This window comes from Methanosarcina sp. DH1, assembly GCF_020804205.1.
In the GTDB taxonomy this organism is placed as follows: domain Archaea; phylum Halobacteriota; class Methanosarcinia; order Methanosarcinales; family Methanosarcinaceae; genus Methanosarcina; species Methanosarcina vacuolata.
Genome location: NZ_WJBJ01000020.1, coordinates 1 through 230,686, shown reverse-complemented (window position 1 = coordinate 230,686; position 230,686 = coordinate 1). Strand labels below are relative to the sequence as shown.

Annotated in this window: 186 protein-coding genes, 1 tRNA gene, 4 pseudogenes and 2 CRISPR repeat arrays (1 of these 193 cut by a window edge); of the genes and pseudogenes, 89 read left to right on the top strand and 102 right to left on the bottom strand. The window is 40.0% G+C overall.

The features are described from left to right. Positions 1-1,234, top strand: the 3' portion of a protein-coding gene (locus tag FXW07_RS11325; protein WP_229395527.1) for a PGF-pre-PGF domain-containing protein. It extends 596 nt beyond the left edge of the window; only the last 1,234 of its 1,830 coding nucleotides appear in the window; its start codon lies off the left edge, out of view; it ends in the stop codon at positions 1,232-1,234. A 407-nt stretch (positions 1,235-1,641) separates the two neighbouring features. Here the strand turns inward: FXW07_RS11325 and FXW07_RS11320 are convergent. From FXW07_RS11320 to FXW07_RS11290, 7 genes and pseudogenes are all read right to left on the bottom strand, one after another. Beyond that, positions 1,642-2,739, bottom strand: a pseudogene (locus FXW07_RS11320) (IS630 family transposase). Positions 2,740-2,780: 41 nt separating this feature from the next. Continuing rightward, complete coding sequence (locus tag FXW07_RS11315; protein ID WP_229395526.1) at positions 2,781-3,266, bottom strand: CbiX/SirB N-terminal domain-containing protein; 486 nt, start codon at positions 3,264-3,266, stop codon at positions 2,781-2,783. 337 nt (positions 3,267-3,603) lie between these two features. Further along, positions 3,604-3,918, bottom strand: a complete 315-nt coding sequence (locus FXW07_RS11310) for a FeoC-like transcriptional regulator (protein ID WP_229395525.1) — start codon at positions 3,916-3,918, stop codon at positions 3,604-3,606. Between the two features lie 68 nt (positions 3,919-3,986). Further along, complete coding sequence (locus FXW07_RS11305; protein ID WP_229395524.1) at positions 3,987-4,427, bottom strand: hypothetical protein; 441 nt, start codon at positions 4,425-4,427, stop codon at positions 3,987-3,989. A gap of 12 nt (positions 4,428-4,439) precedes the next feature. Next, positions 4,440-6,437: a ferrous iron transport protein B gene (gene feoB, locus FXW07_RS11300; RefSeq protein WP_229395523.1), complete on the bottom strand. Its 1,998-nt coding sequence runs from the start codon at positions 6,435-6,437 to the stop codon at positions 4,440-4,442. Positions 6,438-6,453: 16 nt separating this feature from the next. After that, positions 6,454-6,684, bottom strand: a complete 231-nt coding sequence (locus FXW07_RS11295; protein WP_229395522.1) for a ferrous iron transport protein A — start codon at positions 6,682-6,684, stop codon at positions 6,454-6,456. Position 6,685: 1 nt separating this feature from the next. Then, on the bottom strand, positions 6,686-6,934 hold the full coding sequence (locus FXW07_RS11290) for a ferrous iron transport protein A (RefSeq protein WP_229395521.1): 249 nt from the start codon (positions 6,932-6,934) through the stop codon (positions 6,686-6,688). A gap of 1,457 nt (positions 6,935-8,391) precedes the next feature. Here FXW07_RS11290 and FXW07_RS11285 point away from each other — a divergent pair. Next, the gene (locus FXW07_RS11285) at positions 8,392-9,360 is read left to right on the top strand and encodes a right-handed parallel beta-helix repeat-containing protein (protein ID WP_229395520.1); all 969 of its coding nucleotides are present in this window, start codon (positions 8,392-8,394) and stop codon (positions 9,358-9,360) included. A 645-nt stretch (positions 9,361-10,005) separates the two neighbouring features. Continuing rightward, complete coding sequence (locus FXW07_RS11280; protein WP_229395519.1) at positions 10,006-11,463, top strand: PKD domain-containing protein; 1,458 nt, start codon at positions 10,006-10,008, stop codon at positions 11,461-11,463. Between the two features lie 311 nt (positions 11,464-11,774). Here FXW07_RS11280 and FXW07_RS11275 read toward each other — a convergent pair whose 3' ends face one another. The 11 genes from FXW07_RS11275 to FXW07_RS11225 all read right to left on the bottom strand — a co-directional run bounded on the left by FXW07_RS11275 (position 11,775) and on the right by FXW07_RS11225 (position 24,956). After that, positions 11,775-13,124: an MFS transporter gene (locus tag FXW07_RS11275; protein ID WP_229395518.1), complete on the bottom strand. Its 1,350-nt coding sequence runs from the start codon at positions 13,122-13,124 to the stop codon at positions 11,775-11,777. A gap of 95 nt (positions 13,125-13,219) precedes the next feature. After that, positions 13,220-13,570, bottom strand: coding sequence for a hypothetical protein (locus tag FXW07_RS11270; RefSeq protein ID WP_229395517.1), 351 nt, complete (start codon positions 13,568-13,570; stop codon positions 13,220-13,222). A 413-nt stretch (positions 13,571-13,983) separates the two neighbouring features. Next, complete coding sequence (locus tag FXW07_RS11265) at positions 13,984-14,415, bottom strand: hypothetical protein (protein WP_229395516.1); 432 nt, start codon at positions 14,413-14,415, stop codon at positions 13,984-13,986. A gap of 236 nt (positions 14,416-14,651) precedes the next feature. After that, positions 14,652-16,130 (bottom strand): phenylalanine--tRNA ligase subunit alpha, encoded by a 1,479-nt coding sequence (locus FXW07_RS11260; protein WP_229395515.1) that lies wholly within the window; start codon positions 16,128-16,130, stop codon positions 14,652-14,654. A 166-nt stretch (positions 16,131-16,296) separates the two neighbouring features. Then, positions 16,297-17,772: a tryptophan--tRNA ligase gene (locus FXW07_RS11255; protein WP_229395514.1), complete on the bottom strand. Its 1,476-nt coding sequence runs from the start codon at positions 17,770-17,772 to the stop codon at positions 16,297-16,299. Continuing rightward, positions 17,765-17,977: a hypothetical protein gene (locus FXW07_RS11250; protein ID WP_048117899.1), complete on the bottom strand. Its 213-nt coding sequence runs from the start codon at positions 17,975-17,977 to the stop codon at positions 17,765-17,767. The genes FXW07_RS11255 and FXW07_RS11250 overlap by 8 nt, the downstream gene beginning before the upstream one ends. A 93-nt stretch (positions 17,978-18,070) precedes the next feature. Then, the gene (locus FXW07_RS11245; RefSeq protein ID WP_229395513.1) at positions 18,071-19,297 is read right to left on the bottom strand and encodes a radical SAM protein; all 1,227 of its coding nucleotides are present in this window, start codon (positions 19,295-19,297) and stop codon (positions 18,071-18,073) included. A 322-nt stretch (positions 19,298-19,619) separates the two neighbouring features. Continuing rightward, positions 19,620-20,231, bottom strand: a complete 612-nt coding sequence (locus FXW07_RS11240; RefSeq protein ID WP_048117905.1) for a translation initiation factor IF-2 subunit beta — start codon at positions 20,229-20,231, stop codon at positions 19,620-19,622. Between the two features lie 35 nt (positions 20,232-20,266). After that, positions 20,267-20,788: a 50S ribosomal protein L16 gene (locus tag FXW07_RS11235; protein WP_229395512.1), complete on the bottom strand. Its 522-nt coding sequence runs from the start codon at positions 20,786-20,788 to the stop codon at positions 20,267-20,269. Positions 20,789-21,278: 490 nt separating this feature from the next. Beyond that, positions 21,279-22,415, bottom strand: coding sequence for a DUF1786 domain-containing protein (locus FXW07_RS11230; protein WP_229395511.1), 1,137 nt, complete (start codon positions 22,413-22,415; stop codon positions 21,279-21,281). A 561-nt stretch (positions 22,416-22,976) separates the two neighbouring features. Next, a complete protein-coding gene (locus FXW07_RS11225; protein WP_229395510.1) occupies positions 22,977-24,956 on the bottom strand; it encodes an amylo-alpha-1,6-glucosidase in 1,980 nt (659 codons plus the stop codon). 577 nt (positions 24,957-25,533) lie between these two features. Here FXW07_RS11225 and FXW07_RS11220 point away from each other — a divergent pair. Then, positions 25,534-26,715, top strand: coding sequence for a glycosyltransferase family 4 protein (locus tag FXW07_RS11220; protein ID WP_229395509.1), 1,182 nt, complete (start codon positions 25,534-25,536; stop codon positions 26,713-26,715). Positions 26,716-27,003: 288 nt separating this feature from the next. Next, complete coding sequence (locus FXW07_RS11215; protein ID WP_229395508.1) at positions 27,004-27,543, top strand: molybdenum cofactor biosynthesis protein B; 540 nt, start codon at positions 27,004-27,006, stop codon at positions 27,541-27,543. 14 nt (positions 27,544-27,557) lie between these two features. On the opposite strand, the gene FXW07_RS11210 is transcribed toward FXW07_RS11215, so the two are convergent. After that, the gene (locus FXW07_RS11210) at positions 27,558-30,812 is read right to left on the bottom strand and encodes a tetratricopeptide repeat protein (protein WP_229395507.1); all 3,255 of its coding nucleotides are present in this window, start codon (positions 30,810-30,812) and stop codon (positions 27,558-27,560) included. Positions 30,813-31,188: 376 nt separating this feature from the next. Further along, complete coding sequence (locus FXW07_RS11205) at positions 31,189-31,890, bottom strand: putative Ig domain-containing protein (RefSeq protein ID WP_229395506.1); 702 nt, start codon at positions 31,888-31,890, stop codon at positions 31,189-31,191. 492 nt (positions 31,891-32,382) lie between these two features. Here FXW07_RS11205 and FXW07_RS11200 point away from each other — a divergent pair. The 4 genes and pseudogenes from FXW07_RS11200 to FXW07_RS11185 all read left to right on the top strand — a co-directional run. Next, positions 32,383-32,457, top strand: a pseudogene (locus tag FXW07_RS11200) (IS6 family transposase); the annotation flags it as partial. Positions 32,458-32,722: 265 nt separating this feature from the next. Further along, positions 32,723-33,244 (top strand): cob(I)yrinic acid a,c-diamide adenosyltransferase, encoded by a 522-nt coding sequence (locus tag FXW07_RS11195; RefSeq protein WP_048120552.1) that lies wholly within the window; start codon positions 32,723-32,725, stop codon positions 33,242-33,244. 323 nt (positions 33,245-33,567) lie between these two features. Next, on the top strand, positions 33,568-36,924 hold the full coding sequence (locus FXW07_RS11190; protein WP_229395505.1) for an SNF2-related protein: 3,357 nt from the start codon (positions 33,568-33,570) through the stop codon (positions 36,922-36,924). A 1-nt stretch (position 36,925) separates the two neighbouring features. Beyond that, the gene (locus tag FXW07_RS11185; RefSeq protein WP_229395504.1) at positions 36,926-37,876 is read left to right on the top strand and encodes an SWIM zinc finger family protein; all 951 of its coding nucleotides are present in this window, start codon (positions 36,926-36,928) and stop codon (positions 37,874-37,876) included. 125 nt (positions 37,877-38,001) lie between these two features. Here FXW07_RS11185 and FXW07_RS11180 read toward each other — a convergent pair whose 3' ends face one another. Genes FXW07_RS11180 through feoB (FXW07_RS11170) form a run of 3 tightly spaced genes read right to left on the bottom strand, consistent with a single transcriptional unit; the run spans position 38,002 to position 40,597 of the window. Then, positions 38,002-38,253, bottom strand: a complete 252-nt coding sequence (locus FXW07_RS11180; protein ID WP_229395503.1) for a FeoA family protein — start codon at positions 38,251-38,253, stop codon at positions 38,002-38,004. Continuing rightward, positions 38,247-38,414 (bottom strand): hypothetical protein, encoded by a 168-nt coding sequence (locus FXW07_RS11175; protein ID WP_176722181.1) that lies wholly within the window; start codon positions 38,412-38,414, stop codon positions 38,247-38,249. The genes FXW07_RS11180 and FXW07_RS11175 overlap by 7 nt, the downstream gene beginning before the upstream one ends. After that, positions 38,411-40,597, bottom strand: a complete 2,187-nt coding sequence (gene feoB / locus FXW07_RS11170; RefSeq protein WP_229395502.1) for a ferrous iron transport protein B — start codon at positions 40,595-40,597, stop codon at positions 38,411-38,413. The genes FXW07_RS11175 and feoB (FXW07_RS11170) overlap by 4 nt, the downstream gene beginning before the upstream one ends. Positions 40,598-41,263: 666 nt before the next feature. On the opposite strand from feoB (FXW07_RS11170), the gene FXW07_RS11165 reads away from it, so the two are divergent. The 7 genes from FXW07_RS11165 to FXW07_RS11135 all read left to right on the top strand — a co-directional run bounded on the left by FXW07_RS11165 (position 41,264) and on the right by FXW07_RS11135 (position 51,463). Next, entirely contained in the window at positions 41,264-41,809 is a 546-nt protein-coding gene (locus FXW07_RS11165; RefSeq protein WP_229395501.1) for a cupin domain-containing protein, read from the top strand. An 838-nt stretch (positions 41,810-42,647) separates the two neighbouring features. Then, positions 42,648-43,376 (top strand): GAF domain-containing protein, encoded by a 729-nt coding sequence (locus FXW07_RS11160; RefSeq protein WP_229395500.1) that lies wholly within the window; start codon positions 42,648-42,650, stop codon positions 43,374-43,376. Positions 43,377-43,902: 526 nt separating this feature from the next. Further along, complete coding sequence (locus FXW07_RS11155) at positions 43,903-46,632, top strand: histidine kinase dimerization/phosphoacceptor domain -containing protein (RefSeq protein ID WP_229395499.1); 2,730 nt, start codon at positions 43,903-43,905, stop codon at positions 46,630-46,632. Between the two features lie 169 nt (positions 46,633-46,801). After that, positions 46,802-46,978 (top strand): cation transporter, encoded by a 177-nt coding sequence (locus FXW07_RS11150; protein WP_229395498.1) that lies wholly within the window; start codon positions 46,802-46,804, stop codon positions 46,976-46,978. A 38-nt stretch (positions 46,979-47,016) separates the two neighbouring features. Next, a complete protein-coding gene (locus FXW07_RS11145; protein ID WP_229395497.1) occupies positions 47,017-47,331 on the top strand; it encodes a cation transporter dimerization domain-containing protein in 315 nt (104 codons plus the stop codon). A 5-nt stretch (positions 47,332-47,336) separates the two neighbouring features. Then, positions 47,337-48,434, top strand: a complete 1,098-nt coding sequence (aroC, locus tag FXW07_RS11140; protein ID WP_229395496.1) for a chorismate synthase — start codon at positions 47,337-47,339, stop codon at positions 48,432-48,434. Between the two features lie 713 nt (positions 48,435-49,147). Continuing rightward, positions 49,148-51,463, top strand: coding sequence for a DUF3160 domain-containing protein (locus FXW07_RS11135; protein ID WP_229395536.1), 2,316 nt, complete (start codon positions 49,148-49,150; stop codon positions 51,461-51,463). Positions 51,464-51,741: 278 nt separating this feature from the next. Here the strand turns inward: FXW07_RS11135 and FXW07_RS11130 are convergent, their stop codons facing one another. After that, positions 51,742-52,083, bottom strand: coding sequence for a hypothetical protein (locus FXW07_RS11130; protein WP_229395495.1), 342 nt, complete (start codon positions 52,081-52,083; stop codon positions 51,742-51,744). Between the two features lie 674 nt (positions 52,084-52,757). Here FXW07_RS11130 and FXW07_RS11125 point away from each other — a divergent pair. Beyond that, positions 52,758-53,156 (top strand): cupin domain-containing protein, encoded by a 399-nt coding sequence (locus FXW07_RS11125; protein ID WP_048117956.1) that lies wholly within the window; start codon positions 52,758-52,760, stop codon positions 53,154-53,156. Positions 53,157-53,399: 243 nt separating this feature from the next. Here the strand turns inward: FXW07_RS11125 and FXW07_RS11120 are convergent, their stop codons facing one another. The 17 genes from FXW07_RS11120 to FXW07_RS11040 form a co-directional block, all read right to left on the bottom strand. Further along, positions 53,400-54,356 (bottom strand): hypothetical protein, encoded by a 957-nt coding sequence (locus FXW07_RS11120; RefSeq protein WP_229395494.1) that lies wholly within the window; start codon positions 54,354-54,356, stop codon positions 53,400-53,402. Positions 54,357-54,582: 226 nt separating this feature from the next. Continuing rightward, positions 54,583-55,434 carry a UbiA family prenyltransferase gene (locus tag FXW07_RS11115; RefSeq protein ID WP_229395493.1) on the bottom strand — a complete coding sequence of 284 codons (852 nt, stop codon included), beginning with the start codon at positions 55,432-55,434 and terminating at the stop codon, positions 54,583-54,585. A 243-nt stretch (positions 55,435-55,677) separates the two neighbouring features. Next, entirely contained in the window at positions 55,678-56,313 is a 636-nt protein-coding gene (locus FXW07_RS11110; protein ID WP_229395492.1) for a class I SAM-dependent methyltransferase, read from the bottom strand. A 235-nt stretch (positions 56,314-56,548) separates the two neighbouring features. Then, a complete protein-coding gene (locus tag FXW07_RS11105) occupies positions 56,549-57,364 on the bottom strand; it encodes a class I SAM-dependent methyltransferase (RefSeq protein WP_229395491.1) in 816 nt (271 codons plus the stop codon). Between the two features lie 1,138 nt (positions 57,365-58,502). Continuing rightward, the gene (locus tag FXW07_RS11100; RefSeq protein WP_229395490.1) at positions 58,503-59,069 is read right to left on the bottom strand and encodes a GNAT family protein; all 567 of its coding nucleotides are present in this window, start codon (positions 59,067-59,069) and stop codon (positions 58,503-58,505) included. A gap of 49 nt (positions 59,070-59,118) precedes the next feature. Next, positions 59,119-59,412, bottom strand: a complete 294-nt coding sequence (locus tag FXW07_RS11095; protein ID WP_229395489.1) for a DUF1330 domain-containing protein — start codon at positions 59,410-59,412, stop codon at positions 59,119-59,121. Positions 59,413-59,471: 59 nt separating this feature from the next. Next, positions 59,472-59,849 carry a hypothetical protein gene (locus FXW07_RS11090; RefSeq protein WP_229395488.1) on the bottom strand — a complete coding sequence of 126 codons (378 nt, stop codon included), beginning with the start codon at positions 59,847-59,849 and terminating at the stop codon, positions 59,472-59,474. Between the two features lie 213 nt (positions 59,850-60,062). After that, complete coding sequence (locus tag FXW07_RS11085; RefSeq protein WP_255679034.1) at positions 60,063-60,473, bottom strand: type II toxin-antitoxin system death-on-curing family toxin; 411 nt, start codon at positions 60,471-60,473, stop codon at positions 60,063-60,065. Between the two features lies 1 nt (position 60,474). After that, positions 60,475-60,726 (bottom strand): hypothetical protein, encoded by a 252-nt coding sequence (locus FXW07_RS11080; protein WP_048109045.1) that lies wholly within the window; start codon positions 60,724-60,726, stop codon positions 60,475-60,477. A gap of 114 nt (positions 60,727-60,840) precedes the next feature. Continuing rightward, positions 60,841-68,838: a CRISPR direct-repeat array (repeat unit 37 nt; unit sequence GTTTCAATCCTTGTTTTAGTGGATCTTGCTCTCGAAT). Between the two features lie 113 nt (positions 68,839-68,951). Beyond that, positions 68,952-69,707, bottom strand: coding sequence for a CRISPR-associated protein Cas4 (gene cas4 / locus FXW07_RS11075; RefSeq protein WP_229395486.1), 756 nt, complete (start codon positions 69,705-69,707; stop codon positions 68,952-68,954). A 16-nt stretch (positions 69,708-69,723) separates the two neighbouring features. Next, a complete protein-coding gene (cas2, locus tag FXW07_RS11070) occupies positions 69,724-70,014 on the bottom strand; it encodes a CRISPR-associated endonuclease Cas2 (protein WP_229395485.1) in 291 nt (96 codons plus the stop codon). Between the two features lie 104 nt (positions 70,015-70,118). Further along, positions 70,119-71,090 (bottom strand): CRISPR-associated endonuclease Cas1, encoded by a 972-nt coding sequence (cas1, locus tag FXW07_RS11065; RefSeq protein WP_229395484.1) that lies wholly within the window; start codon positions 71,088-71,090, stop codon positions 70,119-70,121. Continuing rightward, entirely contained in the window at positions 71,078-71,737 is a 660-nt protein-coding gene (locus FXW07_RS11060; RefSeq protein ID WP_048117981.1) for a CRISPR-associated endonuclease Cas6, read from the bottom strand. The genes cas1 and FXW07_RS11060 overlap by 13 nt, the downstream gene beginning before the upstream one ends. A gap of 1 nt (position 71,738) precedes the next feature. Further along, a complete protein-coding gene (gene cas3 / locus FXW07_RS11055; protein ID WP_229395483.1) occupies positions 71,739-74,174 on the bottom strand; it encodes a CRISPR-associated helicase Cas3' in 2,436 nt (811 codons plus the stop codon). Next, entirely contained in the window at positions 74,149-74,850 is a 702-nt protein-coding gene (gene cas5b, locus FXW07_RS11050; protein WP_048117987.1) for a type I-B CRISPR-associated protein Cas5b, read from the bottom strand. Before cas5b ends, cas3 (FXW07_RS11055) begins: the two co-directional genes overlap by 26 nt. Before the next feature lie 9 nt (positions 74,851-74,859). Beyond that, positions 74,860-75,843 carry a type I-B CRISPR-associated protein Cas7/Csh2 gene (gene cas7b, locus FXW07_RS11045; RefSeq protein ID WP_229395482.1) on the bottom strand — a complete coding sequence of 328 codons (984 nt, stop codon included), beginning with the start codon at positions 75,841-75,843 and terminating at the stop codon, positions 74,860-74,862. Beyond that, positions 75,836-77,704, bottom strand: a complete 1,869-nt coding sequence (locus FXW07_RS11040; protein ID WP_229395481.1) for a TIGR02556 family CRISPR-associated protein — start codon at positions 77,702-77,704, stop codon at positions 75,836-75,838. The genes cas7b and FXW07_RS11040 overlap by 8 nt, the downstream gene beginning before the upstream one ends. A 975-nt stretch (positions 77,705-78,679) precedes the next feature. Between FXW07_RS11040 and FXW07_RS19335 the strand changes: the two genes are divergently transcribed. Continuing rightward, entirely contained in the window at positions 78,680-78,805 is a 126-nt protein-coding gene (locus FXW07_RS19335) for a hypothetical protein (RefSeq protein ID WP_255679033.1), read from the top strand. Between the two features lie 551 nt (positions 78,806-79,356). On the opposite strand, the gene FXW07_RS11035 is transcribed toward FXW07_RS19335, so the two are convergent. Next, complete coding sequence (locus FXW07_RS11035) at positions 79,357-80,079, bottom strand: DNA alkylation repair protein (RefSeq protein ID WP_229395480.1); 723 nt, start codon at positions 80,077-80,079, stop codon at positions 79,357-79,359. Positions 80,080-80,254: 175 nt separating this feature from the next. Here FXW07_RS11035 and FXW07_RS11030 point away from each other — a divergent pair, with 175 nt between their 5' ends. Continuing rightward, positions 80,255-80,749 carry a GNAT family protein gene (locus tag FXW07_RS11030; protein WP_229395479.1) on the top strand — a complete coding sequence of 165 codons (495 nt, stop codon included), beginning with the start codon at positions 80,255-80,257 and terminating at the stop codon, positions 80,747-80,749. A gap of 300 nt (positions 80,750-81,049) precedes the next feature. Here the strand turns inward: FXW07_RS11030 and FXW07_RS11025 are convergent, their stop codons facing one another. Further along, the gene (locus FXW07_RS11025) at positions 81,050-81,406 is read right to left on the bottom strand and encodes a hypothetical protein (RefSeq protein WP_048153649.1); all 357 of its coding nucleotides are present in this window, start codon (positions 81,404-81,406) and stop codon (positions 81,050-81,052) included. 530 nt (positions 81,407-81,936) lie between these two features. On the opposite strand from FXW07_RS11025, the gene FXW07_RS11020 reads away from it, so the two are divergent. From FXW07_RS11020 to FXW07_RS11005, 4 genes are all read left to right on the top strand, one after another. Next, positions 81,937-82,755 carry an ABC transporter ATP-binding protein gene (locus FXW07_RS11020; RefSeq protein ID WP_229395478.1) on the top strand — a complete coding sequence of 273 codons (819 nt, stop codon included), beginning with the start codon at positions 81,937-81,939 and terminating at the stop codon, positions 82,753-82,755. A 417-nt stretch (positions 82,756-83,172) separates the two neighbouring features. Further along, positions 83,173-84,984 carry a glycosyltransferase gene (locus tag FXW07_RS11015; protein ID WP_229395477.1) on the top strand — a complete coding sequence of 604 codons (1,812 nt, stop codon included), beginning with the start codon at positions 83,173-83,175 and terminating at the stop codon, positions 84,982-84,984. A gap of 87 nt (positions 84,985-85,071) precedes the next feature. Beyond that, on the top strand, positions 85,072-86,076 hold the full coding sequence (locus FXW07_RS11010) for a DUF4921 family protein (RefSeq protein WP_229395476.1): 1,005 nt from the start codon (positions 85,072-85,074) through the stop codon (positions 86,074-86,076). A gap of 562 nt (positions 86,077-86,638) precedes the next feature. Further along, the gene (locus FXW07_RS11005) at positions 86,639-87,826 is read left to right on the top strand and encodes a glycosyltransferase family 4 protein (protein WP_229395475.1); all 1,188 of its coding nucleotides are present in this window, start codon (positions 86,639-86,641) and stop codon (positions 87,824-87,826) included. A 293-nt stretch (positions 87,827-88,119) separates the two neighbouring features. Here FXW07_RS11005 and FXW07_RS11000 read toward each other — a convergent pair whose 3' ends face one another. From FXW07_RS11000 to FXW07_RS10990, 3 genes are all read right to left on the bottom strand, one after another. Further along, positions 88,120-88,755, bottom strand: coding sequence for a DUF2150 family protein (locus tag FXW07_RS11000; protein ID WP_048118073.1), 636 nt, complete (start codon positions 88,753-88,755; stop codon positions 88,120-88,122). A gap of 74 nt (positions 88,756-88,829) precedes the next feature. Next, complete coding sequence (locus FXW07_RS10995) at positions 88,830-89,279, bottom strand: UPF0179 family protein (RefSeq protein ID WP_048118076.1); 450 nt, start codon at positions 89,277-89,279, stop codon at positions 88,830-88,832. A gap of 492 nt (positions 89,280-89,771) precedes the next feature. Continuing rightward, the gene (locus tag FXW07_RS10990) at positions 89,772-90,845 is read right to left on the bottom strand and encodes an NAD(P)-dependent glycerol-1-phosphate dehydrogenase (RefSeq protein ID WP_229395474.1); all 1,074 of its coding nucleotides are present in this window, start codon (positions 90,843-90,845) and stop codon (positions 89,772-89,774) included. 730 nt (positions 90,846-91,575) lie between these two features. Here FXW07_RS10990 and FXW07_RS10985 point away from each other — a divergent pair. The 13 genes from FXW07_RS10985 (at position 91,576) to FXW07_RS10925 (ending at position 104,794) form a co-directional block, all read left to right on the top strand. Continuing rightward, positions 91,576-92,433: a DUF63 family protein gene (locus FXW07_RS10985; protein ID WP_229395473.1), complete on the top strand. Its 858-nt coding sequence runs from the start codon at positions 91,576-91,578 to the stop codon at positions 92,431-92,433. Between the two features lie 78 nt (positions 92,434-92,511). After that, the gene (locus FXW07_RS10980) at positions 92,512-93,255 is read left to right on the top strand and encodes a stage II sporulation protein M (RefSeq protein WP_229395472.1); all 744 of its coding nucleotides are present in this window, start codon (positions 92,512-92,514) and stop codon (positions 93,253-93,255) included. A 377-nt stretch (positions 93,256-93,632) separates the two neighbouring features. Further along, entirely contained in the window at positions 93,633-94,796 is a 1,164-nt protein-coding gene (locus tag FXW07_RS10975; RefSeq protein ID WP_229395471.1) for a formate--phosphoribosylaminoimidazolecarboxamide ligase family protein, read from the top strand. A gap of 343 nt (positions 94,797-95,139) precedes the next feature. Then, a complete protein-coding gene (locus FXW07_RS10970) occupies positions 95,140-96,366 on the top strand; it encodes a translation initiation factor IF-2 subunit gamma (protein WP_229395470.1) in 1,227 nt (408 codons plus the stop codon). Beyond that, the gene (locus tag FXW07_RS10965; RefSeq protein WP_048118095.1) at positions 96,363-96,731 is read left to right on the top strand and encodes a DNA-binding protein; all 369 of its coding nucleotides are present in this window, start codon (positions 96,363-96,365) and stop codon (positions 96,729-96,731) included. Before FXW07_RS10970 ends, FXW07_RS10965 begins: the two co-directional genes overlap by 4 nt. A 56-nt stretch (positions 96,732-96,787) precedes the next feature. Next, positions 96,788-97,372, top strand: coding sequence for a DNA-directed RNA polymerase (locus FXW07_RS10960; RefSeq protein WP_229395469.1), 585 nt, complete (start codon positions 96,788-96,790; stop codon positions 97,370-97,372). Between the two features lie 17 nt (positions 97,373-97,389). Next, positions 97,390-97,575 (top strand): transcription elongation factor subunit Spt4, encoded by a 186-nt coding sequence (spt4, locus tag FXW07_RS10955; protein ID WP_011305323.1) that lies wholly within the window; start codon positions 97,390-97,392, stop codon positions 97,573-97,575. A 1-nt stretch (position 97,576) separates the two neighbouring features. Next, positions 97,577-98,164, top strand: a complete 588-nt coding sequence (locus FXW07_RS10950; protein WP_229395468.1) for a GTP-dependent dephospho-CoA kinase family protein — start codon at positions 97,577-97,579, stop codon at positions 98,162-98,164. Next, on the top strand, positions 98,145-98,450 hold the full coding sequence (locus FXW07_RS10945) for a 30S ribosomal protein S24e (protein WP_048118103.1): 306 nt from the start codon (positions 98,145-98,147) through the stop codon (positions 98,448-98,450). The genes FXW07_RS10950 and FXW07_RS10945 overlap by 20 nt, the downstream gene beginning before the upstream one ends. 15 nt (positions 98,451-98,465) lie before the next feature. Then, positions 98,466-98,615 carry a 30S ribosomal protein S27ae gene (locus FXW07_RS10940; RefSeq protein WP_048109017.1) on the top strand — a complete coding sequence of 50 codons (150 nt, stop codon included), beginning with the start codon at positions 98,466-98,468 and terminating at the stop codon, positions 98,613-98,615. Positions 98,616-99,062: 447 nt separating this feature from the next. Further along, positions 99,063-102,104, top strand: a complete 3,042-nt coding sequence (locus tag FXW07_RS10935) for a tetratricopeptide repeat protein (RefSeq protein ID WP_229395467.1) — start codon at positions 99,063-99,065, stop codon at positions 102,102-102,104. A 496-nt stretch (positions 102,105-102,600) separates the two neighbouring features. Further along, entirely contained in the window at positions 102,601-104,238 is a 1,638-nt protein-coding gene (locus tag FXW07_RS10930; protein ID WP_229395466.1) for a bifunctional N(6)-L-threonylcarbamoyladenine synthase/serine/threonine protein kinase, read from the top strand. After that, entirely contained in the window at positions 104,231-104,794 is a 564-nt protein-coding gene (locus FXW07_RS10925) for an XTP/dITP diphosphatase (protein ID WP_229395465.1), read from the top strand. The genes FXW07_RS10930 and FXW07_RS10925 overlap by 8 nt, the downstream gene beginning before the upstream one ends. A 193-nt stretch (positions 104,795-104,987) precedes the next feature. Here the strand turns inward: FXW07_RS10925 and FXW07_RS10920 are convergent, their stop codons facing one another. Further along, complete coding sequence (locus FXW07_RS10920; protein WP_229395464.1) at positions 104,988-105,413, bottom strand: hypothetical protein; 426 nt, start codon at positions 105,411-105,413, stop codon at positions 104,988-104,990. Between the two features lie 349 nt (positions 105,414-105,762). On the opposite strand from FXW07_RS10920, the gene FXW07_RS10915 reads away from it, so the two are divergent. Then, positions 105,763-106,362, top strand: coding sequence for a hypothetical protein (locus FXW07_RS10915; protein WP_229395463.1), 600 nt, complete (start codon positions 105,763-105,765; stop codon positions 106,360-106,362). Between the two features lie 183 nt (positions 106,363-106,545). Here FXW07_RS10915 and FXW07_RS10910 read toward each other — a convergent pair whose 3' ends face one another. Next, complete coding sequence (locus FXW07_RS10910) at positions 106,546-107,289, bottom strand: cyclase family protein (protein ID WP_229395462.1); 744 nt, start codon at positions 107,287-107,289, stop codon at positions 106,546-106,548. 49 nt (positions 107,290-107,338) lie between these two features. Then, a complete protein-coding gene (locus FXW07_RS10905; protein WP_082091017.1) occupies positions 107,339-107,524 on the bottom strand; it encodes a 4Fe-4S binding protein in 186 nt (61 codons plus the stop codon). Positions 107,525-107,658: 134 nt separating this feature from the next. On the opposite strand from FXW07_RS10905, the gene FXW07_RS10900 reads away from it, so the two are divergent. Together FXW07_RS10900 and FXW07_RS10895 are read left to right on the top strand one after the other, a co-directional pair. Beyond that, the gene (locus FXW07_RS10900; protein WP_229395461.1) at positions 107,659-108,720 is read left to right on the top strand and encodes a radical SAM protein; all 1,062 of its coding nucleotides are present in this window, start codon (positions 107,659-107,661) and stop codon (positions 108,718-108,720) included. Positions 108,721-108,928: 208 nt separating this feature from the next. After that, positions 108,929-109,513, top strand: a complete 585-nt coding sequence (locus FXW07_RS10895) for a metal-dependent hydrolase (RefSeq protein ID WP_229395460.1) — start codon at positions 108,929-108,931, stop codon at positions 109,511-109,513. Positions 109,514-109,532: 19 nt separating this feature from the next. On the opposite strand, the gene FXW07_RS19520 is transcribed toward FXW07_RS10895, so the two are convergent. From FXW07_RS19520 to FXW07_RS10860, 7 genes are all read right to left on the bottom strand, one after another. Then, entirely contained in the window at positions 109,533-110,054 is a 522-nt protein-coding gene (locus FXW07_RS19520; RefSeq protein WP_229395459.1) for an acyltransferase, read from the bottom strand. 512 nt (positions 110,055-110,566) lie between these two features. Further along, on the bottom strand, positions 110,567-111,700 hold the full coding sequence (locus FXW07_RS10885) for a DUF362 domain-containing protein (RefSeq protein ID WP_229395458.1): 1,134 nt from the start codon (positions 111,698-111,700) through the stop codon (positions 110,567-110,569). Positions 111,701-111,945: 245 nt separating this feature from the next. Further along, entirely contained in the window at positions 111,946-112,938 is a 993-nt protein-coding gene (nadE, locus tag FXW07_RS10880; protein WP_229395457.1) for an NAD(+) synthase, read from the bottom strand. Between the two features lie 313 nt (positions 112,939-113,251). Next, positions 113,252-114,289: a hypothetical protein gene (locus FXW07_RS10875; protein WP_229395456.1), complete on the bottom strand. Its 1,038-nt coding sequence runs from the start codon at positions 114,287-114,289 to the stop codon at positions 113,252-113,254. After that, a complete protein-coding gene (locus FXW07_RS10870; protein ID WP_229395455.1) occupies positions 114,270-115,748 on the bottom strand; it encodes a class I adenylate-forming enzyme family protein in 1,479 nt (492 codons plus the stop codon). The genes FXW07_RS10875 and FXW07_RS10870 overlap by 20 nt, the downstream gene beginning before the upstream one ends. 6 nt (positions 115,749-115,754) lie before the next feature. Beyond that, positions 115,755-116,000: an acyl carrier protein gene (locus tag FXW07_RS10865; protein ID WP_048118143.1), complete on the bottom strand. Its 246-nt coding sequence runs from the start codon at positions 115,998-116,000 to the stop codon at positions 115,755-115,757. Positions 116,001-116,347: 347 nt separating this feature from the next. Continuing rightward, on the bottom strand, positions 116,348-117,034 hold the full coding sequence (locus tag FXW07_RS10860) for a hypothetical protein (RefSeq protein WP_229395535.1): 687 nt from the start codon (positions 117,032-117,034) through the stop codon (positions 116,348-116,350). A gap of 580 nt (positions 117,035-117,614) precedes the next feature. Between FXW07_RS10860 and FXW07_RS10855 the strand changes: the two genes are divergently transcribed. From FXW07_RS10855 to FXW07_RS10830, 6 genes are all read left to right on the top strand, one after another. Next, a complete protein-coding gene (locus tag FXW07_RS10855; protein ID WP_048109002.1) occupies positions 117,615-117,884 on the top strand; it encodes a DUF2551 domain-containing protein in 270 nt (89 codons plus the stop codon). A 547-nt stretch (positions 117,885-118,431) separates the two neighbouring features. Next, positions 118,432-119,310 carry a polyprenyl diphosphate synthase gene (gene uppS, locus FXW07_RS10850; RefSeq protein ID WP_229395454.1) on the top strand — a complete coding sequence of 293 codons (879 nt, stop codon included), beginning with the start codon at positions 118,432-118,434 and terminating at the stop codon, positions 119,308-119,310. Positions 119,311-119,793: 483 nt separating this feature from the next. Further along, entirely contained in the window at positions 119,794-120,072 is a 279-nt protein-coding gene (locus FXW07_RS10845) for a hypothetical protein (RefSeq protein ID WP_229395453.1), read from the top strand. 99 nt (positions 120,073-120,171) lie between these two features. Beyond that, a complete protein-coding gene (locus FXW07_RS10840; RefSeq protein ID WP_346655649.1) occupies positions 120,172-122,187 on the top strand; it encodes a thioredoxin domain-containing protein in 2,016 nt (671 codons plus the stop codon). 165 nt (positions 122,188-122,352) lie between these two features. Beyond that, on the top strand, positions 122,353-122,583 hold the full coding sequence (locus tag FXW07_RS10835) for a cytochrome b5 domain-containing protein (RefSeq protein WP_229395452.1): 231 nt from the start codon (positions 122,353-122,355) through the stop codon (positions 122,581-122,583). 221 nt (positions 122,584-122,804) lie between these two features. After that, positions 122,805-123,353 carry an adenylate kinase family protein gene (locus tag FXW07_RS10830; protein ID WP_229395451.1) on the top strand — a complete coding sequence of 183 codons (549 nt, stop codon included), beginning with the start codon at positions 122,805-122,807 and terminating at the stop codon, positions 123,351-123,353. Positions 123,354-124,663: 1,310 nt separating this feature from the next. On the opposite strand, the gene FXW07_RS10825 is transcribed toward FXW07_RS10830, so the two are convergent. The 3 genes from FXW07_RS10825 to mer all read right to left on the bottom strand — a co-directional run bounded on the left by FXW07_RS10825 (position 124,664) and on the right by mer (position 127,368). After that, positions 124,664-125,185, bottom strand: coding sequence for a nicotinamide-nucleotide adenylyltransferase (locus FXW07_RS10825; RefSeq protein WP_229395450.1), 522 nt, complete (start codon positions 125,183-125,185; stop codon positions 124,664-124,666). Between the two features lie 56 nt (positions 125,186-125,241). Then, a complete protein-coding gene (fpoF, locus tag FXW07_RS10820; RefSeq protein ID WP_229395449.1) occupies positions 125,242-126,282 on the bottom strand; it encodes a F420H2 dehydrogenase subunit FpoF in 1,041 nt (346 codons plus the stop codon). A 99-nt stretch (positions 126,283-126,381) separates the two neighbouring features. Next, positions 126,382-127,368, bottom strand: a complete 987-nt coding sequence (gene mer, locus FXW07_RS10815; RefSeq protein WP_229395448.1) for a 5,10-methylenetetrahydromethanopterin reductase — start codon at positions 127,366-127,368, stop codon at positions 126,382-126,384. A gap of 1,948 nt (positions 127,369-129,316) precedes the next feature. Between mer and FXW07_RS10810 the strand changes: the two genes are divergently transcribed. From FXW07_RS10810 to FXW07_RS10790, 5 genes are all read left to right on the top strand, one after another. Then, a complete protein-coding gene (locus tag FXW07_RS10810; protein ID WP_229395447.1) occupies positions 129,317-130,213 on the top strand; it encodes a right-handed parallel beta-helix repeat-containing protein in 897 nt (298 codons plus the stop codon). Positions 130,214-130,804: 591 nt separating this feature from the next. Further along, on the top strand, positions 130,805-131,488 hold the full coding sequence (locus tag FXW07_RS10805; RefSeq protein ID WP_229395446.1) for a flavodoxin family protein: 684 nt from the start codon (positions 130,805-130,807) through the stop codon (positions 131,486-131,488). A gap of 93 nt (positions 131,489-131,581) precedes the next feature. Further along, positions 131,582-132,217: an archaeoflavoprotein AfpA gene (gene afpA, locus FXW07_RS10800; protein WP_048118180.1), complete on the top strand. Its 636-nt coding sequence runs from the start codon at positions 131,582-131,584 to the stop codon at positions 132,215-132,217. A 55-nt stretch (positions 132,218-132,272) separates the two neighbouring features. Then, positions 132,273-132,779 (top strand): ferritin family protein, encoded by a 507-nt coding sequence (locus tag FXW07_RS10795; RefSeq protein WP_229395445.1) that lies wholly within the window; start codon positions 132,273-132,275, stop codon positions 132,777-132,779. A 21-nt stretch (positions 132,780-132,800) separates the two neighbouring features. Beyond that, positions 132,801-134,009: an FprA family A-type flavoprotein gene (locus FXW07_RS10790; protein ID WP_229395444.1), complete on the top strand. Its 1,209-nt coding sequence runs from the start codon at positions 132,801-132,803 to the stop codon at positions 134,007-134,009. A 1-nt stretch (position 134,010) separates the two neighbouring features. Here FXW07_RS10790 and FXW07_RS10785 read toward each other — a convergent pair whose 3' ends face one another. The 10 genes from FXW07_RS10785 to FXW07_RS10740 form a co-directional block, all read right to left on the bottom strand. Beyond that, the gene (locus FXW07_RS10785; RefSeq protein ID WP_229395443.1) at positions 134,011-134,160 is read right to left on the bottom strand and encodes a hypothetical protein; all 150 of its coding nucleotides are present in this window, start codon (positions 134,158-134,160) and stop codon (positions 134,011-134,013) included. A 782-nt stretch (positions 134,161-134,942) separates the two neighbouring features. Beyond that, positions 134,943-135,578, bottom strand: a complete 636-nt coding sequence (locus FXW07_RS10780; RefSeq protein WP_229395442.1) for a cyclase family protein — start codon at positions 135,576-135,578, stop codon at positions 134,943-134,945. Positions 135,579-135,752: 174 nt separating this feature from the next. Continuing rightward, a complete protein-coding gene (locus FXW07_RS10775) occupies positions 135,753-136,769 on the bottom strand; it encodes an isocitrate/isopropylmalate dehydrogenase family protein (protein WP_229395441.1) in 1,017 nt (338 codons plus the stop codon). A 64-nt stretch (positions 136,770-136,833) separates the two neighbouring features. After that, complete coding sequence (locus FXW07_RS10770; protein WP_229395440.1) at positions 136,834-137,394, bottom strand: manganese efflux pump MntP family protein; 561 nt, start codon at positions 137,392-137,394, stop codon at positions 136,834-136,836. 534 nt (positions 137,395-137,928) lie between these two features. Beyond that, entirely contained in the window at positions 137,929-138,429 is a 501-nt protein-coding gene (locus FXW07_RS10765) for a hypothetical protein (protein ID WP_229395439.1), read from the bottom strand. Positions 138,430-138,998: 569 nt separating this feature from the next. Then, positions 138,999-139,877, bottom strand: coding sequence for a hypothetical protein (locus tag FXW07_RS10760; protein WP_229395438.1), 879 nt, complete (start codon positions 139,875-139,877; stop codon positions 138,999-139,001). 322 nt (positions 139,878-140,199) lie between these two features. After that, a complete protein-coding gene (gene hacB, locus FXW07_RS10755) occupies positions 140,200-140,697 on the bottom strand; it encodes a homoaconitase small subunit (protein ID WP_229395437.1) in 498 nt (165 codons plus the stop codon). Positions 140,698-140,876: 179 nt separating this feature from the next. Continuing rightward, a complete protein-coding gene (locus FXW07_RS10750) occupies positions 140,877-143,399 on the bottom strand; it encodes an oligosaccharyl transferase, archaeosortase A system-associated (RefSeq protein ID WP_229395436.1) in 2,523 nt (840 codons plus the stop codon). 740 nt (positions 143,400-144,139) lie between these two features. Continuing rightward, complete coding sequence (locus FXW07_RS10745) at positions 144,140-146,665, bottom strand: oligosaccharyl transferase, archaeosortase A system-associated (RefSeq protein WP_229395435.1); 2,526 nt, start codon at positions 146,663-146,665, stop codon at positions 144,140-144,142. 57 nt (positions 146,666-146,722) lie between these two features. Then, positions 146,723-147,877 carry a glycosyltransferase gene (locus FXW07_RS10740; RefSeq protein WP_229395434.1) on the bottom strand — a complete coding sequence of 385 codons (1,155 nt, stop codon included), beginning with the start codon at positions 147,875-147,877 and terminating at the stop codon, positions 146,723-146,725. Positions 147,878-147,956: 79 nt separating this feature from the next. Here FXW07_RS10740 and FXW07_RS10735 point away from each other — a divergent pair, with 79 nt between their 5' ends. Together FXW07_RS10735 and FXW07_RS10730 are read left to right on the top strand one after the other, a co-directional pair. Further along, entirely contained in the window at positions 147,957-149,084 is a 1,128-nt protein-coding gene (locus FXW07_RS10735) for a glycosyltransferase family 4 protein (RefSeq protein WP_229395433.1), read from the top strand. 20 nt (positions 149,085-149,104) lie between these two features. Further along, a complete protein-coding gene (locus FXW07_RS10730) occupies positions 149,105-149,977 on the top strand; it encodes a glycosyltransferase family A protein (protein WP_229395432.1) in 873 nt (290 codons plus the stop codon). 297 nt (positions 149,978-150,274) lie between these two features. On the opposite strand, the gene FXW07_RS10725 is transcribed toward FXW07_RS10730, so the two are convergent. From FXW07_RS10725 to FXW07_RS10715, 3 genes are all read right to left on the bottom strand, one after another. Next, the gene (locus tag FXW07_RS10725; protein ID WP_229395431.1) at positions 150,275-151,120 is read right to left on the bottom strand and encodes a glycosyltransferase; all 846 of its coding nucleotides are present in this window, start codon (positions 151,118-151,120) and stop codon (positions 150,275-150,277) included. A 399-nt stretch (positions 151,121-151,519) separates the two neighbouring features. Next, positions 151,520-152,635, bottom strand: coding sequence for a glycosyltransferase family 1 protein (locus FXW07_RS10720; protein ID WP_255679031.1), 1,116 nt, complete (start codon positions 152,633-152,635; stop codon positions 151,520-151,522). Positions 152,636-153,200: 565 nt separating this feature from the next. Further along, positions 153,201-154,079 carry a tetratricopeptide repeat protein gene (locus FXW07_RS10715; RefSeq protein WP_229395429.1) on the bottom strand — a complete coding sequence of 293 codons (879 nt, stop codon included), beginning with the start codon at positions 154,077-154,079 and terminating at the stop codon, positions 153,201-153,203. Positions 154,080-154,772: 693 nt separating this feature from the next. Between FXW07_RS10715 and FXW07_RS10710 the strand changes: the two genes are divergently transcribed. The 6 genes from FXW07_RS10710 to FXW07_RS10685 all read left to right on the top strand — a co-directional run bounded on the left by FXW07_RS10710 (position 154,773) and on the right by FXW07_RS10685 (position 159,269). Next, positions 154,773-154,925, top strand: coding sequence for a DUF2080 family transposase-associated protein (locus tag FXW07_RS10710; protein WP_229394611.1), 153 nt, complete (start codon positions 154,773-154,775; stop codon positions 154,923-154,925). Next, positions 154,922-155,971, top strand: a complete 1,050-nt coding sequence (locus FXW07_RS10705; protein WP_229394612.1) for a transposase — start codon at positions 154,922-154,924, stop codon at positions 155,969-155,971. Before FXW07_RS10710 ends, FXW07_RS10705 begins: the two co-directional genes overlap by 4 nt. 46 nt (positions 155,972-156,017) lie before the next feature. Next, positions 156,018-156,173, top strand: coding sequence for a hypothetical protein (locus FXW07_RS10700; protein ID WP_229395428.1), 156 nt, complete (start codon positions 156,018-156,020; stop codon positions 156,171-156,173). 1,053 nt (positions 156,174-157,226) lie between these two features. Then, positions 157,227-157,391, top strand: a complete 165-nt coding sequence (locus FXW07_RS10695; protein WP_155398138.1) for a hypothetical protein — start codon at positions 157,227-157,229, stop codon at positions 157,389-157,391. Positions 157,392-157,528: 137 nt separating this feature from the next. Next, entirely contained in the window at positions 157,529-158,194 is a 666-nt protein-coding gene (locus FXW07_RS10690; protein WP_229395427.1) for a hypothetical protein, read from the top strand. A 736-nt stretch (positions 158,195-158,930) separates the two neighbouring features. Beyond that, the gene (locus FXW07_RS10685; RefSeq protein WP_229395426.1) at positions 158,931-159,269 is read left to right on the top strand and encodes a carboxypeptidase regulatory-like domain-containing protein; all 339 of its coding nucleotides are present in this window, start codon (positions 158,931-158,933) and stop codon (positions 159,267-159,269) included. A gap of 232 nt (positions 159,270-159,501) precedes the next feature. On the opposite strand, the gene FXW07_RS10680 is transcribed toward FXW07_RS10685, so the two are convergent. The 3 genes from FXW07_RS10680 to FXW07_RS10670 all read right to left on the bottom strand — a co-directional run bounded on the left by FXW07_RS10680 (position 159,502) and on the right by FXW07_RS10670 (position 163,138). Then, positions 159,502-161,280, bottom strand: a complete 1,779-nt coding sequence (locus tag FXW07_RS10680) for an MFS transporter (RefSeq protein ID WP_229395425.1) — start codon at positions 161,278-161,280, stop codon at positions 159,502-159,504. 4 nt (positions 161,281-161,284) lie between these two features. Further along, on the bottom strand, positions 161,285-161,749 hold the full coding sequence (locus FXW07_RS10675; protein ID WP_229395424.1) for a PadR family transcriptional regulator: 465 nt from the start codon (positions 161,747-161,749) through the stop codon (positions 161,285-161,287). Between the two features lie 531 nt (positions 161,750-162,280). After that, on the bottom strand, positions 162,281-163,138 hold the full coding sequence (locus FXW07_RS10670) for a hypothetical protein (protein ID WP_229395423.1): 858 nt from the start codon (positions 163,136-163,138) through the stop codon (positions 162,281-162,283). 117 nt (positions 163,139-163,255) lie between these two features. On the opposite strand from FXW07_RS10670, the gene FXW07_RS19325 reads away from it, so the two are divergent. Then, positions 163,256-163,378, top strand: coding sequence for a hypothetical protein (locus FXW07_RS19325; protein WP_255679043.1), 123 nt, complete (start codon positions 163,256-163,258; stop codon positions 163,376-163,378). 318 nt (positions 163,379-163,696) lie between these two features. On the opposite strand, the gene FXW07_RS10665 is transcribed toward FXW07_RS19325, so the two are convergent. Both FXW07_RS10665 and FXW07_RS10660 read right to left on the bottom strand, forming a co-directional pair. Continuing rightward, positions 163,697-164,554, bottom strand: a complete 858-nt coding sequence (locus FXW07_RS10665) for a methanogen output domain 1-containing protein (RefSeq protein ID WP_229395422.1) — start codon at positions 164,552-164,554, stop codon at positions 163,697-163,699. A 4-nt stretch (positions 164,555-164,558) separates the two neighbouring features. After that, on the bottom strand, positions 164,559-165,266 hold the full coding sequence (locus FXW07_RS10660; protein ID WP_229395421.1) for an ATPase domain-containing protein: 708 nt from the start codon (positions 165,264-165,266) through the stop codon (positions 164,559-164,561). A gap of 472 nt (positions 165,267-165,738) precedes the next feature. Between FXW07_RS10660 and FXW07_RS10655 the strand changes: the two genes are divergently transcribed. After that, positions 165,739-165,832 (top strand) — tRNA-Arg (locus tag FXW07_RS10655). A gap of 84 nt (positions 165,833-165,916) precedes the next feature. Here the strand turns inward: FXW07_RS10655 and FXW07_RS10650 are convergent. After that, on the bottom strand, positions 165,917-166,057 hold the full coding sequence (locus FXW07_RS10650; RefSeq protein WP_229395420.1) for a hypothetical protein: 141 nt from the start codon (positions 166,055-166,057) through the stop codon (positions 165,917-165,919). Positions 166,058-166,641: 584 nt separating this feature from the next. Here FXW07_RS10650 and FXW07_RS10645 point away from each other — a divergent pair. Both FXW07_RS10645 and FXW07_RS10640 read left to right on the top strand, forming a co-directional pair. Beyond that, positions 166,642-168,834, top strand: coding sequence for a hypothetical protein (locus tag FXW07_RS10645; RefSeq protein WP_229395419.1), 2,193 nt, complete (start codon positions 166,642-166,644; stop codon positions 168,832-168,834). 319 nt (positions 168,835-169,153) lie between these two features. Further along, positions 169,154-169,858, top strand: coding sequence for a pentapeptide repeat-containing protein (locus FXW07_RS10640; protein WP_229395418.1), 705 nt, complete (start codon positions 169,154-169,156; stop codon positions 169,856-169,858). Between the two features lie 204 nt (positions 169,859-170,062). On the opposite strand, the pseudogene FXW07_RS10635 reads toward FXW07_RS10640, so the two are convergent. Next, positions 170,063-170,272: pseudogene (locus tag FXW07_RS10635) on the bottom strand (IS4 family transposase); the annotation flags it as partial. A gap of 453 nt (positions 170,273-170,725) precedes the next feature. Here FXW07_RS10635 and FXW07_RS10630 point away from each other — a divergent pair. From FXW07_RS10630 to FXW07_RS10620, 3 genes are all read left to right on the top strand, one after another. Continuing rightward, complete coding sequence (locus FXW07_RS10630) at positions 170,726-171,892, top strand: tetratricopeptide repeat protein (protein ID WP_229395417.1); 1,167 nt, start codon at positions 170,726-170,728, stop codon at positions 171,890-171,892. Between the two features lie 636 nt (positions 171,893-172,528). Next, positions 172,529-173,377, top strand: coding sequence for a methyltransferase domain-containing protein (locus FXW07_RS10625; RefSeq protein WP_229395416.1), 849 nt, complete (start codon positions 172,529-172,531; stop codon positions 173,375-173,377). Between the two features lie 185 nt (positions 173,378-173,562). Next, a complete protein-coding gene (locus FXW07_RS10620; RefSeq protein WP_229395415.1) occupies positions 173,563-174,531 on the top strand; it encodes an MBL fold metallo-hydrolase in 969 nt (322 codons plus the stop codon). A gap of 73 nt (positions 174,532-174,604) precedes the next feature. On the opposite strand, the gene FXW07_RS10615 is transcribed toward FXW07_RS10620, so the two are convergent. Then, entirely contained in the window at positions 174,605-174,943 is a 339-nt protein-coding gene (locus FXW07_RS10615) for a hypothetical protein (protein ID WP_229395414.1), read from the bottom strand. A 1,545-nt stretch (positions 174,944-176,488) separates the two neighbouring features. On the opposite strand from FXW07_RS10615, the gene FXW07_RS10610 reads away from it, so the two are divergent. The 4 genes from FXW07_RS10610 to FXW07_RS10595 all read left to right on the top strand — a co-directional run bounded on the left by FXW07_RS10610 (position 176,489) and on the right by FXW07_RS10595 (position 183,752). Beyond that, positions 176,489-178,042 carry a M20/M25/M40 family metallo-hydrolase gene (locus FXW07_RS10610; protein WP_229395413.1) on the top strand — a complete coding sequence of 518 codons (1,554 nt, stop codon included), beginning with the start codon at positions 176,489-176,491 and terminating at the stop codon, positions 178,040-178,042. A gap of 115 nt (positions 178,043-178,157) precedes the next feature. Beyond that, the gene (locus FXW07_RS10605; RefSeq protein WP_229395412.1) at positions 178,158-179,564 is read left to right on the top strand and encodes a glutamate decarboxylase; all 1,407 of its coding nucleotides are present in this window, start codon (positions 178,158-178,160) and stop codon (positions 179,562-179,564) included. Positions 179,565-179,659: 95 nt separating this feature from the next. Next, positions 179,660-182,119 (top strand): Orn/Lys/Arg decarboxylase N-terminal domain-containing protein, encoded by a 2,460-nt coding sequence (locus FXW07_RS10600; protein ID WP_229395411.1) that lies wholly within the window; start codon positions 179,660-179,662, stop codon positions 182,117-182,119. Between the two features lie 88 nt (positions 182,120-182,207). Beyond that, a complete protein-coding gene (locus FXW07_RS10595) occupies positions 182,208-183,752 on the top strand; it encodes an aminotransferase class V-fold PLP-dependent enzyme (RefSeq protein ID WP_229395410.1) in 1,545 nt (514 codons plus the stop codon). Between the two features lie 78 nt (positions 183,753-183,830). On the opposite strand, the gene FXW07_RS10590 is transcribed toward FXW07_RS10595, so the two are convergent. Next, positions 183,831-184,868 carry a formylglycine-generating enzyme family protein gene (locus tag FXW07_RS10590; RefSeq protein WP_229395409.1) on the bottom strand — a complete coding sequence of 346 codons (1,038 nt, stop codon included), beginning with the start codon at positions 184,866-184,868 and terminating at the stop codon, positions 183,831-183,833. 221 nt (positions 184,869-185,089) lie between these two features. On the opposite strand from FXW07_RS10590, the gene FXW07_RS10585 reads away from it, so the two are divergent. From FXW07_RS10585 to FXW07_RS10575, 3 genes are all read left to right on the top strand, one after another. Continuing rightward, positions 185,090-185,887, top strand: a complete 798-nt coding sequence (locus tag FXW07_RS10585) for a winged helix-turn-helix domain-containing protein (RefSeq protein ID WP_229395408.1) — start codon at positions 185,090-185,092, stop codon at positions 185,885-185,887. Between the two features lie 153 nt (positions 185,888-186,040). Continuing rightward, positions 186,041-186,190, top strand: a complete 150-nt coding sequence (locus FXW07_RS10580; protein WP_229395407.1) for a hypothetical protein — start codon at positions 186,041-186,043, stop codon at positions 186,188-186,190. Between the two features lie 278 nt (positions 186,191-186,468). Further along, positions 186,469-187,089, top strand: a complete 621-nt coding sequence (locus tag FXW07_RS10575) for a hypothetical protein (protein ID WP_229395406.1) — start codon at positions 186,469-186,471, stop codon at positions 187,087-187,089. Between the two features lie 125 nt (positions 187,090-187,214). Here the strand turns inward: FXW07_RS10575 and pheT are convergent, their stop codons facing one another. Beyond that, positions 187,215-188,843: a phenylalanine--tRNA ligase subunit beta gene (gene pheT, locus FXW07_RS10570; protein ID WP_229395405.1), complete on the bottom strand. Its 1,629-nt coding sequence runs from the start codon at positions 188,841-188,843 to the stop codon at positions 187,215-187,217. A gap of 528 nt (positions 188,844-189,371) precedes the next feature. On the opposite strand from pheT, the gene FXW07_RS10565 reads away from it, so the two are divergent. Further along, positions 189,372-191,396 (top strand): cation:proton antiporter, encoded by a 2,025-nt coding sequence (locus FXW07_RS10565; protein WP_229395404.1) that lies wholly within the window; start codon positions 189,372-189,374, stop codon positions 191,394-191,396. A gap of 238 nt (positions 191,397-191,634) precedes the next feature. Next, positions 191,635-193,248: direct repeats of the CRISPR family, unit length 32 nt; unit sequence ATTTCAATCCACACACCCGCGAAGGGTGCGAC. A gap of 164 nt (positions 193,249-193,412) precedes the next feature. On the opposite strand, the gene cas2 (FXW07_RS10560) is transcribed toward FXW07_RS10565, so the two are convergent. The 7 genes from cas2 (FXW07_RS10560) to cas3 (FXW07_RS10530) all read right to left on the bottom strand — a co-directional run bounded on the left by cas2 (FXW07_RS10560) (position 193,413) and on the right by cas3 (FXW07_RS10530) (position 201,227). Then, positions 193,413-193,700, bottom strand: a complete 288-nt coding sequence (gene cas2, locus FXW07_RS10560) for a CRISPR-associated endonuclease Cas2 (RefSeq protein ID WP_197078767.1) — start codon at positions 193,698-193,700, stop codon at positions 193,413-193,415. Between the two features lie 13 nt (positions 193,701-193,713). Continuing rightward, complete coding sequence (gene cas1c, locus FXW07_RS10555; RefSeq protein ID WP_229395403.1) at positions 193,714-194,745, bottom strand: type I-C CRISPR-associated endonuclease Cas1c; 1,032 nt, start codon at positions 194,743-194,745, stop codon at positions 193,714-193,716. Positions 194,746-194,824: 79 nt separating this feature from the next. After that, complete coding sequence (gene cas4, locus FXW07_RS10550; RefSeq protein ID WP_048156530.1) at positions 194,825-195,511, bottom strand: CRISPR-associated protein Cas4; 687 nt, start codon at positions 195,509-195,511, stop codon at positions 194,825-194,827. Beyond that, positions 195,508-196,356, bottom strand: a complete 849-nt coding sequence (gene cas7c / locus FXW07_RS10545) for a type I-C CRISPR-associated protein Cas7/Csd2 (protein ID WP_229395402.1) — start codon at positions 196,354-196,356, stop codon at positions 195,508-195,510. Before cas7c ends, cas4 (FXW07_RS10550) begins: the two co-directional genes overlap by 4 nt. Continuing rightward, a complete protein-coding gene (gene cas8c, locus FXW07_RS10540) occupies positions 196,353-198,245 on the bottom strand; it encodes a type I-C CRISPR-associated protein Cas8c/Csd1 (RefSeq protein WP_229395401.1) in 1,893 nt (630 codons plus the stop codon). The genes cas7c and cas8c overlap by 4 nt, the downstream gene beginning before the upstream one ends. Then, on the bottom strand, positions 198,242-198,913 hold the full coding sequence (gene cas5c, locus FXW07_RS10535) for a type I-C CRISPR-associated protein Cas5c (protein WP_048156519.1): 672 nt from the start codon (positions 198,911-198,913) through the stop codon (positions 198,242-198,244). Before cas5c ends, cas8c begins: the two co-directional genes overlap by 4 nt. A gap of 13 nt (positions 198,914-198,926) precedes the next feature. Further along, on the bottom strand, positions 198,927-201,227 hold the full coding sequence (cas3, locus tag FXW07_RS10530) for a CRISPR-associated helicase Cas3' (RefSeq protein WP_229395400.1): 2,301 nt from the start codon (positions 201,225-201,227) through the stop codon (positions 198,927-198,929). 579 nt (positions 201,228-201,806) lie between these two features. Between cas3 (FXW07_RS10530) and rnhB the strand changes: the two genes are divergently transcribed. Beyond that, positions 201,807-202,478: a ribonuclease HII gene (rnhB, locus tag FXW07_RS10525; RefSeq protein WP_048121229.1), complete on the top strand. Its 672-nt coding sequence runs from the start codon at positions 201,807-201,809 to the stop codon at positions 202,476-202,478. 222 nt (positions 202,479-202,700) lie between these two features. On the opposite strand, the gene FXW07_RS10520 is transcribed toward rnhB, so the two are convergent. The 4 genes from FXW07_RS10520 to FXW07_RS10505 form a co-directional block, all read right to left on the bottom strand. Next, positions 202,701-203,726, bottom strand: coding sequence for a NosD domain-containing protein (locus FXW07_RS10520; protein WP_229395399.1), 1,026 nt, complete (start codon positions 203,724-203,726; stop codon positions 202,701-202,703). A gap of 436 nt (positions 203,727-204,162) precedes the next feature. Next, entirely contained in the window at positions 204,163-204,861 is a 699-nt protein-coding gene (gene purQ / locus FXW07_RS10515) for a phosphoribosylformylglycinamidine synthase subunit PurQ (RefSeq protein WP_048121224.1), read from the bottom strand. A gap of 63 nt (positions 204,862-204,924) precedes the next feature. Further along, positions 204,925-205,176: a phosphoribosylformylglycinamidine synthase subunit PurS gene (gene purS / locus FXW07_RS10510; RefSeq protein ID WP_048118445.1), complete on the bottom strand. Its 252-nt coding sequence runs from the start codon at positions 205,174-205,176 to the stop codon at positions 204,925-204,927. A 679-nt stretch (positions 205,177-205,855) separates the two neighbouring features. Next, positions 205,856-206,137, bottom strand: a complete 282-nt coding sequence (locus FXW07_RS10505) for a MarR family transcriptional regulator (protein WP_229395398.1) — start codon at positions 206,135-206,137, stop codon at positions 205,856-205,858. A 373-nt stretch (positions 206,138-206,510) separates the two neighbouring features. Here FXW07_RS10505 and ilvD point away from each other — a divergent pair, with 373 nt between their 5' ends. Together ilvD and FXW07_RS10495 are read left to right on the top strand one after the other, a co-directional pair. Then, positions 206,511-208,172: a dihydroxy-acid dehydratase gene (gene ilvD / locus FXW07_RS10500; protein ID WP_229395397.1), complete on the top strand. Its 1,662-nt coding sequence runs from the start codon at positions 206,511-206,513 to the stop codon at positions 208,170-208,172. 508 nt (positions 208,173-208,680) lie between these two features. Beyond that, positions 208,681-209,196 (top strand): thioredoxin family protein, encoded by a 516-nt coding sequence (locus tag FXW07_RS10495; protein ID WP_229395396.1) that lies wholly within the window; start codon positions 208,681-208,683, stop codon positions 209,194-209,196. A gap of 377 nt (positions 209,197-209,573) precedes the next feature. Here FXW07_RS10495 and FXW07_RS10490 read toward each other — a convergent pair whose 3' ends face one another. Both FXW07_RS10490 and FXW07_RS10485 read right to left on the bottom strand, forming a co-directional pair. After that, a complete protein-coding gene (locus tag FXW07_RS10490) occupies positions 209,574-211,475 on the bottom strand; it encodes a radical SAM protein (RefSeq protein WP_229395395.1) in 1,902 nt (633 codons plus the stop codon). Further along, a complete protein-coding gene (locus FXW07_RS10485) occupies positions 211,476-211,688 on the bottom strand; it encodes a hypothetical protein (RefSeq protein WP_229395394.1) in 213 nt (70 codons plus the stop codon). Positions 211,689-212,422: 734 nt separating this feature from the next. Between FXW07_RS10485 and nifH the strand changes: the two genes are divergently transcribed. The 12 genes from nifH (at position 212,423) to FXW07_RS10425 (ending at position 223,339) form a co-directional block, all read left to right on the top strand. Continuing rightward, a complete protein-coding gene (gene nifH, locus FXW07_RS10480) occupies positions 212,423-213,250 on the top strand; it encodes a nitrogenase iron protein (protein ID WP_229395393.1) in 828 nt (275 codons plus the stop codon). Between the two features lie 17 nt (positions 213,251-213,267). Then, positions 213,268-213,585 (top strand): P-II family nitrogen regulator, encoded by a 318-nt coding sequence (locus tag FXW07_RS10475; RefSeq protein ID WP_229395392.1) that lies wholly within the window; start codon positions 213,268-213,270, stop codon positions 213,583-213,585. Positions 213,586-213,632: 47 nt separating this feature from the next. Beyond that, positions 213,633-214,004 carry a P-II family nitrogen regulator gene (locus FXW07_RS10470; RefSeq protein WP_229395391.1) on the top strand — a complete coding sequence of 124 codons (372 nt, stop codon included), beginning with the start codon at positions 213,633-213,635 and terminating at the stop codon, positions 214,002-214,004. Positions 214,005-214,024: 20 nt separating this feature from the next. After that, positions 214,025-215,467, top strand: a complete 1,443-nt coding sequence (gene vnfD, locus FXW07_RS10465; protein ID WP_229395390.1) for a nitrogenase vanadium-iron protein, alpha chain — start codon at positions 214,025-214,027, stop codon at positions 215,465-215,467. Beyond that, the gene (gene vnfG, locus FXW07_RS10460) at positions 215,464-215,802 is read left to right on the top strand and encodes a V-containing nitrogenase subunit delta (RefSeq protein ID WP_048121203.1); all 339 of its coding nucleotides are present in this window, start codon (positions 215,464-215,466) and stop codon (positions 215,800-215,802) included. The genes vnfD and vnfG overlap by 4 nt, the downstream gene beginning before the upstream one ends. A 19-nt stretch (positions 215,803-215,821) precedes the next feature. Beyond that, a complete protein-coding gene (vnfK, locus tag FXW07_RS10455) occupies positions 215,822-217,207 on the top strand; it encodes a V-containing nitrogenase subunit beta (protein ID WP_229395389.1) in 1,386 nt (461 codons plus the stop codon). Between the two features lie 17 nt (positions 217,208-217,224). Next, on the top strand, positions 217,225-217,911 hold the full coding sequence (locus FXW07_RS10450; protein WP_229395388.1) for a hypothetical protein: 687 nt from the start codon (positions 217,225-217,227) through the stop codon (positions 217,909-217,911). Between the two features lie 79 nt (positions 217,912-217,990). Next, complete coding sequence (locus FXW07_RS10445) at positions 217,991-219,520, top strand: nitrogenase component 1 (RefSeq protein ID WP_229395387.1); 1,530 nt, start codon at positions 217,991-217,993, stop codon at positions 219,518-219,520. Continuing rightward, positions 219,505-220,845 (top strand): nitrogenase component 1, encoded by a 1,341-nt coding sequence (locus tag FXW07_RS10440; protein WP_229395386.1) that lies wholly within the window; start codon positions 219,505-219,507, stop codon positions 220,843-220,845. The genes FXW07_RS10445 and FXW07_RS10440 overlap by 16 nt, the downstream gene beginning before the upstream one ends. Before the next feature lie 25 nt (positions 220,846-220,870). Next, on the top strand, positions 220,871-221,302 hold the full coding sequence (locus FXW07_RS10435) for a NifB/NifX family molybdenum-iron cluster-binding protein (RefSeq protein WP_229395385.1): 432 nt from the start codon (positions 220,871-220,873) through the stop codon (positions 221,300-221,302). Between the two features lie 153 nt (positions 221,303-221,455). Then, positions 221,456-222,637, top strand: a complete 1,182-nt coding sequence (locus tag FXW07_RS10430) for an ABC transporter substrate-binding protein (RefSeq protein ID WP_229395384.1) — start codon at positions 221,456-221,458, stop codon at positions 222,635-222,637. 198 nt (positions 222,638-222,835) lie between these two features. Next, positions 222,836-223,339 (top strand): 3-isopropylmalate dehydratase, encoded by a 504-nt coding sequence (locus tag FXW07_RS10425; protein WP_229395533.1) that lies wholly within the window; start codon positions 222,836-222,838, stop codon positions 223,337-223,339. A 116-nt stretch (positions 223,340-223,455) separates the two neighbouring features. Here the strand turns inward: FXW07_RS10425 and FXW07_RS10420 are convergent, their stop codons facing one another. From FXW07_RS10420 to FXW07_RS10390, 7 genes are all read right to left on the bottom strand, one after another. Continuing rightward, complete coding sequence (locus FXW07_RS10420; RefSeq protein WP_229395383.1) at positions 223,456-224,319, bottom strand: homocitrate synthase; 864 nt, start codon at positions 224,317-224,319, stop codon at positions 223,456-223,458. Continuing rightward, positions 224,312-225,346: a homocitrate synthase gene (locus FXW07_RS10415; protein ID WP_229395382.1), complete on the bottom strand. Its 1,035-nt coding sequence runs from the start codon at positions 225,344-225,346 to the stop codon at positions 224,312-224,314. Before FXW07_RS10415 ends, FXW07_RS10420 begins: the two co-directional genes overlap by 8 nt. Positions 225,347-225,605: 259 nt before the next feature. Beyond that, positions 225,606-226,616: an ABC transporter ATP-binding protein gene (locus tag FXW07_RS10410; RefSeq protein WP_229395381.1), complete on the bottom strand. Its 1,011-nt coding sequence runs from the start codon at positions 226,614-226,616 to the stop codon at positions 225,606-225,608. 2 nt (positions 226,617-226,618) lie between these two features. Then, positions 226,619-227,311: a GTP-binding protein gene (locus FXW07_RS10405; protein WP_229395380.1), complete on the bottom strand. Its 693-nt coding sequence runs from the start codon at positions 227,309-227,311 to the stop codon at positions 226,619-226,621. A 47-nt stretch (positions 227,312-227,358) separates the two neighbouring features. Beyond that, on the bottom strand, positions 227,359-228,444 hold the full coding sequence (locus FXW07_RS10400; RefSeq protein WP_229395379.1) for an ABC transporter substrate-binding protein: 1,086 nt from the start codon (positions 228,442-228,444) through the stop codon (positions 227,359-227,361). Between the two features lie 98 nt (positions 228,445-228,542). Next, positions 228,543-229,628 (bottom strand): ABC transporter substrate-binding protein, encoded by a 1,086-nt coding sequence (locus FXW07_RS10395; protein WP_229395378.1) that lies wholly within the window; start codon positions 229,626-229,628, stop codon positions 228,543-228,545. 37 nt (positions 229,629-229,665) lie between these two features. Next, a complete protein-coding gene (locus FXW07_RS10390; RefSeq protein WP_229395377.1) occupies positions 229,666-230,301 on the bottom strand; it encodes an ABC transporter ATP-binding protein in 636 nt (211 codons plus the stop codon). Between the two features lie 53 nt (positions 230,302-230,354). Between FXW07_RS10390 and FXW07_RS10385 the strand changes: the two are divergent. Continuing rightward, positions 230,355-230,686: pseudogene (locus FXW07_RS10385) on the top strand (ISNCY family transposase); the annotation flags it as partial.

Sequence of the window (230,686 nt, the reverse complement as noted above, 5' to 3'; positions counted from 1 at the left end):
TGAAGAGAACATGAGTGTAACAGCGGTCGCAGATTCTGGGAATACCATTAGTGAAAGTAATGAAGACAACAATGAAATGTCAAAAACCATAARCGTAAAAMGTGAGCTTCCAGACCTGAAAATAGAATCGATTTCTCTGAGTCCTGAAGAACCACATCCTGGGGAGAATATAACCTTTACGGTAACAGTGAAGAATAATGGTTCTGCAGCCGCTGAAAGCAGTGAAATTAAGTATGACATCAAGGGAAACAATGAAAGTTATACTGGAGTTACAACGATACTAGCTCTTGCAGCAGGTGAGGCCGGAACAGGCACTTTTTTCTGGACTCCCGGGAACGAAGGGCAAATCGAAGTGAAAGCAACCGCAGATTCAGGAAGCGTTGTATCTGAAAGCAATGAAACCAATAATGAGTTCACAAAAACAGCAACCGTATATAAAGAAACAGTTTCAAGCGATGACGGAGGAAGTGAAAGTTCAGGCTCTTCCAGCAGCGGCTCAGGAAGTAAGAGTTCAGGCTCTTCCAGCGGCGGTTCAGGAGGCGTCAGTCTTTCTAAAGAACCAGTAAGTAATGTAGAGGCAAAGGAGCTTGCCACCGGGAACGTTCAAAGTGGYTATCATATCAAGTTCGATTTTCTGGAAGGTGCCACATGYATTACATATATCGAATTTGACCCACTAAAGACATTAAAGAAGACAATTRCAACTGTAGAAATGCTCAAAGATAAMTCTACTTTTGTCTCAGGAGCCCCTTCTGGYAAGATATATAAATATGTGAATATCTGGGTAGGAAATTATGGAGCAGGAGTCGCCAATTATTTTGAAAATGGGTTTATAGAGTTCAAAGTTRAAAAGTCATGGCTTGAAGAGAATAAYATTAGTCAGTCCCAGATAATTCTTCAATGGTATAACGAAGGCTGGGAGCCTCTAGATACCGAAAAAGTAAAAGAAGATACGGATTACGTTTATTTTAAATCGAAAACGTCTGGTTTCTCCTGCTTTGCAATAACCAGTTATTCCACAGATGGGGGAAATATATCGGAAGTCAATGGACTAGCAGAAGAGGAAGTGTTGAGAAGCTGGAACGGTGAAACAAACACGAGTGCTTTCAACGGAAGTGCAGAAAAGGATGGCAAAACCGGAAATCCTATAGGGAAAGCCAAAATAGTTCTGGCAATTTCTCTGCCCCTGTTCTTGATTCTTGTGGAATACTTTGTGATAAAGAAAAAAATCTAAAAATTTTTTACCGGATTTTATTTTTTTTAGTGAATCTGAATTGTTGAAACCTATAAGCAGAAGACTAATTTTGTAATTGAGTCAAATCTTGAACCCTCCTGAGAGATCAGAATCGGTAATACCAGAAAATGGCCCTTCGCTATTCCGTATGGATAAGATGATTTTCAACTCAAGACCTAATTGGTTTTTATGAGAATATTATGAGGATATCACACAAAACAACGAAGAGCCAGAAAAATAACCGAAAAAGAGGAATTAAGTACAATATACCCGTAAATATCCGAAATAGAACCAAAAAAGAGAGGGCGTTCAGTAACATATATTGGAAAATGTTCAAGAAAAAAGTAAATAATCGGTTTTATACGACGTTTTGCGGTTAACTTGACACTAGTATCGTGACGATTTAATTATGACACATAATGTTTTGCCATTTTCTCATCAGCATTCTTCTTCGTAAACTTCCAGTTTATTTTCTTTTTATTTATATTCCTTCTGTGCATCCATGCATCTACTTCTTTACTAAGCGTTTTTATGTCAGGTATTCGCCTGTTTGTACATTGTGTATTCATCACATTAATCTCTATTTCTGCAGCATTTAGCCAACTCGCATGCTTTGGTGTGTAATGGAACTCTATTTTTTCCAGTATCTTTTTTGCTTCTTCTTCGCTAAATGTCTCATAGAATGATTTTTCTTTGTGGATATTTAGGTTATCTGTAACCAGTCTGATGACTTCAGCTTTTGAATATTCCTTGATAACAAGATCTTTCATGAATTGCGCAAAGTCAGCCATTTTTCTGCTTTCGGTGACTCGAGTAACCCTTTTTCCTGCTTTAAATTCTACCGCCACAAATATGTTTGCTGTTCCATTCCTGATGTACTCATAATCATACTTCTCCAGACTTCCAGGCTTCATTGGAATGGGATTTCGCTTATCTTTGAGAAGTTGTTTCGGTTTCTCATCAAGACATATGAGAGGTCTTTTTGGGTCAAAATCCTCTTCGTACAGGTCAAGAACATCGTACATTCTCGTTCTGTATTCGGAATCAATTGTCTGAATGCACCACATCTTTTTCTGTCAGGGCTTAATTTTGCTTTTTTTCAAAATAAGTCTGATACTTTCTTTGTTTATCGTTTCAAAGCCTTCTTTTTTCCTCAATTCTTCACAAAGCAGTGAAAGTGACCATCTATTTCTTCCTTCTGGAGGTTTTGTACATGCTTGAGCTATTATTTCTGCAACGTGCCTTTCACTATATTTTTCAGGTTGACCTGACCTTGGTTTATCTACCAAAGCACTTTGTAGACCTTCTTCAAGACATCTTTTCCTTATCCTTAAAGCAGTGCTTCTACCAATACTTAATGTTTTAGCGATCTCAGTGTCTCCTTTTCCCTGATTTGCCAGTAGTAGAATACGTGCTCTGGTAAGAGATCTTGCATTTTTCTGTCCTTTTTTAAGAAAGTTTTTAAGAAATAGAACTTCACTATCATTAAGATTAATATTTAACATAAGATATAATATAGAATTCAAAGTATATAAGTGACTCATAACTATATTGTCACGATACTAGAGATCCCCAGTATGTATTTGATTTCTTCAATATGATCTGAGGCCGAAGCCACAAATATCGGTACGGTGATAATATGTTCAACACCCTGTTCTTCTAGATTGGAAACTGCCGTCCCTATATCTTCCCCCTCAACATATTCCAAAAAACCCAATTCTATCGGGTACGGGCAATCAATACTTTCTACGGCATCCCGTACCGGTTGGTTCCACTCATCTTCCGGTGAGCCATGCGCTACTACTAATATTCCGGTTGTTGGTGACAACACTCCTGTTTTTTCTATATCCGCATCGGATGCGTTTTCTGAAGCACAGTTAATGATAGTAGTACTGGAGCAGTTTTCCACGGCAGAATCGTAAGCATATGCAGTGGCTGGAAGTAACGAAATAACCACTGCCACCGTCAACAGCATGGTGAGAATTCTTCTCAATTGCCACTGAGTACTCAAGGTAATTTGTGTTTTTACCATAATTAATTCCTCTTCGTGTCATTTTCTTGAATATCATTTGCCAAATTGTTATATAGTTAATATTATGTTCGATAGCATACGCTAACTTGTTCAAATCCACGTTTTTTAGAGGATACCCGATCAATAGAATGGCATCCTAATCATACTCTGTACTTTACTCTTGTAGATTTTCTAAAAATTCGTCTTTTTATTTTCGGTTTTTATTTTGCTTGCTTTTTGATTCCGTTCGCTTTTTGATCCTGTTCTTTTTCGGTTCTGCTTGTGCAACTTTAAGGGCAGGAAGAATGCATCCGGTCTTTGAAATCTCTGGTTTTTGGTCATCAAGATTTTTTTAGAATTATTCTGTCTGGTTGTGACATACTCTTTTTCCTTTTTCGGTCAGCCTGTAAATCGTACCCGTTGAAACAGTAGAGTTTTCTAAAAACCCGCAACATCCACAGTTTTTGCAGGAACCGGAACAGGAAGAGGATAGGATGAAACTGTTGTCCATAACTTTTTCAACATGCCCCATTTTTTCCATTATTTCGAGTAAGCCTTTAAGCTGCTGCATACTCATTTTCAAATGTCTCGATATTTCATTGAAAGACACCATATTGTTTTTCTTTTCTACTTCTGCAATCTGTTTTAACACATACATGTATCCAAGTACCATAGTCATTCCCTCCACATACTATAATTTTTTATTCTGTAATTTTTTATTCTGTAATTTATTCTTTATTCTTAATCCTGCAACATGAACTCTTTTTTCCATCCTGCATAAACTACAACGGAAAGCAGGCCAAGGTACAGGGCAGGCTTGAAATCATCAAGAGGCGTCCACTGCTCAAATCCTTCTGCAAACAGTACCCAGGCATTAATAAGGTCGGCAGTAAATGTAAGGAAATATACAGCTCCAAAGAGTATGGAAAGTACGATTCCTACATATGCATAAGCTCTTCCTTCATGGGAACTTTTTGAAAACTCAAGAGTTCCGTATAGGTATACTGCACCCACGACTACAAGTACAAGCCCGCCTGCAAGCTCAGGAGGAAACAAATTCGCAGATATGAAGTCATCAGGCAAAAGTTTAGCTCCCTTCAAGGTCTGTAAGATTCCCGATATCACGTACATTATCCCCAAAAGGAGGGTAAAATAGGCAAGATTTTTGTTTTTGTTTTCCATCCAATTCCCCCGTTATGCAAGTACGATAGTCCCTATTTTTACTGTTACAAAAGCCATAATCCATGCTACTATTGTAGAATAAGCCACTGAAAAAAGCATCCACTTCCAGGAGCCCGATTCTTTTTTTATTACTGCAACTGTTCCTATGCATGGTACGTAAAGTAAGGTAAACACCATAAGCCCCAGTGCAACAGCAGGTGTAAATATCGGATCTGCTACCAGAGCAGAAGATAACATCCCGTCATCTGCTCCTGTTCCATAAAGTGTTCCAAGAGACCCTAGGACGACTTCTTTAGCAAGGAATCCGAATATAAGTGAAACTGCTATTTTCCAGTCAAAGCCGAGTGGAGCTACTAGAGGTTCAAGGAGTCTACCAAGACTTCCAATATAACTTTCTGCACTTCCGTATTCAACTCCCTGAGGGAAATATGCGAATAACCAGATAATCACTACTCCCCCAACGATTACAGTACCTACTCTTTTGAGGTATAGGGAGCCCTGGTTCCACATATACTTGAAGGAATTGCCAATAGATGGTTTGTGATAGGGAGGAAGTTCCATAATAAATGGAGAAGGCTTTCCCTTGAATATCACAGTTCTAAAAAGTTTGGCAGATACTATTGCTATAATGATACCAAGAACATATATCCCAAAGATAACTGATCCGGCCTGTCTCCCAAAAAATGCCCCTGCCAACAACACATACACAGGCATTCTGGCTCCACAGGATATGAAAGGTGTAACCAGCATAGTAATAAGACGATCTTTTTCATCTTCAAGAGTACGGGTTGCCATCACGGCTGGAACAGAGCACCCGAATGCCATAAGCATCGGGATAAAGGATTTTCCCTGGATTCCCATCGAATACATCAATCTGTCCATAATAAAAGCAGCTCTTGCAAGATATCCACTGTCTTCCAGAAGGGATAAGAGGAAAAACAGAATGAAAATATTGGGCACAAAAAGCAGAACTGCTCCTACTCCTGATATTATTCCATCCCCAAGAAGTGATGAGAGCCAGGAAGAACCAATGCTTTCAGAAACTATTCCGGCAAGCGTGCCGAAAAACATGTCAATAAGCTCCATGAAAGGAGTGGCAAAATTGAAGGTTAATTCGAACATTCCCCACATCAGAGAGAGAAATATAGGAATTCCAAGATATTTGTTAGTGAGTACCCTATCAATCATGTCTGAAGAGGACATCTCTTCTACATGGAAGCTGGATACCTGAGAAATCAATTTGCTTATGAATTCATAACGCTTATCGGCCATTTCGGCTTCATATTCTTCAGTATCAAGTTCGGAAAGAAACTTTTCAACTTCAAGACTGGTACTTGACGAGGAAAGCTTTGAGAGGACATTTTCATCTCCCTCTAGAAGTTTTATACTTAGCCATCTGGGAGGATACTTATCCTTCAAATCATTATCTTTATTCAAAATATTTTCAATATTGTTAATCTGGTCTTCAATTTTTTTCCCATAATCTATCGCATGAGGGAGAGGATTTTCAGAACTGAACTTTGAAATGACTGCATCAAGAAGAGAGTTAATGCCTAATGCATGGTTTGCAGTTGTCCTGACTACAGGAATACCTAGTAATTTTTCAAATTTTGAGATATCTATCTTGTCCCCTCTATTTTCTGCAAGATCAGTCATATTAAGGGCAAGGATAATATTTTTACCCATTTCCAGCAACTGAGTACTTAGATAGAGGTTGCGCTCAAGATTTGTTGAGTCAAGGATCTGTATTACAACATCAGGTTTTTCTTCGAGTATGTAATCCCTGGCAACAACTTCATCTGCAGAATAGGCTGTGAGACTGTATGTTCCTGGAAGATCCACTATTTCAAGAATATAATCCCCGTACTCCTTTGTGCCTATTTTTTTCTCAACTGTTACCCCTGGCCAGTTTCCAACTTTTTGCCTGGCTCCGGTAATAGCATTGAAAACTGTTGTCTTACCTACATTGGGGTTTCCGGTAAGTGCAACTCTTATCTTTTTTTCAATCAAGTTCTACACCCTTAGATTAATCTGGCTCTACCATAATCTTCATCGCCATACCCTTCCCCAGGGCATAACGTGCTCCGTTTACATTAACAAGCAGATTCCCTCTCTCGCATCCTATAAGACGAATAGAAGACGAAGGTGTAAAACCCATTTCGGTCAGCCTTCTTTTGAGATCTTTGCCTGCTAGCACTTCTCTAATTTTACAGTCTTTTCCTTCAGAAAGCATTGGAAGAGGTATTTGTGGGATCAAATTAACCCTCCAGTGGTTCAACAACTATCATTTCAGCTTCCTGCTTCCTAAGAGAGAGGTTGTATCCTTTTAGCTTAAAATCGACAGGGTCTCCCAATGGAGCTTTTTTAGTTACGCTCAGGACTGTCCCGGGAACCATGCCCATCTCAAGAAGTCGCTTGCGAGAGTTTCCCTTACCTTTTATCTGGATAACGCGCGCTCTCTGGCCTGTTTCCAGCATGTTGAGGGTTTTATCGATTATTTCAGTCACTTTTGTATCACCATAATATTTTTGGATATACTAATTTTTTGCTTAACTTTGAAATGTAATAGTAATTATTTATAGTTTTCGTATACCCGAAAATATTATGTATATCTGAAAAATACTCTTATTTGAAAAAAAATTTAAGAAAATCTGATATTATTTACTTTATCAGCGAAACTTTCCTATCCAGTTGAATAGAATTTACACGCAGGGAGTTCAAAATCAATCACAGTAAAAAAAGATGAGTTTAATTCGTATTTTTAATACGGATCCATTATGAGAATTGAGTATTTCAACCGATACTTCATGGGTTCCTATATCGTGGTTTTTTAACTCAAAAAATTATCCACTGCTGGACCACCGAGAAGAAGTATTAGCAAATAATAACCCACTATTGCAGCTAAGGGTATGATTAATAGAAATAGAAGCAATTTTCTATAATTCCGCATTTACATTCTTCTTCTTGTGAAATTATATGAAAAGATCTAAGCTCTTATTATTTGAATTATGGCTCTTCGCTGTTTTGTATGGGTTGAAACTAATTGTTTAGTTAGAAAGCATTAAGATCAAATCTGAAAAAATCAAGCTTGAATGTGATTGATTCTGTAAATTTACTTGTATTATTAACATTAACATGTTATTAACTATTTTCTAAAATTTTTTGAAAAAAATACAAAAATATTTTATAATATAACCTGTATAAACCTAGATGTCAACTCAGCAATTAAAGGACAGAAAGGGAAAACCTTTCAGAAGAGTTGACCTGGCTAGACATATTAGTAAAACAGGAATTATTGACCAGAAAGAATAACATCCTGTGGTCAGCAACAGGTTTTGAGTGATAGAAGCAAAAACTTCTAACATTCGGCCCCACCTCCGATGACTGATCCCTATTATGTGATTGGAGAGTGAGACTCTGTGTGCAACGTGTCCGCCCCACATAAATCGCAGAGAACTGAATGGATAGATTCAAAAATATTACGCAGACGTAATTAGAATCTTTGAATTACCGTATAGATCCGGCATAATTAGATACTTGATATGGACTCGGTCTAATTAGATAGTTCGGAAAAACATTACGAGTACGTAATATGGAATTTTGAGAAATATCTGGGAAAGAGTATGCGATTATCCTGGATTTTTGAGTTTACTCAAATTTAAGGTCCAACTCAGGCGATACAATGCTAAAAAGACAGATAGGAAATGTATTCCTTAGTAACATTCCTTATTTTAACAATCGTATCAACTGTTGGAGAACTATAACTATCTTATAGTTTTTTGAGTTTACGCAAATTCCAAATCCAACCCGAAGGTGATACGATGCTAAAAAAGAAGCAGGAAACCCTATTCTTGAAAGCATGTCTTAGTTTAACGGCCGTATGTGCTTTGGGGAAAAATAGACTCTAACCCTATGGAACTTTTTGATTCCATTTAAATTCTAAACCCAACCCAAAGGTGATACGATGCTAAAAAGACAGATAGGAAACATATTCCTAGCAGCATGCCTTATTTTAACAACCGTACCCGCTGTGTTAGGCGCACAGAATACTATAACTGTAAATCCAACGTCTGGATCAGATGCCCAGACTGCAATTAATACCGCAATAAACTCCGTAGCATCAGGAGCGACATCAAGTAACCCTGGATATGTTTACCTTGGTGCTGGCACTTATAAGATAAGTGCACCTATAATTTTGAAATCTAATGTGGTACTGAAAGGTGCAGGCGACGATACAATAATCTTTGCTACCGGTTCAGTTTGTAATTCCGATGGATCACCTGCATATGTGTTTGGTTCAGGTGTTTCTAACGTTGAAGTATGTGACCTTCAGTTCAAAAGTACAGCAACCGGACCTGGTGATGGAGGTCACGGAGACTATCGAAACTGCATAAAATTAATGTCTTCGAGCGATAGCAAAGTACATGATATTTTATTCACCCGCTATCTGTATGGCGATGGTGTCAGAATCAGTAAAAGTTCTGGAATAGAAGTATACAATTGCAGAATGCATTCCGTAGGACACGATGGTGTATCATTCCTCTCCGGAACTAAGAATTCCAGAATGTATAACTGTGATGTTGAGGTTCAAACCAATACAGGTGTCAGGATAGACAATTGCGCAAATATTGAAGTGGACCACAATACCTTTTCAGGTAGTGCCGGCTCTGGCTGGTGCTGCGTTGAGCTGGAAAATTCACTGACAAATGCGAATGTACATCATAATATCATGCATGACTTCAAAGGATCAAGCAGCAGTGCAGGTATTGGAAACATTCATGCAAGCGGGTCTATTAGCGTTCATGATAATGTCATGTGGAATGTGTCACCTTACGTTGCGGTCGGATCAGGCTCAAACACATTAGGACCATCAGATCACAGCGTTGAAAATTGGGTAGCAAAAGGATATGGATACGGCTCCCTTGACAACTGATTTAACAAACACGATGAGACATATGAGACATGTTTCAAATTAAGAGCCCTGCATATACATAAGGCATTATTGTATAGTCCAAGCTCTCGTATAGCTCGAAAGCTTCGGTTTTTGCAGGAACGATGCCGTAAGTGAAGAAGAAGTCGTGGCGTACTTTGCTTACAAATGATTGTCGGAAAGAAGGTTAACAGGAAACTGTTCCCTCTTTCTTTTATTGATTTTTAATGTTTTATTGATTTTTAATGTTTTATTGATTTTTAATGTTTTATTGATTTTTAATGTTTTATTGATTTTTAATGTTTTATTGATTTTTTATGTTTTTTATTCCTTCATTTTTATTATGTTTTATCCTTTTCATTTTTTACAATGCCTATCCAGTTATTTCTAAAGGCTCTAAGTATATAAACTAAAGATTTTTTATTTATAAACCAATGAAACTTATTTTTATAAATTTCTAAGTAAAAATAAAAAAATTTAACTATAGTTATTAGACTTTAAGTAATTGAATTAAATTTTTATAACTGTATATTATAGTCGAGTTTGATGGAGAAAACAAAGACGATTTATAAAAAAATATTATTTTCAATATCCTTTATTTTGCTTTTATTTTCTTCTGCAGCATCAGCATCTTCAGCGGAAAGCAGTTTGCCAACGATCAATGAAACTCAAATTACTACCAGTGGGACAGCATGCGAACCTGATATCGATGGTGATAGGATTGTGTGGCAGGATTGGCGCAATGAAAATTATAATATCTACATGTACGATCTCTCTACTGAAAAAGAAACTCAGATAACCACAAATAAATCATATAAATGGGACCCTTCAATTTATGGTGACAGGATCGTATGGACAGACAGCCGCAACGAAAAATGGGGTATCTACATGTACGATCTCTCGACTAAAAAAGAAACTCAAATCCCCACCAATAATGGTGCTGATTATGAGTGGCCGAGTGACCCGACAATCTATGATGACAAGATTGTGTGGGAATATATGTTCGAGGAATATTCGCAGATCTATATGTACGATCTTTCCACTTCCGAAGAAACTCAAATTTCCACCGGTGGAAGAGCATACTATCCGGCTATCTACGATAACAGGATAGTATGGGAAGATGACCGAGATGGGAATTATAAATATGATATTTACATGTATGATATTTCCACTAAAAAGGAAACTTCGATAACCACCAGCGGATCGGCAAAAAACCCTGCTATTTACGGTAACAGGATAGTATACGCCGACGATCGCAGTGGAAACGACGATATCTATATGTATGATCTTTCTACCAGGCAGGAAACTCAGATAACCAGCAGTCCAGATAACCAGAGGTCTCCCTATATTTATGGCAACAGGATATTGTGGAAGGATGAAGGTGGAGAGGATGATGGCTGGAAATATCATGGTATCTACATGTGCGATCTTTCCACTAATCAGAAATTTAAAATTACCAGCCGCGGAAGTGTATATGAGCCTGCTATCTATGATAATAAAGTGGTATATGGCGATGAGAGTAATGATAACTCTGACATTTACATGAGCACTATTTCAAGCGAGGGACCAGGACCAATATCACCCGTTGCTTCATTCTCTGCATCTCCAACCTCAGGAAAAGCACCATTGAATGTTGCGTTTACTGACAAAAGCACAGGAACACCGACTAAATGGAAATGGACTTTTGGAGACGGAGCTACTTCAACCAAGCAGAATCCAATCCATAAATATTCCAAAGCAGGAAAATACAAGGTAACACTTACAGTAACAAATGCTGCAGGCAGCGACACCGCAACAAAAACAGATTATATAAAAGTAATAGCAAAACCCGTTGCTGCGTTTTCTGCGAAACCTACCTCAGGAAAAGCTCCATTAAACGTTAAATTTACTGACACAAGCACAGGAATACCAGATAAATGGAAATGGAGTTTTGGAGACGGGACAACTTCAACCAAGCAGAATCCAGAACATCAGTACTCACAGGAAGGAAAATATAAGGTTACACTTACAGTAAGTAATGCTGCAGGTGGCAGTACTGTAACGAAGACAAATTACATAACAGTGACAACAAATACCAGACCTGGTATATACGCTGAAAATGAATAAACTCTGAATAAACTCTAAATTAACTCTAAATTAACTCTAAATTAACTCTAAATTAACTCTAAATTAACTCTAAATTAACTCTAAATTAACTCTAAATTAACTCTAAATTAACTCTATATTAACTCTAAATTGAAACGATAAAAAGATCAAGGCTAAAGGGTAGTGGGGGAATTATTTATCTGTTTTTCAAAATTAGCTGTTCTTCAAAATTAGCTGTTCTTCAAAATTAGCTGTTCTTCAAAATTAGCTGTTCTTCAAAATTAGCTGTTCTTCAAAATTAGCTGTTCTTCAAAATTAGCTGTTCTTCAAAATTAGCTGTTCTTCAAAATTAGCTGTTCTTCAAAGCTCCTGAGCCTGAAATTGAGCAAAAATACTGTGTAGATTACCAGACCTGCAATCAGAAAAGAGGCTCCGGCAAGTGTTTCATATAAAAGGCCGCCAAGGATAAGTCCGGTGATACTGGCAAGGCCTCCGAAACTGCTGGCAACCCCCTGTATCGTGCCCTGGTACTTTTTTCCTGCAACCTTTGATAAGAGGGAGAGAAAGGAAGGCCACATAAGTCCGTCTCCAAGTGCAAAAAAACCTGCTGCAAGGTAGGTAAGGAAAATATTTCCAGGAATGAGGAGTAGAAAATTTGTACCGAGCATCAGGCTTCCGAAGATTATAAGGGCTGCATCCGAATATTTTCTTGACACCCTGGGAAGTACCGTACTCTGTACGATTATCAAAAGCCCGCTCAATACTGTAAAGTAAATGCCCATTTTCGCAATACTCCAGTTGAGAGTTGAAATTGCGTGCAGGGGAAAAGCTGTGTAGAATACATTGTAACCGAGGTCGATTAAAAAGTACAGTCCCAGCATATAAGGGATATTTTGAAGTCTAAGAATCTCCCTGAATTCAGGTTTTTTCGTCCCAAACGTGGTTTTGCATTCCCTTATCTCATAACCGAAGATTTTCCATACTTTCTTGGCTTCTTCAGACTCCCCGAGAGCGCACTCTTTACTTTCGGGAAGATAAAATATAATCAGCAATGTCCCGATAAGTGAGATTACTATTGCTCCAAGCACAGGGGCTACATCCCCATACATTGTTAAGCTCAATATTCCGGCAAGAGCAGGACCAACTATAAATCCCAGGTTTTCGGAAATAGACATCTTCCCGAAATTTCGGCTCCTATCTCTTTCAGCAGTAATATCAGCCAGATAGGCATTGGCTACCGATACATTTCCTCCGGTCAGTCCGTCAAGAGCTCTGGCGAAAAAGAGTACTGCAAGGGGCAGAGTAACGGTAAAAGCTCCCAGAACTCTGGAATCGATTTTAAACAGGCTTATTACCGGAAGAAAAAGAGCTACAAGGAAGATAATCCATGAGAGCAGAGTTCCTAGCTGGCTTATAAACAGTATCTTTTTACGGCCGTAAGTATCAGACCACCTGCCCAGAATCGGGGCTCCTATTAGCTGAAAAGCCGGATACATCGAACTTATCAGCCCATAAATGAAAGCATTTCCTCCCAGTCGGTTAACCAGAAACACCAGAAACGGGAGTACAATACTAAACCCGAGTGTGCCTATGAAGTTTACAGCAAGAATTGGAAGGAGGGAAACGTTTTCTCCTGTACAAGAGTCTGGATTGTTTTTCTTGCCTTTGTTTTCCTTTTCCATCTTTCCTCAGGGTTCGTTTTCGGAAACCTATTCCCAGGGTTTCAGGTTCCCTTTTCCTTTTCACATAACCGGTATATTCAGCTTTCAGATAACAACTATTTCTTATGGAAAGTTTTCTCTTTAATTCTCAGAATATCGGCCCATGCCCTTTTCCCACACCTGGGGCACCTGAGGTACTTTTTATTCACACCATTAGGGCTAATGAAATCTTCAAGCGTTGAAACCTCGAACACTTCTCCGCATCCGGGACAGAGATAGGCAAAGTTTTTTGTGTGCCATACTACAAGCAGGAAAAGAACCCCGGCTATTATCATGATCCAGAGATACCAGTAGCTCGCAAGCAGGAAAACCGATGATATCATGATTACTGCTATGAACGCAAAAAGCACTTGAACGGTTCCGTACCAATCGCTTCGCGTAATTTCCCAATATCTATTTTTGTCCATAGTTCACCCCACAATCCCACTTCTTAGAATCCTTTATCAGATAATTTATACCGGAAAATAGGATTTGTAGTTATTTAATCCAACTCTCATACAAAAAGTTTAGACCGCCAGTCTTTTCAAAAAAACTGCTTATCCACATGCCTTTTTAAAAAGATTTGAGCGAAAACTCGAGCAACGACGTAGTTGGAGTGATCAACCGGCAAAGTCATTAAAAAATTTGTTATAACATGATAAAAATTAGAAAAGAAAGATTTCATTTGAGTTCATTTGGTGGTTAAGGAATCTGTTTAACCTCAAAATGGCTACTGCAATCATTTACTTATCAAGATTTACATTTCGAGGTTTACAAAAATAGCAACAAAATAACACATTTTTGATGGATCATATATTAACCGAACCCAAATTCATTTGAGTTATGTTGTCTTTACTACAAGTCCTTTAATTACATCTTCAGAGTACCAGACCAGAACCTCCAGGCGTTCCGAACATCTGCAAAAGGCATCCTGCACAGAAACCTGGGTGCCAGGATCGGGGTCGTCCAGATGCCTCCAGTCATCATTAACAAAGAGCCATAAACTTCTTTCACTGCCTGCAGGATAGGGCATCAGTTCAAGCCAATACCGGGTTGCTATGCCGGTTTTCACAGCTACTCTACTCGGTTCGACTGCCTTCTGACCTTCCGGGGCACCTTGTATTTCTTTAGGGGCAGTCACAGATTCTGCTGGATTCTCTTTTTCTACTGGATTCTCTTTTTCTACTGGATTCTCTTTTTCTACTGGATTCTCTTTTTCTACTGGATTCTCTTTTTCTACTGGATTCTCTTTTTCTGCTGGGATATCTGTCATTACTGACCCCTTTGTTTAACTGCTAACGCAATATACTCATCCCTGATTTCACCAATTAATATATAATGTAATTTATATATTTATTAGAGAAAATCTGTTTAGAAACTAGCGTTCCGTAAGGTATATGGCCCTCCCCCCAATTCTCGTGGCCTTGAAGGCCGCATATTTTTATCGAAAATTATATATAAAAAAGTTTTAACCTGAGAGTTTCAGGTTATGAACCCTTAATTCAGATCTCAGGTCCTGCAAACTTCACTCTTTCTGAGCCAGTCAATATCGGACTGGTACAGAAGCCTTAGGTCTTTAAGCCCGAGTTTCAGCATGGCAAGTCTACTGACTCCGAGCCCCCAGGCAAGGACAGGGTCTTTAATCCCTAAAGGTTCACTAACTTCTCTTCTGAAAACGCCTGCACCTCCAAGTTCAACCCAGCCCAGGCCGTCAACATAGACTTCAGGTTCCACACTTGGTTCGGTGTATGGGAAATATCCGGGACGGAAGCGGACTTCTTCGAATCCCATCCTGTGGTAGAATTCTGCCAGCAAGCCTAGCAGGTCTGCAAAAGACATGTCCTTGTCCATTACAACTCCTTCAAGCTGCTCGAATTCCGGGGTATGTGTAGGATCAATAGTTTCCCTGCGGTAAGCCCTGTCAATGCAGAAAGCTTTTACAGGTGATATTGGGTGGTCAGCCAGATACTTGACAGTCACGGATGTTGTATGGGTTCTCAATACATTGCGTCTTGAAAGTTCCTTATCCCAGATTCCGCCCCAACCGCAGGAATCGATTTCTCCTCCGTGCTCATGCATTGCAGCAACCTTTTCAAAGTAATCAGTGGGGAGCTCGCAGGTGCTGTCCAGGTGGAAAGTATCCTGCATATCCCTTGCAGGGTGGTCCTGGGGTTGGAAAAGGGCATCGAAATTCCAGAAAGAACTCTGGATGATTCCGCCTTTAATCTCAGCAAAACCCATTTCCAGAAAGATCTGGCGCATCTGCTCTATAAGGCGCCTGTAAGGATGGATTTTGGCTCCATAAAGGGGTTTGGGAGTAATATCAAGACGGTAAGGCCTGAACTTTTTCTCTTTCCAGGCCCCGCTCTTCAGTAAATCAGGTGTGAGCTGGGCAATTTCTTCTTCAAGGACAAGCCCCTGGGCAGCAAGCGCATTTCCTGCATCAGTTATGGAAACAGTTCTGAATTTTTCTTCGTGTTTTATGATAAGTTTACGCTTGAGCAGGTCCTTTATTGTTCCCTGGTCGGACCCAAGCTCTTCAAGGGTTTTTGCTTTGCCTGTGAAAGCCGCAAGGGTTTCTTCATCTTTTCCTGCATATACATTTCCCGACGGCACCATTACCCCGTTTTCAATTTTCGCCCATCCTTTTTTTACGAGCCAGCCGGTTGCAATCCCTACCATCTGCGGAGAAAAATGGCTCCTCAGCTCTTCAAGCGAGGTAGGCTTTTTAAGGAAGTCAATAATCTGGCGCTCCGGAAGTCCGTTTTTTGTATACTCTTCTCCTTCCTTTGTAAGGGAATAACGTTCAAGTACCTTTTCGGAAACCGAAACCAGTTCTTTTTCCTCAAGCATGAAGGCTGCCTGCATTGCCGCATCTACCTGCAACCCTGATTTTTCCTCCAGCTTTTCGGGGGCAGCAGATCCTATTTCCTCAAGGGCAAGCAAGACCTTTTTCTCGTTGATTGTGAGATTGTCCTGAATACTCATACATGATCACATCCTGAAATTCCTGAAAATATTAAGAGTTTGATAAACTTATAACTAATTATTTTTATAAAAATTATTTTGTAAGGTTATTTATGGACTTGAGTTTTGTAAATTACTTTTTGTAATTACTCTTTGCAAATTACTTTTTGTAATTACTTTTTGTAAATTACTTTTTGTAAATTATTTTGTACTCATCAAGTTGTTCCCTTGCAAGTTCCCGTTTCTCCTGATGGTCCTTGAGGAACTCGTACATCTTCTCTGCCGCAAGCTGCTTGCATGAGCCGCACATTCTGGTTCCTGAGACGCATTCCTGCCTGATTTCCAGTAATTCCTCATCGTCCCCAAGAAGGTGAAAGAGCATCAGTTCGAAGACTGAACATTCATCAGGTTTTCCGCCAAGTTTTTTCTGTTCATCCAGGGTTACACAGCCGCCGGTCTTTGCTCTCTTTACCTTTTTTGCGCCTTCTTTCGGATCATCAGTCAGAGCAATATAACTGTCAGGGACGCTGCTTGACATCTTTCCTCCCTGCAGCCCACTCATAAAGCGGTGATAGGTAGATGCGGGAGGAATGAAAGCATAGCCTTCGAATTCAGCGGATACTTCTGCCACGACTTCTTCCAGGATTTTCCTTATGATTTTCCAGATTCTTCTGAAAACGAAGTACTTTTCATAATCCAAAAATTCAGGTGGTTTAGCCTCATTCGCAAATTTAGCGATTTCCTGGATCTGGGTCATGAAATATTCCCTTTTCTCAGGCTGGCTTATCTGTAAACTAAATCTTTCAAGGAATGCATAGTCAGGAATCTGAAGTACATCAATGTGTTCTTCATAGAGTTTCACTTTTCCTGGAATGCGTTTTTTAAGCTCCTGTAAAGCTTGCTTCGGTGCTCCTTTTCCGCGCACGCTCAGGTATTTCTCGCCATTTGCGTTTTCTCTCTCCTCTACCCTGAACATACTCATCTTGCCTGCAAGCCCTCGCGTCAGCCGAAGGTGAGGGTCCTGGTCAGGCCCCACAGGCACCACAACCGGCTTTGGTCCCCCAAATTCTTCAAGCTGGGGCTGGAGAATATCGGCAGCCTGGGTTGCTACACTGATCATGTGAGATAGGTTTGTCTCTCCTGAAAAACCATAGATTGCGCTCAGTTCCGAGAAATTGACCTTGACTCCGAGTTCAAATGCCAGGTCTTTGACGCTATCACAGCCTGACTGGAAATAAATAAGGCCATCGGGCTTAAAACCGAGAGCTATAAGGCTTAATATGTATTCTTCTACCCCAATTTCCCTGCACTTCTGCCAGGAAAAACCGCGTACTGAGAAAGCCTCCCTGTCCGCAATCCCGACAAAAGATGAAGCTCCCATTTGCTGGTGCCAGATTATCTGGTCCATAACCATCTTGTGCCCGAGGTGAACCTTCCCTGAAGGCATAAAACCATCCATAACCGAAAAAGGGGCACCTGTCCTCATGGCCTCTGCAATCTGTTCGTAATCACGGTGCCCGAAGATAACTCGTCTCCGCATATACATATGTGGGGAGGGGATTTCAGGAAGCACATTATCAAATGGAGAAATCCCGAATTCTTCGAATAACTTGGAATAGTCATTAATCTCGCTTGAACTCCATGGGTCAAGTTTCTCAGTCATAAAGTCCCTCGTTGGCTGCCGATTTTCTGGGAAAAGCCTCAGGCAGGCAGCTTTCTCTTGCTGAATAATTTAAGATATGAACGCAGTTCCAGCTAAACTGCTCTTTAAAAATACGTGCTAATATGTAAATGTTTATCTTCGGGCAGGCAGTTCCAGACTCATACTGGCTTTCCAGAGGTACGAGGCTTTTAATTCTGGTCTGCATATCCCGACTAAAAGCAGTTTAAAAAAATATAAATGTATCAGAGAGACTCTAGAGAAAAATACTGTAAAGGGACATCCTGCAACTTATTCCTATTTACTTTTCGCAAACCTTTTCAAAAGGATAAGGCAGCTTTGCTCCTACCGGAATCCTGTCCACAAATTCCATAAACTCCGGGTCGTGCATCGGGGCCAGGTTTTTCTGCTTCTGGAAATAAGAGTAACTCCTGATTTTCTGCCAGGCCTCTTTTAAAGATTCCTCTTTTATATTCCCAAAACTGAAAGGCGGATAAGGGCCGGCTTTTGCATCTCCGTCTACCGTTATATGCATCCAGCGCCTGCCTTCCATTGCACCCATCATCTGACCTTCAAAATAAGTATTTGCAAACATCCGCGGGCCGTCCGGGCTGGAATTTATCCCGTGGTACATCTCAAGGATGCTTTTCCTATCTTCGTCAGTGATTACAGGTTCATCCCTGGTTTTGGGCATTGCTTCCCATACTGAAAATTCATGGACTCCGAGTTCTGATGCAAGGTTATAGAGCGCAGGCAGTTCCTGTATATTTGAGGGAGACGCATGTGTTGTCATTACAACCATGAGCCCGGCTTCAAGTGCCAGTTTTATGGCAGAAACCGCCCTTTCGTATGCTCCACTGAAATTTCGGGCAGTGTCGTGTTTTTCAGGATCAGGTGAGTAAATCCCTACCATAAGGGAATGGAGCCCGGCGTCTTTCAGGCGGGAAGCCGTTTCTGCTGAAAAGTCCGTACCCCAGGTGGAACAGTTTACTATAGCCTTTTTTTTGTCCACATACCTGATAAGCTCAAAGACTTCTTCCCTCAGGAGAGGATCATTTTCAGTAAATGTGATAATGAAACTGCCGGATTCAAGGGCTTCATCAATTATTCTTTTTAATGTGCCGGTATCCAGCTCATCTGCAACCGTTCCTGGTAGATATCTCGAACTGTTCTGGCGGGTAAGTTCAATGGATACGGTTTCAGGGATGTATTTCCCGAGAGCTATCTGTATTTCCGCAAAAATAAGACGTTTAAAGGCCGGGCTTGGGATCGGAGGGAGCCAGGCTGAAGCAATAACCCTGTCCTCCTCTACAAGGGCTAGCTTTTCCTCTTTCAGACGGGAATTCATCTTTTTCAGGATAGGGTTGAAAGCTACTTTCAGGGTTCCGTTTGCCGTAAGCTCCAGAACGTCCCCGGCATTCCTGAGGTTTACTGACAGCCCGGGCATTGAGAAAATTTCTATATTTTTTTCTTCTGCCTGAACTTTTCTCAATGAAACTTCCGGTGTATCCTTTTTTTCAGAAGTCATTCTTTCTTCACAGGTTCCTGATTTGCTTGCTGGATATTTAAAATCAACCCTTTTTAAAACAATCCTTTTTAAAACAACCTTTTCTGAAATAACCCTTTTTTAATACAATCATTTTTTAAAACAATCCTTTTTAAAACAACCTTTTTTAAAATAACCCTTTTGAAAAAAGGCTTGACCGAAAAACAAGTCGTCCCTGGATTTTCCAGAGGCTTAACTCTGGAGTGCAAGCTCAAAGTTAAAAGAAAAATTTAGGCTACTCAGGCACGAGAACTAAAGTAATCGACCTGAGCTGCTTTTTAAGATATTTAAAAAAGCTTAAACCTCAGGCTGCTCTCTCTGAGAAAGCGAGGTTTCCGCTGATTTTCTTTATTTTTACTTTGACCACGTCGCCTTTTGAGGCTCCGGGCACGAAAACCGTATACTTATCTATCTTTGCAATTCCATCGCCTTTGGACCCGACTGCATCGATCCGGAGTTCGTAAGTTCCTCCTTCTTCGATGGCATCCCTGACAACCACATTGCTTACCTTTCTCTTTTTGACGGGTCTGTGAGCTCCGCACGCAGAACATCTCAGGATAAGTACTCTGTCCACCCTGACAAGCTGGGTGTCCGGGCGTCCGCATTCAGAACACATAACGTATTCGTCCACATAAGCCTGAATGTTATCAGAGATCTGGGCTCTCGTAAACCTTCCCTGGAAGACTGCGCGTGTGCCTTCTATTTTCCCTGCAGTCCCAAGTTCCCTTGTGAGATATTTCATCAAGTGGTCAGGGTCCCGGTTAAGGATATCTGCAATATTTCCGAAGTTCTCAAGAATTGTAGTCTTTCCTTCGGAAAAGATTCTGGGCTCAGGGATTACGAATCGAGCATCCGTAGTCTCGGTGTCAGGCATTTTTGCCATTGCACGGTTCAAAAGCTCTTCGTAATCGTACATGTTATTGCTCCTTTTGTGTTATACAGTTTAACTGGTTACTGTACCAGTTCTGCCCCTTGATCGATAACGACTCTACAGGGGGTTGGCAATTTCTGTCCTGCATGCCAGAGAGCTTTCTTTGCGGCTACAAAGTTTTGCTTTTCAACAGCCACTGTGAAGATCTTCTGGAATGAGTCTACCCTTGCTGCAGTGCCCACATTTTTCCCAAAAGCCCTGCGCATTCCACTGGATACACGGTCAGCACCCGCGCCGGTTGCCTGTTTGTTTTCCCTGAGGACTTCGTGGGGATAGACACGGAGCTTCATGTAATAGCCCATCTTTCCGGTATCTTCAATCAGGTGCCTGTTTGCTGTAATACGGGCTGCTTCAAGAGCAGTGTGTCTTATCTGGCATTTTTCTTCTGCAAGCAGGGAGAGCTTGATCGGGAAGGAGGTATTTGCCTTGTCTCCCATGTCATAGTGAATAACCTGGCTGCCTGGAACACCGCCCATGTATTTTCTTCTGGTAAATGAGCGCTGCCTCACGTTTCTGTACATACTTCCTGGCTTTCGTACCATAAGCTTGATTCTCCTGAAAGATAATGAGTTTAATTTAGCTTGATTAGCTTGATTTCGTTTGATTTAGCTTAATTTAGCTTGATTTAATTTGATTTAGCCTAATTTAGCTTGATTTAGTTTGATTTAGCTTGATTTAACTTACTTTAACTTAATTTAGCTGAGTTCAGCTTGCTTAATTTAACTTGATTTAGCCTGATTAGCTTAATTTAGTTTCGCTAAAGCTTGTTGTTACGGATTCCTTTTCGGTTCCTTTCCGCATATAAATGTTTGCAGTAAGTTCGTGAAAAACCATCTAGCAAACGATTCAGTATGAGATATGTGCATATAGAGATACCTGCCTGTATTTACATTTATCTGTAAACCTGCCCTGGTGGACTTCAGCAGGCAGCTACTGTATTTTCCTGGCTCCCTGATAGGGATTCGGAATTAAATTTTCATAACCCCTGAAAATTTGTATATCCTGGGCTTAAGCGACTTACTCCCTAACTACTTAGTGGTTTATAAGGTTTATTGATGGTTCAGGGTACTTCTCCAGAAATCCTGCAAGTAGCCCAAAACAGCCTGAAAGCATCATACTCCCGAAAGGTGCGGCAAAATGCAGTTTGTTTGATATCTCCTTCCTGATTTCGGATTCAGAAAGCTTTTCAAGAATTTCTCTTTTTGGACCCGTAACTAATATAGATCTAACCTGCTCAAACCCAATTTCTTCAAAGCCTGAAGTTCCTCTTCTATATGCTCCATGCCCTCCGTCCTCGAAAACTTCGTCAAAATCAAGTTTTCCATCGGCAAGCTTTATGATGTATTCCTGGAGTTTCTCGGGGTCCATGAGGAAAGTGTGATGCTCAAAAACGGCCATGATCCTGTTTTCATTCACAAGCGCCCCCAGAGTATGACCGTTTCCAATGTTAACCACAACAGACGGCTGTACAGCCGCAGGATCAGTAAGTGCTCCAAAGATGGCTGCTGGCCCGGTATCCATGAAAACGGCTTTGGTTTTCCGGTTCCCTGCAGCTTTGAGAAGAGTATCTGCCTGGGCTTTCATACGGGTAAAAGCCTCAGGAATTTCCTCGGGCCTGTAGACGAAGTTCTCAAGTTCTCCTCCCTTATCAATGAGTTCTCGAAGCAGTTCAAAACGGTAGATCCTGTTGCTCTTCTCAGGGGCATTTCCATGATCCTGTACTGCCACGGCAAAATTTGTCGGCATCTGGACCTCAAACGCCGAAAGCGCAGTCGAAGTCGATACCGGATCGAAGTCCTGCATGACAATTTCCTGTGCATTCTCTTCAGATGCAAGTTTTTTTGCTTCCGCTTCGGAAATGATTTGAATCCCGAAAGCCTTCACTTTTTCAATATTATCATTGATAGTCAGAGCAGCCTGTTCAGTAGCATACACCGGAAAACCTGCCTTTAGATGAGCCCTGATAGCAAACGTAGAAGGGCCTCCTCCCATTATGTTTCCGGTAAATACTATTGTCTTTCCTTTTTTGGTCGCTTTCCGTACCTTTTTCGCAATAATCTGAGTGGGAGCGGGCATGACCATAAGCAGGCTATTTTCCACTTCTTTTTCTGAATTGAAGAGCAGAATATCCTGCGTACCTGTTCCTACATCCGCTGCAAGTATAAGCATACCTGTGCATTGGCTAATAAATTATTAAAATATAAGCAAACAGGTGGGAAATATAAGCAAATAAGTGAGAGTAAGCAGGTCACTGGAGAGCAGAACCCTATACAAAATTGGCCAGAATACTGAGTTAATCAGGATACTGAGTTAATCAGGATACTGAGTTAGCTCAGATGCCTAGTGCATCGATTCTCAAATAAGTACATAATAAGGAAATAATTACTGCTGACGACTCAAATATTATTTTCAAGTCACATGGAATTCTGTAACACGGAAAACACAGCCTGTCGCATAGTGATTCGATCTGGATATTACAACCGCGGAAAACACGGAAAGCACGGAAGAAACACGCCTTTACTATTTATTTCCGTGTCTTCCGTGCTTTCCGTGGTTTTCAAAAAATTCATTTTGGACATACTTTGGAATCAATGCACTAGTTGGCCATTTAACAGTCAAGTGACGAACCGAAATCATAATTTCCTGAATTATATAATTAGGAGTGCTTTTATGCAAGTCTTCACTGTTTTTTGACTATCAAAAGTAAAGTCTATACACACAACTCCGTTTTCAAGGTTTAATCCCAAGTACATCCTCTACATATGCCCTCAAAATTTCCGCGACGCTCCAGGCCTGGGCGATACAGCCTCCGGGAGAGTGAGGATAGTCGCCGTCAAATACTTCAGAAATGGAACCGATACCCGCTGTTTCAAGCTGAATATCAAAGCCCTTGAGAAGAGTCCGCATATTCTCCATGCTATCTTCCGAATAATTATTGACTTTCCTGTAGGCTTTCACATAAGCTCCAAGGAGCCAGGGCCACGCGGTCCCATTGTGGTATGCTGTATCTCTGGTTAAGGCATCTCCATGATATTGTCCTTTATATAAGGGGTGGTCTTTCGAGAGAGTCCTCAGGCCAAAGGGGGTCAAAAGGTCTTTTTCAACTCTGTCCACAACCGCTTTTTCTTTCTCAGGGGGGAGCATGGTATAAGGTAGAGATACGGCAAAGATCTGATTAGGTCGGATAGCGGGGTCTTTAACCTCGTTTCCGGTTTCATCCTTATATACGAGGTCAAAGAGACAGTTGTTTTCAGGGTTCCAGAAAGTGTTCTCAAAACTCGAGACAACACCGGTTGCAAGAGTTTCGTATGGAGATACCTCTTCACCGAGAAGCGTGCCAAGGTAAGAAGCGGTTTTCAGGGCGTTATACCAGAGAGCATTTATCTCGCAGGCTTTACCTGCTCTTGGGGTCACTGCCCATTCTCCGATTTTTGCATCCATCCAGGTTAGCTGGGGCCCATGCTGGATGAGATAATCTGAATCCATGCCAATTCCAAAATCTGTGCCTGTAAAATAATGATCTATAATGTTAACTACTGTGTCCCATATATCCGAGAGGAAAAGGAAATCGTTTGTATATGCAAAATAGCGGCTAAGGGAATGAATAAACCAGAGAGGGGCATCTACTGTATTGTAAATTGGTTCCCCTCCGAAAGCCGGGAAAGTATTAGGGATTAAGCCTCTCCGACAGTACCTGGCAAAATAATTGAGAATGGTTCTTGCTTCCTCGAAACGATAAGGAACTAAAAGCAAGCCAGGCAGAGATATCATGGTATCCCTTCCCCAGTCAGAATACCAGTGATACCCTGCAATTACCGTATCCTCGTCTGAAATATGGCTTCTCACTACGAAAGTATCAGTCGCCCTGGTAAGTTTAAGAGCAAAAGAATCAATAAGTTTCGAATCAAGGACAAGAAGGTTCTGCCGATTTGCTTCCCTGGTACGGAGTTTATCAGCTTGCTTGAGAGTCAGAGAAGAAATATCTCTTGTTGAAGCAGCAACAAAAAAACGGAAATTTCCCAATCCAATTTCGCTTTCAAAATAACCAGGACTGAAGTTATCTTCCTCCGAGTTAAGCCCCCTTTCCTTCTCGGCGTCATACTCTAAGTTATAGTACCATGTGGGATCGGGATGATACTGGAGGTCGGATGAAAGCGAGAAAGTAAAACCATTAGAGCTTGCCAGTTCCACTCCAGCAGGAGTAGCTTCCTGGGTAAAGGAAAGGTATCCGGCGCGGGCAGTGATATTAAAGTCTCTTGAACTTACTAAAGGAATAATTCTTAGTAAAGCTTCCTCTCTTCTGGATTCTATATCATAGAGAACACAGGTTGTGTTACTGTTGCGCACCATGAAGACGGTTTTCTTTATGGTTAAATCGCCGGGATGGTAAACCCAGGTAGGAAATGGGTTTTGAACGAATTCTGAAAGATAATTAAAACCCGTAGGGGAAATAATGCCTGGATATTTATGGGTTGCAAGTTTATAGGTTTCTTCGCTGGTAGAAATTTCCTCATCAAGGGAAGAAAGTAGCAAATATCTACCTGGGTAATTCTGTGGAGCTGCTACAAGCAGTCCGTGATAAGTCCTTGTTCTTGCGTTAATTACTGTAGAGGAAGCAAATCCTCCAAGACCATTTCCTATAATCCATTCTTTTTTTATTCCTTCATCATATGTAGAAAGAAAATCTGCCCCAAGCCTGATCCCACTCATGTATACTTAATTTGAGTCGAGTCATTAAATATCTGTGTGTTTGAAAAAAAGCAATGCGTTGCTGTAAACAATTAACATTTTTATGTACGAGCTCATCCCAAAACCAATTTTTATTCCCACATCAATAAGAGTTTCAGAATTATTTTTTCAGGGTCAGAAGCTCTTATTGATAATCCAGAATACGATATTCAAAGAAGCAATTTTGCGTTTTGGGATGAGCTCTACCTGTGAATTCTATGCTTTTCGCGCGGTCTGCTGTTGTATCGTGTATTGAACTTCCAAATGGTTTTGGATCTGCGAAATTATTCTACGAAATTATTCTGTGACATTATTTCAGGATACAACGACTTGAAATCTTTTTCTTATTAAGATATTCTTAAAATTCTGATTCTGGCTACCGTATGACAAATTACCTTGACCTATAACCTTGACCCATAACCTTGACCTTAAGCTCCTTTATATTTTTATGGAAAATATTATAAATTTTGAACTATATATTTAACATACAACAGGCAATGGAAAGCCTGAACTCTTTGGTACTTATTTCCTTAATTTTTCAAAAATGAGTAGTGGGTCTATGAAAATGATTAGAATAGGGATGTTTTCCTGGGAAAGTTTGTACTCAATACGTATAGGAGGGATTTCTCCCCATGTATCCGAACTCTCCGAGGCTCTTGCAGCAGAGGGACATGAGGTCCATCTTTTTACGCGAGGCCGTGGAGACGATAATGAAATAATCAACGGCGTCCATTATCACAGAGTTGCCTGTGACCAAAATGGGGGAATTGTTGAACAGATGGACCGGATGTGTGATGCTATGTACTACCGGTTCCTGGACGTAAGAGAAAAAGCAGGTGAGTTTGACATCCTTCACGGGCATGACTGGCATCCGGTAAATGTTCTCTGCAGGATAAAAGCTCAATTTGGGCTGCCCTTTGTGTTGACCTTCCACAGTACTGAGTGGGGACGTAATGGAAATTGTTACGGAGACTGGTGGGAGACAAAGGAAATATCTCACAGAGAGTGGCTCGGAGGGTACGAATCCTCTGACGTGATTGTGACCTCGCCAATATTGAAGGAAGAAATCAAGCAAATTTACAAAATTCCCGATTATAAAATCTGGAAAATTCCTAACGGCATAAACGTGGGAAAGATAAAAAGAAATATTGACCCAGGAGATGTGAAAAAGCACTATGGCATTAACCCATTCCTTCCGGTTGTGCTTTTCACGGGAAGGATGGCATATCAGAAAGGCCCTGACCTGCTAGTCGAAGCTGCGGCAAGAGTCCTGAAAAAAAGGGATGCCCGATTTGTACTGATCGGAGATGGGGGAATGCGCTCTCATTGTGAATACCAGGCTCAGAAACTTGGCATTGGAAACTCGTGCAATTTCCTTGGATATGCCCCGGATAACACCGTAATAGACTGGTTTAACGCCTGTGACCTTGTATGCGTGCCCAGCCGGAACGAGCCCTTCGGAATCGTTGTTCTTGAAGCCTGGGATGCAAAAAAACCGGTAGTTGCAAGCGATGCAGTAGCCCTTGTGGAGAATTTCAAGACAGGTGTTGTTGCTTATAAAGAGCCCTCCTCTATTGCCTGGGGACTCAACTACGTCCTTGAAGGGCTTGGCCACAACCGAATGGGGAAAAAAGGGCATGATGTTCTCAAAAAGAAATATAACTGGAAAAAAATAGCTGAAAAAACCCTTGAAGTCTATGAAAAAGTGATCGAAAACGGGCCTTATCATAAAAGTATGTGAGAAGTATGTGAGAAAAGCAGAAGAAGCTCGACCGAATAAAATTTCACCTAAAAGAATAAACAACTTATAGCTACTAAATAAACAGTTCCATAGAAATGCTATTCTGGTTCTGTAAAATCTTCGGGAAATTATAATTTACTCCAGCCAAATTGAACCTGTATAGCTGTTCAGCCTCCGAAGATTTTACAAGTCCCTGTTATAGTCATGCCTTTAATTGCTGCAACAAAAAATACTTTATATCTCCTTGATTAGTTGCATTGTTTAGACTCATGGCTATAGGTGGTTTTCATGAAAGAATCTACACCGGAAATTCATAAAAAAGAAGCAAAAAAATTCTTTTCGTTTGCCTTAATCACAATTTCGACCTCAAGATATGAAAAATACGGAAATCCCGCCTCACCTGAAGATGCCGATGATATTTCAGGCAAAAATATGAAAGATCTTCTCGAAGCGGCCGGCCATAAAATTTCTTTTTACAGGCTGGTTTCCGACAAAAAAACCTCAATTACCGATGCAGTTCTTGCTGCACTTGACAGCCCCGCAGATATTATAATTACAAGCGGAGGCACAGGGCTTGCACCAAAAGACATTACAATTGAGTCTGTAACCCCACTTTTTGAAAAAGAAATTTCAGGCTTCGGGGAACTTTTCAGGTATAAAAGCATTGAAGACATAGGAACATCGGTAATCCTTACCAGAGCTGTTGCAGGCGTGATTAAAGGAAAAGCGGTATTCTGCCTTCCGGGGTCGCCAAATGCTGTGAAACTGGCAATTTCTGAGATTATAATTCCTGAGGCCGGTCATATCGTCAGGCATGTGAGGGAATAAACATTTATTCTTTTTTACCTTTGTGACCTTAAGTAACCATAAAACATCATTTCTTCCAGCATACTATTATATAATTCTATCAAATTGGCTATAGCGATGTTGAAATAAGGATGAGCAGTGCCTAATTTATATTCAATTATGTCAAGAGAACGCTCATAGAGTTGTAGTGACTCATTAAGTCTTCCGATTTTGTGATAGGTCTCTACGAGATTGTTTAGTGTTTTTGCAACATCTGGATGTTGCGGACCGAGCACTTTTTCATAGATTTCCAGTGCCCTTTGATAAAATGGGAGTGCTTTTTCGTAATCTCCCTTACTGTAATAGAGTTCTGCGAGATTGTTTAGAGTTCGTGCAACATCTGGATGTTGCGGATCGAGAACCTTTTCATAGATTTCCAGTGCTCTTTGATAAAATGGGAGCGCTTTTTCGTAATCGCCCTTACTGTAATAGAGTCCTGCGAGATTGCTTAGAGTTTGTGCAACAGATGGATGCTGCGGACCGAGTACCTTTTCATAGATTTCCAGTGCTCTTTGATAAAATGGGAGTGCTTTTTCGTAATCTCCCTTACTGTAATAGAGTAATGCGAGATTGTTTAGTGTTGTTGCAACAGATGGATGCTGCGGACCGAGTACCTTTTCATAGATTTCCAGTGCTCTTTGACAAAATGGGAGTGCTTTTTCGTAATCGCCCATCTGACGATAGAGTTCTGCGAGATTGTTTAGTGTTGTTGCAACAGATGGATGCTGCGGACCGAGCACTTTTTCATAGATTTCCAATGCTCTTTGATAAAATGGGAGTGCTTTTTCGTAATCGCCCATCTGACGATAGAGTTCTGCGAGATTGTTTAGTGTTGTTGCAACATCTGGATGCTGCGGACCGAGTACCTTTTCATAGATTTCCAGTGCTCTTTGATAAAATGGGAGTGCTTTTTCGTAATCTCCCTTACTGTAATAGAGTAATGCGAGATTGTTTAGAGTTTGTGCAACAGATGGATGCTGCGGACCGAGTACCTTTTCATAGATTTCCAGTGCTTTTTGATAAAATGGGAGTGCTTTTTCGTAATCTCCCTTACTGTAATAGAGTAATGCGAGATTGTTTAGAGTTCGTGCAACATCTGGATGCTGCGGACCGAGYACCTTTTCATAGATTTCCAGTGCTCTTTGATAAAATGGGAGTGCTTTTTCGTATTCTCCCATACTTTCATAGAGTCCTGCGAGATTGTTTAGTGTTGTTGCAACAGATGGATGCTGCGGACCGAGTACCTTTTCATAGATTTCCAGTGCTTTTTGATAAAATGGGAGTGCTTTTTCGTAATCTCCCTTACTGTAATAGAGTAATGCGAGATTGTTTAGAGTTCGTGCAACATCTGGATGCTGCGGACCGAGCACCTTTTCATAGATTTCCAGTGCTCTTTGATAAARTGGGAGTGCTTTTTCGTATTCTCCCATACTTTCATAGAGTCCTGCGAGATTGTTTAGTGTTTTTGCAACATCTGGATGTTGCGGACCGAGCACCTTTTCATAGATTTCCAGTGCTCTTTGATAAAATGGGAGTGCTTTTTCGTAATCGCCCATCTGACGATAGAGTTCTGCGAGATTGTTTAGTGTTTTTGCAACATCTGGATGCTGCGGGCCGAGTACTTTTTCATAGATTTCCAGTGCTCTTTGATAAAATGGGAGTGCTTTTTCGTATTCTCCCATATTTGTATAAAGTATACCGAGATAATTCAAAGTAACTCCAATGAGCAAATGTTCAGGGCTGACATTTACTTCGAGTATCTGAAGAATTTCCTCATAAAAGGGAGAAATCAATTGCCAGAATGCTGCTCTGTAGAACGGAGTAGATACAGAAATAAACCATTCGCATAATTCTTCTGCATCAAGTGACTCTTTTGCATGGTAGAAAGCTTCGGTAAGGGCGTTTTCGTGTTCTGGAGTGATTGCCTTGATATCAATTTTTTCTAGCTTTTTGCTGTAAAAATCAAGTAGGTACTTATGAATATTCTTTCGATCTGTGGGATCATGGAATTCCTTAAGGCTTTTTCTCATCAACTGATGAACAGAACATTTTCCATCGGTATCTTTTTTGACAAAAGAAAACTTAATTAGTTCTGAAAATGCGCCAGCAGGATATCCTGAATCAAACTTTTTCATCAATATTTCGAAAAGGGCTCTGTCCCAGGAATTGGGTACTGAAAGCACTTTGAGAGCTCGAATTTCGTTATCATTCAGGTATTTTACGAATGTGTTGAATATCTCTTTCTGCGTCTTTCCGAAGTCCTCAGAGACTGGCTGTCTTTTCTTGCTAATCTTTTCATAGGTATCAACAGACAGGTTAAGATAGTATGGAACCCCTTCACTGGCTTTAATAATTATATTCCGAATGTCCTTATTTTCAATACCACAATCTTCTAAAAATTCTTGACAATATTTCTCTGGAAGTTCATCTACCGGATGTTGTTCCAGATACATTTTCCAGTCTTCATCACATTCGGGAACCCATAACAATTCATCCCTTCCACAGATTACCCATGAAACTCCTTTCATGTTTGGGATAAGGTTTTCCCGGATCCATGCATCTTTTTCATGGAAACTGCCTTTATCCCTCAGACCATCCCAGAGAGCTTCATAAGTGTCAATAAATATGTAAGCTTTTGAATTCGTACCTAAATAACTTGTAAAATCTGCAGCAAAAAAACCAGGCAATAATTTTTCTATTTCAGGGGCTTCCATAGAAACAAGTTTATTGATGTCTATGGCTTGTTCTTTATAATATCTCTTTATGTTGTCTGGAGCATTATTTATAATATCCCAGATTAACCTTGTAGGCCCAAATTCATTAAGGACATCTATTATTTTACTGAAAAATTTTCCTTCTTTAATCACAGGATAGTTCTCTTCTAGCAGGGGAATTTCAGGGTGTAGTTTTTTCCAGTATATGGCATGAGCAATGTTGAAAAGGTAAAACTTAGCTTTGTATTTCTCCTGAATCTTGTTTCTCAGGGCGATTAAAAAAGTTCCGACTTCTCTATAAGTTTTTGTGTTCAGATCAATAGCTGCCCAGAATATTTCGGGATACTCTTCATCCAGTATCTTTTGCAATTCTTTCTGCAGCTTGCTTTTCCCTATTCCGGCAATTCCGTGATAAAATAGTACGTTGTATTCTATATTTCCCGAATTCTGGATATTTTCTCTGAAAGTCTGAATGCAGGCTTCCCTATCAACAAATACTCTCTCTTTCCCAAAGTACGTTGTAGGACCGATGGGCATGTATATCTCCACAGGCCAGTTTTCCAATTAACTAAGCTTCCGACCTGTTGAACTATTATTCAACTTGTCCTATATTACAGTACTGAAATCTTTCAATTAATTTCAAAAATCAGACAAATGAAGCCCGTCAACATTCAAAAAAAAGATAGCAGAAATAATTATGGGAATTGAAAGGACATCTGCGGAAATCCAGGTGAAAACTTGAATTTATTCTTTAATATCCCTGAACTCGTAAAAAAGAAGATTTAGTCTGTAATTTTTAATATTGGCTCTTCGCCATTCTTTATGGATAAAATGATTCTCAATTCAAGACCGCATTGGTTTTTATGAGGACATTATGAGGATATCCACACAAAACAACGAAGAGCCTTAATATTTATCTAGAGACTTCGTGATGAGCAACCGCTTTTTTGTAAAGCTCAGACGGTAGACTCGAAGATCCATGAAGTTCAGGTGGTTTATAGTTCTTTGGGACAAGGAATGCAGCGACTTTTGTTGCGTATACATCTCGTCCGCCCGTATCTATATCGCACTTCCATTTACCATTGCAGTTAATTGTTGTTAATGGTTGAGCCCAGGTGGGTTTATTCCACCATCCTAAATTTGGGACATATATAAAGACAGCAACCCTATAGGCTGAAGTACTTACACCTTTAACTGTGCCTGAAGCGTATCCTGAGGTTCCATAACGTGACACGGAAGTAATTTTTATTTTTGGATTCTCAGCTAATACTGTTATTTTTACTTTCTCAGAGTCTTTTAGACCTTTGGCTTTCGCGCTGAATGTTACAATATAGTTTCCCTTCTGACCAATTGCAGGTGTCCAGGTAAACTTGCCAGTGCTCGCAGCCAACCTGGCTCCACTTGGTAGGCCTGTAGCAGAGTATGTTACTTTATCGCCATCAGGGTCTTTTGCTGTGAGAGTAAAGCTTAACGTTTTCCCTTCATAAACTGTTTTACTGCCTATAGGATTAAGTACTGGAGGATGGTCAACAGAAGCTGCGGTAATTCCTGTTGTCATCAACATGAAACACATTAGTATTGCAAAGAAAAACGGTCTATTCAACTTAGTCTTCATTTAATCACTCCTATACATCACGTATAACACAAATTATAACACAAATTATAACACAAATTATAACACAAATTTTCGGTCTATGATGTCCGCGCTCATAATTGAGGTTTCTATCATTGCGATATTTCCTCAACGCTCGAACCTAAATCTTCATTCTGGGGTTTCGATTCCAAAATTAGTTCCTTATTCTGGAAAAATCATTGATCTTCGGATCTACTAAAAAGTTAAGTTTTGTGAACACATATTTCAGAATCGCTTCCGAATGCAGTACTAAAAGAATTTTTAGAAAATTAAGATTCGTATCTGAAAATATTGTGGCTCTTTTTATTCAGTTGATAATATATTATCCGCCTACTATTTTGTTGATCTTTTACCAATAATGCTCTTAATAAAAAAACAAAACAACAGTAACAAAAATCATCTACATCGCTCAAATACTTATATTTATTCATTATATACAACGAAAAATGACGAAATATTACATAAAAAGTAGGCCTTCGGCAAATCAAGTACTTGAATTATATTATTGAACAGGATCACAGACCAGTAAAGCGGATAATTTATCTAATGTAAGGCTTTCAGTCTTTTTATATGTCCATTGTTCCGGACCTCAATGAAACTGGAACTGATTTGTGTTCCTTGCACAAAAACGCAATCATTTGTCATACTGAATTTTTAATCATGGCAATATCAACAATGTAAAAATGGACAACCAAAAGCCCTTTTATGGAGAAAAACTAATTTTTTATGGGTTATGGAGGCCCTGATACAAAAATTACATTTTCCTGCAACTACACTCTTTTTGGGGAGAAAGTACACTTTCTGAGGGGTTAAATTGGTTAAAGGCCTGGTTTATCTTTACACGGGGGAAGGAGAAGGAAAGACCACAAACGCCTTTGGACTGGCTCTCAGGGCTGTAGGCCACGGGTACAGTGTAATAATTATCCAGTTCATGAAAGGCAGGAAGTACATAGGGGAGTACAAAATAAAGGACAGGCTAGCTCCGGAATACGAGATCCACCAGTTTGGAAGGGAAGATTTCATAGATTTCAAGAATCCCATGCCTCTGGATTATGAACTGGCGGAAAAGGGCCTCGAATTTGCAAAAAAAGCCCTGAAAAGGAAGCCCAGGCTCCTGATACTGGACGAGATAAATCTTGCAGCCCACTTTGGCATTGTGAAAACCGAAGATCTCCTCAAACTGCTGGATGATATACCGGAAGAAACTACAGTCGTCCTGACAGGGAGGAGGGCTCCTGGAAAACTGATAGAAAGGGCAGACCTGGTAACGGAGATGAGGCTTATAAAGCATCCTTTCGAGAAAAACGTCCTGGCAAGGGAAGGGCTTGAATATTAATCAAAAACATGTCCAGCTCACAAAATATACGCTTCCTGCATGTGTATATTCAAGGATGTTGTAGGAGAATCACACGTTGTTATCAAACTTGCGAGTTAGGCAATTAAAGGTTTAATGTTATTGCTTTTCAATTCAAGCGTGTAAGTTCTGAAGCGTATAATTTCTGAAGCGTACAAGTCCTGCAATCGTGGAAAATAATTATGGAAATATTAACTATGTAACAGTGGAAGACTTTTTTGAGAACCTATGCCGAAGAACAAACGGAGTTTTCAAGCAGCTCATTCCGATTCCTTTTAATATTTCTTTGCTAATATACAATATCTATGATAATTCTTCATGCAGGCAGAGTTGGAAAACAGTTCTTCTTATGGGGTGAAAGCCCGGCTGAAAACGAAATTCAGGGCGCTCGACGGGGGCGAAAACCTAAAAGTCCGACGGCAAAGCCTTATCCTTATGATTCTAGTTTTGAAAACCTGTTTTCTGCTCTTGAGCTGCTGCTGGGCAGTCCTGACCGAAAAGAGGGCAAGAAAATTAACGTCTGGATGCCGACTATAGGCGGGAACCCGGTTACTTCCAGCTCTCTGGTTGCTGAAATTCCGGAGTCGAAAGCCGAACTTTCCCTGGCTCCCTGGACGGTTAATGCATACCCTCTGGAAGCTGAAGAAACTCTTGTTCTTCTCTGTGCCTGCATGGGAAAACGAGTTTTAGCCCCTGGCATCATTTCAGGAAGTGATCTCCTCTGGTGGGCCGATGCTCTGAAATTTGCAGGTTCACTGGTCGCAGGACAGAAATACCTGCCTGGAGTCAGGGAAGAAGAAGGAGAGTACAGGGCTTTCTGGGAACCCGTATTTTCCGGAGAAAATGCAGAAGAGCTGGCAAAACTTGCAAAGCAAATGCCTCCTGCTTCCAGGGCTCTTGCTCCTGAATCCTCTGCCGTGCCGCCTGAAATGCCTGCAACTTTAGTGGCAAGGCAGTTTATTGAAACCTCTCTTGACTGGATAGTCCGATCCGAAATAGGAGAAGGGTTTGCAAAAGAGACGCGCAAAAGAAAGTCCTTTGACAGTATCCATGATGCCTGGGTTTCTGCCCTGAAAAGCCCGGACGGGCTGATCTATGGAGATGATACCGAACTTATTCAGCTTGAGGCTCGGGCCCGTGAATGGCAGCGTCCCCTCACAATACTTACTACTTCACCTTTCAGGTTCTGTTTTCGGCTGGAAGAACCAGTTGAGGACGAAGAAACTGAAGAACTCAAAGAAACCACAGAAAACAACAGAAGCAGGGAAGAGATAGATGATATCGAAATTCCCAAAGGGCTGTGGTACGTCCGCTACCTGCTTCAGTCTTACGAGGACCCAAGCCTTCTGATTCCTGTAAAAGAAGCCTGGAAGCCAAAAAAGGGCAGCCCGTTGAAAAAATATGATGTGAAAAACATTCGTCAATTTCTGTTATCTTCCCTCGGGCAGGCTGCCGGTATTAATGCAGGAATCGCTTCCAGCCTTGAGGCTCCCAACCCAGCCGGATATTCCCTTGATACGAAAGAGGCTTACCGTTTCCTGACTGAAAATGCAGTGAACTTAAGCCAGGCCGGGTTTGGAATACTTCTTCCTGGCTGGTGGACTCGCAAGGGTACAAAAACTCACTTAAAAGCCCAGGCAAAGGTTAAGGGCAAGAAGTTACAGGCCGGAAACGGGCTTACTCTAGACAAAATCGTCAGCTTTGACTGGGAAATCGCCCTTGGGGACAGGGTGTTAACAGCCAAAGAGTTGCGGGCTCTTGCAAAACTCAAAGCTCCACTTGTGAAGGTTCGCGGGCAGTGGGTTGAGGTAAACGATGCTGAAATCAAGGCTGCTCTTGAGTTCTGGAAGAAGAACCCCCATGGAGAAGCAAACCTGCGCGAGGTTCTAAAGCTTGCTGTAGGAGCATCCGAAAATGCTGGAGGTCTGGATTTTGAAGGGATCAATGCAGAAGGCTGGATTGGAGAATTAATCAGTCGCTTAAAGGACAAAACCGGATTTGAAGAACTTCCGGCTCCCAATGGTTTTTCAGGAACTCTTCGGCCTTATCAATTCCGAGGTTACTCATGGCTTTCTTTTTTGAGGCAATTAGGCATAGGAGCCTGCCTTGCAGACGACATGGGGCTTGGAAAAACCATCCAGACGCTTGCTCTCATCCAGTATGACCTGGAACAGGTTGAAGAAGGGGCAGCCGGACGTGAAGATTCAAAACTTATTAGCGTCCCTAACGTTTCTACTGCTCCCAACGTTTCTACTGCTCCTAACGTTTCTACTGCTCCTACTGCTCCTAACGCTTCTACTGCTCCTACTGCTCCTAACGCTTCTACTGCTCCTAACATTTCTAATGCTCCTAACGCCGCAAAACCTGTAGCCACAAAACCGGTTCTTCTGGTCTGTCCGACTTCGGTTATCAATAACTGGAAAAAAGAGGCTGCTCGCTTTACGCCTGAACTTTCGGTAATGGTGCACCACGGCACCAGCCGGAAAAAAGAAGAGGAATTCAAAAAAGAAGCTATGAAACATAGTATTGTTATCTCAAGCTATGGTCTTTTGCAGAGGGATGTTACGTTCTTAAAAGGTGTTCCCTGGGCTGGAGTGGTACTTGACGAAGCCCAGAATATCAAAAACCCTGAAACTAAACAGGCAAAAGCTGCCAGGGCGCTGGAAGCCGATTACCGCATAGCTCTTACAGGGACTCCGGTTGAAAATAATGTAGGCGACCTCTGGTCCATCATGGAGTTTTTAAATCCCGGCTTCCTCGGCAGTCAGGCCGGCTTCAAGAGGAACTTCTTTATCCCCATTCAGGCCGAAAGAGACCCGGAAGCTGCAAGAAGGTTAAAAGAAATTACAGGTCCCTTCATCCTGCGTCGCCTGAAGACTGACAGTTCGATTATCTCTGACCTGCCGGAAAAAATGGAGATGAAGACCTATTGTACGCTGACAAAAGAACAGGCTTCACTCTATGCGGCAGTCCTCAAAGATATCGAAGAGGCAATTGAAGAAGCTGATGAAGAGGGAATCCAGAGAAAAGGAATAATTCTATCTGCCCTTTCCAGGCTCAAGCAGGTCTGCAACCATCCAGCACAGTTTTTGAAGGACAACTCCGGAATTCCAGGACGGTCAGGAAAACTCGAAAGGCTTACCGAAATGCTGGATGTGGTTCTGGAAAACGGAGAAAAAGCCCTTGTTTTCACCCAGTTTGCGGAAATGGGAAAAATACTAAAAGAGCACCTGCAGGCGAGCTTCGGCTGTGAAGTCCTTTTCCTGCACGGCGGGGTTCCCAGAAAGCAGCGGGACCGGATGCTTGAGCGTTTCCAGGAAGGAAAAGAGTATCTCCCGATTTTTGTCCTCTCCCTTAAAGCCGGAGGCACGGGGCTTAACCTTACTGGAGCCAACCATGTATTCCATTTCGACCGCTGGTGGAATCCGGCTGTTGAAAACCAGGCAACTGACAGGGCATTCCGTATAGGCCAGACAAAAAACGTCGAGGTTCACAAGTTCATCTGTGCAGGCACGCTTGAAGAAAAAATCGATGAGATTATTGAGCATAAAGTGCAGGTCGCAGAGAATGTTGTCGGGACAGGGGAATCCTGGCTGACAGAACTTTCCAATGAGGAATTGAAGGAAATTTTTACTCTTAGAGAAGAAGCGGTAGGTGAATAATATGGCAGCTTACTGGGATGGATATGGTCATTATGAGCCCACAAAGCCAATTGAAGTCAAAGGAGGAATCAAAGCAAAATCCAAACGTGGGAGCTTTGTCAAGAGCTGGTGGGCAAAACGCTGGATCAAAACCCTTGAAAGCTTTAACCTTGGAGCGAGGTTAACCCGCGGAAAAACTTATGCTCGTAAAGGCCAGGTAACTTCCATAAAAATAGAAACAGGGCTTGTAAGAGCCAAAGTCCAGGGTTCAAGCCCCAAACCCTACTCAGTAACAATTAAAGTCCGTACACTGAACGGTTCCGAATGGGAACGTCTTGCAGAAAGGCTTGCCTTAAAGCCTATATTTGCAGCCAAGCTCCTCGCAGGAGAAATGCCGGAAGATATCGACTCTGCATTCCAGGAAATAGGTCTCTCCCTTTTCCCTGAAAAGCTCGAAGACCTTGAAACCGACTGTTCCTGTCCTGACTGGTCAAACCCCTGCAAGCATATTGCAGCCGTCTACTATCTGCTCGGGGAAGAATTTGACAGGGACCCTTTCCTTATCTTTAAGCTGAGGGGGGTAGATATGGACGATTTTATGTCCATTCTCGGAAAGGGTTCGGGCCCGGAAAACCAGAACCTTGTTGCAGAAGCCAGAAGATTCCTGGAAGAGCCGGATGTTGAGATCGGAACCGAAACCGGAGCCAAAAACAAAGAAGGAATAGCTCCTTTTTCTCCGGAGCCCCTGCCACTTGATCCGGAAACTTTCTGGGGTAAGCTTCCTGAAAATCCAGAAGAAGGAAAAAGCCTATCCCTTGAGGTTCATATCCCTCCGGCTGCAGCAGTTCTTCCAAAAAGGCTTGGAAAATTCCCCTTCTGGCGGGGCGAAGAGGATTTGCTTGAAGTACTGGAGGGTATTTACAAAGAAGCTTCACCTTCAGGGATGATGATCTTCCTTGGAGAACGTAAATAAATGTTGGAGGTCATAAATGAGTGCTCTTATGAGGACCTCTTCCCTCACTCTATTATATTTTTGATTGTGTGTTCGGACGGGTATCTTTCCGAGGCCATTTCCTGTACCTCTTCATTGGAGTAAAATCAATAGCTAACATAAATATTATTCGCAATTTCCTTATCAACAGCATACCTGGTCTGGTCAACCTCAAAAAGATATGACGGCGAGCGCCGGATCAGTGTAATAGGCATACCAGGCAGGATACCCATAGCTATTAACTTCTGTAGAATTCCCGGGTTCTTCGTTTCAAGGTGGGCAATTTTTCCGGTTTTTCTGGGTTCCATTGCGCAGAGAGTTATAGTTTTCAGATCAAAATGTGGGTTTTTAGTTACCATTTGAAAAACTTCCTTATGGATTGAATAATCTTTGCTTCTTGTACAAGTTCATATCCGCAGTTTGGGCAGCACTGCTTGTTACAACTATGAAGTTTCCCGCAGCCGGTGCATTTCGTTTCATCAGCTTTCTCAAATTCGTTTCCGCAGAGTGGGCATTTCACAGGGTAACCCCCAGCAGTTTTAGCAGGTTATTTACGATGAAGCCTGTAAGGAAGGCAAACGGGAAAATGAAACCCGAAATTGTAAGGGCTGTTTTTAAACCTCTTTCTTTTATCGTCATCATGAACTGAGCTATGCATGGCATGAAAAGGGTAAGAGTAATGGCTGCAACTACGAGCTGCACACCTGTCAGTAATCCTGAGTCATGCATTCCATAAAGTCCAGCTGCCCCAAAATCTCTCCTGAAGAAACCGAAAAGGAAGACATCAGCTGCATCAGGAGGCAGGCCTATCCAGACTGTTGGGTATTCTATGATTTTCAGGGCAAGGGCAAAAAGGCCTGTTAGCCTGCCTATCCATATCAGAACACTTGCCAGTACAAATAGGGGCAGAACTTCCAGAAAATACCAGTGCATTCTGGAGTAAGTTTTAACCAGTATGTTCGAAAGCTTCGGTTTCCTTAGAGGAGGCATTTCAAGTATGAAGGTGGGAGCTTCTCCTGGCAGGACTCTGGAAGCCAGGAAACCTATCAGGATAAATTCCAGTATTATTACTACAGCCCAGATAAGCAGGCTTTCAGGGTTTCCCGAAAGGACTGAAATAATAATGCCTAGCTGTGCCGAGCAGGGAATTGCAAGAGCCAGCAGGATATTTGCAATGAGCCTTTCCCTTTTTGTTTCAAGGGTGCGGGTGACCATTGTAGCCATTGTAGAACAGCCAAACCCGAGTACCATTGGGATTACTGCCCTTCCGCTGAGCCCTATTTTCTTGAACATGCCATCCAGGAGCAGGCCCAGCCTTGGAAGATAACCCGTGTCTTCTATGATGGAAAACACAAGGAAAAAGGCTCCCACTATCGGAAGAATAAGGGCAATTGCATATGTTACGGCCTGGGTAAAAATTCCGTATTCTCCCACAAAAAGGTCCTGAAGAGCTGGATAGGGTACAAGCGACGTGAACTTTGCAGTTACAAGGGGGTTTATGTATCCTCCAAAGACCGTATTTTCCAGAAAATCAACAACTGTTCCGGCTGCAAATACGCCTACAAACAGATAGAGCCCGAAGTACAGGATTAAAAACAATACAGGTATCCCAAGCACAGGATGGATGAGAATACTGTCAATTTTCTCGGAAAAACCGAGATTTCTATTCTGTGTTTTACTTCTCTTTATTCCAGTATCTTCTTCTGCTCTTCTTTTTCCGGCTTTGCCATTACTTTTTCTCTCGCTTTTCTCAGGTGTTTTCATTACCTGTTCTACGATTTCGTTTACATGTTCCTGGCGCTTCAGGGTGAACAGGTAGGAAAGAGGGACTTCAGATATCTTTGAGGCAGCTTCTGCAAGTTTCTGGATTTCTTCTGAGCTTTTTCCGCGACTTTTTCCCTCACAATTTGGGGTTTTTTCAGCCCTTTGCAGGTATTCAAGGGCTGTCCGATCTTCCTGCAGCAGCAGGAGTGAGATCGCTCTTTTTGAGATTCCGGCTGAGATTTCGGTTGAGATTCCGGCTGAGATTCCTGCTGAAATTTCGGCTTTTTTTGCGGGGTCAAGCAAACCTTCAACTTTTTCGATATATGGCTCAATTTCTGTACCATAGTCAAGTTTTTGCCTAAATTTTTGAATGTTGTTTCCAGGAGTAAACTCCGAAATTGCAGCTTTAAGTTCCTCTACCCCTTTTCCTTCACTTGAAACCGTTCCAACAACCGGGATTCCCAGGTAATGGCTGAGTTCAGATATATCGATTTCAATTCCTCTTTCTTCAGCTTCGTCCATCATGTTCAGGACAAGGATAAGAGGAAGCTCGGCTTCAAGTAGCTGCAGGGTGAAAGAAAGCATCCGCCTGAGGTTTCGGGCATCTATTACATGGAGGTAAACTGAAGCTTCTTCCTCAAAAAGTAGAAGTTGAGAGACCCTTTCTTCCTCACTTACAGGGAGCAGGGAGTACATCCCGGGCGTGTCGATTATTTCATATTCCCTTTCTCCTATCCTTGCTTTTCCGTGGGTGATTTCAACTGAGGTTCCCGGATAATTGGAGACCAGTGTATAACTTCCGGAGAGGGCATTGAAAAGGCTGCTTTTTCCCACGTTAGGGTTTCCTATAAGTATGATTTTCGGAAGCCCTTTTCCTGGTGTGCATCTCGTTTTTCCGCAACAGCATTCTCTTTCAGGGCAGGTAACTGGTAGTTTCATATTTTTGCTCTTATATTTAGGCAGACCTAATTTTTTAATTTGTCCATATTTAGGCAAACCTAATATTTAAGGCTAATGCACAAGGCAAAATTACCTCAAGTCTATTGTCTAAAAGCAGGGTTTCTAAGAGTTTTGAATCAAAAAAGCCTTTTACCTGAATCTTTAATTCAAGTTTCAATTTGCAAGCTTATCCCAAAACCAATTTTCAGTTTCACTCATTAAGATTTTCTGGAAAATATTTCAGGATCAGAAACTCGATTTTTCTCGGTTATCTAAATATGCATGAGTCCGCGTTCCAAACCTGGCAAACCAATGACAAAGCTGTCCTTTGAAGATGAAATACTGAAAAATATAAACATTGTGAATATTCCTGGGGGAGTTCTATGTAAAAAATCAATTTGTAGTCGTCATTTTTATTCATCCAATATTTATATTTCTGCTTATATTATATTCATCGAATATAATTATACTATTGCGTGTGTTTGAAATCGCCTTTGCTGGCAAGTTCCATGATATAAAATGAGGATAGAATTTACTACTGTTAGTATCCTCATCAAAATACATTGGACAATTTATTAATGATGAGCATATCTGCCAGCATGGGTGAATTGAATATCTAAAATCTGCAAAATTGATTAAGTTGAAACAGGTTGGGGGAGTCAACAAATGAGTCTTAAAAAGACACTGGGCATTTTGCTGGCAGTTTGTTTTCTACTATCAATTACCGTAGCGGCAGTAAGCGCTAAAGAACTTCCCAGTATGGCTGGAAAGGAGACATGCAAGACAGTAGAAAAGGCAAAAAATCAAATGAAAGGGTTTTCTACCAATATCGAAAATGTCACATTGGAAAATAACTATTTCCGGAAGGTACTCTATACTGCAAAGCATAACCAACTATCGATTATGAGCCTCAAACCAGGGGAAGATATCGGAATGGAAGTGCATGAGAATACCGACCAGTTTCTCCGCTTTGAGGAAGGGCAGGGAAAGTGCATAATTAACGGTAACGAATATGAAGTCGGTAGCGGATCTGCAGTGGTTGTGCCGGCAGGTGCCCAGCACAATGTCATCAACACTTTGAAAACAGGTTCTTTAAAATTCTATACGATCTATTCACCGCCTGTTCACAAGGACGGCATTGTACGCGCCACGAAGGCCGAAGCCGAAGCTAATCCAGAGGAATTTGATGGCGTGACTACGGAATGTAACTAAGGGATAAGGTCATTAAGAAGTAGGAATAAACGCTTTATATTCATAAAGCACTTTTCTTTTTTATATTTTTAAATAAATGCCTGAATCTCCTCGAAAACATTCGTTAGCAGCAATGATGGCTGTGATTGGTTTTGTATCCCAATTTTTTGATCTGTTTTTAGGGAGCTTGTACGAGAGATTCAAAAGTCAAATTTTTGTAATCATCTATCCGAATTTTGATCTTTTCTTTTGGTTCTTCGTCATTCTCTATGTAATACTATTTTCAATTAAATAACGCGCTGGATTTTATGAGAATATTATGAGGATATCTACACAAGACAACGAAGAGCCTTTCTTTTTCCAACCCCTATCGTTAAAAATAGTTCGTAAGTATATTAATGTGTTAATATGTTTGTCGCCTAAAGTAGGTATTAAATAATACAACTTATCTATATATCTAATAATTAAAGAATGATTATTAATAGTTACCAATATAAATATGAAAATTATTCATATATCTATATATATTTTTTAATTTAAGTTAATATTTTTATTTTAATTCATTTTATAATATCTAAAATTCGCTTCTTATTTTTATATCTGGTAACTGTAATTAAAAATAAAGATCATCGGATAGCCTCAAAAACTAAATTTGATTGTACAATTGGGATGCAAAATTCGACTTAAAGGTAAATATACGCCGGAGTTTCGGAAAAATTTCCGATTCTAATTTAAACTAAAAAATATCAATTATCCAGTTGTATAAATGAATTGAGTTTTTAGATAGCCTGTAATACAAATTATATAGAAAACTCAAAATTTCGAGTATTAAACATATTATTTATGGAGAGTGGAAAGCATGAATTCTAGGTATACTACAAGTCAAGAATCCACAATGTATCAGGCACTATTGGATGAGAATAAATTACTGGCAGATGAAAACAATGCATTAAAGGAAGAGGTACAGAGTCTAAGAGCATGTCTGGCACAGGCTGAAGGACTTGAACAGACTACAGGTAAAATTGATCCGGATTACAAACAGGTAGAGACAACCTATAGTGAGCGCGAAAAACAGTTGATGTTTGGCCTCGATGCAATGACCAGGCTGCATAAGATCGGTACACTGTTCGTTCGCGAAGGTAATCTTGAACCGGTTCTTGTCGAAATAGTCGATGCTGCAATTGCAATTTCTGGCGCTGACTTTGGCAATATCCAATTATTGGACCCTGAATCATCTGAACTTAAGATTGTAGCTTCTCGTGGATTTCCTAAATGGTGGCTGGACTTCTGGAATAGTGTATCTGTGGGAAAAGGAACTTGTGGTACGGCGCTTGGACGCAAAGAGAGGGTGATTGTCGAGGATGTTGAACAAAGCCCAATTTTTGTAGGTACTCCTGCTCTGGAAATCCAGCTTAAAGCTGGAATACGAGCGGTACAATCTACACCAATAGTGAGCCGGTCAGGAAAACCACTTGGCATGTTCTCAACACAATATAAAAAACCACATAAGCCAGACAAAGATACACTTCAAATGTTGGATCTTCTAGCTCTCAGTGCAGCCGATATCATCGAAAGAGCAAGTATCTAAAAAAGCATCAAGTACTGACAGTGCGAATAAAACCTCTGAAGAAATACAATTCTTGTTCGATTATCTCTATTTTCAAATGTTATATTCTCTTTATGTTATATTCTCTTTATATGTCCCGATGCAAGAGTATATAACGTTTGAAAAAAAACTTTCCTTATAAATCTACAACGCTATAAGCGTCTCAAGCATGGGAGCAGGCTATCAAAATAACTAATATTAGGACTTACGCACTTGAGGAACAAAATCAATTACAACAAAGACTGTGGATTTAAGTAATGTTTTAGACAGTTTGCTGTCTAATGCTGTTGATTCTTCAGTTCAACTGCGTAAGTCCTATAATATAATATCTGTCAAACTAATATAATATCTGTCAAGCGAAATATCTCAAAAAGCAGTGCCAAAAAAGCAGAAACTATCATCCGATCTACAAAATATTGGGGATGTTAATCAAATATTAAAGTAAAAAATGATTTCAGAGAACCTAATCAGCAAGATCGAATTAATCTTAAAAGGTCAGTATAAAAATATGACTACCAAACATACTGATGGCTGGGAGCCTATAACATGTCAAGCATTATTAGATGAGAATAAGCTACTGGTGGATGAAAACCGTGCATTAAAAGACGAAATACAGAGCCTAAAAGCATATTTGAAGCAGAATGAAGAACCTGAGCATGATATTGATAAACTGGATCTGGAGATAAGGCAAGCACATCTTCTGGTAAAAGCCGACCTGGAAGCACTGACTCAAATACATGAGCTGAGTACAAAACTTTTGGGAGCTGAAGGGATTCAACCATTATTAAAAGAAATAATGGACGCAGCAATCTCTATTGTGGAAGCAAAAATGGGTACCTTGCAACTCCTTGAGGATGATTCGTTACATATTGTTGCCCATTATGGTCACGAACAGCCTTTCCTGGATTATTTTGCATCTGCTGAGAACATGGCTTCAGTTTGTGGAAAGGTGATGCAACATGGAGAGCGCATTGTTGTTGAGGATGTTGAAACAAGTTCTATATTTGCCGGGACACCTTCTCTGACTGTGATGCGTGAGGCCGGAGTACGAGCGATTCAGTCCACACCGATGTTAAGCCGGACGGGTAAGCTTCTTGGTATCCTTACGACTCAATGGGATTTTCCTTATTCTCCAAACGAGCATGATCTCTGGAGGCTTGACTTGCTAGCGCGGCAGGCAGCTGACCTGATAGAGCAGGCCAGATCAGAGAAAGCATTGAATGATCACAAAAAATATCTACTGTCCGACCTTAATGCTATGACCAGGCTGCATAAGATCGGTACACTGTTTGTTCGCGAAGGTAATCTTGAACCTGTTCTTGTCGAAATAGTCGATGCTGCAATTGCAATTTCTGATGCTGACTTTGGCAATATCCAATTACTGGACCCTGAATCCTCTGAACTTAAGATTGTAGCCTCTCGTGGATTTCCTAAATGGTGGCTGGACTTCTGGAACAGTGTATCTGTGGGAAGTGGAACTTGTGGTACGGCACTTGGATCTAAAGGGAGGGTAATTGTCGAGGATGTTGAACAAAGCCCAATTTTTGTAGGTACTCCTGCTCTGGAAATCCAGCTTAAAGCTGGAATACGAGCGGTACAATCTACACCAATTGTGAGCCGATCAGGAAGATTACTCGGCATGTTCTCAACGCATTATAAAAAACCACATAAACCACAGGACCATGACCTTCAGCTAATTGACCTGCTAGCTCAGCAGGCGGCAGAGATTATAGAGAGAGCACAAATAGAAGAAATGTTACGTAAGTCCGAAGAGTGTTTCCGTATTGCTTTGCAGGGATCTTCTGTTGTTATTTCCAGTCAAGACCGTGATCTGAGATATACTTGGGCTTATAATCCTTCGCCTGGTTTTAAACTCGAAGATCTTCTGGGTAAGAATGATTATGATGTATATCAATTAGATGATGCCGAGATATTTGTTTCCATCAAAAAGCAGGTTTTGGCTAGTGGTGTTAGCAGATGTGATGAAGTGGTTATTCATAGGCCTGTTTCCGCTGGCGGAGATTTATTCCATGAGATGACCACTGAGTCATTGCGCGATGCTACAGGAGCCATCGTTGGAGTCATCTGTATTGCAGTTGACATTACCGAGCGCAAAAGAGCTGAAGAAGCATTAAAAAAAGTAAATGATACTTTAGAAGAAAAAATAAAAGAGCGTACAGTTGAACTTGAAGAAGCTTATAACTCATTACTTGAAAATAAAATTAGATTAAGTGAAGCTCAAAAAATAGCCCATCTCGGAAATTGGGACTGGAATCTGGTGACTGATGAATTATACTGGTCAGATGAAATACACAATATTTTCGGACTTTGCTCTCTAGAATTCGATGGGACTTATGATGCGTTTTTGAATCTTGTTCTTCCAGAAGATAGAGAATATGTGAATAATGCTTTTAAAGAAGCTTTTTACGGGAAATCTTTTGAAATTGATTTTAGAGTTATCTCAGCTAATGGAGAAGAATGCATACTCTATGCACAGGGACAAGTAATTTTTGATGAGAAAAACACTCCTATTAGAGTCAGAGGAATAGTTCAGGATATCACTGAACGTAAAAAAACAGAAGAAGCTCTGGTAAAACTCGAAAAAGTCCGTATAAAAGAGATTCACCACAGAATCAAAAATAACTTGCAGGTAATCTCTTCTCTTTTGGATCTCCAGGCCGAAAAGTTTGAGGATAAGAAAGTCAAGCAAGCTTTCAGTGAAAGTCAGAACCGCGTACTTTCAATGTCTCTAATTCACGAAGAACTCTACAAAGGAGGGCAGGCGGAAAAACTGAACTTTTCAGAATATCTTAAAAAATTGGCTGATAGCCTGTTGATGACTTATGGACTTAGCAGCATAAATATCCGCTTGAATATGGATCTGGAAGAGAATACATTTCTTGATATGGATACTGCTGTTCCTTTAGGCATTATTGTTAATGAACTAATTTCTAATTCTCTCAAACATGCATTTACTGGAAAGAAAGAAGGAGAAATTGGAATTCAACTTAGAAGGCATGGAGAGACAATTAATGGAATTAACAGGTCCGAGTTCTGTCTGGTAGTTTCAGATAATGGAAACGGAATTCCTGAAGGTCTGAAGTTAGAAAGTATCGAGTCACTTGGCATGCAGTTAATAAATATTTTAGTAAATCAGTTAGACGGAGAGCTTAAATTAAAAAGGAACAAAGGTACTGAGTTTACTGTAAGGTTCAAGGTAATAGAAAAAAACACTTAAGTAGCGACAAACCAGAGTTTGCTCTTCGCCATTCCCTGTGGATAACTATGGATAAGATGATTTCCAATTCAAGACCGCATATCAATAATATCTCCTATTTATTCGATCACCTTATTTATTTGGGCAGTGGAATTGCCTAAAAGGCCAATTTAGTGTCCGTGATGGGAAATTGACCAGTACATTGAGTATGACTGCGGACGGTTATCACTCCCTTTTTGATGGTTTATCCAATATTGTAGGACTGGCTGGAAGTTTTATTGGAGACCGCCCGCCTGATATCGAGCATCCTTACGGACATCGAAAGTATGAAACTGTAGCCTCTATTTTTATCTCTTTACTTTTATAGCCATAGTAATTGCTTTTATCATTTTCAGGGCCGGGTACATGATTATTAAAGAAGGTTCCAGAGTCCTTCTGGATATGTCCCGAATTGAAGAGGAAGAAATTTGCAACCTGGTTATGACAGTTGAAGGCGTAAAGGGATGCCATAAAATCCGGACTCGTGGGAGCATGGGAGATTTCAAGATTGATATGCATCTGCTTGTCCAGTCGGATATGCCACTTGACGATGCACACCTTATTGCTCATAAAGTCAGCAAAAAGCTGAAGGGTGAATACAAAGATGTCTCTGATGTGGTTGTACATCTTGAACCCTCCTCCCAGCGACCCCAAGGATCAAATAGCAAAAAAACCAGTTAAGATGCATGGCTGGAAACGTTTTCGGGCAGATGTTTCGAATTACTACATGGGGCGAATCCCACGGCAGGGCTGTAGGTGTTGTGGTAGACGGACTGCCTGCAGGGCTTCCTTTCTCCGAGGCTGATATTCAGAAAGAACTGGACAGGAGGCGTCCGGGACAGAGTGAGGTTTCAACTCCGAGGCACGAGGCTGACAGGGTTGAAATCCTGTCGGGAATTTTTGAAGGGATGAGCACAGGCACACCTGTTTCTATGCTTGTCTGGAACTCAGATGCCAGGTCTTCGGCTTATGATGCCATTAAAGACACTCCCAGGCCCGGGCATGCCGATTTTACTTACATGGCCCGCTACGGAATGAGGGATCACCGTGGTGGAGGCAGGTCTTCAGCCCGGGAAACAATAGGCAGAGTCGCAGGCGGAGCCCTTGCAAAACTCCTGCTTTCCAGGTTCGGAATACAAATCGCTGGACATGTGCTTGAACTTGGAGCCATCCGCGCAAAGCCTCTATCTTTTGAAGAAATTCTTGAAAACGTAGAAAAGACCCCTGTGCGCTGTGCTGATCTTGAAGCTGCCGGAAAAATGCTTGAGAAAGTCGCGGCTCTTCGCCAGGAAGGAGACAGTATCGGAGGCATTGTCGAGCTTATTATCAGAGGTGTGCCTGCCGGCCTTGGAGAACCGGTCTTTGACAGACTGGATGCGGACCTTGCAAAAGCTCTAATGAGTATTCCTGCCGTCAAAGGCTTTGAAATCGGAGCCGGATTTGAAGCTGCCCGCCTGCGCGGAAGTGAAATGAATGATCCTTTCCGAATAGAGGATGGAAAAATAACCACTTTGAGCAATAACGCAGGCGGGATTCTAGGAGGAATTTCAACCGGACTGGACATTGTCTGCAGGGCAGCAGTAAAGCCAACCCCGTCCATAGGAAAAATTCAGCAGACAGTTGACCTCAAAACCCTGGAAAATACTGAAATTGCAATAAAAGGCCGGCATGATCCCACAATTCCTCCGCGAATGGTTCCGGTTGCCGAAGCCATGATTGCCCTTGTGCTTGCAGACCATATGCTCAGGAGCGGCTTTATTAATCCGAGAACTCTGCTGGAATAAAGAGAATGCAATGAAACTGTATCCAGATCCACTAAAATGTCCATTTTAGCTGATGCCATCCAAATGATGCCAAATTGTCAGAGATTATCAGAATAGTTTCCAACATAATAAGGTATCTTTACATTTCCCCATGTTTTTTGTGACTCTTCACTTTAAAGTTCACTCTGACAATGAGCATTCTCCTTCGAAAATCTTCTTTCAACTTTTTCCATCTCAAATTCTTTTCAATTTTCCATCTCAAATTCTTTTCAATTTTCCATCTCAAATTCTTTTCAATTTTTCATCGCAAGTTCTTTTCAACTTTTTCCATCTCAAATTCTTTTCAACTTTCTATACCCCAAATTCTTTTGTTGAATTTCCTGCCTTTTCCAAACATGAGTCCTAAAAATATCTGAACTAAATTCCAACTTTTTCATATTGGTAGAACTGCCGTGTAAAAGACCATAAAATTGTGAGGCCGCAATTTCTATCACATAAAATAGCTACGGTCTGTATCGTCATATAAGCGTTCTGTGTAAAGTCTCTAGTAATCAAAGATCAAGGAATGGTTATAATCTGAAGACGGTATGAGATAAATAAGTTTGAAGATTTGGTTAGAAAAACTTATAAAGTACGCGCTTAACTTAAATTATAGAGTTCAATTTATTCATTTTAAATTGTTAATTATTGAATTTGTGTTTATTTTTGCAGTTTCGAGGGGATCTTAGTTGAAAATGAGGACATTGATAATTATTTGCTTGCTTATAGTATCACTGATATCTGGATCAGGTTGCATTGGCAGCAGCAGTGAGCCAGTTAATGAAACAAGTTCAGTTAATGAAACAAGTCCAGTTAATGAAACAAACTTTGAGGACGAAACAGACAATCAGACCAGTTCATTTAATTCCACCGAAGAAGACGTTTCTATAGAGAACTCTTCTGAAAAGACCAGTAATACCCTTAAACTTGAAGGGCAAAGCTCCTTTTCCAAATATTACAATAAAGAAAATCTGCAGTTCGAGGCTACAGTTCCCACTTATTCTTTACCTCTGCAGGATTCCGAGATTGCAAATTATTATCAGGTCACCCAACAGATTCCCCTGACGGACGAAAACAGGGATTTACTATGCAAAAACGGTTTTATTGTAATTGAAAATGGAACTTCTGAATACCCACTTACAGCAGGGCAGACTCTTGTAAATGAAACATACAAAGATCTGAAAGTGGCCGATATTCCTATTTTCATTACATCCGATTCTCTTCTTCACCTTTACCACATCCAGTTTGATGAGACGCTAAAAAGGGTAGAATCTGAGGAATTTTACGACGACCTGTGGAAACTTGACAAGGCTCTCCTTAAAGAATCCATAGAAGATTATGACAGCGCGTCAGGAGCAAAAAAAGAAGCTGCAAGAAGAAATGTTGCATACTTTGCCGTTGCTTTAAGCCTTCTTGAACCAAAATCTGAACAGACAACTGAAAATGCAAACGTTGCAGTGGAAACTACACCCTTCAATTCTAGGGACGTAAATGACTACAGTGTAGAAGTCCCTTCATTTGTAAAAGATGACGTTGAAGCCGAACTGAACCTGATAGAAGCTCACGAAGGACTTGCATCTTCTCCGATCTTCAAGTATAGTGAAGATTACTCTCAGTACATGCCACGGGGACACTACACAAACTCAGAGAAACTGAAGAACTACTTTAAAGCCATGATGTGGCACGGTAGAATAAGTATGTTCCTTCAGTCAGACGCGATTGCTGCGGAAAGTTCGGAAAATGACGCGAAAATTCAGACCATACAGGCTCTTTTAATTTCGGACCATTTTGGCAGGGACAAAGACCTTCAAGCTAGATGGAACAGAATCTACAGCGTGACAGCTTTCTATGCCGGTTTTTCCGACGACCTCGGACCCTATGAGTATGCAAAAGTTCTGGATACTGTTTTTGGGAATGATAGAAAAGGATTAAGTTTCGACAACGAAAGTCTTACAGCACTGAAAACTGAACTTGAAAAATATGAAAGCCCAAAAATCTACGGTGGAACAGGGGGAATAATTCAGACAGGCTCTGAAACTGAAAACGAAACTCTTGAGACTACAAAAGGATTCAGGTTCATGGGCCAGCGCTACACTCCAGATTCCTATGTCCTCCAGAAACTCCATCCCCCTGCCCTGAACATTATGGATCTCCTCGGTTCCGAAAGGGCCGGAGAACACCTGAAAAGCCTGAATATTTCCGAAAATGAAGGATACGAGAAAGCTCACACTTCTCTTGAAAATGAATTTGGAGCTTTTGATGAAGAGGACTGGAATAAAAATCTTTACTGGGCTCAACTGTACGCTTTAAAGCCTCTTCTTGTAAGCTATCCTGAGGGTTATCCCACCTTCATGCAGACTGAAGCCTGGGAAGATAAACAGCTTAACACGGCCCTTTCTTCCTGGACCGAGCTCAGGCACGATACTATCCTCTATGCAAAGCAGGAGTACTTTCTAGGTCCTCCCCAGGTGCCACCAGAAGAAAAACCTGTTCAGGGCTATGTGGAGCCAGTTCCCGAATTTTATGCAAGGATGCTTGCCCTTACAAAAATGGCACATACCGGGCTGGCTGAAATGGAAGTTCTTGATGAGCAGTCGGATAAAGATTTTACAACTCTAGAAAACACTCTTGAAAAACTGCTGGAAATCTCGATTAAAGAGCTCGAAAATAAAGAGCTGACAGAAGAAGAGTATGAGTTCATCAGAAATTTCGATCAAAACATATCTCCAATGCTTGAGAATGTAGATATAAAGTCCCAGAACTCCATTCTGGTTGCAGATGTCTATACTTCTCCTGCTGGAGTTCTGGAAGAAGGAACCGGTAAACTGAATCTGATAGTAGTAGCCTATAAACAGCCCGATGGCAGGATTGTGCTGGGAGCAGGCCCTGTAATGAGCTATTATGAGTTCTGGCAGCCCGCAGGACAGAGGTTGACAGATGAAGAATGGAGAGATATGGTAGCACATAATCCCCCAGAAAGGCCAGAATGGGTTAAGTCTTTTAAGGTGTGAAGTATGCTACGTGTGAAAGATGCCATTCTGCATGTAAAAGATGCTATATGTGAAGTATGCTACGTGTGAAAGATGCCATTCTGCATGGTTTATCTTTTCCGTTTTTCTTTTTAATGGCACACCTGCGTAGTTCTGAAAAAATAGGTAATGTGCCAGATTTCTAGAACTCGAAAAATAAGGTACAGAATGTTAAAGGCAAAGGTCAAAGAGGAATAATCCTGGATGGAAGTAAATGGTTTTCGCTGATAATTATCGGTTTATTCCCGGCAATTTTTCTTTTATGTGTTTTCCAGGGGAAATGATTCGGTTATGAATTCTTTAAATATTTTTTTAGATTTTTCAAATCCGGTATACACTCCATCCAGGCGCTGCTCCGAGATATTCGGCTTTTTTGACAGAGTGATGCCGTCTAAGAGCTTGTTAAAGTTATTCTCCAGGCCTCTTATCTTTTCAACCGGATCGTTGTCCATGTCGGAAAGAGAGAGTTTTTCCAGATTATCCTCGAAAGTGTATTTAGCTATATCCATGCCTTTATTAACTCCTTCTTTAAAGTCTGAATAAGCCTGATAGTCTTTATTCCTTTCAATGCAGACATTAAATTTCCTGATGAGATCCTTCATTTTTTGAGTATCCAAAATCTTCGCTTCCTTTTTTTAAGTGATTTTGATTTGTGAAATCTTTTTTAGATTGCAGATGCAAGGGTTTCAAATTTGTAGAAACGCTAAATTATGAGTTTAAACTATGATTTATGAATACTAATTATATTCATCGTTTATAATATTAATTATCTTATTATAATTGCATAAAGCGCTTTCACGCTTCGCATGACAATTATCCACAGTGTTATTATAATATATAAGATATAATATACAAAAATAGCATTTACAAGTATATTAATCTTTTGATATAATTTATTAAACTGTAAATTGTTAAATTGGGCTAAATAATGGAAACATTTCATTGAGTTTTTAGATATTCCTTTTATTGTTCACAGAATTTCAAGCATCAGAAACCAGCTTATAACAAACCTGACCAATCCGTAGATATAATTTTTAGAGTTTTTTAATAGTGTCGTTTGTTTTCTTGGTACACCAGCAAAAGGAGATGTGCTTTTGTTAAACTCTGAACTCTATTACTTTTTTAATATCGATTTTAAGGAATTTTATTCAGGAATATAAATAAGAAATTTAGGTTAAAGTTATGCAAATGATATTTTTAATCTCTTATAAGGTATATATTTAGTAAACCTTGCTCTCAAATACTCTTATATACAAATAACTATAAATGAAAATATATGAAAGGATTTTCTATAAATATCGAAGAAGCCACTCTGGAAAACAGTAATTTCCGCAAGGTACTCTATACCTCAAAACACAGCCAGCTGGTACTTATGAGCCTCAAGCCCGGGGAAGAAATCGGGATGGAAGTGCATGAGGAAAACGACCAGTTTTTCCGTTTTGAGCAGGGGAAGGGGAAGTGCATAATTGACGGTAACGAATACGAACTAAGTGACGGCGTTGCAGTAGTTGTGCCGGCCGGCGCTCAGCACAATGTCATCAATACTTCGGAAACAGAGGAGCTGAAACTCTATACAATCTATTCACCGGCGCACCATAAGGACGGAATCGTGCGTGCGACAAAAGAAGAAGCCGAAGCCAATGAAGCGGAATTCGATGGAGTAACTACGGAATAACAGTTTATTCTGCAGTGGCCATTGATAATCGAATCTAAAATACTTTGTTTTTTATAAAAAATGTATTTTTTCTCTCTTTTTTGTTTCTCTCTTTTTTGTTTCTCTCTTTTTTGAACATTCACTTACTTTATGTGAGGTTTAATGCTGGTTAACGTGTGGCTCAACTCTAACGACACATCTTAGAAAATGAAATGTCGATCTGCCGAAAGTCGGCTTGAACATTACCTGTTAACCGGGCGATGTTCAGATTATAACCTCGGACACAGGTCGTCTCAGAGATCTGGGAAGAGACTCTGCATATCCCAGGCGTAGTAAAAGCTGGGGGTGCATGTTGCCTGCGGACAATAGCTTTTGTAACTTCTTTTTGAGTTCCGGCACTTCACACGGCTGATTTATGTGGGCGTTTTTGATACCAAGAGCTGTGGCACATAATGCTAGCCTTTCAAAACTTCTCCCTGTATTGATCCAGGAGTTGATATCATCGTTTTCCGACAGTAAGACCATCAACACAGACGAGCTTCTTATGTATTTTTCATCCATTTTCGATTGGCCCTTAGCATTCAAAAAGAATTTCATGAATAGTTTCCCTATAAAGCGAGGCGATGACGGGTTTCCCATGGCCTTTGAGCTAAGACCATCACGATATCGGTTTGCTTCGGCCTCGTTGAATCTTATCCATGACATCAGTTCCTGCATAAAATCCCGGTCATTCATCTGTATGCTGTTGCCTTCCTTAACAAGCTCTATTATCCCTTCCATTTTTTCCGGTTCAGTCACAAAAAGCACCGACACTCCCTGCTCTAATGGCAGTGATGCAAGCCTTTCCATATCAGCTCCAGGAATAGGTCTTCCATCATATTGTCTTCGAGTACTCTGCTTTATAGGGATAGCATTGAAAAGCCAGTCATTATTGGCTTTACCTTCTGCAAGCTCTAGATTTACAGAAATAGCCCTGTCCTCAAAAGAGTATCCCACCAGTGCTCTGTACCCTTCATGCTCGGCAGCTATTACCAGATTCTCCAGTGCACATCCGAGGCTTATATATAGCTCCCTTTCCAGGGGGTCAACAACCGGGAGTCTCCTTGAGATATCTGGATAAATAAAAATTGTATTCTCTTTTATCCTGAACTTCCAGGGCTGTGTATTGTGCCCCGAAGGAGCCATAACTGCGTAATGTAGAAGTGCTGTCATATCTGGCATCGGTTCACCTGCAATGGTGTATAAGATATTTATAAAGAGGGTTTTAACTATTTTTATATTTCTTCCAGCAATGATGAAAAGGGAAAGATAAACGGAAAAGAAAAATGGGAAAAACCACCAGATGCCGAATTCACAGCTGGGGCAGAATCCCCTTTGTAGGCGAATTTTCGTAATTATCCGGTGAGTGCGGTGTTAAGAGGCTTGGAATCAAACTGCCACAATACTTTCACCTTACCATTCGAATGATTATGAAAATTATGAATGCTACTAATCCAGTCAGGTATATCCAGCGAATGTAAATTCGCCGGTTTGCTGTTCTTGAGTCTAACAATTTACCTGTTGAGTACAGAATTACTATGTCTATTAGTAAAATGGGAAACAGATAAATCCACTCTAGCCAGCCCAAAAAAAACGGCAAACTGCTTGCAACAACCACCAGTAAGAAAACAGCTCCGCTGATTTTCAATGCTTTTTCGCGGCCAAGTTCCAGGGCTAAGGAATGATATCCTGCCCGACTATCGCCTTCAATATCCATAGCGTCTGCCGCGATCTCTTCTCCTAAATCTACAAGCATTACTATAACCGCAAAAAACCAGACTATTATTTCAAATGGTTTGTTTACTGCTATACCACCAAAAATAAAAGTCATGCCTACTGAAAAGCTGACCATCAGATTTCCAATAAGACCAGCTTTTTTGAACCGCCAGTTGTAAAGCAAGCCAACTGCCCAGACCAGAATGACTACTAATAAGGCCTCTAAGCTAATCAGGTAGCTCGTGATAAGTCCAAGTATTGCCACAACAATGGAGAGTAAAATGACTTCTTGCTCAGTAACAAGGCCTGCTGGAAGTGGTCTTTCTGGCGCATTTATTCTGTCAATTTCAAGATCAAAATAGTCATTAAGGATGAGAGCCGTAGCCGAAATGAAAAAAATGCTTAGAAACCCCAATACAATTTCAGTTGTGGTAGGAAGTGCACCTAATGCCAGTAACTCCCCCAGTATCACGCACACTCCAGCAGTAAATGGTAGTTCAAAACGGAATAAGCGGAATAGCCCCAGAATTTTTGGCCTGAGCATAAAGGTATTATAAGTAGTGTAATGTTTTAATTTTTTTGAGTGAATTTTTAATTTTTTTTGTTTATATGTACAAGATAATGTGAAGGCATTTGAAGAAAGGCTATTCACAAAAATCAAAAAATTTTTAATAATTAAGTATTAAAGAATATGGGCCTTCTAATTATAGGCTCTTCTAATTATAGGCTCTTCTAATTATAGGCTCTTCTAATTATAGGCTCTATCCATCCGGTGCACTACAAGGCATTAGCTACTTTTTTCTCCTATACAGCACATCCAGTTTTTATTTTCTACCAGATGTGTTTGTATATTTACGTATCCGGCCTTTTTTAATAACTCCTCCAGTTCTTGAGGTGTATGTAGTTTAAGATTGCCAGCCTTTACATACGGGTCATTCCTGTCCTTAAAGCTCTGGCTGGCATACATTTCGTTAATTATCATAATCCTGCCAGAAGGTTTTAAAACCCTTTTAATTTCAGAAAAGTTTTGAAGAAGGTTAGGCCAGAAATAAACAGTTTCAACCGCCAGTGCCCAATCAAATTTATTATCCTCAAAAGGAATTTTTTCTACACTTGCGTTATGTATCTCAACCTTACCGCTGTCTATTAATCCTTTGTTAAATTCGATAGACCAGTTTACACAGTCATTAGAATAATCAATTCCAAAAACTTTTCCTTCAGGTGCAAGTAAGGCCAACCTGTTTACTGTTCTACCCCCGCCGCACCCAATATCTAAAATTATACTATCCTGCTTAATATCTATTTTCCCCAAACCCCAGCTTGTCAGCTCATAATGGTTGATATTCATTTCATCCGCAACCAGTTTACCTGCCTCTCCAACAGGCTTTCTGCATTGATTCATCTTTCTAGAAAGTTCGCTCATAACTAACTCCTTATAAGTCCAAATAGATAAATTTTATACTAATCTCTATTAATTCAAAAAATCGTCATATTGTTCCAATTTTTGTTTTAGTGGATCCTGCTCGCGAATTTTTGGCTGTTGAATGTGAACGGTCTTGAGTGTCAATGGTTTCAATCCTTGTTTTAGTGTATCTTGCTTTCGAATAGCCCTTTCACTGCCTTTTTAAGCTCAGATCCAGCTTTTGATATAATATCTTTCAGGACTTAATTCTCCTTCCAATATAGAGCATATGCTCACAACTGCCCCATGTCATCGGGTTTGTGGATAGTTTCATGGAAAGCTCGATAAATGCATTAAAGCAATCTTCCGGCAGGCTATTTATTGTTCTCTCGTTCGACGACAACATTCCTTCGATTGCAGTAATAACTAATTTCTTAAGTGGATACTTTTTCATAATATCTTCTATATTTGCTGGATTTTCAAACCACGCATCTGTGAATCCGGGATTTTCCTCAGAAACAATATTGGTCCCATCCTTCAGGTAATCTAATAATCTGTCTTTTGTATCCAGAATCATATGTGGGTTTCCTCTTATCATGTCAATTATAGGTGCAAATGCGGAAATGAATGATACAAAAAGGATACCTCCAGGTTTCAGAACATTTACGCACTTCTCGATTACGATATGTCTTTGAACCTCATCAGTAAGGTGATAAAAAGGCCCCATACAAAGAACGGCATCAAACTGACCTTTTATGTGGTGATCAAGTTCAAGCGCATTACAGTGGATAAAACTCTCTAACTGTATGCCTTGCTCTTCAGCTTTTGTCTTTGCAAGTAAAACGTTCTTTGAAGAAAGGTCCAGAAGTGTAACATTATGCCCCTGTGAAGCCAGATATATAGAATATCTTCCGGGTCCTCCCCCTACATCGAGTATTCTTGATTCTTCGGGTATGTAAATATCCAGATATCTGCGTGTTATTTCATATTCGATCCGGTGTCTCTCTAGCCTCTGCCATTCATATTCCACATTATCATCATAAAATGCTTCCACTGTCCTATATATCTCCATCCTTAAAACCTTCCTTTTAAATTTCAAAGGGACTGATCCTTCATCTCAGAGTGTGTCTCCTATCCTGAAACAAAAAACCCTGAGGAATCAGATATGTGACTCCACAAGGTAACATAACAGACCTCAGTTCTCCTTGTAGCAATTATCAATGTTGTTATCATATCCGGCCTTCACTCAATCATCTTCTATGCCGGCTTTCAACATCCCTTGATCACATACCCAACTTTTGTATACAAGTACTATGACCAATTTTTATATTGAATCAAATAAATGAGAAAAAACGTTTTACTTAGTCTTATTTCAACTACAAAATGATAATCTTTTTTGTTAAAGATATGGCTTATTTTCAACAAGAAAACAAAATCTGTATAGCAGTTTCCATCCTTATTTTAGGGGATCTTGCTCTCGAATGGTTATTAGGAGGAAGAAATGAACAGATATTATCTTGATTTCAATCCTTATTTTAGTGGAAACTATCTATGGTTCAGGAAAAATTTCTTCGAAAAGGAGGAAATGCAAAGTTTCAATCCTTATTTTAGTGGAAGCTACCTCTTGACAGGGTCGTTTTTCTTATTTTCAGCAAATTCTCAGGTAACTTCAACTCTGAAAAACAGTATTATGCGGCTATATTAAGCGGCTATTTTTTGCAAAGGAAACGTGTCAGGTGTCAAGATCAAGTCCTGCTATTTTAATGTGGGGAAGATATTGCTTTAACTTATGAAGAACACACTTCCGGCACATCCGACCTCAAGAATATTCTGGCCATCCTGTGCTCCGATTGCGTTCATTCAAAGATACTTATTTCTTTCAGTAAAATGCATTTCACGGCTGCGATAAGGCTCCAGGGTTGTCTGCACACACCGCGACCATGTATTGTTCACAACTGTTCACCTTGCATTTATTTTCTTCTCGTAACCAAAAAGACAAAACCCTGTATCTTCCGGTTTAGATTCCCGCAATTTTTTTTAAAGCTTAACTTTTCATAAAAATTATATTTCTATGCTATCACAATTTTCAGGGCTATGTCCGTATAGCTTTATTTCATCCACCCATGCATCTGCTTTTTCTTCGTTGCTTCCGGGATAAGTCATTGTATTACGAATCATGTGAAAACAGTCGAAGGTTTCATGTTTTGTTTCTAATGTCCGGCGGAGAGAAATTCATCTTTCAGCAGGCTATACACCTCAATATCGGTGAAGCGGTTTCCGGTTAGCAGTTCTCCGTCTCGTTCGATGCCTTCAAAACGGAAGCCGAGGCGTTGAGGTATGCTTTTGCTGGGGAAGTTCCCCACCGCACATCTAATTTGAACCCGGTTGATATTCATTTCTTCAAAGGCAAAACGCATCACGGCTGTAACCGAACTGGTGATAATACCTTTTTTTTGACACGGTTCCGAAAGCCAGTACCCGATTTCCGCTTTACGGTTCAGTTTGTCGGTATTCTTGAAGCCTATTAACCCGGCAAAATCTCCCTTATACCGGATTACAAATACAAAATCCCCTTTTTCGGCAGGGACAGCAAGCACCGAACGGATATAATCTTCAGAGTCCGACACATCTATGGTAAACGCAACAAACGGCAGCCATTTACCCAGGTAATCCCGCTGCCTGTCGATGGTAGTGAACATCTCGTTGGCATCCGAAAGTTCCAGTTGTTTAAGCCGGATATCTTCCGTTACGATGATGGTTTTTACAAGTTCTGTCATGATTCTTTTTTAGTATGTTGATCCGTAAGAAAAATGTTTTCCTGACAGGTTAATCGTTGTCTATGAAAAAGGCACTGGATACCGTGCTGTCTTCTCGCAGATGCTTGACAGCCCTGTATTCGGGAGAATTAAAACAACTTTCAGCCTGTGCAAGAGAGTCAAAGCCGATGACGATAGAACGTTCCGGCTTAATGGTGCCACAAAAAGCGGTGATTTTGTTACTGCGTGCGATATATTCGCCTCCGTGCTGCTCCACAATGTCCTTAACCGCTGCAATATATTCTGCATAGCGGACAGGGTTGTGCACAGATTCGATCAGAATAACCATTACTGTTTTTTTCATCGTCTCCTCCTTTTGTTAAAGCAGTAAAGGTTTCACTCCTTTTTTAGTGGACCTTACTCTCAAATCCACATGAGCTTCCTATATTCAAGATAGAAAGTATATAGTAATGGTGCTGCCGCAAACAAACCAAGTAATCTAATCAGGTCCCATGCAACCAAAATGTCCTCGATTTCCGGTACCAAATCCATTGCACCCATCAAAAGAAGCGTGATTCCAGTCATCAACCAGAAGGTAGAGAGGATTCCGGCGTAGGCAATTCCCGGGACATAGTCACAATTTGAATTCAAGACTGACAGTGTCACAAACACCATCGCGATTGAAGCGAGTAACAGGATAGCTGGCAGCGCGTTTCCCAGAAAATGAAACGGAAGGACGACTGATAGTATTGCGCAGATGAGGTATTTTAGAGAGAAAGAGGTAGGTCTCAGCTTGTCCATTTCAGTCACTTGATTTAGTGGATCTTGCTTTCAAGTAAGAAAATTACACAGTACAGGATATATACCTTTCGCGTTTCAATCCTTTTTTTAGCGGATCTGGCTTTTGAATTCCATTTGGATTCTCTGAATTAATACACTCTTTCAACAGTTTCAATCCTTGTTTTAGTGGCTCTTGATCACGAATATTCTTTTTCAGGCATGAAATGATGCTGGTCAATTAAATAGATAATCTTTTGGATTATTTTTGATGGTATGATTAATAATCCATTCTTCAATTTCAGCTGTCTTCATCTCATTTTCAGTCGCTGCAATCTTGACTATAAATTCTATCGTTTCTTGTGGAGTAGATGTAAGTGTATACCCACTATCCTCAAGAACAAAATTCATTGCTTCGTATCCCGTTCTTTTATTTCCGTTAAAAAACGGATGTCTTGAGACAATGGCATAAACTACAATTGCAGCATTTTGAAAAACGGTATTAGATTCCTTTATCATATATTCAAACATTAACTCTAATGTAGCAAGAGATCTAATTGCAGGTGTATAATCGTCAGGATTCTCTTCTTTGTCATAGTCAATCACTCGTTGATGAATTTTTAAGACATCAATTAAGCTAATCAACATATCACTTTCTTCCGAGTGCGTCTAAGATCTCTTTGTCTTCTATGAGTTTCCTATCCAACCATGCATCGAAATCTTTGACATGTGATTCTCTTCGTTCAGTGTTCTCTTCTTTTGGGAACATTGGTTTATACTCTGCAGTTTCTTTAACTTTAACAATGAGCCGTTTGATAATGGAATTATAAGACTCGTTTTCGGTGATCTTAAATTCTTTAAGTGATTCCTTTACATCTGGGTCAATGGCTATGGTAGACATATATTATAACATGTTATAACAGCATATTAACATATCTAACTTAACATAGGATCGACTCTAATAGAATTTACTAAAAATGGTTTGTTAGTATTCTTTGTAAGTATGCGTTCATTTGTTTCAATCCTTGTTTTAGTGGATCTTGCTCTCGAATGAATATGACCTTACTAAAATTCAGAATCTTATTGAGTTTCAATCCTTGTTTTAGTGGATCTTGCTCTCGAATAGCCAAATCAATCGCGTCTGTGATATCCCCCAACTCAAGTTTCAATCCTTGTTTTAGTGGATCTTGCTCTCGAATAGTTCACAGCAGACACAGACTAACGAAGATGCATGGGTTTCAATCCTTGTTTTAGTGGATCTTGCTCTCGAATGAGGAAGCAATAAAAGCGCAAGCGGAAGCAGTAAGAGTTTCAATCCTTGTTTTAGTGGATCTTGCTCTCGAATTAGACATGATTCCGGAGATTTGACAAACGGCAGGATGTTTCAATCCTTGTTTTAGTGGATCTTGCTCTCGAATAGGGCGAATATCCTTTTGGAAGAGGGGGGGAGTTCAGTTTCAATCCTTGTTTTAGTGGATCTTGCTCTCGAATAACGGAGCATATTGGTCATAATGAGAACAGTAAGGGTTTCAATCCTTGTTTTAGTGGATCTTGCTCTCGAATACAGCCTTTTCGAAATACATCTTTTCATCTTCTTTACGTTTCAATCCTTGTTTTAGTGGATCTTGCTCTCGAATCTTGCTGATCTTTCCGCTGAACCATATTTAGTTTTTGTTTCAATCCTTGTTTTAGTGGATCTTGCTCTCGAATGCAAGTTAAATGAAAAAGGCTGGGGAACAACAGTAGGTTTCAATCCTTGTTTTAGTGGATCTTGCTCTCGAATGATAAGCTTTAATCTTCTGTTCTAAAGCCCAATTAGTTCCAATCCTTGTTTTAGTGGATCTTGCTCTCGAATAGAAATACTTTTCTGTTTCATCAAGATCTTCATCTGTGTTTCAATCCTTGTTTTAGTGGATCTTGCTCTCGAATGCTACGGGAGAAACTACACAGGTTGACCCAAAGCGTTTCAATCCTTGTTTTAGTGGATCTTGCTCTCGAATATATTCGATAACCTCAGTCTGGCGTGAGCTGTGGCGTTTCAATCCTTGTTTTAGTGGATCTTGCTCTCGAATGGCGCGAAATATTACCGGTGCGAGTCCATAGAAGGAAGTTTCAATCCTTGTTTTAGTGGATCTTGCTCTCGAATGGAATGTATGGAATATGGAGAGGCAATTGAAGAAGGTTTCAATCCTTGTTTTAGTGGATCTTGCTCTCGAATATTCGAATGCTGTAATATTCGATTTTCAAGACTGGTTTCAATCCTTGTTTTAGTGGATCTTGCTCTCGAATTACGATTCCAGTCTCATAACTGGTGTCAAAATACAGGTTTCAATCCTTGTTTTAGTGGATCTTGCTCTCGAATCTCATGCCTCAAAAAAATTTGTTAGTTCTTCGGTGGTGGGGTTTCAATCCTTGTTTTAGTGGATCTTGCTCTCGAATAGATTTTTTTTCATGTTCAGGCATCGTTTATTCCCTCAGTTTCAATCCTTGTTTTAGTGGATCTTGCTCTCGAATATTCACGTATCTCTAGCATGATTTTGACCCATTTTTGTTTCAATCCTTGTTTTAGTGGATCTTGCTCTCGAATGCAGATATTTATATTTTCAAAAGTGGGAAATATCAGTTTCAATCCTTGTTTTAGTGGATCTTGCTCTCGAATCATTTCGGCATGGTCCAAAGCTGAGATCCAGCAGTAGTTTCAATCCTTGTTTTAGTGGATCTTGCTCTCGAATTCCAGGTTACAATATGCCTATATGTTCACTTATGGAGTTTCAATCCTTGTTTTAGTGGATCTTGCTCTCGAATAAACTCGCAGACATTAACAGATATCTCATACTGTCGTTTCAATCCTTGTTTTAGTGGATCTTGCTCTCGAATTATCAGCACCAGTTAGTTTGATAGCCGCTGAATTCGGTTTCAATCCTTGTTTTAGTGGATCTTGCTCTCGAATATTTCCGCAATAGCACCAGTACCATCACGATTTATGTTTCAATCCTTGTTTTAGTGGATCTTGCTCTCGAATACAAATATGCCTGCATATCAGAGTGAAGTTGTTTAGTTTCAATCCTTGTTTTAGTGGATCTTGCTCTCGAATCATTCACATACATGATACCTTTCGCTCGGGTGGTTGCAGTTTCAATCCTTGTTTTAGTGGATCTTGCTCTCGAATAAAAGGTTTCTACGGCTTCTAAAGTCACTGATAAACGTTTCAATCCTTGTTTTAGTGGATCTTGCTCTCGAATTACCATTCAGAAAATGTTAATGATTATTGTGAAATGTTTCAATCCTTGTTTTAGTGGATCTTGCTCTCGAATCCTTCATATTTCATTTGAGATTTTCAACCCCGAGAGGTTTCAATCCTTGTTTTAGTGGATCTTGCTCTCGAATACCCGTGCCCGATCAATTCCGTGTTTCGCAAATGAGTTTCAATCCTTGTTTTAGTGGATCTTGCTCTCGAATTTAAACCCGATTGGAGGGTTATAGGAGTATCGCTGTTTCAATCCTTGTTTTAGTGGATCTTGCTCTCGAATTAAAAATGGTGAACTATCAAACCGGAGTTCAAAAAGTTTCAATCCTTGTTTTAGTGGATCTTGCTCTCGAATTAAATTTAAATATATTCATAGCGTTTTATCCATGAGGTGTTTCAATCCTTGTTTTAGTGGATCTTGCTCTCGAATTTCACTTGAATTAAGACTTATTGCGAGCCATGCTAAAAGTTTCAATCCTTGTTTTAGTGGATCTTGCTCTCGAATTATGCACTTACGTAATATGGCCGACAACCGTAAGGGGTTTCAATCCTTGTTTTAGTGGATCTTGCTCTCGAATGATTTAATGGTGGGAGAGCGTTATAATCCATTTGGGTTTCAATCCTTGTTTTAGTGGATCTTGCTCTCGAATATTATAAGACGCGCATTTGATGTAGGATGAGTAAGGTTTCAATCCTTGTTTTAGTGGATCTTGCTCTCGAATTCAAATTATAGTTGTATCGCTACGCTCACAACAAAAGTTTCAATCCTTGTTTTAGTGGATCTTGCTCTCGAATAAGGAGGGTCATTTCATCAAAGCAAAGCATTACGGAATGTTTCAATCCTTGTTTTAGTGGATCTTGCTCTCGAATGGAACAGCTTGAGTATTTCCGATTCTCCGCCCCTTGTTTCAATCCTTGTTTTAGTGGATCTTGCTCTCGAATTCAGTATGTCTACCATCACGCATCCCCCCGGTTGCGGTTTCAATCCTTGTTTTAGTGGATCTTGCTCTCGAATGATTCTGAGCGATCAGTCTTGAATTAATATCTTTGTTGGTTTCAATCCTTGTTTTAGTGGATCTTGCTCTCGAATAGGAAGTTAACAGATTATCTGATTCTCAGCAAGCCATTGTTTCAATCCTTGTTTTAGTGGATCTTGCTCTCGAATGATGTTGTTTTACCTGTTGATCTGGCTAATACAGTGTTTCAATCCTTGTTTTAGTGGATCTTGCTCTCGAATAAAACAGTTTCTTCAATTGGAGAAGCCGTAAAAGGTTTCAATCCTTGTTTTAGTGGATCTTGCTCTCGAATATATGCGAATATTGAATCAGTTGAGAACCAAGCGGAGTTTCAATCCTTGTTTTAGTGGATCTTGCTCTCGAATAGTGTATCTTTGTGGTCTGCCATATGATCACCTGTTGTTTCAATCCTTGTTTTAGTGGATCTTGCTCTCGAATATCAAACCCTATTTGGTCTAGGCCGTGAAAACTCGTTTCAATCCTTGTTTTAGTGGATCTTGCTCTCGAATAACAGATCTGCAAGGCATGTGGGTACAAATATACTGAGTTTCAATCCTTGTTTTAGTGGATCTTGCTCTCGAATTAGGAGACGATAATAATATAGGTAGTACAGATACATTGTTTCAATCCTTGTTTTAGTGGATCTTGCTCTCGAATCTTTAGCGCCGGGATGAAGCAGAACCTCGCACAATAAGTTTCAATCCTTGTTTTAGTGGATCTTGCTCTCGAATCTTGGAGCCTGCGGACCGTTTGAATTCGTGAGATGTTTCAATCCTTGTTTTAGTGGATCTTGCTCTCGAATCTTTCCCTCGATGGCTACCACGACCTATTTAGTATGTTTCAATCCTTGTTTTAGTGGATCTTGCTCTCGAATTTTGATTTCCTACATTAAGTTTATCAGTGCATTTAGTTTCAATCCTTGTTTTAGTGGATCTTGCTCTCGAATCTGCAATTGAATAGCTATTTAGACGAAAAAAAGGAAGTTTCAATCCTTGTTTTAGTGGATCTTGCTCTCGAATTATCGGTCATTAACCATGTACTCACCAACCTTTTTTTGTTTCAATCCTTGTTTTAGTGGATCTTGCTCTCGAATTCGTCTGTAGATCCTGCACCAGTGGCAAAATATAGTTTCAATCCTTGTTTTAGTGGATCTTGCTCTCGAATCAGAAAAGAAAAAAGAGTTTAAAACCGAATATTCAGAGTTTCAATCCTTGTTTTAGTGGATCTTGCTCTCGAATAAAATATTAATAATTTTAACAGTTGTAGAGTCTGGTGTTTCAATCCTTGTTTTAGTGGATCTTGCTCTCGAATTATCGTAGAAATGCGAGCGTGTAGAGAGTCCGGGAAGTTTCAATCCTTGTTTTAGTGGATCTTGCTCTCGAATGGAGATTACCACTATCATCAAATATTCCATACTCCCGTTTCAATCCTTGTTTTAGTGGATCTTGCTCTCGAATGTGATACCCAGTTTTGTGCATCAGAAACGATTTCATGTTTCAATCCTTGTTTTAGTGGATCTTGCTCTCGAATTCGTCGTTTGTTCCCTTCTCAACAAACCTGCCAGGGGTTTCAATCCTTGTTTTAGTGGATCTTGCTCTCGAATTCGTCGTTTGTTCCCTTCTCAACAAACCTGCCAGGGGTTTCAATCCTTGTTTTAGTGGATCTTGCTCTCGAATAAAGTTAAATAGTTATATCTCAAATAGGCACACCTTGTTTCAATCCTTGTTTTAGTGGATCTTGCTCTCGAATTCCGCGGCAGTAAAAGCTCTTGAAAATACCTTTGTGTTTCAATCCTTGTTTTAGTGGATCTTGCTCTCGAATTTCGACTCCAGAAAGGTGTGCGTTTGCTCATGAGTAGTTTCAATCCTTGTTTTAGTGGATCTTGCTCTCGAATCGGTCCATGTTACACATTGATCATCTGAATACATTGGTTTCAATCCTTGTTTTAGTGGATCTTGCTCTCGAATTCGTCGTTTGTTCCCTTCTCAACAAACCTGCCAGGGGTTTCAATCCTTGTTTTAGTGGATCTTGCTCTCGAATAAAGTTAAATAGTTATATCTCAAATAGGCACACCTTGTTTCAATCCTTGTTTTAGTGGATCTTGCTCTCGAATTCCGCGGCAGTAAAAGCTCTTGAAAATACCTTTGTGTTTCAATCCTTGTTTTAGTGGATCTTGCTCTCGAATTTCGACTCCAGAAAGGTGTGCGTTTGCTCATGAGTAGTTTCAATCCTTGTTTTAGTGGATCTTGCTCTCGAATCGGTCCATGTTACACATTGATCATCTGAATACATTGGTTTCAATCCTTGTTTTAGTGGATCTTGCTCTCGAATTATGCAGAGGGATCTATTGCCGGATACATTACAAAGTTTCAATCCTTGTTTTAGTGGATCTTGCTCTCGAATTCAAATGTTGTCGAAGTTTCAGATGCTATAGAGGCTATGTTTCAATCCTTGTTTTAGTGGATCTTGCTCTCGAATTCGGCTGCCTTCTTGGCATACCCTGTTGAATTATCGTTTCAATCCTTGTTTTAGTGGATCTTGCTCTCGAATATCTACAGAAGAGCCGGCCATATCATCAAAAAATGGTTTCAATCCTTGTTTTAGTGGATCTTGCTCTCGAATTTATTCCACAAATGATCTATTGATTTTAACCGTCGATGTTTCAATCCTTGTTTTAGTGGATCTTGCTCTCGAATAAATAATGATATTTGATGATGCTAAAGACACTTGGTGTTTCAATCCTTGTTTTAGTGGATCTTGCTCTCGAATTTCGGCCTTCCATTACTATTAATGTGTAGTCTTTAGTGTTTCAATCCTTGTTTTAGTGGATCTTGCTCTCGAATAATATAATACTTATGCAATATATTTAAGGTTTTGCAGTTTCAATCCTTGTTTTAGTGGATCTTGCTCTCGAATACCGTTAAATTTTTAGTATCCCAGGGGGTAAGAAAATGTTTCAATCCTTGTTTTAGTGGATCTTGCTCTCGAATACCAAACTTTTCTCGGACTTCATTGATTTCAGCAATAGGTTTCAATCCTTGTTTTAGTGGATCTTGCTCTCGAATATAGTTATAACTCCATGAAAAAGAAGAGGGTTAATGTTTCAATCCTTGTTTTAGTGGATCTTGCTCTCGAATGATATGTACACGAGTCTTAAAAATAAATACATTTTCAGTTTCAATCCTTGTTTTAGTGGATCTTGCTCTCGAATATATTTCGAGCTGATTGAACCTCAGACAGTATACAAGTTTCAATCCTTGTTTTAGTGGATCTTGCTCTCGAATTATACTTTTGAAAGTCGAAGAAACTGACAAGGCTACAAGGTTTGGTTTCAATCCTTGTTTTAGTGGATCTTGCTCTCGAATGGTCTGAGCATCTGCTAAAGCTTCTACAGTATCATCGTTTCAATCCTTGTTTTAGTGGATCTTGCTCTCGAATATTTTTTTATGATTGAGTCGTCTTCCATTTTAAGTTTCAATCCTTGTTTTAGTGGATCTTGCTCTCGAATTATTCATGGACTGCTGGAGGTAAACCGATGTGAATTAGTTTCAATCCTTGTTTTAGTGGATCTTGCTCTCGAATAATCGATTTCACCGGTTTTTGGATCTAGACCGACGTTTTTGTTTCAATCCTTGTTTTAGTGGATCTTGCTCTCGAATTTAATGTAGTGGCTGAGAATCGCGGTGAGGAATAAAGTTTCAATCCTTGTTTTAGTGGATCTTGCTCTCGAATAGCTTGGGATAAAAAAGCAAGAGAAATGTATCAAGGTTTCAATCCTTGTTTTAGTGGATCTTGCTCTCGAATCCCCGAAGACAAGACTACAAAACAGAACGTCGAAGGTTTCAATCCTTGTTTTAGTGGATCTTGCTCTCGAATACTTGAAGTACATTACATTCAAGAAAAATCGGAAAAGGTTTCAATCCTTGTTTTAGTGGATCTTGCTCTCGAATAATACTAATCTATTTTTTATAATATGTAATTTTATAAGTTTCAATCCTTGTTTTAGTGGATCTTGCTCTCGAATAACCCGATCAGGTATCACTTTTTAATCAGCAATATTGTTTCAATCCTTGTTTTAGTGGATCTTGCTCTCGAATATATGGAAAGATGTTAGAAAATCACAGGGCGAAGAGTTTCAATCCTTGTTTTAGTGGATCTTGCTCTCGAATGATTAGTTGGAATTCCATGCTTTTTCCGATAATAAGTTTCAATCCTTGTTTTAGTGGATCTTGCTCTCGAATTTTCATTTAGCCCCAAATTCATTGTTTAATTCAAGAGGTTTCAATCCTTGTTTTAGTGGATCTTGCTCTCGAATTCTAAAGTTATGACTGATCCGTTGGGGGCTCTTCTGTTTCAATCCTTGTTTTAGTGGATCTTGCTCTCGAATATCCACGTCTGGACAGTATAAAAGTGAGTTTGTAGGTTTCAATCCTTGTTTTAGTGGATCTTGCTCTCGAATGAAATTTTTTCAGGATTATTTTATGACATCGGAATTGAGTTTCAATCCTTGTTTTAGTGGATCTTGCTCTCGAATTTAAGATAAACTTTGGATCTATCCCCGTCATTACAGTTTCAATCCTTGTTTTAGTGGATCTTGCTCTCGAATCATCATTTTTTCAATGAAGAAGAATCGATTAATAGTTTCAATCCTTGTTTTAGTGGATCTTGCTCTCGAATCAAGAGTTAGTTTTTCCATAATTTATCACCAATTTTGTTTCAATCCTTGTTTTAGTGGATCTTGCTCTCGAATAGGGCAAAAATTTCCGTTATTTGGCTAGAAAAGCCCTGAAATGAGCCCTTTTTTGGGGCTAAAATTCTTGCTGGAAAATTATCAAACCCTTTATAAATACAAGAAAAATCTCTTCATACGCAGATATTCCGGTAACAGCAATCTACGCATTTTCTAGAAGATTTAGTGGTTTTGGGATATAAGCCTTTTTGAACGATATCGAGTATTTCTTCAATAATTTTCTCAGCCTTTTTGAAATCAGTAGTAGTAATTTCCATTTCTTTAACCAGGCTGTTGCTTCGAGTAAAACAGATATAAGCACGGTTTACTTCAATATTGTAATTTTCCCGGATCAAAAGAGCCTGCAAAACCAATTGAAATTTATATGTTTTAAAAATCTTGTCTTTATACTTGGCAAATTTGTACTCAAGAGGAGCAGCAGTCCCGTCTTCAAGAAAAAGTACCTCATCCACTATTCCCTTTATATGGTGCTGTTTTGAAGCAATGAATACGTCGCTATCTTTCCTCATGCAGTTAAGTTTCTTTCTCACGTAATCCCTGTTGGTTAGCTTCCTTGTTTCATGGACCTCACGGCCTTTAATAACCTTGAACCTTTTCTCTTCATGCTGAGGAATGTCGAGACAGTACATATAGTAGATAAAACGGGAGCAAAAAAGGTATTCAAGAACGTCTGAAATTCGGATTATTGATCCTAAATCGTTTTCAGAATCAGGCTCAATGTATGTTCCTTCTTCATTTTCAGGATCATTTTCAGGATCATTTTCAGGATCATTTTCAGGAGTTATATCTTTTTCACAACCAGTTTCAGCCCGCTGCTCAATTACCGCACACTCAGAAGAGCTACCTTCTTTGAGAGCAAAATTCGTCATACTTACCCCTCAAAACTCAGAAGAATTTTGTAATCACTTCATCACTGACAAGCTCCTTATCAAAAGCCTGGCCGAGAAGCTGGACTTTCTTAAATGACTGGTCATCCATCGGAAAAATATACACAGAATCACGTTCGGTGTCAATCAGTTCTTCGCATTCAAGGCCCAGAGAGTCTCTGTCATTCGTATTTAAGTCTCCCAGAAAAACACTTTTCTGAACCCTATAAAGCCCATAGCTCTTACAGCGGTCACTTACTTTCTGGCGAATCCTGTTATCCGTAATGTCATATATTACCCAGACAAGCAAACCCAGTCCCCTCGTTCTTATTTTTTATAAAATCTTTATTTTTCAAATCATTATTTTTATCTAATCTTTACTTACTGTTTCACAAACTTATCGTGTTAAAAGCTTTATTTCCCGATCAGGCTGTTTGCAATCCTGTGACAGTCAAACTGGATTGTATTTCCAATTTTTATGTTCCTTCCCTTGTAGCTTATTTCTTTATCAAAAGTTTCATTGACAGCCTGGATGAGGACAGCTTTACCCTCTTTGTTGAGAGTCATTCCATTCGGGATTTCATCAAAAAAGCTGTCTGAAACCTGCTTTTTCGAAAAAAGATTGAAAACTGTCCTGTCAATATTGATGCGGTACATTTCTATCAGGTCAAACACAAACGACTTTTTGTTATAGTCATCTGTGTGGTTGAAACCGACATAAGGATCAAGCCCTGCTATAATGCACGCCTTTTCCACCCTTGAATATAAAACCCCATATCCATAATTCAAAAGGCAGTTGAACTCGTCCTTTGCAGGGTTTCGGCTCCTGCCATTGAATTTCCACCTGTCAGGCAAAAGAAAACTCAGAGCTTGAAAATAGTACCTGGAAGCCATCCCCTCAAGGCCCATTATTTTTCCCCGCATCTCGTCAAGTTTCCCCTCAAGGGCTTCAAGCTGAGCTTTCATGTCTTCCATTCCGGAAATATAATCGTCAAGTTCGTCTTTCTGGTCAGGTCTGTTCTTTTTGAGGTCTTTCAAAAAAAGGATCTGGCTGTCAATCTTCTGCTCAATCCAGCCTTTTGCAAGCCTGAACCCTTCGGGCTCGTCCGAAATTTCAAGCTGCCTTCTTCTTATGTAGGTTGTGCTTCCAAGTTTTGAGTGCCACACTCGTCCGTAAGGGTCTCCTAAATTATCCAAAAAAACGATATCAATATTGTTTTCTACTGCAAATTTGATGGCATCGGTGGTTATGGTTGCAGAAGTTGTAATCAAAATGCTGTCAACTTTCTTTTCAGATACCTCAAAGGTTTTGTCGTCAACTTTTACAAAAAAGCAGTTGTTCTGCTTTTTTAGAAATGAACCGCGGGTGTTGATTACAAGCTGCATCTTTTCACCGTTCCAAAACCGCGAGATACGGATTTTCCAATACCGAAATAGTCGGGGATAAGGAAGTTTGTGATAAAAGACCCTTTGAACGTAGCAATTTCCACTCCTTTCATTTTACTGCTACCGGGATGCAAATTTATCTCACATTTTATTTGCTCTGGAACAGTATACCCAAGGGACTTGGACATTGAAAGTATATTTCCGACTAGGGTCTTTTGAAGGAGTTCTTTTTGTTCGGCGGTTCCTATTTTCTTGTATCGATCTGTAAAATTTTCCTGATTGAGGGCAAACCAGGGAGTCTCAAATCTATAGGTGTGAAATTTGTCTGAAATGCCGAAATCCTGTTCTTTAAGAGATATCTTCTTTTCCAGGATTTCATATGTTGATTCGCCTAGCTCTATTTTTTCATATTTATTGAAAATTTCCTGAAGGACTTCTAAACCCTCGTTTATCCCGAAAACTAGAGGAATTCCTTTCAAAATTTTATATTGAACCAGGGGATACATATAGATAACTTTATCACAGTTATGTTGATGCAAAAGTGTATACTCATTAAACCGTGTAGCGAAAAAACCTCGAAGTTTTGAGGCGTTTGTTCCTACTTTTCGGTCAGGAACAAGGGTTAGAGTCAGCGTTTTGACTTTCATATCAATCACACATCATGGTGGACTTTAATTCAAAAACAAAACCGGTTTCAGGATCATAATAATGTTTTATTTGTTCAAAAGGAATATATCCTATATTGAGATCCTCTAGTTCTTCACAGAAAAAATCTTTTTTAGGCACTGAGATGATGTATTCATTGAATTTTTTCCTGATGGACAGGAATTTTTCTTTTCTATCCAATGGATTTTTAAGAGATTTCATTACGAGGTATTCTTTCCAGATTTCAGCAGCTTCTTTATCATTTTCTACAAACACATCTATTTTTTCGTATCCGGCTTTGTCATCTATTAGCCTGAAATCAGATGTAAGAGTTTTGAATTTAAGTTCATTTATGTATGAGAGTAGCTCTTTGGACTCATCTTCACTTGAAGTATCTTTAACTTTCCTGAAATAGTTGTTATTTAAAAAAAGCAGGTCTTTTTCATAAATTTCAGAGGGAAGGTCTTTCAACACTTCTTTTGTTTTGTCAATGAGAAAACTCGAATATATATATCGATGAAACTCTTTTCTTTCATCTTTCAGAATCACAATGTTTACTTGTCCTCGAGAACTTTTGGAAGAATTTCTGTTACATCTCCCTGAAACCTGATTTATTGAGTCAATTGTGGCAAAATCCCTGTAAACAACATCTACATCGATATCTACTCCGGCTTCTATAAGCTGAGTGCTAACAATAATTTTTCGTTTTCCCGACTTTTCTTTTATCTCCTTTATTTTCTTAAGCCTCTCTTTTGGGATAATGTTAGTAGAAAGATAATAATAATCACTATATTCAAGTTCTAAATTATTTAAATGGTTAAATATCTCAAGAGAAGATTTAACAGTGTTCAATACAAACAAAAAGTCCTTCTCGGGATTATTTTTGACTTCTGACTCAATTCTTTTCTTGAAATGATCCATATCCATTGGATTAAGATTTATATTTAACTTAACTCGATCAAATTCCCTGAAATACATATCTTTATTTTTTACCAGCTCAACAATTTCCCCTTTATCAGGATCAAAAATGAGAGGTTGAGTTGCTGTTACAAAAATGAAGTACGTATTAAAATATTCTGCAAAACCCGAAATGATCTGTTTTAACAGTAGCCAGTACTTATGAGGAATTGACTGGATCTCATCAAGTATTACAATAGAATTTGCAATAGTATGAAATTTCCGGAGTGAGCGATTTTTATTAGACACAATTGTGTGGAAAAACTGGACAAATGTGGTTACGATTATCTCAGCGTTCCACCCCTCGATTAAAAATAAACCTTTAAGCCCTTCAAATTCTTCATCGTCTTGCGTTCTATAAAAAATATCTGCAAGGTGATGATGTTTAAGTAGCAACTCCTCAGAAGGATTTGCGGTCTCAACTGTCTTAAAAACATCTTCAAAAACATCGTAATTCTGGTCTATGATACTCAAGAAAGGTAGAGAATAAATTATTTTTGCCTTGATTCTCTTTTCCTCTATTAATCTTGCTTTCAATTTTAATGCAAAAGAAAGTGATGTGAGAGTTTTTCCCGAACCTGTAGGGACACTTATTGAATATATTTTTTTATTGAGATCAAGTTTCTCAATACTTTCTGTAACTTCCTCATAAATCTCGTTACGCACTTTATTCATTATACCTTCATTATTTTGGAAACCCTTTTCTACCTTGTACTTATCCACAAGTTCAGGTGATATTTCTATTTCACTGGAAACATCAATAGAAGATGCATCTATCTTATCAGAGTTTATAAGAATTGAGTAAAGAGTTAACGTTATTAGATAATAACCTGTAAATTGCTCCTTCTTGAGCAATTTTATGAATTTCCTTCTATTTTTTAAAATTTCGTCAGTGATGGAACGGTGCTCATTGCAGAAAGTATCCATATCAAAAGAAATATCATACCCATCGAGTAACTTATCATATATTGTTTTCAATTCACCTGTATCTAATGACTTTATTTGAAGATCAATAATTTCAAGAGTATCTTCATCTATTAGTTCTCGTATTTCATCCTCGGTATCTTTTAAGTTTCCATGATGCCTTTTTACAATGAGATACCCTATGATAGGAATATATTCCAGAATATTTTTATCATTGAATGAATCCACATACTTTTTTAATATGTAATAGGTAAAAATAGCTGAGAAAAGGCCATGCTGATATTCTTTTTTGTTTTTTAAGCCCTTCTGGATGGAAGGATTAGTCTCCAAAAGATACCTTTGAAAATACCCTGTGCCTTTCCCAAAATCGTGACAAACTCCTATAAGATATGTCATTTTTGAAAAAGTATTTTCATCAATTCCAAACTTTTCCAGTGATAAACTTTTCTCCTTACTGGTTGAGATTGATTTGTTTCCTACGTTGGATAAGTGTCTAAATAATAGTTTATCGGGATGGGAACGAAGATGGAAATCACATGAAGACAATTCCTTCTCCATTCTCAAGCCTCCAGAGATTACTTACATTAGCAAGAATGCATTTTGCATTTTTTTCAAACAAAATTTTGCCATATTCTGTAACTTCCCTATTTGGAAGCATTTCTATTGGAATAGTTTCTGAAAAATACTCTTTTCCTTCTTCAAAACTGATTTTTATTAGCTCTTTTTCAGGAATTACAGAATGGATTTCCCTTTCGGAATCTGAAAGTTCACTGACAGCTTCCATTTCTCCTATGAATTCATAATTAGCAATGTGTTCACTCAGACCGAGACACAGAGTATACACCGATTTGTGTTCTTTCAACATAGAATAAAGTTTGTTATATACTTCCTCGGAAGAATGAGAAAAATAGATCCTGTATTTTACATCTTTCAATACTTCGAATCTGATCTGGGTTCTGGTCTTTATTCTGCTCATCATAGGAGCAATTTTAGTGTCGATTAAATTTTCTGAAATTCTGGTCTTTTTGATAGGATGACTTATTTTTACCGCAATATTTGCCTTTTCTTTAGAGAAATACTGCAGATACTCGTCTTTTCCAAACCCTTCTATAGCACCAATCATTCCTGCAATAGCCGTTCTAGGAGGAATAGAATATGTAAGGGGAGAAGTTGTAGTATAGTGTTTTCGGAAATGACCAAATTCTCCCCATACATCGAACACTAATACTTTCATGTTCTTAGCTCACATTGTTAGTATTTTAGTATTAATCCCGGCTTCCACAAGGCTTTTTTCAAAGTCAATCTCTTCTTCGTCATATGTAAACGTAATCGACTCATCCGAGCAAATCTGGGCATTTTCAATTTTATCTTTGCTTTTACCCAATACATCAATCAGCCTCTGGACCTCAATCTTTACCTGTGAAATATCCCGAATCTCTTCATCTATCAAATCAGACTTAAGACTGAAAAGGTTATTCAGATCTCCAATGTGATAATTTCCTTCTTTGTAATTTACTTTGAACAGGAGGCGGGGAACCTGGCCGACTTTTGACCTGGAAATAAGATTCTTAGTTCCATTCCACATTCCATCAAGAAGCAGGTCTATATCTTCCTCTGAAAGTTTCGTATCCTTAGCCGCGTTTTCATTAATAATTCCGTAAAAACTTATCAAAGAATAAGGTAAGAAATCCTCTTCACGGAACGTTTTTTGACTGGCTCCTTCCTTCGAAGCAAAAGCTCCCGTTCCACGGAAATGTTTCATGAAGACCTTATGCATTGATCTGCCTATCTTAAACTGTACAGGACCAGTATGAGTTATTGAACCGGTTTCATTTTTATTTCCCTTTTTGACTTTAAGTTCAAGTGGAACAGTTCCTCCAAATAAACGAACGTCAATACAATCAGCAAGAAGTTTCTCATTAATGGCGTTTTTACCAGTTTCGAATGAATCAAGAGGCTCATCAATTATCAAAAAATCTTTTGCCCTCATTTTTGCATCCTGAATAGAACCGTTTTCAGCTGAGATTTCCCTAACAAAAATTTCCTTACCTCTAAACTTGTAGAGATGATCACGTATTGTTCTCTTAAGCCTGACATCTGTTACAAGGTTTATTCCTGTTTCTTCATCAATACGTGGTTTATTTTCATCAAGTGGATCTCCGTTTGGATTTCCATCTTTTATATCATACAAAAATACAATTTCAGATCTTCTGTTTACTTCAGTCATTTTTAATCTCCTTTTCAGGTTTAGGTGACTTTAAAAGGTTTGATAGATTCATACCAAGAACAAAATAGAAACTGATTTCATCGTTTGACATTTTCCAATTATTGCCAGATTGAATCATGTATTTTGAGATCAGGTATTCAAGTTCTTTATAATAATTAGCATCATACTCTTCTAGTTTATTTATGATTTCAGGGAAGAGCCTTTTTATATAACGCTCATCAAGATTCAGGCCTCGAAGTTTAGTTCTGAAAGGAGCGCTTCCACGCTGAAATTTTTGAATATTTAGTAAATACTGAACAAGTGTGCCTTCTAAAAAAATAGCCTTCTTTGCATCAGTATTGAAAAAATGTTCAAATTCCGAAAAGATAACATTCGTTCTCTCTTCATAACCATTGTTTTCCTTTGGTGCCATGTCCCCTAATAAAGTCGATAAATTCGTAGAATTCACACAATTACCTCCTGTATAATTTCCAAGCAAACATAAATTACTTAAAAAGTCTAACATTTGGAATCCTAAAAATAGAGAATACCTTATTGGATTTTCATTTCTGAAATCTTTTCGAATACGCCGCATAATATACTTTAACAGAAAATCATAATCAATTGATGTTCCTGTAAATATCCCGTTTGTGATTTCTAAAAAGTATTTGTTTAAATCAGGGTCATCTAGAGTATTAGGGAAGAACCACCTTACATTACCTAATGTAAATTGGATGGATTTTACTTCGGTATCATTAGAATAATAATTACTGAATATTTTTCTTTTGTCAACGATTTCTTTGGATTTGAAAAGATCTCTTAGCCTTGAAGGAAGAATGTCCTCTATATACAAAAGAATTCGATATGCAGAATTGGACTTTTCATAAAATTGGAAATTAAAATTAAGATAATCATCCTCTTCACTTAGAATTTCAAGGATATCGTTTTCATTAGCTGTCAAAAATCTTTTATACTCTTTATTAAATGTAAATTTTTTCTCATTGAATTTCTCAAAAGTATCGAAAAGGTCCTCGTTAGTGCTATTATTAAGTAGCTTGGGGATAATGAGGAAATTAAACCCATAAAAACCAAAAGACATGTATTTTTCGATATATTCTCTTCCCGCTGTAATTTTCAAGGCACATTCGAGGCAAACGGGGTTATTTCTCCATGCTTTACTTTGGTCAAATCCTCCACTAACAAATCCCCGCTTATCTACGGTATAGAATTCATAAGGTGTAACAAAACCATAAACTTCTCTATGTGTTTTGCAAATAGAACATATTTTATTATCGGCTTTGGAAATAATACCATATTTACTGTAAAACTTGGAAGCCCCATTGTTCTTAAGGATCTTACGAAATACTTCAAAATCTCCGACATATCTGATGAAGTCATTTTCTTCAATAATTAAGGTTAATATCGAATTCTCCTTTGCATCGATAGAATTAACTTTAGGTTCAAGATCTAAAAGTATTTTATCTTCATTCTCTTTTATACACTTTCCAAGAAGCTCCAAAAATTGGACTTCTTCATCATCTAATATAGGCTTTGCTTCTTTCAAAGGCTTTGAAAACCAGCCTACAATCTTATTAGAGAACGTTTTATTGATTTCTGTGACTCGTGCAGTAGGAGTAATATCTGGACCATTAGAAGATCCTCTCTTATAGAGATATTTTACAATTTTTTCTTTTGAGTACTCTTGATGCTCGATTTCGTTAAACTCAAAACTTTTTTGGCAAGAAACCAACTTAATGCAAAATACATGTTTATAAGTTTCATTGCTTGCAGGATTTTCTACTAGAATTGACACAAAATCGTTTAAATCCTTATTTTCTTTTTCGAGCGCATACTCACCAATTTCTTTCATCGCTTCGATCATATTATTCACATCATTTCACATATTTCTTACATTAAATAGTGAACGACTATGTAAATAGCTATATAAATAACTGTATAACGAAATATATATATTTGTTTATTAACAACTAAATCTATAAATGTTACAGTATTTTTTATTTCTGTAACTTTTGCCTTAGAAGTAATGTCTTGGTCACTAGATAGCCTTTTTTTATAAAAATATGTTATAATATCCCTTGAATATTCTTGATATTTAGTTTCCTCTAATTCAAAATTTTCATTGATAGACGTTACCTTAAGACGGAGTCTACTCTTATGAATCTCATTGTTTGCAAGGTTTTCAACTAGAACTGATGATGGATCTTTTATAGTTTTTATTATATATTTCACCTTCTATTACACATATTTCCTACATTAAATATAAAACGATCTTCTAAAACTAAATTAGGAATAATCATATAAATAACTATGTAATGAAATATATTAATTAAGACATATTATAATTTAGAAGTATACAAGTCAAATATCGTTTAGATATTGTATGAAAAACTATCCTTGTTTTAATGGATTTGAGCATTAGTGCTTGAATGATGCTCATTCACATATTTCTTACATATTTCAACCCTTATTATAATGGATCTAAGTTTACTCTATTATAATTATTCAATCTATTTATATTCATAGGTTTATTTGTTAAACTATATAACGTCAATATAATATCGTATAAAGTCAGTTATTGAAAGACTTATGAAATTAAATGGATTCTAAATATCGGAACTCAGACTCAAACGAACTATATATATGCAAGAAATCTTACGGCTAAAAAATACAAATAAGCATGTTAAGAACACAGAATTAATAAAATCGGCAAATTGAATCGTTATATTATTCATATAGCATCACTGTGACTATTATTACATATTCATGTTTCTAGAAAACAAAGAAACTGATACTTGAAGAAATCCAGAAAGGAGTTTCTTCGGTTGCCCAGATTTCGGTGACTGCCGGAATTTCTAAAGGAATGACTTACAACCATCTTTGGGAACTCAAAGCAATGGGATATATAACCGATGGAGAAAATGGATACATTATAACGGACGCGGGAAGAATCGCATCGATTTGATTTTAAGAACTAATTGTAAAAATCATTTCGATTAGACCAATCAGAGAATACCTTTTTTGATCAGATAAAACTTTCAACAGCCTGTTTTCTTACTATTCTCCCTGATCATTCACATTTTTTCTCAAAAAATGAAACTCAAGTTTCTTAAAATCCTTACACAGTCAAAGAAATTTTTAAACGAAATCGATTTGGGGAGAACTTTATTATTAAAACGGTTAAAAGTGTTAAATTCGTATCATAGCTGGATAAATAGAACAAAATACTTGTGAAGAGATCCTTTTAACTGTAACGTAGACCAAAATTGTGTGAATGAGCTCCTGCAGAATTTAGTTGCAGGCAAAGATACAGGAATATAGGGGAACACCCGGGGAGTAAGGGACAAGATGCAGTATGGGGGTATTGTATCGGTAAAGCTCCTTACTCCTTTCCACCTCTAACTTTTCGTCTATACTCTTTTTGTCCACAATTTCTAATATTTTCTCATTTTTCTGGTTTCTATAAAATTTCTCGGACTTTTCCCTACTTATCCCTGCTTTTTTCCGGAATTAACTCTATTTTTTCCAGTTTTTTTCCATAGCTCTGGCTCTCAAATCTGGTGGCATTTTCTCGATTGCATATCTGAGGGCGGTTCTGGGCATCTCTTTTTTGTTATTCATTACGTATTCAAATACTTCCTGCCTGTGGGGTTTGCTGGCTTCTTTTAGCATCCAGCCGTAGCCTTTCTGGACCAGGTCGTCTCTGTCTTTGAGCAGCAGGTCGGATATTTCAAAAACATCGTCAAGGAAATTGCCTTTTCGGGCAGGCAGGATCAGGGTTACTGCAGCCGCTCGCCTTACCCACCTGTTGTCCGACAGGGCCCAGGTCTTGAGTTTTTCTACATACGCTGGAAATTTCTCTATAAAAGAGCCCACTGCATGGTTGCATAGGGTGTCACACTTCGCCCAGTTGTTAACGTAGTTTTCAACCCAACGCTCAAAGGTAAAGAAATCGTCCTCAGAGTAATTATTTCTTACCATGTAGGCCCACTCGGCTGCAATAAAGGCTTCCTCGCAGTAATCGGACCTAAAGAGTTCCTCGCACAGGCTAAAGATCTCTTTTTTGTCTTTGGACTTTATTTCGTTAAAGTAATTTTTCACAATTCTTCCCACAAACGCAGATTTTACTCCGTAGCAGTGAACTTCTTCTTTGAAAAAGCGAGATGAGCTGGCTTTTGTTTTCTCATCCACATTAAGGGCTAGTTCCTCTCTTATCCTGGGTATAATATTGGGTTCCACAGTTTTCTATTTAATAAGAGGTGTACTTATATTTTGTTTATATATATTTACATTTTATTCATCTTTATTTACATTCCACTTCCACATTACTTTTAAAAATTTTCAGAATAATTGCAAAGTATATATAAAAACAGAGCCTGAAAACATTTTTCATAAAGAAATTCAATTTCTATTTATGCCCAAAGTAAAAATTCGCCCTCAAGAACTCTTTGATGCCAAATGTTTCTTTGATATAATTACACGTACAAATCTTGAGTTCATTGAGTTTCCTATAAAAACACTTGATGAAGAAAGGTATTTTCTGGGGCTAAATGAAACTAAAAGAAAGGCTAATTTTGAATACAACTTTTCCATTCTCTATTACGGAAGACTTGTGGGAGCCTGCGGGATAAAGATCGACCAGCATAGGCCCTGGATAGGAGAAATCGGATACTTCATTGACAGGGACTATCAGGGAATGGGAATTGCAACCGAAGCTGTTAGACAGCTTGAAAAGGTCGGTTTTGAGCAACTGGATTTACAGAGAATTGTCATCCTTATGGACACTCGGAACCTTGCAAGCAAACGCGTGGCCCAGAAATGCGGGTACAAAAAAGAAGGCACAATGAAAAAAGTTCATCGCATAGGTGAAGATTATTACGATTGTTTCCTTTATGCGAAAATCAGGTAATGGAAAAATTATGCAGGGCGAAAGAAATTAAGATATGTCTGGACGGGTGTTCGAAAGGTAAAATCAAACAGTCTGGAATCGTCTGAAATCATTTGGAATTTATTGGAATTTATTGGAATCAATGGAATTAATGGAATCATTTGGAATTCTTAGGATATGTTGGAATCATTTGGAATTAATTTAAATAAATTGGAATTATTTGAAATGATAATTCAGTTCAACCTGTAAACCTGTAATAAGGGACGGAAAAAACAGACCGTGAACTAAGAAAAACAGGCAGGTTGCACAGGTCTGACTGAATCAGACAAGCCCGATAGCCTGTATAAGGCTGTTTCCATACCAGACGACCATCAGATTATTTGCGGTTACAAAGACCCCAACGGATTCTATAATATGTTTTGTGAGATTCCATTTTTTCCCCGACGATTTTATCATAGGGGCTGTATAAAAAAGCAGGAAAATAAAACCTACTTTTACAAGCAAAAGGTGGTATATCCCGTAATTTTCCAGAATCATTGCAGGAACCGGATTATATTCTGTACCCTGAGATAAAGCACAAACAGTGGAGACCCAATCTCCAATTACATAGAAAAGAATAATGAAACGTATCTCGTAGAGGTAAGAACTGAACGAACCCCGAACGTTGTAGACTTCCAACAAAGAACCTCCCAGAAATCCCCATTTTCCGGTAAAGGCAAAACTATATTATAAGATTATATATACGTAAGAAACAAAAACAAGAAACTAAAATAGAGCCTAATAATTTTTAGAAACGTCATGATAAAAATTTTTAGACAATTTGGGGCAAGAAAACGCGTTAAATGAATGAATATATTAGCGAGCTTGTTACAGTTATTAGATGTTTGCACTTTGATATTTGCACTTTGATATTTGCACTTAGATGTTTGAACTTAGATGGTTGTACTCATAGATTTATTCAGTTTTATTATTTCGGTTGCAATATTTTAAAAAAGCTAACTGTAAACTTTAAACAATTATATCTAAAAGTATATGTTAGTCTATTCATAGAAAACAAACATTATATTCATTGAATCACATTCACAATCAATGAAATTGCTTGCAGATGGCAGCATTTTCATGCTAATTAAATAAAATCTTAAACTTTTGGCATTCCCATTCATAGTGTTCATGAATCTTTTATCCACATTTTCAGATAGATGGTAAAAATGACTCAAAATATGGAATTTCCAGGGAAGACTAATTCTCCTTCTTTGCTTGAACTGAAAAATGTAACCGTTGTCAGGGGTGGTAGAAAAATCCTTGATTCGGTGTCCCTGTCAATTGGGCAGGGAGAACATGTTGCGATTATCGGGCCAAACGGTTCTGGGAAATCTTCTCTAATCAAGACATTTACAAAGGAATATCACCCTCTTGCAGCAGCCGATGGGCTTGTTCTCAATATTATGGGCAAAGGGACCTGGAACGTCTTTGAGCTCAGGAAACTGCTCGGGATAGTTTCAGGGGACCTTCAGCAGACATACTTCCGCCAGATTAGTGTGCTGGATGTCGTACTCTCAGGTTTTTTCAGCAGCATAGGAATTTACTATAATCATAAAGTTACCCCTGAAATGGAAACCAGGGCAAGGGAAGTGCTTGAGTTTCTTGAGATTTCCCACCTTGAAGACAGGCTGATGTCCGAACTTTCCTCTGGAGAAGCCAGGAGAGTACTTATAGGGAGAGCCCTTGTGCATGACCCCGAGGCTCTGATTTTAGATGAGCCTGCAAACAGCCTTGACCTCAAAGCTCTTCACAGCTTCCGCGAAATTATTCGGAAAATTGCCGGCTCGGGAAAGAGTATTATTCTCGTTACTCACACCCTTGAAGATATTATTCCTGAAATTAACCGTGTGATCCTCATAAAAAACGGAAAAATCTTCAGGGACGGGCAAAAGCAAGAAATCCTGACCGACGCAAACCTATCTGAACTGTTTTCCATGCCGGTTGAAGTCGTGAAGAAGAATGGTTACTACCAGGCCCTTATCTGAAGACCATGCATGGATTAAAGCAAAAGAGCTGACAACGTGAAAATATTAATGCAAGCATATTAAAAATCCAGGCTTCTCAATAGTTCAGACCTTTCAATATTTCAGGCATATCAACAATTTCAGCTTATCAGCAGTTCAGGCTTCTCAACAACTCCGTAGTATCAGAATAAACTGATACTAAGGTCTGCTTTTTATCAATATCCTCAACAGGTCCCGCTTTTTTCCTTTTTTTTCCTTTTTTTCTTTAATCTCAATATGTCTTAATTTATTCTAACAGATCGCAGTTAACTTCAATATTTTCGTCATACATACTGCATCCCTTACAATTTTATCTTCCAATTGATACACTTTAATACTTATACGTGAATTTAAACATAAATTATAACTGAATGGCAAAAGGCCCTGGGGGATTAAAATTTGGGAAAACATTTTGTCATAATTGCCGGAGAGGAAGCAGGCCCTAAATCAAATAAAATGGGCGGGATCTGGAATGTTATTCATGAAGAAGCACAAACCCTTGCTGCGCTTTTCGGTTCAGGGCAACTGAATACAAAAGAAGACAAAGAGATCCTTGTTGTGGGCCCTTATTATGCTCACAGAGGCGCGGACTGGAATCGAGGATTAAACCGGATTACGGATATGGATGAATTTGAATCCCTGAACCCTGGCGAAGAACTCCGGAAAAGCCTTGAATCCCTTGAAAACTCAGGTATCAAGGTATTTACAGGATGCAAGTTCGTGAGGGGGACGAAGATAGGCTATTTGCAGTTTCAAACCTCTGATTTTGGAAAAATACGTTGCATGTATCAGGGAAAGGAGATGAACCTTGAAAGCAAGATCAAATCCGAAGCCTATGAGCACCTTGGGCTTGATTCCCTGAGATATGAAAATATGTCAAACGGGCCTGAGTATACCCATTACCTCTGCCTGTCCTATGCGGTTTCCGAACTTGTCAGGCTCCTTCTAAGCACAGCTTCGGAAAATTCCGAAACCACTGGTGCAGCTTCAACTCATAGTTCTATTCCCTGCCCAGGCGTCTCTCTGCACTGCCATGAATTTGGAGTATTTTATGCGCCAGCCAGGCTTAAGAAACTTGGAATTCCAGTAAATACTGTTGCAACTCTGCATGCAACTCTGCCTGGAAGAACTGCAGGATATAACACTATCCAGAAAAGAAGGAATAATGACAGCACATGGCCTTCAGGCGTGCCTGAAAACCTTGCTGCCCTTGAAACGCTGGCTGCATATGCCGATACGGTTACTGCAGTAGGAGAATCGACCCGACAGGAAGCCAGGCTCTTTTACGGGATTAACGGAATTGTGATCCGAAACGGAATAACCATAGAATCCGACAAGATAAACTGGGACCTGAAAGAAAGCTCCCTTGAACGGATCCGAAAATTCCTTTCCGAAAATCTGTATAAGTACCACGGAGGGGAAAGGATAGAACCCGAAAAGATAATCCCGATTTTCACAATATCTCGCCTGGAAGTGGAAAATAAAGGATATTCGGACCTTCTCGATTCCCTTGTTGCACTTGAGCACATAATAAAAAACAGCATTCTCGAAGGGCATATGCAGGAGGGAATCAGGGTAATCTGTTTCCTTGTTACAGCCGAAGGGTCCAAAACAAACCTTCCGTCAGGATTTCCTGTGAACCTGCCAAAAGAGGTGCTTGTAGGAAATGAACTGAGAATCCAGCAGATGATTGAGAAAAGGGGGCTGGATTTTCCGAAAATGGTACGGGGGAAACGCTCGGTTGCAGCACTTTTATACCCACAGATTCTTTCAAGCTCGGATGGAGGGCTGGGTATGGAAGTTGGAGAATTTATGGCAGGCTGCTGTGCAGGCATTTTTCCCTCGCGTTATGACCCCTTCCTGCTCACAGGGCTTGAAGCCGGACAAGAAGGGACTCCAAGTGTGGTCAGTCGGGTATGCGGCTTCAGTGATGCCATAAAGACAATTGAGTCCCTTAAAGAAGCGCTTGGTGGAGTGATAGTAGTAGACAATATAGGTCTTTCCTATTACGAAACAGTCCTTGACTATGCCCTGGCGGTCAGTTATTTTACACGGAATTTCATAGAAGATAGGGTAAAGTATAAACTTCTCTGCAGGGAAGCCTTCCTCCTTGCAAAAGATATGGACTGGAAAGCTCCTACTGAACAGTACTATGAACTGATAAGTGGGGCTCGGTTCTGCAAACAGGAAAATGCTGCTGGCAGGAGATAAAAAGAAGTTAAAATATCAGGAAAAACGAATATCAGGAAAAACGAATATCAGGAAAAACGAAAAGAAATATGGTGAGGTTTTCCTGAAATGTCAGAAATCAGAAAGCATTACTTTCTTTCAGAGTACTGTATAATTGCCGAAGAAAGAGCTAAAAGGCCTTCGGATTTTGCAGTTGCGGACAAAGGCCGCGGGAAAAATGGATCTGAAAACTGCCTTTTTTGCGGAGGAGCCGAGGAAAATACTCCTCTTGCCACTGCTGTCTATAAAAATGGGAAAATCTATTCAGATACCCCTGAAAAAAGGGTACGCAACTGGGATTTCCGCTGCTTTCCGAACCTTTATCCTGCCCTTTCACTTGTGTCCGGGTCCCCAGAGCCGGAGAAAAGTGGGCTGCAGGCTGAACCTGGATATGGGTTTCATGAAGTTATCGTAGAGTCACCTTTGCATGGGAGAAGGCTTGAGGACTTTTCTAAATCTGAAATTTCAGAACTCATGCAGGTCTATAGAGACCGTACATGCAATTATGCAACCCGTGAAAATATACGCTACGTTTCCCTGTTTAAAAATTCAGGGGAGAATGCAGGGGCTTCGATTAACCACCTTCACAGCCAGCTTCTTGCCCTGCCGTTTTGTCCTTCTCCTCTGGCAAGGGAATTGAAGGTTATCAGGAAAATAAAGAAATGCCCTTACTGTGAAATCTTTGACCTGGAAAAAGCGTCTCCCCGTTTAATATCTGAAAATAGTGAATGGATAGCCTTTACTCCTTATTCCTCAATGGGACCATTTGAGGTGTGGTTCCTCCCCAGAAAGCATGTCAGTTCTCTTGGCGGTTGCAGTGACCAACTTCTTTTTGCTCTGGGGGATATTCTGAAAGCCATTCTCAAAAGTTATGGACGAATTCTTGGAAAACCGTCCTTTAATTACATGTTTTACCAGCTTTCCGAATCTCCTGAATATCACCTGAACATTCGTTTGCTCCCCAGGATTTCTATTCATGCGGGTTTTGAGCTCAATACAGGAACTTATATTAATACGGTTTCTCCGGAAAGGGCAGCTTCTTATTTACGGGAAGACCTTATGCATGGAGAATGAGGCTTGTAAAACAAACTGATTAAGAGGATTCAAAAGAGTTATTTTTATTTATAACTTAAATTATAACAAAAATTTACAGATATATTTATCTACCATTAAAAAGGAATAAAGTTAGTAAAATATAAAAAATCCGATTCTTTATACAAAAATTATCTTCATGTCACGTAAATCAAAGTCATACTCCTTTTGATTTATACGACTCGTTGAAGGCTTAAGGGGTATAGAATTATAGACAGATTCTGGCGAGCTGGATTCAGTAAACTTAAGATAAGTATAACTGAACTAACTAATATACTTTTAATAAAGGATTAATCCAAATAATTAATATATACTTTTAATAAAGGATTAATCCAGCTAATTAATATATACTGTTACCATAAATTCTTAATGTACCCTATTGATAAATTAGTATAAACTATTACTATAAATTACTAATATCACAAACCAGTAATATGACCGAATTCAGCAAACTAAAGAATGTAATTATTAAAAAGGCAAGGGGGAGCCTGCATTCTTCGTTACTCCTTAACTCCCATTTTGATAAAAAGGGATAAGTGAGCTTATGAAAAAGATTCGAATAGGAATATTTACCTGGGAAAGTTTGTATTCGATACGTGTAGGGGGGATCTCACCCCATGTGTCCGAGCTCTCTGATGCTCTTGCGGCAGAGGGGCATGAGGTCCACCTGTTTACACGAGGCCATGAAAACAAAGATGAGGTGATAAATGGGGTTTATTATCACAAAATTGCCTGTGATCAAAATGGAGGAATCGTCGAGCAGATGAACCATATGTGTGATGGTATGTACTGCCGGTTCCTTGAAGTGAGAGAAAGTGCAGGGGAATTTGATGTTCTCCACGGTCACGACTGGCACCCTGTAAATGTGCTTTGCAGGATAAAAACCCAGTTCGGACTGCCCTTTGTGATGACATTCCACAGTACTGAATGGGGGCGTAATGGAAACCTCCATGGAGACTGGTGGGAGGCAAAGGAAATCTCACACAGAGAGTGGCTTGGAGGCTATGAATCTTCGGAGATTATCATAACCTCGACCATATTGAGAGAAGAAATCAAGCATATCTACAAAATCCCCGATTACAAGCTCTGGGAAGTTCCCAATGGCATAAACGTGGGAAAAATAAAAAGACAAATCGACCCCGGAGATGTGAAAAGGCACTATGGTATCCATCCATGTCTTCCAGTGGTGCTTTTCACGGGAAGGATGTCCTATCAGAAAGGGCCTGACCTTCTGGTGGAAGCTGCTGCTAAAGTACTGAAGAAAAGGAATGCCCAATTTGTGCTTATCGGTGAAGGAGAAATGCGCTCTCAGTGTGAAAATCAGGCTAATAGGCTTGGCATTGGAAATTCATGCAATTTCCTTGGGTACGCTCCGGATAATACTGTAATAGATTGGTTCAATGCCTGTGACCTTGTGTGCGTTCCCAGCCGGAATGAGCCCTTTGGAATTGTGGTGCTTGAAGCCTGGGACGCAATGAAACCGGTAGTTGCAAGTGATGCAGTTGCCCTCGTAGAAAATTTCAGGACAGGCGTTATTGCACATAAAGAGCCCTCTTCTATTGCCTGGGGACTTAATTATGTACTTGAAGGGCTTGGCCACAATAGAATGGGAGAAAAAGGTTATGATCTTCTTAAAAAGCGGTATAACTGGAAAACCATAGCTGAAAAAACTCTCGAAGTATACATGAAAGTAATCGAAAAACATGAGACTGAGGCAGAAAAAGTCATTTGAAGCTCAGGAATTCGAGATAAAAGTACCTTTAAATATTTAATTTTTTTAACATTTTTCATAATATCTAATTTTTTAACACATTTTTGAGCTAATATTTAATTTTTGTAATTGATTTTTGATCTAATATTTGGTTTTCGGCAAAGTATTGAGTGCTTTAAGTCTATTTATCTTCAAATTTACTCCTTTTACTTCAAAATTTACTCCTTTTATTTCAAGATTTGCTTCTCATAAATTTTCAAAGGACTTCCGTATTCCTAAAAACTGGAAACGGAATCCTTTGTTTGTAGGAGAGTTTAGGCTATATCCTCTTCATCCTCTTCATCAAATTCCTTGTAGCTATCGCTTCCTACCATTGCAGCCGAGATGGAGTCAATTCCATCAAGCCATTCTGCGACAATGCCGTAGGGAAGATCGGCCATAACCTCTTCAGGCAGGCTTTTTCCTTTCAGTACGAGTGCACCGCATTGTGCAGTATAGTCAAGAGCAATCTCAAGATTGTCAGAGGATTCTGCCTCAATGGCTGATTTTACAAGCTCTGCAATATTGGCTCCCTCATCATAGTCGCCCATAACGTAGCATTCGAAGGCGATAAGAGCCCCCATCAGAGAGGTCTGGACAGAGTCGATCATAAGGTTGATATCTTCTGAAATTGGCTCGACATCGGAAAGTACAATGTCCCGGATCTCAGCCAGGATTTCCAGAGCTGTTTCTCTGGAGAGCATACCCTTGTCAAAGCGTGCAACTACTTTCAGGCAGGCCAGAATCACATCATCAACCATATTTACGAATATTGCACTTTCTTTTCCAGATTCATCTTCAGACTCTTTAATCTGGAAACCGCTCTCTCTTGCCCGTCCGAGCCAGTTTTCCCAGCGCTTTTGGGTATAAAATTCATAGGGGGGGACCTGGTTCATTCCTTGTTCAGGCACTTATAACACCGCTTCTTACCTTTTTTATTTATTGATAATCAATCTTACTATTACTAAAATGTGTTTGTTTACATTCACCAGGACAATTTCACTTTTTTCAGGGAATAGTTTGCTTCACACTTGGAATCAAGGTTTTCGAGGACCTCTACAATTTTGCATTTATCGCCTTTTACGAGTCCCTCGGGGTGGCAGGTCTCATAAATCTCGCATTCTCTCTTGCCACATTTTGGAGGCTCATACATGATTCTTGCCCCGTCGACTGCTTTTCTTGATTCCAACGTAGTAAGGATAGGTGCCTTGCTCACATCGACGGCAAGCACGCCGCTATCATGCAGGAAACATTCATGGATATCTTTGTTCCTGATTCTTTCGACTCTGTACCTGCGCCCGGGTTCGAGGTTAAGACAGGTATTTTTCAGCCGGCATTTCTTACATTCAGGCATCTCACCTTTAAATATGAATTCCAGCCCTTCCCTTGCAAGCCGTGATCCGATAAGTGTTATTTTGGTATCGCTTTCTGTCATAATAACTCTTCCTTTTAATTGTTTTTGGGCCTGTGCCCCATTTATCGGGGTCACCTGGAGCTTATTCCAAGATAATTTGAAGTTCAATATCTGGTTTGATTTGAGATATTTCTTTAATTGGAAAGTTAAGTGATTATTTGATTGGAAAGTTAAGTGATTACTTGATTGGAAAGTTAAGTGATTATTTGATTGGAAAGTTAAGTGATCGCCTGATTGGAAAGTTAAGTGATTACTTGATTGAAAGTTAAGTGATTACTTGATTGAAAGTTAAGTGATTACTTGATTGAAAGTTAAGTGATTACTTGATTGGAAAGTTAAGTGATTACTTGATTAGAAGTTAAATGATTCCCTTATTGAAATTTAATAGACTCCAGATTAACCTAATTTTTTTAACCGGTACAGGTTGTTGGATTTCTGAACTGAAACCTACCTTAAACTCGGTATCTTGAGCAGGCATTCATTCCTAGCTTTAGACTGAATAAGAATAACTTTTCAATTTATGACCTTTGTGATTTTTGCAACTTTCTCAGCCGCGGAGGGATTAAGGCCACTACCGAGAATTGTATAACGCTCAGGGCGAATGCTGTGTGCATGTAACAGGGCTTCAATTATATACTTATCTTCGATACCCAGTTCTTCGGCAGTTACAGGAGCCCCTATCTTTTTTAAGGCTTCCCTTATTTCCTGCCAGTTTCCTCCGTGGAGGTACATCATCATAATTGTCCCTACTCCACATTGTTCTCCGTGGAGCGCGGGTTTTGGAGCTATCTTGTCAAGTGCATGGCTGAACATATGTTCCGAGCCCGAAGCAGGTCTTGAAGAGCCTGCGATACTCATCGCAACCCCATTCGATACAAGAGCTTTTACCACAAGCCTTGCCGAGGTCTCGTGCTCAGGCTTAATCGAATCCGCACAATCAATAATAACTCGGGCAGCCATACGGGAAAGTGCTGCAGCATATGCCCCAAAATATTCATTCCTGAGTCTGCTTGCAAATTCCCAGTCCAGCACTGCTGTATAATTGGAAATTATGTCTCCACACCCAGCCGCAAGAAAGCGGAAAGGGGCTGCTGAAATAATCTCAGTATCTGCAATAACGGCAATAGGAGCCTGGGCCTGTGCAGACGTACTTATCCCATTATCCACAATTGAGGCACGGGAAGATGCGATGCCATCGTGGGAAGCTGCCGTCGGCACGCTAATAAAAGGAAGTTCAAGTCGGGTCGAAGCAAGTTTTGCAAGGTCAATAGACCTGCCGCTCCCAACCCCAAGGAGAAAAGTAGCCTCTACTTCAAGGGCCTTTTCCATAACTTTTTCGACCTCTTCCTTAGTAGCTTTGCACGTCAGAACCGTTTCCGCACTACAACAACCCGCACTCTCAAGGAGGTTACCGACTCTCTTGCCTGCAATATTCTTTGTAGTACTTCCGGTTACGATCAGCGCATTTCCTTTCAGTTTCAGGTCCCTGCAGACATCTCCAATTTCCTCAAGCACGCCATGCCCGACAAGCACATCTCTTGGAAGCTGCATCCATTTTGCGCTGTTTTTGTTAATGGTCAATTTCATACCTGCATCAGTATTCAATTACGATAGATTGTAAATTGGCTCTTATAAACCCGAATATACGTACGAAGTAATAAGTTTAGAGTATCAATAAGTTTAGATTATCATAAGTTTAGAGTATCAGCAGACTGCGGCATATCAGGTACATTCAATTTCGTTAACTCATTAACTTGATTCTTTATAATCCCAGTCTGGAATACGTCTCAAGTCAGAGATCTTATTAATATTTAAAAATGTTTTCAGGTCTGATATGTTGTTTAAAATGTTTTTTGGGTCTGAGATCTTATTTAAAGTGTTTTTTGGGTCTGAGATCTTATTTAAAGTGTTCTTTGGGTCTGAGGTCTTATTTTAAGTGCATTTGAAGCATGAGATATCAAAACTCATAATTTATAATTCTTTACTCATAACTTATTTAAGACTATTTCCATGTTTATATTAGAATAATCTTTATGTTTATATCATTATAAATTCTCTATTCTTACCATTATATTATGTATGACAATTTTACTACTAACATATCATAACTAATTATAAAAATACAGTAATACATCAAAGCTTATATAATATTGCTAACGCTTATTGGGTAGAACCCTTCGGAAAGAAATATCTTATATTAGAACGAAGATCGAGCACCGGAGAAGAACACTATCCTCTTGATTAAGGAAGTAAGTTCGGCATATACATTGTAAGTATTGATTGTATTAGGATATTGCCATTTTGAATGAGTGATAAGATGAGTTTTTCAATAGATAATATCTCACAGTTTATTAATACCTATTATCTTGACCCCATAAGAGGTGATGAAGGGTATAATACTGTAAATACCATTACCTGGGCAATAATACTGGGTATTTGTATATTTGGGGTTTTCAGGCTGCTCGAAAAGCTTGAGGTAAAAATAACCCCTCGCTTTATTGCATCTGTCCTGCCTTTCGTACTTGCAGGGTCTTCCCTGCGTGTAATTGAAGATTCTCCTGCAGGTATCTTCCACCCGCCATTTAGCTATCTTCTCATAACTCCCAATATTTATTTCCTGGTTTTTGCGATAACCATAAGCTGCCTCTGGCTTTCAATCCGCATGCAGAAAGCAGGGCTTGTAAAAGATTTTCATCTCACTTTTGCAGGCTTCGGACTCGCATGGTTTTTCATAAATCTCGCTGTCCTCCTCCATTTCGATAATATAGTATACCCTTACGTTCCCGTATTCGTAATCGTGGCAGGAATAGGTCTAACCTTTATCTTTTATCTTATTGCCCGTCATTTCAAGTCCTCAATATTCACCAATCCCCTGAACCTTTCTATCCTGATGGCTCACTTGATGGATGCTTCTTCGACATACATAGGAGTAGATCATCTTGGATACTTTGAAAAACATGTAGTGCCCACCTATCTTATTAACTTGACTGGCACCGCATTGGTTATGTATCCATTAAAGCTTATTATCTTTGTAGGGGTCCTTTATGTGCTTGACACTCAGTTTGAGGATGACGAGCGTTCCTTGAACTTGAAAATGCTGATAAAAATGGTCATTTTGATCCTTGGTCTCTCTCCTGCAACCCGGAACACTATCCGGATGATGATGGGAATTTGAGATAAAAAGATATTTAGCAGGCATCATATGTATTTGGAACAGAATTAAATGAGCTGAAAATTACTGGTGGGGATAGGTATGGAAAGAGAGGACGATTATAATTCGGATGAGAGAAAAACAGGAGTACAGACTGCAGGAACTCCTGAAGGGGAGATGGAAAACCGGGGATATGCTGCAGAAGAGAAAGATTTCTTTCCCGGAAGCAGCGCGGCAGAAGCCTGGCACGATAGCAGAAAAGACCCAAAAAAAGGGTTTAAAGGATATCTGCGATTTATCTGGCCTTATGCACTTCTTATGGCCTTTATATTTTTTGTATTTTTAGTTGTAGGCTATTATTCAGCTGCAAGTTTCCCTTCTATGGCTGAGACTCTCAGAGAAAGTTTTAGCTCCCGCTTTGCGTCAATCATGACAATGAACCCTCTTTTCATAATGTTTACAATTTTTCTTAATAATGCATTTTTAAGCCTGCTTTTTCTGGTGCTCGGGCTGGCTCTGGGAATTCTTCCGGTAATTTTTATAGCCTTTAATGGATATGTTGTGGGGGTTATCGTTTATCTTATAGCTCAGGAAAGAGGAATGTTCTTTATTTTGCTTGGTCTTCTTCCCCATGGGATACTGGAACTGCCTATGGTCTTCCTTTCTGCAGGAATAGGACTTCGGCTCGGATACCAGGTATTTTCTGCCCTTATAGGTAGACCTACCCAGATAAAAAGTGAATTTAAAGAGGGGCTTACGTTTTATTTCCACTGGATCTTGCCTCTTCTTCTGGTTGCAGCCATAATTGAGACTTTTATTACACCTGTTATCCTCAGGTCGATTTAAGAAAGTGTCAAAAACTATGAAACTCCTAATCCGGAAACCAACCTAAAAGTATCAAAAACTGAAGGAAACTCTGAATTCGGAAACCAATGGGAAAGGTTCAGATATCTGTTCTGGTCTAACTTTTTCTTGCTTTAGAGCTTTCTTGCTTTCTTTCATTATATAAATGATTACTTATATTAGAAAGGGATTTTATAGGTAAAAGCCGTTAATGGGGAAAACCTCTCAGGATTTTTACTTCATAATCTCTGGTGAATAGTCGTGAGACCTGCATTTCGAGGAATCTCTCTCGAGTGGCAGGTTTCAAAATCATATCTTAAAGTCATACCTATTACCATTTCATTGAAAGGATTTATTTCCAAAGCCAAGGAACATTAAATATGATTGACAGGAACGAAATTAAGGAAATCGTTGAAGGCTACTATACCCACGCTGATAAGATAAAAGTCGGAACTATAGGCTCTCACTCAGGACTCGACATCTGTGATGGGGCAGTTGAAGAGGAGTTCAGGACTCTTGCTGTATGTCAGGCTGGCAGGGAGAAAACATACAGTGAATACTTCAGGGCTCAGAGAGACCTTTCTGGAAAAGTAATGAGGGGGATTGTTGACGAGGCCGTTGTTTTCAAAAAATACAACGAAATTCTCCTGCCTGAAAACCAGCAGAAACTGGTTGACGAAAATGTGCTTTTTGTCCCGAACAGATCCTTTACTTCATACTGCAGTATAGATGAGATTGAAGAGAACTTCAGAGTGCCTCTTGTGGGAAGCAGGAACCTTCTCCGAAGCGAGGAACGCAGTGAGCAGCAGAGCTATTACTGGATTCTGGAAAAAGCAGGGCTTCCTTTTCCGGAAAAAATCGAGTCTCCAAAGGATATTAATGAGCTTGTAATGGTCAAGCTCCCGCATGCAGTAAAAAAACTCGAAAGGGGATTCTTTACCGCTTCAAGTTACAGAGAATATACGGAGAAATCCGAGGCTCTAATTAAGCAGGGAGTTATCACACGTGAGGCCCTTGAGAATGCAAGGATAGAGCGTTATATCATAGGTCCTGTGTTCAACCTTGATATGTTTTATTCCCCAATCGAGCCGAAAATGAGCAAGCTGGAGCTCCTTGGGATTGACTGGCGCTTTGAGACCAGCCTTGATGGGCATGTAAGGCTTCCTGCCCCGCAGCAAATGTCCCTGGCAGAAAGCCAGTTAACTCCTGAATACACAGTGTGCGGGCATAACTCTGCAACTCTGCGCGAGTCTCTCCTTGAGAAAGTCTTTCAAATGGGAGAAAAATATGTAAAAGCGACACAGGAACATTATTCTCCTGGGATTATAGGGCCTTTCTGCCTGCAGACCTGCGTTGATAAGGATCTTAACTTCTATATTTATGATGTGGCCCCAAGAGTAGGCGGTGGGACTAATGTTCATATGTCAGTAGGTCATTCTTATGGCAACTCGCTCTGGAGAAGACCAATGAGTACGGGAAGAAGACTGGCCTTTGAGATCAGGCGTGCCCTCGAACTGGAGAAGCTTGACGCTATCGTCACATAAATTTATTAAGGCTTTCCGGCATTAGTAGATATTAACTATGAAGGTACCGTAAACTTTAAAAGTATCACCTGAATCTGCAAGCTTTAAACCGTGATACGAAAACATAATTATAAAATTTACCCGAACTTATAATTCAGGAAATCCAGACTATGGGCCGGGGAATATTTCCGTTCCCCCAAACCCGCTTTAATTCAAAATTGCATTTTAAATTACAGACCAGATGAGTTAAGGGTTGGAATCTGCGGACCTACTGGAAAAATAATTCAAAATTTTATGGTTCAGGTTTAGGATGATAGACCTGCCTTATATCAGATCACTTCACTTTACTGGAGGAAATTACAACTTGAGTCAGCCTTGCGTTAATATCGGCATGGTAGGACATGTCGACCATGGAAAAACCACACTTGTTAAAGCCTTATCAGGCGTTTGGACAGATACACATAGTGAGGAAGTAAAAAGAGGGATTTCTATCAGACTGGGGTATGCAGACTCCCTGTTCATGAAATGTCCCAAATGCTCTTCTCCTCAATGTTATACTGTAGAAAAGACCTGCCCTAACTGTGGAGAAAAGACGGAAGAACACAGGACAGTGTCTTTTGTAGACGCTCCTGGACACGAAACCCTGATGGCTACTATGCTATCAGGCGCCGCTATTATGGACGGGGCAGTACTGGTAATTGCAGCAAACGAAGACTGCCCGCAGCCCCAGACAAAAGAACACCTTATGGCCTTGGATATTATAGGAATTAAGAATATTGTTATAGTGCAAAATAAGATTGACCTTGTATCCAGAGAACGCCTTCTTGAAAACTATCGTCAGATAAAAGAATTTGTTAAAGGCACGGTTGCAGAGAATGCACCTGTAATCCCGATCTCGGCTCAGCAGAATATTAATATCGATGTCCTAATCGATACTCTGGAAACCGTGATTCCTACTCCTGTCCACAAAGTAGACAAGCCTGCCAGCATGTTGATTGCCCGTTCTTTTGATATTAACAAGCCAGGGGCTTCAATTGAAGAAATGCGTGGGGGAGTTATCGGAGGAACTCTGACTGAAGGAGTCCTTCACCCCGGAGACGAGCTGGAAATAAGGCCAGGAATCAAGGTTACAACCGAAGGCGCTACAAGATGGATTCCGATTTTGACAACGATTTCGTCTATCTTTGCAGGCGCAACAAAGGTAGAAGAAGCAACTCCAGGAGGCCTCCTGGCTGTCGGAACTTATCTTGACCCTACACTGACAAAAGGCGACTCTTTAACAGGACAGATTGCAGGCGCACCTGGGACCCTTCCTGAGACCAGACATCAGTTCGTCATGGAATTACACCTGCTAGAGAGAGTAGTGGGAGTTACAAGAGAAGAAAAAATCAATGAAATCAAAACCAGCGAACCCCTTATGCTCAATATAGGAACAGCAACCACAGTTGGTGTGGTTACAAGTGCCAGGAAAAATGAAGCGCAGGTGGCCCTTAAACGTCCGATTAGCGCAGCCATCGGGTCAAGGGTTGCTATCAGCAGGAGAATCGACTCTCGCTGGCGGCTTATTGGAGTAGGGGTAATTAAGAGTTGAAAGTTATAATTGATACTAATGGGTTCATGATCCCGGTCCAGTTCGGAGTGGATATTTTCGAAGAACTGAAAAGGCTGGGATTTGACGAATTTTTTGTTCCTGAGGCTGTAGTATTCGAGATAGAAAAACTCATAAAGCGGGAAAGAGGTTCGGACAGAACAGCTGCAAAGGTTGCCAGGTCCATGATGGACAGGTGCGAGCGTATAACTCCTGCTGTAGGTCCTGCAGATGATGTAATTCTAAGGCTGGCAAAGGAAATGGAGGCAGCGGTTCTGACAAATGATATCGGGTTAAAGCGCAGGCTTGCCGAAAAAGGAATCCAGACCATATCCCTTAGACAGAAAAATAAACTGGACTTTGTCTGAACTATGGTATTTTACCGGGCAGCATTAAATTGATTGTTTTTACGGGTGATTAGCAGATGTATAAAATGATGAAGCTCGTTGATACAGTCCGTATCCCTCCGACCCTTTTAGGGGAAGAGGTGACGCAAACTGTTAAAAACGCGTTAAGAGAAAAACTCGAGGGGCAGGTTGACAAAAAACTTGGTTCTCTCGTTGCTATTTGCAAGATAGTCGAGATAGGGGAAGGGCATATCCTCGTAGGAGATGGGGCAGTATATTACGATGTTACATTCGAGGCAATAATGTTCGTGCCTGAGCTCCAGGAGATTATTGAGGGCGAAGTTGTTGAAGCCGTTGGTTTTGGAGTTTTCGTAGGGATGGGACCAATGGACGGCTTACTTCACGTCAGCCAGATTACGGACGATTTTATTTCATACGACGCCAAAAATGCAAGGCTTGTGACAAAGAATGGAGGCAAATCCATTGCTGAAGGTGACCATGTAAGGGCCAGGGTTGTCGCTGTAAGCATCAACGAGAGAGAGCCTAAAGAGAGTAAAATAGGCCTTACTATGCGTCAGACTGCTCTTGGAAAGTTGCAGTGGCTTGAGGAAGCCCGTAATAAGAAACAGTCTCATGAAGCTGTTCCTGAAGGAACTGTCTGAAAAGGAAAAGGATTTGTATGGCAGAAAAAGTGTGTCGACACTGCATGAGAGTTCTGGAAGGACAAAACTGCCCTATATGTGGGACTTCGGACCTTGCAGAGGAATGGAGTGGGCTGGTAATTATTCTGGACCCTGAACGCTCAGAAATAGCAAAAAAGCTTGGGGTTGACATTCCGGATAAATTTGCTTTGAAGGTGCGCTGATTTGAGTGTTCACATTGAGCTTCCAAGAGAGCTTCGTCCACTGATGAAGAAGCCCCTGGGTATACTTTACAGGGGCAAGGGCAGGGATACTATAGAGAAATTTGAAGGAGAGCTTGGAAGCCCCACAAAACTTATATCCGTAGGGGATGTTACTACCTTCCACCTGCTTGAGGTCGGGATTATTCCGGATATCTGTATTGTGGACAACCGTACCAAAAGAAAGCCGGTTTCCAGTGATGTCTCAGCCCGGAATATGGACAAGGTATATAGTGAAGTATCTGTGGACAACCCTGCAGGAATTATTACTGATGAGTTAATTAAAACTCTTTGTGAGGCGTTTGCTTTCGAAAAGCCTCTCAGGATCTTTGTAAGGGGAGAAGAGGATCTGGCAACCCTTCCTGTAATCCTTCTGGCTCCTTTGGACTCTGTAGTCCTGTACGGACAGCCCGATGAAGGCGTGGTCTTTGTAAGGGTCACTGAGGAGAAAAAAGGGGAGATAAGAACTCTCTTTGAGAAACTCATCAGCAAAAATCAGAATTATGAATTGGATAAGCTACGGAGAATTTTAGATGGACATAAGAATTCTTAAAGACAAGAATAATGCACTTTTAAACCGAAGGGAACTGGATTTCATTGTGAAATATGAAGGTTCGACTCCTTCCAGAAATGACGTCAGGAATAAACTCGCTGCAATGCTGAACGCCCCTCTTGAACTGTTGGTAGTCCAGAGAATCAAAACCGAATATGGAATGCAGGAAGGCAAAGGATATGCCAAACTCTACGAAAATGCTGACCGCATGAAGGAAGTAGAACTGGAATACGTCCTGAAGAGAAACACTGCCCCAGGAACGGAAACTGAGGGAGAAGAGGCTTAAGCGAGGTGCATATACATGGCAGTAAAAGATTACTATAAAGTCCAGGGCGACTCCGTAACCAGAATCAAACAGTTCTGTCCCAGATGCGGACCGGGTACATTCCTTGCCGATCACAAGAACCGCCTCGCCTGCGGGAAGTGCGGCTATACCGAATTCAAGAAGTAATCTACTTCAATAATTTATCTTACTTTTTTTTTCAACCCGAACTGCAGGAATTTCCTGCGGTTCTTTTAATTTCCTAGTTCTTTTACCCGAGTCCCGTCTCGGGAGGACGGGGCCGTTTCGCTCACTTCGTTCGCTCAAGCGGGTTAATTTATGAACACAAAAGTTTCGCTTCACGAGTTCCACCTCGGGAGGACTGTGTCCTTTTCGCTCACTTCGTTCGTTCAAGAGGGCTGAATCATAATGAAGATGTTTAGCTGAGCCAAGAGGGTGCTAATTTTCTATTGAATCTCTTTTCTTTATAATGTCCAGGCTTAAGTTTAAAGGAGAGGCTAAGTTATTGAGTATCAAATCAGTAACTATCTTCTGCACCCGTATTTATAATAGGTATCGTATATAATTTAATGAATTTTAAATTAGCTAAATTTTACTAAAAGATTCCGAGGGCTTATGAATTCTCTTTATGCCAGAGCCTGGTATAGTAAAGCTCTTGCTTTTTTGAACTTGAAAAATCAGATTGGCGCAGAGAAAAATTTTGAGAAGGCGCTTGAGGCTTTTGATGCCGTACTTGAGGTTAATCCTGAGGATAGCATTGCCTGGCAGTACAGGGGAAATATACTTCGCTATCTGGACCGTCCGGAAGAAGCACTGAAGGCTTTTGAAGTGGCGCTTGATTTTGATCCTGACAATATTCCTGCCCGATACCTCAAAGGGCTTACTTTCGGATACCTGAACTTGCCAGAACAGGCGCTTGAGGCTTTTAACGGTGTGCTTGGGAGAGATGAAAAGCACATCGGTGCCCTGTACTACAGCGGGCTTGCTTTAAAACAGCTCTCACGAGACGAAGAAGCACTTGAGGCTTTTACCAGAGCTGCCGAGTTAAATCCTGAAAACCTGAAAGCCTGGTACTATAGAGGGATAACCCTGTCAGTGCTTGGGAAAAATGAAGAAGCACTTGAGGCTTATGGAAAAACTCTGAAAATGGAACCTTCGCATTCGGGAGCATTGGAAGGTGAGGCAAAAGCATACCTTGCCCTGGGCAGAAGGAGAGAAGCTTTGAGAACCTGTGAAAAGGCTCTGGAACTTGAGCCCGCGTCTGCCGTGGCCTGGGAAACCCAGGGAAGAATTCTCGAAGGCATGGGGAGAAAAGAGGAAGCCCTTTCAGCTTTCGAAAAAAGCCTTATCCTTGAGCCAGGAAACGCAAAAAACAGGCTAGAAAAGGGCAGGCTTCTCGGACAGCTTGGCAAGCCCCAGAAAGCTCTTGATGTGTTTGAAGGTGTGCTTGAACTGGACAACTCTAATATAGAGGCAAAAGCCGGTAAAGGAAAAGCCCTGCTGGCACTTGGAAGATACCAGGAATCTCTCGATGCTTTCAGGAAAGTTCTTGAGACCGAGCCTTTAAGTCCGGAAGGATGGAGAGGAACCGGCAACTGCTTTCTAGCTATGCGTATGCCTTATGAAGCTTTGCAGGCTTATGAAAAAGCCCTCTCTTCCGGAACTGAAAATTGTGGCATTTTGAGCGGTCTTGGAGAGGCATATTATACGCTTGGGGATTATTCAAGAGCTCTTGAAAGCTTTGAAGAGGCTCTCATACTTGATTCCGAAAACCTTTTTTCCTGGAACGGAAGGGGAAATGCACTCTATAAGCTTGGAAGATACGGTGAAGCTCTTGAAGCCTATGAGGCCCTTCTCGAACTTGACTATGAAAGTTTACCTGCGCGATATAACCGGGGTGTCACTCTCTCCCGACTCAAACATTATAATTCTAATTTTGATTATGTTCTCGTAAGTCAGCACCAGACAGCTTTTAAAAAATATCTGGAATTGTCTGGTGAGCTTCCTGAAGGAGAAATTGGAGGTGAGAGCTGGAAGTACAGGGGTTTTGCTTTTGCCGAGTTGGGAGAGTATAGTGAAGCTCTTAAAGCCTTTGATAATGCTGCAAAAAAGGAATCTGAAAATTCTTTTTCCCGGATTTGTAAAGGAATTACTCTTTTCTGCCTAAAAAATTATGACGAAGCTCTGAAAACGTTTGAGGGTGCCGAAAAGGATCTTTACGCAGCCGTAGATGCAAAGAAATCCATAAAAAGTGGGGAGCGCAAAGGATCCGGGATTTTGAGCTCTAATGAACTATATTTCAGGCTGGAAATTCTCTGGAATGCTAAAGGGCTTGCTCTGGACGCCCTTGGCAGGTATCAGGATGCTTTAAAAGCTTTTGAAAGCGCCAGGGAACTTTCTGAAGCTGAAAATATTGCATGTTCCGGAAAAGGCCTGGTTTTTGCGCACTGTGGAGAGTGGGAAAAAGCCCTGAAAGTGTTTGATAGAATTCTTACCCTCGCCCCTCAAAACACCCAGGCTTCAGTCATGAAAGCTTTTACCCTCATAAAGCTGCAGGAGTTTGAGAAAGCCATTTCAGTACTTGAGGAACTGACAACTAACGAGAGTAACTTGGACTTGCCTTTCTGCCTTCTGGGCTTTGCCTGTTTCAAGCTGGAAGATTTCGAAGGAGCACTCAAGGCGTACAGAAAAGCAATCGATATAAATCCAAAAAATTTCCACGCAAGAAACGGACTTGCAGAGCTTTACTTCAGGCTTGGAAACAGCAGGGGCGCATTTAAAGAGCTTGAAGATTCAATTGCAGAAGCCCCTGAAAATGCATTCTCAAGAAACCTGAAAGGCCGGGTAGAACTTGAAGAGCAGGCCTGTGAGGAGGCACTTGAGTCTTTCAGGCGAGCTCTTGCCCTGGATACGGAAGACCTGAAATTGCTGCTCTGGGACGTGTATGCGAGGTATATGTATGCAGAAGCGTCTTTTGAGGAGAATAGTGCACATTTCAGGTCTATGCTCCTTGCAGCTGCAGGAAAACTTGAAAAAGCAGCTATCCGGCAAAGGTCCGAAGATAATGAACTGAAAACTTATGCCCTTTATTTTCTGGGGCTTTTTTACTGCCGAGCGCATTACTTCCGAAAAGCTGCCTATCGACTTGATGAATGCCTGAGATTGGATCCCCCAGACGAAGTAAAAAAGCCTGCAGACTTGCTCCTGAAAAATCTTCATACAGGCCCTCTAAAACCTGCCTGGTGGAACTGGTGGCTTGATGCAAAGACAAACCATCTGCTTAAAAAGCTTAGTTTCGGGTTAATTTTCCTTTTTATATCCGGTCTTCTACTGTCCCATCCGGCAGCGCTATCCCTTCCAATTATCTCCTGGCCCGCGGCTTATATAAATCACCTTTTCTCTCTCACAGGGAATATTTCATGGCCGGTTTACGGCAGAGAATACATGGTCTTTATCCTGTTTTTAGTTCTCATCCTGTTCCTCCCCGGTTTCAGGCAAGGCAGACCGAGTGAAGAAGAACTTGAGCCTCTTACGCCTCCATACCCTGATCTCGATATTCCTGAATCCATACTTGAGGAGTTTGGTGAAAAGCTTGAGAGAAGCCTGTTCTTTCCCGAACCTATGGAAGAAAGCGTGAGAAAACTCGGAGATTTTTAAAGCTCTGGAAAAAGTAAAAGTCCGCTTGAGCGAGCTAAATGAAATCCTGTAAGTTCTATGAATTATCCCTCTTGAGCCCCGTGAAAAGGGCTTCACTCTCCCGAGGCGGAACTCTTGCATCGAAACTTTTGTGTTCATAAATTACCCCGCTTGAGCGAACGAAGTGAGCGAAACGGCCCCGTCCTCCCGAGACGGGACTCGGGTGACGGAACTCTTGCATCGAAACTTCTGTGTTCATAAATTACCCCGCTTGAGCGAACGAAGTGAGCGAAACGGCCCCGTCCTCCCGAGACGGGACTCGGGTGACGGAACTCTTGCATCGAAACTTYTGTGTTCATAAATTACCCCGCTTGAGCGAACGAAGTGAGCGAAACGGCCCCGTCCTCCCGAGACGGGACTCGGGTGACGGAACTCGGGAGATGCAAACGTATATAAGTTCTCTCCTGTATTATCGAAGGCAGTGACAGCAAAAAGGACTGGAAGGAGACCGTAAGCCTTGAAAAACACGTTCATCCTTGGAATCGAGGGCACTGCCTGGAACCTGAGTGCCGCAATCGTTACCGAAACCGAGATTATTGCCGAGGTCACAGAGACCTATAAACCCACAGTCGGAGGGATTCACCCCAGGGAAGCAGCCCAGCATCATGCAAAGTATGCAGCCAGCGTTATAAAGAGGCTTCTTGCAGAAGCAAAAGAAAAGGGAGTCAATCCTTCAGAGATTGACGGAATAGCTTTCTCCCAGGGGCCTGGGCTCGGACCATGCCTGAGAACGGTTGCAACGGCAGCCAGAATGCTTTCCATATCTCTTGGCGTTCCATTGATAGGGGTCAACCACTGTATCGCTCATATCGAAATTGGGATCTGGAGAACTCCTGCAACGGACCCTGTAGTGGTTTATGTAAGCGGTGCCAATTCTCAGGTTATTTCCTATATGGGAGGGCGGTATAGAGTCTTTGGGGAAACACTGGATATAGGGCTTGGAAATGCCCTTGATAAGTTTGCGCGAGGGGCTAGCCTGCCGCATCCTGGAGGACCAAAGATCGAGGCATACGCAAAAGACGCAAAGAAATTTATCCATCTCCCCTATGTGGTAAAAGGCATGGACCTTTCCTTTTCCGGGCTTTCCACGGCCGCCAGCGAAGCTCTGAAAAAAGCGCCTATTGAGGATGTTTGTTATTCTTACCAGGAAACGGCTTTTGCAATGGTTGTTGAGGTTGCAGAGCGAGCCCTTGCTCACACCGGAAAAAAAGAAGTCTTGCTGGCAGGAGGAGTAGGGGCAAATACAAGGCTTCGGGAAATGTTAAACGATATGTGCGAAGCCAGAGGCGCGAAGTTCTATGTGCCCGAAAAACGCTTCATGGGAGATAACGGGACAATGATCGCATATACGGGGCTTCTAATGTATAAGTCCGGAAACACTCTTTCCCTTGAAGATTCTCGCGTAAACCCCAGTTACCGGACTGATGACGTGAAAGTGACCTGGATACAGGAAGAAAAGATGAAAAGGGTTCCTGAAATTTCCCCCGAAACTTCTCTCAAACATGGGGAAATGCTGGATAATGGAGCCGAGGCTATTGTTTACCTGGAAGAAGGGCCTGAAGGGAAGAAGGTACTTGTTAAGGAAAGAGTCCCGAAGGTTTACAGGCATAAAGAGATTGATGAAAGGATCAGGACTGAAAGAAACCGGACAGAAGCCCGCCTGATGTCTGAAGCCCGAAGGCATGGGGTTTCTACGCCGATTATCTATGATGTGGAAGATTTCAAGCTCAAGATGCAGTATATTGATGGTGTTCCCATAAAATACCTGGTTACCCCGGACCTTTCTGAAAAAGTAGGAGAACTTGTAGGAAAACTCCACAGTGGGGGTATAGTACACGGGGACCTTACGACCTCAAATCTCCTGCTTGCAGGCGAGAGGCTTTATCTCCTTGACTTCGGGCTTGCGTATTACGATAAAGGACTTGAGGCCAGAGGGGTAGATGTCCATGTACTTTTCCAGACTTTTGAGAGTACACACCGTAACCACGAGGCACTAATTGAAGCTTTCAAAAAAGGGTACCAGAGAACTTTTATAGATTCAGAGGATGTACTCAAGCGTGTTGATGAGATAAAAAAGAGGGCTCGTTATGCATAAAATCGTATTTGTTACGGGAAATAAAGGCAAATTTGCCGAGGTAAGGGACATCCTCAAGACTTTCGAAATTGAGGTAATTCAGGACAAAAACGGCTACCCTGAACTTCAGGAGGACGACCTTGAGCCCATTGCATCTTATGGGGCGCAGTATGTTGCAAACAAACTGAACATGCCTGTAATGGTAGACGATTCCGGGATTTTCATAAAAGCCTTAAACGGCTTTCCAGGGCCTTATTCTCGTTTTATAGAGGACAGACTCGGGAACCCGAAAGTGCTTAAGCTCATGGAAGGGGAATCCGACAGGACAGCGTATTTTAAGACCGTTATCGGATACTGTGAGCCCGGAAAAGAGCCTCTGGTTTTCCCGGGTATAGTTGAAGGGAAAATCGCGCATGAAGAGAGAGGCACAGGCGGTTTTGGGTACGACCCTATTTTCGAGTACCAGGGCATAACCTTCGGAGAACTCGGAGACGCCGAGAAAAATAAAGTTTCCCATCGTCGCAGGGCTATCGACAGTTTTCTGGAATGGTATAAGGGTAGACTTGAAAAAACCTGATAGTAAGGCATTAAGATTTGACAAAACTTAACCTCAAGAATTAGTAAACTGCAACCACAGAAAATCTTACTGGAAAGACCTGACGGTAAGATTTGACTATAATTCTGACAGTAAGAATAATTAATCTGCAACTGCAGAAAAACTGACTGGAAAGGATTGTTTGTATTAATCCTTCCCTTTTTCCCACGCTTACTCATTCTTTCAGTTTATCTTTAAGCAGGCTAAGGGCTACACTGAGCTGGTTTAGACCCAGTTTCAGAGCGATAGTGATAATTCTGTTATTTGAAACATTGCCGAACTCTCGTTTGATTGCAAATAAATCCATAATACACTGCTGATCCAGAACGAGTGGCCCATTGAGCAGATCTTTTGAGGTTGGACCCGTCTTTTGGCCTTTAAACTCAACTTTTCTTGGTTCTATTTTTAGTCCGATGTCCGTTTTTGCAGCGCCTTCTATGGCTTCAGGTGCTTCTGTTTTTTCCCCATAAAGACATTCCATTTGCTGGATACAGTGAGCCAGGCAAACACTTTTTATAAATTCTTCAACTTCCATGCCACTAATGCCTGCATATTTCTTTATTTCGGCAAGCTGTTCTTCTGAAAAACATATACAGAGCAAGTTTTCGTTAGATTCTTCTTCTATCCCAAACCCTCCATGTATTTTTCATTATCTCTTGATTTTCTGTATTTTTATCCTTTGATGATTTATTCTTTTCTTCTTTATTGTTTATGTTTTAATCTATTCTTTGTCCTTCAAGTTTTCTCTTTTTTTTATTGTTCTCAAAGTTGTCTGTTAATCAAAGACGATGTATTAATCAAAGTTGTCTGTTAATCAAAGTTGTCTGTTAATCAAAGACGACGTATTAATCAAATTTTGTCCATTAGTCAAAAGTGATTTGTTAAGCAGGGATTATCTGTTTAAAACTCTAAGTAAAATTTTTTATTGTGTACAGCATGTTAATTCTTATATGAAAAATCTTGCTTCAGACACTATGGCTGCAGATACTATCCCACTAAAACTTATTGTATATCTTGGGCTGCTTGCAGTAGTGATGATTCTTGCCATTCAGGCCTGGCATACCACGAGCCCTGTTCTGGAAGAGGCGCAAACTAAATCCCAGGTTGAGGCCGCTTCTCTGTCTATCCGTTCAATTCAGGAAGGATATGCCCGAGATTCTGCTGAGAGTCACAGTCCTGAAGGGACGATGTGTACCCTCAAATTTTCCTTTCCTGTTGCAGTCAGATATATTAGCTTTGGAGTGGACCCTGATCCCGAATGCAATGGGCAACTGAACGATTCGGAATGGGTTCTTGAAAACAATACCATTATCTACCAGTATAAAAACGGAATTAAAAAGAGATTATTTCTTGAAGGAAAGCCGGTACACTTTATAAAAGGCGAGCAGGATTCAGAAGGAATATGGATGCCTTCAGGAAGCCAGGAAAATTCTCTGACGCCGTCATCTCTTGAAAAAACGGGAGTTGTAATCGAGTATCCTGTTTCAGGAGAATTTGTGTTTGAGCTGGTCATGCAGAACGGGACAAGATATACCATGTCTCATTTTTGAAGGATGCTATGTAGTTCAGAAACAAAAGATCAAAAGTGAAACTTCAAAAGTGAAATCTCAAAGGTGGAGAATTAAAGGTGAAAACTCAAAGGTGAAGAATCAAAGATGGAGAATCAAAAGTAATATCTCAAAAGTAATATCTCAAATGTAATATCTCAAAAGTAATATCTCAAAAGTGAAAAATCAAGAGTAAGTAACCAACAAAGCTCTTGCCGGTGCGCCGTCACACCCTTCAATTTTAAGGGGTAGGCAGATGAAGAAATAGGTTCCGGCTTCTGTGGAGCTGAGTTCAAGACATTCTACTATGTTCACATCACCTGAAAGAAGGATATGATGCGCAGGCAGAGTTTCGGAATAAAAATTATCCACAGAAAAACTATCAATCCCAACCGTCTTGAAGCCTTTTTCGACAATCCAGGCTGCTCCGCTTTCGTCGAGATATGCAGTGCCAGATTTTTCCTTCCCGAATTCCATGTTTTGAGGGTCTGACTCTTCGCCAGGGGGACCAACCTTACCTGCACTGTTCGGTTTTCGGGAAAAAGCTTCTGTTTTCAGAAGTAGGATAGGGATATTTTCAGGAGCTTCCATGTTCCGGAAGGCCTTTTCAAGAATGTCAGCAGTCAGTTCGCCTGATTGTGATGAAAAATCGAGAATCAGGGCTGTGCCCATTAGGTTTTTGAGTTCCAGCTTGTCAATAGTCGGGCCATTTTTCAGGATATGAGAAGGAGCATCAACATGGGTGCCGGTATGACTTCCAAAACTTAACTTTGAGACAGCACAGCCTTCTTCTTCAAGAGTGCAGACCTTCTCAATTGCAGGTATTGGGTCTCCCGGAAAAACCTTTGTAAAAGGGGAAATCGGGGTCGTAATATCTATAATTTTTCCGTTAATTGAAATCCTATTCACCTCAATTGGAATCTCGTCCACTAACAGAAATCTCTCTAATATCAATAGTAATCTTTTCTATGTTAACGCCTTATTCCATATAGATGATGGCTTTGTTTGTACATACGTCTATGCATTTCATACAACGTGTGCACTTATCTTGATCGATCTTTGAAATCTCGTTTTCCTCATAAATTGCGTCCACAGGGCAGACATCTTTGCATTTTCCACATCTTTTACAGCCAAAAACCACAACGTATCCATTTTGTTCTGACATCAGTGTACCTTTAGAACCTTATGATTATATCAGTTTCTGAGAAAAGCTCCTTCTTTATAAAGGTGTCTCCATACTTTCAATCTGAAACCAAAAACAAGCCTTATATATAAAAAAAAGAATATGCAAGTTCAGGTATGGAACAGTTCACTGAAGATGAAACCGGCTCTTTTTACAGTTATCTCTCTGAAGGGTGCAGACTCTGCCAGGAAGGCGCCAAAATGGTCCTTTTCGTAACAGGTCTTTGCCCAAGGAGTTGCTTTTACTGTCCGCTTTCCGATGAAAGGCGAGGAAAAGACCTTGTTTTTGCGAATGAGAGGCCAATAAATAGCGATGAAGATTTACTGAGAGAAGCTGAGCTTATGAATGCTCTTGGGACAGGAATTACAGGTGGAGAGCCCTTGCTGAAGCTCGAAAGAGTCCTGCATTACATCCGAATGCTCAAAGCTTCTTTCGGAATAGAACACCACATCCATCTCTATACATCCCTGGCTCCTGGCAGGCAGATCCTTGAAAAGCTTGCAGATGCAGGACTTGATGAAATCCGTTTCCATCCACCGCAGGAATGTTGGGAAAATCTTAAAAACAGTCAATATGTAGGTGTTCTGCAAAACGCAAAGGAGTTTGGAATCAAAGCCGGAATCGAGATTCCTTCTCTAGAAGGAGCAGAAAAAGTTGCAGCTTTTGCCGAAGAAATGGGAGTTTTCCTTAATCTGAATGAACTCGAATTTTCGGATAATAACTCTGAAGCCCTCCTGAAAAATGGCTTTTGCCTTGAATCCGACACTTCCAGTGCGGCTGCCGGTTCCTGTAAATTTGCCAAAATTGCCTTTGCGAAATGTAAAAAGACCCATTTTTGTTCCTCAATTTATAAGGATGCAGTCCAGCTCCGCAAAAGATTTCAACGGATCGCAAAGAACACTGCAAGGGAGTTTGACGAAATCACCGACGACGGTACTCTTGTATACGGTGTAATTGAAGGGGGAGACCAGGAACTTGCAGAAAAAACTCTGCAGAACATGGAAATTCCATCCGAATTGTATGAAATAAAAGATGGAAAAATCGAGATCGCATGGTGGGTACTTGAAGAGTTAAAAGAAGACATTAAAGAAGAACTGGAACCTTCCGGGTCAAGGCTTATTATTATTGAAAGATACCCATTCGAAGACGGGATGCTTGTTGAGCTGATTCCTCTTTAAGATATTAGTCTCCGGGTAAATAAGCGGACAAGGAAAAATTCTTTCCTGAATTAATGAGGCGTCTTTAAAGTTAATTAGCTCCTGTAAAAATCTGTTTCAAGGAAAAGTATCACCGGCGCACCAACTTTAAAAAATTTTAAATAGTTGGGGGACCAACTCTATGTAAATTTAAAATTTGTTATGTTCAGAAAATCCTAAGTGTTTTCTTATGCCTTATCCGGTTGTACATGTACTATTCTTCGTATTCTGTATAAGTGCAGTAGCAGTCTTTGCTGCTGGCAGATCGTTTTTTCGAGGGGAACTTTCTCTTAAGGGTTCAACGAATTTAATATTTCTGCTGTTCGTAGGCAGTATCTGTTCCTTATTCCCGGATATCGTGGTCATTCACAGCCTGCTTGTAAACGGTAATATGGAGCATTGCTGGGCCGGCCCGATTCCAACACATTCACTTTTATTCAGTCTTCTCGCAGTCCTGTTCGGGATCGTTTCAGGATACGCTAAATACAGGGAGACTGGCAGGGCGATGTATCTCGGACTTCTTGCAGAGGCTGCATTTGTTTCTCACCTGTTGCTCGATGACATAAGTGAAGGCGGCTGTGAGTACCTTTATCCATTGTACGAGAAAAAGATCAGTGTATTTTCAATGATGGACATAGGTTTTCGGGGGACCGGAATTTTTGATTACCTTATGGCATCCTTTGTATCGGTCTTTTTTGTTTGTTCTATAATAATGATGGCACTCTTTGCCCTGAGTAAGTACGGTTTTGAGCTAAGCTACAAAGACGAAAAATAAAACAGTGAATGTATTAAAATCAGGTTTTAAGTTCACCTACGCCTTCAAGTTTTTTAACAACTCTTGCAGGATAGCCCAGGGCAAGACTATTTGGAGATATATCGCGGCTAACTACAGATCCGATACCTATTATTGAGTTATCCCCGATTTCAACACCCTGCGTGATTATACATCCCGGATTCACAGAGACTCCGCTTCCGATTTTTATGGGAGCCATAGTTCTCGGGTATGCCTGTCTTGTAGTCAAACTTCCTCTAGTATGTGCAGATAATATGCACCTATCGCCGATTTCAGAGTAATCTCCTACCGTGATTAATTCAGGGTGTATCCTATCAAAAATCACGTCATAGCCGACATATACATTCTCCCCGAGATTTACACCCCGCATCCTGTGTAATTTAGCTCTCCATGAAGGAATGGGAGCGCTTGAAGCAAGCCGTTCCAGAATCCAGTTTTTAAAATATTTAATGCCAAAAAGAAGTTTATTACTGTGATAATGGTCCGCGATTTCGCAAAAGGTTACTTGATCTCGATTAGACACTAAAGTAGTCGTGCGAATACCCCCATTTCCCTCTAAAATTATTTTATGCTATTTTCCTATCTATATTATTTCTTTATCAAATTGTTTTATACCGTTTCTTTCTCAAATTATTTGTAATATATTTATCCGATTTTTTTATGCGATTTTTTCATTGGTATTTTAGAGTCTATCCTAAAAGTGATTTTCTGCTGTAACTTTAACAATAGGCAATTATGTAAAACCGGAACGGATACTTTGATATTATAGATCCATCATGATTTTTCAACATGCATTACTGACTTTTCGGATAGGCTCTTAACAATATTGATAAATAAATCGACAAATAAATCGATAAATAGTTACATAAACACATATATAACTAAATAAATAAATAAATAAATAAATAAATAAAGAAATAAATTCATATAGTCAATAATTAATTTTGACGTTGGCAATCTGCTAAATACACTAATTTCCAGCCTGGTTAATTAACAGACTCCCAGACGACTCTTCTATTTACTGAAAATTTTTCATTAACTTTTGCTTCTGCTCACAAGCTTCATAAGCAGTGATTTTTTTAATTCTACCGCATCGTTAGGGCAAAGTTCGCGGCAGCAATAACAGTGAATACATTTTTCCTCGTTAATTTTGAGTGTCCTGTTTATTTCCTCAATTGCATGCACTGAACAGTTTGAAACGCAGGCTTTGCAAAGTGCACAGTTTGAAGTGTTAATAATTGGCCTTACAGCTAATTGCTTTCGAAGGATTTTCTTAAGGAAAGCTGGTATATAAGCCGTAATTCCACCTTCAGGGCTTTTGAACCTGACCTTTACTTTTTCCAGAGGCACCCCTACAATTTCAGGATGCTCGGTCCCGAATCCTCTTTCGAGTGCAGCTTTATTTGTAGGGACTTTCAAGGGATCGATTCCTATGAGCTCAGAGGCTACAATATCCAGGGCTACGCAGTCATAACTTGCCACAATCACGCCTGAAAAGACAGGTGTACCATTGGATGGGCCATTTCCTTCCATTCCGACCACTCCGTCCATAACTGCAAGCTGGGGCTTGACAACAGAATATATATCAACAACTGCTTCCCCAAAGCGGTGGCGGTCTTCCAGGAAATGAGCCTGTTTTCTGGTTTTTTGAGGTACGGCACCGAAGAAATTTTTGACTGCTCCTGTATACAATGTGAGTTCATGGGTCTTGAGCTTTGGAAGCGAGATTACTACATCTGCTTCGAGTACAGCTTTTGAGATGTACAGATGAGAAAACTGCCTTGCACCTGGAACATCAACCTCAACAAAACCTGAGGTCTCAAAATTGATAAGCTCAACTCCATGGTCAGAAGCAACACCCTCAATGCCGGACGCTTTAAGAGCCTGCGAAGTCGTAGTAAATCCGGGTTTTACAATGCCGGACCCATCTCCTATAACTGGAATGCCTCCTGCTTCTGAGACAAGTTCGCACATAGCGGACACTATCGCCGGATGGGTGGTAACGGCATCCTCCGGCGGCCGGATAGAAAGCACATTGGGTTTGAGGAGGACGCGGCTTCCAGGAACTATAACCTTCTCAAGCCCACCTATCAGGTTTAATGCTTCCTTTACCGCTTCTTTCGCATTCGAGTATTCCTGGCATTCAACAATTGAGACCCTTGTATTCATATTCACACTTTTAGATTAGTGATAAAGTATAATTTCTCACGAAAGTCGAAGCAGGAAGTCCACTGCTTTAGCTGTTGGTAGTTGACAATGTTATGTGAAAGCAACCTGCCAGAAAGGCTTCCAGTAGTTTACAGGCAGATACTTGCTGCATACAAAGCCCTGTCTCGATTTTAGGCAAATCCCTGAAGTCCTGATTTTAGTCATATTTTAGCCGGTATAACTTTTTCTACAGGCTTTTTTGCAATTTACCTGTTAATGTAGCAAACAGGCGGCGCGGCTCGTATATATTCGGTGTTATCTTTTATTCTACTGATATGCCTCTGGGCTTTTTCTATTGTCTCTCTGGACAACCCGGTGTTCTTTTCAATTGCCTGCAGGGGTAAATGGTGCTCCTGGGCATACAGTAGTTGATCCATGATCTGAATCGGCATGCGCCAGTAGAATTCCTCGTCAGTTGTGTAATGGCTCCAGGTATCAGCACTTGGAGGGCGCTTTATGATCTCTTCATTAACATTGAGCAGCTTCCCCAGAGCATAAACCTGGACTTTATAGCAGTCCGCCAGAGGCTCAAGATCTACGCCTCCATCCCCATATTTCACAAACTGGCCAAGGACCATTTCGGTCTTATTGGTCGTACCGCAAACTGCGTAATTCATCGTTTCGGCATACATATATTGAACGAGCATTCTGGATCTCTGTTTAACACCTTGCAATCCTATTAATTCAAGATAATCAGTCGCTTTTAGCCGGTACTTTCCAACAGTTTCCCCATTTTTTACAAGGCGGATATAAGGAACATTTAGCAGTCCAGTGTTGAGAAAATCAGGTAGCATCAGTGACGTTTTATGTATTCTGGCATCATACTCCGGGCAGGCTTTCTTTATAATCTGTTCTTTCTTATCATAGATATTAAGCGATCTTAGAATAGGAGAGATCGGCACTTCTTCATACGACACACCCAGACTTTCACAAATATCTGCTCCCAGAGTCTTGCTGGACGGGGCAGATTCTTCTTCAGGAAGGAGAAGTCCATACACGTTTTCTTTTCCGAGTTCCTGTACACAAAGGGTAAGTATCACTGCGGAGTCAATTCCTCCCGAAACCCCTATAACGACTCCTTTTTTCTTAAAACCCGTTACCTGATCTCTAATAAAACCTCTGAGCTTTAAAGCTATATTTTCAATGTTCCCATTGAGTTCTTCTATTATATTCATGCTCATTTCTTCTGTAATCTGCATAACATTACCCCCTCAAATAATCAGATTTTTAAAATTAGACTGTTCAAGTTAGATTGTTTAGGTTAGACTGTTTAGGTTAGACTGTTCAAGTTAGACTGTTCAGGTTAGATGTTTAGGTTAGATGTTTAGGTTAGATGTTTAGGTTAGACTGTTCAAGTTAGACTGTTCAAGTTAGATGTTTAGGTTAGATGTTTAGGTTAGACTGTTCAAGTTAGACTGTTCAAGTTAGACTGTTCAAGTTAGACTGTTCAAGTTAGACTGTTCAAGTTAGACTGTTGAATCTAATTTATACAGTTAACTCTTTATTTTATACTCAGATTTTAACAAGCATTTTTTGTGATTTTTTTACTTTCAGTTTAAGCTTTCTTGCAGCCTCTTCTATCAATGGCTGTGACAGTTCCTGGTTAATTTTTTCAAACCCTTCTTCCCTTGACATTTCCCCGCTTCGAACAAGCCCTGCTACGTCAAAGGCATACGGATGAAACCCATATTTCTCCATGTGGTTGTAGCAGGCAAAGGAGTTCAACGTACAGTTAGTTGAATTGCTGTCACTGATTCCCGGAAGTTCCCACCCGACTTCCAGAAGGGTTTCAAGCACTTTGTCTTCACTGTAATCCCATAGGCACAGAGGATGCAGAATACTCGGAACGTTTTCACCTGTGTTCTCAAGAACTTCTTTTTTCAGGAGGAAAATTTCATCCTTATCATCAATGCCTATTTTCTGAAGCTGTTTCTCAAATAAGCTTCTAGACCACTGGATAAAATTGACTGATAGGTTGATTATGGGATTAGGAGACTGTCCAGCTGTAAAGGCAAATACAACGAAGGGTGCTTTTTGAAGAATAGCCTGCTCTATCAATTTCTGTTTAATAATAGTGATGCAAACATTGCATATATCACTGGCTCGATATTTGGCAAACTTTGGAAATGCATCGTATGACTTTGCAGCTTTTCGGAATGTATCATAAAGAATTTCCTTTTCCATTGTCAACTGGAAATAATCGCATCCTGTGATCTTGCACATTTTTTTTGCATTTATTATTGCGTTTTCCGAAGTGAATCCGTTATCGAATTGCACAGCCAGTACCTTAAGGAAGGGATAGTCTTTTTTGAGCTTGTAGAGTGTGTAAGACGAATCTTTCCCACCTGAAAGTGCATAAATTATATCGTAGTTCCCCTTTCCACCGTACTGCTTAAAAAGTTCTTCTATTCTGGCCAGGTATTCTTTTTTTTCCTGTGAACTAAGAGGAGTATATGTCTCACAGAAGTGGCAGAGGCCTGTTTCCTCATTAATTTGTATACCTGGAATCTCGGAATCCAGAACACACTTTTTACATACTAGCTTTGACATGTTTGTATTCCTCTATAATGGATCGATTGGATATCTTCCCATTCTCGCTCAAGGGAAGGTGATCAATGAATAGTATTTCTCTTGGGCACAGGTAGCCTGGCAGGCTATTTCGGCAGAACGCAAACAGCTTTTCAATTTCTGTCCCTGCTCCGGGTATGACCATGAGGCTAATTGCGGTCCCCATAAGCTCATGGTGCACAGGTACGACAAAAACTCTGGATCCTTCGTTATTTTCCTCTATATTTCTCTCAATTTCTCTTGGGTTAATGCGATGATCACCGATTTTTATAAGATCATCCTTGCGTCCCAGTAGTTTGATATATCCGTTGGGTAATTTCTGTGCGAGGTCGCCGGTATGCAGCCATCCGTTTATAATTCTCATTTCAGTGGCGATTTCATCATCCAGATAACCCAGCATAATGTTGTCTCCTGTAGCAACCAGTTCACCCGTAATATTAGGTTTTGCTGGTCTGTACTCGGAATCAAAGACATCCAGTGTAACCCCTGGAATTGCTTTTCCTATAGTGCCAACGAACTCATCTACATCTTCTGCTGGCAGGTAGGCAAGCCTTGCCGTAGCTTCAGTTTGCCCATACATAGGCAGAATCTCCAGATCTGGAGTTAATCCCCTTATATCTTTTACAATATCCTCATCCATCCCTCCACCTGCCGATGCAGCGGTTCTAACGCCTGCAAAGACCCTTTTGAATCTATCTGGATATCGAAGGAGTATACGGTAGGTACTGGGTACCCCATAGAATATTGATACACCTGACCCTATAAGGTTGAAAACAGAGTCTATAAAATTCATATTTCCAATCCTGATTGAACTGCCAGATACCAGATGGGAGTTAATTATGGAATTCCCAAAAGCGTGATGTGGGGATATCACCAGTGCTCCTTTATCTCTGGAAGTTATCCTGAGTACCTTTATTATTGATTCTGCATTTGATGCCAGATTTCGGTCGCTTAACATTACCCCTTTTGGGGTACCTGTCGTGCCTGAAGTGTAAAGAACCAGTTGTAGTTCCGGATTATTTTTTTCGACTTCAATCCTCTTGCGCAAAATCTCTCCAGAAGTATTGCCGGAAACCACTATTACAGTTCCAAAACGCTCAAAAAAATCCTCTCCAAATCTTGAGTACTGTGTATCGGTTGTGATGATATTGTTGACATGGGCAGCATCAAGGATTTTCTCAAGACTGAATTTGGGAAATTCTGTTGGTAGAGGAATTGCGATATTAACAGATCGATATACTGCCATGAGTATTTTCACATACAGTATGCCTGATTCGGCCAGTATTGCAAATCGGCAGTGGTTAAAATCCATTAAAGGCGAAGCAATAGAGTTTATATCATTGTCAAGGCAGTCATAGGAAATTGAACTTTTTCCCTCTTCCAGGGCAATGCTTTGAGGAGTTTTTCTAGCGTACTCAGTGATATACGCATCAATTCGCATGACTTTTCACTTCGCCAGTTTAGTTATCATATTAGTGATTCCCTGCAGTGAATCAAAGTTTTCCGGTGTCAGCATATCTTCAGGAATCTCTATAGAATATTTTTCACAGATATAGTCCATAAGCTCAAGCAAGCCAATGGAATCTATAATACCGGTTTGAGTGAGAGAATCATTATCTTTCAAACTGCTGTTACTGTCCATAAAAGAATTAGCCTTTAAGTAACCGACTATATCATTCTTTATTTGTTCCATTTATTAATACCCCCAGCGTTTTGTTTAGCGGACCAGTGATCATAAATAACGCATTTCTGCCCATAATGACGTGAGTCCCAAGAGATAATTACGTAATACAACTATATAAATAATTTGAGTCACTTCCTGGCTGATAAAAACGCTGGTGGAGATCAAATTCAAGTAAAGTCAATTGCTTGCATTCGGATTCATTGGATGATATCCCTTATTCACACAATAAAAATATATATTTAGTATATTCTCCATACAATCGGCTATTCATATGCGCACAGATAAACCCGAAAAATATAGAAAAATGTGCAGAATTTTAAACTACTTTTTTAAACTTTAAATTTCATCGAAAATCTTCAGTCCCAGGTACATTCGATTTTTTGAAGACGATTTATATCGATGATGTGCGATTCAGAACAGGTTACAATAGAGAATAAATATTTGTTGTCTATAATCCAGGTTAAATGATTAACACTGTTGAGGTCCAGTTCTCTATTAAAAATGAGATGCATCTTTTTGTTTGAAAACTTGGAATAGGCTTCTTTTAAAGTCCATATTTTTAAAAAATCGGTTTCATCTACAGTTTCGTCCATGAGTGAAGTTTTCTTATACAGGTTTTTAATAATACTTTTAAGAGACAGCTTTCTCACAAGTTCAATATCAATACCAACATCAACCTTTGAGATTGCAAGGGCTGCAAGGCTCTCGGTATAAGATATACAAATGCATAGTTCATTGTGGTTAAGGACACAGACCTTCCCATTTTCGTTTTTGTATGTGGATATTTCGGAGGCGGATCGCTCATTAGCAACCTTGCATATGATATGTTTTAAAACCGTTCTGGAGACAATATATCTTTTCTTAAAGTGATCTGTCTTCAACCTCTCGAGATATTCCAGTTCTATCCTGCTGAGGTAACTTGTATTGAATGTATCATAATTATCCAGGTCAACAAGAAAAACAAGAACATCACTCTGTTGCCACAGGTAAGGGATATGTTCAAGAGAAACAGGGAAAGGCAACTTTAAATAATCGTTGTACATGTAGTCCACTTACATATGCTAGGTTTAGTATATAGTTTCCACGCTCTTTATTTATTGATATTTACTGAAGAAGGATTCAAAGGCCGGATCGAGAAAAACTCCTGCCTTACCTCAATCTTATCCGGAAAGTGCTTCTAGAGTTGCAGGTGCCGGGCCCAGCTGTGTTATTTCCACTTCTATGTGATGTATCTTTGTCGTTTATGCTTAGATTTATAGCTAAGTTTCGTATAAATTATTCCTAATTCTTTAACATACTTTACAGTTCTCAAACTTCCTTAAGCATCGAGATCGGAGAATTTTAATCTGAAAAAAACGTGGATTATTTACTGTCGTTGACAGTGTGCTAAAACTTATGTGTTAATATTAAATTTGTACTTTATATAAATAATTCAAAAAAGCAATCCTAAAATATATAAACGATAAGGATATAGGGTATTCGTTTCTTAGCGCCTCTACTCAGAGGTCGTATACTTTTTATAACTAAAAGAATAGTGAACAATATAATGCTAAATCAATATAATTCAATCATTAACTGAGGTGTCCGAAACTGCAAACTGCGGAAGAAAGGGTAAGAGCGAGATTGATCAAGTATCTCGGCAGGGATGAAAACGGGATACGCAAGGTTGTGCTCAATCTCTTCCTGACCGGAGACAAGTTCACCACCGGTGAAGTTTACGATTACCTGGATAAAGGAAATTTTGAGGTAAGCTACCGTGGAGTCTCGGCTATGGTCGGGCTTATGAATACAAGGCTCGGGATCTTGAGCATAAATGTCACCGGAGATCACAACGTCTATTCCCTGAAAGAAAGTTATAAAAACATTGTTGGCTCTGTGCTTGAAAACTACTGAGCCACTCTTCTCGCTATCTGTTTTTAGGTAACAATTTTGAAACTGCTTACTGATTCTGCTAAAGTAGCGAAAATAATGGAGTGACTGCAGGCTTTGAATCTTGCTTCGAGATACTATGATTTACTTCACGCAAAAACTGGGAAGATGGAAGAGCTGGAGGCTTCTAAAATTTAATTCAACAAAACGAGCTGTAGTGCATTCAATTTTTACGTCTGACATAGATTCTCAGTGTAAACAGCGATTCCAACACTCAAAATCACTTTTCTGAATGCCATGTCCCGAGTAATCAATCGATTTTCTGATCACAAAAATAGTTTTTAAGTTTTACTAATTTGAGGACAAAATTGGTTTGGGGATTGACTCAACAAATAGAATTATTAAGCAAAAGAGATATTAATATCTTGGACAAGAGAATGCGTTAAGCTTTATTAAGCGAGAAATCTACGCGGATAGTCTTCAGATCTGGATATTTTCAGGAGGAAAACGCATAAAAAAATTAAATGTTATACCTGAGAGAAGGGGAATCTTTCGTGCAGGGCTCCGTCTTTTGAAAAACCGCATCTTCCGTATATTTTACAATGAGTATGAGCGAAGACTCCAGAGAAAGATTCTGAATTCAGAAATTCCGCATCATATAGCTGTGATTATGGATGGAAACCGCAGGTATGCAGGGCAAATGGGAAAGGATTCAAGTTTCGGGCATGTAATGGGGGGAGAAGCTACAGAAAGAGTAATTGAGTGGTGTTATGAGATCGGCGTAAAGCAGCTTACTCTCTACGCTTTTTCTACAGAAAATTTTAAGCGCTCCGAAGAAGAAGTCGACAAGATCTTCAATGTTATTAACGAAAATTTACTGAAACTTTACTCTGACCCAAGGACACACGAAAAAGAAACACAGGTTCGCGTCATAGGAGACAGGTCAAAATTACCTGCTTTTCTGAATGAATCAATTGAAAATATAGAAGAAGCCACCAAAAACTACGGAAAATTTTACCTGAACGTTGCCATTGCCTATGGAGGCAGGCAGGATATCATTCAGGCAGTCCGCGATATTGCAGTCTGTATTTCCAATGGGAAACTCTCTCTTGAGGAAGTGAATGAAAGCCTAATTTCAAAACATCTGTATCCGGCCCCAGGGATCTCGGTTCCTAATGTGGATCTTGTCATCCGCACCGGAGGCGATGAAAGGGTTTCAAATTTCCTTCCCTGGCAGGCTAACGGAAGTGAATGTGCAGCTTACTTCTGTGCTCCTTTCTGGCCAGAATTCAGAAAAATCGACCTTCTTCGCTCGGTTAGGGTATATCAAGCTAGAGAAGCCGAAAAAAAGCAGGAGCAATCATATAGAGTCTCAAAGGTTGTAAATTTCCTGAAAATGGGAACTCGTGAGGAAAAAAGTGAAGAGTTTGGGCAACCTCAGTCCATTTAAAAGCAAGCAATCTCATGAAATGTTCCGTAGTTGCAGCTATCTAAAAAAATAGCATAAAATAGTGCCATGTCAGTTAATTAACTTTTTTTCTAAACTATATAAAGTGCAGGAACTTTAATATGAAACGAATCTCCATGTTTCGGAAGTTTCCTGCCTATATTGCTTCTAAAATAGCTGGTCTGACTTATTAATTTACTAGTAAATAACTTCTCTTCGAATACCGATATATTGATATTCAGGAGACGAGTATTTAAAGTGGGGAAATTGGCTGTACCTAATTTTTCAGTTTAAAGACTTACAAGAAACTTGAATAAAATTATCATTGTATTAGGGACAGATTAATCCACTCCAGAGTTTGCCATTCATTAGCATGAAAATGCTGCCATCTGCAAGCACTTTCATTGGTTGTGCATGTTATTCAAAGAATATCATGTTTGTTCAGCATGAAATTTATGGAGATAGGTTTAGACCAGGGGAGTTAGAATGGATATTATTAACGAGTTTAATCTGCGTTCCGGCAGGACTTATTTTGAAAAAGTAGGGACATCGAAACATGCCATATCTGTAAATTCGGGGCAAGTTCGTCGTCAGTATCGTTTAAAACTACTGGAAACTGAGACAATAACTGATAAAGAAACTGCTAAGGCATCTCTTCCAGGTTTGCAGGCAATAATGGCTCTCAGAATCTTTGTCAGGGAAAACGTAGGGATATCCAAAGTCCTTAAAGAAAGAATGCTTGCCTGGCAAGAAATAAAAGCCTGAAGAAAAGTTGGAGGGATTTTACTGGGAAAAGAAAACAAAAAACCTAACCGTCTGATAAATGAAAAGAGCCCATATCTCCTCCAGCATGCATATAATCCTGTGGACTGGTATCCCTGGGGAGAAGAAGCTTTTGAGAAAGCCAAAAAAGAAAATAAACCTATTTTTCTATCAATTGGATATTCTACCTGCCACTGGTGTCACGTAATGGCACATGAGTCATTTGAGGATGAAGAGGTAGCAAGACTCATGAACAGGGCTTTTGTTTGCATAAAAGTAGACCGCGAAGAACGGCCGGATATTGACAATGTTTATATGACAGTCTGCCAGATTATTCTTGGAAGAGGTGGTTGGCCTCTTAATATCATCATGACCCCAAACATGAAGCCTTTTTTTGCAGGAACCTATATCCCTAAAAATTCTCGTTTTAGCCAGACAGGAATGCTCGAGCTTGTGCCTCGAATAGAGGAAATCTGGGACAGGCAGCACGAAGAGGTCCTTGAGTCGGCTGATAAAATCACGTTTACGATCCAGAATATGATCTCAGAGTCAGCAGGAGAGGGCATAGGGAAATCAATAATGGAGGAAGCTTACGAAGAGCTACTGACTTCCTTTGATAACGAATATGGCGGTTTCGAAAGAGCTCCCAAATTTCCTACCCCACACAAAATATTATTTTTGCTCCGATACTGGAGACGTAGCGGGAACCCTGAAGCTCTTCATATGGTTGAATATACCCTGGAAAATATGTACAGGGGAGGAATCCATGACCACCTGGGTTCGGGTTTTCACCGTTACTCTACAGATAATACATGGATTGTCCCTCACTTTGAAAAGATGCTATACGACCAGGCTCTTATTGCAACTGCATACACTGAAATTTATCAGGTTACCGGAAAGAGACTGTATAAGGAAGCAGCAGAAGGAATTCTTGACTATGTGTTAAGAGATCTGATATCTCAGGAAGGCGGATTTTATTGTGGGGAAGATGCTGATGTAGAAGGGGAGGAAGGAAAGTACTATCTCTGGACTTTAGAAGAAGTCCGAAAGGTTCTTAGTCCCGAGGAGTCAGAACTGATTACAAAGGTGTTTAATCTCAGTGAAAGAGGTAACTTTGAAGAAGAAATAAGAGGTAAAAAAACCGGGACTAATATTTTTTATATGCCTCGCTCTCTCGAATCGCTTGCGGTCGAACTAAAAATTTCTGCTGATGAAGTTGAGAGCCGGGTAAAAATGGCTAAAGAAAAACTCCTGTTATCCCGAAATAAACGTAAAAGACCTGCAAAAGATGACAAGATTCTAACTGATTGGAATGGACTTATGATTGCAGCTCTTGCAAAAGGTTTCCAGGCCTTTGGCGAGGAGAGATACCTGAAAGCTGCCGAAAAAGCTGCGGATTTCATTCTCATGAAACTTTACAGTCCCGATGGGCGATTGCTTCATCGATATCGAGACGGAAAATCCGGGATTTCCGGAACGGCAGATGACTATGCATTTCTGGTCCATGGACTCCTGGAGCTTTACGAGGCAGGATTTAAACTGGATTATCTTAAAGCGGCTCTTTGCCTTAACAGAGAATTTCTCAATCACTTCTGGGATCCCGTTCAGGGAGGATTTTTCTTTACTGCTGACGACAGCGAGTCACTTATTTTCAGGAAAAAAGAGTTTGCGGATGCAGCCATACCTTCAGGAAATTCTATTGAGATGCTGAATCTTCTTAGGCTTTCCAGGATAACTGCAGATTCCGAGCTGGAAGATAGAGCTCAAGGGCTTGAACGCGCTTTTTCAAAACTCATCAAAAAAATCCCCTCCGGGTATACGCAGTTCTTATCAGCTCTTGATTTTGGTCTGGGCCCATCTTATCAAGTGGTAATTGCCGGAAAGCATGAATCTCCGGACGCTGGACAGATGCTCGAAGAACTCTGGACGTACTTTATTCCTAATAAAGTGCTGATATTCAGACCTGAAGGAAAGGATCCTGAAATTACAAAGCTGGCAAAATATACGGAAGAGCAGGTTCCTATAGATGGAAAAGCTACTGCGTACGTCTGCCAGAACTTTCAATGTCAACTTCCTACTACTGAGGTCAATGAGATGTTAAGAATGTTAAATGTGTGACTGCAATTGAAACTGAAAGCTTTAGTCAAATGAGTTATTAAAATTAAAATTAAAATTAAAATTAAAATTAAAATTAAAATTAAAATTAAAATTAAAATTAAAATTAAAATTAAAATTAAAATTAAAATTAAAATTGAAATTGAAATTGAAATGGAGAGATGGAAATTGAAAGAATACACACTTGAAGAACTTGCAGAGTATAATGGTAAAAATGGAAAGATTTATGTTGCCTATCAGGGCCAGGTCTATGATGTCTCAGACAGCTATTTATGGGAGGATGGTATACACCAGGGACTTCACGATGCAGGAAAAGACCTTACTGAAGAAATGGACGAGGCACCTCATGGGCCTGAAATGTTTAAGGACTTTCCTGTTATCGGGACTTTGAAAGAATAAAGTGATTTGAACTACAATCTCTAGATTAGAAATATGTTGTTGAGTGTTTGCTCAAAAGGTATAAAACTGGCATATCAGAAAAATATAAAACTGGCATATCAGAAAGGTATAAAACTGGTGTATCATGAAGATTTAGACTGGTGTGTTTTGTAAAAAATATTTTTCGAATAATTTTTAAGGGCTGCATTAAGTATAATTGATATAAATCCATTCTTTTTTCCATGTTAATAGGACTCACCGGTACGCCAGGGACTGGAAAAACCTCGGTAAGTAAGTTTATTGAACAAAAAAGGCACTGGAAAGTAATCCACCTTAACGAAATGATCAAAGAAGAGCATCTTTACACCGAGATCGATGAGGAAAGGGATGCGGTTATTGCGGATATGGAACTTGTCAGACAGCGTCTTAAAGAGATGATTAATGGAAGGGAAAATGAGCTAATAATTCTTGAGAGTCATCTTGCCCATTACATCGCAGATATCGTGATTGTACTTAGGCTGTATCCTGCTGAGTTAAAATTAAGGCTGGAAGAACGTGGCTATTCGGAAGAGAAAATAAGGGAAAATATTGAGGCTGAGGCTCTCGATGTGATCCTGGTTGAAGCCTTTGAATGGTGTAAGAATGTTTTTGAGATAAATACAACAGGAAAGAGCATTGAAGAGACAGGACAACACATAGAAAAAATAGTAGATCATATTTTAAGTGGCAGTGAAAAAGAATTGCTGGACTATAAACCCGGATCAATTGATTGGATTGATCTTGTTCCTTAATTGTTTGGAACTTAATTATTTCTGAATTAAATAGAGGAGGAAATTGGTAAGGGATGTGGGGACTGGATCCCCGGAAGATTAACACTTCCTTTTCCCTTAAATTGCTCCGTTACAACAGGCAGGACAATCGCCTGATGAACATTTTTAGCATCTGACTTTAATCTTAACGGTTGCACAATCGGTTTTTCCATCCTTACCTTTTACACAGTATTTGAAACTGTCAATACAAGATTTTTTGCAACTCGCTGGCTTTGTGTAGCAGAATTTACCGTTACTCTTCATACATACCTTGCCGCCCAGTTTGGTAGTAAAGCATCCTGTAGATGTAACTTTAAGGTTGCATCCTTTGTCATTACTCAGCACGTTATAGCAACAAGACTTGCATTTACAATTGAATGTATCGTTTATTGCATCTGTTTTACACTTGTTCTTGTTGCATGAGGTGTTGAATGCGGCTGCTCCTGTCATTGACATGACAAAGAAGATCAACGTGAAAATACATATTGTCTTGAATAAAGTTCTTCTCATTTTATACCCTCCATAGTATACACTCAACCATAAAATGTTCAAAGATATCGATTTTTAAGTCCTATTTTCACTGGTAATGAAAATATACTCTTCCGGATTAAAACCCCCGATTTAACAGGGAGATATATTTTCATATGATTGAGTGATCTTTCTATGCTATTTCTTAACAAACAGTTAAAAAATAAACAGTCTGTTCTATGTTTTTATTTGCCTCTTGCTTCTTCGAAAATATAGGTACTCTTCAACGTGCTCAGTATTAGCATCAATTTCAGTAATTAACCTTATATGTCAAATTAAGGTTAAAAATTAAAACGCAGTATTACAAAACACATAGAAAATGATCCAACATCTTTACGAAAAAGTTATAAGAGTTCACAATTAGAAATAGTCGTTTCTTTTATTAAACATTTTCTCTTTAATTTACTTACAACTGTTGGCTGTGTGAACTTATTAAAAAAAATAATAGAGTATTAGCCATACCTGGATAGAGACAAATAGTTATGTGTAGACTATGCAGTTGTCACCGAATAATCTACACACAGATTTAAGATAATGAAATTATGGATCTATTCCTGAACTGTAAATTTGAAGTTATATTTTCATCATTCCTAAAGAGAACAGAAAAATGGAAAGAAGGTTGAAATAATAATGGAAGAGGAAATGTAAAGAATAAACAAAAACAAGAAAAACTAAAAGTAAGAAAAATAAAAACTGAAGAGAAGCTATACTGAATCTAGAAAGATTTCAAAGTGATTATACAAACTTCATAAGAGTAACCACTTTTATAAGGAAGAATTGTTATCGCTGGCTGAAACGTTCCTGAGGCGGTTTACTCCGTCTATTTCCTTTATCACTTCGACGACTGACTTTGGAACAAGGTGTTCCCATTTTTCCCCTGCAACCATTCGTCTCCGAATCTCCGTTCCTGAATATCTTTCCCGGATATAAAGAGGAGATTGTTTTACGCAAACTCCAGCCTCTTGGAAGAGCTGAATAACCAGCGGATTATTCGAGTATACTACTTCGAAATGAGGCGTTCGGGACGCAACGTGATGGACCCAGATGGAGTTATACTTGATATCTTCAATAGGGAGAACATAGTGTCGGATTGGGAGATTTTCAAGCGCGTTGTACACCATCAAAACCCTTTCTCCTGCCGTAAATGGGTCAGTTGATTCGTGACTTTTCTGAGCACTTCCTATGCCTACAACCAGCTCATCAACTTCTTCCGCAATCTGCTTGATTATGGTATGGTGACCAAAATGATACGGTTGAAAACGTCCAATATAAAAAGCTCGCGTCATCCCGTATTTCAACCTCCAATGATACACTTGTTATTTATTCTCTATATATTCTGATTTCATACAGTTTCGTCACGAATTCCTGTCTCAAAGCTGAACTCTTTGCAGACCTCTTTGAAATGTTCAGCATTATTTTTGCGCTTCATATCAATAAGCTTTCTTACAAGCTCAAGGCCAGGCTTTGGATCTTCCATGATTTCCATTTCTTCGCGGACCATATCGAAGTATTCCTCTCCGATATCTGTCCTTATAAACACAGAGTTCCATCCATCCGGAGCACCAACCGAACCTACAGAAATGTCGGCAAAGACTGAAGTGTAGTCACAGCAGTGATGGCAGGGGTTTCTGGCATATTTGGCTACATCCTTGATAGGCACGGAGTGAACCTCGCCGTCACTGGTGTAGACCCAGAATTTACCTTTAGTGAACTCCATCTTTCTGACGTCTTCTATCTTGACTTTCATAATCTCCGGGATTATTTTATCAAGCATTACGTCATGATAAAAACTTTCCATACATAGTAGTCCGATGATAAGCACAATTTTCTCGCTTACATTTTCCCTGATCAGCCGCGCAGAATGAGCCTGACAGGGCACCCCGACAACTGCAATCCGATCATATTTTTCAAAGGCTTCCCGGAGGGCTGCGACAACCGGGTCAGAAGTATACTTGGTTCCTCTTACCTTCTCAACGTCTTCAGCACTTGTCAATAAAACGACTTCTGGTTCCCATTTTTCGTTTCGAGTGATCCCTACTGCGCAGTCGATTTTGTCCTGCTTGAAAAGAGACTTAAGGATACCACTGGTAACTCCTCCATCTTGGCTGCCAGCATTTTCCCTGGACCTTGCGGCAAAAAACGTGCGCACATTTGCAAGCTCATTCTCAATGAAGCCGTCTACTACTGGACAGATTCTGCTGCAGGTTAAGCAACCTTCACAGACAAGATACCCAGCTCCTTTTTCATACAGGCTCAGATCGTTTGGATCACGGATTTCTGCCGCCTTCTTTACAGTTACAGCTCCTATAGGACATACGGCCTCGCATGCTCCACAGGCTGCGCATACGTCATGTTCAATGACTTCTGCAATCTTTGGTGGCAATTAGTTACCTCCAACACCTTGATATTCTTGCCTTACCGGCAAGACGTTTTTTAAAAATATAATAAAAAATTAAAAAAAATTATGCAAGATGTAATAAACTTACATCTTTGCAATGATTTCTTTACCTATAAGTTTTATTGCTTTCTCTTTGTCAGGACCTATTGGAGATCCGGCGACAATCTGGGTAACTCCGATTGCCTCAAGGTCCTTGATTCTCTTCATGCAGTCATCAGGAGTTCCGCAGATAGAGAATGCCTCGATCATCTGAGGGGTAACAAGTCCACCCATAAGAGCTCCGAAGTCTCCCTTGGCGATAGCTGCACCGATCTGGCTCTTGGCTTCGACAGGAATTCCATGTCTTGCGAGAACAAGGTCAGGGGAGCCTGCTACAATGAAAGCAACCACTACTTTTGCGGCATTGACTGCTTTTACAGGATCCTTATCAATTGAGAAACAAGCGTATGCTGTAATATCAACTTCGTTTGGATCACGGCCGGCTTTTTCGGCTCCCTTCTTAATCTGTTCTACAGCTACTTCGAAGTCTTTCGGGTGGGAAGCATTAATAAGGACTCCGTCTGCGATCTCACCGGCAAGTTCAAGCATCTTGGGGCCCTGAGCACCCATATATATAGGGACATCTCCAGCTTTGAAAGCAAGCTTGGCACCTGCAAACTTAACCATTTCTCCGTCCATAGAGACCTTCTGGCCTGCAATAAAGCCTCTGATTGCTTGGATTGCTTCTTTGGTGGTTGCAAGAGGCTTTTCCCATGCAATGCCCATGGCATCGAAGGTCGCTTTGTCTCCAGGTCCAAGGCCGAGAACTGCCCTTCCGCCTGAGATCTCGGCAATTGAGGCAATGCTGGATGCTGTAATTGCGGGGTTTCTGGTGTAGGAGTTTGTAACACCGGAACCGATCTTGATACTGTTTGTGTTCAGGGCAAGAACGGTAAGAGTGGAGTACACATCACGGTTGTTGTAGTGGTCAGTGATCCAGACATGGTCGAATCCCTGCTGTTCTGAGAGCTTTGCGTAATATGCGATCTTTAAGGCGGGATCGCTCGGCACAAATTCGATTCCGAACTTCATCTCAAGTTACTCCTGATTACTGTCTATTAATTAAATGGGTCGTTTTTTGTCCCCAAAATATATTTATTAAATAATAATTAATATCCGTTATAATAGACATTAATTATAAACCTTATATGATTTCACATAACAGTATTTAAGAATCTATATATATTTAACTGTATTAATCAAATTATATAAAAGCATCTGTATAAAAACGGTTTATTATTTGTTCTTCCTCAGTACTTTTCAAACCTAAATCACTAAAGAAAGATAATCATACCTGGAACTTACGCACTTATGCTGCAAATCAAGTGCAGTAAACGCCATAATTACTGTTTCATTTTTGAAAAGTTATGGGTTTAATGCTATTGTTTTGTGCTTCAAGTGCGTAAGTCCTAATACCTTAAAAACTTTTCCAGAAACTGGCACTTGAAACCACAGTTTAGAACTGTACTGACTTGAATCATGAACAGAAACTGGGCTTTTTCGAAGAAAACTATTCTTTCAAATTGGCCAAAAGGTTTATATTGGAAAATGCCATGCAACGAAAATTCCGCAGCGATCAGGCGAATATTAACTGTATGAATTGTGCAAATGGACTCTTCGAGGGGTTCAACTTTGACATCAGAATAACTTATGTCTTGAAAATTTAGTTATTGGTCATATATTAACTCTTAATCGCTATCTTTTGATGAAAAGCTATAAAAGATTATGCTCAATAATTAAGTTGTCATGAAATTAGTGTCGAGTCAATCATCAAGGATTTAATAATTCCGAATAATTGCAATCGATTTTATACGACATTTTCCGGTTGACCCGACACTAGAGGAAAGCGCTGAAAATGAGATCAATAATTCTCCTTTTACACTGGCATTTTAAAGATAGAAAGCAGCGAAAATCGTTACTTTACTGCTGCCTTACTTTCATGATAATGCTGATTTACCTCACTATAGTATCTTTGCTCTTTAAGTAATGTTGACCCATTTTGTGTTTTTTACTGTTGAAACAACATATCTTTCTAGCTGGCAAGGTCTGAGTTGCAATGAATGCATTTAGAGTTACGCATTTAGAGTTACGCATTTAGAGTTACGCATTTAGAGTTACGCATTTAGAGTTAATCTCATTTATGGGGTTCAGTTTCAAGCGATTTGCGTTTATGGCTGGTTCTTGTCAGTAGTTATTCTGTTAATAGTTTAACACATAAATAAAATCAACATCAAAATTTACATGATAATATGGTCTTTGTTTCACAGCTTCTTCTTTGTATTTTATAAAATTATTTTTATTATTATTATTATTATTATTATTATTATTATTATTATTATTTTTATTTGAACTACTTATTTAAATTCCCTTTGTAATATTTTACTTCTCTGTTCCTTAAACACCTGAAATATCCTTAAATAATTATATACAATATAAATTTGTTTAATATAATACCAAAAATATTTTATAATAGGATCACATAACCAGGGGTGTCAACTCAGAAATTCAATAATGATAAATCAAAACTTTCTAAAAAATAGAGTTGATCTGGCTAAAGGCCGTATTAGATAAAATGATATTGACCAGAAGGCTACTATCCTGTGGTCAGTAGTGGTTTTAATTTGTAGAAGCCAAAACTTCTAGTTTCCGGCCACCTCCAGTGACTAATCCCTATACGTTATTGGAGAGTGGATACTCTGTGTGCAACGTGTCCGCCCCACTAAATCGCAGAGAACCGAATTGGATAGGTTCAAAAAATATTACGCAGACGTAATAGGAATCTGAATACCCGTATAGAGCCGACCTGATCAGAGAGTTCTATTCAAGAATTCAAAATCCCTACCTGATTAGATTAGTTCGGAAAAGTAAGTATTACGAGTACGTAATATGAAATTTTGAGAATATTTGGGAAAAAAGTACCTTACTGTATGTTTTTTGATTTCACTTAATCCCTATAAAAATCCAACCCAAAGGTGATACGATGCAAAAAAGACAACTAGGAACCCTATTCCTGGTAACATGCCTTATTTTAACAACTGTACCGGCTGCGTTAGGCGCTCAGAGTACAAAGGTAGTAACTGTTGCTGGAGACGGAAGTGGAGACTACAATTGTGATGGAAAAGCCGATGATGTCCAGATTAACCAGGCCCTTGAATTTGCTGCACAAAACCCGGGCACAACTGTCCACCTTAAAGGCCCGTTCACATATGATATAAGCGATTCTCTCCAGATTGGCAGTAACACAGTCCTTGAAGGAGATTCCGGTACAAAGATTAAGCTTGCCAAAGGACTACCAGTCTGGGGTGGGCGTGAAAGCAGTATTTCAGAGAAGAAAGCCATGCTTATGGTTAGAGGCAGTTCTGCAAGCGATGTTACAATAAAAGGCATAACTGTTGATGGCAGCCAGTCCGATTATTATTCTGGTGTCAGGCTCGGGACCTCCTGTTATAACATGGCAACTATAGTAAACTGCAACGGATTAACAATTCAGGATGTTACGTTCCAGAATGGATGTAATGATGCAATGCTCATTTCACAATCGAGCAACGTAGTGATAGATTCCGTAACTGTAAATAAATGCGGACACGATGGTGTATATGCCTATCATGTAAACGGCATCACAGTTAAGAATTGTAACTTTATCAACCGGACTAATTCGTCCGTTAGATTCGATTCCGTTACCAATGGGGTCATGAAAAACAATGAATGTACTACTTCCGGTGGTGGATACGCAGGTCTGGAACTACAGGGAACTCTTAAAAACATAGAAGCTTCTGGCAACTATTTCCATGACTTACCTGCCCCTGCAGTGGTGCACTTAAATACAAAAGAAACTGGTGTAAATATCCACGACAATAGAATTGAAAACTGTGGATAAGATCTTTTCTTATTGGAAAACTCTCAGTTCATCAACTGGGAGTCAATCCAATTTATTTTCTTAATAAGATCAGGATTAATTTTTGTTCGAAATCATCTATTTTGTTCGAGATCATCTATTTTGTTCTAAATCACCTATTTGTTCAAAATCATCTATTTTGTTCTAAATCACCTGTTTTTTGAAAGCGTTTGTTTTGTTTCAAATCACATAATACCTGTTTTTGTTTTCTTGAGTGCGTCGCGTTTCCGAACGAATGCTTCATGACGTCTCATACTTTCTCAGTTTTTGGAACTTAATAGGTCGGCTTCTCAATAATATCTAGATAAACTTTTCGGTGAAGAGACTTTCAATATATCCTTGATTTGCGTGGCAGTTAATCCTTAAAAAGGAAAATACAATCCTCGGAGACGGAACAATTTGCTTATTCCTCCTCACGATAGCGATATACAAAAGACTTAAGCTGTAAAGGGAAAAATTAAAAAAATTCAAGCATATAACTACTCAGGCATAAAATTATTTACCCGAAAGATATACCAACATATAGATATATTTGCTTATATACATAATTTTACTTATAATTCGGAGGGGGACATGCAAGAAACCGAAGCCAAACCTATACGAATTCTCGGAATATCCGGAAGTCCCAGAAATATGGCAACCGATTTTCTGGTCCGGGAAGCACTGAAAATTGCGGAAGAAAAATATGGTGCAGAAACCGATTACTTTTCCGCAAAAGGGAAAAAGCTGAACTTTTGCATCCACTGCGACTTCTGTTTAAAAACAAAGGAAGGCTGCATTCACAAGGATGATATTTCAGCCGAGCTATACGACAAAATGATCTGGGCAGACGCCTGGATTATCGGAACTCCTGTTTATCAGGGAACACTGAGCGCTCAGACCAAAACAATTATGGATAGATGCAGGGCTGTAGTTGCCAAAAACCCAAAGGTTTTTTTGAATAAAGTTGGAATGGGCATTGCAGACGGAGGAGATAGGATAGGGGGACAGGAACTGGCAATCCAGGCAATCCTGAACTTTTATGTAATCAACGAAATGATACCTGTGGGAGGAGGCTCTTTCGGAGCTAACCTGGGGGGGACATTCTGGTCGAAGGACAAAGGGGAAGAAGGAGTCTCAGAAGATTCCGAAGGCATGAGAAGCCTTAGAAGAACTCTGAAAAAACTTGTCCAGACAACCCGGCTTGTAAAAAATGCTTCTTCGGGAATGGAATCCAAACCCCAGTCGTCTGAAATGCAAAAAGAAGAAAGCAAATGATGTAAACTTTGGAAGATGGATTTTCAGGATTCAGGTTAATCAGGAAGATAAATAATTCCGTGATTTGTCAGAACCAGTTAAGGAGGAGTTATTTTGGTAGAACCATTAAACAAGAACATCAAGCGAATAGCATGGGGAATAACAGGTTCGGGAGACCAGATGATTGAGACCTATAGCATTCTGGTGGACATTAAAAACCGAACAAATGTTGAAGCAATGGTTTTCCTCTCTAAAGAGGGCGAGACCGTAATGAAATGGTATCATCTCTGGGATAAAATCCAGAACGACTTTCCTAACTTCAAGGTGGATGCAGGCCCTAACTCCCCGTTCATTGCAGGCCCGCTGCAGATGGGATACTACGACTTCTTATTGATCGCCCCGGCAACTGCCAATACCGTGGCAAAAATTGTGTATGGGATTGCAGATACTCTTGTTACAAACGCAGTTTCTCAGACTGGGAAAGGACAAACACCTATTTTTATCCTGCCTGTAGACCAGAAAAGAGGTAGTGTAAAAACCTCTGCGCCAAGTGGCAGAGCCTTTGAACTTAATATGCGCGAAGTAGATGTTCAAAACTCGGAAAAACTTGCACAAATGGAAAATATCACGGTGCTTGAGAGCCCTTACGAGATTTATGACATATTCGGGCTTGAGCGACCTACTGAAGATATAATCCTGAAAGTGAAAGAACGAAAAAAGAAGAAAACTAAGGAAGAAACCAAAATATAAAAACTTTAAAACTCGGGTAATCTGAAGAGATAAGTTATCAAAGGGGGTAAGAGGTATGAAAAGTACGTATCAAAATGTAGTAGAGGAAGTAAAAAATCTGAAAGGAATTGAAGAAGCTGTAGCTCTGGCAATTGAGAGGGAAACAGCGGCAAGAGACTTCTACTTTAGTAAAGCTGCTTTAATGGACAAACCGAAATTTAAGGAACTCTACGAGTATCTGGCAAATGAAGAGGTAAAACATCTTGGCTATCTTGAAAAATATCGGGATCAAAATGAGCTGCCTGTAACCAGTACGGAAATTCCGAGTAGCCAGTCTTTCACCCCTGAGTTTGATATGGGGCGCATAAAAGGTGGAGAAATTACGCTTGGAGATGCGGGAATCCTTGTTGCAGCTCTCAGGCACGAGAGAAAAAGTGAAGATTTCTATCTGGAAGTCGCAAAAATGGTCGATGACGAAAGCCTTAAAAATTTCTTCGAGATGCTGGCAGGTTACGAAAGAAGTCATTACGAGTTAATTGACGAGTTCCTGGAAGAGATTACCAGTTTCCGGATGCAGACCTGAAAAACCAGACGAGATGCGAATATGAATGCAGAAGAAACAGGTGGAGTCGTTGAACTCTCCAGTGGTGTATACTGGGTAGGAGCAATTGATTGGAACGGAAGAGATTTTCACGGATTTACAACTCCCGGAGGGACAACCTACAACTCCTACCTGGTCGTTGGGGAAAAGACCGCACTTATAGATACGGTAAAATCTCCCTTTGCAGGGGAGATGCTCAGACGAATTAGTCAGGTTATAGACCCTTCAAAACTCGACTACATTGTAGTAAACCATATGGAACTTGATCACTCAGGTTCTCTGGCAGAGCTTAAAAAACAAACCGATGCTAAAATACTCATTACAAAAAAGGGCGTTGATATCCTTAACGGTTACTTCAAGGGCTCAGGTAGTGAGAACTGGGACCTTGAGGTTGTGAAGACAGGCGATCAGCTGGATCTGGGTGGCAAAACCCTTCGGTTCCTGGAAGCTACAATGCTGCACTGGCCTGATAGTATGGAGACTTTCCTGAAAGAAGATAGGATCCTCTTTTCAAATGATGGTTTCGGGCAGCATATAGCAACTTCAAAAAGGTATGATTTCGAAGTGGGAGATGTCCTTCCTGAAGCAGCCGAGTACTACGCAAACATTCTCATGCCTTTCCATCTGCCGCTTCTTCGTTATCTTGGGTTATTAAACAAGTTGGAAATAGAGCCCTTGCAGATAGCTCCTTCTCACGGAATTATATGGAAACGGGATCTGCCGAAGATCCTTGAGGCTTACAAATCGTGGGCTGACGGAGAGGTAAAAGAAAAAGTGCTTGTGATATATGATACCATGTGGGGCAGCACAGAAATAATGGCAAACGAAATTGTCGAAGCTGTCCGAGCCGCAGGTGTGGAGGTAAAACTGCTGAATCTTCGAAAAAGCTCGAGGAGTGATATCATGAAAGAGATGCTCGATGCAGCCGTCTTTGCAGTAGGCTCACCGACTCTTAATAATGGGCTCTTTCCAACGGTCGGTGACTTCCTGGTATATCTCAAAGGCCTGCGCCCCCAGAAGAAAAAAGCTGTGGCATTCGGGTCCTATGGCTGGGGAGGAGGAGCAGTAAAAACCATAGAACAGGAACTAAAAAGCGCAGGAATTGAAGTGATTGGTCCCGGGTTGCAGGTAAAGTACAGACCATATGAAAAAGAACTGTTGAATTGCAAAAAGCTTGGAGAGCAGCTTGCAGCTACCGCAAAAAAGTATTAAATTATTTTATCCCGGCTCTCCATTTAACATTTTTTTCGTAGCGTTTTTCATTTTTTGATTCCATTTTTTGAAAGCCTTCCGGAAGGTTTTCAGCCTCAATAGCCGTATAGCCTGGAATTTTTGCCGGGCTTTCTGCAAGAAATACTTTCACTCTGCTAGGCTGAGGTTAATAAGTACTGAAGTAGTTTTTGTAAATAGAGGTGAATACAATGGAGGAAATATTCAAAGGATTGATCGAGCGTGCTCAGTATTATGAGCAGTTTGAAAGTTACAGAAACATAAATCCCTCAGTACAGTTTGAAGATATGTCTATACTTAAACAAAAGGTACCAGTAATGAGTATATAAAACAGGATTATTGACTACTAGCCTGGAAGCACTTGAGTCATATAATAAAAAACTGCGAATTGAAAAGCTGCGAATCAAAAACTGCGAATCAAAAACTGCAAATTAAAAACTGCGAATCAAAAACTGCGAATCAAAATGATGTAAAACCTCTAAAGAACTAAAACCTCTAAAGAACTGGAATGTTGAGAAGTAAGTTTCAAAATAAGTCAATTGAAGTGGATCTCAAGAACAGATCATATAAGTAAATCTCAAGAACAGACCAACTGAGACGTAAACTTCAAGAAAAGTAAGAAAAAAATCGAAAACACGAAGAAATTCCGACGAAAATTAAAGGCGGAGAGAAACTTACTTTTCAACCGGTTCCATTTAGACCTGCGATTTCTATCCCAATTCCAAAGGACAAATTTTGAATTCAATTTTTTATAATCATTGAAAACAATAGAAAATAGTCAAAATAGAAACCAAGACTGGGCGACATATTTAAACTGGAACGGTTTCTTGAAACCGGAATATTGCCCTTCTAACTTTTTGGTATCTGCTGTAATCACATGTTACTATTTTTTCCTGATATTTGTCGTTAAGTGTATTATTCTTTAATGAGTATCACTCTCGCCGGAGCTCCGTCCGTATCTATACGGAGAGGCAGACCTACGAACGTATATTCCCCTTCAGGAATGCCGGCAAGGTTGAGCCCTAAAAACAAAGTCGTATTATTTATAAGCAGTTCACGGACCTCGTCGTCCCCATCGGGTTTCTTGATGCTCAGGTAATCAAATCCCAGTGTTTTGATTCCGGCATTGACGAGGTATTCAGCTGCATCTATTTTAAGGTGTACATAATTCTCAAGGAATTTCACGTACCCAAGGGCCGAGTTTCTGGTCTTTAGAAGCACTATCTCTTCAGGCCCGATTTCAAACTCTTCAAGATCCTGACTGTGAATTTCACTTTCCACAAGCGTGAGATCAAAAACTCTGCATTTTCCATAAAAATGATCAAGAGGCAGGTCAGCAGTGCTTTCTCTACCATTTCTTAGATGCAGTTTGGATTCTACATGAGTGCCTGTATGGCTTCCCATAGTCAGGATAGACTCGTTTTCCTTATCCCTTGGGACGGAGGCATACCTCTTAATAGAAGGTCCGGGCTTTCCCGGATATACAACCATTTCTTCCGTAATAGGCAGTGAGATATCGAAAAATTGACGCAGAATGAAACCCCCATTCATTCGTTAGCGATAAATCCGTATTTAAGTGCAGTCATTTTTGATAAAAATGTAACTGCGCTTTATTATAAAAAAGGGTTTAAAACATTAAAAACTCTTCTCTGGCAGGAAGCGGTCTATCCTATCCGGTTGAACTATGTTACCAGGTTTAGCTGATTTTACCAGGTTTAACTGGTTTTACCGGGTTGAGTTGCATTGATCTTGTATATTGTTCCTCACATATTCCGCAACCGCGTTTCCGACTTCCATTGTGCTGGCCGTCCCTCCGAGGTCAGGAGTGATGATTTTCTTTTGAAGTACATTGGTTATTGCCTCATCGATAATTTGAGATCGAGGTTCTCCCATCCATTCGAGCAGCATCTTTACACAGAGGATTGCAGCAAGCGGGTTTGCAATGCCCTTTCCGGCAATGTCAGGTGCGCTCCCGTGCACAGGTTCGAAGAAGGCATATTTATTCCCTATATTGGCGCTTGGGACAAGGCCGAGACTTCCTACAAGGGCTGCGCACATATCACTCAAAATATCTCCGAAGAGGTTCGTTGTGACCACAATGTCATACCTTTCAGGGTGCATAATAAGATTGTAAGCCATCGAGTCAACCAGCATATCCTCATATTCCACGCCGTTAGCACTGGCGGTTTGCCTGCAAACATCGAGGAAAAGCTTGTCGGATTTCAGGACATTGGATTTATGGACAATAGTCAGCTTGTTCTTTCTTTTCTTTGCAAGCTTACAGGCATATTCTGCAATCCGCTCGGAACCTTTCCGGGTGACGACTCTTTTCGTCCAGGAGATTTCGGGCCCTATTTCCTCAATTCCCGAGTACAGACCTTCAGTGTTTTCCCTGACAATAATAAAATCAAAATCGTTTCTCCCGGTAACTCCTGTTATACCGGGCAGAGGTTTTACAGGCCTGACATTAGCATACAGGTCCAGTTCCTTTCGTATAGTCAGGAGCACGCTTTTGTAATTCGGGTCCGGTACAGTAGTAATTGCCCCAAAAAGGACAGCATCGCACCCTTTTATAGTTTCCAGATCATCATTTGATATTGCAGTTCCTGTCCTTTCCCACCGGGTATAGCCAAGCTCCAGGGGTACTTTTTCAAACTCAAGCCCGAAAGCATCAAGGACTTTAACAGCTGCAGGGATTACTTCCCTGCCTATACCATCACCTTCGATTACAGCCAGTCTCATATTAACTGCATCTTAGTTAGGGGTATATGAATCTGGCGTAACTTTTTGAGATTTCCAGGATTTATCAGATCCAGAGCAGATGCTCGGCAAGGATTTTTCCACCAATCCCGATGAGAATAAGCCCTCCAATAATCTCGACTTCGTGCTCAAAAAAATGACCTATTCTGTACCCCAGGACTGCTCCGCAAAAAGACATTAAAAAAGTCACACAGCCTATTATAATCACAGGTTCAAGGATAGGAGTATTGAGAAAAGCAAAGCTAATTCCCACGGCAAGGGCATCTATACTTGTAGCGATTGCGAGCATCAGAAGCACCGAATAATTGAGGGAATTTATCTTCCCATCCGGGTCTCCGTAAAGAGCCTCATAAATCATTTTGCCTCCGATAAAGGCCAGAAGCCCAAAAGCAATCCAGGGGGCGTAGTTTGATACAAAGCCACTTACTGCGCTCCCTCCAATCCAGCCCAGCACAGGCATAAAAGCCTGAAATCCTCCAAAAAAGAAGGCAAGCTTCAGTGCATCCTTTAGTTGAAAAGGCCGTATGGTAGTGCTGCTGGACATGGAAACTGCAAATGCATCCATTGAAAGCCCGAGCCCTAAAAGGAAGTTAGTCAGGAAAGACATTCGGTGAACTCCAGTTTCGTTTTATAAATGAGATTTTTCGGGATAGTTAAACTTTTAGTATATAAGTTAGGGATATTTAATGTTTTAACAGATGATTTATGGATAATTAGAGCTTTAAAATGTAATTTATGGATAATTTGAGATTTAACACATGATTTTGGGGTAATTAGAGCTTCAGTACATGAGTACATTTGAGACTTGAAATCCTCAAAATACCTGTATGCCTGGTTATTACCCTTTTAATGATCCAATAAATATACAATCAGATTTAAAACTATGTCTTCTGTGCAGGCAACTGCTGAAAAATACTTTATGAGAGGATAAGGGATAATAGATCTCATCAAACTTCAGGCAGACTAAGTCCCAAAGGTCTGCGTAACATGATAGAAGAGACAGTGTTTGAATTAAATTACTGTGTGGATATTTTCACTTTGCTCACACCTTAGTTCTGCTCATACATATTGGCAATCCCTGGCAGCACTTCGGTTAAATAAATCTGCTCACATCTTAGTTCTGCTCACATCTTAGTTCTGCTCACACCTTAATTTTAGACTTTTCCTTAACCACTGTTTTTGTTTTATTGCCCGATATTTCTGCTCTCACTTTTCTGTAGACAGTATAGTTGCCATTGCCTTCATAACAAATAGCATATTTATACTGATCTCCATCAAAAAACTTAAAGCCTTTTCTATAAAACGCCGGATATTTTACAACACGCAGCGGATCAAGCGAATAACGCTGATATATGTTGCTGTCAGCGAGAGTTTTAACCAAATCAGGTATTACATCCACCTGTTGATACTTCCCGTGAATATTACGTCCAATGATTGTGTTGTAAGCAAGTGAAGCCTGTACCGCAACTTTTACAAACACAAACTTCAGCAAGAAAATCCCTACAACGAATCCAACAATCCATACAATCGTGAGCAAAAGAATAGCATTACCCCCCTGACTTAATTTTGTGATGTAATCGGCTACCCGTTTCCGATTACATGAGTCACTTAAATCTTTGATGTTCCCCTCAAATCCCCTCATTTACGAGCGTCGCTAGTAAATGATCCTTTAAAAGGATGACCTTCATAGATTATAACATTTTCTAAATTTAGTCAAGAATTTCTATTAATACTGAACTTATGTATATATAATAAAAAATCTTATGATTTAGACCTAAGACTATAATTAATAAAAGTTGATCAGATTCTTACACAAAAGATTGTTACTGACAAAAAGATAACACGAGTCCTGCTCTTTCACCTGACACGACAATTCATAAGTGCGTGTTACTTGCGTGTCTTATATCGGGTCTTCCTCATTCCCTGTGGATAAGATGATTTTCAATTCGAGACCGCATTGGTTTTTATGAAGACATTATGAGGATATCCACACAAAACAACGAAGAGCCCTTATACTTCTTGCGAGATCAGTTTCGGATTTATCAATAGTTGATGAAAATGGGAAGATAGGAGCAGGCAGCACTACTATTCAAAAAAAGGTACAAAATAAGTAAATTGAATTTCGCACAGGCAGTTTTTTCAATTACCAGTTTCCAGTGTAAGTTTCCTCAAGTAAACTTAGAAGGCCTGCAGTTTAATTTGTGAACACTCTTATACCTGGCTATTTAGATCCTCTGAACCCTGCCTGAGGCTGTTTACAAGTTTTCGGATAGCTTCAGCCACCTGGTACTCCGATGCCCCCCAGTGGACTACAGCTCCATCAAAACCTGAAATCTTTACAAGCCCTGAATTTTCAGACCTGCAGCAGCGAGTAATAAAGGATTTTGAGGGTACAACTATTTCGGACTTGAAAGGACATATGTTTATAAAAGAATACTCTAATTCAGGAAAACGCATCTCAAAAAGAGTCTTCGAAATCTCGCATCCTACAAGTAAATGTCCATTTTCTGTGAGCACATCCGAATCCAGGCACTTGCCTTCGAGTCCAGACGCGCTGCATGGAAAAACCGTATTTTTTCCTTCAAAATGCCTGAGGTCAATTACCTTTTCAGTAAACCTGACCTGGAGGTCCCCGAAAATTCCACTGGCTTCGAGCCTTCTCACAACAAGAGAAAGCCAGGACGGATAAGGGGGAGCAACGTCAAGGATTTCTAGCTCAAGAATGCTTGAAAGGTCAGGGGCATGAACAAAAGTAACATGCCTATCCATACCTGTAAAAATTACCGTGTTCACTTTGCCGGTACAGAGCTTTTCTGCAGTCTCGATCAGGAGTGTGCGGTTTTTTATGTTTAATTCCCTGTCATACTTTACCACCTCTTCTCCTGAGGCTATTGTTTCGAGAGCTTCAACTTTCCTGAGCAGTCCCTCTCCGCTTTTTTTTACGTGATAAACTGCATATTCGTAGTCGCCTGTCTGAGGATTTTCCTTTTCTGTAATCAGATAGTCAGTAAGAAAATAGATAGGCTCTTCAGTGCCCGGGCAGAAGGATTTTGTTACGCCCACATACTTATACTCATCAGGAAAAAGCATAGATATCGGTTGTTTTGGATGATTTTTTGGGTTGTTGATTCTATAGTCACAAGGCTAAATAATGCAGCTACTCAACTGAGATAAAATGAAATTTTTATTGCAACAATTACAGGTGTGACCATAGGTTACTGTTCTGGATTCCCTTTCTGGATTACTATTATTTTAGTAATTATCAAATTTAATCCATTTCCGATATGTTTCCGGTGTACATTTCGGTGTACTTTTCGGTGTACATTTCGGTGTACTTTTCGGTGTACATTTCGGTGTACTTTTCAGTGTACATTTCAGTGTACTTTTCATATTTTGATATTTACTGGACTAATTATTCTTTTTGCTCATCTTGGATTTTTTTTCTATGGGCTACAAGCCCGCCGTCAGCAAGTATCTGGAGAAGGAAATCCGGCAATTTATTTCCCCTGAATGTGCCTTTATCTGAAACTGTAACCTCGCCTTTTAGCAGATCAACCCTGACCTCATCGCCCTCCTGGCACTCTATATCGGCTTCAATAAGAGGTAACCCTACATTGATTGCATTTCGGAAAAAGATCCTCGCGAAAGATTTTGCGACAACGCAGGCTATACCTGCATGTTTTAAAGCAAGGGGGGCCTGTTCTCTTGAAGAGCCGCAGCCGAAATTGCTGCCTGCTACAATAATATCCCCTGGTTTTACTTTTTTTGCAAACTCGGGGTCAATGCCTTCCATTGCATGAGCTGCAAAGACCTGCATATCTTTGGTTCGCAGATATTTACCAGGAATAATTACGTCTGTATCGATATCGTTTCCGAATTTCCAGACTCGGCCTATGATAGGGTTTTTCATCGCACTTCACCTGCGAAGTAGGTTTTTTTAATAGTATATCTAGATAGCGGGAAAATAAAATAAAAGTCTGCAGACCTTGCCTAAAAATAAAGTTGAAAAGATATATCCTAAAAATAAAAGCAAAGGAAAAAGAAGTAAAAATAAAGGTGAGTGGAGTGAGTAATAGTACACTCCGTAGCTTATACCTTTACTTCTTCTCCTTTTAATACGGCTTCTTCACTTACTTTCACTTCTTTTGTCGTATTGCCATAACTCACTACATAGGGTCCTGAAGGTGCGGTATCAAACTTTGTTTCGCCTGTACTCGGACCATCGGTCGAATAAGGCACTGTAAATTCATACCTACCCTGTGAATCTGCAGTTGTTGACTGCGAGTATCCAAAGGTCCTTCCCTGATTTGTAAGAATTGTCGTGTTTATATTCACGGTTTCATTGGGGGAAGCCGTTCCTGTTATATTTGCACCCTTGACGTACTCGAAGATCTTGACATAGCCGGTATCTACTTCAGAGAGTTTACCTCCGTAGAAGTAATTGTATACCTGTTTATACCCGACCTCGTCAGTTTGGTAGGCCTCAGTCTCGTGGACCATACGGTACTGTTTCAATCCATTTCCGTCAAAAATATGCAGTTTTGCTTCCATAGAATTAAAATATCGGGTAGAAGGTATGTTCTGATATTGGCTACCTGTCCAGTAAGCCTGATAATATCCATCAGTATCAAGAGTCCAGGCAGGCATTGCCCCGAATATTTCTGTAGCCATTCTGGCATCAGACATTATATATCGTGATCCTGCTTTGTCGGACCTTGGGTCTATGGCTTCAAGTATTGCACTTGCTTCTTTTTCAGATGGAGCTGTGAAGAAGGTTGCTGCACCTGGTTGGTTTGTCTCGTTAATACTTGCCCTGCGGCCTCCTATTCCTGCCTGGAACGGGTTCGCATTCGGCATCCTGTGCCCTATTGTCTCTATATAGTGTCCGTAGTCCCACCAGGACATAACGCCATAGGCAGTGTCAGGATAATTGAAAAGTTCTCCGTTTATCGGGGCTTCATAAGTGGCATTGTAGTCCATCCCAGGGTCCGGGGTGTTTGAGCGAAGCCAGGTACAAGCTTCCATCCAGGGCTCATTGGGCTCATTTGAGCCAACTGCATATAGCATTGCATATGCATATACCGGATAAATTAGAAATACCGCTATAAGCAGGACTGCTATAATCTGCTGTACTTTGAAGAATTTCAATGCCTCTGGAATGTCTGCTGGTGACTTTACAGTACTTTTGAACTTCTGGTCAAGTTCACCCCATTTTACTTTTTCAAGTAACAGTCCTCCCAGATATGCACTCAGGATTGAAACGTTTATTGAATAGTAATATGCAAAACGGTTCTGGCCGTAAATTGCAAGGAGAATAAAGAAACTCCAGACAAGAAGCAGAAATTCCTGAGGCTTTGGTCTTCTAAATAGATTTGCAGCCAGAATAAGCATTCCTAGAATAGAAGCGAGAAATCCCGTAGTAGTGAAATTTGAGAAAGCTTTAGAAAGGGTAAAGACACCACTACTGTAAAATATAGAAGTAGCTTCACCAATTGTCGAAGGCCCTCCCTGTTGAATCCCAAAAACAGTGCTCGGAGCGTTTATAATCAGGGAATAAAGAGATGGAGATAAAACCTTGATACATATAAGCCCGAGAATACCAGCTCCGAGGATTAGCAGAGGGTAGTAATAAGCCGTCATTTGCTTTCTTTTGAATTCCCTTTCAATAAGGCTCAAAGCCGCAAAGCCTGCCATTGTCCCAAGGGATGTGATAACATGGAACCAGGAGTAATAGTACAGAGAAAAACCCATGTCAGGGTGGACAAAGGGAAGGATAAGGATTGTACTTACTAAGCAGGTGACTATGCCTGTAAACCCAAGGTAGTCGCTGGATTCATTCCGGAAATTGTCCAAGATATACTGGAATATAGCGTAAACAAGTACAATTAATAAGAATAGCGAGCCTCCTGGCCAGCAAAGCTGGTAGGCTGAATACATTATTCCAGCCATAACCGAGTATATAAAAGGTTCTTTCAGGACATTGAATTTCTTATTGAACACATCTTCAAAATTAAGTTTTTTCTCCTTTGCTGAAATCAAGGCCAGCATGAAAAACATCATGAAGAAAGTACTGAATAGTGATTCAGCGACATGATGGTCTGTAAAACCAATCAGTGAACGGGTCAGAAACTGCCCTGGAGCAAATGCTATCAGAATCGCAGCCAGAATCCCGGTTTTATGCCCCCCAAGATATTTCCCAATGTAGTAAACCGGAATAACAGTTAGGGCTCCGAGCACGGCAGGAAAATAAGCTCCTACTGTATAAACCAGTTGAGAACTGGGATGTCCCATTCCAAGAATCAGGGAGATAATGGCCATCATTTGGTCGAACAATGGGCCGAAATGTATGTAACTCCCGTTAGGATAGTTGGTCATGGGATTGAAAAACATCCTGTGTGGGTAATTTTCAAGCAGGACGAATAAGGTACGCATATGGTACCAGGCATCGTTGGTCGCAAACTTTACGGATCCATCGGATAAGAACACCGAATCTGAAGGAAGTGTTCTGACCCATAGAGATATAAAGCCAATTATCGCAACTGCCAGAGTATATGGCCAGCTGGATTTGATTTTGTTTTGAAATGATGATACAGGATGATCCTGAGAACTCATAATAATCCCCTTTAAGAGGTAAGTTTTTTCAATTAAATATATAATTTGTGGAAGAAGAAAATCAAATAGATAACATTATCCTATGCAGGCAAATCAGTCTGATTATTTATAATCCTGCTTATCCATTTTCGGAAACTTCATGCATTTTTCATATTGAGTCGTCAGAACAGTCTTCAAGAGGTTCAGTATTCCTGGAGGAGAGTTACTTTTCTTTCCCGACTATAGTCTCTCTAAAACTGTCTACTTCGAAACATTAGTAAGTCTTCTAAGACGCTGCAATGTTATTGTTCCACTTTAAGAGGCCCTTTGACATATAAAATAACTTTATTAATAGTATATAAAAGTATATGTAACCGGTGAATATATAAAAAACAATCATTCTGGAAAGGTGGAGGCTACTTCAAAAATATCTATAGAACAATCATTTCCAAAAAAGATAAAAATAAAAATAAAGACATCAAATAAGGTAAAATGAATAAAATAATGTAAAAGAAATAAAATAATGTAAAAGAAATAAAATAAGGTAAAATGAATAAAATATAAAAAATAAAATAAGGTAAAATGAGTAAAATAAGGTAAAATGAATAAAATAAGGTAAAATGAATAAAATAAGGTGAAATGAATAAAATAAAGTAAAAGAAATAAAATAAGGTAAAAGAAATAAAATAAGGTAAAAGAAATAAAATAAGGTAAAAGAAATAAAAATGTGAAATTAACTAACTGTATTATTCTTATACTGTTCAAACCTTTATTTCTTCTCCTTTTAATACATCTTCTTCACTTACTTTCACTTCTTTTGTCGTATTCCCATAACTCAATACATATGGTCCTGAAGGTGCAGTATCAAATTGTGTTTCGCCTGCAATCGGCCCTTCTGTGGAGTAAGGCACTGTGAGCTCGTACTTTCCCTGAGAGTCTGCAGTTGTTGACTGCGAGTATTCAAAGGTTCGCCCCTGATTTGTAAGAATTGTCGTGTTTATATTAACGGTCTCATTGGGGGAAGCCGTGCCTGTTACATTTGCACCTTTAACGTACTCGAAGGTCTTGACATAGCCTGTATCTACCTCAGAGAGTTTACCTCCATAAAAGTAATTGTATACCTGTTTGTACAGTAGCTCATTGGTTTGGTAGGCCTCAGTCTCATGAATCATACGATACTGCTTCAAGCCGTTTCCGTCAAAAATATGCAGCTTTGCCTCCATTGTATTAAAATATCGAGTGGTAGGCAGGGATCTATACTCTTTATCTATCAAGTATACCTGGGTGTACCCTTTATTATCAAGAGTCCAGGTAGCAATTGACCCGAATATATCTGTAGCCATTCTGGCATCAGACATTATGTATCTTGCACCTGCTTTGTCGGGCCTCGGGTCTATGGCTTCAAGTACTGCACTTGCTTCTTCTTCAGATGGGGCTGTAAGAAACGTTGTAGCACCTGGCCGATTTGTCTCGTTAATGCTTGATGTGCGGCCTCCGATTCCTGCCTGGAACGGGTTCGCGTTTGGCATTCTATGCCCTATTGTCTCTATATAGTGCCCGTAGTCCCACCAGGACATAACACCATATGCAGTATCAGGATAATTGAAAAGTTCTCCGTTTTCCGGAGCTTCATAAATGGCATTGTAGTCCATCCCAGGGTCCGGGGTGTTTGAGCGAAGCCAGGTACAAGCATCTTCCCAGGGCTGGATAGGCTGTCCGTATACCATTTTTGTATATGGAATTGCAGATCCATATACTGGATAAATTAGAAATACCACTATAAGCAGGACTGCTATAACCTGCTCTACTCTGACGAGTTTCAATGCCTCTGGAATATCTGCGGGTGACTTTACAGTACTTTTGAACTTCTGGTCAAGTTCACTCCATTTTACTTTTTCAAGTAACAGGCCTCCCAGATATGCACTCAGGACTGAAACATTTATTGAATAGTAATATGCAAAACGGTTCTGGCCATAAATTGTAAGGAATATCAAGAAGCTCCAGACAAGAACCAGTAATTCCTCGGGTTTTGGTTTTCTGAATTGGTTTGCAGCCAGCATAAGCATCCCGAGAAGAGACGCAAAAAATCCCGTGGCAGTAAAATTTAAATAGACTTTTTCCATGGTAAAAGTGCCATATGGGAAGAATATAGACGAAGCTTCTTCTATTGTGGAAGGTCCTCCCTTTTGAATTACGAAAACAGTGCTTGGTGCATGTATAATCAGGGAATACAGTGATGGAGATACGATTTTTGCAATTATAAGCCCGAAAATTCCTGCTACGAGGATTAGAAAAGGATAATAATAAGCTTTTATTTTCTTTCTTTTGAATTCCCTTTCAATGAAACTCAAAGCCACAAAACCCACCATCGCTCCAAGAGCAGTGACTACATGGAACCAGGAGTAATAGTACAGAGAAAACCCCATATCCGGATGGACAAAGGGGAGGATGAGTATTGTACTTATTAGGCAAGTGACTACACCTGTAAACCCAAGGTAGTCGCTGGACTCATTCCGGAAATTGTCAAGAATATATTGAAATATTGCGTAAACAAGAACGATAAATAAGAAAAGAGAGCCTCCTGGCCAGGAAAGCTGGTAGGCTGAATACATGATTCCAGCCATAACTGAGTATATAAGAGGTTCTTTCAGGACATTGAATTTCTTATTGAACACATCTTCAAAATGAAGCTTTTTCTCCTTTGCTGAAATCAAGGCCAGCATGAAAAACATCATGAAGAAAGTACTGAATAGCGACTCGGCAACATGATGGTCTGTAAAGCCAATCATTGAACGGGATAGAAACTGCCCTGGAGCAAATGCAATCATGATCGCAGCCAGAATCCCAACTTTATGTCCACCAAGGTACTTTCCTATGTAGTAAACCGGAATAACAGTTAGGGCTCCGAGCACGGCAGGGAAATAGGCTCCTATAGTGTTAACCAGTTGAGAACTGGGATTTCCCATTCCAAGAATCAGGGACGTAATAGCCATCATTTGATCGAACAATGGACCAAAATGTATGTAACTCCCATTAGGATAGTTGGTCATGGGATTGAAAAACATCCTGTGGGGGTAATTTTCAAGCAGAACGAATAGGGTACGCATATGGTACCATGCGTCATTGGTCGTGAACTTCACAATTCCGCCAGGAAAAATTACATTGTCTGATGGGATTATTCTAATCCATAGAGACACAAAACCGATTATCGCAACTGTCAGAGTATAAGGCCAGCTGGATTTAATTTTATCCTTTAATGACGATACAGGACGATCCTGAGAATTCATAGTATCCCCTTTATAAATTAAACATTATAAATTATGGTATAATTATGAAAAAGAAAATTAAATAGATTGTATTAATTCTATGTAACAGTTTATAATTCTATCCCATTTCTGATCAGGGGCTTCGTAGTGCTTTCTCTCTCCGAACTGGTTGAGAATAGCTTCTCTGATAGAATCGATATCTGCAGGGGGTACGAAAAAAGTGCCTTCATAGTTAGCCATTGATTCTTTTAAGCCACCTACTTCGGAAACAACAACAGGCTTTCCAAAAGACATGGCGATATGCGCAATTCCACTCTGAGAAGCTCTCAGGTAAGGCAGGACTACCACATCGGCGGCACTGAAATACAGGTTTACTTTCTCGTCAGGAACATATTCGTCTACAAGTGTAATCTTATCATGAAAAGGAGAAGCTTTAATCTGGTCCAGTAATTCCTTGCGGTCTTCCCAGATTTCCCCGACAATCAATAACCGGCTTTTTTCGAGAATTTTGGGGGGCAGTTGTTCAAAGGCCCTGATGAGGTAGGGAGTTCCCTTATATTTTCGAATTAAGCCGAAAGAAAGTATAACGAAATCGTCCTTTATCGAGAGATTTCTTCTTGCTTCTTTTATGTCAAGCAATTTCCCGTACTGGTCATAAAGTCCATGTGGGATCACATGAATTTTTTCAGGGGAAATAGAGTATCTTTTTGCAACAAGCTCTTTATCGGATTCGGAATGAGTAATATATGCATCAAGGTTTTTACGCAGCAGTTTTCCTGTTATTTTTGAGTATAACCTGATTGGAAGTATTGATTCTTCAAAAGGATCTACAACTTCATGAAATTCTATAATTATTTTAGGTTTATTCAGCAAACCTGCAAATATCTTTAGCAGAAGCTGCATATGCGCAATCGAGGAAGTCCACCACTGCAAAACTATAATATCCGGTTTTTGTGCTTTAAGAAAGCGGTATGCTTGAATCCAGGTCAGTGGATTGTTATAGTCCATGCCGTTAAAGACAGGTATCCCGGGTGAAAAATTCAGGTCAGAAATATTCTTTCCAACATGGGATTTTCCGGGAAATAGAAAAGTTGGAAGCAACTGCCGAAAGCAAACTACTGAGACGTCTTTTTCCACAGACATGGCATTTGCCAGACGGATAGTGTAATAACTGATACCGCTCAAAAAACGTTTCGAAGGTCCGGCTATGCAAACGCTTTTATTAGATGTCATTTGCCTAAACTATCACAGTATCTTTATATTAAACTAATGCATTACTCCACATAGATTCCAGTATAAAAGAGGTTCAGCCTTGAAAATAGCCCAGATATGTCCCCGTTATTCTCCTGACATAGGTGGAGTGGAAACTCATGTCAAAGAAATTAGTGAAAGGCTGGTTAAAGCAGGGCACGATGTGGAGGTTATAACAACCGATCCCACGGGAAAATTGAGAAAGCAAGAGATAATAAACGGAGTAAGGGTTATAAGGTTCAGATCTTTTGCTCCGGGAAATGCGTATTACTTCGCTCCTCAGATCCATACTTATCTCAAAAAGCACGACTACGATATAATTCATGCACATAGTTATCATGCTTTTCCTGCATTTTTCGCATCCTTAAGTAGGCATAGCGGAAAATTTGTGTTTACGCCGCATTATCACAGGCACGGCCATACCACATTCCGCGATTTACTGCACAAGCCTTACAGGCTTTTCGGGAAGATTATCTTCTCCAGGGCAGATTCCGTAATATGTGTCTCAGAGTATGAAAAGAAACTTGTAGAATCAGATTTTGAGGTTGCCGCAAAAACCGTAAAGATCCCTAATGGAATAAACCTTAAAGAGTTTGAAGGTTTGAGGCAGCCGGAAAAAAGCTTAAACAGGAACGCTGAAAGAGAAAAGATTCTTCTCTATGTGGGCCGCCTGGAAGAATATAAAGGGGTACAGTACATTATTCAGAGTTTGCCTGAACTTCAGGATTTCCGGTTGAGAATCATTGGAAAGGGTCCTTACGAAGCTGAGCTTCGCAATATGGCTAAAAGTTCAGGGGAGGGAGCAAGGGTTGAATGGTTAAAAGATCTGTCAAGAAAAGAACTTCTTGAACGCTATGCAGATGCGGATATATTTTTAATGCTTTCTTCTCATGAGGCATATGGAATAACGGTTGCTGAGGCACTGGCTGCGGGAATTCCCTGTATAGTGGCAAAAGGGAGCGCACTTGAGGAGTTTGTTGACGGAAGAAACTGTATTGGGATTGAGAATCCGGTTTCAAAGGAGAAGGTCGTAAGAGCATTGCAAGATTTAATGGAAAATAAAAGAGGGCAAAGTAAGAAAGAACAAGAAAAGGTAGACGAGAAAAATTATGGCTTGTATTCGATAATAGACTGGGATGAAGTAACTCAAAAAATAATAAAGGTCTATGAGTCAACTTTTAATCAGTAATACCTAACGGAAAGTTTTCCATGAAAGAACAGCTTGTATCCATAATTTTACCGACTTATAACAGGTCTGAATTGATAAAAAGATGCGTTAATTCAGTACTGAATCAGACATATAATAATTGGGAGTTAATTATTTCTGATGATGGTTCTAAAGATGAAACTCCTGTTGTTGTTAGAGAATGTACAAAACTCGACCCGCGTATTAAAGCTAAAATAAATGAAGTCAACCACGGAACTCCGAGCAACCGGAATATTGGTTTATCTTTAGCCAAAGGGAGCCTTATTTTCTTCATAGAAGATGACTTAATTCTTTTTCCTGACTGTGTTGAAACCCTGGTAAATACGTACAATTCGCTTGTTTCATCAGGAATTAAAGTCGGAGCAGTGGTTCCAAGGTTACTTGAAGATAACCCGATTTCACACATTAATGCCGACCTTCATAAAAAAGAAGCTACTGAAAAAAAATTGCCCTTTGTTTTTAATAAGTGGACAGGCGAAGTATATAATAATTATACTGAGGACTTTAACGAAGTTCAGGAAACTGTCACGGGTCACGCGTGTTGTTTGTATAATAGGAGCGCCCTGGAAGAAATAGGCGGCTACGAAGAAAAAGCATACAAAGGCACATACAGCAGGGAAGAAACCGACCTGAACTTCAGGCTGCGCAAAGCAGGTTATAAATTCTTTTTTCAACCAAAAGCCGCATCTGAGCACCGTAAAATAAAAACAGGCGGGTCAAGGCAGTCAAATGAGTTTAAATTTTATTATTATCACATGCGAAACCATGTTGTATTTTTAATCAGGATTTTTGGGATTCAAGCAATGTATATGGTGCCTTGTTTTATAGCAAACGTTGGGTTCAGGTTGCTTAAAAATATATACAAAAAACCGTGACTGTAGTATATTCTTACACTAATACAATCAGATCTTGCACTAATACAATCAGATCTTGCACTAATACAATCAGATCTTACACTAATACAATCAGATCTTACACTAATACAATCAGATAATACAATCAGATTAAACAGCACGACTAATTACAAATAAACAAAAATGGAATAGTGAAGGAAAAAGATGAAAACATTATTTTTTCGATTCAATCTCTCACCCGATTCAATCTCCCACTCTGGTTGAGATTTTTCGGGTTGTAGTGCCATTAATATTTCCTTTTTGTGGCCCGAGGCTCAGTTAATATTTAAAAATCTTTAGGGTCAAAACCAGGATAGTTATTTTTGGGAGCTTTTTAAGGATATAAGGTAAGTTATTTGGTCTTATGTGATTTAAACAAAAACCCAAATATTGAATATACAGATTTTTAGGTTTAATCCCGTATTTGTCAATATAAAATTTAGAAATCGTTTCTGCCTCTTTTTCAAGAGTTGTTTTTGAACCTGTTCCAGATGACAGGGAAGACCCACGAACCATAAATTTTGTAAAACTTCTGTTTAGCCGTTTAACATTACATTGATTTCCGACTCTAATAAGATAATCATAATCTGATGCATACCTGTAGGTAAGGTCAAAGTATCCAACTCTCTCCACAACTGTCTTTCTTAAAAAAGTAGAAGGTTGATTGATACACCGACATCCACGGCTTAAGACGAGGAAATCCAGATCAAATTGAGGTAAGTATGAGGTATATTGGAACTTTCCGTTTTCATCAACGTTATCAATATAACCATATATAACGTCTACATCCTTGTTTTTTCTAAATTCCTCAACAATTACTGAGAATATTTCAGGGTTATATTCATCGTCAGTGTTTAAGCAAGCCCATATATCTCCAGACATTGCTTTTATGCCTTTATTTATGGCATCATACATGCTTTTGTCTTTACCGACAATTAACTTAATATCAGCTTTGTGAGAGTCCCTGAAAGTGTTGATAATATCAATAGTCTTATCCTTACTCCCTCCATCGACAATGATCTGTTCTACTGAGAAATCACCTTTTTGATCCAGATGAACACTTTTCAGGTTGTTCAGGATATATTCTTCAGAATTAAAAGACGGAGTTATTATTGAGATTTTCATTTTTTTTCTTCACATCCACTATCAAATAAAGGGCCGTTCCTTCAAAGTTTTCCGGTACTCATCGAAAACACTTTTAGTTCCTTCCCTCAAATATATTCTCTCTTTCCAGCCCAGGCTGTGAAGCTTTATGACATCAAGAAGTTTTCGTGGAGTTCCATCAGGCTTTGATGCATTTTACACAATTTTCCCTTTTTATGCTGTGCCAGTTCAGCTAATTACTTTATAATAAATTTTCCCATCTCAGTGTTGATAAACTCCTATATTTCATTAGAGTTATAATTTTCTATCAAATATATATGTGCTTCAGCCATATCATTTGCATACATAACTTTTCTTAATTGGAGATCCGTTTCCTAGAAAATAACTGGAAGGCCCCATAATAACTTCTAATTTAAAATGTTAGGATATTATAGATTCATAAACGTTGAGTGTTTCATTTGTAGTTCTATCCCAGCTGAATTTTTTTTCCTGTTCAAATCCCTTTGATATCCAGTGAGATCTTATATTTGGGTTCATTAATGAATCTATTGAATGAATTAAATCATCCTTTGAAAACGGATCGAATAATATTCCTCCTCCGCTAACCACCTCAGGAATTGAGCTGGTATTGCTTGCAATTACCGGGCACCCTAAAGACATAGCTTCAAGGGGAGGAATACCAAACCCTTCATATAAAGAAGGATAAATCAAACAAAATGCATATTTATACAAAGATGCCAGGAATTCATCAGAACCATCTACTTGAATAACCTTACTCGAAAGCTTGAATTTATTAAGTATACCCAGTTCTGTTTCATTAAATTTGCCTCCTCCAAAACAAACGAGATGAAAATCATCTGCAAAACGAGTTGCATAAACATCCAGCAGCATTAAGAAGTTTTTATATCCATCTCGCTTTCCTACGTATAAAAAGTAGGGTTTCTTCATAAAATCTTCATTGACAATTTTTCCAGGATCAAGAAGCATAGATCTATTAAGAGAACTTCCATGATAGACTACCCAGATATTTTCTTCAGGAAAATCATAAAACTTGAGTAAGTCCTCTTTAGTATTCATAGAAACACAGATTATTGCGTCAGCAGAGTTAATTGATAATTTTTTGTACTTCATTTCAGGATCATTTTTACTATATTGGTCACTATATAACTCATGAATCATGTCGTGTACTGTTAATACTACGGGTGATTTTTTAAACCTGCTTAAATCTCCCCTGTAATAAGTTGGATGAAAAATATTTAAATTTGAAAAATCATCATAAACGTGATTAAACCATATTCTGTTCAATGTGTCGAATAAATAACCGCTACCTGGAAAAGGAAACGTTTTATACCCGCGATACCGTCCAAAATTCTCTTTATTCTTCTGAAATTCATACTCATTAATGTGAAAACCTTCAAATAAATTAACATTGATTTCATTCTTCATAGAGAGACAACTTATCATCTCATAGAAATATCTGGAGATTCCTCCATAACGTTGAAGTTGAAATATTGAGTAATCATATAGTACATTCATGTTTTCACTTCATAATTTGATTTTGGAGTAAGTAGATCATAGTCAAGAATGCTATGTTTACAAATAACAATTCGAAGACATCTCATGAAGACAAGGTTTTAATCTGGATATAGTTAAAGTTCAGTATTTGACAATATATGCATATCTTTCCAATATCGCGCCAAGCATCAAAAATTGAGTAATTAGGAAATTGAAATCTGTTTTATTTGATATTATTTTTTTGCATGAATCTAACTTTAATATACAGTCTATGGCCTTTTTTTTATGAACGAGCCTATCTCAAAATTCTTAATTGCGGGAAGTTTTCAGAATTTTTTTCATAATCATGAATTTAGTTGATTACTCGATATACAAGGTATAAGAAGCAAATTCTGAGTTTTGGAATGGGTTGATAAAACTGCTCAGTTAGAAAATACCCAAACCAAAAATAAAAAATGGCTCTTCGTTGTTTTGTGTGGCTATCCTCATAATATTCTCATAAAAACCATGTGATCTTGAATTGAAAATCATTTTATCCATAGAGATAGCAAAGAGCCAGAAATTAAGCTTGAATGTGTTTTTATAATCACTCATTAATTTTCTCTTCACAAAACTCTTTTCCTTTCTCAGCGGCTTCATTTCCAGGACTGAGTTTCAGGGCCCGTATATAACACTTGAAAGCCTCACCGTACTCAGCAAATTCGCAAAGCAAATCCCCTCCGCTAAGAAGAGAGTTGAGGTGTTCGGAATCGTGTTCAAGAGCGTTCCTGAAGGCATTAAGGGCTTTTTCCTTTTCTCCAAGCTCAAGAAGTGCGTTGCCTTTCCAGTACCAGGTCTCAGCATTGTCAGGCTTCATAATAGGTGCTTCATTCCGGGAAAAGAAACTGAACCTGGGAACCTTGCAAGCCCAGTCCGAGGCTTTCCCGGGTTCGATTGCCAGGGCTTTGTCAAAAGTCTCAATAGCTTTTTTTAGAAGCCCCATCCTGAAATATACTATGCCCTGGCTAGTCAGGATTTTGGGGGATTTCGGGTCAAATGCAAGCGCTTTTTCGAAAGCGTCAAGGGCTTCTTCGTTCCGGTCCAGAGCTGAGAGCACGAAACCCCGGTTGGACCACTCGGTAGGGTTTTCAGGCTTAAGTTCAAGGGCGGCATCAACAATCTCCAGAGCTTCTTCATATCTTTCAAGTTTGAAAAGAGCCATCCCGTAACATGATATGGTCTCCAGGTTTTTATCAAGAAACTCTTTCCCTCGGGCCTCTTTTCCTTTTTCGAAAAGCATATCTGCCATTTCTTTCCAGGCATCAGCTGCTTCTCCATAGGCAGCAAGTGCGTCTTCGAACTTCCCTACCTTAAAGGAAATTCTGCCTTTTTTGCAGTTTTCTTCTGCCGACCTGTTAAGCTCCTTAAGGGTATTTGCCATTTTTGTCGTTTTTGTCAGTTTATCAATTTTTGCCGTTATTGCCATTTTTTGCCTCTTTTATGTCTATGTTCACAGCTACTTAAAATAAGTATGAGATTAATAATTTGCATGAAAATACTGCTATCTGCAAGCACTTTCATTGGTTGTGCATGTTACTCAAAGGATATCATGTGCGTTTTTTAAAAATCATTTTTGGACAGGTTCCTTTAGTTAAGCAGAATTTAGAATACGGTAATTCAAATCCAGAATACTGCTCTAATTTGATAGATTCTGCTAAAATACTGTATTTTATTGCAAAAAACACATTGCATTGACGCATTAACCTGGAGTAAAATGAAATATGTCAATAATCAATAAACACAAGAACTAAATTTGAATTTTATAACGAAAACAGAAGCCTGAAGCCCATTTATACATTATACAATTATATAATTGGTCATCGGTTAAGGAATTTTCTTGTCTGAAAGCTATTTATTTTACATTAGAAGCCGGCCAATATTATAGATTACTTGCAATAGAAAAGCACAGGATAAGAAAAAGGGAGTACGATTTTTCAGTTTTTCTTTCTGTTTTTTCTTTTCTTTTTTCTCTGATTGTGAAATTTGGAAAAGCTTTTCCCTTTCCAGGTATAATTCTCTTTTGATACTTCCAGTATCTCCGAATCACTGCTCTAATTTTTCCAGAAACTCCTAATTTAGCCAAATTATTTATCCTTTTTGTATATACATATTATATACTATGAAGCAAGTTGAGTTGGAACTCCAAAACCATCTTGAAATTGATAACATTGAAGGATTCCTAATTCGTAAAGTAACCAAATTCGGGAACGGTGCAAAGGTCGACTGTCCCAAGGAGTATCTTGGACGTACGGTTTATCTTGTGATAATATGACTTTAGATCCTGCCAGATATTTTCGCACTCTAAAGACGTTGGATACATTCATAGATCGTTCTCTGGAATTAAAACCAAAGAGCAAATTCCTTTCCGGTTTCCACTATAATCGAGATCTTCTCAAATCTTCAGTTGCCAACACCTATGTCGAAACCGTTGGAAACCGAGCAGACTCTTTACATCTTGCAATAAAGAAAGTGCCTGTTTCAAACATTTATTGGGAGTATCTAGAAACGGTCAAAATCTTGGGAACAAAGTTTTGGCTTCAAGAAAAAGAAGTTGTATTAGCCTTTGATTATACAGATGAAGATTTTTATGGTGACCCTCAAGGTTTCTGGATACATGGATGGACTGGAGAACATGGAATATCTGGGAAATTCAAATTCTTGACATGTTCAATTGTCAGTTCAGATATTCCACAAAAAATTCCCCTTATTTCAGTTCCGGTTAGGATGGGGCACAATATGGCATATACTGTGACATGGTGCCTTACAGTCATTGAACCAATTGTAAAATCGATTTCTCTAATTTTGTTTGATAGGGGATTCTACAGCAAAGAACTCATGCTGACACTTTCCAATTCAAAGTATCCATATCTGATTTTTGTCCCAAAAAACCCCAAAATTAGAAAAGAACTTGCTCAAATGGAAGAAGCTGAAAAGAAAACAATGCAATACAAATTCAAGCTCAACATAAATAAAACGGTTCTGAAAGGTGAAACCACTCTGGCATTGCTGAAACAAATATTCGATAAACAAAGCGACAAATCATATGATTGGGCATTCGCCACTAATCAGTCTACAATTGATCTTGACCATATTATTGCATCATATAAAAGAAGATGGAGAATTGAGACTGGTTTTAGAATTCAGGATGAGGCACGTATCAAATCCAAATCAACAGATGTAAATGTTCGATTTTTCTACTTCGCTTATGAACAGGTATTGCAACTGCTATGGATTATCCTGTATAAAGAAGAGGAGAGTTTCAAGGTATTCATGATAGACATGTATGAAGAATGCTTGAAAAGGTACAAAAATGTGTAAATAAGCGGCCACCTCCATTGAACCAGTGACGTGGAGGTGTAGGTCAATGGAGCAGCAGGGAGCTATTGATAGTGACCCCGCAACAAAATATGGGAACAATTCTACTTTTGTCATTAATATTAGCTTGTCGTATGCAAAAGCCAGATATTATTCGGAGATACTGCTTTCAAGGGTCTATAAAATATGCAATTTGATCTTATAATTATCTGCCTTGTTTATATAAAATACAATTCAATTACTTATACAAATTATACGTGTGTGATCCAATTTTCACAGGTATAGGTTGTAGTCCAGACGTCATTATAGCACATGGGAGCTTCACTAGTAAGGTTTTGTAGGTTACTAAAACGTCAAGGCTTCCATTAGAGTTAGATTCTGTATATTCCACCAAAGAGATCTTCGCAATTAATAATGTTGCAAAAACTCCCAATAACCACTCACTACAGGAACTAAAATTGCAAGAACTCCGCAAAAACTAGGCCTACATATGAATCTCCCATCATCTCTAATAAAGCGTTATCTTTTGGACCAAAGTGAAAGTGAATACCACTGTCATCGGTCCAGTAATAAGAATCTTTACCAAACGATTGATAATCCCTAATAATCAATTGATATTTCCTCTAGTACTCACGAATTCGCGTTTCGCTCTCATTTTCGGCTTTGTGTACACTTAATTTCCTGTATGCAGGTAAGCTTAGAAAACAGATGTAACTTGAGCAAAAACACTCAAACACAAAATATCAACCATCTACTAATATACGACCCAAAATTTGTTGTTTAAAGTAATAAAAATTAGTAAACTCAAAAATTTTGTTCCTATTCAAAATTCGTCATCTATGGCGTATTTTTGTTCAATTTATTGAAATATAGTAAAATGTATTTTTATCTTAGGGGGTCATTTCATAAATATATATCTTAATTAATATCTATAATTATACCTTTCTTTTTTATTGATATCTGGGGGATACTCGCGGCAGGTAGGACTATATAAACTTTCCGTGCAAACTCTCAAACAATCAAAGATCAGAAAACATTTACTAACTCAAAGGAATGCTAAAAACAATCAGTTTAATAATTTACACAGAAAACTTATAAAGGATTTAATAAAAAAGAGTTTGTAAAGTTCAGAAGTGCTTCCCAGGTACCGCCCGAACTCTATAACTTATACCTAAGAGTCAGTAATTATGTTAGCTTTGCGTATATTTAAGCTTGTCTGATTCTGCCTCCTAGGGGAAAATAACTAGGAGTGAAATAAATGAATCCAGAAGGATTCAACAATTCCGAGTTCTTGGTCAAGCGCTTTAACTGCATCTACAAATACGTGGAACAATGCAGGTGCAAATTCACATTAACTGACGATGGAAAAGCTATAAGACCTGATGAAACTGTTAGTCAGGAAGAGCTACTGAGTACAATCTAAAAGTAATTTAACTATTCAAGTAGCCTTCGAAGACTACACAATTTTTTAGGATTAATAAGTTGAATATGAGATTAATCCTTTTATCTTTTACAATAAGGAATGGGAGAATTTTGACTAAACGATTGAGTTCATTTTCCATGTTATTATTTACATTCGTTCTACTTTTTTTGACGTTAAATCTAGCAGTAGCTTCATTTGCTTCAGAAGCATTAGAAATCCCGTACCAGATAAACAACTCTGACCGTATAGTTATTGGTACAGTAAGTAAGGTTGATATGTTTCGTGACCATACAATTGCTACAATTACAGTTAGCGAGTGGCTTTATAACCCCCTGCATACAGAAACTATAAAAGTGAGATCCGAAAGGGGAACTAATATAAAGACCGAAGTCGAAGTTGAGTTCATCCAGAACGAGTCAGTTCTCTTGATGCTGAATGATGTGGATCTCAATAAACAACTTTTCCGTGTTGGTATCGGCGTTCCAGGAAAACACCCTGTTTCAGATAGGGATGCAGTAATCGAGGAGTTGAAAGCTCAGGGTAAATGGCAAGGAGAAGGTCAGGCCGGAAATAAGACGAACGAAACTGAAACTATAGAAAATACACAAACAGCAAGCAAGCAGGAAGAGAATGTAACCGAAAATAAGACCATTGATAATGGAAAAACGGAAAATACAGGAACAGCAGGTAAGCAGGCAGGAAAATCCAATGATACTAAATTAAAAAGTACTCCCTTTATAAGCTCTTTCTGGGTACTTGCAGCAGTGCTTGGGGCAGTCATGTATGTAAGAAAGAAGAAGTAACAATTGCGCTACGTGTGCAGGCCTTATTGATTCATCCTGTCCCCTCTCCAAGCAAGGGCGAAACTATACATCTTCACCAGCCCACAACTTTCATTTAGAGCCTATCCGAAAAGTCAAAAGTGATATGTTATAAAAATTGGTTCTTCTTTGTTTTGTGTGGATATCCTCATAATTTCCTCATAAAAACCAGTGGGTCTTGAATTGAAAATCATCTTATCCATAGGGAATGATGAAGAACCTAAAAATTGCAATAAACCCGTATATCCGAGTATCCGTTCATACTGAGCTCTTTGGGCTGCTTCTGATATGTACCAACATGTAAACGCAATAGTATCGATGCAAATTTTTCTTATTTTCTGCAGTGGCCACCCGATATCTGCCCACTTCGTGAGCATTCGGGGGTTGAGGAAGTTTTCAGATGTTCGAATTAAGTATTTTCGAAAAACTTGTCTGAATTTTTAGTAAGAAAATTAGTTTCATAATTAATCAATAACTCACGAACGCGACCAGAACAATCTCTTTACCAAAGATGTTAAAAATATTTATAAACAGTTATAATTGCGATCTCTGGTGTATCTTTACTATAGTTTGAATCAAATTCTGGGCAGTTGGCTGAGTAGAAGACGTCTCCTAACTCTTACTTTTTTTTCAGTTCTCGGAGGTTACCTGCTGGATATAATCTCATGTTTTCTACCCGGGATACACAACAATAATTTTGCGCTTCTTCTGGTGTCCCTTGCCCCTTCTTACTGTTGTGGGTCTTATAGGATTTTGCGCAGTTCTCTCGGCCCTTAGCAATGCCCCTACTCCTCCAAAACCTATGTATGCTACAGCAAATATGAGTGTACTTTCCTTACCGTCCACTGAGGGAGGCAGTAATACGGAAACAAACCTGAGCTTGCTTGTAAAAGTGTTTGACAGCGAGAATCGCGGTATAGGGGACGCAAATGTGATTGCCTGGAGTCCGGATAGGAAGAAAGCCTATTCAGGCGTTACCGACCTCGAGGGAAATGTAATATTGAAAATTTCGAATCCCGAACTGCCTCCGGGAAAGCTGAAGGGTATATTAAGATAAAAGTAATGAGAGAAGGATACAGAGATTTCACCAGCGATTATTTTCTGAAGGTGATTCGGAGCTGAATTGCTCTGGATATATTTATACTGGAAGAATCTGAAGCAGAAAGAATACTGGATCTTGTTTCTGCATCATTTATCTGTACTTTCATTTCTCCGTACTTCCAATTCTCCGTACTTCCTGTTTTTTCATTCTTATTACGTTGCGATAATTCCTGCCCGGTATGCCAAATTTAGGTATGTGTTTCCTCTACTGTTGCAAGATCACCTTTGTTAATATTATTAACTGAACTGTGAGCCTCGTACACATACCTTTGTCCCCTCATTGCCGACAGCACTGCAGCTATGCCACAGAGTATAGCTCCGATTATGAACGAAATCCGCAGTGCTGGCATGAATGCCTGCTGTAATGTCTGCGGGAACCAGTAGTTACTTGTCAGTGTGGTCACGATTTGTTGCGGTATTGAGCTAACAATACTCGAATCCATAGATTTCAGAACTGAATCCATAGGGTTGTAGCCCAGGAAAGCAGAGAACAAAGCGTTGGTCGGTGACATACTGGCTAGATAACTGGCGAGCTGTTGCACAGCAGGGATAATCTGTTCAGACCCAAAGCTGGCTAACGAAGCCTTAACTGCACCAGGGAAAGCTTCCTGAATTCCCACAATCACAACGGTGAAGAATACGGACATGCTCAGGGTACTGGCTGAGTTCGCTAGCGTGGACAACATGCCCGATGCGACACCCCGGTTCTGAGGCGGCACAGAATTCATTATCGATGAACTGTTAGGAGAGGCAAACATACCGTTACCAATGCCCATGAAGAAAATCAGTATTCCCAGTTCCCAGTAGTCGAAGTTATAAGGAAGTAGCGAGAGCCCGACGAAGACAAATGTAACGATAGCCATCCCTGTAGTGGCGATCCATCGAGGACCATACTTATCCGAGAGGATCCCGGAAATCGGGCCCATGACCATAAAGCCGAGAGTCATGGGTAACATATAGATACCTGCCCATAACGGCGTGTCCTCAAAGCTGTAACCATGAAGTGGCAGCCAGATCCCTTGCAGCAGAAGAATAAGCATGAACATTGCACCACCTCGTGCAATAGCTGCAGTAAAACTGGCGAGACACCCGTAGGCAAAAGCCCTGATCTTGAAGAACTCCAGCTTGAACATAGGGTTTTTCACCTTGCTCTCGACAAACGGGAAAGCGATCAGCAATAAGATCCCGACACCTAACGCTGCCATTACCCAGGGGTTGTTCCAGCCCATTGCATCGGTTATACCATCATGCTCGTAAGGCATCAGGGCATAAGTGACACCGATCAGAAGCGAGGTCAGCCCACCGACAAAAAGTAAGTTTCCCACAATATCGAGGCTGGTTCTGGATGCCCGGAATGAAATATCTTTCATCTTCCAGTAGGACCACACTGTTCCAAGAACCGCAAAGGGAATGTTGACCAGGAACACATAGCGCCAGTTGTATGTCGCCAGTACACCACCGAGCAGCAAGCCAATGAACTGGCCGGACATGAAGGCAACCATATTTATGCCGAGTGCCTTTCCCCTCTCGCTGACCGGAAATGCATCTGTAATAATTGCTGAGCCGTTTGCTATAGTGAATGCACTGCCTACAGCCTGTATAAGCCTGAAAATAACTAGCTCAAGAGCACCAGCATTGCCTGTGTCAGGCGTTAAATAGAGCAGGGTTGAACCGATAGCGAATATAAGGAATCCAAGCCGGAACAATTTTACCCGACCATACATGTCTGCCAGCCGGCCAATAGTGAGGAGCAGTGTAGCCGTTACCAGGCCAAAACCCATCAGGAGCCACAGCAAGTACTGGAATGCACCCGGAGCCATTGGGTTCATATGGATTCCCTTGAATATTGCGGGAAGGGAGATCAGGATAATGCTGCCGTTAATAGAGCCCATCAGTGATGCAAGGGTCACATTAAACAGTGCAACCCATTTGTATGCAATACTTTTCCCATTGTGATTTTCACTCAATTTATTACCTTCCGTTTTTATTGTTATCATCTTCTTGATTCTGGAAATCACAGTCTTGCGCCGCCTTAGACTGCTGCATAACATCCTGGGTATCGTCGCCCTCCCCTTTTGCATCACTGTTATCGTCACCTTCAATCACATTGTTGACGATCCGGGACATTTCGTTCAGGAGCTCCAGTTTTTCCTGTGTCATGCGGTCCAGTCCTTTCACTCCCTTGGGAGTGATCGTGTATACTTTTCTGCGTTCTATCCCCTCGCTCTGGATGAATCCTTTTGATTCAAGTTTCTCCAGGATTGGGTAGATCGAGCCTGCGCTCGGAGTCCATCGCCCGTTTGAGCGGAGCTCGACCGTCTTGATGATGTCATAACCATGAGTAGGTTTCTCTTTAATAATTTTCAGCACGATATACTTGAGAAAAGCCCGCCTGATTTCTGTACACATTTTATTATTCTCGATGCTTTCTTCCATAGTTCGCACCCCGATATATCGGCAAGTGATATATCGGTAGGTAATATAGTATTTATATCTTTTTGGTAACTATTAATCATCTAAAAATCATCTAAAATTAGTCAGATTCTATTGATTTTGAAGTAATAGATATGCCAGGTAACTAATGATGAAAAAAGAAAAAGTATAATCATTTGGTACTAATTAAAGACGACAAAATCACTGAAATTTACCAGTTAAATCTGAATAAAGGAAGTTATTGATGCGGTCTTACCAGGAATGAATAGTTTCATTATTTTCTGGTTCACAGGGTTAAGATACGCTTAACTTCACAAAAACGGGATACAAAGCTGGGAACAGTATTAAGGTACTCTGGAAATACAATCAACCAAATAATTGGGAACGATATATTTTTTGGTCTTCTCTCTAGGTCTTCTCTCTGGATCTTCTCTCTGGGTCTCCTTCTGGTTTCTCTCAAAAATGAGGTAAATATTGAAGTAAATATTGAAGTATATTTTTACAGTAGAGCCTATATCATAACTTGTCTGTTTTTCATAACTTGTCTGTCAGTACTTTCTTCCTGCGGTTGGCCGTGTAAAACTTCATGAAAACGGCTCCTGCCATCAGTACGGCAAGCCCAGCAGAGAAATAAGGAGATTTTATGACATCCCACCTGCCTGACCAGACAAGGAAGCCGGTAAGGAAAAGTGCTGAAGACCCGGCAATTCCTGAAATCTCAAAAGGAATTTTCATAGAGCCGAGGGTAAACCTGTTCTGGTTTTCAAGGATTTCTACACGGGACTCAAGTTCCTTTATATACTCACTTTTTTCATCTTGCTGAACCTTGAGATTACGGAACTCCATATCCAGTTTTTCGATTTCGGGTTTGAGGTTGTTATAAGTAAAATTCGAAAGCTCGGATAGAGCAGCATGAAGGGAACGGAGACTTTCGGATAGGCTTGAAAAAACCTCATTTATGCTCTTGATTTTATAATTGGCTCCGGACATTTCGGAGGAATTTTCCCCGGAAAATGTAGAAAAATTCGAAGGCTCGCTCGAAGGAAGTACTGCACTGAATTCAAAATTTGAAATATTTCCTTCCGAAACTGAAGGGACTAAATCCGAAAAAAAAGAATTTCCGTGAATAGAAGCTTCAGGAGAAACCGATGGCACCTGTGGATAAATTGAGGAGTGTGCAGCGACGCTTCCTGCATTTTCCTCCGGATAAAGTCCTGTAAAATTTCCTGAGAAAACTCTGCCAGTTTGCAGTTCAGGAGAAGCTCCCATAGAAAGGCGTCTCTCGACTGCCCGGAGTCGTTTTTCAAAACTTCTTATGCTCTGATCGAAAACCTCGATTCTTCCCTGCAAATCCTCCCTGACTTCGGGATCTGCCTGACGTAACTTATTCAATTAACCATTACCCCCGTAATTTTGTACTACAGAATCAGGTCCAAGACTATATAAAATTTTTGAGGTTCATGTGTTGTTAAGATTAGTAAAACAAAAAGTCATAACCAGAAAAGAAGGATGACAAAAGGAAAGAACGAAATATTTTCAGAACAGATATTTAATTCAGTCAGCAGATTTATGATTTTGTCTACAATGCCTGAAAATTCTTCCGAATCAGGAACGTTTCCAGGATACGTTTAATTGGAATATGAAAAATAGTCAATACAAACATAATTTTATAAGATCTCACAAGCTATAAAGATATTACAAGCTATAAAGATATCACAGGCTATTTTTATTTATTGTAGATCATGGTCAAAATCGCATTTTTTTGAAAGAAAAGTCATAAAGACTGAAAAAAACTCATGAAAAAAATATTGATCTCAATATATTCCCTACAAAAAGTCGGAGTCAAGGTAGAAAATCTAAATACTGAAAATATGAAATGGCAACTTTCGGGCTATGGCCATTTGCTGAACATGAAATTTAGTAAAAAACTGATTTCAGAAAAACGAAATTTCACACTACCTTTATAAGGAATTCACAGCAATCGTTCCTGTTCCCTATAGTCTTCAGCGCCTCTACACTGAAATCAGAGTCCACTTTCAAAGTTATGTCCGAAAAAATTTTCCGTGTCAAGGTGCATAAAATAGGATTTTTACGGGCTTCTTCTCCTTTCCAGGGGCACTTTGTTCCTCTTACTATCCATGAACTTTCTTTTTCACCTTTTTCAGAGGAAAAGCTTCCACCCAGCTGATTCATTATCTCGGCACAGACCTCGCCTGCATAGGCGAAGTCCATTTCCCTGTTCTCAAGGTGATATGTGTCGAACAGCATTTTTTCGACCATGCCTGTCATCTGGTTAATTATGACCTTTTTTTCCTCATTAGAAATAACCCTTAGAAGAGTGGGAATAATTGCAGTAAGAATACCCTGTACCCGGTTTTTTACCTCAAGGCTGTTACGGTCAGCTACCAGCCGGTCATGCATGCATTTTACCCGGAGTAAGGATTTCACCCGGGTCTTAAGCTCAAGCCTGTTTATAGGTTTCGTCAGGAAATCATCAGCTCCGGCTTCAATCCCTTTTATTCGGTCTTCAATTTCAGAAAGAGCTGTGAGCATCAAAACCGGAATGAATTGAGTTTCGGGGTCTTTTTTGATAATTTTGCATACCTCATAGCCGCTTATTTCAGGCATCATGATATCCAGCAAGATCATATCGAGCTTTTCTTCCTTTAATTTCTGGATAGCTTCCTTTCCACTGTTGGCAGTAATAAGATCATATGGCTCCACCGAAAGGTAGGCCTCTATAAGCTCTATGTTCTCAAGCACATCATCGACAATCAGGATTTTAGGTTTGCTATCTTCATTCTGCAAGGTTTCATCCCCTAGACTCACGAACTACAATCCCTTCAGATGTAATTTCAAAAATAGACATTTCAGGGGAAATAGGGGTACTGCGCATCTTTGGTATGCTCAGGTAGCGCTCCATTTTTCCAAGATAAGAATTTTCCCTTACTAAAAGGTGAATAGACCCATAAACCGAATATTCAGCAAGCTGGTAGGTCATGTTGTGTGCGGATTCATCCATGATTAAAAGAGCTGTACAGCCTTTCTTCCTTACCATGTAGTTTAGCGCGTCAAACTGGTCTCTGAGCTTTTTTATGGAAATCCTGAGAGCAAAGGTACCTATATTATCTATAACGAGGCATTCCGTTCCTTCATGTATTAATTCTATCAGATTCGGGATTTCGAGGTTCAGGCTTTCAGGCTTAAAACCGTATCTGGTCTGTCCTATTATTTCCGAACGGCTTTCAAAGATATTTTGTATAATAAGCTGTCCACTCTCATAGTACGATGTGAGGTCGCGCCCCAGCAGGCTTGCCTGATAAAGAATATCCTCAGGACTTTCCTCAGTTGCGATAATCATACATTTTTTGCCTTCAAGACAATTTTTATAAATAAAATGGATTCCAAAGATTGTTTTCCCGCTTCCTGCTATACCGGTTATAAGGGTTACTTTATTTGCAGGATAACCCCCACTCAGCTTCCTGTCCAGCTCCTCTATGCCTGTTGAAACCCTTTCCATTTTTGCAAATCCTCACTTTTTCTGTACTTTACCCTTATAGCTTCCCGGACTGTGAATATATATAAGATTCTTAACTTGAAGGCTTAGAACAGTCTCTAAATTACTCTGAGATTTAGAAGCTGTTTATAAATGAATAAAGGTTTACTATTTTTCATTAGTTTTACAGTAATTTCATGAAAATAGTCTTTCACGAAAATCATCTACTTTATTTTTTTGACCCAGTTTGTACTGCTAATTCTGTATCACTTACTATATATTTTTATTTATTCCTCTGCCATCCTTATCTAATTTGAACATTTTGTACTGAATTTTCAGAAATATCTTTTCCCATAAATGATGTTTAAAATTCAAAATCGTTTGAGAGATATAAAATCCTGATCCTTGCCTAATTCTCTCTACCTATATTCCCTGCAGCCTTAATTTTGAGAGAAAAGTTTAATATGGATAGCTTCTATCAATAGTGCTGCACCAAGGGCTCGTAGGGTAGCCAGGATATCCTAATGGGCTTCGAAGTAAGATAATTACGAAGATACCCATTGACTCGTGTTCGAATCGCGGCGGGCCCGCTAACTTATTTTTTCCCGTCTTTTCCTGTTTTTTACTATTTTTTCCTGTTTTTTACTGTTTTTCCCGTCTTTTCCTGTTTTTTACTATTTTTTCCTGTTTTTTACTGTTTTTCCCGTCTTTTCCTGTTTTTTACTATTTTTTCCTGTCTTTTCCTGTTTTTTACTATTTTTTCCTGTCTTTTGCCTGTATTCTCTATTCTTCAAAAGCAATGCATTCTTTTTCATAGATCATCGGCTGTGGAACTCTTTTCGTCTCATGCAATCCTTTTCCATATTTATGTCCACACCATCTTCAAAATATTAAATTCTATATTTTTTGTTAAACTTACAACCGTATACTGAGACCTGTAACTAAAAATTCACTGTCAGGAAAGCTGTCAGGAAAGGTTTTTGCCTTAACCGGGAGCACATAAACGGGAAGTACATTTTTGAATTACTGACAGATCGGGAAAATAGATCGCATACCTGTGTATATCTGTGGAAACTGGATTGGATACTTGATAAGGTAAACTTTATAGAAAGATCATAAACTATTCCGAAACTCATGTACACAATGACCTTAAAAATAGTACTTAATTCCAAAGACTTACGCACTCGATGTATAAAATCAAGTACATGAAACATCATAGTTGAAATTCACATTAAAGTAAAATATGTCTTAAGATTCTGTTTTTCAAACTTGACCACATTTTTAAATTTTCATCATATATGAAAAATTTATTTTTTATTATACAACTTGAATAAGATACATTTTATACTTCAAGCACATAAACTTTATACAAATATAAATAAATCAAAAGGTGCGGTTCATGAAGACTATAGAAAATCCTCTGAAATCAAATCAAAGATTAGTATTAACGATTGCAATCTCGGTGTGCGCTATCGTGCTTTTTGGCATCATTCCAAACGCCGATGCCGAGGAATCCGCAAATAACACATCCGATGTGGTCAACGGACCCGCTGTTAATCCCTACCTGGCATCTTCACTTTATGCCATCACACATTTTGACTCTTCGCAGAGCGACTCTACACCCTACGGGCCTCCTCGCGGTAACTTCACTGTAGACCCAACGACTCAACCAACTGTCTCTGGCGGCCCGATAAACATCATAACTCTTGCATCCACTAATAAGAATTACATGTGGGCAGTTGGAAGCGATCGCGTAAGCTACGTTAATGCGACCGACAACAATTGGACTGCGGTGGCAAAATATGAGGCACTTGCAGATGCGTCAAACAACTCATCTCCGGCTGTTCCGGATGAAAATTTCAGTACCTTTGGCGAGTCGTCTGCGGTGGGAATGAACACAAGCTCGATGAATAGTTCCTTGAAAAGCCTTTTCGGTGAAAATTACGCAGACCGCTTTGGGAATGGGCTGTACTCGGTGGTCGATAACGAAAATGTGCTGTATACAAATTATGGGGATAACCTCTACGCGTTTGCATTAAGTGATCCGAACAACCCGTCCGCAGGCATAAAGAAACTCTACATGCTAGAAGATGTAGTCACTGCGATCCAGGGCGACGACCACCCGCCGTACGCAAGATTATTTGGCCTTTCCATGACATACGACGGCTACCTTATTATCACTTTTAGCAATGGAGTGGCAGTTATCAATCGCGACCTCAACACAACTTCTACATCTTTTTACAAGCTTGGGAGTGGTGAGTACGTTAGCAACTCAGTTGCTGTAGATGAAAACAATGGCATATATCTGGCAAGCGATAGTGTTATGCACAAGCTTGTCTGGAACGGCAAGAATCTTTCCGACAATGAAGCTGATGGTGCATGGTCAAGCCCATATACCAATTCGGAACAACCTCCCATGATCAAGGTAGGCAATGGCACAGGGTCCACTCCAACGCTCATGGGATTCGGCGACGATGAGGATAAGCTGGTGGTCATAACCGATGGTGCCAAACAGATGAACCTGGTGGCATTCTGGCGCGACGAAATCCCTGAGGGATCCGAACGTATCGCAGGGCAGATTCCGGTAACTTGCAATTTTACAACCCTTCCCGAATGGATACAGACGGAACAGTCCGTAGTCGTATCTGGATACGGAGCCTTTGTTGTGAATAACATCCCGGAAAATGTCAGCTCTGACCTTTTAGGCCAGAACAAGATTCTTCAGGTCTCGCTCATGGGCCCGGCATATGATACTGCATATGGTGCCGAGCGCTTCCAATGGAACACCTCAACAAATGAATGGTCTTCAGTATGGGCAAGATCAGATGTTTCGTCGACAAGCATGGTTCCGATTTACAGCCAGTCGGGTAATATGGCCCTCATCAATGGCTACAGGTTGCCAGATGGCTGGGAAGTGCTCGGACTTGACTGGGATACCGGTGAAACTGTCCATCAAACGATTTTTGGCGATGCGAATTTTGGAAACGGGGCATATGCATTGCTGGAGTACCTGGAAAATAATGATCTGATTTTCAATTCTTTTGCGGGCCCAATTCGTATCGATTACAACAATTCAAACCTGTCTTCTGGAGCAGATGGAGCTGGCAGTTGGGAACTTACTCCTGAGAATTCCGCTGGAGATGTAATAGAGATAAAAGGAACCGGCTTTGTGGGAGATACTGCGAAGGTTCAGGTGTCCTTCGAAAAAGATGTGACGGTACAGGATGGAAAATACGAGTACATGCTTGAAAATATAATAATCCCCTCCGGGTTCGACAACAGTTTTACGGTGCAGGCAACAGGAGCTGATGAACTTAATGTGAGAGCAAAGATTATCCTGTGGTTAACAAAAAGCGCAAAGGCACAAAACGGTATTGCTACTGTTTCCCAGACGGGTGTTCCTCCAGGGACATATAATATCAGGATCGATGGAAAGGCAAGTGGTTCTACTGTCAAACTCAAGATCACAGCTGTGCAAGAGGTGGAAGTAGATTCAGAAGGAAATCTCAACTATGAATATAATACTAAGTCTATACCGGCAGGCAGTTTTAAAGTAATAATCGGAGGCGTTGAAAAGCAGATTGAATTATAAACCTGCAGAAAGATCGAATTAAAGCCTGCAGATATTGAATTATAAATCTGCAGAAAGATCGAATTAAAGCCTGCAGAAGGCCTGACTCTGGACAAAGGCTCTTCGTTGTTTTGTGTGGATATCCTCATTATATTCTCATAAAAACCAACGTGGTCTTGAATTGAAACCATCTTATCCATAGGGAATAACGAAGAGCCAGATTTCCCTTTTTTTGAACAGTTAGTCTGTAAACTCCACTCCGGATGAATGAACCTCGGAGAACGGATGGTATCTTCCTAGAATAGTAATATTTATTTTTATGGAACACCAATTATTACATATGAACATTATAGAGAGAAAAAACTATAGAGGAGTTAACCTTCCAGGTGCTCATCTTGAAAAAAAGAACCTTATATGGGCTAACTTTCAAGAAGCTAACCTTCAGGAAGCTTATCTCATAAAAGCTAACCTTACACAGGCTGATTTTCAAGGGGCTAACCTTTGTAGAGCTGACCTGCGCGGGGCTGACCTGCGCGGGGCTAACTTCCAGGAGACAAACCTCCAGGATGCAAACATGCAAGGAGCCGATCTCTCAAATTCTTACCTTTTAGAGGGTGTAGGCACTAATCTTCAAGGAGCTAATCTTCAAGGAGCTAATCTTCAAGGGGTTAACCTTACAAGGGCAAACCTTAAGGGGGCTAACCTGCAAGGAGCAAACCTCCAGCTATCCAATCTCCATCTGGCTAATCTTCAAGGAGCTAATCTTCAAGGAACTAACTTCCAGGGAGCTAGTCTTTATGGAGCCGACCTGCGCGGGGCTGACCTCCAGGAAGCTGATCTTTATGTAGCTGACCTTCAAAAGTCCGACCTTCAAGAAGCAAACCTTCAAGAAGCTAACCTTCATGAAGCAAACCTTCAAGGAGCTAATCTAAATAATGTGAAAAACTTATCATTTGACCAGCTCTCTAAAGTAAAAACTCTTCATAACGCAAAATTAGATGAAGAAAATTTTACGCTACTTGACGAGCAATACATTACCGCTTGAAAATCTCAGGTAAAAATGAGTTAAGAATAATACTGAAACTTCAAGTGGTTACATCAATTTTTTTGTTTATCGCCTGCAGACTTAACTGTTTCAATGTTTTTTATTTCTGATTGTGCTTTGTCAAGAAATAGTTTAGTCTGATGAGCCGGGATTCAAAGAGATTAAGTCACTATTGTTCTATAATCCCTTTTTATGATCCTGTATTGAGTTCCTTACAAAAGAATATATTCTTTTGATAGCGATTAACGTTAATATAGGAGTCCATATTAGAAATTCAATTATGTGCACATTTTTTGTATGAGGAACATCAAGGTTATATTCACTTTTTAATTCTTTGAAAAGAAGTTTTATGTCTCATCTTACCCCGTATAACTTTGCAATGTCTTCGGAATCCAAAACATCTTTTTGCAGGTTGTCTCAAAATTCTACCCATTTCTACAATTGGATATATTGGAATTGTTGACTTTACATTCAGATCTAAAATAATTCTGAAATTCAGACATGTATTTGCCTTGAAGCATAGCATATTATCTTACTTGTAGAATCAAATGTAGTTTTGAGCTAGCTTGAATAGATAAATTTGCGCTCAAGGGTGAGTTCTTCCTTTCTGCAAGACAATCTATTACCCTGAATTTAATATTAACAGGATCAGCTTGAAATAAGAAAACGGAGTTTGGAATAAAATTTCCCGAAAAATTTACTACTCATAAGGAGAGGTGGGGAGTGTACAGGATTCTACTGACTTCCCTTTGCAAAGAATCATCACTCTAAACCGAATCATCACTCTAAACCGAATCATCACTCTAAATCGAATCATCACTCTAAACCGTATCATCACTCTAGACCGAATCATATGGAACTGATATTATGGCAAACGATTTTAAAGAAAATAGAAGCAGACGAACAGGAAAACCGGGCAGAACAAACAAAACAGGCAAAACAGATGGGACAGGCAAAACAGGTAAAAGTGGTAGAACGGGTGGAACCGGCAAAACAGGCAAGAGAACAGGCAGAACCGATAGAACCACTGTGACAGCTTATGACCGCCTGAACAAAGCCCTGGAAGCACACGAAAAGACCCTTGAGGTAAACCCTGAAGATGCCGCGGCCTGGGCTGGCAAGGCAGCAGTGTTTCTAAAGCACAGAAGGTATAGCGACTCCTTAAAGGCGATTAAAAAAGCTCTTGAAATCGAGCCCGAAAACCCTCACTACCTTTACGAAAAAGCTTTTGTGCTCCTGCAGCTCAACAGGGAAGGAGATGCGTTACAGGTCTTTGACAGGTTACTCGAAATAAAACCTGACAGCGATAAATCCTGGAATCTAAAAACTTCAGTACTTTGCAGGCTAAAGAAGCACGAAAAAGCTCTTGCGGATTCTGAAAAAGCTCTTTCTGCAAACCCGAAGCTTGCAGGAGCATGGCATGCAAAAGGTTATGTGCTTACGGATCTGGGCCGATATGAAGAAGCTATAGAAGCTTATGACGCAGCGCTTAACCTTAACCCGAACCTTCCAAGAACCCTTGTGGGTAAAGGTTTTGCTCTATACAACCTGGACAGGCCTGTGGAAGCCATGATAGCTTATGACGCTGCCCTCAAAATAAATCCTGATAATGCAAAGACCTGGATAGGGAAAGGCCTTGTCCACCTCAAACTCGGCAAATTCAAAAGAGCTCTTGCAGCCTGCAGTAAAGCGATTTCAATCAAACCTGATTCTTCCGATGCCTGGTACTGCAAAGGCATGTCCCTTTCCGGCCTTAATAAAAATGAAGAAGCTCTCGGAGCTCTTGAAAGGGCCCTCCGGCTCAATCCAGACCATATCGAGGCTAAAAAAGCCCTGTTTTCCGTAAATTCTAAGCTCGGAATAGCTCTCGATGAAGACGAAGAAGAAATAACGGAAGAAGAAAAGCCGAAAGTGAAGAAAAGTGTGTGGACAAGAAAAAAGCCAACAAGTGAGATTATAAAGGAAAGTCTGAGTCAGGAAAAAGAGAAAAGAAGAAAAATTAGCAGGAAGAACTTACGAGCAAATAAAGAGTAAAAACCGGCGAGCCTGACAAAAGCATAACTATAGGAAGAGAGAAAAAGAAATAATTCTCTTCTCCCTCTGTAAAAAAAGGAGTAAAAGATGCCGCTAATTTGGGGGCGAGCGGTTTTTAACCCACCCGTCAAGTACACCATTTTGATTTGTACAATTGGATAATACCCATTTTAATTTTTATTCATTTGATCATCGATTAAATGAGGAATCGTGACAAATTGCGTCAATTTCCACAACACTTATCAAAAATTTCAATCCGTTATGGGCTGGAACAGAATATCGATTTCATGTATATAGGCCAGAATTTAAGGTCGGCTTCTAATGCAAAATCAATAGCTTTTAGGAAAGAAAATTCCTTAATCGATAGCTAATGGTAAACAATCGATGGATCAATGGTAAACTATTGAGATTAAGACCTTTGCTTTTATGCTTGCTAAAAATATAACAGAAATGAAGCTTTTCATGGTAGAATTGAAGGCAGGCAGTGTTCCAATAGAAAGACATATATTAGGAATTGTAGGTCATGCTCTCTGTTTTGTGATGTTCGTTTGATCGAATAACACAATGTTGATTCTTCAGTTCAACTGCGTAAGTCCTATTTACTTTATATATAAGAACCTCAAATAATTTATTTAAATGCCCCATAAGCTTTTCTCTATTTTCTCTCAACCTTTAAAACCCCCTCTTTTCGAACCCGGCGAGCCTCGTTTCTGGGACGATCCATACATCTCGAAAAGCATGCTCGAAGCTCATCTTAACCAGACCCATGACGGAGCTAGTCGAAAAAATGCTGAGATCGAAAAAACAGTTTGCCATCTCATAACCTCAGGATTCCTGAAAACCGGAGATCGGGTACTTGATCTTGGCTGCGGGCCAGGGCTGTACAGCAGCAGGCTGTGTTTTGAAGGAATGAAAGTAACCGGCATCGACCTTTCCAGACGGTCTATAGATTATGCGCGGGCTCAGGCTGATAGAGATGGGCATGATATCGATTATATCTGTGCAGACTTTTTCAATATAGATTATGAAGGGAGTTTTGATGCCGTTCTTCAGGTCTATGGGGAAATCTGTACCTTTTCCGATGATAAACGCGACATGCTCCTGAGCCTCGTTCGCAGATCACTTAAGGACGACGGAATTTTCATCTTTGATGTGTCCACAAGAGAGCTACGCGTGCGGGAAGGACTCAAAAACAGGTGGTATTTCTCCGAAGGCGGGTTCTGGAGACCGGGCAGGCACTTTGTGCTGGAAGAAGGATTTGATTATCCGGAAAATGACACCTGGCTAAATCAGTATATAATCGTGGATGAAGATGAGACTGTAAAGGTTTACAGGCTATGGCTGCATGACTATTCCCTTGAAATTATAAGTTGGATTCTTGAAAAGAATGGGTTTAAAGTTGAACAGGCATGGAACAGTCTCTCAGGAGAGTTATACAGTAAAGGCGGGGACTGGATAGCGATAGCTGTAAGGAAAGTACAATGAGTATGGAGAAGAACATATAGATGAGTAGATTTCCATCCATTCACATGTATAAATTTTATATTTTCTCTATAAATTTTGTATTCTCTCTATAAATTTTATATTCCCCTATAAATCCTATATCCCCTGTATAAATCCTGTAGTATTACAAAAACGGTTAGAGAAACTAAAAGTTACTGATGTTTAATATGAATAACACCGATATGAACAAGCTGAATATACGGGAAGCTGACCGGCTGGAAGTAACAATCCTGGTAGATAATTATACGGATATGCTGGTAGAAAGTACTGACATATGCAAAAGGCCGCATTTACCTATTCCTCATACACTTCTTGCAGAACACGGGTTTTCGTGTTTAATTAAAGTCTTTGCCGGGGATGAGAAACATACCTTGCTGATGGATGCGGCAGTAACTCCAGCCTGCCTTTTTAGTAACGCAAGGTTTTTGAAAGCCGACCTGAGCGAGATTGAAGCCATTATTCTCAGTCACGGACATCCGGACCATTTTTTCGGGCTCGATGAACTCCTAAAGTTTCTAAATGAAAAGGGAAAGACTAAAATTCCGCTTTTTCTTCATCCCGATGTCTTTCTTGAAAGGCGTCTCAATGTTCCCGCAATCGGGAGCCCGGTCACAGTGCCTTCGCTTGATGAAAGCACCCTGAAAGCATCAGGAGTCAGTTTAATAAAATCTGAAAAACCTGTCTCGGTTGCAGACGACCTTATTTATACAACCGGAGAAGTTGAACGCACAACAGCTTTTGAAAAAGGGTTTTCGTGGGCTGAAGCAAAAATCAATGGTAAATGGATAACTGACCCTTTCCGGGACGATCAGGGACTTATGATAAAACTTAAGGGCAAGGGGCTTGTGGTAATCAGCGGCTGCGCACATGCCGGAATTATCAATACAGTTGAATACGCAAAAAAACTTGCAGGAATGGATAAGGTTCATGCAGTGCTCGGAGGTTTTCATCTGACAGGCAGGACTTTTGACCCGATAATTCAGCCTACAATTGATGAGATGCGAAGGATAAAACCTGATCATGTCGTACCCATGCACTGTACAGGCTGGACAGCCATAAACAGGCTTGAAAAAGCAATGCCAGAACAGTTCCTGCTCAATACTGTAGGCACAACTTATGTATTTAATGGAAATTAACAGAGCCACTTAATGGCAGGCATCTTAATTTGAAGAATTAAGTACGCAGCTGCCATCATTTGAACAAGTTTTATTATCCATTTAACATAGCCATAAAAAGCACCATTACCATACATGCGAAAGAAAAGACAAGCACAAAGATTGCCTTTTTCTGTTCTTTTTCTTGTTCTCTGGATAGTTGATCTGGTACTCCCTTTATATACAGCACAAAAAATAATGGCACTAAGACTGATTCTATCCAGAAGAAATACTTAATGTCTTCATAAGATGCCATCTCAGTCATAATCAATAAGATTTGCGCAATTGTAAACCAGACTATAACGATATAAAGCCTGATAATAGTCTTTTTGTTTAAAAAAAGAAATTTAGAACTATTTTTGCTACATTGAATATTAGTTTTAGAATCTGTCAATTGTACAACACCCTTATCTATTGAAGAAAATAATGTTTAAAAACTTTTTTGTCCGAGTTCTAAATATTTAGGACTTATGCACTTGAGAACCAGAATCAATTACGTCAGAGACTGTGGATTAAAGTCACGTTTTAGACAGTTAACGGGATGATACTGTCAGATTTGAATGGAGGAAGATCTCCGTTTTCACACTGCATTTTTCACACAGCCTGCACAGACGACCTGAACTTGACAAGCAGGGCATATCTATGCTCTTTGAATATTTCCAGAAACTTGTTACAGGTTGATAAATTTCCGGTCACGCAATTTTCTGTCAACCGCATATTATCAAAAGTTCATCTAAAATTATTTGGAAATAATTCCGTAAAGAATTTTCCTCAGCTTAAGTAAAATAATAATTATAATATGTAATATAAAGTAGCAAAAAAGAAATCAAAAGTATTAAATATTGGTTTGTAGTATAATTAAGTGTCTCTACCAAACAGACACGAGTAGCATAACTAAGTGTCTCTCTGAATAGACACGATCTAAATCGCCTCCTAGATTGTTGAAAGCACCAGAATCTCTTTTGCCCCCTGCCTGCGGAGTAAAACAGACAGGGGAAGGGTGCTGAATAAAGAATAAGAAATCAGATTTAAGGTGTTTTACTCCACTGTAAACCATAAAATATATTCTCAATACACTCCTCTATGAGATAGAAGCGTTTAAATCCAAGTATTCTTTTTGATGACGCGTTATTTATGTTTTTTCATATATAAATCTTCAATTATCTGAGTATGAATTAATCTGAAACTATACCACTTTACATTTTTTCCGTGACTGGTTGTCTTAGTGACTGGTTGGCTTAAATTCTACTTTTATATACTTGAACTGAAACCAGAGGTTAAAACTCTTCAAAGGCTAATTAAAGCCTTTTTGATTAAACTTCCTTTCCTAAATTCGGACTTACGCAGTTTAACTGAAAAATCAATAGCATCAGGCCGTAAACGGTTTAATACGTGACTTTAATCCACAATCTTTGCTATTATTTATTTTGTTCCTCAAGTGCGTAAGTCCTACTAAATTTCTCTTTTTGGAGTGAAGTTATTAATGATTAATAAAAAGCGGAAAGTATTTTATACACGGTCACACATTTTTAATAATACTTACACGGTTGAGCATAAGTCACCCGGTAAAACGTTAAAAATATCTAAAACGTGCATTTTCAAATAAATACAGTTTTGCTTTATTTTGGGTTTCAGGCGCGCAAGTATTATCAAACATTAAACAATTCCTCCGGGATTCTTATTACAAAATTATAGAAATATATCGAAATAAAAACGGTAGTTATAGAAGATGTTCTCGAAAATAAACTAAAACAATGCTGTTTGTTCAATTGGATAACATGTCAGGGGAATCATTATCCATAAACAACTTTGTAAAAATTCTGAACTATTTTTCTGTCCAGATAAAAGAAGATCAAATGCTGGTTTCTTTGAGATGTACTTCTGAATGATCAATACAGCGAAAGAGCTTATGCGATAAATATTCAGGAGTAAGGTGTAAATGTCAGAAATATTAGATGACTCTTTTGAGCCAAAGGCAGTGCATGACCATTTTATGAAACTAACAACAAAATATCACCCATCTGGTGAGGAGAACCAGGTTCGTGAGTATGTTATAGAGTGTGCCAAAAAAATTGAAGGTGTAGAAGTCATTCATTATGATCCAGGAGCTAAAGATCCCGGAGAAAGAGTAATCGTCCTTCGTAGAAAGGGCTCAGGGGATTATGCCAGTGATCCTTATGTCACTCTACAGGCTCATATGGATATGGTATGTTCCCCTGATAAGAAAATTTTTCCATTAAATGTCTTTGGTTATCTTGATAATGAAGGTGCAAAATGGATAAAAGCAGGGCATACTGACAGCATTGATAATCCAGAAAAAGGTACCACCCTGGGTGCAGACGACGGAATTGGGGTAGCCAGCATCCTTACCCTTCTGGAGGATGAGAAACTCAAAGACTATCCACTTGAGTGTTTTTTCACGGTTCAGGAAGAGACCGATATGGGAGGGGCTGCAAATTTTGATAAAGGTCTCTTGATCGGTAGAAGGTACATAAATCTTGACGCTGAAGTTGTGGATACTATTATTTATGGCAGTGCAGGAGGGTGTAGTGTCCAGTATGAAGGAAATTTTACTTTATCAAGTATTCCAGGCGGTTTTGTCAACCTGAAATTATCAATCTCAGGTCTTCTTGGAGGGCATTCCGGAATCAACATCAATAGTGGAAGGCTTAATGCCATCAAAGTTCTCACCGAAATCCTCATCAGGTTCAATAAGCGGCTAACAAATATTGATGTTGATGGCGAGGGCATTAAAAGTTATGATCTTCGTCTTATTTCATTGCAAAGAGATGAAGATCCTATCTCAAACAAAATTCCAAGCTGTGCCAGCGCCATAATTACCATTCCTAGTGGCGATAAGGAAAAATTTGTAACTGATTTCAAGGCTTACTGTGAAGCTTTAAAGGTACAGTCTCAACCAGAGGAGAATTTAATTTATGAGATTGAAGAGGTAACTCAAAATTCTTTTGATGAAGCATCGACAGATGCACTTCTGTGCCTGCTTCAGCGGATACCCCATGGAGCCATCCGCATGATCCCGGAAAAACCTGCTCTGGTGGAAACTTCAAGTAACCTGGCAAATATTTCCCTGCAAAACGTGCTAATCAAGGCTTCAAACCGCAGTTCGGATATGGATTCCATGACTTCCCTTATCCAAATACAAAAATCAATAGGGGAACTCTTCAAGCACACGGTAGAAGTAAGTGATTCTTATCCGGCGTGGAAACCAAATGATGAGTCGGACCTACTTCATAAAGCAGATGGAGTGTACAAGCAAATATATCCTGAAGGCCACAAGGAAACCGTAATCCACGCAGGCCTTGAATGCAGCTATATTGTAGAAAAATACGGTGACTCGATAGACTGCATTTCGATAGGGCCTACTATAATTAACCCTCATACCGGGGGCGAACGCCTTAAGGCAGACACAGTGGAAACTTTCTACAAGGCAGTAACAAATCTCATTCAGGAACTTTTTAAGAAAAGTGAATAATACAATAATTGGAAGCATAAATTCTGCATTCAATTGTTTCTTATTTTTTCGTTATTTTTCAAAGTAAGCTGTAAAAGGCAAAGTATTTTGCAATTGTGTTTTAGGAGTTGAAATCATGATTTCAAAGAAAGTAAATCTGGAAACTTTAGATGAGTCTAAAAAGTATCGTGTTGGCGCATACAGTGCCAGATATATCCCAAAGGTCAAAGAAAAAGGAATTCCAAAGTATGAATTCCCTGAAAAGGGAATGAGTCCAAGAGCTGCTTATCAACTGGTACATGATGAACAGAGCCTCGACGGCAATCCTTTCCTGAACCTGGCAAGTTTTGTCAACACATGGATGGAACCGGAAGCAGACCAGCTTGTCATGGAAAACATAAATAAAAACATCATAGATATTTTCGAATATCCTCAAACTGACAAAGTTATTCACAGGAATATTGTGAATATGCTTGGGCGCCTTTTTAATGGGCATCATACCGAATTCATGGGTACGGCAACAGCTGGCTCTTCAGAAGCTATAATGCTGGGTCTGCTGGCTCACAAATGGAGCTGGAAAAACTCAGGGCGAGGCACAGGCAAACCAAACATAATTTTCGGGAATGACGCTCACGTTTGCTGGGATAAGTTTGCCAAATATTTTGACGTTGAAGCTAGAAAAATTCCTATAGACAAAGATGTACGTACAATTACGGCAGATGCTGTCTCAGAGCAGATTGATGAGAACACAATCTGCGTTGGTTGCGTTTTGGGAACAACTTTTACAGGAGAAATCGATCCTGTAAAGGATATTAATGATTTGCTTTTGGGATACAAGAAAGAAAAAGACTGGGACATACCCATCCACATAGATGCTGCAAGTGGCGGCTTCATATTACCATTTACAGAACCTGATTTTGAGTGGGACTTCAGACTGGAAAGAGTAAAATCGATAAACGTTTCAGGACATAAATACGGATTAACTTATCCGGGCCTTGGCTGGCTGATTTTCCGTGACGAAAGCGATCTTCCCGAAGACCTGATTTTCCATGTGAACTACCTCGGAGAAATGGAAGATTCGTACACCCTGAACTTTTCAGGAGGAAGTGCAATGGTCGTGGCCCAATATTACAATATTTTAAGATTCGGAAGAGCTGGCTATACTGGAATTATGAAAAATATCCTTGAGGTTTCCCAGGATCTTGCCGAGAGGGTTGATAGACTGGGCCGTTTCGAAATTTTAAACAAGGGAGAAAGGCTTCCTATAATTGCTTTCAGACAAAAAAAGGAAACTGGTTATTCTCTGCAGCAGCTCTCGTATAAGCTGAGAGAGAAAGGCTGGATAGTTCCCGCATACTGTCTTCCGGAAAATGCGGCGGATATTGAGATAATGCGCATTGTCGTAAGAGAAAACTTCACTTCGGACATGGCAGCAATTCTTGTTAACGATATTGAAAATGCATGTCATTTTTTTGAAAATGGTAGAAAATCCGAAACAAAAAAACCCTGCCCACCTGACGATGGTATGGTCCATATTTGCTGAAAATTTGCACCTCAGCAAACTTATTTTTTTTGAAAAATATAATTTCCGAATTTGATTACAAACCTAAAAATTAGAAGTAGAGAGGTGCCATTAATATGTCACGAAAACTTCCTGTTTTAATCATTGCCAGTGAAAAATACGGTGACGGATCTGTTTCTGATCAGGCAATGAAACGCCTTATAGAAGCAATTCATAAACTGGGCTATGAGACAACAATGACCACAACCCCTGAAGACGGTTTGTCTCTTGTTGTTTCAGACCCGGGATTTGGATGTGTCTTTCTGGACTGGGACCTTCCAGGGGGGTCTCACTTTAGCGAGCATGCAGCGGAGGACATTATAAAATCAATCCGTGCCAGAAACAAAAATCTCCCCATCTTTCTTATTGCGGAAAAAACACTTGTAGGTGACCTGCCTACTGAAGTGATCAGAGAAGTACATGAGTATGTTTACATGTACCAGGACACAGCCGCTTTCATAGCAGGCAGGGTGGATTTCGCGGTCCGGCGCTACTATGAAAACCTTCTCCCACCATACTTCCGCGAATTAAAGAATTTCACCGAAGATGCGGCTTACAGCTGGGACGCACCTGGTCATATGGGAGGTGTAGCCTATCTGAAACATCCTGTAGGAATGGAATTTCATAAGTTCTTCGGAGAGAATATTATGCGTGCCGATATCGGCATCTCAACTGTGGAAATGGGTGATTGGCTTGAACACATAGGCCCTCCATATGAGTCCGAATGTAATGCAGCTCGCATTTTTGGGGCGGAATACACTTTCTATGTGCTTGGGGGTTCCTCTACATCGAACAGGATCGTCTGCCAGGGGGCCATAGGTGCAGGAGAAATGGTAGTTGTGGATAGAAATTGCCACAAGTCTCTCAACCATGGGCTGACCATTAGTGGAGCAAGAGCAGTTTACCTGAAACCCACACGCAACGGTTATGGCATGATAGGGCTCATACCCCCGGGCTGTTTTGAGCCCGAATATATAAGAAACCTGATCAAAGACAGCCCACTGGTTACTGATGCGGTATCCAGCGACCCTTCTTATGCTGTTGTGACCAACTGTACATATGACGGGTTCTGCTATGATGTAGACCGCATAGTTGAGCTAATGGGCAAGAGTGTTCCAAGAATTCATTTCGACGAAGCCTGGTATGCCTATGCCAAATTTCATCCCCTCTACAGAGGCCGCTTTTCTATGGGTGTTCCGGATAATGATAATCTGCCTACACTCTTTGCTGTACAGTCAACTCATAAGATGCTGCCTGCTTTTTCGATGGCCTCGATGATTCACCTGAGGCGCAATCCGACAAGAGCTCCTCTGGAGTTTGATCAATTCAATGAAGCATTCATGATGCACGGAACCACTTCACCTTTCTATCCGATGATTGCTTCTATTGATGTGGCTACTTCAATGATGGATGAACCTGCCGGCCCAACAATGATGCAGGAGACCGTTCTGGATGCCATTGGCTTGCGTAAGGCAATTGCCTCGGTAGCCAGAAAACTTGCGGCGGAAGGTGGACAGGGCAGATGGTTTTTCTCCTGTTATCAACCCGAAAAAGTCTCAGATCCGAGAACAGGAGAACAGTTTAACTTTGTGGATGCACCTGATGAACTGCTTGCAAATGAGTCATCCTGCTGGACGCTAAAACCAGGAGACAGATGGCACGGATTCGAAGATGGTTGCTTCGATGAGGATTATTGTATGCTTGATCCGACCAAAGTGACAATTATATGTCCGGGTATCAGTCCAGAGGGAAATATTTCGGATTGGGGAATCCCAGGAGCTATCCTGACACGCTTTCTGGACTCACGCCGGATTGAGATTGCAAGGACAGGGGATTACACTGTACTCGTGCTCTTCTCAGTAGGGTCGAGTAAAGGTAAATGGGGTACTCTTCTTGAAGCCCTGATTGAGTTTAAACGTCTCTATGACAGTGGAGCGACTGTTTCTGAAGTTCTCCCTGATCTGGTCGCCGAACACCCGGAAAGATATAGTCTGAATGGCGATATTCCGGATGACAGTGGACCTATGACTCTCAAGGATCTCTGCCAGACAATGCATGAAGAAATGAGAAGACTTGATCTGCCTGGCCTGCTGAACGAAGCATGTAATACTATCCCGGAAACCGTGCTCTCTTCTGCCGAAACATATCAGAAACTCGTCCGTGGGAAGACAGAGAAACTCAAAGTAGAGGAAGTAGAAAACCGGGTTTCTGGACATCTACTGGTTCCTTATCCACCAGGAATACCAATCTTGATGCCAGGAGAACGCCTTGGAAGTAAAGATAGCACGCATATCAAATTTTTGCTCAATCTTCAGGAATTCAGCCAGAGATTTCCAGGTTTTGGGCACGAGATTCACGGAATCGAGGTCGATGAGGAAGGCGTTTTCTGGATGCGTTGTGTGAAGGAAAAAATCCGGGAAACTGAAGAAATAGTCCGGGAAAAGAAAGAAAAAAGAAGTTTCACTTCTACTCTGGTCCACAGGCAAATGACTCGTCCGCGTTCAGTTATGAGATCATTCAAAAAGGGTCGTTCCTGATTGTAAAGAAAGGGGTGAAAGGAAGGCTGAAAGCTGTAAAGAAGGCTGAAAATTTTGAAATTTAATGAATTTTTTGGAGGATAAATGCATGCATCCAACAGAGAAATATTCAGAAGTAACTCCTGAGTTCAGTCCAGATAAAATGAATAGCTCTTTTGCAGAATTCAAGCAAAATTATCCGGAATTTGAAACAACGCATATTCTTGATGAACTTAGGGAACTTGAGTACGCACGCCTGGACTGGCAGGACCAAATTTATCTGGATTACACGGGTGGCGGTCTATATGCTAATAGTCAGCTTCTCAAACATATGGAACTGCTTCAGTGCAACGTTCTTGGGAACCCTCATTCGGAAAACCCTACTTCAATGGCTATGACAAAACTTGTGGAGCGGGCAAGAAACAAAATCTTAAGCTTTTTTAATGCTTCTCCTGACGAATATGTGGTTATTTTTACTCCCAACGCAACAGGTGCCCTCAGACTGGTAGGAGAAGCTTATCCGTTCGAGACAGAAGGTCAGTTTTTGCTGACCGTAGATGATCATAACTCGGTTAATGGAATTAGAGTTTTTGCAGAAAGTAAAGGAGCTTCCGTAAGCTACATTCCTGTAGAACTTTCCGAGTTGAGAGTTGATGAAGAAAAGCTGGAGATTTATCTTGGTAAGGCTAAACCTCAGGGAAATAACTTGTTTGCTTATCCTGCCCAATCCAACTTTTCGGGAGTGCAGCATCCTCTGGACTGGATTGAGAAAGCCCGGAAAAAAGGTTGGGATGTCTTGCTGGATTGTGCTGCCTTCGTACCTACCAACCGCCTTGACTTGAGCCAGTGGCATCCTGATTTTGTCTCAATCTCATTTTACAAGATTTTTGGCTACCCGACTGGACTAGGCTGTCTCCTTGCTCGGAAAGTTGCTTTGAATAAACTGAAAAGGCCCTGGTTTTCCGGAGGTACCATCAGCATAGTTTCCGTTCAGAAAGAAAACTGGTATTGCCTGCAACAGGGCGATGAAGCCTTTGAAGCTTTTGAAGACGGGACTATCAACTATCTCAGCGTACCTGCTCTTGAAATTGGACTAAAGTACATAGAAAGGATTGGAATGGATACCATTCACAAAAGAGTTATGTGTCTTACCGGCTGGCTGCTGGATAATATGCAGGCTCTGAAATATCCCAATGGTCAGACTCTGGTAAAGATTCATGGCCCATCCGGTCTTGAAAAACGGGGAGGAACGATTGCTTTTAATCTCTATCATGCAGATGGAACACCTTTTGATTGCCAGATGGTACAGGACGCAGCAAATAAGGAAAAGATCTCTTTACGAACCGGCTGCTTCTGCAATCCTGGAGATGGTGAAGTAAGCCATAGTATCACCAGAAATGAGATGGCTTCATGTTTTGAAAATCTGAAACCTTCTAGCAGGTATCCTTATGGCTCAGACTGCAAGGACCATGAATCCTGTCTTGCTGTAAAAACGAAAATGGCAAGTATACGTGCATCGTTTGGCCTGGTAACAAACTTCTCAGACGTCTACCTATTTATGAACTTCCTCCACGGACTGATGTACGAACCCAAAGTTCAGGTTTCTAAAGCAGAAAGGGTAAAGCGCAGAACATTCCTGAACAGAGGGCCATAAGTAAGAAGAATGAGAAAAATTTCCCTGGGTTCTGGTATCAAGTCTTTTATCCCTATGCAGGATGCGATTTCACTGGAATTATACTTCCTTAACCACCCTGAATCCCAGGCTATTTAACTTTTTATCCTGGGCTGCAAAAAGTCTTTCAGCCGACCGGCAGAAGCCTGCGTTTCCATTCCAGCCTCCGCCTCTTCTTACTCTCACTGGAGTGGATACGCTTGGAAAAGGATTTTCCCAGGCCTTTCCATCTTCCGGGGCGCCTTTGTAGCTGATATGGTACTCGTCCTGTACCCATTCCCCTGCATTTCCATAAATGTCGTAAAGTCCCCAGAGACTTGGTTTTTTCAGGCCGACAGGATGAGTTTCAAACCCTGAATTCTCCAGAAACCAGGCATATTCTGTAAGTTTCGATTCATTATCTCCAAAAAAATAAGCGGTTTCAGTTCCTGCCCTGGCTGCGTATTCCCATTCGGCTTCAGTTGGAAGGCGGTAGATTCGGGAAATTCCATCTGTATTTTCCAGAGCATTGAGTTTCCGGAAAAAGACCTGAATCTCATTCCAGGAAACGTTTTCAACCGGGTGCTTTTCGCCCTTGAAGTACGCAGGATTGTCCCACATGACTTTTTGCCATTGCTCCTGTGTGACCGGGTACCTGCCAAGGTAAAAAGGCTTTTCGATTGTTACTTTATGCACAGGGCTTTCCCAGAGCTTCCTTCGTTTTTCACGCATTGAAGAACCCATGTTGAATTCTCCAGCAGGAATCAGGACAAATTCCATTCCAATAGAGTTAATTATTGAGCTACCGGGCAAATTATTCATTGAGTTATTCATTGAGTTATTCATTGAGTTATTCATTGAGTTATTCATTGAGTTATTCATTGAGTTATTCATTGAGTTATTCATTGAGTTATTCATTGAGTTATTCATTGAGTTATTCATTGAGTTATTCATTGAGTTGTGGACTACATTGTCTATTGGGTTATTCACCGAAACACCACAACTGTGGATTGAATTACTGATTGAGCCATTAACCAAACCTCCAGATTTCAGAGGTTCAAGTTCTTCAGAACCTTTACAACGTAAAGAGAATTTTTTTTCAGGAATCAGTGTTCTCACCACATTAATTTAATAACCAAAAACCTGCTCTAAAAATCGAAAATATACTTCAAGGTTTATCTTTTTTGTTGTTGCTACTTCTTAAACCAACAAAACTGGACAAATCTAATCCTGCATAGAACATAAAATACAATAAAATAGTTAAATACAGTGGGCTCAAAATCAAAAAGTTTTTATGATATTGGTATAGAGGCAAAGGTAGAGACCGGAAGTGAGCAAAAATGAAATACTGCCTTCTTAACCTGATTCTTTTTTCGGGCAGAAGAAAAGATATTCTACTACTCTTAAAAGAAAACCCAAGAGATGCCAGTGAGATAAAAGAATTACTTAATGTGACCTCCAGTTCAATCCAGCTACATATGAAAAAAATGAAAGATTCCGGCCTGGTAACCCAAAAAAACAAAATATACAGTTTGTCCGATATCGGGGAGATAATAGTTGAAAATATGCAGCCTATGCTCAGTATGGCTGGGCTTTTAGAAGAAAATACTGATTACTGGCTGAGCCACGACTTAAGCTCGATTCCTGAGTTCCTGCTGGAGAGAATCGGAGAACTCGGGCACTGTGAGCTACTGGAACCTGACGCCGGACACATTTTTGAAACCCCACAAATACTCCGGGATAGTATTCTAAGCTCAAGGGAGATACTGACCTTTGCAGCTTATTTTCACCCTCAAGCTCCTTCACTTTATACAGAGCTTGCAGAGAGTGGAGCTGAAATCGCACTCTGTATGACCGAAAGTGTTGCACAGCGTTTATTTTTAAATAATCGTATAGAAGCAGAGAAACTGTCCAGATCCATGAACTCCAGGCTTTTTATATCACGAAGGTCAACAACAATCCCATCTCTGATTGTAACGGATAAGGTCGTTGCATTTAAACTCTTTGAAAACAATGGAAAGTTAAGAGACCAGCTAATCCTATCTTTTGGGGAAAGAGCCCTATGCTGGGGAAAAGAACTCTTCAAATACTATATGGAAGCAGCCGAACCTCTAAATGAGAAATCTTTCCTTCAGTAGCACCTGATTAAGTCTCCGGTTGTACTGATTTAGATATCCGGTAACAGATAACGGATGTAATTTTGTAGTAACTGCCCGCCGCAAGCGCATCAAGTATGTCATTCAAGCCTTTTCAAAAACCCTTTTAAAAAAAACTGTTTTCCCACAAGTCTTTTGAAAAAATGCTTGAACGAAAACGACGGAGCAGCATTTGGGTTTGAAAACCTTATCCCCAACCCCCTATCCGGTGTAATCAACCGGCGCAACGGCTGTGGCACAATCCTTTTCAAAAAATGCTTGAGCGAAAACGGGTCGTGGGTTTGAATCATTGAAAACCGAAAGCGCAAGAATCTCTCAATATATTCATTAAATACGTGAGATGTACTCGCTTTTTCGGAATTAATCAATAACTCAGGGACACGACCCGAAAACGATGGGACAGCATTTGAGTTTGAGGACCTTATCCCCAAACCCTATCCGGCGTGATCAACCGGCGCAACGGTTGATTGACAACCAATTATAAGAACCTGGAAAATGGTAAATTGGGAATATAAGTAGAATTTCTAGAAAAATGCAAAATTAAAACGAAAAGGGGGAAAGTCATGAAATTCTGGTTACTTAAAGCTGCAGGCACCCTGGAAGATGAAGAGCTGATTCTGGAAAACAGCATAATTACAATCGGGTGGGCTGAACTTCCGGATTTCTCCAGTATTAAAGACGAAGGACAGGTAAAGAAAATAATTCTTGAGAAATATCCCGGGATGCAGGACGAGCGTAGTTCTGCCTGGGCAGGAGAGATTTATTCTTTTATCACAAAAATAAAGAAAGGAGACCTTGTGGCAGTCCCACTAAAAACAAGGAACGAGATGCTGATTGGAAAAGTTACCGGAGATTATGAGTATCGGCAGATAAGTGATTTTGTCAGGCATATCAGGAGTGTGAGTTGGTCTAAAACGATCCCGAAGGGAGATTTCGAGGAAGAATATGATGTTGACCTCAGTTCTCCTGAGACACTTTTCCTTATAGAAGCAGGCCCTGAAAAATTTTCAGAGACAACTGAGATAAAAACCCTGGGGGTCCTTCTTGAAGAGCTTAACTGTACCCTTGATGAACTTGGCTCCCTGAAAGAAAGGCTGCTTGAACTTACTTACAGGCTAGCTGATACTGAAAAAATATCAGAAGTCCAAAAAATCGCAGCCGAAATGGAGAAAATGCTGAAATAAAAGTGTGCTGAAATAAAAATGTGCTGAAATAAAAATGTGCTGAAATAAAAATGTGCTGAAATAAAAGTGAAGGAAATAAGAGAGAAGAATCTCTTCTCAACTTAAAATCTAATTTTTAACCAATATTAACCAATAAGGTCATTGAGGTCAAGTTCAAACCCGACAACTGCGTATCCAAGGGCAAAATTGTTTATGACCTCAGGATGGAATTCTCCAAAGGCTCCGAGTTTTTTGCCATTGACGTAAACATCAGCCCGCCTGCCTTCGAGAAATGCGGGATCTTCTGACTCTTTTACCTCGTAGGGAAGCATCATTTCCCTCATCAGAGCGTCTACAACCTCATAGATTTCTGTAAAGTTGGCCTGCGGGTGAATCGAGACTGCAGCTACGTGCTGGCCGGTTATTTCGTTATTTACGACCTCACCAAACTCGAAAATCTTCTGAGGCAATTCCCTGTGCTGGTTTAAGGCAAGAATCTCAAGGAGGTTCGGAAGCAGGGTTGTCCTGATCATTGTCTGGTCTTCGCTGATCGGGTGAAGCACATAGGTAACATCATCCGTTTTTGGCCTTCGCATGTTATCGAAGTTAACTTTTTCACTGGTAAGCGTAAACGGCATGACCTCATAGTAGCCGAGCCCTACCATTATCTCGTTTACGGGAGCGCGAAGTAAGGAAATCGGGTGAGATTTTCCTGGGGTATAGGTTTCAGGAATACTTACTTTGATGTTTTCATATCCATAACCCTTGGCAATATCCTCTACAAGGTCATAGTTATGAAGAATATCGGCCCTGTAAGCCGGGACTTTTACCTCGATGGTTTCTTTGTCAATGGCTTTTGCTCCAAAGCGCATTCTCTCAAGCTGTTTAATGATTTCTTCTAAGGAGAGTTCCATGCCCAGAAGGTCTTTTACTTCAGTCTTTGTAAGTAACCTGGTCTTCGGTTCAAGGTCAGGCAGGAGAAGTTCTCCAGAGTCGGGCCTGATAACCTTTACGAATTCGATCTGGCCACCCCTTTCCGCAAGGGCGGTAACAACAATGTTCAGGGCGGTATACACGGCTTCTCCAAGTCCAGTGACATCGATAAAGAGGTCGGTTGTACGCTCGGTCACACTTGTAAGTGTCCCGTTAATGATAGGCGGGAAGGAAAGCACGTTATCGTTTGAGTCCAGGATTATTGGGTATTTCTCAAAGCCCCTGACAAGATGTGCAAATCTCGTGCCTTTTGGGTGTTTTTCCAGGATTTCGGTCATGCTCATTTTTTCGGTGTAGTCCAGTGGCACGAACTCAAAACCAGGGTCTACAGCCATATACCTGAAAGGCGGCTTAACGTTTGATAGGTCATGCACGCCTATAGACACTTTTTTTCTGTTTCTTCCAAGTCCCCAGTGCAGGTCTTCCTGAAGGTCCATAAGGGATTTTATGGACGAGGATGTGAATTTTATGCCCCTTACAACCGCACACCCAAGAAAAGGCCTGATTCTAAGGATCTCCTCACTGACCGAGATCGAAACCTTTGGAGGCTTTATCTCATATTCGGACAGTCCGGTCTCAAGGTCCAGAAAACCCCGCATTGCCCTGGCTGCTCCTTCCACACTGTAAAGGTCAGGCCTGTCAGGGAAGAACTCGATATCTATAGATTCCTCTTCAACTCTTTCGATATCGGCCCCTATCATGGGCGCTCTTTTTATGATGGTTTCCTTATCGGTTCCTGTGAGTTTTTCAAGGTCGTCGTACTGTAAGGTAATTACTGGCATAGGTGATTCATCTCGTCTTTTGCTCGCTAACTTAACCCAAAACATACTCAACTTCAGATTTAATGTTTTTGTTTCGGAGGGTGTTTGAAGAACCTCAACGCGGATTTGAAGCTCTGGAAGTCTGCAGGCAGAAAGCCTGGGAAAAACACATCCCTGGGAGCGAGTTTGTGCCACAGTCTCAAATTAAAAGTGTAATTCGTTGAGGTAGGAAATATATTTAAATAATAAATCCAAATTTATTCAAAATACTATATTAATAAATATTTGTTTAGTTATAGAGCCCATCCCAAAACCAATTTTATTCCCAAATTATAACGTTTCAGAACGATTTCCATGGTCAGAAATCGATTAATTATTCGGAATCCGAGATTTTGAAAAGTGATTTTGAGTTTTGGGATAAGTTTATAGTCAAAAATTTTACTGAGGATAATTAATGAATACTTCATGTCTATGTTCAGGTTTAATATTCTTACTTAAAATGTCCGGACACTTAAATACCTCTGCTCTAGCTCCAGAGGAGTATAATAAATGGTAACATCTTTACTGGCACATGTTGACGTACTTCTTGGTTTTGGCATTTTAATTCTGACTCTTTTCTACAGATTTGATTTCCCTCCGGTGCTGGGTTATCTTGTAACCGGTATGCTGATAGGACCCTATGGGCTCGGCATTCTAAGTGGAGGAGAGATTGTGGACTTAAACTCCGACCTAGGTGTAATCTTTCTCCTTTTTACAATAGGAGTTGACCTTTCCTTAGGGGAACTCTGGAAAATGAAACGGAATGTAATGGTCGGGGGAGCTCTCCATCTGCTCTTTACAACAGTATTCATTTTTGGGTTATGTTCCGTTTTAGGCTTTAGTCCGGCGACATCTGCCTTTCTCGGCTTGTTAATTTCACTTAGCAGTACCGCGATAGTAATCAAAGTTTTTCAGGACAGAAATGAAGTCAATACTTCTCATGGGAAAATATCGCTTGCAATTTTGATATTTCAGGATCTTGCTATCGTACCTCTGATGTTGATCACTCCGATACTTGCAGGAAACTCCGTGAGTTTTGACGGAGCCCTTCCGAGTATGTTGTTCAAAGGCTTGCTCATTATCCTGGTTTTTATTCTGAGCGACAAATTTCTGTTTCCCTGGATATTTTACCATGTAGGTAAGACCGGGAGCAAACAATTGTTTCTAGCCAGTGTTGTATTTATCTGTTTGTCAGCAGCGGTCTTTACATCAAGTATTGGGCTGTCAACAGCCCTAGGAGCTCTTTTAGCCGGGGTCATTATGTCTGGCTCCCAGTACAGTAAGCAGGCAATGGGTAATATTTTACCCTTGAAAGACGCGTTTATGTGTTTCTTTTTCGTGTCTGTAGGCATGCTTCTGGACATCAATTATTTGCTTGATAACCTCCCAATTCTTGTGCTTGCAACAATCGCCCTGATCATCGTAAAATCAATAGCTGGAGTTGTTGTAAATTTCCTTCTGGGGGCTCCTCTCCGTACAACTATATTGACAGGACTTGCACTTTCACAGGTAGGAGAATTCTCTTTTGTCCTTTCCAGCTTAGGAGTAGAATATTCACTCCTGACAGAAGAGACTTATCAGGCATTTCTGGCGGTTTCAATCCTTACTATGGGCGCTACGCCCTTTTTGATTAATGCTTCTTACAAGCCTGCTGACTTCATTGTCAGAAAGGCCTCAGAGACGGCTTTTGGCATGAAACTTGTAAGTGGCTTCTGCTCAAGTTCTATTCAAGAGGAAACAGATGTCGAGCCTGACATAAAAGACCACATTATAGTCGTAGGCTTCGGTTTTTCCGGAAAGGCAATTTCAAAGGCCGCAAAAACTGCAGGTATCCCATATGTTATCGTAGAATCCGATCCGGATACAGTCAAGCAGGAAAAAATGAAAGGGGAAAGTATACAATATGGAGATGCTGTATTTGGAGCTGTACTGGAACATGCGGGAATAAAGAATGCAAGAGTTCTTGTAATCGGGATCTCGGACGAGGCTGCTACAAGGAGAATAGTCGAGAAGGCAAAAGAGTTGAACCCTAACGTCTGCATTATTACCAGGGTACGGGACTTAAAGGAAATGAAATATCTCAATGACCTCGGTGCAGATGAAATTATCCCCGAAGAATACGAAACCTCAGTAGAGATCTTTTTCCGCGTACTGAGAAAGTATCTGGTTCCACAGGAAGATATTGAAAAGTTGGTTAACGACTTGCGAGCTAACGGTTACTTAATGATGCGAAAACTGTCTGTCGATACGGGTACAGACTTTAACAGCGGATTCAGTTTAAAGAGTGGGCTTCCAGGAGTCGATATTCAGGTGGTTAAAGTAGGAGAAGGTTCCAGTTTCGATGGAAAAACCCTGGCAGATCTGGAATTAAGGAAAAAATATGGAGTGACAGTCCTTTCTATTCGTAGGGATTCGAAAATGATCTATGTTCCTGATGGAAACTCCCTCCTCCAGGCAAAAGATGCCTGCGTTATTTTGGGAAAAACCGATGACCTTTTCAATATAAGAAAGTTCTTTGAAAATATTCACGAATGAGTGTCATTTTCTTTGCGACTTTTATTTGTCATGGAGATGCTTTTGATACTTGTAAGAAAAGTTTGTGCGCCCTACTATTTAGAGCCTATCCGAAAAGTGGTTATCTACTATAACTTTTACAATATGCAATATGCAAAACCAGAACGTATGCCCGGATATTTAGACCCATTGTAACTTTTCAACATTCGTTGCTGACTTTTTGGATAAGCTCTTAGTACCTCGTTTTCTTTTTCAAAGGATTTTAATCCACACACCCGCGAAGGGTGCGACGATAATGAATTTATCCTAGCCCTCAAAGTAAGGGATTTCAATCCACACACCCGCGAAGGGTGCGACTCCAACTGGTGATTATACATGCGACGGGACTCATGACATTTCAATCCACACACCCGCGAAGGGTGCGACCTGCAAGAACTATGAACAAAGCTGACGGGAGTGTAGGTATTTCAATCCACACACCCGCGAAGGGTGCGACTTTCAGGGGATTACTCCCCAAAGCCATCACAGGATTTCAATCCACACACCCGCGAAGGGTGCGACCTCAAAAGATCCCGCCTTTAGCATCTAAACAGTTAATTTCAATCCACACACCCGCGAAGGGTGCGACTCTAAATACCTTTCATAATCTTCATCTTTAACGCAATTTCAATCCACACACCCGCGAAGGGTGCGACCTTTGATTGCGGTATTACACTGTTCTTCAAAATTTCAATCCACACACCCGCGAAGGGTGCGACCCATTTGGACAGATAATACTCATGTTGTGTGGAAATTTCAATCCACACACCCGCGAAGGGTGCGACTCGGTTAATGCTGCTGCTCGTACACGTTCCTCTAAATTTCAATCCACACACCCGCGAAGGGTGCGACTTCAATGAGCTCTTTGGCGCCATCTGATAATTTATTTCAATCCACACACCCGCGAAGGGTGCGACAATATTATGATATTATTGGGCCTGGAATTGACGAATTTCAATCCACACACCCGCGAAGGGTGCGACGCTGAACAGATGTATTTATCGGATGTACTTCAGATTTCAATCCACACACCCGCGAAGGGTGCGACCTCAGGGCAGGTTCAAATATGCCTGGGAATGGAATTTCAATCCACACACCCGCGAAGGGTGCGACGACAATTTGAAATTATATTGATCTACGAGGTCTAATTTCAATCCACACACCCGCGAAGGGTGCGACCTGAGAAGTATAATGAGGATCAACTGGAACAACAGATTTCAATCCACACACCCGCGAAGGGTGCGACGAATGCTGTGAAGCTTTTGGACTTAGCCAAGATATTTCAATCCACACACCCGCGAAGGGTGCGACGCGTAGACGGACAAGTTGCGAATAGTTGGAGAGATTTCAATCCACACACCCGCGAAGGGTGCGACGCCCGCCATTACAGTTCCCACGCTAACTGAAAGATTTCAATCCACACACCCGCGAAGGGTGCGACATGGGCATACAGCTTGCCGTCAATCTTAGTAGGAATTTCAATCCACACACCCGCGAAGGGTGCGACTGTTTTTGTGCCCACAAACACTACACGTCTTAGAAATTTCAATCCACACACCCGCGAAGGGTGCGACGTTGTCAGACGCTCCTGCTCAAAGTGCCATCTCTATTTCAATCCACACACCCGCGAAGGGTGCGACCAGTCGCGGCATTTTTAATTTCATCTACGGTATTTCAATCCACACACCCGCGAAGGGTGCGACGATAGAAATTAACAAAGATCTCAATATCCCGATGATTTCAATCCACACACCCGCGAAGGGTGCGACAAAACGGTACGAACTGCTGCCCGGATCTACCATATTTCAATCCACACACCCGCGAAGGGTGCGACCGTAAATTTATTCAAACTATACATTAGCCAGTTGGCTTTTTAATTTTTTGGAAATATTTAAGTTATTGAATTTATTTATAAACTATCACAAAAAATAAATATTATGAATGGATCTTTCCTGCGAACCTCCCAGTAAATCAATGTTCACTACAGGTTCGCAGAGATTATGTAATTAATAAACCTTCTGGGTCGTATCCTTTTTTTGCACCAAAATGCTCTACTCGATTTTTCCAATTTTTACCCAAGTAATAAAATCTAAGGCTATCTCGCTCCTCATCCATTATATCACATAATGAATGTTTTAGCTGTGCAAACTGAGCAGGATCTACAAGGCACTCAAATACAGAGTTCTGAACCCTCTGTCCATAATTTTCGCATTCTTTTGCCACTTTTCTCAGCCTACTTTTTCCACCTTCTGATTCTGTATTCACATCATAAGTTACCAGTACCATCACTAAAAACACCTCAATTCATAAAAAATGGTGGATATCCATCAATATCTCCCCTTAAATAGCGAGCCAATAACATTGCTTGCACATACGGAATTAATCCGACAGAAAGCTTTTCATTTAAATATGGATGGGTAATTTGATCCTGTTTCCTCTTTTGCCAGGCTGCCAGTATTCCTTTCCTTCCGTCCTCAGTCATGAGGACAGCTCCGTTTTCCTTTTTGATAAAGTCTTTTCCATCGACCTGCTTGAGGTTAACCATATTCAATGCAAGGCGATCAGCCATGAAAGGCCGGAGTTCCTCCATCAAATCAAGCGCAAGACTGGGTCTTCCAGGACGGTCTGTATGGAAAAAGCCAACATATGGATCAAGTCCAACGGTTTCCAAGGCGGATTCAACGTCATGAGCAAGCAGTGTATACAAAAAAGACAGTAATGAATTCATATTATCAAGAGGAGGCCTCCTGTTTCTGTTAAATATAAAGAAGCTATCCTTTTGCTTAAGAATAAGTTCATCCAATGCGTCAAAGTAAAATTTAGCACAATTTCCTTCAATGCCGCGAAGAGAATCCGAATTTAAACATGATTCAATGCTCTTGAGGTTATCTATCAACAAATCATCAACTGAACGGATTTTGCCGGTATTTATTACATCTCCGTGGTCACGGATACCTCTGCCAAGAACAGTCCTGCAATTGACGATTTTTCCTATGATAAGGCACTTAGCAAGATCCAGAGAATCGTCTTCATTGTCTGCTTTTCGATATTGTGTACGCCGTAGAAGCACATTCCCTCTAACTTTTCCACTAACACGCGCCAGAAATTTTCCATTCGGGGTCAAAAAAGAGAGTCCAACTTTATTGTCAGTACAGAGTTGCATCAGCTGGGGACTGGCACCCATGTATGCAAAACAAACTATACCCTCAAGATTATGTATCGGAATACGAAATGTTTCAACATTTTTTACCTTAATAACGACATTCTCTCCGTCTCTAAGAAGATAGGATTCTGGAGTTGTGACATATAATGTATTCAGCAATTTTCTCATGGATATAGAACCCCTCTACTAACTTGAAGTTTGGATAAATTATATTTATAAAGATATACTTCCAAAAATTTTGATTAATTCAGAGATCGCCATTACAGGCTTCATCCATATGACTTCTGACATATTTACGGGCAGAAACAAACTTTTTCGTTAATTTCGGAACACAGACATCTACAAGAGAACAATATTTGCAGTTTCGGGATTTTTCAGCAGATGGTGTAAGCTCTTTCTTAAAGAGACAATGCATTTCATCGGACAAAGAAATCACAAGATTTCTTAACTCTTCGGTTATTTCAAGCTGAATTCTTCTCCGAATTTCGTTATAATAAAAATCAGCAGAGTTTATAGTTACATTAAACATCTCTTCAAGGCACATCGCCTGCGCACAGAGCTGCACTTCATCTCGCTCGTCAATTTTCGGTTTGCCTCTTTTATACTCTACGGGATGCATTTTCCACAAACCTTCATAACCCGGAAGAGAAATACCATTTTCAGATCGGACATACTCAATGACATCTGCAACCCCATAAAGTCCAAGTTGATATGAAACCAGTGGGAATGCTCTTGACAACATAATGTCGCCTCTGCTTTCTTTAAGGAATGGATTGTCCACACGCTCATGGAGAAAGCGGCCCTCGGTTGTCTGAAGATTTTCTTCCCACTGGCGCTCAATATGAATTAAAGCCCATTGACGCTTACAAAAATGGAAATGTTGTATGCCTGACAACGAGAGCAACTCATCTTCGGCATATTTCTTTTCGATCATAATTTCTCAATTAATTCAATACCATTCGGCATGTCATCTGCAATTGTTACTTTATAATCTGCAAAAGAACGAGAAGGCATATCACAGGAAAGCCTTTCCACCTTCACTTTATCGAAAAGGACATGAGACTGACAGCAGCCAAGTTCACTGTTATGCTTGAAAACAATAAGTTTTCTTGCAGACATTTTTCCCCTTGCTGCCGAATGATCATGCTCAAACATATTGACCAGGCTGTCCCAGAGAAGTTCAAGATCATCTTCTATAAATTCGGTCTTTTTAGCCAGATGAGCGGAGACATATCCTTCTGCGCGATACAACCCATACGGCACAATCTGTTTTTTGCCCATAGTCTGACCTTTTTCAGCATCTTTCTCATTGGTGACGGCACAACGAGTAACTGTTACTTCTTGCTGGAAAATTGGATCAATGCTGCGTGCAAAACTGAACTGTACAGGCCCTCTAACCTGACCACAGTTAATCTCTGTTGTCATTACAGCACCGAATGTCCGAATGTCAAAAAAATTCTGACACATGAATTTTGTCAGTTCGTCATCTTTGGGTTTTTTGGAATCTGGGTTTATTCCAAGGTAATCATAGGCCTTCTTGTGCTGACTATTGAGGACAGCACCGGATTTAACATAGATCTCATATCCTGCGTTTCCACTTTTCACGAGGTCAACATAATCTCTGACCTTTCTCTTAAGACAAACATCGGTAACAATTCCATTACCTGTCTGTGGATCAACCCTGGGCATATTTCCCATATCAGGATCGCCGTTAGGGTTTCCATTCTCTACATCAAACAACAGCACAAATTCATATCGATTCTTGATTATTTCGCTCATAATGGCACCTCCTTATTTGATGGAACCTCTTTTTTCGTGAAAAAAGCCTTACGTTGATGATAGTAACCAAGCATGAACATACCCTGATCTTCAAGATTCAGGTACGCAGGAAACTCATCCACGCCTTCCAGAATTTGTTCAATCAACTGATTGGACCTGAAACCCCATTCTGATTTGGCAATGTGGTGTTGTGCAAGTTTTAACAGCACAGGAAATACAACAGCGGGTGTTGACGAGGCGCTGCTAAAGTACTTACTGTTAATGGTGCTCTTCATCTCTCTGTTCGTATCATTCTGTGCCTTTTCAAGAGCGGCAAACAACCTTCCTAAACGATACGGCACACTAGAACTTTCCTCATTTAAACTCATGGTAATCAAATCCTGACTCAAATTCGATAATCCAGCTCTGCTCAATCTGAGTAGATATGCTTTGATAAAACCAGCTCTGACAAAATTTATTGAGCCATCTACTTTAACACGGCTCAGGATTGCACTATATAATGAGATAGGATAGCCTGTGTCGGTAAGAATCGAGCGCAAAATAAGACCACCAAGAAGTGGAGAAACTGTTTTTTTGTCAGAACTCTGAGGGACTGTCTCATTCAACAGGCGATATACTGAGACATATCTTGGACCATAATCATCTCTGATAACTTCCATGTCCAGATGGTGACGAGCCACTTTTTCAATCAAACTCCCAATACTGGCAACATACCAGAAACGTACAGCAAGCCGTGCATTATTGGGAGACAAACCAAGAATGTAGAAATTCGTCTCTGGATCTGTCCCAATGTCCTCTTGATTTACTTTCTTGCCGATTCTGACCTTATTGAGAATTTCCTCTATTTCTTTGACTGTGGTTATGTCCTGTACCCGAGAGCCCTCTACATTTTTTTCTTCTTTTTTCTCTGGTTCTGGAGGGTCAAAAAAGAATTTAACAAGTTCTTCACAGGATTTTTCACAGAATTTTTCACTTGTCTCAGCCCAGAAAACAACTGTAGTATCCGCAATCCTTATCCTGTTACTGGGACTTGAAAGAAGATGATTCAGAGCAGTTGTATACTTAAACATCGCGGATTCGCTTATTGGAGAATTAAAACTCTGTTCTTTTCCATAAGAACAGAAAGCATCGTTATTGAAACTGACAATGGAAGCTCCTGCCGATTGGGCCCCGACAACACCTTTTATCTTTTGATGTATCTTGGCTACCGGCTCTACTTTTCCACTTATCAGGCACTGGGCAAACGTGCTGCCAGTTTCATTCTGAGAGTAAGTTTCCCAGGCGTTTCTAACCGCACTTTTTTCATGCAAAAAATTCCCGTTACACTCAAAAACACAGTTTCCGCCAGCAAGAATATCATCTTTGTACTCTCTGGTCTTTGGATTTTCGAGGAACTCTTCTGGATTCCATCCATCCAGAAAAGAAAGGAATCCGCGGACTTCTTGATCATTAAGACCATCCAATATACTATGGTGAAGTGTTTTGAAAGCCTCAAAGCACTCTCTGGAACGCTGATGGACAAGAGTGACTTCTTTATCATTTTCCTCAAGTATTTTATAGTAATCAGTACTGTTCTTTGAATTCAAACTAAATTTCTTCTCAAATTCACTTTTTTTTACTTTTTCAACACCAAAAACATACTTTGCATTTTCACAGACGAAATATGAAAATACACCACTAGAGCGTGACTTCTGTATAGGCACTTCCATATCTTTGGGTTTTGGCTTCTTGTCATCACTTCTAAGATCAATAATATATGAAAGAGCGCCATCAGGAGAAATGACCAGGGCAAATGAGACTTTAGCGCTGCTATATCCTAGCTTTGGAATATTTGCGTTCTCGTCTTTAGCAAGAATATCATAATAGCGGCAGAGTGATTGGATGATCATGAGACTCCCCCGCTAGACAGACATTTCTGAACATCAATAACTCCGTCCACCATACAGGCGCGGAAAAAGACGGCTTTCATCTTGTCAGAAAAGTCAATATCATAAAGCATGAACCCAAGATCTTTTTCTCCTTCTTTTTTTCCAAAATAATAAGACACAGGAACTTCATTCTCAATTAACTCAAACTGAACCGGAAACTCACGACAGCCAAAATAAGGGTGATGAAAACATTGTCCTTTTCGCATCCGTCTAAGTGCGATATTGTAGTGTTTTTCGACTGTATCGTCGGGACCTGCATGGTCTGTCATCTCAAAATGAGCCTCAATAACATAGCAAACGTCACGCAAAACAAGGGAAGCCCTTTGAACAGTATCCTCGGTGGAGTCCTGATAAAGGACAACATCATTTCCTTTGAATGCAGCTTTCACGTTACCTGCAAGTATTTTTCCCGGCCTTTCGTTTCTGCGGATGTTGTCAAACTTTATCGGGTTCAAAACGTGAATTCTATCAATTTTCCAGAAAATCGCAGGCTTCCAGTAAATTGCTTCAAGAATACCTCGCGCTGCTGAGGGAGTTATGACATCATAACTTACACGTTCAACTTTCATTTCAGGTCGTGTAAAGCAGGCATAATCTCCCCATACTTTCAATTTGATTCCAAATCCCATTCCAATCACCTCCTTAAGCAATCAGCAACAAGTCGTCATCATTATATTTTCGGTTTAAAAGTCCAGTATCTTCAGAATAATAGTCATCCAATTTCTTCAAAACAAAAAATCTATCATCTATCGAAAAGATCGCATTGCTTTTTTCGAGTGCCTTGAACTCTTCTACATAAACGCTTACTGTATATCCCTGTAGATTTCGAATGTACTTCCCAGGCAATCCAGTCTGTTGAATCTGTTTGATAATGGATCTGGCTTTCTCATCATAAAGAATAATGATATCTCGCGTATCATTCTCAATAAGGTTGAATACATTGGCTACATCCTCAAACGGAAATGCAACATCCTTCAGTCTCTCTTCAAAAGCGGGCAGAACTCTCTTTTTATCAAGTCCGTCACCTTCATATGAATAAAGTTTCTCAAAATATCTATCCACAGCCGGGAGCGATAACGGGTCATCCCATTCATCAAAGACCATGCTTCCAATCTCAGCAATCCGGCTCTGCCAGTGCGTTGCCTTTCCATAATCTTCAGTAGATCGAAAAACATAAACTTCTCCAGAAGCCAATTTTCCTTCGCGGTTACATCTCCCAGAAGCCTGACAGACAGAATCAATTCCAGACATTGCCCGATACACAGCGGGAAAATCAATATCAACTCCAGCTTCTATCAGTTGGGTGGAAACAACCCGGCATTCAGCCCCTTTTCTCAGTAAATCTTTGATCTCTTTCAGTTTCTTTCTCCTATGAACCGGACACATTCTTGCACTCAGGTGATAACAACTATTTGATTTAGAAAGTTGTCCATACAGATTCTGTGCATGTTTACGTCGTGTGTTAACGATACACCGAACTTGTTTATGCGCTTTTAACTTAGCTGAAAGTCTTGCACTCAGGTGATAACAGTTATCTGATTTAGAAAGTTGCTCATACAGATTTTGTGCGTGTTTACGAGTATTAACAATACACAAAACTTGATTATGTGCTTTTAACCTGGCTGAAAGGTCACTATCGGATATATCTCCCAAATCTGCTACATGAACTCGCCTGAAAGCTTCGTACAGCTCCTGAGGTGAGTGTATAATCTCAACAGGCTTTACACGCTGGTCCAGAAGCTCATTGAGATTAGGCTGAGTAGCCGTACATATAACGACCGTTGACCCGTAATTGACTACCAGTTCAGAAAGAGCTGCAAGACACGGTTTTAAAAAGCTCGTAGGTAGCATTTGGGCTTCATCAAGAATTATTACACTCTTTGCAAGATTATGCAGCTTACGACATCGAGAAACTCTATTGGAAAAAAGAGATTCAAAAAACTGGACATTGGTTGTAACAATAATAGGAATATCCCAGTTTTCAGATGAAAGTTTCAATTTCTCCTGTGCAACATCAGTATTTTCAGATTTTTCATTTTTCGGATCGTAGTTGCTATGGTGTTCAAGCACGTTTTGGTTTCCAAAAATTTCGCGGAATATATCTGCGTTCTGTTCTATAATGCTTGTATATGGTATAACATAGAGAATTCTGTTCAAATTGTGCTTTTTCAAATGGTTCAGGGCAAATGCCATTGATGAGAGAGTTTTCCCTCCACCTGTAGGAACAGTCAAAGAAAACATCTGTGGAGGTAATTCGGCTTTCTCTATACATTGTTCATAGATTTCTCTTCGATATCTATTAATCGAATTTTCTGCAGCTGTTGAAAGTTTGGTTTTCATGTAGTTATCAAATTTTGTGAAAAGCTTATCGAACGACTCATGCTGTCCTCTGAAATAAGATTTGTCAGGTGAAATAAATCGTTCTGTATCAAGAAAATCAGCATCAACCAGGCATGAGAAGAGCATACGGGTATAAAACGAAATTGCAAATCCTATCTTATTGTTGATAGGTGTAAGACTGGGACGAACTTTGTTCAGATCTGGAACTAAAATTTCACTTTTATATGCAGAGTAATCAGATAAAAAAGGCCTTGATAAGCGTTCATCGAGTCCACACTCTTTAGTCCCATAATTGAGAAGGCCTCCATGATGCCCGGTTATGATATATTCCAGAATACGACTTTGAAATATTCCGTAGAGTTTTCTAGCTTCTTGTGCGCCTGCAGTAGAATGATCGACTCTGATCTTGACTCCGTCTAAACGTCTCTGAAATTCGGGGGAATATTTACCAATATCATGCAGTAAACCCGAAGCATATCCAAATTGTTCTGCATTGAATTCTCTAGAAAATCCTGAGGCAATATCTGCTACATTTTCCAGATGAACTTTTAGGGGTTGCCAATCAGACTTATCTTGTCTGTCTGTAGAGTGGGCATAGTACATAGTTATTTCACTGTGCTCTTTTTTGTACCTCGACTTTGCTTCTTATGATACAGAGGCAGGCCATATAATTAATATAAATATCATGAGTGAAAAGTTAAATATGGAAGATAAAATATCATTTTTTAAGGATGTACATCAGAAGATATTCAGGATTCCAACTAAGAAAGAAATGTCACTATATTGGAAAAGCTTCCTAATTCTTTAAACACCTTGAAATCTGCCTCGGCTCTTTAACTTCCACAGTCTTCTTTTAAAATAATAAAGTAAGTTTCCTTTAAGATATTTAACAGTTAAGTTTTTCTATTTCACCTAGTATTTATTTAAAAGTAAAAATATAAATATCACATTATATATAGTTGAAACTTTATAATATTTGTTTCATAAAAAACCTGCTAATTATCTGTGAGAAACTAAAAATGAGAAGTGAAACTGCATCAAGCTATTAAGTTCAAATTAATGAAGGTTTGTTTTCATAGGATTCTAATAGAGCTCCATATTAATACTTTGTAAACTATACCTTTACCTACTTTTATAAATAATAAGAAGCTCTCTTTCTTCAAATCAGGAGGCAGCCGAAAAATGATGATCGCAGGAATTGATGAAGCCGGAAAAGGCCCTGTAATCGGGCCCATGTGCATAGGAGGCGTAAAAATTGAAGAGTCCAGAGCCCATATCCTTAAAGTCCTGGGAGTCGCAGATTCCAAGAAACTGACACCAAAAAAAAGGGAGCAGCTCGCAACTCAGATTAAAAAACACGCAGATGGCTTTTTTGTTCTTGAGGTCAGCCCTTCCCAGATTGACGAACTCCGCAAGATCATGACAATGAATGAAATCATGGTGGTCTGTTTTTCAAAAGTGCTTGAACAGCTAAAACCTGACCTCCTATATGCCGATGCTGCTGATGTCAATGCAGAGCGTTTTGGAGCTAACCTACGCAGGCAGTACGCAAAAACCAGCCCTGACCACGCAAAGGAAATAGATATAATTTCCATGCATCAGGCCGACGCTATTTATCCTGTTGTATCGGCAGCCTCTATTATTGCAAAGGTGCGCAGGGATGAGCTTATCGAAGAACTCAAGAAAGAATGGGGCCTCGACTTCGGCAGCGGTTACCCCTCAGACCCGAAGACAAAAGAATTCCTGTTGAACTGGGGAAAAGAGCACTCCGGGGAGTTCCCTGAAATAGTCAGGCAGTCCTGGCAGACTGTAGAAAATATCAGGGAAGAACTGAAAAAAGCCGAACTGAAGTGAATATTCGGGAAACTAAAAAAGGAGAGCTGAAAAAAAGGAGAGCTGAAAAAAAGGAGAGCTGAAAAAAAGGAGAGCTGAAAAAAAGAAAAAATTAAAAAGAAATCAAGCTGTTTTTGTTTTTGAGCTCTCACCAGCAAAAGTTTAGCAGATTTCTTTATTTAGTACTCTTTACGACATTCCAGTGTAATTGCTACTTATATTTCATTACTTAGATCTCATATTTCATTGATTATTTGAGGAAACGTTATTTGCCAGAGGCATGTAGTCTATGCTTCCAGTTGTCTGGTTAACAACATAAGGAGTGTCACCTATACCATTTCCGTCAGCATCTGTTCCATTATAATCTTTCCACTTATTGCCTGCTGAACTGCTGTTCCAGGAATTCGTTCCTTCATCCACTGCATTGATGAAGTTGAAGAATTTATTGAGGAAAATCATATTACTGGTAGCCCCTCTAAGATATATTCCAAGGCCATTCATGGAAAGGCTGTTATTAGTCAGAGTATTAGATTCTGCCATATTTTCAAGTACTACTCCATAACTGTTTTTTGAAATGGAATTGTTTTCAAGCATGTTAGTTCTTGAAGTGCCAAGCAGGAGTCCTATATCGTTTGATTTTGCAGTGTTATTCATGAGAGTATTGTTAGTAGAGTTATCCAGCAGGATTCCCTCGTCATTTGTCTCTACCAGGTTGTTTGACAACTTGTTTTCGTTCGATCTGGAAAGAATGATGCCTGTCGAGCCAAGACATATCTGATTGTTGTCAAGGAAATTGCCTTGAGAATTTTCGAGGCCAATGCCGACATCATTTAACATCAGAGTATTGTTACTTAAGGAACAGCCCTGCACGCCTTCAAGGTAAATCCCGACTTCCTTATAAGCATCAATTCCTGAAGGACCTCCCATAATATGGAAACCGGTTATTTTCACGTTATTTGATTTAATACCGAAGACGTCATTTGCCGGGATTGCGCCTATGACATAGGTACGGTTCGCCCTGTCGCCCGAAACATCAGTTTTTGAGACAATTGCAAGTTCTTTAGTTACATTTACATTTTCTATGTATATGCCAGGGCTTACAACAATCGTATCCCCGTTCTGTGAATTATTGACAGCCTCTTGAATCGAAGTATAATTTTCTCCCCCGTTAATTCCTACGGTAAAAACCGCAGCATTTGCCTGGGTAGCTGTTGCACCTAGCACAAGAAGAAAGATTATGCAGATGTTTTGGATTGATTTCCCTTTCATGAACTAATACTCCCCTTAATTCTAAATTATATATATAGAAATACAATTTTTGTTTTTATAATAACTCGTATGAATAATAATCTCTAATAATAAAATGATTTTGAAACATATTTTCTGAAAAATAAACCTGAATTTGTTTTTACCTGTATAATCAATAGGTCCACTTGATATCGAAAATTGAATACAATGTCAAAAATATTAAATTTTGAGTCCAGCATGATTGTCTGAGAAAAAAATAGAGGTCATGAAAAGGAATTCAAGACAGATATAAGAGATTAACATAGGAGTGTAAAAGAGCAAATTCGTAAAACTGGATAAATTATGTTAAAAACAAAAAAGTCCAGAAAAATAAAAGTAAAGAAAAATACGGAAATGTAGGAAAATAAAATTGAAATATCCCAAATTTTTATAAATTTGTATAAATTTTAAGAGGTTCTTAGAAATTCTCAGAAATATAATCCACCATGGACTCGAAAACCCGCAGACCATCGTCTGAACCCAGGATTGACTCGGAGGCTCTCTCTGGATGGGGCATGAGACCTAAGATATTTCTTGAAGTGTTTACAATTCCTGCAATATTTTCTAGGGAACCATTAGGATTAGCTGCATCCGTTACTTTTCCGTTTTCATCCACATAGCGGAAGACAACCTGCTCGTTTTCGTCAAGTTCGGCCAGAGTTTTCTCTTCGGCATAGAACTGACCTTCCATATGGGCAATAGGCATTCTGATAACCTCGCCTTTCCTGAACTTCGAGGTGAAAGGTGTATCAACGGTCTCTACCCTGAGGTTAGTCCAGTGGCAACGGAACTTTGGGTACTCGTTAGTTGTCAGAGCTCCTTCAAGCACCCGGGCTTCGGTAAGAATCTGGAAGCCGTTGCAGATTCCAAGCACAGGCTTTCCTTCGGCTGCAAGTTTTTTTACTGAGTTCATTATTGGAGTGCGGGCTGCAATTGCTCCTGCCCTGAGATAGTCCCCATAGGAGAAGCCTCCAGGGACGACGACTCCGTCAAAACCTGTCAGATCTTCCTGTTTGTACCAGACAGTCTCGGCGTCCACACCCACAACGTCTTTAAGGACATGCAGGACGTCCTGGTCGCAGTTTGTGCCTCCGAACTGAAGTATGGCAATTTTCATTTTTTTCCCTCAATTTTCAAAGCTTTGGCTTTTTCTTATGCCTCAATTGCTTATCCACACGCCTCAGTTAAGTTCCTTGAGCTCGATTGTATAATTATGGATAATTGGGTTTGCAATTAGTTTCTGGCACATCTCATCAACTTTCTGGTTTGCAATCTCGGCAGACTCGGCCTCAAGCACGATTTCATACAGCTTTGCGGTCTTTACGCTGCTGACCTGATAGCCAAGTTGTCCGAGAGCCCTTTTTGCGGTAGTGCCTTCAGGGTCAAGCATACCTGCTTTCTGTTCAATTCTAACTGTTGCCTGGTACTGCATTTATAAGCCTCAATTTTAAATTTTGAAATTAACTGAATGTCCCCGCTTTTCGGGACTCGAATGCGGGATTAAATAAATAGGTAAATTTCAGTTTGCACTATAATAATTATAAGGGGTTTGATTTATTTTTTGGCGAGAACTATAGTGTAGGTTTCCCGAATATATCTTTTGTTTATTTTTGGGCGTTAGCTGGTTTTTAACTCGCCTTACCAGCGCCGATTTCAAGGGAAATAAGGATAAAACATATTTAATCTTATGGGTTTCAATTTGTTTTGGCTACCAGCTGGCTAAGTGCTAAAAATAGAGATTTTGGTAAAGTACTGAATACTTGTAGGTTCCCTAAATACCATTGAACTTGTCATTTTCCGTCTCCCCTCTAAAACTCAAAACTTCCTCTAAGATTCAAAAATCATTTTAAAATCCAAATATTACTCTAAAAATTTAAACCTACTTTTAAAATCCAAATAATTTACTGGCCCCTGGGGCAACAAATAATACTTTAAAAACGTAGACATGGCCATATTATGTCAAACTTCACTGGAAATAAACACCATTGCTGGAATTTTGTTTAGAAAGCGATAAAACTACGTGAAAACAAAGGAAACAAAAACAAAGGAAACAAAAAATCAAAAAATAATTTTGGGAAGCTTTAACTTCCCTTGATTCTTACTACTCAGATTTAGTTCAATATCTGATTAATTTTGCTGTAAAAATCTATAATAACACTAGTTGCCTCATTTTCCATATTCAGCTGAAAAGTTCGGATTTGCTTACCCAGGGGTTTTTCCTGAACAATGCCTGAAAGAACCAGAGGTGTGATAACCCTTGATACGCTGGAATGAGACAGGCCAGTTTCTTCAGCTATTCCTGAAAGATAGGTTGGCTCTTCCTGGTTTTCTATCAAGTTCTTAAGAACTGTCATCTGTGCGGTTTTTCCAAATATTTTTTCCATTGAATCCATTGATATCATCTCAGAGGTGGCTATTCTCTATAAGTGATTTCCAGTCCCAATAACTGTTGACGGTTAATAAACCTATCTTCTAATTTAATAGGTTAGAGGTCTGTACAAATTCCTAATATTTGGATGATCTATTCGGCAGTGTCTCAAATTTGCTGTAAATTTGAAGTCAAGTTTTTGAGTACTATGAACAAAATTGATTCTCCCGATTTGGAATTTTCTACCCAATAACTTATTTAGATTTCTGATTTTACAGAAAAATTGACACACTGAATCTATTTCTCGAGAATGTAATCTTCTAACTTAACCTCAAGCGCGTAAGTAGTATATACATTATAACTTTTATCCTCATCACGAAATTATATGGAGATTTAACATGAGAAGCGATATCATCAAAGAAGGACCGGAAAGAGCCCCCAATCGCTCACTTTTAAAAGCGACCGGAGTCACAGATTCCGAGATGAGAAAGCCGTTTATCGCAGTTGTCAATTCCTGGAATGATATAATTCCTGGTCATATGCACCTGAAAAAACTTGCTGAGGCTGTAAAAGCCGGAATCAGGAATGCGGGGGGAGTTCCTTTTGAGTTCCATACCATAGGAGTCTGCGATGGAATCGCAATGGGACACGAGGGTATGAAATATTCCCTTCCCAGCAGAGAAATTATTGAGGATACAATTGAACTGATGGTAAAAGCTCATCAATTTGACGGTATGGTCCTCATTCCCACATGTGACAAGATTGTGCCAGGCCACCTTATGGCAGCAGGCAGGCTTGATATCCCTGCAATTGTTGTAACCGGAGGGCCTATGCTTCCTGGATACATCGATGACGGTTACAAGGATTTCATCTCAGTCTCCGAAGGAGTTGGGGCTCATAGAGTAGGCAAGATTTCAGACGACGACCTTAAAAGGCTTGAAAATTTTGCATGTAATGGAGCGGGGTCCTGTGCAGGGATGTTTACCGCAAATACTATGGCATGTATGACTGAAGCGCTTGGTCTGAGCCTTCCAGGCTGTGCAACTGCCCATGCAGTGGATGCAAAAAAGGTCCGAATTGCCAAGGAATCCGGTGAACGTATAGTCGAAATGGTTAAAGAGAACCTGACTCCCAGAAAGCTTGTTACTTTTAAATCTTTTGAAAACGCAATAATGGTAGACATGGCAGTCGGAGGGAGCACAAATACCACTCTGCACCTTCCTGCCCTTGCCCATGAATTCGGGCTGAATCTCCCTCTTGAGAAATTTGACGAACTGAGCCGGGCAACTCCACACCTGATCTCACTTCGTCCTGGGGGATCAAACTTCATGTTGCACTTTGATCGAGCAGGTGGAGTTCAGGCAATTATGCAGAGGCTTTCCCCTGTGCTGCATCTGGAACAACGTACTGTTAACGGCAAAACTATCGGGGAGAATCTGAAAGAACTGGATATTGTTAATCCGAAGCTTAATAAAGAAATTATTGGAACTCTTGAAAATCCAGTTCATGCTCAGGGCGGAATTGCAGTCCTGAAAGGCAGTCTTGCCCCTGGAGGCTCGGTTGTAAAACAGGCTGCAGTTGATCCAGGGATGCATGTTCATACAGGTCCTGCGCGGGTTTATGACGGTGAACAAGCTGCTATGGAAAATATTCTTGCAGGCAATGTGAAACCTGGAGACGTTGTTATTATACGATACGAAGGTCCGAAAGGCGGCCCTGGAATGCGGGAAATGCTTGCAGCTACAGCCGCACTTGGAGGTATGGGCCTGCTGGAGTCTGTGGCTCTGATAACTGACGGACGCTTTTCCGGAGGTACTCGTGGGCCCTGCATAGGGCATGTCTCCCCTGAGGCTATTGAAGGAGGGCCAATTGCTCTTGTAAAAGATGGGGACATGATCGAAATCAATATTCCTGAAAGAGCACTGAACCTGAAACTTTCAGACGAAGAACTTAAGCAGAGGAAAGCTGCCTTTGTGCCTCCAAAAACTGAGATCACAGGTTACCTTGCCAGGTACCAGCGCTCAGTCCATTCTGCAAACACAGGCGGGATAGTTGACTAAGTTGTCTGATTATGTTTAGAAGTATTACGTGTTTGGAGAGCTTTTTTCTCCATTATTTTTTTAATTATTTTTTTAATTATTTTCTACTTCAAGTGTTTTTGGAGAGATGATTTCAGTACTTTCCTGTAGTCATTTAATCCCTCGGACTATGGACTAAATTTTAGTTTTTTGAAATACACAATAAGTTGTCAAGACTCGTTTAGGTTCAAAAACTAGCCGTTTTGTCGTTGATTTTAGCGATTTACCTACTACTTTTTTTTCAAACCTGAAATCCAAAGAATTAAGCAAAAGACCAAACGTTTTTATGTCCAGGAAAACAAGTGCTGCTGTTAGTGCCTCGAGGTATATTTTAGTACACACAGATAGATAGATGGTAACCCAAATAGTTTAAATAAAGAATTGATGTAAATACAATATATATAACAGTGTGAATATTATACCTGTATCACCTTTAAGGTCTTAAAACCTTTATGGGCTTAAAAAAAATCAGTAATAGTAGACGACAATTATGAATAAATCAGTTATACTATTGATTCTCCTTGCGGCTGTAATCTTAACAGCTGGCTGTATTAATAATAGCAAGGCAAATGTCACGAGTCCTCAGGAAGCACAGGAAAATTCTACAAATTCTCAGGAAAACAGTACTGTTTTAGAGATTACCCAACTGGATCAGATAAACACATCTCTCGAAAAAGGGCCAGTTCTTTTGAAACTTGGAGCTGAGTGGTGTGAAGAGTGCCAGGAGTTAAATCCTGTTTTGGCTCAGGTTGCAACAGATTATGCAGGCAGAGCCACAGTCGTGACTGTAGATATAGATAAGAGTCCGACCCTTGCTGATTATTTTGGAATATATGTAATCCCTGATTCTTCTGTAATCGTGGGCATTGAAAACGGGACATATGTTTATATGCAGCAAGATGGGAACGTTACCACTGAAAGGTCAACGGCCAGGATTTTAAAAATAGAGGGTAAAGAAGTATACGAAAATGTTCTGGATCTAGCTCTCCAGAACGAAAAAAGTTAAATTTAATTCATTGGTCATCGGCTAAGGGATTTTCTTGCCTGAAAACTATCGATTTTGCATTAGAAAGCGGCCTTAAATTTTGGCATGTTTAAATGAAATCGATATCCTGTTCCAGCTCATGATTTATTTAAGTATTTAATAAATGTTGAGGGAATTGGCGCAATTTGTTACGATTCCTAACTTAACCGAAGACGCATGAAATTTAATTAAATCTTATACCCAAAACCATATTCCCCTCTCCTTCTTGAGTGCAGATAGAGGATCGAACCTAAATTACAGAAACGCTACCTATTAGTGCTCGAGTACTATTTTTGCCTCCAAACTCATAAATCTTTGGAGCTATTATTTCATCATCAGAAACTCGTTCGATTACTTAGTCATCCTTTGAGCTTGATATTAAAGGCTGGCAGGATGTTAAAAGGTTGAATAATCTCATTGCCGAAATTTTTAGTAGAGCCCTGCTTTGGCATCTCCATTTTGAGGTCATTATACAGTGTTTGCGTGTGTGGCCAAATCCCAGAGGAAGGCCTGTGGAAAGACCTGTTAGGTCTTGCTTCCTTAAACCGCATACCATAAAACTGCAAATAAAAATCATCTGCTTCTTTTCTCAGGTCAACTCCAAGTTTTCCGGGATGCAGCTTGTCTGCTATATACAATAATCCCAATATCCAGCGAGGGCTTCCGAAATCCCAGGAAGGCGGAATTTCATAGACACGATGCTGTGTCACAGCATCGGCATGTATTCCATATTTCTGGCACAGAGCATAGAACTCATCGAGAGGGCGAGAAAGGAAACCTGAGACAAAAATCACCCCGGGATTGTGCTCATTGATGAAGGAAGGGGAAACATTTACACCCAGTTTACCTTCCTTTTGAAGCTGCTTATTGATACTCACACCACCGGAAAATGTCACAAGGTTATTTTCCATTCTGCCGGCATTCAGGGCAAAGAGAGGAGATCCCATGCAGTAATACACATTATAACTGCTTTTTCCTGCTGAAAGGTTCTGGACAATTTTCAAGCGCTTATGAATGAAAGAAACAAGTTCTTCTCCTTTTTCCGGCATATTAGCTATTTCAGCAATAAACCTGATGAACTCAAGATAAGAATATGGCTGACGTATCATATTATGTATTTGCGTAAGGGTTTTGGAGTCTGATACCTTACTCCAGACATCCATTAATTTATCCTCACCCCAGACATCCATTAATTTATAATCGTCCAGTACTCCCAGACATGTAAGTACTGCATGAACCATACTGAAATCCTGACTTATACTGTAACTGTCCATGAAACCTGTTTCATTGAAACCTTCAGTGGCAGCTTTTCCCCGAACTGGAATGCTGCCACCGCAGCTACATGTGTGACTTGCCCAGGGTTTCACAAGCCTGGAGCCAAAAGGCCTGTGAAATTCCCGCTCTATCAGGAGACTGCCACATTCAGGACAGTATGTGTTTAATAGTTCCGTGCCTGGCGAATTAAAGAGGTAGACAAAATCCAGATATCTGCGCAAGTCGGAACATATTTTTTCCGCTTCTCCCACTGATGGTTCCAGTTCTATTGGAGCATAGCCAAAGGGAAGGAATCTCATGACATGCAACGGAATATTAGAAGAAATCTCAGACACTGCCTCTGCGACTTTTATAACATCATCCTCATTTCCCTTTGAATAAACGACTGAAGTTTCAACATGTATTTCCATGTCAAAAAGTCTGGAGATGTTACGAAAAACAGGAGCTGATGAATTAACTCCACAATTTCTATAACTTCTGTCAGAATAACCTTTAATTCCCACGTTTACAAAGTTCACGAGCTGTCCAAACTCTTCTAAAGTCTCACTTGTGAAATAACAATTGGTTGAACAACCTACAAGTAAACTTTTTTCCTGTGCCTGTACTGCAAGGTCCCTGAAAAGATAGTAATTGGCAACAGGATCATTTATTGCTGAAACTACACCCAGACACTCCTGTTGTAAGGCCTTTTCTACTATTTCGGACGGCCTGAGTGAGGCTTGCTGGACCGAAGGTCTACTTGATGCTGGCATCCGTGCCATACAACCAGGGCACTGAAAATTACATCCTGTACTGAAAACTTGCAGGAACTTGCCTGATGGATAGAAATGAAGTAAAGGAACTGCTTCTATTGAAACCGGAAGTGCTCCCAGATATCCCATATCAGGGTACTGGATTACAGTATTGCCAGTGCTTACATAAGTGCCACATCTGCCCATACTATGCTTATCGATTTCGCACCTGACTTCGCATACATTGCATTGCATTTAACCTCCCTCAAATAATACCACAATGAAGCCGGAGCCATCCTGAACTATATGGCAGGAAATATCTTTTCGTTTTCCAGTTTCGCGTATAATTTGAAGTTTTCCTAACCTGGGCGTTTTTGAATTAACATTCCGTTCCGGGAAAACTGTATCTGTTTTTTTGCAAATTGTTGCTTTAACCTTTTTTATGTTTAAAACACCATCATTATTCATTTTTTAAGTTCTAAGCGTTATGTCTATTCTTGCATATTGGTACTCTATTTTATCAAGACGGTATGTACCAGGATTCCACATTGTAATGGTCCTTCTATTTTTGTGTCAAAATACCGCATCACTATAATTTAATGGTTTGACCGTTATGCATATTTATACATAACGGTTCGAGATTTTAGATCCTTCTATGTTGCTTCTTATAATTGGAGATCTCAGTCATAAAACAATATTTAACGTTCAGAAATGTAACCTTAATTTTATCTTTAAGCTGGGATTTGTTCTTTAATTGTGGGGGAATATCTAGCAATAGATATCGTTTTTGTAGTAACAACTATTTATATAATCTTAATATATATGAATTTTTTAATAAACATCTCAATAATAAAGTCAATGAAAATGTATATATATATAATTAGATAGGAAATAAGAAGCTGTATTCCTATTAATAAATGGATGTTATGTTTAATTAAACATATCAACTACCAAAAATAATCGAAATTGTATTTGGTGGAGTACACAATACAAGAAAACGGGCAAAAAGAGGTGTTATGTAAAAATAAACATATTTCATATCAAAATAATCTATTATGTATAAATTTGGGTAGGCAACATAAAAGATCCGGCAACTTTGTTTAGAAATTCATATGGATGCTCAAGATACTATCAAGATACTAAGTTCAAAGAAGCAAATGAGTTTCTGGGCAACGTTTGCGTAAATACTGAAGGAGTGTAAAATGACAAGAAAAATTGCTTTCTATGGAAAGGGTGGAATCGGAAAGTCCACCACTCAACAGAATACTGCGGCTGCTATGGCATATTATCATGGCAAAAAAGTTTTTATTCACGGGTGTGACCCCAAAGCGGACTGTACTCGTCTTGTGCTCGGTGGGGTAGCTCAAACTACGATAATGGATACTCTAAGAGAGCTTGGCGAGGAAGCTGTGACAGCTGAAAATGTCATCAATGCTGGTTTTGATGGAATAAAATGCGTTGAGTCCGGCGGCCCAGAGCCCGGTGTTGGCTGTGCTGGCCGGGGAGTTATCACTGCAATTAATCTCATGGAGGAAATGGGAGCCTATTCTGAAGATCTTGATTTTATTCACTTTGACGTATTGGGCGATGTTGTCTGCGGCGGTTTTGCAATGCCTATTCGAGAAGGAAAAGCCCAGGAAGTATACATAGTTGCTTCTGGAGAGATGATGGCGACTTATGCGGCAAATAACATCTGTAAGGGCCTGTTGAAGTATGCCGAACAAAGTGGGGTGAGGCTGGGAGGAATTATTTGCAACAGTCGTAAGGTGGATAATGAGCTGGAAATGATGGAAGAGTTTGTCTCTGCACTGGGAACGCAGCTTATACATTTTGTACCGCGTGACAATATTGTTCAAAAAGCAGAGTTCAATAAAAAGACTGTAGTGGAGTATGACCCTGCATGTAATCAAGCACTTGAATACAAGGAACTCGCCAGGAAAATCTTAGAGAATGATACGTTCGTGATTCCAAAACCCTTGAGTATTGACCAGCTGGAGAAAATGGTCGCAAGATATGGTCTTATGGATTAATTTAGGAGAGATGAAAAGTGAAAATGGTCCGTGCCATAGTACGTCCTGAATGGACTGAAGAAGTAACCGACGGACTTGCAGAAGCCGGTTATTACTCCCTTACAAAAATAAACGTTTTCGGAAGAGGAAAACAAAAAGGGATCACTGTTGGGGATGTGCATTACGATGAGCTCGCAAAAACAATGATCATGATGGCTGTAGAAGATGAGGCTGTTGACGAGGTGATAAAAATAATTTCCGGAAAAGCATACACCGGCAACATGGGGGACGGAAAAATCTTTGTAAATACTGTTGAAGCTGCATACACGATCAGCTCGGGTGAAAAAGGGTTATGAGGAATAATCTAAAAGGTAAAAAATTTTGAAAACCGGGATGTTTTCATATGAAAGAAGTTACTGCGGTTATCAGACCCAACAAGATGTCGGCTACAAAAGACGCACTGGACAAAATTGGTTATCCTTCTATGACGGCAATTCCGGTGTTAGGAAAGGGCAAGCAAAGAGGGATCTCAGGAGAGCTTAATTTTTACATACAACCCAGGTTGCTCGCGAAAAGGTACAGCACAGGTATGAAATACATACCCAAAAGACTTCTGAGCATAGTTGTAAATGATGAAGAAGTGGATCAGGTGATTAAAACCATTGTGGAAGTCAATCAAACTGCCCAGATTGGTGATGGAAAGATCTTTGTCGAGTCCATTGATGAGGTTATTCGGATCAGGACTGGCGAAAAAGGAGAACTAGCTTTAAAATAAACAGATACGAGGCCTGTAAAATGCCGTTAAAACTATTCTGTTGCGATGAATGCATACCGGAGCGCCAGAACCATGTTTACATAAAAGAAGAAGGAGAAGACACAACTCAGTTTCTCCCACTCTCAAACATAGAAACAATACCCGGATCATTATCAGAAAGGGGTTGCAGCTATTGCGGAGCAAAACTCGTTATTGGTGGAGTAATTAAAGACTGTATTCAAATGATACATGGACCGGTAGGATGTGCATATGATACCTGGCATACGAAAAGGTATCCCAGCGACAATGACAACTTTCAATTAAAATATATCTGGTCTTCAGACACAAAAGAAAAACATATTGTTTTCGGGGCTGAAAAACAGCTCAAAAAAGCAATCAAGGAAGCTTTCAAAGAATTTCCAGAAATCAAGAGAATGTTTGTTTACACTACCTGTACAACCGCATTGATAGGAGACAACCCCAAAGCAGTATGTCGTGAGATTGAGGAAGAACTTGGAGATGTCGATATATTTGTTGTCGAATGTCCGGGATTTGCTGGTGTCAGCCAGTCAAAGGGACATCATGAACTGAATATCGGCTGGATGAGGGATAAAGTCGGAACGCTTGAACCTGAAATTACAAGCCAATATACAATTAATGTCATCGGTGACTACAATATTCAGGGTGATACCTACGTACTACAAAAATATTTTGATAAAATGGGCATACAGGTCATTGCCCACTTTACCGGAAACGTAACCTATGATCAATTGCGCTGTATGCATAGAGCAAAGCTGAATGTTGTCAACTGCGCTCGTTCTGCCGGGTATATAGCCAACGAACTTAAGAGAGTATATGACATTCCAAGAATGGATGTTGATACCTGGGGTTTTGAGTACGTTAAGGTAGCACTGAGGAAGATCGGAGCTTTCTTTGGACTGGAAGATAAGGCTGAAGAAGTAATTGCAGAAGAGGTTGCAAAATACGAAGGAAAACTTGCCTGGTATAAAGAACGGCTCAAAGGAAAACAGATCTGTATCTGGACTGGGGGGCCAAGACTGTGGCACTGGACAAAAGCTCTTGAAGACGACCTGGGCATGGAAGTTATCGCCATGTCATCTAAATTCGGTCATCAGGAGGACTTTGAGAAGGTTATTGCCAGGGGCCGGGTCGGGACGATCTACATTGATGACGGAAATGAGCTTGAGTTTTTTGAAGTACTGGAGAGTATCCACGCGGACCTGATTTTAACCGGGCCCAGAGTTGGAGACCTGGTCAAAAAACTGCACATTCCATACATTAACGGACATGCATATCACAACGGCCCATACATGGGCTTTGAAGGCGCAGTAAACATGGCGAGAGACATGTATAACGCGATTTATTCTCCAATGTGGGGTTTAGCTGGAAAGGATCCAAGAGTGGTGGATTCTCCGATGTGGAGTTTAGCTGAAAAAGATCCTAGTGTGGTGCAGGAGTCATGAATGAAAAAATAGGGGAAGTTACGGCTCTTATCCAGGAACAGTGTTTATGGCAGTTTTTTTCAAGAAGCTGGGACAGAGAGGAAAACATTGAAGGTATTATGACAATGACCGGTAAAATTCTGAACGGAGATAAAATAAATCTTGTAACGCCGGCAGATAAAGCGTTTTACTCCGATGCAAAAATCCTTGCTGCTGATCTTCAGAAAAAGATCCCCTGGATCTCCGAACTTGACAAATCAGGAGTACTGGAATTAATTGAAGGCGTCAAAAAAAGATTGCTCTATATTACTGTAAAAAAGTCACGTAACTGCGAACTGAACTTGTCAAATTACTAAATAAAAGGCGGTAAAAAAGATGTCGTGTGAGCTGATGTTGAAAGAGCGAACAGGAATAATTAATCCGATGTATACCTGTCAGCCTGCAGGTGCCCAATTTGCGGGAATTGGTATAAAGGATTGCATTCCGCTTGTACATGGCGGTCAGGGCTGCAGCATGTTTGTCAGGTTATTGTTCGCTCAGCATTTTAAAGAAAATTTTGACATTGCGTCTTCGTCTCTACATGAAAGCGCCGCCGTTTTCGGGGGCTCGATAAGGGTAGAAGAAGCGGTTGAAACGCTTATTGCGAGGTACCCTCAGCTGAGGATCATACCTATCATAACTACTTGCTCTACCGAAACAATTGGAGACGATATTGAAGGTATAATCCGGAAAGTAAATACGATAATTGAAGAAAAGCATCCTGACAGAGATGTGAAGCTTATAGCTGTGCATACTCCAAGCTACAGCGGTAGCCAGGTGACAGGTTACGATACGGCCATTAGCTCGGTTGTAAAAGCTCTTGCAAAAAAAGATGAGCCTTCCGGAAAGCTGAACATATTCACTGGTTGGGTCAATCCGGGAGATGTTTCTGAAATTAAGCATATATTATCTGAGATGCAGGTTGACGGAAATATACTTCTGGACACCGAGACCTTTGATGCTCCTGTTATGCCTGACAAATCGGCATTCGCATATGGAAATACAACAATTGAGGAAATAGCCGACTCTGCCAATGCTCTCGGGTCAATTGCATTAAGCCGTTATGAGGGAGCAAATGCTGCAACATATTTAAAAGACAAATTCGGCGTTCCTTCAATTGTTACGCCAACTCCTATAGGCATAAACAACACCGATATCTTTCTTGAAAATATCAGCAAGCTTACCGGCAATCCAATACCCGAATCACTGGTTGTCGAACGCGGAAAAGCGATAGATGCGATTGTAGACCTTGCCCATATGTTTTTCGCGAATAAGAAAGTAGCCATTTTCGGCAATCCGGATCTTGTCTTCGGTCTTGCGCAGTTTTGTCTGGAATGTGAACTTGAGCCTGTGCTTTTACTTTTAGGCGATGATAATACGCTGTATAAAAGTGACCCAAGGCTCAAAGCACTTGAAGAGAAAGCAAACTGCGATATAAAAACTATCTGGAACGCTGATTTATGGGAACTGGAAAGCCGTATCAAGAACAAATCCATAGACGTTGATTTGATTTTGGGGCATTCAAAAGGACGCTACATTGCTATAGACAATGATATCCCCATGGTCAGAGTAGGCTTCCCAACCTTTGACAGGGCAGGGCTATGGAAATATCCAGTAATCGGATACAAAGGAGCAGAATGGTTAGCTGAAACAATTGCCAATACGATTTTTGCATCCATGGAAAGTAAGCATGACAGAGAATGGATAATTAATGTCTGGTAAATGAAAGGAGGCAAAAAATGGAGAATTATCTGGTAGTTGCAGCATTTGTCATAGCGGAATTGCTGGGAGCTTTAATTTATTTTAAAACAGAAGATTCTGTGAAAAGGACGTTATTGACCTGTCTTGGACTTGGCTTTGCCATTGCAGTTGTCCTTCTGGATATCATCCCGGATGCTACTGAAGAGTTTTCAGCAGGATACTGGCTGGTCGCGATCGGGTTCATTGCAATGTTTGCTGCAGGATTCTACACAAAAAGTGTCGGAAAGTATTCAGCCGTTTTAGGATTAGCGATTCACAATATTGCAGAAGGCGTGATTATAACCACTGAGTTCGGACCGATTTCTCCGATTTTAGCAGTCGGAGCGGTTCTGCACAAACTCCCAGAAGGAATGGTTTCTTTTTCATTACTGGACGAATTAGAGGACAAAACCAGGTTTGCAATTGCAGCTTTGATCGCATTGTTAATTCCAGTTGGTGCGGTTATACCCATCCCTGAAAGCATCACAAAACCGCTTATGGCGCTTAGTGCTGGTGTTATCCTTTATGTCGTAGGAAACCTGTTGGTCACGATCATTGCCGAGAATTATGGAACTGCAATCGATAAAGGAAAACTGAGTAAAAAGCACGATCTAAATATAACTACGCTATCCTCTGTGGCGGTTTTCGGAGCAGTAATTGCCTGGATATCCTGTTTGATGGCGTAAAGTTGTAGCTAACGCGATCAACAAATTTTTTATTTTTTGGTTGAAACCAGTTTCATGAACTAGAAAAATAGAGGGGAATATGGTCGGCATTGCTAACGAAAGTGTAGTGTTTTTTGGGCATTTAAGCGAGCTTTATCAATTGGCTAAAGAAGGGAAAATTGAAACTAAACTACAGGGCAGCCATACTCGTCCCTGTAAATTCTGGACGGCAATGAAAATCCTGAGTGGCATTAAAAATACTGTCGTTATTGCTCATGGGCCCAGTGGCTGCGCATTTGGAGTAAAACAGGCTTACAAGCTCACAAATTGTAGAAACAGTGGTTCTCCATACGAATCCATTATTACTACAAATATTGATGAAAAAGCCATTGTATACGGTGGCGAAAAGGAACTGAAAGGCGCAATACTGGAGGTGGACAAAAAGTATAAGCCTGACGTTATTTTCGTAGCAACAAGCTGTGCCACCGGAATAATTGGAGATTATGTAGACGCCATAGTGAATAAAATCAAGCCCAAAATTAATGCCGAAATCATGGCCATTCACTGCGAAGGCTTTGCAGGAGAGTACAGGAGTGGGTTTGACCTGGTTTTCAGGCAGATTGTTCAGCTTATGGATAAGCCTGATTCGGAAAGCAGATCAAGGCTTGCCAACTCTGTCAACATCGTAGGGGGTAAAATGGGTCCTGAGAGGACGGAGATTGAAACGGATGTTAAAGAGTTGAGGCGGTTAATCGAAAGCATGGGTGCAAGTGTAAATGCCGTAATAGCAGGCAATTGTTCACTGGAAGAAATAAAACAGGCTCCCAGTGTAGCGGTAAATTGTACCCTTTGCCTTGATCTGGGGTATGCGATAGGAAGAGAGATGCTTGACCAGTTTAATACTCCTTTGAACTCCACTATTCTTCCGTATGGTATAAGCGCAACTGAGAGGTGGCTCAAAGAAGCAGCAAAGCATTTACATCTGGAAAATGAAGCTGAAGAATTAATCAAAAGAGAATATGAAGCCATCCGCATCGAGTTTGAAGAGGCAAAAAAATACCTTGCAGGCAAGCTGGCAATTGTTGAAGGGCATGATGCGATAAAATCGCTGTCAATTGCTCATATGCTCGAACGCGATTTTGGTATGAGGGCGGTTATATACAATTTTCATCCCTGGAGTACGCAGGCAAGAGAAACAAGTATTGATTATCTCTTAGAGACCGGGCTTGATCCGGAAATACTGATCACAAAAGGCACACTTGCCTTTGGAAAATATGAGGCAATGATCCAGACCGAAAATGAGCTTATGGAATATCTGGGAGACCTGAATCCTGAGACTACCGTGTATTTTGGATCATCCATGAGCTTTCCGAATATCCCGGTAGTTGATTTAAATGCCATACTGAACCGCCCCAGATTTGGTTATAGAGGAGCCTTAAAGGTAGCTAAATGTATCTGCACTGCTCTTGAGTACTCATTCAGACCGCGTAGCTGGGTAACGAAAAAAATGGTATTCCCTGAAAATTCCGGGCTATGTTCAGCCCAGTCACTTACACCGAAGCTGGCTCAGGATTTGCCGGATTGCACGGTTTATGCAGGAAGGGAGAGAGGCAAATGTATGATGAGTTAAAATTCGATAACTGCAACCATAGCAAAGACCCTATGGTCGGATGTGCTCTTGAAGGTGCCACTGGAGTGCTGGCTGGCATCAAAGACATTAGTATTGTCATACATTCCCCGCAAGGCTGTTCTTCAACGGTTTCGGCAGCCTATGACGTCCATGAAATTGATTTTACGAAAAGAAAAGTTGCATGCACCAGGCTTTTTGAAACTGATGTGGTTATGGGCGCTTCAAGCAAGCTGAAAAACTTAATCAAAGAAGCCGATTCAAAATTTAAAACCAGGGCGATATTCGTAGTTGGTACATGTGCAGCTGATATAATTGGTGAGGATATCAAGGGTTTATGTAGAAATATCCAGCCGCAAATTAATGCGAAGCTTATTCCCTTGATGGCAGGAGGGTTTCGAGGAAACCTCTATGATGGTATTGAACTGGGACTGAATGCATTATTTCCATTTATACGAAGACAGGAAGAAAAAATTCCGGATAGCGTGAACCTAATAGCGCCTCAGGCAAACCTGAACCCTACATGGTGGGCAGATTTGAAATGGGTACGTGAAACCCTTGAAAAAATAGGAATTAAAGTTCAGGCCGTACTTCCTCACGATACGTCTCTGGAAGAACTGGATAATGCTGGGCTAGCATCGGCAAATATACTTCTCAGTCACGATGCGGGGTATAAGTTTGGGTTAAAAATGCAGGAAGTACACTACATACCGCTTATACTATCGGACATCCCACTCCCGATAGGACTTAAAAATACTGCAAGATGGCTTCGTGCAGTGGGAAATTATTTTGGCGTTGAAGAAAAGGTTGAGGCAATAATAAAAGACGGAGAAGATATGGCCATCGACGTGCTGAGACGCAGGGGATTGATGATGATTCCCAGGTACCGTAACTGCAGAGTAGCAATTTCTGCAGATGCGACTATAGGAATAGGCCTGACCAGAATGTTATTTGAAGAGCTGGAAATGATTCCGGAGCTGTTGCTGTTCAGGTCGCCTGTTTCTGACTCTCAGATGTTGCTGGAAAATGAACTTAACGATATGGGAATTTCCCCGAAGGTTGTCTTTTCGGCGGATGGATATCAGATAAAACAATCGCTGTCTGAAAGTTGTGTAGATGCTGTATTCGGTTCTTCTTGGGAATATTATCTGGCTGAAGAACTGGGGATAAAGTTTGTGTTTGACGTTTTTAACCCTACAAACAGGCAGAATTACTTGAACAGGGCATATTTCGGATATGAAGGCATGCTGAACTTTTTGGAAAATGTTGCAAACGATTGGGAAATGGCTCTGCGTTCAAAGCACATTAACTGGGAAGAGTATTTGTAACTAGCTAAAAAATGGAGCTTGTAATATGGACATTGAATGTACAGCTTTAAATGAGGTAGAAAAACAGAGCTCTGAAAAATTCAAGGTGGCAGTTACTTCAACCAGTGGGATACTTGTTGATCAGCACTTTGGGCAAGCAACCGATTTCATGATTTTTGAGATTAATGGTGAGGACTATAAGTTTCTCGAAACACGTTCGACAAAGAAGTACTGTAATGGAGGTAACAAGCTTAACAATGGATATCGTGGGAAAAAAGAAGTAATAGAAACTATCTCTGATTGTGATGCTGTGCTTTCTATGAAAATAGGCCTGGGTGCACAAAAAAAGCTTGGGGAATTCGGAATCGAGTGCGTTGAATATTGTTACACCGTTGAGAGGGGATTGAAGTATTTCCAAACCATGAGAAAGCAAAAACAAATGAAAAAAATTAGCCTACATTCTACAGCATTATCTTAAGTCAATAATTTTTCCTGATTCCAGACAGTAATAAGCTGTCATATTAAGAAGTATCTTTTTGATGATAGCGGATGCTATGTCAAGAGTACCTTTGCCACTAATATTTGACTGGAAAATTATTGCTGTATTCTAAAAATAAAAAGAGGTACCTGGATGAACAATAAAACAATAGTTATTCTATTTGTTGCAATCACGACAGTATTAGTTTTCACCGGCTGCACGGGAGAAAAAATCAGTCAGGTGGCACAGGATAATACAACAGAGGTATCCACTTCAAACGATATAAATGTGGAAAATGCGACAAACATATCCACTTCAAACGATAAAAATGTGGAAAATGCAACAAACGTATCCACTTCAAAAGATAAAAGCGGGGAAACTAGAATTGTTACTGATTCGGCAGGCAGACAGGTAACAGTTCCTTTACAAGTGGAAAGAGTTGCAGATACCTGGATGGGGCATAATGAAGTGCTGGCTATGCTCGGAGCTGATGACAGGATTGTTGCAACAATGTTCAGCCCCAAAACAAGACCATGGGCGTATAAAGTTTGCCCGGCCTATTATAATGCTGTAACACTCAGCCCAACATATGATGTGGAAGCTTTGCTTGCTACCAGGCCAGATGTTGTTTTCATGCCAAGCAGAGATAAAAATATCGAGAAAGTATCTGCTCTTGGAGTTCCTGTTGTAGAAGTAAGTTTTACAGACTTCGATTCTATGAAAAAATGTTTTTCAGATACCGCGAATGTTTTGGGAGACGAAGAGGCTTTAGAACGTTCACAGAAATATAATGCATACCTTGATAGCAAATTAGAATCGGTAAGAAATATTTCATCCAGAATACCTTACGACGAAAGGCCAAAAGTTCTCCATCTCGTATCGCTATCACCTTTATGCGTAGACGGCGGCGGAAATATCATCAGTGATTGGATTGAAGCTGCAGGAGGCATCAATGCTGCTGAAGAAGTAAAAGGCGGTATTATGCAGGAAGTTTCAATGGAACAAATCTTGAAGTGGAATCCTGATGTTATTATTCTTGGTGTGAACGCCAAATCTGAAGAAAAAGAGAAGATAATGAATAGCGAGTCCTGGAAGAAGGTTAAAGCAGTTCAAAATAACAGGGTATATCTTAATCCGGAGGGAGCATTTATATGGAGTCGAGCCGGAGCAGAAGAAGCGCTTCAGATTCAATGGGCTGCAAAAACCATCAATCCGGATATGTTTCAATCCATTGATATAAATAATGAAACAAAGTGGTTCTACAAGACCTTTTTTGATTACGAGCTTACAGATGAGGATGTTCAAAAAATTTTGAATGCACAGGCTCCAGATTAATCAGAAACTTTAGTGAAAACTTTGGTTTTTTAGGGGTATCAGGTTGTTTTGTAAGGTTGAGTTACATTAAACAACTCAGCCTTTCAGCTTTGTGTTCAAGACCTCAGAATAAGTAAACAGGTGGACAGCTACAGTAAATAAGTGGACAGCTACTGAATTATTGAAACATTAACGAAAATTATTTTCATGTGAGGTGTGATTGTGAGTCTTATTATAGGCCGGGTCTGGAAATTCGGAGACAACGTTAATACTGATGAAATAATCCCGGGCAAGTATTTGCGGAGCAAAGATGTACAGATCTTTGCAGCTCATGCAATGGAAGGAATTGATCAGGAATTTACAAAAAAGTTCAGGATTGGAGATATCGTTGTTGCAGGTACCAATTTCGGCTGTGGGTCTTCAAGAGAACAGGCTCCTCTTGCTTTGAAATATGCAGGAGTATCATGTGTTATAGCGAAGTCTTTTGCCAGAATCTTTTTCAGAAATGCAATCAATATCGGGATACCTCTCATAGAGGTTGATATTGAGTGCCAGGAAGGAGATAAAGTTAAAGTTGACCTGGCCAAAGGTGAAGTTACAGTTTCAGATAGAGACATATTTATAGGAAACAAATTGCCGGATTTCCTGCTTGAGATACTTAATGATGGTGGACTTGTAGCCCATCGAAAAAAGCAAAGCGCGAGCAAAAATATAAACTTATAATAAACTAATTTTAAAAAAGTACATGAAATTAATCGAAAGACTCTATATTATATTGTAACATATTAATTTTAAAAAAATATGTGAAATTAATCGAAAGACCCTAAATTATATTGTACCTAAAACGGATTAGACGCTAACGACCCCACTAATGGTTTATATGGAAACAATGCCCTTTCGCTGGCTTTTGAGACCATTTCAGCCAGAGACGGCAAAGCTTCAAGCTCAATCCCGCAATCGTAGTTGTAAAAATGTTTTAATGAAACTGCTGTCTCTTCCATTGAGGCATTTCCAGCACGTTCCCCGAGCCCTGTTACGGTTACACTTGCAAACTTTGCTCCCGCCTTATATGCTGCCAGGGTATTTGCTACAGCCAGGCCGAAATCATTATGCGCATGAATTTCAACAGGAAGAAGACTATGATCTGCAATTTCTTTGATTTTGCTATATGTCGTAAAATGGTCCAGGCATCCTACGGTATCTGAATATCGGATTCTTATTGCACCGTAAGAAGCTGCAATATCTGCATATTGAAGCAAAAACTCTGGGTCTGCCCTTGATGCATCTTCAGCTCCTACAATAACCGTTACGTCGTAGTTTTTGAGATACTCCAGGCATTTTTTCAACCTATCTAACACCCATACCCTGTTTTTTTGAAGCTTGTATTCTATATGCAGATCAGATACCGGCAGAGAGACATGAATAAATTTAAATCCGCATTCAATAGACGCCTTTAAATCATCTAAATTTGCTCTGTTCCATGCGATGAGGTTCGATTTTATCGGCAGGTCGAGCATTAGTTTCAGGTCTTCACATTCCTGTTTGCCCATAGCAGGAATCCCAGCCTCAATCCATTTCACTTTTGCTTTATCCAGAGCCGAAATGATATTCATTCTTTCTTCAACCGAAAACACAACACCTGCAGACTGTTCCCCATCACGCAATGTGGTGTCAATGATTTCAAAGCTTTCATTTTTAATCACAGGAGATTTCTCCTTCAATTGGTAAGTGGACATTAGATTCTTTTATCGATTCCATATGTAAATTGTAAAGAGTTTTAAGCTGAGCATCTGTCACCGGTTTTTTTTGCAGAACCGCTGTATGCCTTACTTTATCAAGCAGTGTAGCTGCTTCCTGCGAGCTCAAGGACAGGTCCAGTTGTCGAAGTTTTTGTGTTAAGGATGCTGTTCCTGAGTGTTTTCCGATCACTAAAAACCTGCTTAGACCAACCTCTTCGGGTCTGATCGCTTCATATAAATTTGGATTTTTGATAACACCGTCAACATGGATGCCGGATTCGTGTGCAAATACATTTTTTCCTATAATGGCTTTTTCTCCGGGCAATATAATACCAGCCCTGCGTAAAATGTTTTCACAGTCTGCCGCAATAGTATAACCATTCGGTACCTGTTCATTTTTCCACAAATGCCTTGCTGCCATTAAGACTTCTTCCATGGCTGCTACTCCTGGAATCCCAATACCGCTAACCGCCGTTGCGACATACTCAACGCCTGCCCGTAATGCTGAAAGCGTATTGGCAGTAGCCATTCCATAATTATTGCATCCCATGTACTCAACAGGGCATTGAGTTATATTCGTGAAAAGATTAAGTTTATTATAAGTAGTGAAGGGGTCCATTTTCCCATTTACGTCGCCCAGTATCAACCTTTTTATCCCGTACTCAGCAATGAAGGGATCTAATATATCTACTATATTTACTTCTTCTACCGGGAATTCAAGCGCATTATCAATACTTAGATAAATTTCCTGATTATTACTACAAACTGTTTGCAATACAGATTGCAATGATTCAATTGATTTAAGTATATCAGGCATGGAAACCAGCGGATCAAGAGAAGTATTGATTACGATTTTAGAAAAACCAAGCTCTTTAGCCTTGAATATCTCTTGCCTGGTACATCCGACTCTGCACCTTAAACTTTCTAAAAAGTCAACAGTCTCGAATTTGAACCTATTTTTCTCTAAATTGTTCAGCGAGACATCTGCCACGTCCAGTGAATACTTCTTCAAAACAGACAGAATAAACTTAAAATCGGCAGGGCTATGAAAACCCAGGCGCAGTATCTCATTTATTGTATTATCTACAATTGAAATTTTGATTTTTTCCTTCAGTTAAATTCCTCTCCCACTACCAGTTTAACTTGAATTTCATTTATTTGGTTTTTATTTGGTTAAATGAATGAGTAAAAACTATATTTATTCACAAAGTAAATATCTAAAATTTAGAAATCTTTTCTTTCATAATCCATTATCCCAAACACCAATTGAGTTCGGTATCAATCCTCTCGCCATTTCTCCACATATCACGCAGCTCAATAATTTTGCAATCCAGATGTTCCATATACCTCAAATTGTTTTTTTCCTGCGGACTCGTCTCAATAATACTGGACATTGCACCATTCCTGATCACTATCCGGCGATCACCCATTAAAGTCAGTAGTGGATCGTGGGTAGATATGAGCACTATTTTTTCTTTATTAACTAGAAGTTCCAGCGCTTTTCTCCTGTTAACTCCTGCATTCTCAATTTCATCAATCAAAATAACAGGAGATGTACTTAACAAAGCCGTATCGGCAATCATTAGCGAACGTGCCTGACCCCCACTGAGTTGAGTAATTGAAACATCGTCACTAAATTTCTCTCCTGTGAGTTCATTTGCAGTACAAATTATTTTATTAACCGTTTCATCTTTCTTGGAAATCATACGGCACTCAGCATGCATAGTAATGAATTCTTTTACTGTGAGGTCTACAACAAAATTCATGTTTTGAGACAACTGTGACACTAGCTTTTGGTCCATTGAAAAGCGTTTCTTTGCTTCAGGTACAAGCCCGTTTATTAGAACCTGCCTCCCTGTCGGCGTATCTTTTTGTGCCATACATTCGATGTCAGCCAGCAGCCGACTTTTTCCGGAACCAGTAGGGCCAACGATACAAACTATCTCTCCAGGTTCCAAGGTAATGCTTTCATCCTCTGTATTCCCGAACTTGTCTTTTCCCCCAATTACTGTAAGGGAGCTTATTTGATGTTGATTTTCTGAAATAATATTTATTTGGATTATTGCTTCTATGTGGTTTAACATCTGTTTTTGGTCCATTCCTGAGTCCCTCAGGAATTCATCTGTCAATCCTGCAAGCCATTCCTGCAAAGTTAAGGACTGAGGGAGTTCTTTTAATCCAATTGATGCAAAAAAATCTGCAACAAAGGGATGAAAATTCAAAATCTCCTTAATCGATGAAGTTAACAGATGATCATCCACTTTTATATCCCCTTAAAAACCATTTTTTTTGCATTCCCACGTTGGTAATCTTTACTGATCACAGTTTCTCCTACACAATAAGGACATACAGCTGACGGCATGGAAAAACGTAATTTCCTACCTTCAAGCTTGTCTACTTCGGTTGCACTGCGCAAGTAATAGCTTAAATCAAAAGCTCCCTGGCCGGTAATCCCGTTGACAGACATAATATGGGCTTTAGGATTTGCCAATCTTACATTGAAGGCAAAAACCTCCCTTTCTGCTTGCGATACGATATCGCTCTTTGTAATGACGACAACGTCCGCTAATCTCAGCATTGGGCCGATTTTTTTCGGTGTATGGACCCCTGAAAGATTATCAATAACACATACCCCTAATACTTCTTTGATATGTGGGGCGCATCTGTTGCATAAACCGGCACTCTCGGTAATAAGCATATCCAGCTTGTTTTCTTTTCCCCAGGTAAGGCATTCATCAATATTACTCACAAAGAAATGGTCAGGGCATAAATTTCCAGAGAGTCCAACCATAACCGGCAATCCCATCTTTTCATAGGCAATGTCATCTTTTGTAGAAAGTGCATCAAACTTGATAATGCCAATTTTTTTACCTTCTTTTTTCAGATGTTCAACCGTTTTCAGTATGACTGAAGTCTTACCTACTGAAGGCGGCCCTGCCACTGTAATTAATCTCATCTCAGTATCTCCTTCGAATTTCAGTATCCTGCATTTCCTCGTAAGTATCAAGTTTTTGTAAAAGGAGTGCTCTGCCAGACTTCAAAAAATACCTTTGACGTTAACCGGATTAATTCCATGGTATCATTAGAGCGCACATAATCCCACCCCAACCATTTCAGTTTAGCATTATCCGGATACCTATAGTTAACTTCGGGGTTTAGAGAAGGATAACAATTATCAACCAGGTACTGTCCTAACCCTCTACCTGTAACGTATTTAATTAATACATCCAGTTTATCCAGCTTTGATTTCTTGGCTAGAAAATAAATAGGGAATGCCAGAGCGCCATCTTCCGGCCATATTACAGAAGTATTTTCACGCCTTGGACAAATGTCAGCCAGAAACCAGGGGATAATATATATGGCTGCGCCAAGCTCACTATTAGAACCTGCAATTCTCGACATGTGAACATAATGCAGCATGTTTTTTGTATTGTATGCCAGATATTTTAAGCTCTGAATTCCATGCTCCTTATACATCTCTAAAAATAAGAAAGAGTTAAACTCAGAATACGGGCTATTTTCATCTTTCCGCCAGCCGCCAATTATTATTTTGTTATGGTAAATCGGATCAAGAATATCAATCCAACGTCTGGGGATGGGCAGCCCATCCAGCTTCCGGTGGTCTACAAGAAAAACAAATGGAACTATTGCAAAAATAGTAAATTGTTTTTCAGGATCCTCTATACCACAGTCAGCGTATATTTGAGATAAAGGCTTAGGTTGACACGCCTGGAAATAGCCTTTATCAATAAATTTTTCGAAAAAGTGCTTCTCAAATAGGTTATCAAATGATGGAGACAGCACCATATTAGGAAAATCGTCAATACTGTCCACGTTGTGAATGTTTTCAAAAGGGAAATAACCGCTTCCCCCACCCATAGGAAAATAGCAATTGAGTCGGGTTCTTTTTTCAATCCTGTGCTCCTTTAATACCGCCTCCAAACCATCCTTGAACGTGTATTTTAAAGGAACCGGAATTCTCCCCATAAAATCAAATTCTCCAGGCGAAAGTTCACCGCTGCACAGTTCGGTTTCACACATATAGTCATCTCTTTCTGTGGAGAAATCTAAAGAACACCTATTTTCCACAATATTTCACCCCTCTTGTTGTTCTTTTTAGTTACCTTCCCAGTTCCTTTTTCTATTTTTAAACTGTAAATCTGACAACCTTTTCTCTATTTTTCATGTTAAGTGCTGGCAGGCGGCAAATGCTGCAGTATCCTGTTTGCCTCATCATCGGTAAGGTTGTAGTGGTAGAACCTCAAATAGTAATCTTTGACTTCATTGGTCATGTTCAGGTCTTCAAATAAGTCCGGATGCAGGGTTTTGGCAAAATACTCCATAAGCAACACCCCTTCAGCGCCATAGTCCCAGTAGACGATTCCCAGTGGGCAGAGGTATACTTTGTTATTTTGCACAGCTTCCAGATTGCTAAATTTAGAATCATTCATAATTATATCCGTACTGTTAACTCGGCCTACAAAGATTACGTCAGGGTTCCATACAAGTAGCTGCTCCGGTGTAATTGTTTCAATCCCTTCCGTATCTCCAGAAAGATATTTACCGCCAGCCATTTCCACGTAAAACTGCGGATAAGAGTTTTTACCCTGTGTTGTCGTCGCATCTCTGGCATAGTACACTGTTGGGCGCTGACTATCTGTAAGGTTCGCAGTTCTTGATGTCACATAATTCACTTTCTGATCAAAGTATACCCCCCATTCATCAGCAGTCTTTTTTGCATCAGGGCCCATCACTTCACCATAAAGCGCGATTTCCTGCTTCACATATTTAACGAATGAGTCTACATTATCAGGATTTCCTGAGTTTTTTTGAGTGACTACAGCAGCTATATTGGTCGAGTTCAGTTTCTCCTTAGTACCATCATATGACCGACAAAATACTACCTGTACTTTTTTGCTCATCAGATCTTCAACATTTGGATCGTCTTCTATAGGGATACCTTTCAGCTGCGGAGCTATCTTAGATGACCAGGGCAAATTGGTCCACGCAGACATCGTCACTGCGATCTTGTCGGTTTGATTCAACAATATCAATTTTTCGTATGCCTGACCCGAAATAGCAGCCACACGAGTCACATTTGCCGGTATAGTTACTACTCGTCCTTCCTGATCTGTTATCTGAACGTATTTATCCGATCCGATATCACTACCTTGGTCAGATTTTGTGTTACTATTACCTACATGTATAGCAGCAGATACTATTGCAAGGATTGAAATAACCACAACAGCTGCCATTACACCCCTTTTATCCATTCAATCACCTCAAATTTTCTCGCTATTATACCTCAGATCAGGAACAGCCTATGTTCATGTGTGATTCTTGTATTTGCATAGGAATACATGCTCTTCTATGCTCATTTACATCCAGAATTTTGACATCTATTCCATAGGCCTGTTTCATATTATTTTCAGTGACAACAATTTCCGGTTTTCCTGTTTCCATAATTGTTCCCTGATTCATGATGGCTACTTTATTACAGGATAAGAAGGCGTGGTCTGGAAAATGTGAAGTCATTACAACCGATAGTCCAGTTTTGGACAGTTCCTTTATGACTTTGAGAGTTCGTATCTGGTTTCCAAAATCCAGATGGGATGTTGGTTCGTCGAGGAGAAGGATTTCGGGCTGTTGAGCTATTGCTCTTGCCATTAAAACAAGCTGTCTTTCACCGCCACTGATTTCAGTGTAGATTTTATTCTTTAGATGCAAGATTCCAAGACCTTCCAGGGCCTCTTCAGCAATTTTGTAATCATTTTTTCCAGGAACAGACGTTAAACTCAAATGGGGAGTTCTGCCCATCAGAACTATATCGAAAACCGAAAACGCAAAAATCGAACTATTTGATTGTGGGATATATCCGATGATTTTTGCAAGTTCGGTTTCTTTCGACTCAGTCCCAAAATCTAGTGATAAAAGTAAGTGTAACATCACTACACAAAATTATAATTCTATAATTATGTAATGATGTTACGGCAAAAACAATGGTAACTATAAACCTTACTCTTAATAACTTTTCGGAGCTCCCTGCTCTCTTAGACGTTTTTGGTTGTTTTGGAAACGATTATGAATATACCACACGAGGAATTTTTCGTAGAAAAATTCCTCCAGTCTGTTCAATTTGTAGTACTCCAATGGTTCATAATGGCTATAATCCTCATACTAAAGAAGGTCTTGGAGAAATCAACATTGGTCGATATAAATGCTCAAATTGTGGTAATACACACGAAGAAGATCATAGTTTTTGGGAAGATCTGAAGACTTTACTTTTTAATTCATTCAATGATTTCTTCCAGTTACTCAGATACCATAACGT

Bases quoted from the DNA above. Each gene is read 5' to 3' on its own strand.
- FXW07_RS11315 (WP_229395526.1), bottom strand. From the start codon at position 3,266: ATGGTAAAAACACAAATTACCTTGAGTACTCAGTGGCAATTGAGAAGA.
- FXW07_RS11310 (WP_229395525.1), bottom strand. From the start codon at position 3,918: ATGGTACTTGGATACATGTATGTGTTAAAACAGATTGCAGAAGTAGAA.
- FXW07_RS11305 (WP_229395524.1), bottom strand. From the start codon at position 4,427: ATGGAAAACAAAAACAAAAATCTTGCCTATTTTACCCTCCTTTTGGGG.
- FXW07_RS11285 (WP_229395520.1), top strand. From the start codon at position 8,392: ATGCTAAAAAGACAGATAGGAAACATATTCCTAGCAGCATGCCTTATT.
- FXW07_RS11275 (WP_229395518.1), bottom strand. From the start codon at position 13,124: ATGGAAAAGGAAAACAAAGGCAAGAAAAACAATCCAGACTCTTGTACA.
- FXW07_RS11270 (WP_229395517.1), bottom strand. From the start codon at position 13,570: ATGGACAAAAATAGATATTGGGAAATTACGCGAAGCGATTGGTACGGA.
- FXW07_RS11265 (WP_229395516.1), bottom strand. From the start codon at position 14,415: ATGACAGATATCCCAGCAGAAAAAGAGAATCCAGTAGAAAAAGAGAAT.
- FXW07_RS11260 (WP_229395515.1), bottom strand. From the start codon at position 16,130: ATGAGTATTCAGGACAATCTCACAATCAACGAGAAAAAGGTCTTGCTT.
- FXW07_RS11255 (WP_229395514.1), bottom strand. From the start codon at position 17,772: ATGACTGAGAAACTTGACCCATGGAGTTCAAGCGAGATTAATGACTAT.
- FXW07_RS11250 (WP_048117899.1), bottom strand. From the start codon at position 17,977: ATGCAGACCAGAATTAAAAGCCTCGTACCTCTGGAAAGCCAGTATGAG.
- FXW07_RS11245 (WP_229395513.1), bottom strand. From the start codon at position 19,297: ATGACTTCTGAAAAAAAGGATACACCGGAAGTTTCATTGAGAAAAGTT.
- FXW07_RS11240 (WP_048117905.1), bottom strand. From the start codon at position 20,231: ATGTACGATTACGAAGAGCTTTTGAACCGTGCAATGGCAAAAATGCCT.
- FXW07_RS11235 (WP_229395512.1), bottom strand. From the start codon at position 20,788: ATGGTACGAAAGCCAGGAAGTATGTACAGAAACGTGAGGCAGCGCTCA.
- FXW07_RS11230 (WP_229395511.1), bottom strand. From the start codon at position 22,415: ATGCTTATACTTGCAGCGGATGTAGGAACAGGTACGCAGGATATTCTG.
- FXW07_RS11225 (WP_229395510.1), bottom strand. From the start codon at position 24,956: ATGAGTGGGATCAGGCTTGGGGCAGATTTTCTTTCTACATATGATGAA.
- FXW07_RS11220 (WP_229395509.1), top strand. From the start codon at position 25,534: ATGAAAATGATTAGAATAGGGATGTTTTCCTGGGAAAGTTTGTACTCA.
- FXW07_RS11215 (WP_229395508.1), top strand. From the start codon at position 27,004: ATGAAAGAATCTACACCGGAAATTCATAAAAAAGAAGCAAAAAAATTC.
- FXW07_RS11205 (WP_229395506.1), bottom strand. From the start codon at position 31,890: ATGAAGACTAAGTTGAATAGACCGTTTTTCTTTGCAATACTAATGTGT.
- FXW07_RS11190 (WP_229395505.1), top strand. From the start codon at position 33,568: ATGATAATTCTTCATGCAGGCAGAGTTGGAAAACAGTTCTTCTTATGG.
- FXW07_RS11185 (WP_229395504.1), top strand. From the start codon at position 36,926: ATGGCAGCTTACTGGGATGGATATGGTCATTATGAGCCCACAAAGCCA.
- FXW07_RS11180 (WP_229395503.1), bottom strand. From the start codon at position 38,253: ATGGTAACTAAAAACCCACATTTTGATCTGAAAACTATAACTCTCTGC.
- feoB (WP_229395502.1), bottom strand. From the start codon at position 40,597: ATGAAACTACCAGTTACCTGCCCTGAAAGAGAATGCTGTTGCGGAAAA.
- FXW07_RS11165 (WP_229395501.1), top strand. From the start codon at position 41,264: ATGAGTCTTAAAAAGACACTGGGCATTTTGCTGGCAGTTTGTTTTCTA.
- FXW07_RS11160 (WP_229395500.1), top strand. From the start codon at position 42,648: ATGAATTCTAGGTATACTACAAGTCAAGAATCCACAATGTATCAGGCA.
- FXW07_RS11155 (WP_229395499.1), top strand. From the start codon at position 43,903: ATGACTACCAAACATACTGATGGCTGGGAGCCTATAACATGTCAAGCA.
- FXW07_RS11145 (WP_229395497.1), top strand. From the start codon at position 47,017: ATGATTATTAAAGAAGGTTCCAGAGTCCTTCTGGATATGTCCCGAATT.
- aroC (WP_229395496.1), top strand. From the start codon at position 47,337: ATGGCTGGAAACGTTTTCGGGCAGATGTTTCGAATTACTACATGGGGC.
- FXW07_RS11135 (WP_229395536.1), top strand. From the start codon at position 49,148: ATGAGGACATTGATAATTATTTGCTTGCTTATAGTATCACTGATATCT.
- FXW07_RS11130 (WP_229395495.1), bottom strand. From the start codon at position 52,083: ATGAAGGATCTCATCAGGAAATTTAATGTCTGCATTGAAAGGAATAAA.
- FXW07_RS11125 (WP_048117956.1), top strand. From the start codon at position 52,758: ATGAAAGGATTTTCTATAAATATCGAAGAAGCCACTCTGGAAAACAGT.
- FXW07_RS11120 (WP_229395494.1), bottom strand. From the start codon at position 54,356: ATGCCAGATATGACAGCACTTCTACATTACGCAGTTATGGCTCCTTCG.
- FXW07_RS11115 (WP_229395493.1), bottom strand. From the start codon at position 55,434: ATGCTCAGGCCAAAAATTCTGGGGCTATTCCGCTTATTCCGTTTTGAA.
- FXW07_RS11110 (WP_229395492.1), bottom strand. From the start codon at position 56,313: ATGAGCGAACTTTCTAGAAAGATGAATCAATGCAGAAAGCCTGTTGGA.
- FXW07_RS11105 (WP_229395491.1), bottom strand. From the start codon at position 57,364: ATGGAGATATATAGGACAGTGGAAGCATTTTATGATGATAATGTGGAA.
- FXW07_RS11100 (WP_229395490.1), bottom strand. From the start codon at position 59,069: ATGACAGAACTTGTAAAAACCATCATCGTAACGGAAGATATCCGGCTT.
- FXW07_RS11095 (WP_229395489.1), bottom strand. From the start codon at position 59,412: ATGAAAAAAACAGTAATGGTTATTCTGATCGAATCTGTGCACAACCCT.
- FXW07_RS11090 (WP_229395488.1), bottom strand. From the start codon at position 59,849: ATGGACAAGCTGAGACCTACCTCTTTCTCTCTAAAATACCTCATCTGC.
- FXW07_RS11085 (WP_255679034.1), bottom strand. From the start codon at position 60,473: ATGTTGATTAGCTTAATTGATGTCTTAAAAATTCATCAACGAGTGATT.
- FXW07_RS11080 (WP_048109045.1), bottom strand. From the start codon at position 60,726: ATGTCTACCATAGCCATTGACCCAGATGTAAAGGAATCACTTAAAGAA.
- cas4 (WP_229395486.1), bottom strand. From the start codon at position 69,707: ATGACGAATTTTGCTCTCAAAGAAGGTAGCTCTTCTGAGTGTGCGGTA.
- cas1 (WP_229395484.1), bottom strand. From the start codon at position 71,090: ATGCAGCTTGTAATCAACACCCGCGGTTCATTTCTAAAAAAGCAGAAC.
- FXW07_RS11060 (WP_048117981.1), bottom strand. From the start codon at position 71,737: ATGAAAGTCAAAACGCTGACTCTAACCCTTGTTCCTGACCGAAAAGTA.
- cas3 (WP_229395483.1), bottom strand. From the start codon at position 74,174: ATGGAGAAGGAATTGTCTTCATGTGATTTCCATCTTCGTTCCCATCCC.
- cas5b (WP_048117987.1), bottom strand. From the start codon at position 74,850: ATGAAAGTATTAGTGTTCGATGTATGGGGAGAATTTGGTCATTTCCGA.
- cas7b (WP_229395482.1), bottom strand. From the start codon at position 75,843: ATGACTGAAGTAAACAGAAGATCTGAAATTGTATTTTTGTATGATATA.
- FXW07_RS11040 (WP_229395481.1), bottom strand. From the start codon at position 77,704: ATGATCGAAGCGATGAAAGAAATTGGTGAGTATGCGCTCGAAAAAGAA.
- FXW07_RS11030 (WP_229395479.1), top strand. From the start codon at position 80,255: ATGCCCAAAGTAAAAATTCGCCCTCAAGAACTCTTTGATGCCAAATGT.
- FXW07_RS11020 (WP_229395478.1), top strand. From the start codon at position 81,937: ATGACTCAAAATATGGAATTTCCAGGGAAGACTAATTCTCCTTCTTTG.
- FXW07_RS11010 (WP_229395476.1), top strand. From the start codon at position 85,072: ATGTCAGAAATCAGAAAGCATTACTTTCTTTCAGAGTACTGTATAATT.
- FXW07_RS11005 (WP_229395475.1), top strand. From the start codon at position 86,639: ATGAAAAAGATTCGAATAGGAATATTTACCTGGGAAAGTTTGTATTCG.
- FXW07_RS10995 (WP_048118076.1), bottom strand. From the start codon at position 89,279: ATGACAGAAAGCGATACCAAAATAACACTTATCGGATCACGGCTTGCA.
- FXW07_RS10990 (WP_229395474.1), bottom strand. From the start codon at position 90,845: ATGAAATTGACCATTAACAAAAACAGCGCAAAATGGATGCAGCTTCCA.
- FXW07_RS10985 (WP_229395473.1), top strand. From the start codon at position 91,576: ATGAGTTTTTCAATAGATAATATCTCACAGTTTATTAATACCTATTAT.
- FXW07_RS10980 (WP_229395472.1), top strand. From the start codon at position 92,512: ATGGAAAGAGAGGACGATTATAATTCGGATGAGAGAAAAACAGGAGTA.
- FXW07_RS10975 (WP_229395471.1), top strand. From the start codon at position 93,633: ATGATTGACAGGAACGAAATTAAGGAAATCGTTGAAGGCTACTATACC.
- FXW07_RS10960 (WP_229395469.1), top strand. From the start codon at position 96,788: ATGTATAAAATGATGAAGCTCGTTGATACAGTCCGTATCCCTCCGACC.
- spt4 (WP_011305323.1), top strand. From the start codon at position 97,390: ATGGCAGAAAAAGTGTGTCGACACTGCATGAGAGTTCTGGAAGGACAA.
- FXW07_RS10945 (WP_048118103.1), top strand. From the start codon at position 98,145: ATGGACATAAGAATTCTTAAAGACAAGAATAATGCACTTTTAAACCGA.
- FXW07_RS10940 (WP_048109017.1), top strand. From the start codon at position 98,466: ATGGCAGTAAAAGATTACTATAAAGTCCAGGGCGACTCCGTAACCAGA.
- FXW07_RS10935 (WP_229395467.1), top strand. From the start codon at position 99,063: ATGAATTCTCTTTATGCCAGAGCCTGGTATAGTAAAGCTCTTGCTTTT.
- FXW07_RS10925 (WP_229395465.1), top strand. From the start codon at position 104,231: ATGCATAAAATCGTATTTGTTACGGGAAATAAAGGCAAATTTGCCGAG.
- FXW07_RS10915 (WP_229395463.1), top strand. From the start codon at position 105,763: ATGAAAAATCTTGCTTCAGACACTATGGCTGCAGATACTATCCCACTA.
- FXW07_RS10905 (WP_082091017.1), bottom strand. From the start codon at position 107,524: ATGTCAGAACAAAATGGATACGTTGTGGTTTTTGGCTGTAAAAGATGT.
- FXW07_RS10900 (WP_229395461.1), top strand. From the start codon at position 107,659: ATGGAACAGTTCACTGAAGATGAAACCGGCTCTTTTTACAGTTATCTC.
- FXW07_RS10895 (WP_229395460.1), top strand. From the start codon at position 108,929: ATGCCTTATCCGGTTGTACATGTACTATTCTTCGTATTCTGTATAAGT.
- FXW07_RS10885 (WP_229395458.1), bottom strand. From the start codon at position 111,700: ATGAATACAAGGGTCTCAATTGTTGAATGCCAGGAATACTCGAATGCG.
- nadE (WP_229395457.1), bottom strand. From the start codon at position 112,938: ATGCAGATTACAGAAGAAATGAGCATGAATATAATAGAAGAACTCAAT.
- FXW07_RS10875 (WP_229395456.1), bottom strand. From the start codon at position 114,289: ATGTCAAAGCTAGTATGTAAAAAGTGTGTTCTGGATTCCGAGATTCCA.
- FXW07_RS10870 (WP_229395455.1), bottom strand. From the start codon at position 115,748: ATGCGAATTGATGCGTATATCACTGAGTACGCTAGAAAAACTCCTCAA.
- FXW07_RS10865 (WP_048118143.1), bottom strand. From the start codon at position 116,000: ATGGAACAAATAAAGAATGATATAGTCGGTTACTTAAAGGCTAATTCT.
- FXW07_RS10860 (WP_229395535.1), bottom strand. From the start codon at position 117,034: ATGTACAACGATTATTTAAAGTTGCCTTTCCCTGTTTCTCTTGAACAT.
- FXW07_RS10845 (WP_229395453.1), top strand. From the start codon at position 119,794: ATGGATATTATTAACGAGTTTAATCTGCGTTCCGGCAGGACTTATTTT.
- FXW07_RS10830 (WP_229395451.1), top strand. From the start codon at position 122,805: ATGTTAATAGGACTCACCGGTACGCCAGGGACTGGAAAAACCTCGGTA.
- FXW07_RS10825 (WP_229395450.1), bottom strand. From the start codon at position 125,185: ATGACGCGAGCTTTTTATATTGGACGTTTTCAACCGTATCATTTTGGT.
- mer (WP_229395448.1), bottom strand. From the start codon at position 127,368: ATGAAGTTCGGAATCGAATTTGTGCCGAGCGATCCCGCCTTAAAGATC.
- FXW07_RS10810 (WP_229395447.1), top strand. From the start codon at position 129,317: ATGCAAAAAAGACAACTAGGAACCCTATTCCTGGTAACATGCCTTATT.
- FXW07_RS10805 (WP_229395446.1), top strand. From the start codon at position 130,805: ATGCAAGAAACCGAAGCCAAACCTATACGAATTCTCGGAATATCCGGA.
- FXW07_RS10795 (WP_229395445.1), top strand. From the start codon at position 132,273: ATGAAAAGTACGTATCAAAATGTAGTAGAGGAAGTAAAAAATCTGAAA.
- FXW07_RS10790 (WP_229395444.1), top strand. From the start codon at position 132,801: ATGAATGCAGAAGAAACAGGTGGAGTCGTTGAACTCTCCAGTGGTGTA.
- FXW07_RS10780 (WP_229395442.1), bottom strand. From the start codon at position 135,578: ATGAATGGGGGTTTCATTCTGCGTCAATTTTTCGATATCTCACTGCCT.
- FXW07_RS10775 (WP_229395441.1), bottom strand. From the start codon at position 136,769: ATGAGACTGGCTGTAATCGAAGGTGATGGTATAGGCAGGGAAGTAATC.
- FXW07_RS10770 (WP_229395440.1), bottom strand. From the start codon at position 137,394: ATGTCTTTCCTGACTAACTTCCTTTTAGGGCTCGGGCTTTCAATGGAT.
- FXW07_RS10765 (WP_229395439.1), bottom strand. From the start codon at position 138,429: ATGAGGGGATTTGAGGGGAACATCAAAGATTTAAGTGACTCATGTAAT.
- FXW07_RS10760 (WP_229395438.1), bottom strand. From the start codon at position 139,877: ATGCTTTTTCCTGATGAGTATAAGTATGTGGGCGTAACAAAATCCTTC.
- hacB (WP_229395437.1), bottom strand. From the start codon at position 140,697: ATGAAAAACCCTATCATAGGCCGAGTCTGGAAATTCGGAAACGATATC.
- FXW07_RS10750 (WP_229395436.1), bottom strand. From the start codon at position 143,399: ATGAGTTCTCAGGATCATCCTGTATCATCATTTCAAAACAAAATCAAA.
- FXW07_RS10745 (WP_229395435.1), bottom strand. From the start codon at position 146,665: ATGAATTCTCAGGATCGTCCTGTATCGTCATTAAAGGATAAAATTAAA.
- FXW07_RS10740 (WP_229395434.1), bottom strand. From the start codon at position 147,877: ATGACATCTAATAAAAGCGTTTGCATAGCCGGACCTTCGAAACGTTTT.
- FXW07_RS10730 (WP_229395432.1), top strand. From the start codon at position 149,105: ATGAAAGAACAGCTTGTATCCATAATTTTACCGACTTATAACAGGTCT.
- FXW07_RS10725 (WP_229395431.1), bottom strand. From the start codon at position 151,120: ATGAAAATCTCAATAATAACTCCGTCTTTTAATTCTGAAGAATATATC.
- FXW07_RS10720 (WP_255679031.1), bottom strand. From the start codon at position 152,635: ATGAATGTACTATATGATTACTCAATATTTCAACTTCAACGTTATGGA.
- FXW07_RS10715 (WP_229395429.1), bottom strand. From the start codon at position 154,079: ATGGCAATAACGGCAAAAATTGATAAACTGACAAAAACGACAAAAATG.
- FXW07_RS10710 (WP_229394611.1), top strand. From the start codon at position 154,773: ATGAAGCAAGTTGAGTTGGAACTCCAAAACCATCTTGAAATTGATAAC.
- FXW07_RS10705 (WP_229394612.1), top strand. From the start codon at position 154,922: ATGACTTTAGATCCTGCCAGATATTTTCGCACTCTAAAGACGTTGGAT.
- FXW07_RS10700 (WP_229395428.1), top strand. From the start codon at position 156,018: ATGGAGCAGCAGGGAGCTATTGATAGTGACCCCGCAACAAAATATGGG.
- FXW07_RS10695 (WP_155398138.1), top strand. From the start codon at position 157,227: ATGAATCCAGAAGGATTCAACAATTCCGAGTTCTTGGTCAAGCGCTTT.
- FXW07_RS10690 (WP_229395427.1), top strand. From the start codon at position 157,529: ATGTTATTATTTACATTCGTTCTACTTTTTTTGACGTTAAATCTAGCA.
- FXW07_RS10675 (WP_229395424.1), bottom strand. From the start codon at position 161,749: ATGGAAGAAAGCATCGAGAATAATAAAATGTGTACAGAAATCAGGCGG.
- FXW07_RS19325 (WP_255679043.1), top strand. From the start codon at position 163,256: ATGACAAAAGGAAAGAACGAAATATTTTCAGAACAGATATTTAATTCA.
- FXW07_RS10660 (WP_229395421.1), bottom strand. From the start codon at position 165,266: ATGGAAAGGGTTTCAACAGGCATAGAGGAGCTGGACAGGAAGCTGAGT.
- FXW07_RS10650 (WP_229395420.1), bottom strand. From the start codon at position 166,057: ATGAAAAAGAATGCATTGCTTTTGAAGAATAGAGAATACAGGCAAAAG.
- FXW07_RS10645 (WP_229395419.1), top strand. From the start codon at position 166,642: ATGAAGACTATAGAAAATCCTCTGAAATCAAATCAAAGATTAGTATTA.
- FXW07_RS10640 (WP_229395418.1), top strand. From the start codon at position 169,154: ATGAACATTATAGAGAGAAAAAACTATAGAGGAGTTAACCTTCCAGGT.
- FXW07_RS10630 (WP_229395417.1), top strand. From the start codon at position 170,726: ATGGCAAACGATTTTAAAGAAAATAGAAGCAGACGAACAGGAAAACCG.
- FXW07_RS10625 (WP_229395416.1), top strand. From the start codon at position 172,529: ATGCCCCATAAGCTTTTCTCTATTTTCTCTCAACCTTTAAAACCCCCT.
- FXW07_RS10620 (WP_229395415.1), top strand. From the start codon at position 173,563: ATGAATAACACCGATATGAACAAGCTGAATATACGGGAAGCTGACCGG.
- FXW07_RS10610 (WP_229395413.1), top strand. From the start codon at position 176,489: ATGTCAGAAATATTAGATGACTCTTTTGAGCCAAAGGCAGTGCATGAC.
- FXW07_RS10605 (WP_229395412.1), top strand. From the start codon at position 178,158: ATGATTTCAAAGAAAGTAAATCTGGAAACTTTAGATGAGTCTAAAAAG.
- FXW07_RS10600 (WP_229395411.1), top strand. From the start codon at position 179,660: ATGTCACGAAAACTTCCTGTTTTAATCATTGCCAGTGAAAAATACGGT.
- FXW07_RS10595 (WP_229395410.1), top strand. From the start codon at position 182,208: ATGCATCCAACAGAGAAATATTCAGAAGTAACTCCTGAGTTCAGTCCA.
- FXW07_RS10585 (WP_229395408.1), top strand. From the start codon at position 185,090: ATGAAATACTGCCTTCTTAACCTGATTCTTTTTTCGGGCAGAAGAAAA.
- FXW07_RS10575 (WP_229395406.1), top strand. From the start codon at position 186,469: ATGAAATTCTGGTTACTTAAAGCTGCAGGCACCCTGGAAGATGAAGAG.
- pheT (WP_229395405.1), bottom strand. From the start codon at position 188,843: ATGCCAGTAATTACCTTACAGTACGACGACCTTGAAAAACTCACAGGA.
- FXW07_RS10565 (WP_229395404.1), top strand. From the start codon at position 189,372: ATGGTAACATCTTTACTGGCACATGTTGACGTACTTCTTGGTTTTGGC.
- cas2 (WP_197078767.1), bottom strand. From the start codon at position 193,700: ATGGTACTGGTAACTTATGATGTGAATACAGAATCAGAAGGTGGAAAA.
- cas1c (WP_229395403.1), bottom strand. From the start codon at position 194,745: ATGAGAAAATTGCTGAATACATTATATGTCACAACTCCAGAATCCTAT.
- cas4 (WP_048156530.1), bottom strand. From the start codon at position 195,511: ATGATCGAAAAGAAATATGCCGAAGATGAGTTGCTCTCGTTGTCAGGC.
- cas7c (WP_229395402.1), bottom strand. From the start codon at position 196,356: ATGAGCGAAATAATCAAGAATCGATATGAATTTGTGCTGTTGTTTGAT.
- cas8c (WP_229395401.1), bottom strand. From the start codon at position 198,245: ATGATCATCCAATCACTCTGCCGCTATTATGATATTCTTGCTAAAGAC.
- cas5c (WP_048156519.1), bottom strand. From the start codon at position 198,913: ATGGGATTTGGAATCAAATTGAAAGTATGGGGAGATTATGCCTGCTTT.
- cas3 (WP_229395400.1), bottom strand. From the start codon at position 201,227: ATGTACTATGCCCACTCTACAGACAGACAAGATAAGTCTGATTGGCAA.
- rnhB (WP_048121229.1), top strand. From the start codon at position 201,807: ATGATGATCGCAGGAATTGATGAAGCCGGAAAAGGCCCTGTAATCGGG.
- FXW07_RS10520 (WP_229395399.1), bottom strand. From the start codon at position 203,726: ATGAAAGGGAAATCAATCCAAAACATCTGCATAATCTTTCTTCTTGTG.
- purQ (WP_048121224.1), bottom strand. From the start codon at position 204,861: ATGAAAATTGCCATACTTCAGTTCGGAGGCACAAACTGCGACCAGGAC.
- purS (WP_048118445.1), bottom strand. From the start codon at position 205,176: ATGCAGTACCAGGCAACAGTTAGAATTGAACAGAAAGCAGGTATGCTT.
- FXW07_RS10505 (WP_229395398.1), bottom strand. From the start codon at position 206,137: ATGGATTCAATGGAAAAAATATTTGGAAAAACCGCACAGATGACAGTT.
- ilvD (WP_229395397.1), top strand. From the start codon at position 206,511: ATGAGAAGCGATATCATCAAAGAAGGACCGGAAAGAGCCCCCAATCGC.
- FXW07_RS10495 (WP_229395396.1), top strand. From the start codon at position 208,681: ATGAATAAATCAGTTATACTATTGATTCTCCTTGCGGCTGTAATCTTA.
- FXW07_RS10490 (WP_229395395.1), bottom strand. From the start codon at position 211,475: ATGCAATGCAATGTATGCGAAGTCAGGTGCGAAATCGATAAGCATAGT.
- FXW07_RS10485 (WP_229395394.1), bottom strand. From the start codon at position 211,688: ATGAATAATGATGGTGTTTTAAACATAAAAAAGGTTAAAGCAACAATT.
- nifH (WP_229395393.1), top strand. From the start codon at position 212,423: ATGACAAGAAAAATTGCTTTCTATGGAAAGGGTGGAATCGGAAAGTCC.
- FXW07_RS10470 (WP_229395391.1), top strand. From the start codon at position 213,633: ATGAAAGAAGTTACTGCGGTTATCAGACCCAACAAGATGTCGGCTACA.
- vnfD (WP_229395390.1), top strand. From the start codon at position 214,025: ATGCCGTTAAAACTATTCTGTTGCGATGAATGCATACCGGAGCGCCAG.
- vnfG (WP_048121203.1), top strand. From the start codon at position 215,464: ATGAATGAAAAAATAGGGGAAGTTACGGCTCTTATCCAGGAACAGTGT.
- vnfK (WP_229395389.1), top strand. From the start codon at position 215,822: ATGTCGTGTGAGCTGATGTTGAAAGAGCGAACAGGAATAATTAATCCG.
- FXW07_RS10450 (WP_229395388.1), top strand. From the start codon at position 217,225: ATGGAGAATTATCTGGTAGTTGCAGCATTTGTCATAGCGGAATTGCTG.
- FXW07_RS10445 (WP_229395387.1), top strand. From the start codon at position 217,991: ATGGTCGGCATTGCTAACGAAAGTGTAGTGTTTTTTGGGCATTTAAGC.
- FXW07_RS10440 (WP_229395386.1), top strand. From the start codon at position 219,505: ATGTATGATGAGTTAAAATTCGATAACTGCAACCATAGCAAAGACCCT.
- FXW07_RS10435 (WP_229395385.1), top strand. From the start codon at position 220,871: ATGGACATTGAATGTACAGCTTTAAATGAGGTAGAAAAACAGAGCTCT.
- FXW07_RS10430 (WP_229395384.1), top strand. From the start codon at position 221,456: ATGAACAATAAAACAATAGTTATTCTATTTGTTGCAATCACGACAGTA.
- FXW07_RS10405 (WP_229395380.1), bottom strand. From the start codon at position 227,311: ATGAGATTAATTACAGTGGCAGGGCCGCCTTCAGTAGGTAAGACTTCA.
- FXW07_RS10395 (WP_229395378.1), bottom strand. From the start codon at position 229,628: ATGGATAAAAGGGGTGTAATGGCAGCTGTTGTGGTTATTTCAATCCTT.
- FXW07_RS10390 (WP_229395377.1), bottom strand. From the start codon at position 230,301: ATGTTACACTTACTTTTATCACTAGATTTTGGGACTGAGTCGAAAGAA.